Annotated in this window: 216 protein-coding genes, 7 tRNA genes and 1 pseudogene (1 of these 224 only partly in view); 91 read left to right on the top strand and 133 right to left on the bottom strand. The window is 45.7% G+C overall.

Features of this window, described 5'->3' with window-relative positions; all coding sequences use genetic code 11:
- Positions 1-43: 43 nt before the first annotated feature.
- The 4 genes from ICN26_RS07035 to ICN26_RS07045 form a co-directional block, all read right to left on the bottom strand.
- Positions 44-118 (bottom strand) — tRNA-Arg (locus ICN26_RS07035).
- A 62-nt stretch (positions 119-180) separates the two neighbouring features.
- Positions 181-315, bottom strand: coding sequence for a hypothetical protein (locus ICN26_RS11030; RefSeq protein ID WP_255534428.1), 135 nt, complete (start codon positions 313-315; stop codon positions 181-183).
- 8 nt (positions 316-323) lie between these two features.
- Positions 324-1,559 (bottom strand): MFS transporter, encoded by a 1,236-nt coding sequence (locus ICN26_RS07040; protein WP_216267779.1) that lies wholly within the window; start codon positions 1,557-1,559, stop codon positions 324-326.
- On the bottom strand, positions 1,556-2,575 hold the full coding sequence (locus ICN26_RS07045; protein ID WP_216267780.1) for an NADP-dependent oxidoreductase: 1,020 nt from the start codon (positions 2,573-2,575) through the stop codon (positions 1,556-1,558). The genes ICN26_RS07040 and ICN26_RS07045 overlap by 4 nt, the downstream gene beginning before the upstream one ends.
- Positions 2,576-2,723: 148 nt before the next feature.
- Between ICN26_RS07045 and ICN26_RS07050 the strand changes: the two genes are divergently transcribed.
- A complete protein-coding gene (locus ICN26_RS07050) occupies positions 2,724-4,205 on the top strand; it encodes an NAD-dependent succinate-semialdehyde dehydrogenase (protein ID WP_216267781.1) in 1,482 nt (493 codons plus the stop codon).
- Positions 4,206-4,230: 25 nt separating this feature from the next.
- Entirely contained in the window at positions 4,231-5,238 is a 1,008-nt protein-coding gene (locus tag ICN26_RS07055) for a Bug family tripartite tricarboxylate transporter substrate binding protein (RefSeq protein WP_216267782.1), read from the top strand.
- Here ICN26_RS07055 and ICN26_RS07060 read toward each other — a convergent pair.
- Complete coding sequence (locus tag ICN26_RS07060) at positions 5,235-6,455, bottom strand: CaiB/BaiF CoA transferase family protein (RefSeq protein WP_216267783.1); 1,221 nt, start codon at positions 6,453-6,455, stop codon at positions 5,235-5,237. The two genes, ICN26_RS07055 and ICN26_RS07060, sit on opposite strands and share 4 nt — an antisense overlap.
- 78 nt (positions 6,456-6,533) lie before the next feature.
- On the opposite strand from ICN26_RS07060, the gene ICN26_RS07065 reads away from it, so the two are divergent.
- Together ICN26_RS07065 and parC are read left to right on the top strand one after the other, a co-directional pair.
- Positions 6,534-8,522, top strand: coding sequence for a DNA topoisomerase IV subunit B (locus ICN26_RS07065; RefSeq protein ID WP_216267784.1), 1,989 nt, complete (start codon positions 6,534-6,536; stop codon positions 8,520-8,522).
- A gap of 71 nt (positions 8,523-8,593) precedes the next feature.
- A complete protein-coding gene (gene parC, locus ICN26_RS07070) occupies positions 8,594-10,966 on the top strand; it encodes a DNA topoisomerase IV subunit A (RefSeq protein ID WP_216268418.1) in 2,373 nt (790 codons plus the stop codon).
- Between the two features lie 26 nt (positions 10,967-10,992).
- On the opposite strand, the gene ICN26_RS07075 is transcribed toward parC, so the two are convergent.
- Positions 10,993-11,952 carry an XdhC family protein gene (locus ICN26_RS07075; protein WP_216267785.1) on the bottom strand — a complete coding sequence of 320 codons (960 nt, stop codon included), beginning with the start codon at positions 11,950-11,952 and terminating at the stop codon, positions 10,993-10,995.
- Positions 11,953-12,026: 74 nt separating this feature from the next.
- Here ICN26_RS07075 and ICN26_RS07080 point away from each other — a divergent pair, with 74 nt between their 5' ends.
- Positions 12,027-12,683, top strand: a complete 657-nt coding sequence (locus ICN26_RS07080) for a nucleotidyltransferase family protein (protein ID WP_216267786.1) — start codon at positions 12,027-12,029, stop codon at positions 12,681-12,683.
- Here the strand turns inward: ICN26_RS07080 and ICN26_RS07085 are convergent.
- From ICN26_RS07085 to ICN26_RS07095, 3 genes are all read right to left on the bottom strand, one after another.
- Complete coding sequence (locus ICN26_RS07085; RefSeq protein ID WP_216267787.1) at positions 12,680-13,138, bottom strand: RidA family protein; 459 nt, start codon at positions 13,136-13,138, stop codon at positions 12,680-12,682. The genes ICN26_RS07080 and ICN26_RS07085 overlap by 4 nt on opposite strands.
- 63 nt (positions 13,139-13,201) lie before the next feature.
- Complete coding sequence (locus ICN26_RS07090) at positions 13,202-14,377, bottom strand: vWA domain-containing protein (protein ID WP_216267788.1); 1,176 nt, start codon at positions 14,375-14,377, stop codon at positions 13,202-13,204.
- A gap of 33 nt (positions 14,378-14,410) precedes the next feature.
- On the bottom strand, positions 14,411-15,268 hold the full coding sequence (locus ICN26_RS07095) for an AAA family ATPase (RefSeq protein WP_216267789.1): 858 nt from the start codon (positions 15,266-15,268) through the stop codon (positions 14,411-14,413).
- A gap of 165 nt (positions 15,269-15,433) precedes the next feature.
- Here ICN26_RS07095 and ICN26_RS07100 point away from each other — a divergent pair, with 165 nt between their 5' ends.
- Together ICN26_RS07100 and ICN26_RS07105 are read left to right on the top strand one after the other, a co-directional pair.
- Positions 15,434-15,799 (top strand): c-type cytochrome, encoded by a 366-nt coding sequence (locus tag ICN26_RS07100; RefSeq protein WP_216267790.1) that lies wholly within the window; start codon positions 15,434-15,436, stop codon positions 15,797-15,799.
- A 17-nt stretch (positions 15,800-15,816) separates the two neighbouring features.
- Positions 15,817-16,161, top strand: a complete 345-nt coding sequence (locus ICN26_RS07105; protein WP_216267791.1) for a c-type cytochrome — start codon at positions 15,817-15,819, stop codon at positions 16,159-16,161.
- Between the two features lie 80 nt (positions 16,162-16,241).
- Here ICN26_RS07105 and ICN26_RS07110 read toward each other — a convergent pair whose 3' ends face one another.
- Entirely contained in the window at positions 16,242-16,880 is a 639-nt protein-coding gene (locus ICN26_RS07110) for a GntR family transcriptional regulator (RefSeq protein ID WP_216267792.1), read from the bottom strand.
- A gap of 149 nt (positions 16,881-17,029) precedes the next feature.
- On the opposite strand from ICN26_RS07110, the gene scpA reads away from it, so the two are divergent.
- Genes scpA through ICN26_RS07150 form a run of 8 tightly spaced genes read left to right on the top strand, consistent with a single transcriptional unit; the run spans position 17,030 to position 26,070 of the window.
- Complete coding sequence (gene scpA, locus ICN26_RS07115; protein WP_216268419.1) at positions 17,030-19,171, top strand: methylmalonyl-CoA mutase; 2,142 nt, start codon at positions 17,030-17,032, stop codon at positions 19,169-19,171.
- Between the two features lie 22 nt (positions 19,172-19,193).
- A complete protein-coding gene (gene meaB, locus ICN26_RS07120; RefSeq protein WP_216267793.1) occupies positions 19,194-20,219 on the top strand; it encodes a methylmalonyl Co-A mutase-associated GTPase MeaB in 1,026 nt (341 codons plus the stop codon).
- 9 nt (positions 20,220-20,228) lie between these two features.
- Complete coding sequence (locus ICN26_RS07125; RefSeq protein ID WP_216267794.1) at positions 20,229-21,761, top strand: acyl-CoA carboxylase subunit beta; 1,533 nt, start codon at positions 20,229-20,231, stop codon at positions 21,759-21,761.
- Positions 21,762-21,789: 28 nt separating this feature from the next.
- Entirely contained in the window at positions 21,790-23,814 is a 2,025-nt protein-coding gene (gene accC / locus ICN26_RS07130) for an acetyl-CoA carboxylase biotin carboxylase subunit (RefSeq protein WP_216268420.1), read from the top strand.
- Positions 23,815-23,821: 7 nt separating this feature from the next.
- The gene (locus ICN26_RS07135) at positions 23,822-24,286 is read left to right on the top strand and encodes a VOC family protein (RefSeq protein WP_216267795.1); all 465 of its coding nucleotides are present in this window, start codon (positions 23,822-23,824) and stop codon (positions 24,284-24,286) included.
- 17 nt (positions 24,287-24,303) lie between these two features.
- The gene (gene tsaB / locus ICN26_RS07140) at positions 24,304-25,026 is read left to right on the top strand and encodes a tRNA (adenosine(37)-N6)-threonylcarbamoyltransferase complex dimerization subunit type 1 TsaB (protein ID WP_216267796.1); all 723 of its coding nucleotides are present in this window, start codon (positions 24,304-24,306) and stop codon (positions 25,024-25,026) included.
- Complete coding sequence (locus ICN26_RS07145; protein WP_216267797.1) at positions 25,019-25,564, top strand: GNAT family N-acetyltransferase; 546 nt, start codon at positions 25,019-25,021, stop codon at positions 25,562-25,564. The genes tsaB and ICN26_RS07145 overlap by 8 nt, the downstream gene beginning before the upstream one ends.
- Before the next feature lie 2 nt (positions 25,565-25,566).
- Positions 25,567-26,070, top strand: a complete 504-nt coding sequence (locus tag ICN26_RS07150; RefSeq protein WP_216267798.1) for a uracil-DNA glycosylase family protein — start codon at positions 25,567-25,569, stop codon at positions 26,068-26,070.
- A gap of 9 nt (positions 26,071-26,079) precedes the next feature.
- Here ICN26_RS07150 and lplT read toward each other — a convergent pair whose 3' ends face one another.
- On the bottom strand, positions 26,080-27,399 hold the full coding sequence (gene lplT / locus ICN26_RS07155) for a lysophospholipid transporter LplT (RefSeq protein WP_216267799.1): 1,320 nt from the start codon (positions 27,397-27,399) through the stop codon (positions 26,080-26,082).
- Positions 27,400-27,472: 73 nt separating this feature from the next.
- On the opposite strand from lplT, the gene alr reads away from it, so the two are divergent.
- Positions 27,473-28,573, top strand: coding sequence for an alanine racemase (gene alr, locus ICN26_RS07160; RefSeq protein WP_216268421.1), 1,101 nt, complete (start codon positions 27,473-27,475; stop codon positions 28,571-28,573).
- A 21-nt stretch (positions 28,574-28,594) separates the two neighbouring features.
- On the opposite strand, the gene ICN26_RS07165 is transcribed toward alr, so the two are convergent.
- A complete protein-coding gene (locus ICN26_RS07165) occupies positions 28,595-29,494 on the bottom strand; it encodes an outer membrane protein assembly factor BamD (protein ID WP_216267800.1) in 900 nt (299 codons plus the stop codon).
- Here ICN26_RS07165 and ICN26_RS07170 point away from each other — a divergent pair.
- The 7 genes from ICN26_RS07170 (at position 29,488) to ICN26_RS07200 (ending at position 37,088) form a co-directional block, all read left to right on the top strand.
- Complete coding sequence (locus ICN26_RS07170; RefSeq protein WP_216267801.1) at positions 29,488-30,531, top strand: RluA family pseudouridine synthase; 1,044 nt, start codon at positions 29,488-29,490, stop codon at positions 30,529-30,531. The two genes, ICN26_RS07165 and ICN26_RS07170, sit on opposite strands and share 7 nt — an antisense overlap.
- A 19-nt stretch (positions 30,532-30,550) precedes the next feature.
- On the top strand, positions 30,551-31,291 hold the full coding sequence (pgeF, locus tag ICN26_RS07175; protein WP_369411809.1) for a peptidoglycan editing factor PgeF: 741 nt from the start codon (positions 30,551-30,553) through the stop codon (positions 31,289-31,291).
- A 100-nt stretch (positions 31,292-31,391) separates the two neighbouring features.
- Positions 31,392-33,026, top strand: a complete 1,635-nt coding sequence (phaC, locus tag ICN26_RS07180) for a class I poly(R)-hydroxyalkanoic acid synthase (RefSeq protein ID WP_216267803.1) — start codon at positions 31,392-31,394, stop codon at positions 33,024-33,026.
- 21 nt (positions 33,027-33,047) lie between these two features.
- On the top strand, positions 33,048-33,788 hold the full coding sequence (locus tag ICN26_RS07185; protein WP_216267804.1) for a 3-ketoacyl-ACP reductase: 741 nt from the start codon (positions 33,048-33,050) through the stop codon (positions 33,786-33,788).
- 115 nt (positions 33,789-33,903) lie between these two features.
- Positions 33,904-34,464: a polyhydroxyalkanoate synthesis repressor PhaR gene (phaR, locus tag ICN26_RS07190; RefSeq protein WP_216267805.1), complete on the top strand. Its 561-nt coding sequence runs from the start codon at positions 33,904-33,906 to the stop codon at positions 34,462-34,464.
- Positions 34,465-34,466: 2 nt separating this feature from the next.
- The gene (rimO, locus tag ICN26_RS07195; protein ID WP_216267806.1) at positions 34,467-35,825 is read left to right on the top strand and encodes a 30S ribosomal protein S12 methylthiotransferase RimO; all 1,359 of its coding nucleotides are present in this window, start codon (positions 34,467-34,469) and stop codon (positions 35,823-35,825) included.
- Positions 35,826-35,903: 78 nt separating this feature from the next.
- Entirely contained in the window at positions 35,904-37,088 is a 1,185-nt protein-coding gene (locus ICN26_RS07200) for an acetyl-CoA C-acyltransferase family protein (protein WP_216267807.1), read from the top strand.
- Positions 37,089-37,127: 39 nt separating this feature from the next.
- Here ICN26_RS07200 and serB read toward each other — a convergent pair whose 3' ends face one another.
- Positions 37,128-38,018 (bottom strand): phosphoserine phosphatase SerB, encoded by an 891-nt coding sequence (gene serB / locus ICN26_RS07205; RefSeq protein WP_216267808.1) that lies wholly within the window; start codon positions 38,016-38,018, stop codon positions 37,128-37,130.
- A gap of 20 nt (positions 38,019-38,038) precedes the next feature.
- Positions 38,039-41,593 carry a transcription-repair coupling factor gene (gene mfd / locus ICN26_RS07210; protein WP_216267809.1) on the bottom strand — a complete coding sequence of 1,185 codons (3,555 nt, stop codon included), beginning with the start codon at positions 41,591-41,593 and terminating at the stop codon, positions 38,039-38,041.
- Positions 41,594-41,616: 23 nt separating this feature from the next.
- Here mfd and ispD point away from each other — a divergent pair, with 23 nt between their 5' ends.
- From ispD to ICN26_RS07255, 9 genes are all read left to right on the top strand, one after another.
- A complete protein-coding gene (gene ispD, locus ICN26_RS07215) occupies positions 41,617-42,390 on the top strand; it encodes a 2-C-methyl-D-erythritol 4-phosphate cytidylyltransferase (RefSeq protein WP_216267810.1) in 774 nt (257 codons plus the stop codon).
- A gap of 10 nt (positions 42,391-42,400) precedes the next feature.
- Positions 42,401-42,904: a 2-C-methyl-D-erythritol 2,4-cyclodiphosphate synthase gene (ispF, locus tag ICN26_RS07220; RefSeq protein ID WP_216267811.1), complete on the top strand. Its 504-nt coding sequence runs from the start codon at positions 42,401-42,403 to the stop codon at positions 42,902-42,904.
- 81 nt (positions 42,905-42,985) lie between these two features.
- Positions 42,986-43,072: transfer RNA gene (locus ICN26_RS07225), tRNA-Leu, on the top strand.
- A gap of 57 nt (positions 43,073-43,129) precedes the next feature.
- Entirely contained in the window at positions 43,130-44,467 is a 1,338-nt protein-coding gene (gene tig / locus ICN26_RS07230) for a trigger factor (protein ID WP_216267812.1), read from the top strand.
- A 27-nt stretch (positions 44,468-44,494) separates the two neighbouring features.
- Positions 44,495-45,124 (top strand): ATP-dependent Clp endopeptidase proteolytic subunit ClpP, encoded by a 630-nt coding sequence (gene clpP / locus ICN26_RS07235; protein WP_216267813.1) that lies wholly within the window; start codon positions 44,495-44,497, stop codon positions 45,122-45,124.
- A gap of 37 nt (positions 45,125-45,161) precedes the next feature.
- On the top strand, positions 45,162-46,514 hold the full coding sequence (gene clpX / locus ICN26_RS07240) for an ATP-dependent Clp protease ATP-binding subunit ClpX (protein WP_439650738.1): 1,353 nt from the start codon (positions 45,162-45,164) through the stop codon (positions 46,512-46,514).
- A 178-nt stretch (positions 46,515-46,692) separates the two neighbouring features.
- Entirely contained in the window at positions 46,693-49,125 is a 2,433-nt protein-coding gene (gene lon / locus ICN26_RS07245) for an endopeptidase La (RefSeq protein WP_216267815.1), read from the top strand.
- Positions 49,126-49,242: 117 nt separating this feature from the next.
- Positions 49,243-49,318, top strand: a tRNA-Val gene (locus ICN26_RS07250).
- A 101-nt stretch (positions 49,319-49,419) separates the two neighbouring features.
- A complete protein-coding gene (locus ICN26_RS07255) occupies positions 49,420-50,886 on the top strand; it encodes a peptidylprolyl isomerase (protein WP_216267816.1) in 1,467 nt (488 codons plus the stop codon).
- A gap of 1 nt (position 50,887) precedes the next feature.
- On the opposite strand, the gene ICN26_RS07260 is transcribed toward ICN26_RS07255, so the two are convergent.
- Positions 50,888-51,538, bottom strand: a complete 651-nt coding sequence (locus ICN26_RS07260; protein ID WP_216267817.1) for an arylesterase — start codon at positions 51,536-51,538, stop codon at positions 50,888-50,890.
- 26 nt (positions 51,539-51,564) lie between these two features.
- On the opposite strand from ICN26_RS07260, the gene ICN26_RS07265 reads away from it, so the two are divergent.
- From ICN26_RS07265 to ICN26_RS07275, 3 genes are read left to right on the top strand one after another with little or no spacing between them, the layout of a single operon-like run.
- Positions 51,565-52,245 carry an ABC transporter ATP-binding protein gene (locus ICN26_RS07265; protein WP_216267818.1) on the top strand — a complete coding sequence of 227 codons (681 nt, stop codon included), beginning with the start codon at positions 51,565-51,567 and terminating at the stop codon, positions 52,243-52,245.
- 21 nt (positions 52,246-52,266) lie between these two features.
- Positions 52,267-56,301 carry a phosphoribosylformylglycinamidine synthase gene (purL, locus tag ICN26_RS07270; protein WP_216267819.1) on the top strand — a complete coding sequence of 1,345 codons (4,035 nt, stop codon included), beginning with the start codon at positions 52,267-52,269 and terminating at the stop codon, positions 56,299-56,301.
- Positions 56,302-56,326: 25 nt separating this feature from the next.
- Complete coding sequence (locus ICN26_RS07275; RefSeq protein ID WP_216267820.1) at positions 56,327-57,082, top strand: spermine/spermidine synthase domain-containing protein; 756 nt, start codon at positions 56,327-56,329, stop codon at positions 57,080-57,082.
- Positions 57,083-57,156: 74 nt separating this feature from the next.
- Here ICN26_RS07275 and ICN26_RS07280 read toward each other — a convergent pair whose 3' ends face one another.
- Complete coding sequence (locus ICN26_RS07280) at positions 57,157-59,742, bottom strand: bifunctional aconitate hydratase 2/2-methylisocitrate dehydratase (RefSeq protein WP_216267821.1); 2,586 nt, start codon at positions 59,740-59,742, stop codon at positions 57,157-57,159.
- Between the two features lie 384 nt (positions 59,743-60,126).
- On the opposite strand from ICN26_RS07280, the gene pyrG reads away from it, so the two are divergent.
- From pyrG to ftsB, 4 genes are read left to right on the top strand one after another with little or no spacing between them, the layout of a single operon-like run.
- A complete protein-coding gene (gene pyrG / locus ICN26_RS07285; protein WP_216267822.1) occupies positions 60,127-61,788 on the top strand; it encodes a CTP synthase in 1,662 nt (553 codons plus the stop codon).
- Between the two features lie 9 nt (positions 61,789-61,797).
- Positions 61,798-62,661 carry a 3-deoxy-8-phosphooctulonate synthase gene (gene kdsA, locus ICN26_RS07290; protein WP_216267823.1) on the top strand — a complete coding sequence of 288 codons (864 nt, stop codon included), beginning with the start codon at positions 61,798-61,800 and terminating at the stop codon, positions 62,659-62,661.
- Between the two features lie 33 nt (positions 62,662-62,694).
- Complete coding sequence (gene eno / locus ICN26_RS07295; protein WP_216267824.1) at positions 62,695-63,981, top strand: phosphopyruvate hydratase; 1,287 nt, start codon at positions 62,695-62,697, stop codon at positions 63,979-63,981.
- A gap of 18 nt (positions 63,982-63,999) precedes the next feature.
- On the top strand, positions 64,000-64,326 hold the full coding sequence (ftsB, locus tag ICN26_RS07300) for a cell division protein FtsB (RefSeq protein WP_216267825.1): 327 nt from the start codon (positions 64,000-64,002) through the stop codon (positions 64,324-64,326).
- 17 nt (positions 64,327-64,343) lie between these two features.
- Here ftsB and hslO read toward each other — a convergent pair whose 3' ends face one another.
- The gene (gene hslO, locus ICN26_RS07305; protein ID WP_216267826.1) at positions 64,344-65,309 is read right to left on the bottom strand and encodes an Hsp33 family molecular chaperone HslO; all 966 of its coding nucleotides are present in this window, start codon (positions 65,307-65,309) and stop codon (positions 64,344-64,346) included.
- Between the two features lie 68 nt (positions 65,310-65,377).
- Here hslO and gltX point away from each other — a divergent pair, with 68 nt between their 5' ends.
- From gltX to ICN26_RS07325, 4 genes are all read left to right on the top strand, one after another.
- A complete protein-coding gene (gene gltX / locus ICN26_RS07310; protein ID WP_216267827.1) occupies positions 65,378-66,781 on the top strand; it encodes a glutamate--tRNA ligase in 1,404 nt (467 codons plus the stop codon).
- 81 nt (positions 66,782-66,862) lie between these two features.
- Positions 66,863-66,938 (top strand) — tRNA-Ala (locus tag ICN26_RS07315).
- A 40-nt stretch (positions 66,939-66,978) separates the two neighbouring features.
- A tRNA-Glu gene (locus tag ICN26_RS07320) sits at positions 66,979-67,054 on the top strand.
- A 56-nt stretch (positions 67,055-67,110) separates the two neighbouring features.
- A tRNA-Asp gene (locus tag ICN26_RS07325) sits at positions 67,111-67,187 on the top strand.
- Positions 67,188-67,243: 56 nt separating this feature from the next.
- Here the strand turns inward: ICN26_RS07325 and ICN26_RS07330 are convergent.
- The 3 genes from ICN26_RS07330 to ICN26_RS07340 all read right to left on the bottom strand — a co-directional run bounded on the left by ICN26_RS07330 (position 67,244) and on the right by ICN26_RS07340 (position 69,706).
- Positions 67,244-68,068, bottom strand: a complete 825-nt coding sequence (locus tag ICN26_RS07330) for a M48 family metallopeptidase (RefSeq protein WP_255534431.1) — start codon at positions 68,066-68,068, stop codon at positions 67,244-67,246.
- A gap of 35 nt (positions 68,069-68,103) precedes the next feature.
- A complete protein-coding gene (locus ICN26_RS07335) occupies positions 68,104-68,700 on the bottom strand; it encodes a hypothetical protein (RefSeq protein WP_216267828.1) in 597 nt (198 codons plus the stop codon).
- Positions 68,701-68,800: 100 nt separating this feature from the next.
- The gene (locus ICN26_RS07340; protein WP_216267829.1) at positions 68,801-69,706 is read right to left on the bottom strand and encodes a LysR family transcriptional regulator; all 906 of its coding nucleotides are present in this window, start codon (positions 69,704-69,706) and stop codon (positions 68,801-68,803) included.
- A 128-nt stretch (positions 69,707-69,834) separates the two neighbouring features.
- Between ICN26_RS07340 and gcl the strand changes: the two genes are divergently transcribed.
- From gcl to ICN26_RS07365, 5 genes are all read left to right on the top strand, one after another.
- Positions 69,835-71,625: a glyoxylate carboligase gene (gene gcl / locus ICN26_RS07345; RefSeq protein ID WP_216267830.1), complete on the top strand. Its 1,791-nt coding sequence runs from the start codon at positions 69,835-69,837 to the stop codon at positions 71,623-71,625.
- A 62-nt stretch (positions 71,626-71,687) separates the two neighbouring features.
- Positions 71,688-72,467 (top strand): hydroxypyruvate isomerase, encoded by a 780-nt coding sequence (hyi, locus tag ICN26_RS07350; protein WP_216267831.1) that lies wholly within the window; start codon positions 71,688-71,690, stop codon positions 72,465-72,467.
- Positions 72,468-72,513: 46 nt separating this feature from the next.
- Entirely contained in the window at positions 72,514-73,410 is an 897-nt protein-coding gene (gene glxR / locus ICN26_RS07355) for a 2-hydroxy-3-oxopropionate reductase (RefSeq protein WP_216267832.1), read from the top strand.
- A 10-nt stretch (positions 73,411-73,420) separates the two neighbouring features.
- Positions 73,421-74,008 carry a YqiA/YcfP family alpha/beta fold hydrolase gene (locus ICN26_RS07360; RefSeq protein ID WP_216267833.1) on the top strand — a complete coding sequence of 196 codons (588 nt, stop codon included), beginning with the start codon at positions 73,421-73,423 and terminating at the stop codon, positions 74,006-74,008.
- 7 nt (positions 74,009-74,015) lie between these two features.
- The gene (locus ICN26_RS07365) at positions 74,016-75,017 is read left to right on the top strand and encodes a DUF3108 domain-containing protein (RefSeq protein WP_216267834.1); all 1,002 of its coding nucleotides are present in this window, start codon (positions 74,016-74,018) and stop codon (positions 75,015-75,017) included.
- Between the two features lie 29 nt (positions 75,018-75,046).
- Here ICN26_RS07365 and ICN26_RS07370 read toward each other — a convergent pair whose 3' ends face one another.
- From ICN26_RS07370 to mltG, 6 genes are all read right to left on the bottom strand, one after another.
- Entirely contained in the window at positions 75,047-75,586 is a 540-nt protein-coding gene (locus tag ICN26_RS07370; RefSeq protein WP_216267835.1) for an ion channel, read from the bottom strand.
- A 76-nt stretch (positions 75,587-75,662) separates the two neighbouring features.
- Positions 75,663-76,364 (bottom strand): ankyrin repeat domain-containing protein, encoded by a 702-nt coding sequence (locus ICN26_RS07375; protein ID WP_216267836.1) that lies wholly within the window; start codon positions 76,362-76,364, stop codon positions 75,663-75,665.
- Positions 76,361-77,149: a TatD family hydrolase gene (locus ICN26_RS07380; RefSeq protein ID WP_216267837.1), complete on the bottom strand. Its 789-nt coding sequence runs from the start codon at positions 77,147-77,149 to the stop codon at positions 76,361-76,363. The genes ICN26_RS07375 and ICN26_RS07380 overlap by 4 nt, the downstream gene beginning before the upstream one ends.
- An 11-nt stretch (positions 77,150-77,160) precedes the next feature.
- Positions 77,161-78,306 carry a DNA polymerase III delta subunit-related protein gene (locus tag ICN26_RS07385; protein WP_255534433.1) on the bottom strand — a complete coding sequence of 382 codons (1,146 nt, stop codon included), beginning with the start codon at positions 78,304-78,306 and terminating at the stop codon, positions 77,161-77,163.
- Positions 78,307-78,945 (bottom strand): dTMP kinase, encoded by a 639-nt coding sequence (tmk, locus tag ICN26_RS07390; RefSeq protein WP_216267838.1) that lies wholly within the window; start codon positions 78,943-78,945, stop codon positions 78,307-78,309.
- A 5-nt stretch (positions 78,946-78,950) separates the two neighbouring features.
- On the bottom strand, positions 78,951-80,045 hold the full coding sequence (mltG, locus tag ICN26_RS07395; RefSeq protein WP_255534434.1) for an endolytic transglycosylase MltG: 1,095 nt from the start codon (positions 80,043-80,045) through the stop codon (positions 78,951-78,953).
- Between mltG and ygfZ the strand changes: the two genes are divergently transcribed.
- A complete protein-coding gene (ygfZ, locus tag ICN26_RS07400) occupies positions 80,044-81,051 on the top strand; it encodes a CAF17-like 4Fe-4S cluster assembly/insertion protein YgfZ (protein WP_216267839.1) in 1,008 nt (335 codons plus the stop codon). The two genes, mltG and ygfZ, sit on opposite strands and share 2 nt — an antisense overlap.
- Before the next feature lie 27 nt (positions 81,052-81,078).
- A complete protein-coding gene (locus tag ICN26_RS07405) occupies positions 81,079-81,936 on the top strand; it encodes an NRDE family protein (protein WP_216267840.1) in 858 nt (285 codons plus the stop codon).
- A 19-nt stretch (positions 81,937-81,955) separates the two neighbouring features.
- Here ICN26_RS07405 and ICN26_RS07410 read toward each other — a convergent pair whose 3' ends face one another.
- Positions 81,956-82,441 carry a PaaI family thioesterase gene (locus tag ICN26_RS07410; RefSeq protein WP_215353659.1) on the bottom strand — a complete coding sequence of 162 codons (486 nt, stop codon included), beginning with the start codon at positions 82,439-82,441 and terminating at the stop codon, positions 81,956-81,958.
- A gap of 55 nt (positions 82,442-82,496) precedes the next feature.
- Here ICN26_RS07410 and ICN26_RS07415 point away from each other — a divergent pair, with 55 nt between their 5' ends.
- The 8 genes from ICN26_RS07415 (at position 82,497) to ICN26_RS07450 (ending at position 88,017) form a co-directional block, all read left to right on the top strand.
- Positions 82,497-83,963 (top strand): protein adenylyltransferase SelO, encoded by a 1,467-nt coding sequence (locus tag ICN26_RS07415; RefSeq protein WP_216267841.1) that lies wholly within the window; start codon positions 82,497-82,499, stop codon positions 83,961-83,963.
- A 17-nt stretch (positions 83,964-83,980) separates the two neighbouring features.
- A complete protein-coding gene (gene msrB, locus ICN26_RS07420) occupies positions 83,981-84,394 on the top strand; it encodes a peptide-methionine (R)-S-oxide reductase MsrB (RefSeq protein WP_216267842.1) in 414 nt (137 codons plus the stop codon).
- A 27-nt stretch (positions 84,395-84,421) separates the two neighbouring features.
- On the top strand, positions 84,422-84,970 hold the full coding sequence (locus ICN26_RS07425) for a septation protein A (RefSeq protein WP_216267843.1): 549 nt from the start codon (positions 84,422-84,424) through the stop codon (positions 84,968-84,970).
- A complete protein-coding gene (locus ICN26_RS07430) occupies positions 84,967-85,251 on the top strand; it encodes a BolA family protein (protein WP_215353667.1) in 285 nt (94 codons plus the stop codon). Before ICN26_RS07425 ends, ICN26_RS07430 begins: the two co-directional genes overlap by 4 nt.
- A gap of 50 nt (positions 85,252-85,301) precedes the next feature.
- Entirely contained in the window at positions 85,302-86,096 is a 795-nt protein-coding gene (locus ICN26_RS07435; RefSeq protein WP_216267844.1) for a peptidylprolyl isomerase, read from the top strand.
- 99 nt (positions 86,097-86,195) lie between these two features.
- Positions 86,196-86,582 carry a lactoylglutathione lyase gene (gloA, locus tag ICN26_RS07440; protein ID WP_216267845.1) on the top strand — a complete coding sequence of 129 codons (387 nt, stop codon included), beginning with the start codon at positions 86,196-86,198 and terminating at the stop codon, positions 86,580-86,582.
- Positions 86,583-86,599: 17 nt separating this feature from the next.
- Positions 86,600-87,772 (top strand): GNAT family N-acetyltransferase, encoded by a 1,173-nt coding sequence (locus ICN26_RS07445; RefSeq protein WP_216267846.1) that lies wholly within the window; start codon positions 86,600-86,602, stop codon positions 87,770-87,772.
- Positions 87,769-88,017, top strand: a complete 249-nt coding sequence (locus tag ICN26_RS07450; RefSeq protein ID WP_216267847.1) for a DUF1289 domain-containing protein — start codon at positions 87,769-87,771, stop codon at positions 88,015-88,017. The genes ICN26_RS07445 and ICN26_RS07450 overlap by 4 nt, the downstream gene beginning before the upstream one ends.
- A gap of 4 nt (positions 88,018-88,021) precedes the next feature.
- On the opposite strand, the gene ICN26_RS07455 is transcribed toward ICN26_RS07450, so the two are convergent.
- Positions 88,022-89,629, bottom strand: a complete 1,608-nt coding sequence (locus ICN26_RS07455; protein WP_216267848.1) for an ABC-F family ATPase — start codon at positions 89,627-89,629, stop codon at positions 88,022-88,024.
- A gap of 101 nt (positions 89,630-89,730) precedes the next feature.
- Entirely contained in the window at positions 89,731-90,441 is a 711-nt protein-coding gene (locus ICN26_RS07460) for a queuosine precursor transporter (protein WP_215353676.1), read from the bottom strand.
- A gap of 97 nt (positions 90,442-90,538) precedes the next feature.
- Here ICN26_RS07460 and ICN26_RS07465 point away from each other — a divergent pair, with 97 nt between their 5' ends.
- Positions 90,539-91,717 carry an acyl-CoA dehydrogenase gene (locus tag ICN26_RS07465; RefSeq protein ID WP_215353678.1) on the top strand — a complete coding sequence of 393 codons (1,179 nt, stop codon included), beginning with the start codon at positions 90,539-90,541 and terminating at the stop codon, positions 91,715-91,717.
- Here the strand turns inward: ICN26_RS07465 and mnmH are convergent.
- The 17 genes from mnmH to ICN26_RS07550 all read right to left on the bottom strand — a co-directional run bounded on the left by mnmH (position 91,714) and on the right by ICN26_RS07550 (position 104,521).
- The gene (gene mnmH / locus ICN26_RS07470; protein WP_216267849.1) at positions 91,714-92,787 is read right to left on the bottom strand and encodes a tRNA 2-selenouridine(34) synthase MnmH; all 1,074 of its coding nucleotides are present in this window, start codon (positions 92,785-92,787) and stop codon (positions 91,714-91,716) included. The genes ICN26_RS07465 and mnmH overlap by 4 nt on opposite strands.
- A 9-nt stretch (positions 92,788-92,796) precedes the next feature.
- Positions 92,797-93,216, bottom strand: coding sequence for an acyl-CoA thioesterase (locus ICN26_RS07475; protein WP_216267850.1), 420 nt, complete (start codon positions 93,214-93,216; stop codon positions 92,797-92,799).
- A gap of 28 nt (positions 93,217-93,244) precedes the next feature.
- Entirely contained in the window at positions 93,245-93,589 is a 345-nt protein-coding gene (locus ICN26_RS07480; protein ID WP_215353684.1) for a protein tyrosine phosphatase family protein, read from the bottom strand.
- A 58-nt stretch (positions 93,590-93,647) separates the two neighbouring features.
- Entirely contained in the window at positions 93,648-94,079 is a 432-nt protein-coding gene (locus ICN26_RS07485) for a DUF6691 family protein (RefSeq protein ID WP_216267851.1), read from the bottom strand.
- A 3-nt stretch (positions 94,080-94,082) separates the two neighbouring features.
- Positions 94,083-94,520, bottom strand: a complete 438-nt coding sequence (locus ICN26_RS07490; protein ID WP_216267852.1) for a YeeE/YedE family protein — start codon at positions 94,518-94,520, stop codon at positions 94,083-94,085.
- A gap of 22 nt (positions 94,521-94,542) precedes the next feature.
- Complete coding sequence (locus tag ICN26_RS07495) at positions 94,543-95,664, bottom strand: YeeE/YedE family protein (protein ID WP_216267853.1); 1,122 nt, start codon at positions 95,662-95,664, stop codon at positions 94,543-94,545.
- A gap of 18 nt (positions 95,665-95,682) precedes the next feature.
- A complete protein-coding gene (locus tag ICN26_RS07500) occupies positions 95,683-95,997 on the bottom strand; it encodes a hypothetical protein (protein WP_216267854.1) in 315 nt (104 codons plus the stop codon).
- A 59-nt stretch (positions 95,998-96,056) separates the two neighbouring features.
- Complete coding sequence (locus ICN26_RS07505) at positions 96,057-97,025, bottom strand: MBL fold metallo-hydrolase (RefSeq protein ID WP_216267855.1); 969 nt, start codon at positions 97,023-97,025, stop codon at positions 96,057-96,059.
- Between the two features lie 3 nt (positions 97,026-97,028).
- Positions 97,029-97,454 carry a DsrE family protein gene (locus ICN26_RS07510; protein ID WP_215329872.1) on the bottom strand — a complete coding sequence of 142 codons (426 nt, stop codon included), beginning with the start codon at positions 97,452-97,454 and terminating at the stop codon, positions 97,029-97,031.
- Positions 97,455-97,476: 22 nt separating this feature from the next.
- The gene (gene soxB, locus ICN26_RS07515) at positions 97,477-99,207 is read right to left on the bottom strand and encodes a thiosulfohydrolase SoxB (RefSeq protein WP_216267856.1); all 1,731 of its coding nucleotides are present in this window, start codon (positions 99,205-99,207) and stop codon (positions 97,477-97,479) included.
- A 45-nt stretch (positions 99,208-99,252) separates the two neighbouring features.
- Entirely contained in the window at positions 99,253-99,891 is a 639-nt protein-coding gene (soxX, locus tag ICN26_RS07520) for a sulfur oxidation c-type cytochrome SoxX (protein ID WP_216267857.1), read from the bottom strand.
- 16 nt (positions 99,892-99,907) lie between these two features.
- Entirely contained in the window at positions 99,908-100,723 is an 816-nt protein-coding gene (gene soxA, locus ICN26_RS07525) for a sulfur oxidation c-type cytochrome SoxA (RefSeq protein WP_216267858.1), read from the bottom strand.
- A 55-nt stretch (positions 100,724-100,778) separates the two neighbouring features.
- Positions 100,779-101,087 (bottom strand): thiosulfate oxidation carrier complex protein SoxZ, encoded by a 309-nt coding sequence (gene soxZ, locus ICN26_RS07530; RefSeq protein WP_215353701.1) that lies wholly within the window; start codon positions 101,085-101,087, stop codon positions 100,779-100,781.
- Positions 101,088-101,143: 56 nt separating this feature from the next.
- Positions 101,144-101,596 carry a thiosulfate oxidation carrier protein SoxY gene (soxY, locus tag ICN26_RS07535; RefSeq protein WP_215353703.1) on the bottom strand — a complete coding sequence of 151 codons (453 nt, stop codon included), beginning with the start codon at positions 101,594-101,596 and terminating at the stop codon, positions 101,144-101,146.
- Between the two features lie 85 nt (positions 101,597-101,681).
- Entirely contained in the window at positions 101,682-102,761 is a 1,080-nt protein-coding gene (locus ICN26_RS07540) for a c-type cytochrome (protein WP_216267859.1), read from the bottom strand.
- Positions 102,745-104,100, bottom strand: a complete 1,356-nt coding sequence (gene soxC, locus ICN26_RS07545; protein ID WP_439650739.1) for a sulfite dehydrogenase — start codon at positions 104,098-104,100, stop codon at positions 102,745-102,747. Before soxC ends, ICN26_RS07540 begins: the two co-directional genes overlap by 17 nt.
- 79 nt (positions 104,101-104,179) lie before the next feature.
- Positions 104,180-104,521, bottom strand: coding sequence for an ArsR/SmtB family transcription factor (locus ICN26_RS07550; protein ID WP_216267861.1), 342 nt, complete (start codon positions 104,519-104,521; stop codon positions 104,180-104,182).
- Positions 104,522-104,601: 80 nt separating this feature from the next.
- Here ICN26_RS07550 and modB point away from each other — a divergent pair, with 80 nt between their 5' ends.
- The 3 genes from modB to ICN26_RS07565 all read left to right on the top strand — a co-directional run bounded on the left by modB (position 104,602) and on the right by ICN26_RS07565 (position 106,864).
- On the top strand, positions 104,602-105,273 hold the full coding sequence (modB, locus tag ICN26_RS07555; RefSeq protein WP_369411812.1) for a molybdate ABC transporter permease subunit: 672 nt from the start codon (positions 104,602-104,604) through the stop codon (positions 105,271-105,273).
- Positions 105,273-106,382 (top strand): ABC transporter ATP-binding protein, encoded by a 1,110-nt coding sequence (locus tag ICN26_RS07560; protein ID WP_216267862.1) that lies wholly within the window; start codon positions 105,273-105,275, stop codon positions 106,380-106,382. Before modB ends, ICN26_RS07560 begins: the two co-directional genes overlap by 1 nt.
- A 170-nt stretch (positions 106,383-106,552) precedes the next feature.
- Complete coding sequence (locus tag ICN26_RS07565) at positions 106,553-106,864, top strand: high-potential iron-sulfur protein (protein WP_046330217.1); 312 nt, start codon at positions 106,553-106,555, stop codon at positions 106,862-106,864.
- 40 nt (positions 106,865-106,904) lie between these two features.
- Here the strand turns inward: ICN26_RS07565 and ICN26_RS07570 are convergent, their stop codons facing one another.
- The 24 genes from ICN26_RS07570 to ICN26_RS07685 form a co-directional block, all read right to left on the bottom strand.
- Positions 106,905-107,528: a class I SAM-dependent methyltransferase gene (locus tag ICN26_RS07570; protein WP_216267863.1), complete on the bottom strand. Its 624-nt coding sequence runs from the start codon at positions 107,526-107,528 to the stop codon at positions 106,905-106,907.
- Positions 107,529-107,536: 8 nt separating this feature from the next.
- Positions 107,537-108,745, bottom strand: coding sequence for an O-succinylhomoserine sulfhydrylase (locus tag ICN26_RS07575; protein ID WP_216267864.1), 1,209 nt, complete (start codon positions 108,743-108,745; stop codon positions 107,537-107,539).
- Between the two features lie 69 nt (positions 108,746-108,814).
- The gene (purF, locus tag ICN26_RS07580; RefSeq protein ID WP_216267865.1) at positions 108,815-110,353 is read right to left on the bottom strand and encodes an amidophosphoribosyltransferase; all 1,539 of its coding nucleotides are present in this window, start codon (positions 110,351-110,353) and stop codon (positions 108,815-108,817) included.
- Positions 110,354-110,357: 4 nt separating this feature from the next.
- Positions 110,358-110,924 (bottom strand): CvpA family protein, encoded by a 567-nt coding sequence (locus tag ICN26_RS07585; RefSeq protein ID WP_216267866.1) that lies wholly within the window; start codon positions 110,922-110,924, stop codon positions 110,358-110,360.
- On the bottom strand, positions 110,924-111,691 hold the full coding sequence (locus ICN26_RS07590) for an SPOR domain-containing protein (protein WP_216267867.1): 768 nt from the start codon (positions 111,689-111,691) through the stop codon (positions 110,924-110,926). The genes ICN26_RS07585 and ICN26_RS07590 overlap by 1 nt, the downstream gene beginning before the upstream one ends.
- 3 nt (positions 111,692-111,694) lie before the next feature.
- On the bottom strand, positions 111,695-113,020 hold the full coding sequence (gene folC / locus ICN26_RS07595; RefSeq protein ID WP_216267868.1) for a bifunctional tetrahydrofolate synthase/dihydrofolate synthase: 1,326 nt from the start codon (positions 113,018-113,020) through the stop codon (positions 111,695-111,697).
- A gap of 5 nt (positions 113,021-113,025) precedes the next feature.
- A complete protein-coding gene (gene accD / locus ICN26_RS07600) occupies positions 113,026-113,913 on the bottom strand; it encodes an acetyl-CoA carboxylase, carboxyltransferase subunit beta (RefSeq protein WP_216267869.1) in 888 nt (295 codons plus the stop codon).
- Between the two features lie 22 nt (positions 113,914-113,935).
- On the bottom strand, positions 113,936-114,733 hold the full coding sequence (gene trpA, locus ICN26_RS07605; protein WP_216267870.1) for a tryptophan synthase subunit alpha: 798 nt from the start codon (positions 114,731-114,733) through the stop codon (positions 113,936-113,938).
- Positions 114,734-114,780: 47 nt separating this feature from the next.
- Positions 114,781-115,974 carry a tryptophan synthase subunit beta gene (gene trpB, locus ICN26_RS07610; protein WP_215325002.1) on the bottom strand — a complete coding sequence of 398 codons (1,194 nt, stop codon included), beginning with the start codon at positions 115,972-115,974 and terminating at the stop codon, positions 114,781-114,783.
- Between the two features lie 31 nt (positions 115,975-116,005).
- Positions 116,006-116,680: a phosphoribosylanthranilate isomerase gene (locus ICN26_RS07615; protein ID WP_216267871.1), complete on the bottom strand. Its 675-nt coding sequence runs from the start codon at positions 116,678-116,680 to the stop codon at positions 116,006-116,008.
- A gap of 40 nt (positions 116,681-116,720) precedes the next feature.
- Positions 116,721-117,548 (bottom strand): tRNA pseudouridine(38-40) synthase TruA, encoded by an 828-nt coding sequence (gene truA / locus ICN26_RS07620; protein ID WP_216267872.1) that lies wholly within the window; start codon positions 117,546-117,548, stop codon positions 116,721-116,723.
- A gap of 6 nt (positions 117,549-117,554) precedes the next feature.
- Positions 117,555-118,928 carry a FimV/HubP family polar landmark protein gene (locus ICN26_RS07625; protein ID WP_255534435.1) on the bottom strand — a complete coding sequence of 458 codons (1,374 nt, stop codon included), beginning with the start codon at positions 118,926-118,928 and terminating at the stop codon, positions 117,555-117,557.
- Complete coding sequence (gene asd, locus ICN26_RS07630) at positions 118,921-120,084, bottom strand: aspartate-semialdehyde dehydrogenase (RefSeq protein ID WP_216267873.1); 1,164 nt, start codon at positions 120,082-120,084, stop codon at positions 118,921-118,923. Before asd ends, ICN26_RS07625 begins: the two co-directional genes overlap by 8 nt.
- 52 nt (positions 120,085-120,136) lie before the next feature.
- Positions 120,137-121,210, bottom strand: coding sequence for a 3-isopropylmalate dehydrogenase (gene leuB / locus ICN26_RS07635; protein WP_216267874.1), 1,074 nt, complete (start codon positions 121,208-121,210; stop codon positions 120,137-120,139).
- A gap of 24 nt (positions 121,211-121,234) precedes the next feature.
- Positions 121,235-121,882: a 3-isopropylmalate dehydratase small subunit gene (gene leuD, locus ICN26_RS07640; protein WP_216267875.1), complete on the bottom strand. Its 648-nt coding sequence runs from the start codon at positions 121,880-121,882 to the stop codon at positions 121,235-121,237.
- 30 nt (positions 121,883-121,912) lie between these two features.
- Positions 121,913-122,098, bottom strand: a complete 186-nt coding sequence (locus tag ICN26_RS07645; protein WP_216860399.1) for a hypothetical protein — start codon at positions 122,096-122,098, stop codon at positions 121,913-121,915.
- Positions 122,099-122,131: 33 nt separating this feature from the next.
- Positions 122,132-123,541, bottom strand: coding sequence for a 3-isopropylmalate dehydratase large subunit (gene leuC, locus ICN26_RS07650; protein ID WP_216267877.1), 1,410 nt, complete (start codon positions 123,539-123,541; stop codon positions 122,132-122,134).
- Between the two features lie 20 nt (positions 123,542-123,561).
- Positions 123,562-124,875, bottom strand: a complete 1,314-nt coding sequence (gene gltA, locus ICN26_RS07655; protein ID WP_216267878.1) for a citrate synthase — start codon at positions 124,873-124,875, stop codon at positions 123,562-123,564.
- An 82-nt stretch (positions 124,876-124,957) separates the two neighbouring features.
- Positions 124,958-125,227, bottom strand: a complete 270-nt coding sequence (locus tag ICN26_RS07660; RefSeq protein ID WP_215353744.1) for an FAD assembly factor SdhE — start codon at positions 125,225-125,227, stop codon at positions 124,958-124,960.
- A complete protein-coding gene (locus ICN26_RS07665; RefSeq protein WP_215325017.1) occupies positions 125,224-125,928 on the bottom strand; it encodes a succinate dehydrogenase iron-sulfur subunit in 705 nt (234 codons plus the stop codon). The genes ICN26_RS07660 and ICN26_RS07665 overlap by 4 nt, the downstream gene beginning before the upstream one ends.
- Before the next feature lie 17 nt (positions 125,929-125,945).
- Positions 125,946-127,724 (bottom strand): succinate dehydrogenase flavoprotein subunit, encoded by a 1,779-nt coding sequence (gene sdhA / locus ICN26_RS07670; protein ID WP_216267879.1) that lies wholly within the window; start codon positions 127,722-127,724, stop codon positions 125,946-125,948.
- 4 nt (positions 127,725-127,728) lie between these two features.
- Complete coding sequence (gene sdhD, locus ICN26_RS07675) at positions 127,729-128,094, bottom strand: succinate dehydrogenase, hydrophobic membrane anchor protein (RefSeq protein WP_216267880.1); 366 nt, start codon at positions 128,092-128,094, stop codon at positions 127,729-127,731.
- A 24-nt stretch (positions 128,095-128,118) separates the two neighbouring features.
- Positions 128,119-128,538 (bottom strand): succinate dehydrogenase, cytochrome b556 subunit, encoded by a 420-nt coding sequence (gene sdhC / locus ICN26_RS07680; RefSeq protein WP_216267881.1) that lies wholly within the window; start codon positions 128,536-128,538, stop codon positions 128,119-128,121.
- 141 nt (positions 128,539-128,679) lie between these two features.
- The gene (locus ICN26_RS07685; RefSeq protein ID WP_216267882.1) at positions 128,680-129,417 is read right to left on the bottom strand and encodes a GntR family transcriptional regulator; all 738 of its coding nucleotides are present in this window, start codon (positions 129,415-129,417) and stop codon (positions 128,680-128,682) included.
- 148 nt (positions 129,418-129,565) lie between these two features.
- On the opposite strand from ICN26_RS07685, the gene ICN26_RS07690 reads away from it, so the two are divergent.
- Together ICN26_RS07690 and ICN26_RS07695 are read left to right on the top strand one after the other, a co-directional pair.
- Entirely contained in the window at positions 129,566-130,555 is a 990-nt protein-coding gene (locus ICN26_RS07690; protein WP_216267883.1) for a malate dehydrogenase, read from the top strand.
- Positions 130,556-130,567: 12 nt separating this feature from the next.
- Complete coding sequence (locus ICN26_RS07695; protein WP_216267884.1) at positions 130,568-130,942, top strand: hypothetical protein; 375 nt, start codon at positions 130,568-130,570, stop codon at positions 130,940-130,942.
- A gap of 83 nt (positions 130,943-131,025) precedes the next feature.
- On the opposite strand, the gene ICN26_RS07700 is transcribed toward ICN26_RS07695, so the two are convergent.
- A complete protein-coding gene (locus tag ICN26_RS07700; protein WP_216267885.1) occupies positions 131,026-132,237 on the bottom strand; it encodes a DUF2863 family protein in 1,212 nt (403 codons plus the stop codon).
- 11 nt (positions 132,238-132,248) lie between these two features.
- Entirely contained in the window at positions 132,249-133,025 is a 777-nt protein-coding gene (gene yaaA, locus ICN26_RS07705; protein ID WP_216267886.1) for a peroxide stress protein YaaA, read from the bottom strand.
- 68 nt (positions 133,026-133,093) lie between these two features.
- Between yaaA and ICN26_RS07710 the strand changes: the two genes are divergently transcribed.
- The 13 genes from ICN26_RS07710 (at position 133,094) to ICN26_RS07770 (ending at position 144,902) form a co-directional block, all read left to right on the top strand.
- On the top strand, positions 133,094-134,296 hold the full coding sequence (locus ICN26_RS07710) for a methionine aminotransferase (RefSeq protein ID WP_216267887.1): 1,203 nt from the start codon (positions 133,094-133,096) through the stop codon (positions 134,294-134,296).
- A gap of 41 nt (positions 134,297-134,337) precedes the next feature.
- Positions 134,338-135,045, top strand: a complete 708-nt coding sequence (locus ICN26_RS07715; protein ID WP_216268427.1) for a glutathione binding-like protein — start codon at positions 134,338-134,340, stop codon at positions 135,043-135,045.
- Position 135,046: 1 nt separating this feature from the next.
- Positions 135,047-135,901, top strand: coding sequence for a 3-hydroxybutyryl-CoA dehydrogenase (locus ICN26_RS07720; RefSeq protein WP_216267888.1), 855 nt, complete (start codon positions 135,047-135,049; stop codon positions 135,899-135,901).
- Between the two features lie 63 nt (positions 135,902-135,964).
- The gene (locus ICN26_RS07725; RefSeq protein ID WP_216267889.1) at positions 135,965-136,444 is read left to right on the top strand and encodes a DUF3429 domain-containing protein; all 480 of its coding nucleotides are present in this window, start codon (positions 135,965-135,967) and stop codon (positions 136,442-136,444) included.
- A 10-nt stretch (positions 136,445-136,454) separates the two neighbouring features.
- Positions 136,455-137,768 carry a replication-associated recombination protein A gene (locus ICN26_RS07730; RefSeq protein WP_216267890.1) on the top strand — a complete coding sequence of 438 codons (1,314 nt, stop codon included), beginning with the start codon at positions 136,455-136,457 and terminating at the stop codon, positions 137,766-137,768.
- The gene (locus tag ICN26_RS07735) at positions 137,765-138,406 is read left to right on the top strand and encodes a 2-hydroxychromene-2-carboxylate isomerase (protein ID WP_216267891.1); all 642 of its coding nucleotides are present in this window, start codon (positions 137,765-137,767) and stop codon (positions 138,404-138,406) included. Before ICN26_RS07730 ends, ICN26_RS07735 begins: the two co-directional genes overlap by 4 nt.
- 52 nt (positions 138,407-138,458) lie before the next feature.
- Complete coding sequence (locus tag ICN26_RS07740; RefSeq protein ID WP_216267892.1) at positions 138,459-139,034, top strand: peptidylprolyl isomerase; 576 nt, start codon at positions 138,459-138,461, stop codon at positions 139,032-139,034.
- A gap of 36 nt (positions 139,035-139,070) precedes the next feature.
- Entirely contained in the window at positions 139,071-140,897 is a 1,827-nt protein-coding gene (locus ICN26_RS07745; RefSeq protein ID WP_216267893.1) for a bifunctional chorismate-binding protein/class IV aminotransferase, read from the top strand.
- Positions 140,898-140,906: 9 nt separating this feature from the next.
- Positions 140,907-141,467 carry an NUDIX hydrolase gene (locus tag ICN26_RS07750; RefSeq protein ID WP_216267894.1) on the top strand — a complete coding sequence of 187 codons (561 nt, stop codon included), beginning with the start codon at positions 140,907-140,909 and terminating at the stop codon, positions 141,465-141,467.
- A gap of 13 nt (positions 141,468-141,480) precedes the next feature.
- On the top strand, positions 141,481-142,218 hold the full coding sequence (aat, locus tag ICN26_RS07755; RefSeq protein WP_216267895.1) for a leucyl/phenylalanyl-tRNA--protein transferase: 738 nt from the start codon (positions 141,481-141,483) through the stop codon (positions 142,216-142,218).
- The gene (locus ICN26_RS07760; RefSeq protein ID WP_216267896.1) at positions 142,215-142,961 is read left to right on the top strand and encodes an arginyltransferase; all 747 of its coding nucleotides are present in this window, start codon (positions 142,215-142,217) and stop codon (positions 142,959-142,961) included. The genes aat and ICN26_RS07760 overlap by 4 nt, the downstream gene beginning before the upstream one ends.
- A 9-nt stretch (positions 142,962-142,970) precedes the next feature.
- On the top strand, positions 142,971-144,005 hold the full coding sequence (locus ICN26_RS07765; RefSeq protein WP_216267897.1) for a quinone-dependent dihydroorotate dehydrogenase: 1,035 nt from the start codon (positions 142,971-142,973) through the stop codon (positions 144,003-144,005).
- Positions 144,006-144,083: 78 nt separating this feature from the next.
- Complete coding sequence (locus ICN26_RS07770; protein ID WP_216267898.1) at positions 144,084-144,902, top strand: IclR family transcriptional regulator; 819 nt, start codon at positions 144,084-144,086, stop codon at positions 144,900-144,902.
- A 28-nt stretch (positions 144,903-144,930) separates the two neighbouring features.
- On the opposite strand, the gene ICN26_RS07775 is transcribed toward ICN26_RS07770, so the two are convergent.
- Together ICN26_RS07775 and ICN26_RS07780 are read right to left on the bottom strand one after the other, a co-directional pair.
- Positions 144,931-145,971: a serine hydrolase gene (locus ICN26_RS07775; RefSeq protein ID WP_216267899.1), complete on the bottom strand. Its 1,041-nt coding sequence runs from the start codon at positions 145,969-145,971 to the stop codon at positions 144,931-144,933.
- A 70-nt stretch (positions 145,972-146,041) separates the two neighbouring features.
- The gene (locus ICN26_RS07780) at positions 146,042-146,929 is read right to left on the bottom strand and encodes a DMT family transporter (RefSeq protein WP_216267900.1); all 888 of its coding nucleotides are present in this window, start codon (positions 146,927-146,929) and stop codon (positions 146,042-146,044) included.
- A 194-nt stretch (positions 146,930-147,123) separates the two neighbouring features.
- Between ICN26_RS07780 and ICN26_RS07785 the strand changes: the two genes are divergently transcribed.
- Positions 147,124-147,678, top strand: coding sequence for a phasin family protein (locus ICN26_RS07785; protein WP_216267901.1), 555 nt, complete (start codon positions 147,124-147,126; stop codon positions 147,676-147,678).
- A 34-nt stretch (positions 147,679-147,712) separates the two neighbouring features.
- Here the strand turns inward: ICN26_RS07785 and ICN26_RS07790 are convergent, their stop codons facing one another.
- The 18 genes from ICN26_RS07790 to aceE form a co-directional block, all read right to left on the bottom strand.
- Positions 147,713-147,994 (bottom strand): DUF4936 family protein, encoded by a 282-nt coding sequence (locus ICN26_RS07790; RefSeq protein WP_216267902.1) that lies wholly within the window; start codon positions 147,992-147,994, stop codon positions 147,713-147,715.
- Positions 147,991-148,569, bottom strand: a complete 579-nt coding sequence (locus ICN26_RS07795) for a UbiX family flavin prenyltransferase (RefSeq protein WP_216268428.1) — start codon at positions 148,567-148,569, stop codon at positions 147,991-147,993. Before ICN26_RS07795 ends, ICN26_RS07790 begins: the two co-directional genes overlap by 4 nt.
- Before the next feature lie 12 nt (positions 148,570-148,581).
- Positions 148,582-150,006: a UbiD family decarboxylase gene (locus ICN26_RS07800; protein WP_255534437.1), complete on the bottom strand. Its 1,425-nt coding sequence runs from the start codon at positions 150,004-150,006 to the stop codon at positions 148,582-148,584.
- A gap of 31 nt (positions 150,007-150,037) precedes the next feature.
- Complete coding sequence (locus ICN26_RS07805; RefSeq protein ID WP_216267904.1) at positions 150,038-151,024, bottom strand: Bug family tripartite tricarboxylate transporter substrate binding protein; 987 nt, start codon at positions 151,022-151,024, stop codon at positions 150,038-150,040.
- 19 nt (positions 151,025-151,043) lie between these two features.
- Positions 151,044-151,754 carry an ABC transporter ATP-binding protein gene (locus tag ICN26_RS07810; protein ID WP_216860400.1) on the bottom strand — a complete coding sequence of 237 codons (711 nt, stop codon included), beginning with the start codon at positions 151,752-151,754 and terminating at the stop codon, positions 151,044-151,046.
- Positions 151,751-152,506, bottom strand: coding sequence for an ABC transporter ATP-binding protein (locus ICN26_RS07815; protein ID WP_255534438.1), 756 nt, complete (start codon positions 152,504-152,506; stop codon positions 151,751-151,753). Before ICN26_RS07815 ends, ICN26_RS07810 begins: the two co-directional genes overlap by 4 nt.
- Complete coding sequence (locus ICN26_RS07820) at positions 152,506-153,489, bottom strand: branched-chain amino acid ABC transporter permease (RefSeq protein ID WP_216267905.1); 984 nt, start codon at positions 153,487-153,489, stop codon at positions 152,506-152,508. The genes ICN26_RS07815 and ICN26_RS07820 overlap by 1 nt, the downstream gene beginning before the upstream one ends.
- On the bottom strand, positions 153,482-154,366 hold the full coding sequence (locus ICN26_RS07825; protein WP_216267906.1) for a branched-chain amino acid ABC transporter permease: 885 nt from the start codon (positions 154,364-154,366) through the stop codon (positions 153,482-153,484). Before ICN26_RS07825 ends, ICN26_RS07820 begins: the two co-directional genes overlap by 8 nt.
- A gap of 85 nt (positions 154,367-154,451) precedes the next feature.
- Entirely contained in the window at positions 154,452-155,633 is a 1,182-nt protein-coding gene (locus ICN26_RS07830) for an ABC transporter substrate-binding protein (protein ID WP_216267907.1), read from the bottom strand.
- Positions 155,634-155,654: 21 nt separating this feature from the next.
- The gene (locus ICN26_RS07835; protein WP_216267908.1) at positions 155,655-156,464 is read right to left on the bottom strand and encodes an enoyl-CoA hydratase/isomerase family protein; all 810 of its coding nucleotides are present in this window, start codon (positions 156,462-156,464) and stop codon (positions 155,655-155,657) included.
- 21 nt (positions 156,465-156,485) lie between these two features.
- Positions 156,486-158,021: an AMP-binding protein gene (locus ICN26_RS07840; protein ID WP_216267909.1), complete on the bottom strand. Its 1,536-nt coding sequence runs from the start codon at positions 158,019-158,021 to the stop codon at positions 156,486-156,488.
- Positions 158,014-158,508: a (2Fe-2S)-binding protein gene (locus ICN26_RS07845; protein WP_216267910.1), complete on the bottom strand. Its 495-nt coding sequence runs from the start codon at positions 158,506-158,508 to the stop codon at positions 158,014-158,016. Before ICN26_RS07845 ends, ICN26_RS07840 begins: the two co-directional genes overlap by 8 nt.
- A gap of 1 nt (position 158,509) precedes the next feature.
- Positions 158,510-159,343 carry an FAD binding domain-containing protein gene (locus tag ICN26_RS07850; RefSeq protein WP_216267911.1) on the bottom strand — a complete coding sequence of 278 codons (834 nt, stop codon included), beginning with the start codon at positions 159,341-159,343 and terminating at the stop codon, positions 158,510-158,512.
- Positions 159,340-162,324: a xanthine dehydrogenase family protein molybdopterin-binding subunit gene (locus ICN26_RS07855; RefSeq protein WP_216267912.1), complete on the bottom strand. Its 2,985-nt coding sequence runs from the start codon at positions 162,322-162,324 to the stop codon at positions 159,340-159,342. The genes ICN26_RS07850 and ICN26_RS07855 overlap by 4 nt, the downstream gene beginning before the upstream one ends.
- Positions 162,325-162,451: 127 nt before the next feature.
- The gene (locus tag ICN26_RS07860; protein WP_216267913.1) at positions 162,452-163,312 is read right to left on the bottom strand and encodes a helix-turn-helix domain-containing protein; all 861 of its coding nucleotides are present in this window, start codon (positions 163,310-163,312) and stop codon (positions 162,452-162,454) included.
- A gap of 109 nt (positions 163,313-163,421) precedes the next feature.
- Positions 163,422-165,203, bottom strand: coding sequence for a dihydrolipoyl dehydrogenase (gene lpdA, locus ICN26_RS07865; protein WP_216267914.1), 1,782 nt, complete (start codon positions 165,201-165,203; stop codon positions 163,422-163,424).
- Positions 165,204-165,212: 9 nt separating this feature from the next.
- Positions 165,213-166,526, bottom strand: a complete 1,314-nt coding sequence (aceF, locus tag ICN26_RS07870; protein WP_216267915.1) for a dihydrolipoyllysine-residue acetyltransferase — start codon at positions 166,524-166,526, stop codon at positions 165,213-165,215.
- 15 nt (positions 166,527-166,541) lie between these two features.
- A complete protein-coding gene (aceE, locus tag ICN26_RS07875) occupies positions 166,542-169,238 on the bottom strand; it encodes a pyruvate dehydrogenase (acetyl-transferring), homodimeric type (RefSeq protein ID WP_216267916.1) in 2,697 nt (898 codons plus the stop codon).
- 203 nt (positions 169,239-169,441) lie between these two features.
- Here aceE and ICN26_RS07880 point away from each other — a divergent pair, with 203 nt between their 5' ends.
- The 4 genes from ICN26_RS07880 (at position 169,442) to ICN26_RS07895 (ending at position 175,728) form a co-directional block, all read left to right on the top strand.
- Complete coding sequence (locus ICN26_RS07880) at positions 169,442-171,976, top strand: sensor histidine kinase (RefSeq protein WP_255534439.1); 2,535 nt, start codon at positions 169,442-169,444, stop codon at positions 171,974-171,976.
- 36 nt (positions 171,977-172,012) lie between these two features.
- Positions 172,013-172,660 (top strand): response regulator transcription factor, encoded by a 648-nt coding sequence (locus ICN26_RS07885; RefSeq protein ID WP_216267917.1) that lies wholly within the window; start codon positions 172,013-172,015, stop codon positions 172,658-172,660.
- A 6-nt stretch (positions 172,661-172,666) separates the two neighbouring features.
- Complete coding sequence (folD, locus tag ICN26_RS07890; protein ID WP_216267918.1) at positions 172,667-173,524, top strand: bifunctional methylenetetrahydrofolate dehydrogenase/methenyltetrahydrofolate cyclohydrolase FolD; 858 nt, start codon at positions 172,667-172,669, stop codon at positions 173,522-173,524.
- Positions 173,525-173,595: 71 nt separating this feature from the next.
- On the top strand, positions 173,596-175,728 hold the full coding sequence (locus tag ICN26_RS07895; RefSeq protein ID WP_216267919.1) for a M3 family metallopeptidase: 2,133 nt from the start codon (positions 173,596-173,598) through the stop codon (positions 175,726-175,728).
- A gap of 18 nt (positions 175,729-175,746) precedes the next feature.
- On the opposite strand, the gene xth is transcribed toward ICN26_RS07895, so the two are convergent.
- The 10 genes from xth to hrpA form a co-directional block, all read right to left on the bottom strand.
- Entirely contained in the window at positions 175,747-176,592 is an 846-nt protein-coding gene (xth, locus tag ICN26_RS07900) for an exodeoxyribonuclease III (protein ID WP_216267920.1), read from the bottom strand.
- Positions 176,585-178,036, bottom strand: coding sequence for a nitrogen regulation protein NR(I) (gene ntrC, locus ICN26_RS07905; protein WP_216267921.1), 1,452 nt, complete (start codon positions 178,034-178,036; stop codon positions 176,585-176,587). Before ntrC ends, xth begins: the two co-directional genes overlap by 8 nt.
- A complete protein-coding gene (gene glnL / locus ICN26_RS07910) occupies positions 178,033-179,169 on the bottom strand; it encodes a nitrogen regulation protein NR(II) (RefSeq protein WP_216267922.1) in 1,137 nt (378 codons plus the stop codon). Before glnL ends, ntrC begins: the two co-directional genes overlap by 4 nt.
- A gap of 11 nt (positions 179,170-179,180) precedes the next feature.
- Positions 179,181-180,596 carry a type I glutamate--ammonia ligase gene (gene glnA / locus ICN26_RS07915; RefSeq protein ID WP_216267923.1) on the bottom strand — a complete coding sequence of 472 codons (1,416 nt, stop codon included), beginning with the start codon at positions 180,594-180,596 and terminating at the stop codon, positions 179,181-179,183.
- 197 nt (positions 180,597-180,793) lie between these two features.
- The gene (locus tag ICN26_RS07920; protein WP_216267924.1) at positions 180,794-181,657 is read right to left on the bottom strand and encodes a competence/damage-inducible protein A; all 864 of its coding nucleotides are present in this window, start codon (positions 181,655-181,657) and stop codon (positions 180,794-180,796) included.
- Complete coding sequence (locus tag ICN26_RS07925; RefSeq protein ID WP_255534441.1) at positions 181,650-182,510, bottom strand: EI24 domain-containing protein; 861 nt, start codon at positions 182,508-182,510, stop codon at positions 181,650-181,652. The genes ICN26_RS07920 and ICN26_RS07925 overlap by 8 nt, the downstream gene beginning before the upstream one ends.
- Positions 182,511-182,553: 43 nt before the next feature.
- Positions 182,554-183,531 carry a sterol desaturase family protein gene (locus ICN26_RS07930; protein WP_216267926.1) on the bottom strand — a complete coding sequence of 326 codons (978 nt, stop codon included), beginning with the start codon at positions 183,529-183,531 and terminating at the stop codon, positions 182,554-182,556.
- A gap of 15 nt (positions 183,532-183,546) precedes the next feature.
- Positions 183,547-184,272: a polysaccharide deacetylase family protein gene (locus ICN26_RS07935; RefSeq protein WP_255534442.1), complete on the bottom strand. Its 726-nt coding sequence runs from the start codon at positions 184,270-184,272 to the stop codon at positions 183,547-183,549.
- A 54-nt stretch (positions 184,273-184,326) separates the two neighbouring features.
- On the bottom strand, positions 184,327-185,343 hold the full coding sequence (locus tag ICN26_RS07940) for a YVTN family beta-propeller repeat protein (RefSeq protein WP_216267928.1): 1,017 nt from the start codon (positions 185,341-185,343) through the stop codon (positions 184,327-184,329).
- 59 nt (positions 185,344-185,402) lie between these two features.
- Positions 185,403-189,437, bottom strand: a complete 4,035-nt coding sequence (gene hrpA / locus ICN26_RS07945) for an ATP-dependent RNA helicase HrpA (protein WP_216268432.1) — start codon at positions 189,435-189,437, stop codon at positions 185,403-185,405.
- A 65-nt stretch (positions 189,438-189,502) separates the two neighbouring features.
- Here hrpA and argA point away from each other — a divergent pair, with 65 nt between their 5' ends.
- On the top strand, positions 189,503-190,867 hold the full coding sequence (gene argA, locus ICN26_RS07950; RefSeq protein ID WP_216267929.1) for an amino-acid N-acetyltransferase: 1,365 nt from the start codon (positions 189,503-189,505) through the stop codon (positions 190,865-190,867).
- A gap of 54 nt (positions 190,868-190,921) precedes the next feature.
- Entirely contained in the window at positions 190,922-191,194 is a 273-nt protein-coding gene (locus ICN26_RS07955; protein ID WP_215304216.1) for an oxidative damage protection protein, read from the top strand.
- Positions 191,195-191,415: 221 nt separating this feature from the next.
- Here the strand turns inward: ICN26_RS07955 and rpiA are convergent, their stop codons facing one another.
- Entirely contained in the window at positions 191,416-192,126 is a 711-nt protein-coding gene (gene rpiA, locus ICN26_RS07960; RefSeq protein WP_216267930.1) for a ribose-5-phosphate isomerase RpiA, read from the bottom strand.
- 110 nt (positions 192,127-192,236) lie between these two features.
- On the opposite strand from rpiA, the gene tal reads away from it, so the two are divergent.
- Together tal and trxC are read left to right on the top strand one after the other, a co-directional pair.
- Positions 192,237-193,205 (top strand): transaldolase, encoded by a 969-nt coding sequence (tal, locus tag ICN26_RS07965; RefSeq protein ID WP_216267931.1) that lies wholly within the window; start codon positions 192,237-192,239, stop codon positions 193,203-193,205.
- Between the two features lie 30 nt (positions 193,206-193,235).
- On the top strand, positions 193,236-193,658 hold the full coding sequence (gene trxC, locus ICN26_RS07970; protein ID WP_216860401.1) for a thioredoxin TrxC: 423 nt from the start codon (positions 193,236-193,238) through the stop codon (positions 193,656-193,658).
- Here the strand turns inward: trxC and rlmB are convergent.
- Positions 193,651-194,406, bottom strand: a complete 756-nt coding sequence (rlmB, locus tag ICN26_RS07975) for a 23S rRNA (guanosine(2251)-2'-O)-methyltransferase RlmB (protein ID WP_216267932.1) — start codon at positions 194,404-194,406, stop codon at positions 193,651-193,653. The two genes, trxC and rlmB, sit on opposite strands and share 8 nt — an antisense overlap.
- 29 nt (positions 194,407-194,435) lie before the next feature.
- Positions 194,436-196,838 carry a ribonuclease R gene (gene rnr / locus ICN26_RS07980; RefSeq protein ID WP_216267933.1) on the bottom strand — a complete coding sequence of 801 codons (2,403 nt, stop codon included), beginning with the start codon at positions 196,836-196,838 and terminating at the stop codon, positions 194,436-194,438.
- A 122-nt stretch (positions 196,839-196,960) separates the two neighbouring features.
- Here rnr and ICN26_RS07985 point away from each other — a divergent pair.
- Positions 196,961-197,047 (top strand) — tRNA-Leu (locus ICN26_RS07985).
- A 161-nt stretch (positions 197,048-197,208) separates the two neighbouring features.
- Here the strand turns inward: ICN26_RS07985 and ICN26_RS07990 are convergent.
- Genes ICN26_RS07990 through ICN26_RS08005 form a run of 4 tightly spaced genes read right to left on the bottom strand, consistent with a single transcriptional unit; the run spans position 197,209 to position 199,329 of the window.
- Positions 197,209-197,391, bottom strand: a complete 183-nt coding sequence (locus ICN26_RS07990; protein ID WP_215307375.1) for a 4-oxalocrotonate tautomerase — start codon at positions 197,389-197,391, stop codon at positions 197,209-197,211.
- Positions 197,392-197,400: 9 nt separating this feature from the next.
- Positions 197,401-198,111, bottom strand: a complete 711-nt coding sequence (locus tag ICN26_RS07995) for a class II aldolase/adducin family protein (protein ID WP_216267934.1) — start codon at positions 198,109-198,111, stop codon at positions 197,401-197,403.
- Positions 198,112-198,120: 9 nt separating this feature from the next.
- A complete protein-coding gene (locus ICN26_RS08000) occupies positions 198,121-198,618 on the bottom strand; it encodes a hypothetical protein (protein ID WP_216267935.1) in 498 nt (165 codons plus the stop codon).
- Positions 198,619-198,642: 24 nt separating this feature from the next.
- Positions 198,643-199,329 carry a dienelactone hydrolase family protein gene (locus ICN26_RS08005; RefSeq protein WP_216267936.1) on the bottom strand — a complete coding sequence of 229 codons (687 nt, stop codon included), beginning with the start codon at positions 199,327-199,329 and terminating at the stop codon, positions 198,643-198,645.
- 173 nt (positions 199,330-199,502) lie between these two features.
- On the opposite strand from ICN26_RS08005, the gene ICN26_RS08010 reads away from it, so the two are divergent.
- The gene (locus tag ICN26_RS08010; protein WP_216267937.1) at positions 199,503-199,658 is read left to right on the top strand and encodes a hypothetical protein; all 156 of its coding nucleotides are present in this window, start codon (positions 199,503-199,505) and stop codon (positions 199,656-199,658) included.
- A 95-nt stretch (positions 199,659-199,753) separates the two neighbouring features.
- Here the strand turns inward: ICN26_RS08010 and ICN26_RS08015 are convergent, their stop codons facing one another.
- The 15 genes from ICN26_RS08015 to ndk all read right to left on the bottom strand — a co-directional run bounded on the left by ICN26_RS08015 (position 199,754) and on the right by ndk (position 216,862).
- Entirely contained in the window at positions 199,754-200,257 is a 504-nt protein-coding gene (locus ICN26_RS08015) for a hypothetical protein (RefSeq protein ID WP_216267938.1), read from the bottom strand.
- Positions 200,258-200,348: 91 nt separating this feature from the next.
- Positions 200,349-202,565: a malate synthase G gene (locus ICN26_RS08020; protein WP_216267939.1), complete on the bottom strand. Its 2,217-nt coding sequence runs from the start codon at positions 202,563-202,565 to the stop codon at positions 200,349-200,351.
- Between the two features lie 68 nt (positions 202,566-202,633).
- Positions 202,634-203,974 carry an adenylosuccinate synthase gene (locus tag ICN26_RS08025; protein ID WP_216267940.1) on the bottom strand — a complete coding sequence of 447 codons (1,341 nt, stop codon included), beginning with the start codon at positions 203,972-203,974 and terminating at the stop codon, positions 202,634-202,636.
- Positions 203,975-204,024: 50 nt separating this feature from the next.
- The gene (locus ICN26_RS08030) at positions 204,025-205,188 is read right to left on the bottom strand and encodes an ATP phosphoribosyltransferase regulatory subunit (RefSeq protein WP_216267941.1); all 1,164 of its coding nucleotides are present in this window, start codon (positions 205,186-205,188) and stop codon (positions 204,025-204,027) included.
- A gap of 18 nt (positions 205,189-205,206) precedes the next feature.
- Complete coding sequence (gene hflC, locus ICN26_RS08035; protein WP_216267942.1) at positions 205,207-206,079, bottom strand: protease modulator HflC; 873 nt, start codon at positions 206,077-206,079, stop codon at positions 205,207-205,209.
- Positions 206,079-207,584 carry an FtsH protease activity modulator HflK gene (gene hflK / locus ICN26_RS08040; protein WP_216267943.1) on the bottom strand — a complete coding sequence of 502 codons (1,506 nt, stop codon included), beginning with the start codon at positions 207,582-207,584 and terminating at the stop codon, positions 206,079-206,081. Before hflK ends, hflC begins: the two co-directional genes overlap by 1 nt.
- Complete coding sequence (gene hflX, locus ICN26_RS08045) at positions 207,577-208,851, bottom strand: GTPase HflX (protein WP_369411815.1); 1,275 nt, start codon at positions 208,849-208,851, stop codon at positions 207,577-207,579. Before hflX ends, hflK begins: the two co-directional genes overlap by 8 nt.
- Positions 208,811-209,053 carry an RNA chaperone Hfq gene (gene hfq / locus ICN26_RS08050; RefSeq protein ID WP_046330286.1) on the bottom strand — a complete coding sequence of 81 codons (243 nt, stop codon included), beginning with the start codon at positions 209,051-209,053 and terminating at the stop codon, positions 208,811-208,813. Before hfq ends, hflX begins: the two co-directional genes overlap by 41 nt.
- Before the next feature lie 180 nt (positions 209,054-209,233).
- Positions 209,234-210,598, bottom strand: a complete 1,365-nt coding sequence (gene der / locus ICN26_RS08055; protein WP_215353845.1) for a ribosome biogenesis GTPase Der — start codon at positions 210,596-210,598, stop codon at positions 209,234-209,236.
- Complete coding sequence (gene bamB, locus ICN26_RS08060; RefSeq protein WP_216267944.1) at positions 210,595-211,749, bottom strand: outer membrane protein assembly factor BamB; 1,155 nt, start codon at positions 211,747-211,749, stop codon at positions 210,595-210,597. Before bamB ends, der begins: the two co-directional genes overlap by 4 nt.
- Entirely contained in the window at positions 211,749-212,408 is a 660-nt protein-coding gene (locus tag ICN26_RS08065) for a YfgM family protein (RefSeq protein WP_216267945.1), read from the bottom strand. Before ICN26_RS08065 ends, bamB begins: the two co-directional genes overlap by 1 nt.
- 47 nt (positions 212,409-212,455) lie before the next feature.
- A complete protein-coding gene (gene hisS / locus ICN26_RS08070; protein WP_216267946.1) occupies positions 212,456-213,784 on the bottom strand; it encodes a histidine--tRNA ligase in 1,329 nt (442 codons plus the stop codon).
- 79 nt (positions 213,785-213,863) lie between these two features.
- Complete coding sequence (gene ispG / locus ICN26_RS08075; protein ID WP_216267947.1) at positions 213,864-215,132, bottom strand: flavodoxin-dependent (E)-4-hydroxy-3-methylbut-2-enyl-diphosphate synthase; 1,269 nt, start codon at positions 215,130-215,132, stop codon at positions 213,864-213,866.
- A gap of 19 nt (positions 215,133-215,151) precedes the next feature.
- Complete coding sequence (gene rlmN / locus ICN26_RS08080) at positions 215,152-216,345, bottom strand: dual-specificity RNA methyltransferase RlmN (RefSeq protein ID WP_439650740.1); 1,194 nt, start codon at positions 216,343-216,345, stop codon at positions 215,152-215,154.
- Between the two features lie 91 nt (positions 216,346-216,436).
- A complete protein-coding gene (gene ndk / locus ICN26_RS08085; RefSeq protein WP_215307408.1) occupies positions 216,437-216,862 on the bottom strand; it encodes a nucleoside-diphosphate kinase in 426 nt (141 codons plus the stop codon).
- 294 nt (positions 216,863-217,156) lie between these two features.
- Between ndk and ICN26_RS08090 the strand changes: the two genes are divergently transcribed.
- The 3 genes from ICN26_RS08090 (at position 217,157) to ICN26_RS08100 (ending at position 218,693) form a co-directional block, all read left to right on the top strand.
- Positions 217,157-217,858, top strand: coding sequence for a Bax inhibitor-1 family protein (locus tag ICN26_RS08090; protein WP_216267949.1), 702 nt, complete (start codon positions 217,157-217,159; stop codon positions 217,856-217,858).
- 224 nt (positions 217,859-218,082) lie between these two features.
- On the top strand, positions 218,083-218,382 hold the full coding sequence (locus ICN26_RS08095; RefSeq protein ID WP_216267950.1) for a type II toxin-antitoxin system RelE/ParE family toxin: 300 nt from the start codon (positions 218,083-218,085) through the stop codon (positions 218,380-218,382).
- On the top strand, positions 218,379-218,693 hold the full coding sequence (locus ICN26_RS08100; protein ID WP_046330294.1) for an addiction module antidote protein: 315 nt from the start codon (positions 218,379-218,381) through the stop codon (positions 218,691-218,693). The genes ICN26_RS08095 and ICN26_RS08100 overlap by 4 nt, the downstream gene beginning before the upstream one ends.
- 50 nt (positions 218,694-218,743) lie before the next feature.
- Here ICN26_RS08100 and rlmD read toward each other — a convergent pair whose 3' ends face one another.
- The 9 genes and pseudogenes from rlmD to ICN26_RS08145 all read right to left on the bottom strand — a co-directional run.
- The gene (gene rlmD / locus ICN26_RS08105; protein ID WP_216267951.1) at positions 218,744-220,177 is read right to left on the bottom strand and encodes a 23S rRNA (uracil(1939)-C(5))-methyltransferase RlmD; all 1,434 of its coding nucleotides are present in this window, start codon (positions 220,175-220,177) and stop codon (positions 218,744-218,746) included.
- A complete protein-coding gene (locus tag ICN26_RS08110) occupies positions 220,170-220,991 on the bottom strand; it encodes a 3'-5' exonuclease (protein ID WP_216267952.1) in 822 nt (273 codons plus the stop codon). The genes rlmD and ICN26_RS08110 overlap by 8 nt, the downstream gene beginning before the upstream one ends.
- Positions 220,992-221,022: 31 nt before the next feature.
- Positions 221,023-221,793: a peptidoglycan DD-metalloendopeptidase family protein gene (locus tag ICN26_RS08115; RefSeq protein ID WP_255534443.1), complete on the bottom strand. Its 771-nt coding sequence runs from the start codon at positions 221,791-221,793 to the stop codon at positions 221,023-221,025.
- A gap of 8 nt (positions 221,794-221,801) precedes the next feature.
- Positions 221,802-222,425, bottom strand: a pseudogene (locus ICN26_RS08120) (protein-L-isoaspartate(D-aspartate) O-methyltransferase); the annotation flags it as partial.
- Positions 222,426-222,454: 29 nt separating this feature from the next.
- Positions 222,455-223,249 (bottom strand): 5'/3'-nucleotidase SurE, encoded by a 795-nt coding sequence (gene surE, locus ICN26_RS08125; RefSeq protein WP_216267955.1) that lies wholly within the window; start codon positions 223,247-223,249, stop codon positions 222,455-222,457.
- A 25-nt stretch (positions 223,250-223,274) separates the two neighbouring features.
- The gene (locus ICN26_RS08130; RefSeq protein WP_216267956.1) at positions 223,275-226,352 is read right to left on the bottom strand and encodes an efflux RND transporter permease subunit; all 3,078 of its coding nucleotides are present in this window, start codon (positions 226,350-226,352) and stop codon (positions 223,275-223,277) included.
- Entirely contained in the window at positions 226,353-227,624 is a 1,272-nt protein-coding gene (locus ICN26_RS08135) for an efflux RND transporter periplasmic adaptor subunit (protein WP_216267957.1), read from the bottom strand.
- A 9-nt stretch (positions 227,625-227,633) separates the two neighbouring features.
- A complete protein-coding gene (locus ICN26_RS08140) occupies positions 227,634-229,199 on the bottom strand; it encodes a TolC family protein (RefSeq protein WP_255534444.1) in 1,566 nt (521 codons plus the stop codon).
- Positions 229,200-229,337: 138 nt separating this feature from the next.
- Positions 229,338-230,686, bottom strand: the 3' portion of a protein-coding gene (locus tag ICN26_RS08145) for a carbohydrate porin (RefSeq protein ID WP_216267958.1). 70 nt of this gene lie beyond the right edge of the window; only the last 1,349 of its 1,419 coding nucleotides appear in the window; its start codon lies beyond the right edge, outside the window; it ends in the stop codon at positions 229,338-229,340.

Below are 230,686 nucleotides of genomic sequence, written 5' to 3' on the forward strand. Positions count from 1 at the left end.
GGTATTTATCCACACAAGCTGTGGATAAGTTCTGATTGAGAAGTGGTCCCGCCGACAGGAATCGAACCTGTATCCCACGCTTAGGAGGCATGTGCACTATCCATTGTGCTACGGCAAGATTGAAAAAAAAGTAAAACGTTGTATAAAAAAGATGATAGGACAACTTTCATTATCCACTGATTACCAACCACACAGTGCCCACACTTGATTGGTAATTGCGACCGTTAACTCTGGTGCAAAGTATGCGGAGAAAATAATTCCCAATACTGCTGTTGCTAGAGCGTATGAAACGAGGCGCAAAATAGAGATGTTCATTAAAAAAATTAAGCAGTAGCAGGGCGATGAATTGCTCGCTCTTTCACTGGCAGATTAATTAAGAATGCAAACACACCTAAGGCAATTGCAATGTTCCAAACGATCAGATAAGAGCCGGTGCGATCAAACAGGTAGCCGCCAAAATAAGCTCCGCAGAAGCTGCCAAGCTGATGGGAGAAGAAAACCAAACCAGAGAGCATAGAGAGGTACTTCACGCCAAAAATTTGTGCAACGATTGCATTGGTTAATGGGATGGTAGATAGCCACAAGAAACCCATAATCGCTGCAAAGATATAGGTAGTAGTTGGACTCAGAGGCAGATAAACAAAAGCGATGATCGCTATAGATCTGCTGATATAGATGCTTGATAAGAGGTAGCGCTTTGGAAAGCGTTGTCCTAATATTCCGGCGGCATAGGTTCCAAAAATATTAAATAGCCCGATTAATGCAAGGGCGGTAGTTGCTACATAAGGCGCGCCAACATCAGGATACATCTTAGATAAATCTTTTAGATATGGTGCTAAGTGAACCGCAATAAATACGACCTGAAAACCGCAAACAAAATAACCCAAAGTGAGTAATCTAAAACTGGGGTTAGCTATCGCTTCGCTTAAGGCTTCTTTAATAGTTTGATTGCTACCTTGCTGCATATTCACGGCATTGGGTTCACGCAACATCAATGCAATCGGAATCATGAGACTTGCCATGATTGCCAATGCGAGTAGCGCATCATTGGCACCAAAGTTTGATAGCAAACCTTGCTCAACTGGAATCATTAGAAATTGTCCGAATGATCCAGCCGCTGCTGTGATGCCCATAGCCCATACTCTTTTTTCAGGAGCAACGTTACGACCTAAGATGCCATACACCACGCTATAGGTGGTTGCAGTTTGCGCAAGACCGATTAGCAATCCGCCTGCAAATGCAAAACTTAAAGCATCGGTAGAGATAGCCATACCGGCTAAACCCAATGCGTAAAGTGCGCCCCCGGCAATCATAATTTTGAGTGCACCGTAACGATCAGCCAACGCTCCAGTAATAGGTTGAACTGCGCCCCAAATTAAATTTTGTAATGCGATAGTTAAAGCAAAGGTCTCACGCCCCCAACCATTGGCAGAGGTAATGGGTAGGTTAAAGAGTCCAAACCCATGACGTATGCCCATCGAAAAGGTCACCATCAGACCGCCAAAGATCAGTAGGTTCCTTAGCGTGAGGGTGTTAGATAGGCTAGATTGCGGTGTCATGGATGTTTTCTCGGAATGTCCAGTACTGAGGATAGCTTGATTATTTGTTTACCCAAACACCTGCCCTCAAATAGATCAATGAAGGTCTGAGGTGCGTTTTGAAGGCCCTCAGTGATTTTTTCATGTACCTGGATCTTTCCTTCTACTATGAGGTCTATTAGTTGCTTTTGGATCTCCCGCCATCGAGAGACATGATCAGAGACGATAAATCCCTGAATCAACATGCGTTTAGCTAGTAAGGTGCGCAGATTGATGCTGTGGAACTGCTCTTCAAGACCTTCGGCAATCAGTCCGCATATGGCCATGCGGGAGAAGGGGTTCATTTGAGGAATCAGGTCATCAAATAAAGTACCCCCAACATTCTCAAACACCCCGTCGATACCATTGGGAGCAGTTTTATTTAAATTGCTGGGCCAACTACTGTGCTTATAAGGCAGGCAGTGATCAAAATTCAATACATCTTGCACATAAGCGCATTTTTCCTCAGAACTTGTAACTCCTATGACATTGGCGCCTTGTAGTTTGGCGAGTTGGCCAGCAACACTCCCTACGGATCCTGCGGCAGAGGTAATCAGTATGGTTTCACCGGCTTGGGGCTTACAAATATCCATCATTCCAATCCAGGCAGTGATTCCAGGCATTCCTGCGGCTCCAAGTAGCCAGGTTTCAGAAAAAGGGGTATGAGGGATAAGTTTGATCGCACTGGAATTCATGACGGCATGAGTTTGCCATCCCAGCATGCCGATGACTTTATCTCCCACCTTAAATTGATCAGACTGGGAATCGATCACGACTCCAATGCCTTCACCCATAACGACTCCACCAAGCGCGATAGCGGGTGCATATGATTTGCGCTCGCTCATTCTGCCGCGCACATAGGGATCCAGCGAAAGCCATTGATTTAAAACGAGGACTTGGCCGTTCTTCAATGGCTCTATATCAGCGTCAATGCATTGAAAGTTATCTTGTGTTACGGTTTGATTTGGCCTGTTACGCAGAATAATTTGAGTATTCATTTTTTATTGCAAAATTCTCTCCGTATCCAATAATCAATACCTTGGCATAGCATGAGTTGCCTAGGGTTTTTACTGATAATTAGGGTCTCAACCTTTTTAAATTAATGAGCAATTTTGCCACTTACAAGATTCTTTGGAGTATTTATTTATGTCAGCAGTAAATCTTATTAGTTCGTTATTGAAAGATAAAAATCTCCTGAAGGGTGATGCATTTATCGGCGGTAAATGGCTTCAAGCTAAATCAGGCAAAGTATTCTCAGTAAACAACCCCGCAACTGGTGAAGTAATAGCTCAGGTTCCCAATCTTGATGTTGCTGATGCGCTAGCTGCTGTTGCATCAGCTGAAAGTGCGTTTGCCTTATGGCGGACAAAAACTGGCAAGGAGCGTGCTGCAGTTTTGCGTAAGTGGTTTGACTTGATTACAGAGCACACCGAAGATCTTGGAATCATCATGTCTTTGGAGCAGGGCAAGCCTTTGGCCGAAGCTAAGGGCGAGATTCATTATGGATCTTCTTTTATTGAGTGGTTTGCCGAAGAAGCAAAGCGGGTAACCGGCGCTATTCCTAGTTCAACTTGGGAAGACAAGCGTCTGATGGTTCTCAAGCAACCAATTGGAGTATGTGTTGCGATTACTCCTTGGAACTTCCCTAGTGCCATGATTACTAGAAAAGTATCTCCAGCACTGGCCGCAGGTTGCTCCATTGTCATCAAGCCTGCCGAACAAACACCGTTGTCAGCATTGGCATTGGCTGAACTCGCTTCGCGTGCAGGTGTCCCTGATGGTGTGATCAATATTTTGACTGCGGATGCTAATAATTCCATTGCAATCGGTAAAGCACTTTGTGATTCTCAAGTGGTTAAGCATCTTTCGTTCACCGGGTCTACCGAGGTTGGAAAGTTACTGATGATGCAGTGCGCTCCAACAGTGAAAAAGATTGCCCTTGAGCTAGGTGGTCATGCGCCATTTATCGTCTTTGAAGACGCCAACATTGACAATGCGGTTGCTGGTGCTATGTTTGCTAAGTACCGTAATGCTGGCCAAGCTTGTGTTGCAGCCAACCGCTTTTATGTCCATAAAAAAGTTCACGATGAATTTGTGGAAAAATTTGCTGCTGCTACAAAAGGACTCAAAGTGGGCCATGGTTTAGAGCCTGGCGTTACTCAAGGACCATTGATTGATGATCAGGCACTGGCTAAGGTCCAGAGGCATATTGCTGATGCAGTTTCTAAGGGAGCGACCTTGGTTACCGGTGGCAAGTCTTCTGAGCGTGGCGGTACTCTCTTTGAGCCTACCATTTTGGCTAATGTAAACAATTCCATGCAAGTGGTAATTGAAGAAACATTTGGACCAGTTGCCCCGGTCATTCCTTTTGAGTCTGATGAGGAGGTTGTCAAGCTGGCAAATAACAGTCAATTTGGATTAGCTTCTTATTTCTACAGCCGTGATATTGGTCGGATCTGGAAGGTTGCTGAAGCTCTGGAGTTTGGCATGGTCGGTGTCAATACTGGCCTCTTTTCTAACGAGGTTGCTCCATTTGGTGGGGTCAAGCAATCTGGTCTAGGTAGAGAGGGCAGCTCTTGGGGTATCGATGAATACCTCGAGATGAAGTATGTCTGCGTAGGCCTATAAAAAAATAGATGGAGGAGACAAATTAATGCATTCCAAGAAAAAACAAAAAATCAGAATTTTATTAGGCTGTTTATTTGCTGCAGTCTCGCTGTTTAGTCAGAGCGCATCTGGCCAGTCAGCGACTACTGAAGAGGCATGGCCTAATAGACCAATTTCAATGATCATTCCATTTCCGCCAGGTGGAGTTGCCACAGTTGTTGGCAGACCTATTGCTGATGGCATGGCTAAAAATCTTGAAAAGCCGATCATCATGGAAAACAAACCTGGTGCAGGTGGCGGAATCGGTAACGCCTATGTAGCAAAAGCAAAGCCTGATGGGTATAACGTATTGTTTGCGATGTCCTCTGTTTCAACGATTCCTGAGACAGACAAGATCGCCGGCAAAACGGCTTCGTACACAACTAACCAACTCAGACCGATTGGCCGCATTACTTCCGATCCATTGGTAATTGTTGTGAAGAGTGATGCACCATGGAAAACCATGACTGAGTTTGTTGCTGATGCCAAAAAGTATCCTGGTAAATACAATTTCAGCTCTTCTGGTAACTACGGAACTATGCAGTTACCAATGGAGATGCTTAAAACGAATCAGAACATTTTCGTTGTTCATATTCCCTATGGCGGTGCCGGCCCTGCTGTGTTGGCAGTACTCAGTGGAGAGGTTGATATTGTTGCAAGCGGCCCATCCACAGTAGTTCAAAACGTCAAGGCTGGAAAGCTCAGAGCTTTAGCTCATACCGGAGCAGGCAGGATGGCTGCGCTACCAGACGTTCCATCTCTGAAAGAGCTTGGAATACCCGTTGAATACAATCAATGGACTGGAATTTTTGTACCGAAGAGTACGCCTGAGCCCATTGTCAAAAAGTATCGTGATGCATTGAGGGTTGCCGTTAACGATAATTCTATTCGCTCAACTATTGGCAATGCAGGTAGTCCAATCGACTATCTTGACGAACCTGAATTCCAAGTCTTTTGGGATAAGGACATTGCCAAGATGAATGAAGTTGTTAGAAAAATTGGTAAGCTCGATTAGATCGAACCTTTTTCTCTCAGTAAAACGATATCCTGCGCGCTAAGACCCAGTCTCTCGCGCAGGATCTCATCAGTATGTTGCCCCAGGGTAGGAGGCGCCATCCTCACTTCTACTGGAGTTTTAGAGAGTCGCATTGGACTCGCTACTAACTTCATAATGCCCGCCGTGGGGTGCGGTACATTCATTTGAATATCTCGGGCTTTAACTTGCTCATTCTCAAATACTTCTTGAAAATTGTTAATTGGTCCGCAGGGCACATTTGCCTTTTCAAGCAAGGTAATCCACTCTGCCTTAGTCTTCTTTCTCGTCATTTCCTCAAGCAGGGGTACTAGCTGTTCGCGATGCTTGACCCGCATTGGATTCTCCGAGTACAGAGGGTTGTCGGCTAAATGAGATTCATCACCTGCTGTCACAAAATGCCTAAATTGGCTGTTATTCCCTGCAGCAACAATCATCCAGCCATCTGATGTTGGAAGCGTTTGATAGGGCACTATCGTTGGGGATGCATTACCCCAACGCTTGGGGATTTCATCAGAGCATAAATAGGCGCTAGCCACATTTGCCATGACTGCTATTTGCGTATCCAAGAGGGCCAAGTCAATATATTGGCCTTCGCCAGTATGGTTTTTATGGGCAATGGCCGCCAAGATGGAGGTGGTGGCGTACATCCCTGTAAAAATATCGGCGATTGCAACCCCCGCCTTTTGTGGGCTAGCCCCTGGAAAGTTGTCCGCCTCACCGGTAACGCTCATAAAGCCACCCATGCCTTGGACAATAAAATCATATCCAGGGCGTTTGGAGTAGGGTCCAAATTGCCCGAATCCAGTAATTGAGCAGTAAATGAGATCTGACTTCACTTTTTTCAAGCTCTCGTAATCAAGCCCGTACTTCGCCAGTTGCCCAACTTTGTAGTTTTCAATGACTACATCGGACTCTTTTGCCAGCTGGCGAATGATTTCTTGGCCTTCAGGCTTGCTAATATCGACCGTGATGGAGCGTTTATTGCGATTAATAGATATGAAATACGCGGTTTCGGCCGTATCTTGACCACTTTGATCTCTGGCAAAAGGAGGGCCCCAGTGACGCGTATCGTCGCCCTCACCAGGTTTTTCAACTTTAATGACGTCAGCACCAAGGTCGGCGAGATTTTGTGTGCACCACGGGCCGGCAAGAACACGGCTGAGGTCTAAAACGCGAATATGACTTAAGGCTCCCATCCTGCAATTTTGGCATGAAAAAAAGGGTAATTCAGGAAAATTCAGGTTTTCGTTCAGACATGACTACAATTTGCGCGCATGGCTACCCGTAAAACATCTGAATACAGCGAATCATCAATTCAAGTCCTAAAAGGGCTTGAACCCGTCCGTCAGCGGCCGGGAATGTACACCCGCACTGATAATCCCTTGCACATCATTCAGGAGGTGCTTGATAACGCTTCTGACGAGGCATTAGGTGGGTTTGGTAAGCAAATTATTGTCACTTTGCATACTGATAGCAGCGTGAGCGTGGAGGATGATGGTCGCGGTATTCCAGTAGGAATTCATCCGACGGAGAAGCTCCCAGTAGTAGAAATCGTCTTCACCCAGCTTCATGCTGGCGGTAAATTCGAAAAAGGTTCTGGAGGTGCGTATGCCTTCTCTGGTGGTTTGCACGGTGTCGGTGTCTCTGTAACCAATGCCTTATCCAAACGACTCGAGGTCACTGTTTGGCGTGAGGGCCAAGTCTCTACACTGACCTTTGCGGATGGCAGAGTGATTGAAAAGCTCAAAACCAGCGCCGCTGGCAAAGAGGATAAATCGCACGGTACGCGTGTGCGGGCATGGCCTGATGGTAAGTACTTTGATAGTGCAGCCATTCCCATGCCCGAACTGATTCGTTTATTACGCTCTAAAGCAGTCTTATTGCCAGGCGTAAAAGTTACCCTGATTCAAGAAAAGTCTGGTGAGAGCCAAACTTGGCAATATGCCCAAGGCTTGCGCGGCTACTTAAATGAAGCGATGGCTCAAGCAGGTCATGGTGCAGAAGTGATTCCTCCGTTTGAGGGCGAGCAATACGCAACTGGTAACGGCGATGATGATTCTTTTGCTGAAGGCGAGGGTGCTGCTTGGGTTGTGACTTGGACTGAAGATGGCGCACCCGTGCGTGAGAGTTATGTGAATTTGATTCCGACTCCCGCAGGTGGAACGCATGAGAGTGGTTTACGTGAAGGTCTGTTTAATGCCGTCAAAGGCTTTATTGAGATGCATGCATTGCAACCTAAAGGTGTCAAGTTGATGCCTGAAGATGTTTTTGCGCGTGCCTCATTTATTTTGTCTGCCAAGGTATTGGATCCACAGTTCCAGGGGCAAATTAAAGAGCGCTTGAACTCTAGAGATGCAGTGCGTTTGGTTTCTGGCTATGCTAAGTCTGCACTAGAGCTATGGCTCAATGAGCATGTGGATTACGGTCGAAAACTAGCGGACTTAGTCATTAAGCAAGCCCAAGCCAGAACCCGTGCTGGTCAAAAAGTAGAGAAGAAAAAATCTTCCGGCGTAGCGGTTCTGCCTGGAAAGTTGACCGATTGCGAGAGCGAAGATATTGGACTGAATGAAATCTTCCTGGTTGAGGGAGATTCAGCAGGCGGCTCAGCCAAGATGGGTCGCAATAAGGAGTATCAAGCTATCTTGCCTTTGCGCGGCAAGGTTCTCAATACCTGGGAAGCCGAGCGCGATCGCCTGTTTGCAAATAATGAAGTGCATGACATTGCGGTGGCTATTGGCGTTGATCCCCACGGAGCTAATGACACGCCTGATTTATCAAACTTGCGTTACGGCAAGGTATGCATCTTGTCTGATGCGGATGTCGATGGTGCACATATTCAGGTATTGCTGCTCACCTTGTTCTACAAACATTTCCCTAAGTTAATTGAATTGGGTCACATTCATATTTCTCGGCCACCCTTATTTAGAGTGGATGCGCCAGCTCGTGGCAAAAAACCGGCGCAAAAGATTTACGCACTTGATGCGAGCGAACTTCAAGCTATCGAAGACAAGTTGCGTAAAGATGGAGTTAAAGAGTCTGCCTGGCAAATTTCTCGCTTTAAAGGTTTGGGCGAGATGAGTGCTGAACAACTGTGGGACACCACTTTAAATCCTGATACGCGTCGTCTTTTACCAGTGACCTTGGGCGCATGGACAGAAGATGAAACGATTAAAACAATGGATATGTTGATGGGTAAATCCGAATCCGGAGCGCGTCGTGATTGGCTAGAAGAGCGCGGCAATGAAGTAGAGGCGGACATTTAATGGCAACTAAAAAAACTCCGGGCGCTGGTCTAGATGATCAAGCAGACTTATTCTCGGGCGACCCAATTGAAATGAATATTGTTGAAGTGGATAAGCCCATTTCGGCTGAGGCAGGCGGACCCAATGATCCTCATGATCCAAAAAAGGTTGAACTTAATGAGGACGATAAAGATAGCCTAACGCTGGCCGTGTACGCTGAGCGGGCTTACTTAGATTACGCTATTAGCGTCGTCAAAGGTCGCGCATTGCCAGATGTATCCGATGGTCAAAAGCCAGTTCAACGCCGCATTTTGTTCTCGATGAGCGAGATGGGCTTGCGCGCTGATGCTAAGCCGGTCAAGAGTGCGCGTGTTGTTGGTGATGTACTTGGTAAATTTCATCCGCATGGTGATCAATCTGCCTATGACGCATTAGTACGTCTTGCTCAGAGCTTCTCATTACGTTATCCATTGATTGATGGTCAGGGTAACTTTGGTTCACGTGATGGTGATGGCGCAGCGGCAATGCGTTACACCGAAGCACGTTTAACTAAGATCGCCGGTTTGTTGCTCAGCGAGATTGATGAAGGTACAGTAGATTTTGCGCCGAACTACGATGGATCTTTCCAAGAGCCTAAGTTGTTGCCAGCACGCTTACCGTTTGTTCTCTTGAACGGGGCATCGGGTATTGCAGTAGGTATGGCGACGGAGATTCCTTCGCATAATTTACGTGAAGTCGCTAGTGCTGCTATTGCTCTGATGAAGTCTCCGAAAATGAGCACTGCAGAGTTGCTGGAAATCATGCCTGGTCCAGATTATCCAGGTGGCGGTCAAATTATTTCTTCTCCAGCAGAAATTGCCCAGATTTATGAAGCAGGTCGCGGCAGTTTAAAAGTTCGTGCACGCTGGTCTGTTGAGGAATTAGCTCGTGGCCAGTGGCAGATTGTGGTCAATGAACTACCGCCATCAACCTCATCTCAGCGCGTATTGCAAGAGATTGAAGAGATTACCAATCCTAAGGTGAAAGTTGGTAAAAAGACTTTAACTCCAGAGCAAAGCAATCTCAAATCCACCATTCTGAATGTCCTTGATGGCGTCCGTGACGAATCCAGCAAAGATGCGGCTGTACGTTTGGTATTTGAGCCCAAGAGCAAAAATATTGATGTCAATGAGTTTGCTAATTTATTGCTAGCCCACACATCGTTAGAGTCCAATGCACCAATGAACTTGGTCATGATCGGCACTGATGGTCGTCCTCGTCAAAAAGGCCTTAAAGAGATTATTGCTGAGTGGATTTCTTTCAGGGTTGGCACAGTTACACGGCGCACCCAACATCGTTTGGGCAAGGTGAATGATCGGATGCATATTTTAGAAGGGCGTTTAATTGTTCTTCTGAATATTGATAAGGTCATTAAGATCATTCGCAATAGTGACGAACCTAAAGCTGATCTCATAAAAGAGTTCAAGCTGAGTGATCGTCAAGCGGAAGATATCTTAGATATTCGCTTGCGTCAGTTAGCCCGCCTTGAGGGTATTAAGATTGAGCAAGAGTTAAAAGAGCTCAAGTCTGAGCGTGATGACCTTGAAGGTTTATTGCAGAGCGATACTGTTTTACGCAAACGCATCATCAAAGAAATCGAATCCGATATGAAGGATTTTGGTGATGATCGCCGAACTCTCATTCAGGAAGATAAGCGCGCTGTAGCTGAGACTAAAGTCTTAGATGAGCCAGTTACAGTGATTGTGTCGCAAAAAGGTTGGGTGCGAGTACGCCAAGGTCATGAGCATGATGCAACGCAGTTTGCCTTCAAAGCAGGTGATGCCTTATATGCTACTTTTGAGTGCCGCACAGTTGATGTGATGCAAGGTTTTGGCAGTGATGGCCGCGTGTATACCGTTCCAGTCAGTGAGCTACCGGGTGCACGTGGAGATGGCTCACCATTAACCAGTTTTGTGAACTTAGCTGCTGGATCGCAAATGGTTGCCTACTATGCTGGTCAGCCTGATGATCTCGTGCTGATTTCTACTAGATCAGGCAATGGCTTCCTAGCAAACGTGGCAGACATGTCTACCCGTAATAAAGCTGGTAAATCATTTGTTGGTATCGACAGCAAATTTGTAGGCGGTGATGCACCTCTGGGTGCTGCTAAGGTCACGGCAGGCATGAAACAAGTGGCCTGCTTGTCTGAAAGCTCTAAGTTATTGGTCTTCCCACTTGATGAGCTAAAGCGTTTACCTACTGGTGGTAAAGGTGTCATTCTGATGGGTTTGGATGACAAAGAGAAGTTAGCCTCTGCAATTGCGGTTGGGCCTGATGGAGCTACGTATTCAGGTGCTGGACGCGCAGGTAAACCGACAGAGCTCAGTCTCGATGCGAAAACCTTAAAGTCGTTTGCCGGCAATCGTGCCCGTAAGGGACACTTTGTAGAGCCAAGACTCAAAGACGGAAAGCTCAAAGCGAACTAAGAAGCTAGACAAGTTTTACTTGTGCTTTAACTCTTCTGGGGAATTGGTACGCCGTACTTGACAGCAATGACCTCAGCCAAGATCGATACGGCGATCTCTGGAGGGGTCAAAGCGCCGATAAATAGACCAACGGGTCCATGAAGACGCTCTACCTGCTCCTGCGTCACATCAAATTCCAATAAGCGGTCTTTCCGTTTCTGGGTATTGATTCTGCTGCCCAGCGCTCCCACATAAAAAGCGGGGGACTTCAATGCCTCCATTAAAGCCATATCATCGAGCTTAGGATCATGCGTTAGGGCAACGACTGCCGTATGGGAGTCAACCCCAATTTCTAGTAGCACGTCATCTGGCATGCCCTTGATAAACTGAATCTGTTCACGATTGATGCCTTCTGCATACTCTTCGCGCGGGTCAATGACGATCACTTCAAAGTCTGATGCGAGTGCAAAGTCGGCGGTATACAGAGATAGCTGCCCCGCGCCAATGATGACCATGCGCCAGCGAGGACCGTAAGTAGTTTTCATTAAGCGCTCATCGCAGCTGAATGCCTCATTACGATTGCCGGCTTTGAGTATAGATTTGCCAGTCGTAAGATCCACTGTACGTGAAGTAATTTGGTGATTGCTGATGGATTCTAGAATGGACTCCAAAATGGCCAATTCTGGTTTTGGCTCTACGAGCAATCGCAGCGTTCCACCACAGGGCAGGCCAAAGCGGGCGGCCTCTTGTTGACTAACACCATAAACCACCATTTCTGGTAAATCTCGTGTCAGGATTTCGGTTTGCACTTGGCGAATTAGGTCATCCTCTACACATCCACCAGAAACTGATCCGGTGACCTGCCCGTCACCTCGAATGGCCAGCCAGGAGCCGATAGGTCTTGGAGCAGAACCCCAAGTTTGAACAACTGTAGCAATGGCTACCGGATGGCCCGATTTGAGCCAATCCACCGCAGCTTTTAAGACGCTTAAGTCGGTACTATTCATTTCCTGTCTTTAATTTCTTATATTTGTTTTTATATTTATTATTTCTTGCTAGCAACCTAATTATTATCACTCTAATGACAAGTTCTAGCCCATCGACCCAAGTTTCACAATTACGAATAGCCGTGCTGTTACTAGCAGCGGGCGAGGGTAGTCGGCTCGGCATATACCCAAAGGCCTTACTTCACCGTGACGGGAAGACTCTTTTAGAGTGTTTTTCAAGGGCAATTCAAGGATTTGACTCCGTCGAATGCATTGTAGTTACTGGTTTTCATGCTCAGTTGATTGAGTCTGAGATTGTAAAGTTGAATAATTCTTTGACTCATACGATGAAGATCGTTAGAAATGTTTCGCCAGAGGAAGGGCAGCCATCCTCTGTTCGCTTGGGGCTAGAATCACTTCGAGCAAATTTCGATGTCTTGCTACTCGCACTATCCGATCAGCCTGAAGTGGGTGCAAAGGAAATACAAGAATTACTTGACGAATACGCCAAGCGAGAAGATGGTCAGGAAATCATTCTGCCAATGGTTGGGGGAAGACGAGGCAATCCTGTTTTGTTTTCTTATAAAGCGGTCTCGGATGTTTTGGCCAAGCCGGGCATGGTTTGTCGAGTCTACATGAATGAGCATCCCGATGAGGTAAGGGTGATGCAGACTAGTAATCAGGCATTTGTCATGGATGTCGACACACCAGAAGACATCCAAAGACACAAATTAAACCTATTTCCTTTTTAAATCTCTGCAATCAGTTCAATTTCAACACAAGCACCCAGAGGGATTTGCGCTACACCAAACGCGCTGCGAGCATGTTTACCTGCATCGCCAAATACTTCAAAAAGTAATTCTGAGCATCCGTTAACTACTAGGTGTTGTTCTGTAAATTCAGGGGTCGAATTCACTAAACCCATCACTTTGACTATGCGCTTCACTTTATCCAATGAACCTAGGTGATTTTGTAATGTGGCAATTAAATCAAACGCAATCGATTTAGCTGCAGCTTTACCAGTTTCGGTATCCATGTCAAAACCCAGCTTACCAACCCAAGGCTTACCATCTTTCTTGGCAATATGGCCCGACAAGAAAACAGTATTGCCAGTTGTTGCAGCCATGACATAGGCGGCAGCAGGTGGTCCAGGCGGAGGTAAGTCAATACCCAGAGTTTTCAGGCGGTCGCTAATGTGATTGGTCATAGAGTTTTAGTGGTGAAAATAAAAAAGCAAAGAAAAAAAGAGGTTGTCGGAAATCTTACTGGATTATTTTGATAGTTGACGCATAGCGTTCTCGAGACCGTTTAGGGTTACAGGATACATGCGGTCTTTCATGAGACCTTTCATAATATCGATTGATTGTCGATATTGCCAAACTGATTCTGGCTCTGGGTTGAGCCAGGCAAAGTGAGGGAAGTGGTCAATGAGGCGATTAATCCACGATGCACCAGTTTCTCGATTGTTGTACTCAACTGATCCATTGGGACTCAGAATTTCATAAGGAGACATGGTTGCATCTCCAATGAAAATGAGTTTGTAGTCCGAGCCATATTTGTTAATAATGTCTTGGGTTGCGGTGACTTGATCGCGTCTACGGCGATTGCTTTGCCAGAGATGTTCATATACGCAGTTATGAAAGTAGTAATACTCCAAGTGTTTGAATTCTGTTTTGACGGCAGTAAATAATTCGGAGATGCGCGCAATGTGATCATCCATTGAGCCTCCCACATCCATCAGTAATAAGACTTTGACTTGGTTGTGACGCTCAGGACGCATTTGAATGTTGAGCATTCCTGCATTTGCAGCAGTAGAGTGAATCGTTTTATCGAGATCTAACTCTAGATTCGAGCCCTCTCTGGCAAAACGACGTAAGCGCCGTAAAGCCATTTTGATATTGCGCGTTCCCAGACTGAGATCGCTATCGTAGTCTTTAAATTCTCGAGCCTCCCAGACTTTGATGGCTGTACGATTGCCCACGCTCTCGCCACCAATACGAATGCCTTCTGGGTGGTAGCCGCTATGCCCAAAGGGTGATGAACCACCTGCACCAATCCATTTATTACCACCACCATGCCATTCTTTTTGCTCCTTCAAAAGCTCTTGAAGGCGCTTTTGTAAAGCTTCAGACCCACCTAGCTTTTTAAGTGCTGCTTTTTCTTCTTCAGTTAATACGCGTTGCAATTTTTTCTCAAGCCAGTCCAAAGGAATATCGGGAGCTAGAGCCATGATCCGCTCTACACCATTGAAGTAGGAGCCAAACACTTGATCAAAGCGATCAAAGTGTTGCTCATCCTTAACTAGGGTCATCCGGGCTAGTTGATAAAACTCATCAATCGAAGGCTCAATAACACCTTCCTTTAAAGCTTCTAGGAGGGTTAAAAATTCTCGCACAGAAACAGGCACTTTCGCCTCTTTGAGATTGAGAAAGAATTGAATCAACATGATTGGGCTATTGCGGTATGTCGGCCCTTGAAATCAGCGATGATTGCGGTTCATCATCACCAAACGCTCAAATAGGTGAATATCTTGCTCGTTTTTAAGAAGCGCACCATGCAAGGGAGGAATTGTAATTTTGTCATCACCGCTATACAGCGCCTCGGCAGGAATCTCTTCTGCAAGCAATAGCTTTAACCAATCTATCAGTTCAGAGGTGGAGGGTTTTTTCTTTAAGCCCGGCAAAGAGCGAATTTGATAAAACGATTGGAGCGCAGCCTCTAATAATTCTTGTTTGATGTTCGGATGGTGGACATCAACAATGCTTTGCATTGTTCCTGCATCAGGAAAAGAGATGTAGTGGAAGAAACAGCGACGCAAAAATGCATCCGGCAATTCTTTTTCATTATTTGATGTGATGATGACAAGAGGGCGGTGCTTTGCTTTGATCAATTCACGAGTTTCATATACGTAAAACTCCATACGATCGATTTCTCGCAAGAGATCATTTGGAAACTCAATATCGGCCTTATCGATCTCATCAATTAGTAAAACAACGGGTTCATCTGCTTCAAATGCTTGCCAAAGAACACCTTTAACAATGTAATTGCCAATGTCATTCACCTTTTCATCGCCAAGCTGGGAGTCTCTTAATCTGCTGACAGCATCGTATTCATAAAGACCTTGTTGAGCCTTGGTAGTCGATTTAATGTGCCATTGCATCAGAGGCATATTCAAGGCAGCAGCCACTTCCTCAGCCAGCATGGTCTTACCTGTTCCTGGCTCTCCTTTAATTAGTAGAGGACGCTGAAGTTGTATTGCGGCATTAACAGCTAATTTCAAGTCATCAGTGGCTACGTAGCTTTGCGAGCCATCGAAGCGAGATTGGATCTTAGTCATGGTGAGGGAATCGATTTGTCTGTGAATAGCCTTCAAGTATAGGTAAAAGGGTTGCTACTTTCAGCATTTTTACTCATTTCAAGGGGGGAAAACGGGGTATCTTGGCTCGTCTCCGCTATACTCTCTCCAAATTGATTTGAATCAAACTCGTTACTTATGATTTCTATGAAAAAACACCTCACTCTTTCCCAATTGACCCTTTGCTCGGCTTTGGCTTTTGCCGGATTCTCAGCTCATGCTCAAGACATTAAAGGTTCCGCCCAGGCTGGACAAGGCAAGGTTTGGCTTTGTGTTGGTTGCCACGCTATCCCTGACTACCGCGCTGACTATCCTTTGGTTTACAAAGTCCCGATGATTGGTGGTCAAAATGCCGCGTACATTGCTAGCTCCTTAGCAGCTTACAAAAAAGGCGAAAGAAAGCATCCAACGATGCGTTCGATTGCGGGTAGCTTGTCTGATCAAGACATGGCTGATCTCGGCGAATACTATGCTGCGCAAACTGCCAGCTCACCAAATAACCCATTGAAGTGATATTTAGAGGCACGTTTATGAAATTCGGACTAATTACCGCCATTTTGTTGTCCAGTATTGGTCTAGCTCAAGCAGCTAGCGCTGAAAAAGGTCAGGCACTTGTAGAGAAGGGCAACTGTGCCTCCTGCCACGGTGCCGGTCTAAATGCACCTATCTTGCCCGCTTACCCCAAGTTAGCTGGCCAGCATGCTGATTACCTTTACTACGCTTTGCGTGCTTACCAAGTTGGCGGCTCTAATGCGCAGTTTGGTCGTAACAATGCAGTAATGTCATCTCAGGTTAAGCCTTACAGCGATGCTGATCTTCATGATATGGCTGCCTATATCGCCAAATTGCCTGGGAACTTTGTAATTAAGAAGTAACTTACTTAGTTGGATCCAAGCTAAAAGGCTTAGGTTAATCACCTAAGCCTTTGTTTTTTATAGCGTTTGTAGTGCACCTCTTATTTAGTGGCCTCAAGCCCTCTTGCGAGGTGATTGCGCATAGCCAGCTCTGCCGCTATGGGATCCCTTTTGAGAATGGCCTGAAGAATTTCTCGATGCTCAAGCAGGGAGCTTAAAAGGCGATCCCCTCTACTTAAAGAATCACGCCTTTGGAGTTTGAGCACCTTACGCAGGTCATCAATAACCCCGTTCATCCACTTATTTCCTGCGATTTCTTGGATTAATTCATGAAATTTGACATTAAATTCAAAAAACTGCCCGATATCTCGATCTGCAGCAGCCTTTTCAAGGCGGTGATGTAAATCATCCAATTGGGTTAGTTGGGCTTCAGTAGCGTTTATTGCTGTTTCTTTGGCTGCCTGACCCTCTAGCAGGGAGAGAACGGTAAAGATTTGCTCCAAATCACGTCTATCAACCTCAGTGACATAAGAGCCTTTATTCATTTTGCTTGTTACCAGACCTTCGACAGCAAGAACCTTGATGGCCTCGCGCATAGGCGTACGGCTAATCCCAAAAGCAGCAGCCAAACTTTGCTCATCTAGCCAGCTTCCAGGCGCTAATTCATGGGAGAAGATTTGCTCTCGCAATCGCTCGGCTACATCTTCATATAGAGGTCTATTTATTAATTTTGTATTCATAATTATGTATACAGTATCTAGACAAATCTAAAAAAGTCAAGCAAAATAGCCCAACAGAATTAGTGAAGATGTAAAAAGCCAACCGGGAGTGCTTTGTGAGTACAAGTGAGAAAAAGTCTGCATCGAATTCATCCAATGCTTGGCCCAAGGTGCCAGATTGCGATTTAGACGCCTGGAAAAAATCAGCTCAAAAGTCTGCACCCAATGGTGATGTTGATAAATTAGGCTGGCAAACGCCGGACGGTATTCATCTAAAAGCGTTGTATACGGTCCAAGATACCGAGGGTCTTCAGTACACACATTCTTTGCCAGGTTTTGAGCCATTCGTGCGTGGGCCACAAGCAACCATGTATTCAGTGCGTCCTTGGACCATTCGTCAGTACGCCGGTTTCTCAACTGCAGAAGAGTCCAATGCGTTTTACCGCAAGGCGCTGGATGCTGGCGGCCAGGGTGTTTCTGTTGCTTTTGACTTGGCGACTCATCGTGGCTACGACTCTGATCATCCGCGAGTGACTGGTGACGTTGGTAAGGCAGGCGTTGCCATTGACTCAGTAGAAGATATGAAAATCTTGTTTGATGGGATTCCGCTAGACAAGGTATCTGTTTCGATGACGATGAACGGGGCAGTATTGCCAGTATTAGCCGGATACATTGTTGCTGGTGAAGAGCAGGGTGTTAAGCAAGAGTTGCTATCAGGCACGATTCAGAATGACATTCTGAAAGAGTTTATGGTGCGCAATACCTATATTTATCCACCAGAGCCATCCATACGCATCATCGGCGACATTATTGAATACACCGCCAAACACATGCCGAAATTTAACTCGATCTCGATCTCGGGTTATCACATGCAAGAGGCAGGCGCAAATCAAGTTCTTGAATTGGCGTTTACATTGGCCGACGGTAAAGAGTACGTCAAAACCGCTCTGGCAAAAGGCTTGGACGTAGATGGTTTTGCTGGCCGCCTCTCATTCTTCTTTGCAATCGGCATGAACTTTTATTTAGAGGTCGCTAAGTTACGTGCTGCACGTCTTCTATGGTGGCGCATCATGAAGTCCTTTGAACCAAAGAATCCAAAGTCTTTGATGTTACGTACACATTGCCAAACATCTGGCTGGTCCTTAACTGAGCAGGATCCCTATAACAACGTTGTTCGCACCACAGTTGAAGCGATGGCCGCTGTATTTGGTGGTACACAATCATTGCATACGAACTCCTTTGATGAAGCGATTGCCTTGCCATCTGAGTTCTCTAGCCGTATAGCCCGCAATACTCAATTAATTCTGCAAGAAGAAACTCATATCACAAGTGTGATCGATCCATGGGCCGGCTCTTACATGATGGAAAATCTCACTCAAGAGATGGCTGATAAAGCTTGGGAGATAGTTCAGGAAGTTGACGCCATGGGCGGTATGACTAAAGCGGTTGAGAGCGGTTGGGCTAAGCTCAAAATTGAGGCTGCAGCCGCTGAGAAACAAGCGAAGATCGACTCAGGTTCTGATGTCATTGTCGGTGTCAATAAATACAAGCTTGGAAAAGAAGACTTGGTTGATGTTTTGATGATTGATAACGATAAGGTTCGTGAAAGCCAAGTTGCTCGTTTAAAAGATATCAAGGCGAAGCGTGATTCGAAGAAAGTAGAAGCCTCACTAGAGGCATTAACTAAAGCCGCAGAAGAAAATACTGGCAACCTATTGGAATTGGCTGTGCAGGCGATACGTTTGCGCGCCACGGTTGGCGAAGTTTCTGATGCATTAGAAAAAGTTTACGGGCGCCATCGCGCCGATACTCAAAAGGTGACCGGTGTGTATGCAGCTGCTTATGACTCAGCCGAAGGCTGGGATAAATTGAAAGTCGAGATCGCCGATTTCGCAAAAGACTTTGGTCGTCGTCCGCGTGTGATGATTGCCAAGCTTGGTCAGGATGGCCATGATCGTGGCGCTAAAGTGGTTGCGACCGCCTTTGCTGATTTAGGTTTTGACGTAGACATTGGACCCTTGTTTCAGACTCCTGAAGAGTGCGCGCGTCAAGCTATTGAGAATGATGTCCATGCTTTAGGGGTTTCCACTTTAGCAGCAGGTCACAAGACCTTGGTTCCTGCCATCATTGCTGAATTGAAGAAGCAGGGTGCCGACGACATCATCGTCTTCGTGGGCGGAGTCATTCCGAGACAGGACTATGAGTTCTTATATGAGTCTGGAGTGAAGGGAATTTACGGCCCAGGCACTCCGATTCCAGCATCTGCTAAGGATGTGCTGGAGCAGATTCGTAAATCTGCAAAACCTGATTAACTTTAGATAAAAAGAAATCAGTATGCTCAATGCAGTAGACCAAGCCTTGGTGAATGATCTCACTGGTGCGCCCTCATCGGCGCAGCGCCGAGCATTGGCTAAGATCATTACTTTGCTTGAGTCCACTCGCATGGATCATCGTCATCGTGCTGATGAGGTTCTCAACACTTTATTACCAAAGACAGGTAAGTCATTTCGCTTGGGCATATCAGGCGTGCCTGGTGTTGGTAAATCTACTCTCATTGAAACGCTAGGCTTGGATTTAATTGCAAAAGGTCATCGCGTTGCGGTTCTAGCTATTGATCCATCCTCGAGCTTATCGGGCGGCTCTATTTTGGGCGATAAGACTCGTATGGAGAGATTATCTGTTTTAGATAACGCCTTTATTCGTCCGAGCCCATCATCTTGCACATTAGGTGGCGTAGCCGAGAAAACTCGAGAGGCAATGTTGGTTGCTGAAGCTGCAGGATTTGACATTGTGATTGTTGAAACCGTAGGTGTAGGTCAAAGTGAAATTGCCGTTGCCGGTATGACGGATATGTTCCTCTTATTGCAACTACCTAATGCAGGCGATGATCTTCAGGCAATTAAAAAAGGTGTGATGGAAATTGCTGATCTGATTGTGATCAATAAGGTGGATATCGACCCCGATGCCGCCATGCGTGCGCAATTATTTATTACTAGCTCTTTGCGACTACTAGGTTTTCAAGGCAACCCTGACCATGCCTCACATCATTTGGAGTATTGGCATCCAACTGTTATGACTTTGAGTGCCCTGGAGGGTAATGGGGTTCCTGAACTGTGGGAAAAAATTCTGCATTTTCAGAAACTACAAAATGCGAACGGTCAACTAGCATCACGCCGTAAACAACAAGCGGGTGCTTGGATGTGGGATCGGATTGATGCAGGTCTCAAGAATGCTTTTCAGAATCACCCAGCAGTACAAGCACTATTGCCCAGTTTGAGCGCCGAGGTAAATCAAGGAACGATGGCCGCCTCGGTTGCCGCGAGACGATTGCTCGAGGCAATGGGCCACGAATTTTTCTAAGGAATAGTCATGAAAGAAATCATTCAGCAGCTAGAAGCAAAGCGTGAGCTTGCCAGATTGGGTGGCGGGCAAAAGCGTATTGCTGCTCAACACTCCAAAGGTAAGTTAACTGCACGCGAGCGTATTGAACTCTTACTAGATGCCGGCACCTTTGAAGAGTGGGATATGTTTGTTGAGCATCGTTGCCATGACTTTGGTATGGCTGATCAGACTGTTCCGGGTGATGGTGTTGTTACAGGCTACGGCATGATTAATGGCCGCTTAGTATTTGTATTTTCACAGGACTTTACCGTGTTGGGCGGCTCGCTTTCTGAGGCTCATGCGGAGAAGATTTGCAAGATCATGGATCAGGCGCTTAAGGTAGGCGCACCTGTGATCGGTTTAAATGATTCTGGTGGTGCGCGCATTCAAGAAGGCGTTGCATCCTTAGGTGGCTATGCTGAAATTTTCCAGCGTAATGTCACCGCTTCTGGAGTTATCCCGCAAATCTCTTTAATCATGGGCCCATCAGCGGGCGGCGCTGTTTACTCGCCTGCACTCACAGACTTCATCTTTATGGTGAAGGACAGCTCTTATATGTTTGTGACTGGTCCAGAAGTCGTGAAGACGGTGACGCATGAGGATGTCACTGCTGAAGAGCTTGGTGGAGCAATAACTCACTCGACTATTTCAGGAGTTTGCGACCTCGCTTTTGATAATGATGTTGATGCCATCATGATGCTCCGTCGCTTCTTTAACTATCTCCCATTATCTAATCGTGAAAAGCCGCCCATGATTAATGGGGCGCAGCGTACTGAAGAGCCTGATTACTCGCTCGATACCTTGGTGCCAAGCAACCCTAATCAACCTTATGATATGAAAGAGTTGATCGGGAAAATTGTCGATGATGGTGAGTTCTTTGAGCTCCAGCCCGATTACGCTAAAAATATCTTGATCGGTTTTGCGCGCATGGAAGGCCGCTCGATTGGTATCGTCGCTAATCAGCCCTTGGTTTTAGCTGGTTGCTTGGATATCAAAGCGTCGATTAAAGCTGCACGTTTCGTTCGCTTCTGCGACGCTTTCAATATTCCGGTAGTGACTTTGGTTGATGTACCAGGATTTATGCCGGGAACATCTCAGGAATATGGCGGCATCATTAAGCATGGTGCAAAGCTACTCTACGCTTATGCAGATTGCACCGTTCCTAAGGTTACGCTAATCACGCGTAAGGCTTACGGTGGAGCCTATGATGTGATGGCCTCTAAGCACTTGCGCGGCGATGTGAATTTCGCCTGGCCCTCAGCTGAAATCGCAGTAATGGGACCTAAAGGGGCTGTTGAAATTATTTTCCGCGAAGAAAAATCTGATCCTGCAAAAATTGCAGCTCGGGAAGCTGAGTACAAGGCCAAGTTTGCGAATCCATTTGTAGCTGGTCGTCGTGGTTATATAGATGATGTGATCTTGCCGCATGAGACGCGTAAGCGTATCTCACGGTCTTTGGCAATGCTTAAAGATAAAGAGCTGACAAATCCAGCGCGCAAACACGGCAATATCCCCCTTTAAGGCGCCGAACAAAATCATGACTACAAAAATGTTTAAGAAAATTTTGATTGCTAACCGCGGCGAGATTGCTTGTCGTGTGATGAAAACCGCTAAAAAAATGGGTATCAAGACAGTTGCCGTCTACTCTGAAGCTGATAAAGAAGCGCGTCATGTGCAGATGGCTGATGAAGCAGTTTGTATCGGGCCTGCGCCCTCGCGAGAATCCTATCTAGTGATGGATCGCATCATTCAGGCCTGCAAGGATACTGGTGCCGAAGCCGTTCATCCTGGCTACGGTTTCTTATCCGAAAATGAGCAATTTGCACGTCATTGCGAAGAGGAGGGGATTGTGTTTATCGGTCCCAAGCATCAGTCTATTGCAGCAATGGGTGACAAGATTGCTTCCAAAAAGCTTGCCTTAGAGGCTAAGGTCAATACGATTCCTGGATTTAATGAAGCGATTGAAAAAGCTGATGATGCTGTCAAGATTGCCCAAGGTATTGGATATCCTGTCATGATTAAGGCATCGGCAGGCGGTGGTGGTAAAGGCCTGCGCGTGGCGTTTAATGACAAAGAGGCTTTCGAGGGATTTACAGCCTGTCGCACTGAGGCTCTCAATAGCTTTGGTGATGATCGCGTCTTCATTGAAAAATTTGTTGAAGGCCCTCGTCATATTGAGATTCAGGTACTGGGCGATGCACATGGCAATATTGTGTATCTCGGAGAGCGGGATTGCTCGATTCAGCGACGCCATCAAAAGGTGATTGAAGAAGCGCCGTCTCCATTTATTGATCCCGCTACACGTAAGGCCATGGGTGAGCAAGCCGTTGCTTTAGCAAAGGCCGTTAACTATCAATCAGCCGGTACCGTAGAGTTTGTAGTGGGTAAAGATAAGTCCTTTTACTTCCTTGAGATGAATACCCGTTTACAAGTTGAGCACCCAGTGACTGAAGGTATTACTGGCCTCGATTTGGTTGAGCAGATGATTCGTGTGGCTGCTGGTGAAAAGCTGGGATTCAAGCAGGAAGATATCAAGCTCGATGGTTGGTCGATGGAGTGTCGTATTAATGCGGATGATCCATTTCGTAACTTCTTGCCATCTACTGGTCGCTTGGTGAAGTACCGTCCGCCAGCAGAACTTGATGGCGTACGTGTCGATACTGGGGTCTATGAGGGCGGTGAAATTCCGATGTATTACGACTCCATGATTGCCAAATTAATTGTGCATGGCAAGGATCGTACAGAAGCAATTGAAAAGATGCGTGCTGCGCTTAATGATTTTGTCATTCGTGGCATCCACTCCAATATTCCTTTCCAAGCAGCTTTATTGCAGCACCCAAGATTTGTATCGGGAGACTTTACAACAGGCTTTATTGCTGAAGAATATCCAGATGGCTTTAAAAAGGATTCTGTACAGCCAGCCGACCCTCAGCGTTTAGCAGCCTTAGCTGCATTCATGCGCTATCGCTACCTTGAACATATCAAGATGATTGATGGTCAGTTGGCTGGTCATGAAATGACGATTGCCAAGAGTTTTGTTGTTGTTACTGGATCGCGCGTAGGTTCAAGCGAAGAGATTAAAGAAATCCCTATCCGTGTTGAACTTAAAGATGGTATTTACTCTGTCTACATTGAAGAGGATGGCGATATTAGTCGGTACAACATCGTTAGCAACTGGCGCCCAGGCGAAATTTGTTTGCGCGCTACTATTAATGGCACACATAAAATTACTGCACAGGTAGAGCGTAAGGGTGTGAAATACGCTTTAGTTTTGGACGGTGCACATTACGAGTGTATGGTGCTGAGTCCTCTGGGTGCGGAACTTCAGCGCCGTATGTTAGTTAAAGTTCCACCAGATACCTCAAAGTTGTTGATGTCTCCAATGCCCGGTTTATTAACCAACATCTCAGTGAAGGTCGGTGAGGCAGTGACTGCTGGTCAAAAATTGGCTGCTATTGAAGCGATGAAGATGGAAAACACGCTGGTTGCTGCTCAAGATGGTGTCATTGCTGAAATCTGCGCCAATGTTGGTGAAAGCTTGGCAGTTGATCAATTGATTATTCGCTTCGAATAGGGCAATCATGACAAAGCCATTCAAGATATTGGGGATTCAGCAGATTGCTATCGGCGGCGAAGACAAGGATCGTCTTCGTAAGCTTTGGGTCGACCTATTAGGATTTGAGTACAAGAGCACTTTTGTATCTGAGCGTGAAAACGTAGATGAAGATATTTGCGCTATCGGTAAGGGGGCCCATGAGATTGAAGTAGATTTGATGCAACCATTTGATATTGAAAAGAAGCCAGCTGTTCATCAAACACCCCTCAATCACATTGGTTTATGGGTGGATGACCTTCCTAAGGCTGTCGAATGGCTGTCTTCCCAAGGTCTTCGCTTTGCTCCTGGCGGGATACGCAAGGGTGCTGCTGGTTATGACATTACTTTCGTTCATCCCAAAGGCAATGAAGAATTTCCATTCTGCGGTGAGGGTGTGCTGATTGAGCTTGTTCAAGCGCCACCAGATATCATTACAGGCTTAAGTTCTTAAGACCAAGAGAGTTTCAATTGACCCATATATTGGCCATCGACACCTCATCAGCTTGGTGTTCGGTGGCTTTATCTTTAAACGATGCTGCGCCAAAAGTTCGCCACCAAAAAGTGTCGGCTGGCGCCAGTCAACTTTTATTGCCTTGGATTCAAGAGTTGTTGTCTGAAGCCTCAATCGAACTTACCGAGCTCGATGCCATTGCGATAGGAGTCGGTCCTGGAGCTTTCACAGGCGTCCGCCTTGGCGTTGCTGCTGTTCAGGGATTAGCAACAGCATCTCGCTTGCCAGTACTTCCTGTTGCCAGTCTGGATGCCATTGCCAGTCAACTGGTCCAAACCCCTGCATTTATTGCATCGGGTGCCCAGTCTTTTGTCATTGCTGTTGATGCTCGTATGGAAGAGGTGTACTGGGCCAGCTATCGAGTTGGAGCAAATCGATTTCCTCAGCGGCAGGATGATATTCATCTGACTGCTCCTGAAGGAGTCGAGCTTACGCAGATTGATTTTGTAGCGGGTAGTGCAATTGCTGAGTTTGGTGATCGTATCCTTGCAACTGCTCCTGAGCTATTTTCCAGCAGCCATCTCGACTCAACAATTGGGGTTAATGCCTTAGGCGTTTTAGCTTGTGCCCAAGATATGTGGAGCAAAGGTCTGCAACAAGATGTTCATCTATTGGAACCGCTATACATTCGTAATAAGGTGGCGCTGACTACTGTGGAGCGTAGTCTTCAACATGGTTGATAGCTTTAACTTTGCACAATCAAATACTGAGGGTGTTTCAGAGCTTTCATTTTTGCCTATGACTGTGGCGGATTTGGATTCGGTTCTCGCTATTGAGTCTGTTTCACATATTCATCCATGGACTAAGGGTAATTTCTCAGACTCATTGGCGGCAGGTCATTGGGCTTATTGTGTGAGACCCCAATTAGTAGATGCGGTAAAAGGTAGTTATTTAGATCCAGATATTCTTTGGGCCTATTGCATCTTATTTCCGGCTGTAGATGAGTTACATCTTCTGAATATCACTGTATCACCCAAATTACGTCGCCTGGGTATTGGTGCAAAGATGATGAATGCAATTGAGGGTGTAGCTGCACAGCAAAAAATGCCCCGCATTATTTTAGAGGTTCGTCCCAGTAACAAAGCTGCCCTCCAGCTCTATCAAGACCTTGGTTACGAGCAGATTGGTTTGCGCAAAAATTATTACCCAGCAGATGCTGTCAATGGCTTGCGTGAAGATGCCCTAGTTTTAGCTAAATCGATTAAGCTTGAGGCATGAATATGAGTACAAATTCCACCTTTCTGAAAGAAATGGGTATTACCGAGTGGACATCGCGTGATCCCGCTCCAGAGCAAGCTCAAGCAATGTCTGGTGCTACAGAAACACAAGAGCGTCGCTCTTTGGGGGTATGGTGGTTTTTTGGCAATAAACCTCAGGGTGATGCGGAAGTACTTTTTCAGAACACCATTCGTGTTCTCGGTTTAACTCCACAAGAATGGTCTTGGAAAAATCCCGCTGATAAATTTAATCCCGAGCTTTTGCCTCAAGATGGGACACCCATAGTTGCTATAGCTTTTGGTGGCGCCGCCGCACAAAAATTATCTGGTGAACGTGATGGACTGCCAGAGCTTCGCGAAACTGTCTTAGCATTCAATGCCGACGGGGCAGAGGATCTGCCGCTGATAGCTACTTTTGAATTAAATCAATTGCTTTCTAGGCCAAAAGATAAATCACTATTTTGGCAAGATCTATTGCTTGCTAAGTCAGTATTACAAAATATCTAAGCCTTGGGCTTAGTGCTTGTGTTCACCAATTAAATGCATAGAGTCGTATTCAGCTTGATTAGCAGCGTGACGTTTAATTACCAACCACATGATCGCGCTAACCGCTACACCAAAGCCAATGATGACCGCCTGAATTGGAACATCTAACCAAATTAATCCGGAGTAGATCAGCAGCATCATCAAAACAGAAATATTTTCATTAAAGTTTTGAACTGCAATAGAGTGGCCGGCAGACATTAATACATGCCCACGATGCTGAAGCAGGGCATTCATAGGCACTACAAAATAACCTGCTAACCATCCCACCAAAATCAATAAGAAATATGCTGGCAGCAATTTGAGCGAAAGCTCGAACTTGCCAACAGTTAAGACGGTAATGTTAGGCAGCATGTCTGAGTTGTAAATAGCCATAACGCAAACGACTAAACCCATAGCAATGCCATATGGCAGAACCTTCAGTGAGCTTCTGAGCGGTATACGCCAAGCGGCCCATACAGCTCCTCCGGCAACTCCAAAGGCAGATATCGCTTGGAGAATAGCCCCTTGGGATAGTGTCATCTGAAGAGCAACCTGAGCCCACTTAATCACAATAAATTGCAAAGTGGCGCCAGCACCCCAAAACAGAGTGGTAACCGCTAATGATATTTGTCCAAGACGATCATTCCAAAGCGTCTTAAGACAGACAGAAAAATCCTTTACCAACTCGATTGGATTGGTCTTTTGTGACTCGTAGCGAGCCCCGGTATCTGGAATGCGTAAATTAATAAGTGCTGCCAGCACATAAATCATCATGATGATCATGATGGCGGACTCTGCCGCGGTATCGATACCAGTTTCTAGGACGGGCACGTCAAATCCGAGGAGACTTTCAGATACAGATTTACTGATCAAGACTCCACCAAGAACTGTACCCATAATGATGGAGCCTACCGTAAGGCCCTCGATCCAGCCATTGGCTGCTACCAGCTTTTCAGGTGGGAGTAATTCTGTGAGGATGCCGTATTTGGCAGGAGAGTAGGCGGCAGCACCTAAACCCACAATCGCATAGGCTAATAAGGGGTGACTACCGAACAGCATGACTACACAACCGACAAATTTAATAGTATTAGTGATGAACATGACATTACCCTTGGGGCGTGAGTCAGCAAAAGCCCCCACAAAGGCTGCCAGCAATACATAAGAGAGAACAAAGAATAATTTGAGTAAAGGAGTCATCCAAGCCGGAGCATTGAGCTGGAACAGGAGGGCGATTGCTGCGATCAGCAATGCGTTATCAGCAAGCGACGAAAAAAATTGCGCCGCCATAATGATGTAAAAACTACGGTTCATTCGTACAATCTAGTCATTGCAGTAATTAAAACATGAAAGGAGGGTGTAAATGAGTCTGTCGGCTAACCGCATTATTAATAGGCCTATTGTGGCAACTATACACACTGATGCCTTTCGCCATAATTTAGGCCGTATTCGCGAGCTTGCCCCAGAATCTAAAATCTGGTCTGTTGTGAAGGCAAAAGCTTATGGCCACAGCCTGGAAGCTGCATTTAAGGGGCTGGAATCTACAGATGGCTTTGCCTTGCTGGATATTGCAGATGCGCAATGGTTAAGGAGCCACGGCTGGGAAGGCCGTATTCTGTTGCTAGAGGGTCTTTTTAGCCAGCAGGAGCTCGAGATAGTAATCAAGCTGCAATGTGACTTGGTGGTTCATAGCGAGAAACAGGTCGTATGGCTTGAAGGCTTTAATAAGCATTCGGATCGCCCAATTAATGTCTTTCTGAAACTGAATTCTGGAATGAATCGCCTTGGTTTCAGGCCAGAGGAATACCGAACTGCCTTTCATCGTTTACATGCTGCCGGATACCATCTGCATCACATGACCCACTTTGCCAATGCAGACCAGGTTGAGGGTTCACCATCTGTCGGCGAGCAAATGGAGTGCTTCAATAAAACCACTGAAGGACTCGAGGCACCATCTTCATTGGCTAATTCAGCTGCCATCCTTTGGCATCGCAACGCATTGGGTGACTGGATACGCCCAGGTATTCTGCTGTACGGCGTTTCACCAACTGGGGTGCATGCTGATATCGTTCGCTCTGAATTTCAAGCGGTAATGAGTTTGCGTAGTGAAATCATTGATATCCAAAACCTAAAGAAAGGTGATCATGTGGGTTATGGTGGTCGCTATGAAGCTCCAGAAGATATGCGCATTGGTGTGATCGCTGGTGGTTATGCTGACGGATATCCACGTCATGCGAAAGATGGCACGCCAGTTTGGGTTGAAAATGCCGATGCTCAGGGTGATGGTGTTATTTGTCCGATTGTTGGAAGAGTCTCTATGGACATGTTGACGATCGATTTACGCCAAGCTCCTAATGCCAAAATAGGCAGCGTAGTGGAGCTCTGGGGTAATGAGGTTCCGGTAGATGACGTGGCTCAAATGAGCGGCACTATCGGCTATGAACTGATTTGCGCTTTGGCCCAGAGGGTGCCGGTGCTTACTGAGTGAAGCCGCCGGCTTGATTGATTCTTACTTATTCCAGATCTGCCACCAGCGACGTTCTTTTTGAACTCGTTGACCTGTTAGCATCATTTGACTGTCGGGGAAATTCAACTTAAAGACACGTGCTGCATCGTTGCTCAGATCAGTCATACCCAGCTTCTCGTAAGACTTTGTCAGCAGGTAGAGCGCTTCCTCAACAGCTGGTGCGCGGTCATAATCTCGAATCACGAGCTGAGCTCTATTAGCAGAAGCTAAGTAGGCGCCGCGTTGATAGTAGAAGCGAGCCACAATGACATCAGCCTCTGCTAATGAGTTGACGATATAGCGCATCCGATCCAAAGAGTCGGGGGCATATTTACTATCTGGAAAACGTTCAACAACAACCTTGAAAGATTCAAAAGCTTCTTTAGCTGCCTTTGGATCGCGCTCACTCAAATCTTGCCCAGTAAATTTACCGAGCCAACCTAAATCATCATTAAAGCTGATTAAGCCCTTGAGGTAGTAGCCGTAATCTAAGTTAGGACTGCCTTGATGCAGCTTAATAAATCGATCGATAGCAACTTGAGCTTGGGCTTGCTCTTGGGCTTTCCAATAGCAGAAGGCAGCATTAATTTGTGCCTGTTGAGAATAGGGTCCGAAAGGGAAGCGACCTTCTAGTTTTTCAAAATACTTGCCGCACTTTGCGTAGTCCGCATCTTTTAGTTTCTCATTGGCCTCGGAATACAGTTTTGTTTCTGACCAAATATCAGTGTCATCTTTTTGGCCATCACTGCCTGCGCATCCACTGAGGACCAGACAAGCAGCGCTGGTGCTAACAAGGAGACGAATCCGAGATTTTCTCGAAGATGACCCAAGGATGGCGGCAAGCCTTAAACTGGCGTCTCTAATAACGTCCGATATAACTAAAAGGCTCTTTAAGCGTGGCATTGCCGCATACTCCCGATTCGAATCCCATTGATTATATCGATGATGAGGATTTCATAGCCCTAGAAGTTCCCCCTGAGGTCAGTGGCGAGCGTTTGGATAAGTTTCTTGGTGGCGCTTTGCCTGATTATTCCCGCAATCGCCTTCAATCCTGGGTTGAGGCTGGGGCGGTAACAGTAGATGGAAAAGTCACCAAAGTCCGTCATTTGCTACGTGGGAGCGAGAGTATTAAGGTATTCCCACAAGAAATGCCTGAACAGTTCGCGTTTTCCCCTGAAAACATCGCGCTCGATATTGTTTATGAAGACGACTCCATTATTGTGGTTAATAAACCTGCTGGACTCGTAGTGCATCCTGCCGCAGGTAATTGGACGGGAACTTTGTTAAATGCTTTGCTCTATCACTTTCCAGAGCTAAAGCAGCTCCCAAGAGCGGGCATTGTCCATCGTCTAGATAAAGATACCTCTGGACTCATGGTGGTAGCTAGAACAGATATTGCCCAAACCTTACTGGTAAGACAGCTTCAAGAGCGGACAGTTGGGAGGCGTTACCTATCTTGGGTATGGGGTGATGCCCCTTCTCAGGGTAAGGTGCTCGCGACCGTTGGTCGAGATCAACGTGATCGACTCAAAATGGCCGCCGGTTCTGCCCAAGGTAAACCTGCTGCCACTTTATTTCGGCGCTTAGCCAAAGGCAGCTTTGCCCAAAGTCCAGTTGCTTTGCTGGAGTGCCGCTTAGAGACTGGTCGCACCCATCAAATTCGGGTCCACTTAGAGTCTTTGGGTTTCCCTCTTTTGGGTGATCCGGTTTACCGCAAGAAGACCCCTGGAGTAGCTAAATCATTACCCTTTAGTCGCCAAGCTTTACATGCTTATGCCCTAAGCCTGCAGCATCCAGCAACCCAGGAAATCATGACCTGGTATAGATTACCCCCCCAAGATTTAATCGATTTATTGCCCTTGGTTGGGATGACTGAAGCCGACTTACCAAGAGAAGAGGCCCTAATGGCCTCCATTAAAAATGATCAACGCGCTCCATAAGATTGAACCAAGCTGGACTGTGTCGCAGCAAATTCAGGCTTTTTGCACTACCCGGCAAGGTGGTCAAAGTAAGTCACCATTTAATAGTCTTAACCTTGGGCTTAATGCGGGCGACGATGCAACTGATGTTCTACAAAACCGCAGCATCCTTAGGGCAGCGTTGCCTGCCGAGCCAGTTTGGCTCAAACAGATTCATGGCGTCAAAGTTAGCACCCCGGCCTCAAGGAGTGCTTTGGGCAATGGACCATTTGAGGCAGATGCTTCAGTCACTAATATCCAAAATGAAGTACTCGCCATTTTGACTGCGGATTGCATGCCTGTACTATTTACTAGTAGGCGTGGGGATGTGATTGGGGCGGCTCATGCTGGTTGGCGCGGCTTGAGTTGCGGCATTCTGGAAAATACCATCGATGAAATGATTGCATTATCCCCAGGCCTAACGACAAGCGACATCTATGCGTGGATGGGTCCAGCAATTGGGCCTAGTGCATTTGAAGTGGGTGAAGATGTATTACAAGCCTTTGCTCAGCAGGATCAAGGCGTCTTATTCAAAGCATTTATTCCCATTGTCGAGACTCCCGGAAAGTACTTGGCTGATCTCTATTTACTTGCAAGAGATCGCTTACGTTTAATGGGTATAGAGCAAATCGAGGGTGGTGAGTTTTGTACCGTGAATGATCCAGAGCGTTTCTTTTCATACCGCCGGGATAAAGTCACAGGACGCTTTGCCTCTCTTATTTGGATTTCTAATATTGCTTAATTGGGGTTATTACTAGCTTAGCTCTAGGGCTAGGGTTAGTGCGTATAACCCTTCCAGCCTGATAGATGGAGAATGGTCACAATAACTTTACGAGATCATTATGTTTGCAGGCATGAATACTGGTGTAGCGCCATCATTGGCCCCTCACCATATGGCGTTAATTCCTCCAGAACGTTTAGCTGAAATCCAACAAGAATATTTCACTGAGTTCTCCCATCTTGCAACTAATCCTGAGGCCGTCGAAGTAAAAGATCGCCGCTTCTCCGGTAAAGCTTGGCATTCCTCATGGAGCAAAATGATTGCAGCAACCTATTTGCTGAACTCAAAGCATTTGCTTGCGCTTGCTAAAGCAGTTGATGCCGATGAAAAAACCAAGACCAAGATTTTATTCACTACAGAGCAAATGATTGATGCCTTATCACCATCAAACTTTATTGCTACCAATCCTGAGGTTCTTGAAAACATTATTAGTTCACAAGGCCAGTCTATTCAAAACGGAATTGTGAATTTGCTTGGCGACCTAAAAAAGGGGAAAGTTTCTCAGACGGATGAAAGTGCTTTTGAAGTCGGCAAGAATATTGCGACGACTTCAGGTCAAGTAGTATTTCGTAATGATCTCTTTGAATTAATTCAGTACACACCGCTAACCGAAACAGTGTACGAGCGACCATACTTAATGGTGCCGCCTTGTATTAACAAGTACTACATCTTAGATTTGCAACCAGACAACTCGGTCGTACGTTACATGATTGAACAAGGCCACACCGTCTTTTTGGTTTCCTGGAAAAATCCGGATGCTTCGATGTCTAAAGTTACTTGGGATGACTACGTAGGTGATGGCGTCATTAAGGCGATTGAGGTGGTCAAAGATATTGGTGACACAGATCAAATTAACGTTCTTGGTTTTTGTGTCGGCGGAACTTTAACTTCTACTGCCTTGGCAGTATTGGAGGCACGTAAAAAGAATTACGTTGCCAGCTTAACTTTGCTCACGACCTTATTGGACTTTAGCGATTCCGGCATCTTGGATGTGTTCATTGATGAAGGCATGGTGAAGTTACGTGAGAGCACTATTGGTGGCGAAGGCGGTCAATTCGGCATGATGTCAGGCTTAGATTTGGGGAATACCTTTTCGTTCCTTCGCCCGAACGACCTGGTTTGGAATTATGTTGTGGAGAACTATTTAAAAGGCAATTCACCTCCGCCGTTTGATTTGCTCTATTGGAATGGCGACTCAACCAATCTGCCTGGCCCAATGTATTGCTGGTATTTGCGTCATACCTATTTGCAGAATGAATTAATCAAACCTGGCAAGCTCACAGTTTGCGGTGAAAAAGTTGACCTAGGCAAGATTACTGTTCCAGCCTATATCTATGCATCGCATGATGATCACATCGTGCCCTGGAAATCTGCCTATGAATCTACTCATCTATTGAATGGCAAAAATCGATTTGTCTTGGGCGCCTCTGGACACATTGCCGGAGTCATTAATCCACCGGCAAAAAATAAGCGCCATTATTTCGAAAACAATAAATTAGCCAAGACTGCAGATGAGTGGTTGGCTGCAGCAAAAGATGTTAAGGGTAGTTGGTGGCCTAACTACGCTAAATGGTTAGAAGAGTTTGGTGGCAAGAAAGTAAAAGCTAGCAAGACGTTTGGTAATACACGCTACAAAAAACTAGAAGCAGCGCCTGGTAAGTACGTGAAAGAAAAAGTATCCGCAGCTGCTCAATAATATTTTCATAAGGGGAAATACATGTCTCAAAAGATTGCATACGTAACTGGTGGTATGGGTGGCATTGGCACTGCTATTTGTCAGCGTCTTGCCAAAGATGGCTTTAAGGTCATCGCTGGTTGCGGCCCGAATTCCCCGCGCAAAGATCGCTGGATTGGCGAACAAAAAGTTTTGGGTTATGACTTTATTGCTTCTGAAGGCAATGTTTCCGACTGGGATAGTACGGTTGCTGCATTCGACAAGGTCAAAGCCGAAGTAGGGCGGGTCGATGTTTTGGTCAATAACGCTGGGATTACTAAAGATAGCGTTTTCCGCAAAATGACCCCGGATCAGTGGAAGGCAGTAATTGATACCAATCTCAATTCTTTATTCAACGTTACCAAACAAGTGGTGGATGGCATGGCTGATAACGGCTGGGGTCGCATTATTAATATCTCTTCTGTTAATGGTCAAAAGGGTCAGTTTGGTCAATCTAACTATTCGACAGCAAAAGCCGGTTTACATGGATTCACGATGGCTTTGTCGCAAGAGTTAGCCTCTAAAGGTGTAACCGTGAATACGGTTTCACCTGGCTATATCGGTACCGATATGGTCAAAGCTATTCGGGAAGATGTTCTTGAAAAGATTGTTGCTGGTGTTCCAGTGAAGCGCTTGGGCACTCCTGAGGAGATCGCTTCGATCTGCTGCTGGATTGCTTCTGCTGACGGTGGCTACGCTACCGGCGCTGACTTCTCCCTAAATGGCGGTCTGCATACGGGCTAAATCTCATAAAAATAGAGTTTTAGTAGTCTCTTCATCGGCATATTTACCTTTAGCTCAAACTAGAGATAAACTATGCCGATGTTGCATTGCAGTACAAGAGTTAGGAAAAAACTACATGGCCACACGTTCTAAAAAAGCCGGCGATAGCCGCTTAATCAAGAAGTATCCCAATCGTCGTTTATACGATACCCAAACCAGCGCCTATGTCACGCTGGCTGATATTAAAAATTTAGTGATGGCCGGAGATGCTTTTAGCGTTGTAGATGCAAAAACTGAAGATGATTTAACTCGCAATATCTTGCTGCAGATTATTCTGGAAGAAGAGGCTGGTGGAGCCCCAGTTTTTTCAACTCAAATGCTTTCTCAAATCATTCGCTTCTACGGAAACTCCATGCAAGGTTTGATGGGCAGTTATCTTGAAAAGACCATGCAATCTTTTGTTGATATTCATAATAAGTTAGGCGATCAAACTGAGGGCTTAGGCGCAGGCAGCACACCTGAGGCTTGGGCTAAACTGATGAATCTGCAAAACCCTATGATGCAAGGTCTGATGGGTAGCTATATGGAACAAAGTAAAGATTTGTTCGTGAAGATGCAAGAGCAGATGCAAAATTCTCCGAACATGTTTAGTAGCTTCCCGTTTTCTGGGCAAACCAATAAGACTGAAAAAGAATAATTGTGGCAGGTAAAGTTGGTTTTGTTTCCTTAGGTTGCCCTAAGGCACTAGTTGATTCCGAACTCATCCTCACGCAACTCAGCGCTGAAGGTTATGAGACCGCAAAAGATTATTCTGGCGCTGATCTGGTGGTAGTAAATACCTGTGGCTTTATTGATTCCGCGGTAGAGGAGAGTCTGGCAGCGATTGGTGAAGCCTTATCTGAGAATGGCAGGGTAATTGTGACGGGTTGCTTAGGTGCCCGCAAGAATGCAGACGGTAGCGATCTCATTCAGAGCATCCACCCCAAGGTCCTTGCTGTGACTGGGCCACATGCCACCCAAGAGGTGATGCAAGCCATTCATTTACATCTCCCAAAGCCGCATGATCCTTTTACAGATTTGCTGCCACCAATTGGCGTCAAGCTCACACCAAAACATTATGCGTACTTAAAGATATCCGAGGGTTGCAATCATCGCTGCACTTTCTGCATTATCCCAAGCATGCGTGGCGATCTAGTTTCACGTCCGATTGGTGAAGTCTTGCTTGAGGCAAAAAAACTATTTGAGTCAGGTGTCAAAGAGTTACTAGTTGTCTCGCAAGATACAAGTGCCTATGGCGTTGATATTCAATATCGCACTGGTTTTTGGGATGGCAAGCCCGTTAAGACGCGAATGTTTGATTTAGTAAATGCCTTAAACCAAATTGCGAGAGAACATCAAGCTTGGGTGCGTCTACATTATGTCTATCCATACCCGCATGTCGATGATGTCCTGCCTTTAATGGCTGAGTTTGCTGATCACGGTTTTGGCGTACTTCCTTATCTAGATATTCCGTTGCAACACTCGCATCCAGATGTTCTGAAAAGGATGAAACGTCCAGCTAGTGGTGAAAAGAATTTAGAGCGCATTCAGGCATGGCGAGCTGCTTGTCCTGATTTGGTCATTCGCAGTACCTTTATCGCGGGTTTTCCTGGTGAAACTGAGGAAGAGTTTTTGCATCTATTGAATTTCCTTGATGAGGCTCAAATTGATCGTGCGGGTTGTTTTGCCTATTCGCCGGTTGATGGAGCGACTGCCAATGCCCTAGACTATCCAGTTGCGAATGAATTGCGCGAAGAGCGTCGTGCTCGCTTTATGGCTAAAGCTGAGGAAATCTCCATCAAGCGACTTGCTAAAAAAATAGGCAAGCGCATTCAGGTCATCATTGATCGGGTGGATGAATCAGGTGCAGTGGGCCGAACTATTGGTGATGCCCCTGAAATCGACGGCTTGGTGAGGGTATTGCCTCCAAGTAAGCCATCCAAACGCTATCGCGCAGGTGAAATCATCAAGGTAACGGTGATTGGCTCCCAAGGGCATGACCTAATAGCCGAAACTTGACTATTAGAATAAAACTAGTGATTTGGCCCTTAACGGGTCAGTTATTTTGCTTAATTAGGTATCGTAAAGGGGAATGTTATGAGTCGTGATGTCGTCGTTTTAAGTGCTGTACGTTCTGCAATTGGCGCCTTTAATGGTTCGCTCAGCAGCCTTGAGCCAAGTGAGCTTGGCGGCATTGTGATGAAGGAGGCCGTTGCGCGCTCTGGGGTGGATCCAGCATTAATTAATTACATCACTGTAGGCAACACGATTCCTACTGACAACCGTTACGCTTATGTTGCTCGCGTAGCCTCTATCCAAGCCGGTCTCCCAATGGAATCTGTGGCGATGGCCTTGAATCGTTTGTGCAGCTCTGGCTTACAAGCGATTGTGACCACAGCCCAAGCCATTATGTTGGGTGACTGTGATTACGGTGTTGGTGGTGGCGTTGAAGTGATGTCACGTGGCATGTATGGCTCACCAGCATTGCGAAGTGGTGCGCGCATGGGTGATACCAAAATGATCGATTTGATGGTATCTGTTTTGACTGATCCATTTGGCGTCGGTCATATGGGCGTTACAGCTGAAAACCTGGTTGAAAAGTGGAAGCTCACCCGTGAAGAGCAAGATGCTCTCGCAGTAGAGTCCCATCGCCGTGCAGCACATGCCATTAAAGAAGGTCGCTTCAAATCTCAAATCGTTCCAATCACCATCAAAACTCGCAAGGGCGATGTGGTGTTTGATACGGATGAACATTGCAAGCCAGATACCACGATGGAAACTTTAGGGAAGATGAAAGCAGTCTTCAAGAAAGAGGGTGGTAGCGTTACTGCGGGTAATGCATCAGGCATTAATGATGGCGCAGCATTCTTTGTCTTGGCGGAAGCGGAAGCCGCGAAGAAGGCTGGTCACAAGCCAATCGCTCGTTTAGTTTCTTACGCTATTGCTGGCGTACCGAATCACATTATGGGCGAGGGTCCAATCCCTGCAACCAAGATTGCTTTAGAGCGTGCCGGACTGAAATTGGATCAAATTGATGTGATTGAATCTAACGAAGCATTTGCTGCGCAGGCATTGGCAGTGACTAAAGGTTTGGGCTTAGATCCAGCCAAGACCAACGTGAATGGTGGAGCGATTGCATTGGGTCACCCAATTGGTTGCTCTGGTGCTGCGATTGCCACTAAAGCCATCCATGAATTACATCGGGTTCAAGGTAAATATGCTTTGGTCACCATGTGTATTGGTGGTGGACAAGGTATCGCAACTATTTTTGAGCGCCTTTAAGTAAGAAACAGCTACTGAATAAGTCTAATTCCAAGGGATTTAGGCAATCAGCAGTAAGGCAGCATCCAAGCCGACTCGGTCGAAAGCCGCGTCGGCTTTTTCTTTAACAATCGGTTTTGCTCTATAGGCAATACTGATGCCTGAGCCATGCATCATTGGTAGATCATTAGATCCATCGCCCATGGTGATGGAGTTCTCTTTATGGCAGTTCATTAGGGTGCATGCTTGTTCTAAATAGGCATTCTTGGCAGCGCCATCAACGATATCGCCGATGACCTTGCCTGTTAGTTTGCCATCAATAATTTCTAAGGTATTGGCTTGAGTTTGCTTGAAACCTAACTCTTGCTGAAGCTTTGCAGTGAAGAAGGTAAAGCCACCGGAAACGAGAAGCGTATGCAACCCTCTAGTATTTGCTCCAGCAAGTAATTCAGCGGCGCCAGGGTTAGTGCGTAAACGTTCTTTGTATACCGAATCAAGTACATCAGCAGAAACACCGGCTAAAAGAGCAACGCGTCTACGTAAACTATCTTTAAAGTCTTTAATCTCACCACGCATGGTGGCTTCAGTGATTTCTGAAACAGCTAATTTCTTGCCAGTAAAGTCTGCAATCTCATCAATACACTCAATATTGATCAGGGTAGAGTCCATATCCATGGCCAGGACTTTCACTTCATCTGGCTTAAATCCCGATGAAATAAAGGCTAAATCGGTGTCGTGTGCTGCAGCAGTGTCGCGCATGGCAACCCTGGCTTCAGGCATTAAGGCTTGTGAGCAAGTCCAACGGGCAGTGAAGTATTTCGAGTGAGAGTACTCTTTGCCATCCATGGTAATTGCAATACCTAAGACCTTTGCATGCTCAATGAGTGCAGTGTTTAATTCTGCAGGGATTGAAGTGGTAGCAAGGGCAACAAGCGTGAGGTGATTAGACATGAGTTGTAAGCAATCAATGATTAATTAGCTTGAGTGGTATTGAGCATGGCAGATGCATTTAGGCTTCTTAGAATCTTCCGAATTTGGTCGAGGCGTTGCTCTAGTTTCTCAAAATCCTTCTCTTTTTGGGGGAGAATTTTTAATTTATCTTGACCATTCAGTTGTATATATTTTGATGATTGAATCAGTTGAATAATCTTCATCGGGTCAATTGGTGGATTGGGGATGAACTGAATCTGAATGGATAGTGGGCTGGCGTCAATCTTTTTAATACCAAAGCCAACCATCTCCAGACGTAAGCGATGGGTTTCATAAAGGGATTTGGCCTGGTCAGGTAAGTCACCATAGCGATCTACTAGTTCCTCGCGTAATCCCATCAGCTCAGAGAAGTCGTTTGTGCCGGCAAAGCGCTTGTACATCGATAGTCGCTCGTGGACATCCGGGCAGTAATCATTTGGAAAGAGAGCTGGCACACCTAGATTAACATCGGTTGTCGCTTGAAGTGGTGATAGGAGATCCGGTTCTTTACCGCTACGCAGAGATTTCACCGCACGATTGAGCATTTCGGTATAGAGCTGAAATCCAATTTCATGAATCTCACCAGACTGCTTATCTCCTAGGACTTCACCGGCACCACGAATTTCTAAATCGTGCATTGCTAAATAAAAGCCAGAGCCAAGTTCTTCCATCGCTTGAATCGCATTTAAACGTAATTGCGCTTGCTTACTGAGAGCCTCAGGATCTGGCACTAGTAGATAGGCATAAGCCTGATGATGCGATCGCCCAACACGTCCACGTAATTGATGCAACTGCGCCAAGCCAAACTTATCAGCACGATGCATGATGATGGTGTTAGCAGTCGGAACGTCAATACCAGTTTCAATAATGGTGGTGCATAACAAGATATTGGTACGCTGGGTCACAAAATCACGCATTACTGACTCCAACTCACGTTCGTGCATTTGACCGTGTGCTACGCTGATGCGCGCCTCTGGAATCAGTTCTTGTAATGCATGCTTACGATTTTGAATCGTTTCCACTTCGTTATGCAGGAAGTAGACCTGTCCACCGCGCTTAATTTCTCGAAGAACTGCTTCACGGATAACGCCGTCACCTTCTCGTCGAACAAAGGTTTTGATGGCTAAGCGCTTCTGTGGCGCAGTTGCGATGACTGAAAACTCCCGCAAACCTTCCATAGCCATGCCAAGAGTTCGTGGGATAGGGGTAGCAGTTAAGGTCAAGATATCGACTTCAGCACGTAATGCCTTAAGGGCATCTTTTTGACGTACACCAAAACGATGCTCCTCATCCACAATCACTAAACCTAAATTAGCGAACTGTGTTTCTTTAGATAGCAACTTATGAGTGCCAATGATGATGTCAGCCTCACCTTTACTAATCGCTTCTAGCGCAGTATTAATTTCTTTGGTGGTTCTGAAACGGGAGAGCTCAACGATGCGCACTGGCCAATCGGCAAAGCGATCTTTCCAGGTTGCGACATGTTGTTCAGCAAGTAAGGTGGTTGGCGCTAAGATGGCTACTTGCTTGCCACCCATGACAGCAACAAAGCTAGCTCGTAGGGCAACCTCTGTTTTACCAAAGCCCACATCACCGCATACCAGTCTATCCATAGGCGTACCACTGGTCATATCCCCAATGACTGCAGCAATGGCATTAGCCTGATCAGGTGTTTCTTCAAAGCCAAAGCTCTCTGCAAACGCAGCGTAATCATGAGCTGAGAATTCAAAAGCATGACCCTTACGAATAGCTCTAGCGGCATACAGATTTAAAAGTTCGGCTGCGGTATCACGTATTTGTTGAGCGGCCTTACGTCTTGCCTTATCCCACTGACCCGAGCCTAGCTGATGCAATGGTGCTGAATCAGGATCAGAGCCTGCATAACGGGTCACCATTTGCAGTTGTTGTACTGGTACGTATAGAGTGGCATCTTTGGCGTATACCAAGTGCAAGAACTCTTCAAAGATAGGCTCTTCTTTAGGCGGCGCTAAATTTAGAAGCACCAAACCTTGATAACGACCGATCCCATGATCAGAGTGCACAACCGGATCACCGATTTTGAGCTCAGATAAATCTTTAAAGAGCATGTCTGGATCAGCACTCTCACTCTCCTTACCCTTGCGTCTTTGACGAGCAGTGGCTGTAAACAGCTCTGCCTCCGTTACGATAATCAAGTTTTCAGCGGGCCAAGTGAAACCATTAAACAGTTGTGCTGTTACCAGACCAAATAAAGCATCACCCTTAATAAAGTCAGAGACGCCTTCAAAACTTTCTGGCTTAAGTAGATAAAGTGGTTTGCCATGCTGACTTGCTACTGAATTACTCTCTTCAAAGAGTTGACGAATGGATTCTTTACGGCCATTGCTATCGCTGCAAATGAGTACACGTGCTTTTTCTTGAGAAACTACAGTGCGCAGTCGATTGATGGGGTCGCTGTCTCGTCGATGAACAGATAGATCAGGAACGGCTAAAAATTGTGGGGTCTCTTTACTTTCTTTATCAGCTTCTTTATTTAATGCCAAGCGCGCGTATGGCTTAGCTGCTGTAAAAAATTGATCTACATCTAGAAATAATTCAGCCGGCGGAAGAATCGGTCGATCAAGATCATGTTTTAAGAATTCATATCGAGAAAGTGTATCTTTCCAAAAACCCTTTATAGATTCCTCAATATCGCCGATGCTCACAGCCCAAACGGGATTGCCTGAACGGGGAAAGTAATCAAAGACTGTCGATGACTCTTCAAAGAAGAGGGGTAGATAAGACTCAATGCCTGCACTAGGAATTCCTAGATTGGCATCTTTATAAATTGAGCATCGCGTTGGATCACCTTCAAATACTTCGCGCCAGCGCCCCCGAAATGCCGTGCGTGAAGCGTCATCAAATGGAAATTCATGACCTGGTAACAGGCGAACTTCTTTTACTGGATAGAGACTGCGTTGAGTATCAGGATCAAAAGCTCTAATCTGCTCAATTTCATCGCCAAAAAGATCGAGGCGATAAGGCAAGCTAGAGCCCATTGGAAATAAATCAATCAGGCCACCACGAATGCTGTATTCACCCGGGCGCATGACTGAACTTACGGGATCGTAACCTGCCTGCTGAAGCTGCAGTCTCAGCGCGACTTCGTTGAGCTTGTCACCCTGCCTAAAGAAGAAGGTGTGGCCAGATAGAAAGTTCGGTGGCCCCAGTCTTTGTAGTGCTGTTGTAATTGGGACTAGAACGATATCGCAACTGCCGTTGAGCAATTCATAAAGAGTCGCCAAGCGTTCTGAAACTAAATCCTGGTGTGGCGAGAAATGGTCATAAGGCAAGATTTCCCAGTCAGGCAGCAGGCGTGTTTTGAGTTGTGGTGCAAAAGCCGGGATTTCTTCCAAAAGGCGCTGCGCCTCCTGTGCTTGAGCGCAGAAAATGACCATGACCGAGAACTCTGAGCGATAGCGAAGAGCAGATTGGGCGATGAGCGCTGCATCTGACGAGCCAACTAAGCCTGAAAAGGTAAAGCGCTGCCCAGCCCGCGGTGCAGGTATGGGGGGTGCTAGTTTTAATGCATCAGACATCTGCGCTCATTATAGAATCAGGTATGCCCGCTGGAAATCAATCTTCACTGTCTTTGCCTCAATGCCATGCCCTGTTGCCTACCGCAGGCACTGGATCTCGGCTTGGTGGAGTTTTACCAAAGCAGTTTCAGGAGCTGGCTGGAAAGCCGATGCTAGCCTACGCTCTAGACGCTTTTATTAATACTCCGGAGATATCCTCCATTTGGGTGGGTGTAAGCCCTGGTTTTATAGATAACCCCATCCTAGGTACGCTTTCCAGTAAAGCTCCAGCGATCCGGTTCACTCCAAGTGGTGGACCAACGCGCCAAGAAACTGTTCGCAATACCCTAGCGGAGATGCTTAAAGCAGGCATTCCTGAGAGCGACTGGGTCCTGGTGCACGATGCTGCTAGACCAGGAATCACGCCTCAACTCATTCAAAAACTCATTCTTGCTGTAAGTCAAAAAGGTGAGGGTGGCTTATTGGCAATGCCGCTAGCAGATACCCTCAAGATGGCGGACGCTAACTCCGCGATTGCTGGTAATCCCAGCCGAGCTATAAAGACAATATCAAGAGATCATTTATGGCAGGCCCAAACACCTCAGATGTTTAGATTAAAGCAGCTACACGATGCTATTGAAGGGGGGATTCGCTTGGAGGCGGATATTACAGATGAGGCCAGCGCCATGGAACTTGCAGGCACAGATCCTCTATTAATTGAAGGTGCGACTAGTAACTTCAAAGTAACCCACCCAGCAGATTGGGATTTGATGCAAACCATCTTGCAAACCACTGGTAACTCATTGCCAAGAAAATAGCCACAAGCCAATGACCTCAATCACACCTCACATCCCTCAATTTCGAATCGGCCAAGGATACGACGTCCATGCCTTAGTCGAGGGCCGTAAGCTCATCCTCGGTGGGGTACATGTCCCTAGCGAAAAGGGCTTACTGGGACATTCGGATGCAGATGCCTTGTTGCACGCTTTAACGGATGCCTTACTTGGTGCTGCAGGATTGAATGACATTGGCCAGCTATTTCCGGATACAGATCCGCAGTTTAAGGATATGGATAGCCGCATTTTGCTCAGGGCAGCCTTGCAAAAGATCCAGGCAGCTGGATTTCATGTGGGAAATGTGGATGCAACGATTATTTGCCAAAAACCTAAATTAGCCACTTTCTTGCCGGAAATGATCCGTAATATCGCAGCAGATTTGCTGGTTACACCCAGCCATGTCAATCTCAAAGCGAAAACCAATGAATCCCTTGGGCACCTTGGAAGAGGCGAGGGCATTGCAGTCCATGCCGTAGCTTTGCTCTACAAGGTCTAAATATCCTCCAAAACCGCTAAGCATTGTAGAATTGTGGTCTTTAGAGTGAAGCTTCAGCTCGGTAGTGTTTGCGGAATTCGCGCGAGGATGGCGAAATTGGTAGACGCACCAGGTTTAGGTCCTGACGCCAGCAATGGTGTGGGGGTTCGAGTCCCCCTCCTCGCACCACAAGATAGCTACTTGGCTTGGGCTTCACATAATCCGATTTTCAATTAAGAGATGAGAATGGCTGTGCAGATAGAAAATTTAGGTCAGTTAGACCGCAAAGTGACCTTAGAGTTCGCTCGTGCCGATTTGGCTAAGGCAAGAGAAGACCGTTTGGCTAAATTGGGTAAAACCATGAAAGCCCCAGGCTTCCGTCCAGGAAAAGTGCCTAAGACCATGGTTGAAAAGCAATACGGCATGCAAGTCGATTTCGAACTCCAGTTCGATAAAGCCTCTGAACTGTTCTATGAGTTAGCTCAAAAAGAAAAAATTCAACTAGCTGGTCAGCCACGCCTCGATCCTAAATCTGAATTAGACGCAGACAAAATCGTATTTGATGCTTACTTTGAGGTCTTGCCAGAAGTGAAGATTGGCGATTTCAGCACAGCAGAAGTCACTAAGTACGCAACGGATATCTCCGATGCAGAGATTGATCGTGCACTTGATGTTTTACGCAAGCAACAAGTACATTACCACCCACGTGGCGATGCCGGTGATCATGGTGATGGCGGTGTAAATACAGCTGCGCAAGCTGGCGACCAAGTGGTTATTGACTTCGTTGGCAAGATCGATGGCGTCGAATTTGCAGGCGGCAAAGCAGAAAACTTTGAATACGTACTCGGCGAAGGCCGCATGTTGCCAGAATTTGAAGCTGCTACTTTAGGTCTCAAAGCAGGTGATAGCAAGACTTTCCCATTAAGCTTCCCAGCGGATTACCACGGTAAAGATGTTGCTGGTAAAACTGCTGATTTCACGATCACCGTCAAGTCAGTGAATTGGGCGCATATGCCAGTAATTGATGATGCGTTTGCATTGTCCTTAGGTGTTACCGAGGGTGGCGTTGCGAAGATGCGTGCAGAAGTCAAAGAAAATTTAGACCGCGAAACCAAGCGTCGTATTACTTCTTTGTTAAAAGGCGAAGTGATGGAGAAGCTCAACAGCATTTGCGAACTAGATGTACCCAAGTCCATGGTTGCTCAAGAGCAAGAGCGTTTAGCGGAATCTGCACGTCAAGACTTGATACAACGTGGCATTCCAAATGCGAAAGATGCGCCAATTCCGGTCGAGATGTTTGCTGAGCAAGCCGTGAAGCGTGTTCGCCTTGGTCTCATTTTGAGTGACTTGGTCAAGCAGCAAAATTTAGCTGCTACTGCAGATCAAATTAAAGCGGAGATTGATGAGCAAGCTGCTACCTACGAGGATCCGAAAGAAGTTGTTCGTTGGTTCTACAGCAATCCCAACCGCCTTAAAGATGTCGAGAATTTGGTTCTTGAAGATAACGTCATGAAGTTTTTCACTTCGCAGGCTAAAGTGATTGACAAAGTAGTTACTTTCGAAGAACTCAGCAAGCTTAACTAAGTCATTAATTAATAAAGGTCTGATCACATGAACCAGAATCATATCCAGTCTGAGAATTTAGAGCCCAAAAGTTTGGGTTTAGTTCCAATGGTGATTGAAACCTCTGGTCGAGGTGAGAGAGCCTATGACATTTACTCCCGCTTACTCAGAGAGCGCGTTGTTTTCTTAGTTGGCGAAGTAAATGATCAAACCGCCAACCTAGTGATTGCGCAGTTACTATTTCTCGAGAGTGAGAATCCAGATAAAGAAATTTCTCTGTACATCAACTCTCCAGGCGGTTCTGTATCAGCTGGTCTGGCAATCTATGACACGATGCAATTCATCAAGCCACACGTGAGCACTTTGTGCATGGGTATGGCTGCCAGTATGGGAGCATTCTTATTATGTGCCGGCGAGAGGGGTAAGCGCTACGCCTTGCCGAATTCACGCGTCATGATTCATCAGCCATTGGGCGGTGCACGTGGCCAAGCTTCAGATATTGAGATTCAAGCTCGTGAAATCTTATATCTGCGTGAGCGTTTGAATAAGATTTTGTCTGATCGTACAGGTCAAACAATTGAAACAATTGCTAAAGATACTGACCGAGATAACTTTATGTCTGCAGACCAGGCTCAAGAGTATGGCTTGATCGATAAAGTCATCGATAAGCGCCCTTAATTCGAATTCCTTTTTTTAGATAGTTATTTTGAGCGATATCAACACTACTACTAGCGCAGACAAAGTTCTGTATTGCTCGTTTTGCGGCAAGAGTCAGCACGAAGTTAAAAAGCTGATTGCTGGGCCATCGGTATTTATTTGCGATGAGTGTATTGACCTCTGTACTGACATTATTCAAGAGGAATTATCAAAGCTGCCTAAGCTTGAGGGCGATGATTCATTGCCAACACCCCATCAGATTCGTGAGAATTTAGATCAGTATGTGATTGGACAAGATCATGCCAAGAAGACTTTGGCAGTAGCGGTTTATAACCACTACAAACGCTTACAGTATTTACCAAAGCCAAAAAAAGAGAAGCTGGATAAAGACGGTAAGCCTGTAGAGACTTCTGATAAAAAAGAATCTAAGCTTCCTGCTAAAGCGATGGTTGATGGTGTCGAATTAGCTAAGAGCAATATTTTATTAATCGGCCCAACGGGCTCTGGCAAAACATTATTAGCTCAGACCTTGGCACGAATGTTGGATGTGCCGTTTGTGATGGCTGATGCAACCACCTTAACCGAAGCAGGTTATGTAGGTGAAGACGTAGAAAATATTATTCAAAAGTTGTTACAGGCCTGCGACTACAACGTAGAAAAAGCGCAGCGTGGCATTGTGTATATCGATGAGATTGATAAGATCTCTCGTAAATCAGATAATCCATCGATCACTCGTGACGTATCCGGTGAGGGCGTTCAACAAGCCTTGTTAAAGTTGGTGGAGGGCACCATGGCTTCTGTGCCGCCACAAGGTGGACGCAAGCATCCAAACCAAGATTTCTTACAAGTCGACACCACAAATATCTTATTTATCTGTGGCGGTGCATTTGACGGCCTTGAGAAGGTCATTCAGCAACGTACTGCGAAGACCGGTATCGGATTTAATGCTACGGTTCCAGGTAAGGATGATCGCGGTATCAGCGATCTCTTGATCGAAGTGGAGCCCGAAGATCTCATTAAGTTCGGTCTGATTCCTGAATTGATTGGTCGTTTGCCCGTTGTAGCCACCTTGGCGCAATTAGATGAAGCAGCCTTGATCCAGATTTTGACTGAGCCTAAGAATGCCTTAGTTAAGCAATACCAAGCTCTATTGACAATGGAAGGCTCTGAGCTTGACGTTCGTCCAGCAGCACTCTCAGCCATCGCCTTGAAAGCCATTGCTCGTAAGACTGGTGCTCGTGGGCTTCGTTCTATTCTTGAAGGGTCCCTCATGGATGTGATGTATGACCTGCCATCCTTAAAGAATGTTCAAAAGGTAGTCATTGATGAGAGCACCATTGCCGAGGGTGGCAAGCCCATTTTGGTCTACAAGCAAGGTGAAGAATCTACAGAATTGAGCAAAAAAGCCTAATTTTTGCTACTTTTTGCTGTTTTTAGTAGTTTTCCGCTCACTTTTCGCATATTTCCCCCTTGTTTTTCACTAAGCGGCACCCACATAGGTAGTATCCTGTTCTCTAATAGTGTCCGTATCTAGTGGTACGGCATTGTTAGAAATTTGTACGGAACGACTATTTTGGAGGAATTGCCCTATGCCTGGCCACTTATTACTACCCTCTGAACCTATTCAATTACCACTGCTCCCATTAAGGGATGTGGTGGTGTTTCCTCACATGGTGATTCCATTGTTTGTGGGGCGCCCAAAATCCATTAAAGCGCTAGAAGCTGCCATGGAAACGGGCAAGAATGTGCTTTTAGTCGCGCAAAAGACTGCTGCGAAAGATGAGCCCAGCGTAGAGGACCTCTACGACGTCGGCTGCATTGCCAATATTTTGCAGATGCTTAAATTACCTGACGGTACTGTCAAAGTATTAGTAGAGGGCGTTCAACGCGCTGAAGTCAGCCAAGTGGAGGATAGTCAAGGCTACTTCTCTTGCGAAGCTACTCCAACGGCAATGTCCTCATTAGATGCTCACGAAACTGAAGCATTACGTCGCGCCATCATGGCTCAGTTTGATCAGTACGTGAAGCTAAACAAGAAAGTACCTCAAGAAATTCTTTCCTCATTAGGTGGCATTGATGATCCAAGCCGTTTGGCCGATACCATTTGTGCGCATCTGCCAGTCAAGCTTGAGCAAAAGCAACGTTTACTGGAGATGGCTGACGTAGTGCAACGACTTGAAAGTCTTCTAGCTGATCTTGAGAGTGAGATCGATATCTTGCAAGTTGAGAAGCGTATTCGTGGACGTGTAAAGCGTCAGATGGAAAAGAGCCAACGCGAGTACTACTTGAACGAACAGGTTAAAGCGATTCAAAAAGAATTGGGTGAGGGTGAAGAGGGTGCTGATCTCGAGGAGCTCGAGAAGCGCATTAAATCTGCTCGCATGCCTAAGGAAGCATTGAAGAAAGCTGAGTCTGAACTGAAGAAGTTAAAGCTGATGTCACCAATGTCTGCTGAAGCAACGGTGATTCGCAACTTCATTGATACCTTGGTGACGCTCCCATGGAAAAAGAAAACCAAGATCAATAATGATTTGACGAATGCTGAAAAAGTATTAGACGAAGATCACTACGGTCTTGATAAAGTTAAAGAACGTATTTTGGAATATCTCGCGGTTCAACAACGGGTTGATCGTGTCAAGGCGCCAATTCTCTGCTTGGTGGGCCCCCCAGGCGTTGGTAAAACCTCTCTAGGACAGTCCATTGCCCGCGCTACAAACCGTAAGTTTGTACGTATGGCTTTAGGTGGCGTACGTGATGAATCTGAAATTCGAGGACATCGTCGTACCTATATTGGCTCCATGCCAGGCAAGATTCTATCTAGCTTGACTAAAGTGGGTGTGCGCAACCCTTTATTCCTCTTGGATGAAGTCGACAAGATGGGTATGGATTTCCGCGGAGATCCCGCAAGTGCTTTACTAGAGGTATTGGATCCGGAGCAGAATCATACATTCCAAGATCACTATGTTGAAGTTGATTTTGATCTCTCGGATGTGATGTTTGTTGCTACATCGAACTCATTAAACATTCCCGGCCCACTATTAGATCGCTTGGAAATTATTCGTCTTGCTGGTTATACGGAAGATGAGAAGACCAGTATTGCTACAAATTACTTAATTCCTAAACAGATTAAAAATAATGGTCTGAAGAAAGATGAGTTGAAGATCGATGAATCTGCTGTGCGTAGCATGATTCGTTATTACACTCGTGAAGCGGGTGTTCGTTCCTTGGAGCGAGAAATCAGCAAAATTTGCCGCAAAGTGGTGAAGTTGCTTCTCCTGAAAAAAGAAGCCGCTCCAGTTACTGTAAATGCCGATAACTTAGAGAAGTTCCTCTCTGTGAAGATGTATGACTTTGGTCTTGCAGCAAAAGAGAATCAGGTTGGCCAAGTCACCGGCCTGGCTTGGACCGAAGTCGGTGGCGATCTACTCACCATTGAAGCGGCGGTGATGCCTGGTAAAGGTGTCATTACTCGTACAGGCTCTATTGGCGATGTCATGAAGGAGTCTGTCGAAGCGGCAAAGACTGTGGTTCGCTCACGAGCAAGAGCGCTTGGCATCACTGATGAAGCATTTGAGAAGAAGGATATTCATATTCACTTTCCTGATGGTGCAACTCCGAAAGATGGTCCGTCGGCTGGTATCGCCATCACAACTGCCTTGGTATCGGTATTTACTGGAATTCCCATTCGTTCAGATGTGGCAATGACAGGTGAGATTACCTTGCGTGGTGAGGTGCTTCCGATTGGTGGTTTAAAAGAGAAGCTATTGGCAGCGCATCGTGGTGGCATCAAGTTGGCATTGATTCCAGAGGAAAACATCAAAGATTTAATTGATATCCCTGATAACGTCAAGAATGCCATTGAAATCGTACCGGTACGATGGATTGACAAAGTTTTGGAGTTGGCTTTAGAGCGAAAACCAGTTGCTTTGTCTGACCCAACACCAGAAGAGCTTGCTAAAAAGGCTGCTGAAGCTAGCAAAGCCAATGAAAAGATTTCTTCTGGAGAGGTCTTGAAGCATTGATGTAACTAGATGTTTGAGGGATTTTGAGTCAGACTGGGCGGTTTGTTACGGCCCACTTTGTTGAAGAATCCCTCTTTTATTCCTACACTAGGTTACAATCTTGTCTGTATTAATTTGGGGCGCTTAGCTCAGATGGTAGAGCGTCTGCCTTACACGCAGAATGTCGGCGGTTCGATCCCGTCAGCGCCCACCAGTTTCCCATTTGCATTTTTTTCCTTCCGATAGGCTCTCTAGTTCCTTCTAGACCTTCCGCCTAGTACACTCGTATTATTCTCATTTTCGAGCGATTAATTCATGTTTGATTCAGTACGTAAACACCAAAGAATTCTGCAGTTTGTTTTGATGTTGTTCATAGTGCCTTCTTTTGCCTTATTCGGTATCTCAAGTTATTCCGAATTTATGGATAAAGAAACTGACATTGTGAAGGTCAACGGCAAGCCTATAACTGCGCAAGAAGTTGATACTGCTGCAAAACGTCAAGCTGAGCGTGTTGGCGGTAATCTACAGATTGCTCAAAGTCTACCTTTCCGTCAAGCGATCCTAAACGAGTTATTGCAACAACGTATTCTTGGTTTTGCGATAAGTGACCTCCGTCTGCAAGTAGGCAAACAAGAGCTGGTCAACAGCTTGCAAAAGATTCCACAGATTCGTGCTTTATATCGTCAAGACGGTACTTTTGATGATGTGCGCTTTAAGCAGCTGCTCGCTAGCAACGGCATGAATGAAGAGCAGTTTTATGCTGGCCAAAGTTTTGATTTAAAAATTCAACAACTAGTAAATTCAGTTGCCCGAACAGAGTTGGCTAGCCCAAAATTATCTGAGATTGTTTTATCTTTATATGAAACTGAAAGGCAAGTTCAGACTTTGCAGTTCAACGCTAAAGATTATTTAGCCAAAGTAAATCCAAGCGCTGAAGAATTGCAGGCTTTTTATGAGGCCAATGCCAAGTTGTTTGAACGTCCTGAATATATTGATGTTGAGTACATCGTGCTGAGAGCAGATCCGAAAGAGGATTCCAAGGTCTTCAATGACAAAGCAGATCAGTTTGCCAATATCACTTATGACCAGTCGGATAGCTTGAAGCCTGCCGCTGACAAGTTGAAACTCAGCATTCAAACTCAGAAGGGTGTCACTCGTAGTGGCGCAGCTGGCGTGTCTAGAGATCATCCCTTAGCCAATACCAAAGTAGTTCAGTCACTTTATGGTGATGAAGCTCTAAAAAATAAGCGTAATACCGAGGCTGTGCAAATAGCACCCGGTGTGTTTGTATCTGCTCGAGTATTGACCTTACACCCAGCCCAAGTTCTGCCTTATCAAGATGTTGCGGCAGAAGTGAGGCGTCAGGTAAGTCAACGTGCTGCGGAAAAGCTTGCTGTTGCTGCTGCTAGTGAGAAATTAGCCGCCCTTGAAAAGGATCCCAAAAATATTGCTGGCTTCAGTAGCGCTATCTGGATTTCACGCAACAAGCCAGGCAGCTTAGTGGGTTCATCCATGGATGAAATCATGTCCGTGAATCCAAGTGCATTACCAGCCTTAGTTTCAGTCACTAACCCAGGTGTTGGTAGTACGATTTATCGTGTTGATCAGGTACGTCAACCGTCAACGATAGATGCTAAGGTTCAAAAGGCACAAGCACAACAGATCCAAGCATTGGCTGCGCAGTCAGAGTTTGCAGGCTTTATGGCTTACTGGCGCAATAGTGCTGGCGTTAAGGTAATTAACCCACTAAAGCAAGCAAGTACAAGTAGTGCAGGCAGTTAAGCTAGGGTAGTTTTTTTAGCAAGTTACTGTATGGGGCCATTGAGCCCCATACGTTTTTAAAGATAATGCTTTGCGCCTCTACATTGGGGTGCAGTCGATCCGCTTGAAATAACTCTGGTTTAGTGGCAACGCCCTCTAAAAAGAAAGTTAGCAACTCAACTTGTTCTTGATTCGCTATCTGTGGATAAAGTTGTTTAAATTGCTTGGTATAAGTTTGGCCATAGTTTGAGGGGATCTGAATGCCACAGAGTAAAACCTTGGCCCCTGATTTTTTACTCATCTGAATCATCTGTCGTAGATTAGCCTCAGTTTGATTGACAGGTAAGCCGCGTAAAGCATCGTTAGCGCCTAACTCGATTAGGACAATCCCCGGTTTTTTCTGACCCAAGAGGGCGGGGAGGCGGGTTAATCCACCTGAGCTGGTCTCACCGCTAATGCTGGCATTAAATACGCTCCAAGGACTTTTATCCTTTCCAAGCTCCGCCTCCAGCAGCGTCACCCAGCCAGTGCCACGCGGTAGACCATATTCCGCCGATAGACTATCACCCAATACCAGAATCACGGGCTTTACTTGAGCCCAAGAACAAATGCTCATTAAGAGGCAAAATAGACCCGTAATGAATTTATTGGCGATTAAAAGCTGAGTCTGCATTTTCCCATTCTTGAAAACTTTTTTACATGAACAAACAGTCTAATTCCATTGTTGCCGATCGGGTAAGCAAGCTGGTTAATGCGGCTGATGGCAACCTGAGTATTTTGCACGACCTGAGCTTTCAGATCGAGCAAGGCGAAAGCGTGGCCATTGTGGGGGCATCGGGATCTGGAAAAAGTACTTTATTAAGTCTGCTGGCTGGACTAGACCTGCCAAGCGCGGGGCAAATCGACCTTATGGGGCAAAACCTCAACTTGCTCGATGAGGACGGCAGGGCCCGTTTACGTGGTCAGTTAGTTGGCTTTGTTTTTCAATCATTTCAGCTCTTGCCTCACCTGACCGCCTTGGAGAATGTGATGCTCCCTCTTGAGATCGCTGGGAATCCTCAGGCTGAAGCAAGGCTGTCCGCCCTGGATTGGCTTGAAAAGGTCGGTTTAACTCCTAGGGCCAATCATTTCCCCAAAACCCTTTCCGGTGGCGAGCAGCAGCGTGTAGCGCTAGCTCGAGCCTTTATTAATAAGCCAGCCATTCTGTTTGCTGATGAACCCACCGGCAGTCTAGATGAGGCCAGCGGTAATAGAGTGATTGAGCTCCTTTTTGAGCTAAATCGGGAGAATTCTTCGACACTAGTTTTGGTGACCCATGATCCGGCCTTAGCTGCTCGGTGTGGGCGCCAATTGAGCCTGCATGGCGGACGATTGGCTTAATCAAAACCTTATAATCTTGGCATGTCATCATTCTGTTGCTTGCCCGGGGCTAATGCCCTTTCTGCCTTCCGCCAACAGCGACTTTTAGCTTCGCTCGCTGCTCAAGGAATTCAACTGGAGTCCATTGAGGCCCAATTCCTCCATTTCATTTGGTCTGAGTCTGAACTCAAGATCAATGACAAAGAGGTTCTCGAAAGTTTGCTGACTTACGGTCAGCCTTTCGTATCGAAAATAAAGGATGGCGGCTCTTTATTCACTAAGTCTGCTGAAAAACAATCCGCGATTTCGATTCCTCGTTTCGGCACAGTTTCTCCATGGGCTAGTAAAGCTACGGATATTGCTCGTCAGTGTGGTCTTCAAATTTTACGTATTGAGCGTGGTATTCAATATGCATGGCAAAGTAAAAAATCACTCAACGCGCAGCAAGAGCAACAGGTATTGGCTGCTCTTCATGATCGGATGACGGAAGTTGTGATTAGCGATGTCAATGAAGCAAGCGCTTTGTATCAATCTCTTCCCGACAAACCTTTTGTACGCATCCCCGTTCTTACCGAGGGTAGGTATGCATTGGATAAAGCGAATCAAGACCTTGGTCTTGCTCTGTCTGAAGATGAAGTGCTTTATCTGGTTGAGAACTTTATACGCTTAGAGCGCAATCCCAGTGATGTTGAATTGATTATGTTTGCTCAGGCGAACAGTGAGCATTGTCGTCACAAGATATTTAATTCCAGCTGGACGATTGATGGTGATGATCAGGATAAATCTTTATTTGCGATGATCCGTAATACGCATCAACTTCAGCCTGAAGGTACCATCGTTGCCTACTCAGACAACTCAGCTGTGATGGCCGGGGCCGAATCGGAAACTTGGTCAGCCAAAGGTCAAGATCGTCGCTACGAAAAAGACACGCGACTAGTGCACACCTTAATGAAGGTGGAGACCCATAATCATCCCACAGCAATTGCACCATTTCAAGGTGCATCAACTGGTGCTGGTGGTGAGATTCGAGATGAGGGGGCAACTGGTGTAGGTGGGCGCCCTAAGGCGGGCCTCACTGGCTTCACTGTATCAAACCTCAATATCCCCGGCACTGATTTACCATGGGAGACCGAGAAATACGGCAAGCCTGAGCGCATTGCTACGCCGCTCCAAATCATGATTGATGGCCCTTTGGGCGGCGCTGCATTTAATAATGAATTCGGTCGACCTATTTTGGGTGGTTATTTCCGCGTATTTGAACAAACCTTAGAGGGTGTTCGTCGCGGTTATCACAAGCCCATCATGATCGCGGGCGGTATTGGTAGTATTGATTCGATCCACACTGCAAAGAAACAAATTAAAGCGGGTCACTTATTTATTCAATTGGGTGGTCCCGGTATGCGTATTGGTATGGGGGGCGCAACAGGCAGTTCTGTTGCAACCGGTACTAACACTGCTGATTTGGATTTCGACTCAGTCCAGCGCGGTAATCCAGAAATGGAACGTCGCGCGCAAGAGGTGATTAATTCTTGCATTGCTATGGGTACGCACAACCCGATTGTTTCAATTCATGATGTTGGCGCTGGAGGTGTATCCAATGCATTCCCAGAGCTTGCTGATGGCGCTGGTTTAGGTGCGCAATTTCAATTACGTAAAGTGCCGTTAGAAGAAAGCGGCATGAGCCCTGCAGAAATTTGGTGCAATGAATCTCAAGAGCGTTATGTCCTAGCAATTGAGGCTAAAGACTTAGAGCTTTTTAAGTCTCTATGTGAGCGGGAGCGTTGTCCATTTGCTGTAGTCGGTGAAGCGACAATAGAACGTCAACTTCAGTTAAGTGATAGCAAAGAAGTTGCTGGTAGTGATGCTGCCATGCCAATCGACATGCCAATGGAAGTCTTGCTTGGGAAGCCTCCACGGATGCATCGTGATGTAAAGCGCGTTGCTCAAGAATTTGAAGAGTTAGATGTTACTGATGCTGATCTTGCGCAATGCATCGCTTGGGTCCTACAGCAACCTACCGTTGCCAGCAAATCCTTCTTAATCACTATCGGTGACCGTACCGTCGGTGGCCTCAACGCGCGCGACCCTTTTGTAGGTCCTTGGCAAGTACCTGTGTCTGATTGTGCTGTTACCTTGATGGATTACAAGGGCTATCACGGTGAAGCAATGTCTATGGGTGAGCGTACTCCATTGGCCGTGATTGATGCACCAGCTGCCGCCAAAATGGCTGTAGGTGAAGCCATCACCAATTTATTGGCTGCAGACATTCGCCGATTAGAGGACGTTAAGCTCTCTGCTAACTGGATGGCCGCCTGTGGATCACCTGGTGAGGATGCAAAGTTATATGACTCAGTTCAAGCAATTGGTATGGATTTATGTCCAGCGTTAGGAATTTCTATCCCAGTTGGTAAAGATTCCTTATCCATGGCAACAGCATGGCAAGAGGGTGATCAAGCTAAAAGAGTCGTTTCTCCAGTTTCACTCATCATCTCTGCTTTTGCAGCGGTTCAAGACGTTCGCAAAACAACAACGCCTTTGCTAAAACTGCAAGATGAGTCTGACGCATCCTTAGAAACTGAATTAATTCTGATTGATTTGGGCCGCGGTAAAAATCGCATGGCTGGAAGTATCCTGGCTCAAGTGCTCAATCAATCTGGTAAATCGACTCCCAATGTAGATCACCCAGAAGATCTCAAGGCTTTAGCCGCCGCAATCATCGAGTTGCGTAAAGGTAATCAATTGTTGGCATATCACGATCGCTCTGATGGAGGTTTATTTACCTGTATCGCAGAGATGGCTTTCGCATCCCATACCGGCATTTCCATCAATGTCGACATGATTGCTGTAGATGTTGGGCAAGAGGCTGATTGGGGTGACGCTAAGAACTGGGCACAACAAGTATCTGGACTTCGTCACGAGCAGACCATGCGCGCCTTATTTAACGAAGAGCTTGGTGCAGTAATTCAGATACGTAAAGCGGATCGTGATGCGGTGTTTGCGGTTCTACGCAAATTAAATCTCAGCGCTTACAGCCATGTGATTGCGCAGCCCAATACCAACGGCCGTATTGAAATTTGGCGCGATGCTAAGAATATTTTTGCAGAGCCTCGTGAGGTACTTCAAAAGATGTGGGCTAACACCAGCTATCAAATTGCCCGCTTACGTGATAACCCAGAGTGCGCTGATAGCGAGTTTTCGCTACTAGATCATGTTGCTGATGCAGGAATGTCTCCCAAGCTGACTTTTGATATTGCGGATGATGTTGCTGCACCATTCATCAATCAGAATGCTCGACCTAAAGTTGCTATCTTGCGGGAGCAGGGCGTCAACTCCCATGTGGAGATGGCATACGCCATGAACTGGGCAGGTTTTGATAGCTATGACGTGCACATGTCAGATTTACTTTCTGGTAAATCCAAGTTGGATGATTTCCGTGGTCTGGTCGCCTGTGGCGGATTCAGTTACGGAGACGTATTAGGGGCTGGTGAAGGCTGGGCCAAGACCATTCTATTTAACAGTCAACTGCGCGATCAGTTTTCTACATTCTTTAGCCGCCAGGATAGCTTTGCGCTGGGTGTTTGTAACGGCTGTCAAATGATGAGTAATCTAGCCGGAATTATTCCAGGTGCAGAAGCTTGGCCTAAATTTACGCGCAACCAGTCTGAGCAGTATGAAGCTCGCTTGGTCATGGCTGAGGTAATGGCTTCACCTTCGATCTTTACGCAAGGCATGACAGGTAGTCAGTTACCGATTGCTATTGCGCACGGTGAAGGCTTTGCTAACTTTAGCCAGCAGGGGAGCTTAGAGGCCTTGCAGAAACAAGGATTGGCGGCACTACGATTTGTAGATCATCAAGGTAGTCCAACTGAAATCTACCCAATGAACCCAAATGGTTCGCCTGGTGGCTTGACAGGAGTGACTACTCCGGATGGTCGATTCACCGTCATGATGCCGCACCCTGAGCGAGTGTTCAGGACCGTACAGATGAGTTGGGCTCCAAAAGAATGGTTGGATGCGCCAGATGGGGCAAGCCCTTGGATGCGTTTGTTCCGCAATGCGAGAGTTTGGGCTAAATAATTCAATGTCAGATATGTCTATGGCTATGGAGCCAGTAACATTTTCCGAGAGTGGCGGCATCCGTTATTTGCATTTTGGTAGTGAGTTGATTCAAGGTGCTATGCGCATCCGCGATCCAGATGAGATTTATCTGGAATATAACCAGCAGATGATGGCTTGGCTGCTCTTTCTAGAAACTAAACCGGGCATGCGTATCGCTCAGCTTGGCCTTGGCACTGGTGCTCTCACTAAGTTTACGCATTGCTATTGTCCTGCGGTCAAAACCACTGTTGTTGAACTCAATCCCGCTGTGATTGTTTCTGCTAGAAGTATGTTTTTCACGCCAGATGATGATCGGCGTTTAGAGACCCTACAGACTGATGCAAAAGCCTTTGTACAGAACGCCAAATATCGCAATCACTTTGATGCAATTCAAGTTGATCTCTATGATGCGATTTGTGATGGCCCGTCTGCGAGCTCCTTAGATTTTTACAAAGGCTGTTCCGATATCCTGAGATCAACCGGCGTATTAACAGTGAACTTATTCTCTCGCCACAAGAGTTTTGATATTAATCTCAATAATATCTGTGAAGCATTTGATAACCGAGTTCTGTTATTTCCGGAATCGCATGATTGTAATGTTGTTGCAATTGCCTTTATAGGTCCACAACTCGATGTCGAGTGGAAAGAGGTCTCTAAGCGCGCCAAGCTCATTATGGAAAAAACGGGCTTACCGACCAATACCTGGGTGTCTGGTTTGAATCGTGAAAATGCGCATCAAGAAAATAAGCTATCCATCTAAGGAAAGTTGGATGAGAAAAAAGGCGATCAACTGATCGCCTTTTTTGTTGCCCACAGATTTAGGGCTGATTTGACTTAAATTGTTACTGTGTCAGCAACGTCGCTAAATGATTTGATCTTGTCAAAGTTCATGTACTTATAGACTTCGCCAGCCTTAGCATTCAATGACTCCACTTGCTCAAAATATTCTTGCGGAGTTGGCAGGCGACCTAAGAGTGCAGCAACGGCTGAAAGCTCGGCAGAGGCTAAGTAGACACGTGTATCAATACCTAAGCGATTCGGGAAATTACGTGTCGAGGTAGAAACTGCAGTTGAGCCTTTGCAGATCTGCGCCTGATTACCCATGCAGAGTGAACAGCCCGGCGTTTCCATGCGAGCACCAGTAGCGCCCAGAATACCGTAATAGCCTTCCTCAGTCAGAATCATTTGATCCATCTTAGTTGGTGGTGCAATCCAAAGACGTGTAGGCATATCTCTTTTGCCTTGAAGAACTTGACCTGCTGCGCGAAAGTGACCAATGTTAGTCATGCATGAACCGATAAATACCTCATCGATTTTCTCGCCCGACACTTCGGATAAGAACTTCACGTCATCCGGGTCGTTAGGGCAAGCCAAGATCGGCTCTTTAATATCGCTCATATCGATTTCGATAATCTCAGCATAGTCTGCATTAGCATCGGCCTTAAGGAGTTCAGGCTTAGCGATCCAAGCTTCCATTGCTTTAATGCGACGACCTAAAGTACGCTTATCTTCGTAGCCATTGGCGATCATCCACTTCATTAAAGTAATGTTGGAGCGCATGTATTCAATGATTGGCTCTTTGCTTAATTGAACTGCGCAACCGCCAGCAGAACGCTCGGCCGAGGCATCTGATAATTCAAATGCTTGCTCAACCTTGAGGTCAGGTAAACCTTCAATTTCTAAAATACGGCCAGAGAAAATATTTTTCTTACCTTGCTTCTCAACCGTTAATAAACCTTTTTTGATCGCATATAAAGGAATTGCGTTGACCATATCGCGCAAAGTAATGCCGGGTTGCATCTTACCTTTGAAGCGTATTAATACAGACTCAGGCATATCCAATGGCATTACGCCAGTAGCGGCAGCAAAAGCAACTAAGCCAGAGCCAGCAGGAAAGGAGATCCCGATAGGAAAGCGAGTATGGCTATCGCCGCCAGTTCCACAGGTATCTGGCATGAGTAGACGATTTAGCCAGCTATGAATCACACCATCACCAGGGCGTAATGAAACGCCACCACGATTGGTCATAAACGCTGGCAATTCATGGTGAGTACGAATATCTACTGGTTTTGGATAGGCAGAGGTGTGGCAGAACGATTGCATGACTAAATCAGCAGAGAAGCCCAAGCAAGCAAGGTCTTTTAATTCATCGCGGGTCATTGGACCAGTGGTGTCTTGCGAACCTACGGTAGTCATGTGGGGCTCACAATAAGTACCTGGACGTACTCCTTGACCTTCTGGCAAGCCACAAGCGCGACCGACCATCTTCTGCGCCAAGGTGAAACCCTTCTTGTTATCGGGCGGGCTAACGGGAACACGGAATTCTGTAGAGGCTGGTAAGCCAAGTGCTGCGCGTGCTTTGGCGGTAAGACCACGGCCGACGATCAAAGGAATGCGGCCACCAGCACGAACTTCATCCAAGATGACTGGTGACTTCAATGAGAAAGAAGCAATTTCTTTTCCATTTTTAAAGGCCTTGCCCTCGTATGGACGTAATTCAATTTCGTCGCCCATATCCATATTGGAAACATTAATCTCAATTGGCAATGCACCAGCATCTTCCATCGTATTAAAGAAGATCGGGGCAATCTTGGCACCTAAGCAAACACCACCAAAACGCTTGTTTGGTACGAAGGGGATATCTTGACCAGTCCACCACAACACAGAATTCGTTGCGGATTTACGTGAGGATCCTGTACCAACTACATCTCCAACGTAGGCAATTTGATTGCCCTTTTTTTGGAGAGCTTCAATTTGTTTCATTGGGCCACGCACACCAACCTCGTCTGGATCAATACCTGGACGTGGGTTCTTCAACATGATGGTTGCATGCAATGGAATATCTGGGCGGCTCCATGCGTCAGGCGCAGGGGACAGGTCATCGGTATTGGTTTCGCCGGTAACTTTAAATACAGTGAGCTTCATGCTTTCTGGAACAGCAGGGCGGCTTGTAAACCATTCAGCATCAGCCCAGCTTTGCATGACTGCCTTAGCTTGTGCATTGCCTTTTTCTGCTAATTCCTGAACATCATGGAAGTAGTCAAACATCAATAAGGTCTTTTTCAATGCCTCTGCTGCGGTTGCTGCACACTCAGCATCTGACAACAATTCAACCAGAGGTTTAATGTTGTAACCACCCAGCATGGTACCCAAGAGTTCAGTTGCCTTAATTCGAGAAATCAAGGGAGACTTCTCCGTCCCCTTGGCAATCAGATCCAAAAACTCTGCCTTCACTTTGGCTGCTTCATCCACTCCAGCAGGTACGCGATGAGTAATCAGCTCAACCAATTCCGCTTCTTTTCCCTTTGGAGGATTTTTGAGCAAACCCACTAACTCTGCAGTTTGATCTTTAGTCAGGGGGAGGGCTGGAATTCCAAGAGCTGCGCGTTCGGCAACTTGAGCGTTGTAGGCTTCTAGCATCGTATTTCCTATTGGGTAAGAGTTATCAACAGTAAGACTTAGCAGGGCGTGTCCCTTAATTAGTCTATTGTAATTCGGAATTCATGTCTTATATAAGACTTAATTATCAAAATATCCTAAATTGCTTAAAATTTAGGCAAATTATCATTCAAGCGACTTTTTTGCGCTCAATTTTGGTAGTCGTCAGATGGAGAGGGGGAAATTTACTGCGCTTAGACATAACTAAAACTTCTTCAGTTGATTCCAAATTGCACAAATATAAGCCTAAAAGCTTGCACTTGTCTAAATAAATGACATCAAACCATTTGATCATTGAGTTGCCGAAGAATTTTTAATGACTCAGTCGCTATCGTTATAATTACTTTTTCCAACAGAGCTTAAGCGATGACCAAATACGTTTTTGTCACTGGTGGTGTGGTTTCTTCTTTAGGGAAAGGAATTGCAGCTGCCTCGCTTGCCGCGATTCTCGAATCCCGCGGCCTGAAAGTCACCCTCCTAAAATTAGACCCTTATATCAACGTTGACCCGGGGACCATGAGCCCGCTTCAGCATGGTGAAGTTTTTGTTACTGAAGATGGAGCTGAAACAGACCTCGATCTTGGCCATTATGAGCGCTTCGTTTCCGCGAAAATGCGCAAGAGTAATAACTTCACAACTGGTCAGATCTATGAGTCTGTAATAAGTAAAGAACGGCGTGGTGAGTACCTAGGTAAAACTGTCCAGGTAATTCCCCATATTACAAATGAGATACAGGCGTTTGTAGAGCGTGGTGCAAAGGCAAGTCACGATGGTCAGGCCGACATTGCGATTTGTGAGATCGGTGGAACCGTTGGTGACATCGAATCATTACCATTTTTAGAAGCTGCTCGGCAAATGAGTATTCGCCTGCCAAAGCACAGTTGCGCATTTGTTCACCTTACATTGGTTCCTTATATTGCCAGTGCAGGAGAATTGAAGACAAAACCCACCCAGCACTCAGTACAAAAACTGCGTGAAATCGGCATCATGCCGACGGTACTGTTGTGCCGTGCAGATCGCCCAATTCCGGAAGATGAGCGCGCAAAAATTTCTCTGTTTTCAAATGTACGTGAAGAGGCCGTAATCTCAGTTTGGGATGTTGATACTATCTATAAGATTCCAGAGATGCTGCAAGCGCAAGGTATGGATGACTTGATTTGTCGCGAATTAGATATTCAAGCTAAACCAGCAGACCTATCCGTTTGGGCAAATCTAGTTTACGAACTTGCTAACCCACAACACGAAGTCACCATTGGCATGGTTGGCAAGTATGTTGAGTTAACAGAGTCATATAAATCATTGATTGAAGCTTTACGTCACGCCGGAATTCATAATCACACTCGCGTTAACATTAATTACATTGATTCTGAAGTAATTGAAAAAGATGGTGTTGATTGTCTGCAATATTTAGATGCAATCTTAGTTCCAGGTGGATTTGGTAAGCGCGGTACCGAAGGAAAGATTGCTGCCATTCGTTATGCCCGTGAAAATAATGTTCCATACCTAGGCATTTGCTTAGGCATGCAGTTAGCTGTGATCGAATTTGCGCGCCATGTGGCTAACATTACTCATGCTAACAGTACTGAGTTTGACCCAGAGACCGAGAATCCAGTTGTTGCCTTGATTACAGAGTGGGTTGATCGAGAAGGTCGAGTTGAGAAACGTAGCAATGATTCTGATCTAGGTGGAACCATGCGCTTAGGTTCCCAGCGTTGCCCCGTCAAGGCCGGCACTCTGGCTCACAAGATCTATGGTGCTGAAGTAAATGAACGTCATCGACATCGCTATGAAGTAAATAATATTTACGTTCCTCGTCTAGAGAAGTCCGGCTTAATTATTTCTGCCAGAACTCCAAATGAGTCTTTGCCCGAAATGATGGAATTGCCTAGCTCTATGCATCCTTGGTTCTTTGGTGTGCAGTTCCATCCAGAGTTCACTTCGACTCCACGTGATGGGCATCCATTATTTTCCGCATTTATTAATGCATCATTAGTTCATCAAGCTGCAACCGAAAAACAAGTTGCCTAGGAGAAATACATGAGCGCATTTAAGTTATGTGGTTTTGATGTTGGCATAGACCAGCGCTTCTTTTTGATTGCGGGTCCTTGCGTCATTGAGTCTGAGCAATCAGCCTTAGATATCGCAGGTGAGCTCAAAGAGATTACTGCTGCTCTCAGCATTCCATTTATCTACAAGTCTTCCTTTGATAAAGCCAATCGCTCTTCTGGGACTTCTTTTCGTGGCTTGGGTATGGAAAAGGGTCTGGAGATTCTGGCTCGCGTGAAGCGCGAGATTGGTGTGCCGGTATTGACGGACATTCATGACATCAGCGAAATAGCGCCGGTATCAAATGTAGTGGATGTGCTTCAAACGCCAGCTTTCTTGTGCAGACAAACGGATTTCATTCGAGCTTGCGCTCAAAGTGGCAAGCCAGTGAACTTCAAGAAGGGTCAATTTTTATCCCCTCATGAAATGCTTAACGTGATTGATAAAGCACGTGCTGCCGCTAAAGAGGTCAATCTTCCAGATCAATTTATGGTTTGCGAGCGTGGCGCTTCATTTGGCTACAACAACTTAGTTTCTGATATGCGTAGTTTGGCTATTTTGCGTGAAGCAAAAGCACCTGTTGTATTTGATGCGACCCACTCGGTGCAACTTCCTGGTGGTCAAGGCAATGCGAGTGGTGGCCAGCGTGAATTTGTTCCCGTGCTAGCTCGTGCTGCTGTTGCAGTCGGTATCAGCGGCTTATTTATGGAGACACACCCAGATCCAGCTAAGGCACTATCTGATGGACCAAATGCTGTGCCTTTAAACCGCATGAAAGAATTACTTGAGTCTTTAGTTGCAATTGACTCTGTTGTGAAAAAGCCCGGTTCATTTTTAGAAGACAGCTTTAAGTAGGTCCCCATATTCATTTAATTTAGGAGAAGGTGCATGAGCGCCATTGTTGACATCATCGGTAGAGAAGTTTTAGATTCACGCGGCAATCCCACTGTTGAATGCGATGTATTGCTTGAGTCAGGTGTGATGGGTCGTGCAGCCGTGCCTTCAGGGGCATCGACTGGTTCACGTGAAGCTATTGAGCTGCGTGACGGAGATCAAGCACGCTATTTAGGTAAGGGCGTTCTCAAAGCCGTACAAAATATTAATATCGAGATCGCTGAATCTATCCTCGGTCTGGATGCTAGCGAACAAGCGTTCCTTGATCACACCTTGATCGAATTAGATGGAACGCATAACAAAGCACGCTTAGGTGCTAACGCAACCTTAGCTGTTTCTATGGCCGTAGCACGCGCTGCTGCAGAGGAGGCTGGCTTACCCTTGTATCGCTACTTTGGTGGATCAGGCGGCATGCAATTGCCTGTCCCAATGATGAATATTGTCAATGGTGGCGCTCACGCAAATAACAGTCTAGATATTCAGGAATTCATGGTGATGCCAGTAGGGGCGCAAAGCTTCCGTGAAGCTCTCCGCTGCGGCGCTGAAATCTTCCATGAATTGAAAAAGATTCTGGGTGCTCAAGGTATGCCAACAACTGTTGGAGATGAGGGTGGCTTTGCACCTAATTTCAAGAGCAATCAAGAGTGCTTACAAACTATCATGAAGGCAATTGAAGGTGCTGGTTATCAAGCTGGTGAAGATGTCTTGTTAGCTTTGGATTGCGCTGCTAGTGAATTCTATAAAGATGGTAAGTACCACCTATCTGGAGAGGGTTTACAACTAAGCTCAAGCGAATTCTCAGACTATCTTGGTAACTTGACTGATCAATTTCCAATCGTATCAATTGAGGATGGTATGCATGAGAGTGATTGGGATGGATGGGCGGACATTACTCAAAAATTAGGCAAGAAGATCCAGTTGGTTGGCGATGATCTCTTCGTTACTAATACTCGCATTCTCAAGGAAGGTATTGAGAAAGGTATTGCTAACTCCATCTTGATCAAGATCAACCAAATTGGCACCTTAACTGAGACCTTTGCTGCGATTGAAATGGCTAAGCGTGCCAATTACACAGCAGTCATTTCTCATCGCTCCGGTGAAACAGAAGACAGCACCATTGCTGATATTGCCGTTGGTACGAATGCTGGCCAAATCAAGACCGGCTCTTTGTCTCGCTCTGATCGAATTGCTAAATATAACCAGTTGTTACGCATAGAAGAAGACTTGGGTGATGTTGCTACTTATCCAGGTAAGTCAGTTTTCTATAACCTGAAACGCTAGTCACAAACTAGCTAGCTCATGCGCCTTGTCATCTACTCGATGCTGCTATTGCTGATCGCAATACAATACCCACTTTGGTTGGGTAAGGGTGGATGGCTAAAGGTTTACGAGATGGAAAAGCAGCTTGAGTTGCAGCAAGCTAAAAACAGTCTGCTCAGCTTGCGTAATGCTAAGCTCACTGGCGACGTTAAGGATTTAAAAGAGGGTAGCCGCGCGATTGAAGAGCGGGCTCGTGTTGAGCACGGCATGCTGAAAGAGGGAGAGTTCTTTGTTCAAATCCTGCCTTCTGAAAAATCTACATCCAATGCTGCTGATGGCCTAAAGCCAACAACAACGAAGCAGTAACTGAGCTATAAAATCGTTTAATGCCCGCTTGATGGTGGTCTTGTAGCATCTGCCAATAAATCTGTTTTAAAGACCTGCCTACAATCAACCGCATCAAAGCGATAGGCTTTGGCGCAAAAATCGCATTCGGTTTCTACGGCGCCTTGCTCTGCAAGAATGCTTTCAACCTCCTCTTCGCCTAGCATTCTCAGAATATCAGCGACCTTGGTGCGTGAACAGCGGCAGCTAAACCGAATAGGGCGAGGCGGGAAACTTCGGACACCGCTTTCTGTTGACTCTTCTAAGAATAGACGGCGAAGAATGGTGTCCGGCGAAAGCGTGAGCAATTCTTCATTGGTAATCGTTTCACCCAGGGTCTGAATTCTGGTCCAACCTTCAGCTGCAAGTTGAGGATCAAGATGGGCATGGCCCCCCGAATCGGGTAATCGCTGCAATAGTAATCCGCCAACATGGGTGTCATTGGATGCTAGCCAGATTCGGGTATCCAATTGTTCTGAGTTTTGCATGTACAGAGCAATAGCCTCGGCAGCGCTGGTAACAGGCTTAATGACAGTGCCGCGATGTTCTTGAAGGGCTACGATACCTTGGTAGGGCGGTTGACCAGGTTGACGGTCTGATGGATCTAGAGTGATTACTAGGCGCCCAGTATTGTTCGCATCCAGTAATTCACCTAGGGTGGCATTGGGATCAATGCTAGCAGGGTCTACAGATAGCTTTACAGTAGCTCGCATCGTTAGGTCGGACTTGCATTCCACCACGAGAAGCTGAATAGGTCCTTTGCTTTGAGCTTGAATAATCAAGGTCCCATCAAATTTGAGGCTGGCACTCAACAGGGTCGCTGCACCCACAAAATCACCTAAGATTCGCCTGACTACGGGAGGATCATTACGACGCTCTAATACGGCCTGCCAGGCGGTACTAATAGAAACAATTTCACCGCGGACCGGGGCGCCATCACACATAAATACAAGTAATTCGTTCATAAGTGAAAGTATCCACTTTTTTGGTGATCAGAGTGCCAAATGATCAAATCTAAAGCCGACCTGAGATAATGCTGTTTATGCATATAAGAACACGTTTCGCCCCCAGTCCAACGGGCTTTATTCACTTGGGCAACCTTCGCAGCGCTTTATATCCGTGGGCCTTTGCTCGCCATAACCAAGGCGACTTTATTTTGCGCATAGAGGATACCGATGTAGAGCGCTCCACACAAGAAGCTGTCGACGTCATTATTGAAGGTATGGCATGGCTTGGCCTGGATTTAGATGAAGGTCCAATTTATCAAATGCAACGTATTGATCGTTATCGTGCGGTTATTAAGCAGATGCTCGATGCTGGCCTAGCTTACCCTTGCTACATGAGCGAAGAAGAGCTCAATAAGCTTCGCGACCAACAAATGGCCAATAAAGAAAAGCCGCGCTATAACGGCCAATGGCGACCTGAGCCGGGCAAAACTCTGCCAGCAATACCGGATGGTGTTCTACCAGTGATTCGGTTTAAAAATCCTATTGGCGGATCCGTGATTTGGGAAGATGCGGTTAAGGGCAAGATCGAAATTAGCAATGATGAGTTGGATGATTTAGTCATTGCCCGTCCTGATGGCACACCAACCTATAACTTCTGTGTTGTAGTTGATGACCTCGACATGAACATCACCCATGTAATTCGTGGCGATGACCATGTCAACAACACGCCACGCCAAATTAACATCATGAAGGCGCTCGGCGGTACTCCACCGGTATATGCGCATCTACCAACGGTCCTGAACGACTCTGGTGAAAAAATGAGTAAGCGTAATGGAGCTATGAGTGTGCGTGATTATCAAAAAGCAGGCTACTTACCTGAAGCTATTCTGAATTACCTAGCTAGATTAGGTTGGTCACATGGCGATGCAGAGATTTTTACTAAAGAGCAATTCGTCAATTGGTTTGACTTAGGCAGTCTTGGTCGATCACCGGCACAACATAATCCAGAAAAACTACTCTGGCTAAATCATCAATATATTCAGAACGCAGATCCTGCAGATTTGGCAGAGGCGACTAAACCATTCGCACATGAACTTGGCATCGATACAGAAAATGGTCCGGACTTTGTGCAAGTAGTTGCTCTACTAAAAGATCGTGCTAATACGCTGATTGAAATTGCGGAAGGTGCCAAGCTGTTCTATTTGCCGGCACCCGCTCATAACAGTGAGCAAATTGCAGAAAATATTCCCACTGAAATCATTCCTGCTATGAAGGATTTGATTAAAGCCATTCAATCTGCTGAGCATACAAAAGCAGCTTACGGGGCAGCCTTTAAAGAAGTATTAGCCAAGCATCAGATCAAAATGCCAGCATTAGCAATGCCAGTGCGTTACGCTTTGTTTGCAACTACACAGACGCCGGCCATTGACTCCGTCTTGCTAGTAATCGGTAAGAATGAGGCGGTAGCAAGGCTTTCTAAGGTGGTCTAAACCAGAACTTGCCTCCTCCTACAAAAATAGGATAAAATCTTGGATTGTTTTGAGTGTCTTGTAGGGTTTGAACGAGATTACGGGGGTATAGCTCAGCTGGGAGAGCGCTTGCATGGCATGCAAGAGGTCAGCGGTTCGATCCCGCTTATCTCCACCAAGCATTTAGAATGGCAGCATTAGTTTTAGTAGTAGTCCAGGTCCCCATCGTCTAGAGGCCTAGGACATCACCCTTTCACGGTGAGTACGGGGGTTCGAATCCCCCTGGGGACGCCAAAATTTTGGCTAGTTGTGAGTAGTAAGAAGTGACACAAGTAGCATTCGTTGTAATTGGAGCGGTAGTTCAGTTGGTTAGAATATCGGCCTGTCACGCCGAGGGTCGCGGGTTCGAGTCCCGTCCGCTCCGCCAAGTTAGTTTAGAAAGCCCCTGCATAAGGGGCTTTTTTTATTTCTACCTCATCTTTTTTAAAGCTTTTTCATGGGCGGTGGTTTTGGTGCCGCTTTATACAAGGGCTCTACTGCCGGCATGAGCGCAGTGAGTTGTTCTATTCGGGTTTCGCCAGAAGGGTGGGTGGACAAGAACTCTGGAGAACTTTTGCCTTTGGTTGCCTTCAACATTTTTTGCCAAACACTAATTGCGCCCATGGGGTTATATCCCGCTCTTGCCGCAAGCTCCAATCCAATTGCATCCGCTTCCGATTCATTCTCTCTAGAGTTTGGCAAAACAATTGCGTATTGGGCAACTTGGTTTGCTGCGCTCACTGCGGAACCATAAGGACCAGCTACTGCCATAGCAATATTTACCAATACATTTTGTGCGGTCGCTTGGGATACGCGCTCCCGACCATGCTCCCTTAAGGCATGAGCGATTTCATGACCCATGATGGCAGCAATTTCATCATCATTTAAATTCAGCTGCTCAATAATTCCGGTGTAGAAAGTGATCTTGCCGCCGGGGGCACAAGTAGCATTCAGAACGGGTGCATCAATAAGTGTAAGCCGCCAATCCCATTGCTTGGTGTCATCTCGGAATGCTTCGGTCTGCGGGATTAATCTATTGGCTATGAACTTTAATCGATCATACGTAGGTCCAGTGGTGACCAGGATATTTTTCTCTTTTGCCTTTTGATTCTGCTCGTTATAACTTACCGCAGAGATACGATTAACCTCTTCTGACGAAGCCATCATGAATTGTGATCGGTTAACGCCAACCGCTCCTGAGCGGGTTGTGTTGGCGCACGCCGATAGTAAAAAGACAAATGCAAGAATTAAACAGATACGAATGCTCAAATGAAATCCTTGCTGTTAATGCAGACTTTTTTAAATTACTTCTTCTTTGGAGGCGTAATCGAAGCGGCCATTGCGTCAAAGTAAATCACTCGAACCTGCTCACCAACATTAACATCTGCTAGCAATTGCGGGTTTTTTACGGTAACAACAGTAACTTTGCCACTTGGACCTTTAACTGAGACCAATTTTTTGGGACGATCAACAGCGATGATGTCCGCAATAATGGTCGTAGTGTTTGTGATGGTGCGAGTTGGTTTTTCACCAGGCTTAGAAGTTACCTCAGAAGCAGTTTCCACCTTACTACGAATACCATCGCTTTTGGTCTTAATCAACTCAATTGCAACGGCAAGTTCATAGGTCACATTGAGTCGGTCACCTACTTTTATCTGATCAAAACTCTTAATTTCAGGGCCAGCAATAAACTTGGATTCACCATCATTATTTTTGAAGAAAATCGTGCGTGTTTTCTTATCAATCTTCGTTACAGTACCTTCGTACAGTTGAAAAATATTGTCAGTAACTGCTGCGTCCACCACTACAGCATTCGCAGCTGGCGCCTGTGCCATTACCAATGCTGGGGAAGTCAATAATGTGGCGGCTACTAGGGTAATTTGGGCGATTTTAATTTTCATAACTTTCCTTATTATTAAGTATCTATAACGATATTAGCGTATTTTCAATTGCCAAATTCTTTTGGCATGACCACAGATGAATTACCTGAGAGCGCTTAGCTTAAAGTCGCTCCCACCAGTTGCCAGAAAAGTGGCATTGCAACCAGTCGATGCACTGACTCACCTTACCTGGCACCAAACGGGGTGAAGAAAATACCGCGTGAATTTCTTGGGAGGGCAAGCTCCAATCAGTCAGTATGGGCTGTAAGGTGCCCTTATTGATAGAGTGATAAGCGACATACCAAGGGATGGTAGCTAAGCCCATGTTCCCGATGGTTGCAGCTAGCAAAGCAGATAGGTTATTGGAATACAGCGGGCCTTTAACGGGTATTGATATGGTTTCACCATCACCCCCACTAAAGTGCCAGCGGTGATTATCTTGAACTGAGCTATAGATTAAGGCCTGATGTGCCACCAAATCCTCTGGATGATTTGGAGTGCCGTGCTGCCTTAAGTACTCTGGGCTGGCTACCAAAACCCAAGGATTTAAACCTAAATAACGTGAGCCCAAAGACGAGTCTGCGAGGCGACCCATGCGGATTGCAAGATCAACGCCACTTTCAACCAGATTGACATATTGATCCTCAAGACTGAGATGTACCTCTAGTTTTGGGTTTTGATTCATAAATTGCAGCACTAGCGGAGTCAAGATACGTCGTCCGAAGGCAACTGAAGAGCTAATGATCAATTTACCCTGCGTCTCGCCTTGCAATAGTGCAGCTAGATTGTCTGCCTCCTCAAGCTCTCTTGAAATGATCTTGCATTTTTCATAGTAGATCTCCCCAATCTCCGTTGGGGTGACCCCTCTTGTGCTGCGATGCAATAAAAGGGAACCGAGACGTTTTTCTAAAAAAGCGATATGTTTGGTTGCAGTAGGCTGAGTAATGCCCAGACTGGCTGCAGCCTTGCTAAATGAGCCGGTTTCTACGACTCTAACAAAAAGGGCGATTCCCTGAATTCGATCCATTTATGAATTCTAACTGGATTTGGTTTGGGTATTCCATTTTGGAATAGCTCATATGATGGCAGATGGGATTCTCATTTAGCTCTGAAGTGGTGATGATGTAACCATTCTTAAACAGCGAGGTAAACATCATGGCCAAAATGAAAGCCGCAATGGCAGCAGTTCTTGTAATGGAAAAAGAGGGCATCACCACTGCATTTGGTGTTCCCGGAGCAGCTATTAATCCACTTTACGCCCAGTTGCGTGAGCGTCAGTCGATTACTCACATCCTAGCTCGACATGTTGAAGGCGCTTCGCACATGGCTGAAGGCTATACAAGAGCTAAGGCAGGCAATATTGGCGTTTGTATCGGAACTTCCGGACCAGCTGGTACGGACATGATTACTGGGCTGTATTCGGCAAGTGCTGACTCTATTCCCATTCTCTGCATTACTGGACAAGCTCCACGTGCCCGCCTTTATAAAGAAGACTTTCAGGCTGTTGATATCGAAACAATTTCCAAGCCGGTAACGAAGATGTCTGTAACAGTTCGAGAGCCTGGCTTAGTGCCGCGCGTCTTCCAGCAGGCATTTCATGTGATGCGTTCAGGCCGTCCCGGTCCTGTATTAATTGACTTGCCGATTGATGTTCAATTAGCTGAAATTGAATTTGATATCGATACCTATGAGCCATTGCCGGTATACAAACCAGCAGCTAGCCGCAAGCAGATTGAAAAAGCGCTGGAAATGTTGATGTCAGCCAAAAAGCCATTAATTGTTGCTGGCGGTGGAATTATTAATGCTGATGCAGATGCACTATTAGTAGAGTTTGCAGAATTGACTGGCATTCCCGTGATTCCAACCCTCATGGGCTGGGGCACTATTCCGGATGATCATCCACTGATGGCGGGCATGGTTGGTCTTCAAACCTCGCACCGTTATGGTAATGCCACCATGCTAGCTAGTGATCTTGTTTTAGGTATCGGCAACCGCTGGGCTAACCGTCATACAGGATCAATCGATGTGTATTGCAAAGATCGTCAGTTTATTCACGTTGATATTGAGCCAACGCAAATTGGTCGCGTATTTAATCCCGATTACGGAATCGTTTCGGACGCAAAAGCGGCGCTAGAGTTATTTGTAGAAGTTGCGAAAGAATGGAAAGCAAAAGGCAAGCTCTCTAACTACAGTGAGTGGGTTGAGCGCTGCCAGGAGCGTAAGAGCTTGATGCACCGTAAAACTAACTTTGATAATGTACCTATCAAGCCACAACGTGTCTATCAAGAGATGAATTCCGTATTTGGGCGTGATACCGTGTATGTATCGACTATTGGCCTATCGCAAATTGCGGGTGGACAATTCTTACATATCTATGGTGCTCGTCAATGGATCAACTGTGGTCAAGCTGGTCCCCTTGGCTGGACAATTCCAGCTGCATTAGGTGTATTGGCATCTGATACAACAAAGACTGTAGTTGGACTTGCTGGTGATTACGACTTCCAATTCTTAATTGAGGAATTAGCAGTTGGCGCACAATTTAACTTGCCGTTAGTCATGGTCTTAGTAAATAACAGTTATCTAGGATTAATCCGTCAAGCACAGCGTGGCTTTGAGATGGATTACTGCGTACAACTGGCCTTTGACAATATCAACGTGGACGATCAAAACCTGAAGGGCTATGGAGTTGATCACGTTCAAGTCGTTGAAGGGCTTGGTTGCAAAGCTATCCGAGTTTCAGATCCAAATAAAATCAGTGCTGCATTGATTGAGGCACAAAAGATGGCTAAGGAGCACCGTGTTCCCGTAGTAGTGGAGATCATTTTAGAAAAAATCACCAATATTGCGATGGGAACCGAGATTAACAATATCAATGAATTTGAAGATATTGATTGCCGTCATCCTGCTGGAACAGAGGGATTAGTGGCTGCCGGTCTTCTTGAGTAATCGATTCATTGCCCTGAATTTAGCCCTGTATCATCCAATTTGATTGTTATTAAGGAATAGGAATGCCCAAGTTTGCAGCCAACCTCACTATGTTGTTCAACGAAAAACCATTTTTGGAGCGTTTTGCGCTAGCCAAGATTGGTGGTTTCAAAGCCGTTGAATTTCTATTTCCTTATGCTTTTGAAGCTAGTGAAATCAAATCTGCTTTAGATAACAATGCCTTAAAGTTGGTATTACACAACTTGCCAGCTGGAGATTGGGACGCGGGGGAAAGAGGTATCGCATGTCACCCAGACCGTGTTGCTGAGTTTCGTTCCGGAGTTGCCAAGGCGATTGAGTACGCCAGTATTTTGGGCGTACCTCAACTCAACTGCTTAGCAGGAAAGACTCCTGAGGGTGTAGATCCAGCTTTGGTTCATGACACCTTTGTCAGCAATCTACAGTTTGCCGCTGCTGAGCTGAAGAAGTCTGGATTAAAACTGTTGATTGAGCCAATCAATACCTTTGATATTCCCGGCTTCTATCTTTCTAAAACTGCCCAAGGCATTGCGATACTGGATGCAGTTGCTGCTGATAATGCATTTTTGCAATACGACATCTACCATGCCCAGCGCATGGAAGGTGAGTTAGCTAATACGATTCAAAAATACTTTGCTCGAATAGCGCATATTCAGTTAGCGGATAATCCAGGTCGTAATGAGCCTGGTACCGGGGAAATTAACTACGGCTACTTATTTGATTTATTAACTCGCCTTCGATATACAGGTTACATCGGTTGTGAATATAAACCTTTGAAAACTACTGAGGCTGGCCTACATTGGATGGGTCAATACGAGCAGTAATATCAGTTGAGCTACATATCAATAAATAATAATTTAGGAATGAATCATGAGTAAATTAAAAATAGGCTTTGTGGGTTTGGGCATTATGGGTACGCCAATGGTAGGGCATTTGATCGCAGCAGGTCATGAGCTGTTTATCAATACCCGCAGCAAAGTTCCAGATGAGTTAGCTAAAACTGCAGCCGTTCTCTGTGCTTCCCCAGCGGAAGTTGCGACTAAGGCAGAGATCATTATTACGATGGTTCCAGATACTCCTGATGTAGAGAAAGTTCTTTTTGGAGATAAGGGTATTGCTTCAGGTCTTAACAAAGGCAAGATCGTAGTTGATATGAGCTCAATCTCTCCCATTTCCACAAAAGATTTTGCAAAGCGCATTAATGATCTGGGTTGCGAATATCTAGATGCCCCTGTATCTGGTGGCCAATTAGGCGCAAAGGGTGCAAGCCTCACCATCATGGTTGGTGGCAAGCAAGCTATCTTTGACAAAGTCAAACCTGTATTTGATTTGATGGGAAAAAATATCACCTTAGTTGGTGATAATGGTGCCGGCCAAGTTACTAAAGTAGCCAATCAAATTATTGTTGCCCTCAATATCGAAGCCGTTGCAGAGGCCTTGGTGTTTGCCTCTAAGGCAGGCGCCGATCCGGCAAAAGTTAGACAAGCCTTAATGGGCGGCTTTGCCAGCTCAAAAATACTTGAAGTTCATGGTGAGCGCATGATTAATCGTACCTTTGATCCTGGCTTTAGGATTGAACTTCACCAAAAAGATTTAAGTTTGGCCCTCAGCAGTGCTAAGGCTCTGGGCGTTAGTTTGCCTAATACCGCTAGTGCACAAGAATTATTTAATTCCTGTGCAGCGCATGGTGGAAAATCATGGGATCATTCTGCTATGGTCAAAGCATTAGAAAAAATGGCTAATTTTGAAATAGGTCAAAAAAGCTAGAGGAAGAAGTATGGCAGTAACCTTGGTTGTTTATTTGCATGGCTTTCGGTCTTCACCAAACTCAACCAAGGCAGTAATGACTGGGGAAGCGGTGAGGGCTCTTTCTTCGCAAGACCATTCTTATGAGTGGTATTGCCCTCAATTGCTTGCATCTCCAAAAGAAAGCTTGGAGATGGTGGTCAAGCATATTGATCTAGCCAAAGTTGAACACATGGTGATCGTCGGATCCTCCTTAGGCGGTTTCTATGCAAACTATCTTGCCGAAAAATATCATTGCAAAGGGATTGCCCTTAATCCTGCCGTATTCGCCGCTAGAGAATTAGAGCCTCATGTTGGCATGATGACTACCTATGACAGCGAAGAGCCCTTTGATTTTAAGGCTGAATACATCGATGAATTACGTGCCTTACAGGTAGATTCAATTACTGATCCCAAGCGCTATTTTTTAATTGCCGCAAAAGGTGACGAGCTTTTGGATTGGAAGGAAATGGTAGCTTTTTACCCTGGCGCCAAACAACTTATTCTCGACGGTGGCGATCACGGAATTTCTGACTATGCCAACCATCTTTCTGCAGTAATCGACTTTATCGAGCATTAATTTCTTGATGGATGTAATCGGCAATCGGTTTCAATTTGTACCCAGAAAATCTCTGTGGATTCTGATTGCTGCAATTTTTCTATCACTTTTTGGACATCTGATTTTATTCTTTGGGTTTCCATTCCTCTCTTTTGGTAGTGCGCCCCCCATTGCCGAAGATCTCATCATCAAAACAGAGCTACGCGTTGAGCCACCTAAGAAAATACAACTAACTACGGCACCAAAGAAAAATGCGTCGCCCAAGCAAACTAACGCCGTATCAGCCGACCCTTTGGCAGATCAGGGGAAAGGAGAGCAGGGCGCATTAGGCAATCAGTCTGGGCAAGCATTTCGCCTTCCTGAGTCCGGTACGTATTATTTTGATGCTTATGTCGATGGGCAACTCATTCAAGCTGCTCAACTGGATTGGATTACGGAGGGCAATAATTACCGTTTGTATATCAACATACCTTACGCCATCGTCGGCCCGTTTGTTTTTGAATCTAGAGGCACTGTCGATGCCTATGGCATAGCGCCATCCATTTACTGGACACAGCGGGGTACAAAACCACCGCGCTATTCTCGCTTTGATCGTGACCAGAGTGGAGCAGGGAAGATGTACTTCTCGGAAAAGCCTGAGTTCACGCCGGATCTACTTCCAGGCACCCAAGATCGATTTAGCTTACTTTTTCAACTAGCCTCCTTACTCAATGGCAGCGACAAGATTGATGAGGCTGGCAGTATTCGAAGCATTCCTGTAGTTGACTATGACACTCTCGAGATGTGGCAATTTAAAAGTTACGGCGAGAAAGAATCAGAAGATATTCCAAGCCTAGGTAAAGGGATTAATCGCCATTACGCTTTGATGCAACGCGAAAGCAGTCCTTATAAGCGTCAGGTCGATATATGGCTAGCGAGAGACTTGGATTGGCTCCCCGGCAGAATGCGCTCACTAGAATCCAATGGACGCATCTTAGAACTCGTATTCAAGCAAAGGGCACCCATTGATAAATCTAGGCTAGTTAACTAAGGCTAGGGCTACAGCTACAGCAATCCAATTTAGAACCCAGAGCCTGATCTAGGATTTTGGTTTGATCTACCCAATAAAGCGCCCATCATGGTGTATAGCGCAGCCCCAGACATCGATACGGCAAAGATTCCGGAGAAAGAAATAATAATGGGGAGAATTCTCCAGCGTTCAGTAAGAACATATTCACCATAGCCAACGGTTGTGTACATCTCGCCGGCAAAATACAAGGTTTGGAGGTTGGTCGGGAATACTTGCAATCCTAAACAAATATAGGCCCAGGCAATAATTTCAAGCAAGTGAATAACAATAATCAATAAAATGGCAACGAAATACGATACAAAGTTAGCTCCATAGACACGTTTATTTTCAAGTTTTTGGTCAATCCAATGAAAGATACCGGCGATTGATAAAACGCTTAAACCATGGAATGTCAGCATTAAACACGTTAGAAATAATAAAAACCATATATCGCTATCGCCCATATCCGCATTAATTTCAGCAAAGAGTGTGCTGAAGCTGGGTAGGGAGTTTAGGCCAGGAAGCTTGTCCAATAAGCTACTAAAAGTCATCGATGTTATCCGTTAAATCTAGGGACATTTCTTATTTGACATAATAATGATTATACGCAGTATGTAGATAAGTTAATTATGAAGGAGACTTCTTGGGGCCGCCCGGATAAGGCTGCTTATAGAGCTTTAACCAACGTGACATTAAGCCATCACGAATATCATCCTTGCCAAATAATTGAGCAACGTCGATAGCCGTATATCCCTCATGATTTCTCATGCGTAAGTCTGCGCCATTATCAAGCAGGTATTTGATTAGTTGGTCGTTACCGGAACCGATTGACATCATTAATGGCGTTGTCTCACTTGGGCTTAATGCATTCACCTGAGCGCCATTAGTCATTAAAAACTGGGCTATCTCTAAATGACCATTGGTGGCTGCGTAGTGAATTGGTGACCAGCCAAGCTTATTTACAGCAGCTTTCTTTTGAAGAACCAGACTCTTAACTAAAGCAAGCTCGCCATCAAATGAAGCTAGCATAAGCGCATTTTCACCGCTTTTATTAGTCAAATTCACGTCTGTAGCAGGGTTGGAGAGCAATAAATCCGTAACCTTAAAGGATTTATCCCGGATCGCAAGGATCAACATGGGGGTGCCTTTAGGATCTAGCGTATTTGGGGTAACGCCCGCTTTTATTAAAGATCGTACCTCTGAGACGTCATCAAACTTTGCTGCTTTAGTGAAATCTGTAATCTGATCGGCAGTCTGAGCAATTGCCAGGCTAGAAAAGCATAATAAGTAGACATGAAAAAGATGGTTAAATTTAAATGAACTTCTCATGATATTGCTCTATTAATTTGAAAACATTGAAAAAAATTACTTGATGTCTGCTCAGCCAACAATTCAACTGAAACGCCCTTGAGATTAGCAACGAATTCACCAACCTTAGAAACCCAGGCTGGCTCATTCGTCTTGCCGCGAAACGGAATTGGGGCTAAATAAGGCGAATCCGTTTCAATCAGCATGCGTTCTAAGGGAACTTCCCTACAGGTTTCCTGTAGGTCCTTAGCGCTCTTAAAAGTCACAATGCCAGAAAACGAGATGTAAAAACCCATGTCAATAGCAGCCTTGGCAACTTCAGTTGTTTCTGTAAAGCAATGCATGACACCGCCAATCCGATCAGCGCCCTCTTCTTTCAGGATTCTGAGGGTGTCAGCTGAAGAGGCACGCGTATGGATGATGAGGGGCTTCTTAGCTGCAATAGCGGCGCGTATATGCGTTCTGAAGCGTTCCCTCTGCCATTCCATGGATTCATAGCTGCGATCGCCCATACGAAAGTAATCAAGCCCTGTTTCGCCAATCGCAATGATTTTGGGGTGCTTGGCTTCTTCGACTAAGAATTCAAAGCTGGGTTCTGGCGTATCTTCATAGTCTGGATGCACTCCAACCGAGGCATACAAATGAGGATAGTCCTCAGCTAGCTTTCGCACCTTGGGAAAGTCTGGAATATCTACAGACACGCATAGGGCATGACTCACCTTGCAGGCGGCCATATTAGACAAAACCTCAGGTAAACGGCTTTGAAATTCGGGGAAATCGAGGTGGCAATGTGAGTCTATAAACATGACTCGCTATTTTAGTCTTCAAATACCTGCTGGTATTGAGAAAGCAATGCTTCCAGTTGAATACGTGTGGCCAGCGGGTGATTTTCGTGACGCCGCGCCTGTATCAGAGACTTCCAGAAGCGCAGCAGCTTTGGAAGACGCGCTTTTTGCGCAAGCGTCTTGATAGCAGCCTCATGCTTGGGGTAATAGCGCGGCGAACCCATTTGGGCGCAACTTTGCACATCAGAGACCCATCGCTGCATAGTAGTCAACAAAACTGAATACCGAGCTTTTTGCGTTTTATCAGCAGCATCTAGCCAATTGATTCGACCGCCCTGCGACATCGCTTGCAATAAATAATTTGATGCCTGAATGGCAATCGCAAGCTCATCCTTCTCATCTTTATTGTGACGCGCAATTAAGGAGTCTAAAACTGCATAAGGTGCCCCACCCTGCTCGTCATAGATCGACTCGACATCGGCATCACTCATTTTTAAACCAAGAATCGTGCTCAGCTGGGTACGCAACCAACTGAGTCCGCTCAATCGATCTGGTCGGGGTGCGGACAGTAAGCGACAGCGAGAACGAATAGTTGGTAGCACGCGATCAAGGCGATCTGCTAGCAAAATAAAGATCGTATTTTTAGGAGGCTCTTCAAGAGACTTTAGTAATGTATTTGCGGAGTCAGGTCTGAGCATTTCTAAGGGATAAACCAGAATGACTCGGTTTCCGCCACGGTGAGTCCCAATAGACAACCCTTCAATTGCACTGCGGGCATCTTCAATAGAAATGCTCTTTTTTTCTTTTTTCTCGGGCGCATCCCCATCACCATCGGCTTGACTAGCCTTGGATTTTTTCGGAGACTCAGCATCAGAATCAAAATCACCCTGCGGCAAAAGCTTGCGATGCGTTTCTGGAACTAGTGCAATAAAGTCAGGGTGGTTGCCGGAATCAAACCATCGACAGGCTTCACATTGATTGCAAGGCTTTATGGCAGCAGATGTCTCACATAAAAGCGCTTTAGCCAACTCAATAGAAAACTCAAACTTACCGATACCGGATTGACCATGAATCAGAACTGCATTAGGCAATACAGCCAAGTTCATGCTATCCCAGACAGGCTCAAGCCATGGGGCTATTTTCTTAACTGATTCATTTGGAAGCATCACATCACTCATTTAGAGCTTCATCTTCAATGACTCGAGCTCAAGCCAAATAGCTTCTGGTGTTTGGGTGGCATCGACTAGATAAAAGCGATTTGGATCTGCCTTGGCTCTACGTAAATACTCTTGACGAACTTTTTCAAAAAAATCCAAATCCATTTTTTCAAATTTATCGGGCGCCCTTACCTTTGACCTTCTAGCTTCTGCAATCGAGCCAGGTAAATCAAAAAGGAAGGTTAAATCCGGTTGAAGCAATGAACCATCGGGGCGACCCTGAACCCATTTCTCCAAGTCATTTAACTTTGCTAGGCTTAAGCCGCGACCACCACCTTGATAAGCAAAGCTCGCATCCGTAAAGCGATCAGAAATCACAATCTTTCCTGCTTTCAATGCTGGCTCTATTACTTGTGCAATATGTTCCCGACGAGCAGCAAACATCAGCAGCGCCTCAGTTTCCAAATTCATTGACGTCTCAAGTAATAAGGCGCGAAGTTGTTCGCCTAATTGGGTACCGCCAGGCTCTCTGGTCATCACAACATCGCGATCAGGATGCCGCTGTTTAATCAAGTTGCTAAAAGATTCAATATGCGTGCTTTTACCCGCGCCATCGATACCTTCGAAGCTAATGAAATAACCTGGAGATTGATCTGTCATAACGATTACTGTGGCTTTGCTTGAGTGGAAGAATTGCGTTTACGTTGAAACTGATCAACTGCGCTTTCATGCTCTTTATAAGTTTTGGAGAAATGGCTAGTGCCATCGCCACGCGCCACAAAATACACCGCGTCACTTTTTGCCGGATGAATCACAGCAAGGAGGGACTCCTTGCTCGGCATGGCTATTGGCGTTGGTGGCAAACCCTTGTGCATGTAAGTATTGTAGGGACTGTCTCTGCGCAAATCCGTTTTTCGAAGATTGCCATCAAATTTGGGGCCAATTCCATAAATCACGGTTGGATCGGTCTGTAAGGGCATATTCAAATTGAGGCGATTCACGAAAACTGCGGAAACTAGCGACCTATCACTTGAGCGCCCCGTCTCCTTCTCCACAATCGAGGCCAAAATGAGCAGGTCATAAGAAGTTTTTAAGGGTGTGGCTGAGTCCCTTTGCTCCCAAGCAGCTGTTAGCTGCTTTTGCATGGCCTGCGAAGCCCTTCGATAAATTGAAGTATCTGAATCATCTGGATCAAAAAGATAGGTATCTGGGTAAAAGAGCCCCTCATCGCCTGGATAAGTCAGTCCGATAGTCTGTAGTAAGTCCTTGGAGCTCATCCCTCTAGTTTGATGAATGAGCGCTGGATGTTTATCAATCAGGCTTCTCAGTTGCCATATGGTCATGCCGGGAATGATGGCTACACTTTCTCGTACCCGATCACCACGGGCTATTTGTAACAAGATATTTCCCAAGCTAGCGCGGGGAGTCAACAGATAGGTTCCCGGCTTTAACTTAGAGCCAACTAAAAGTGCTCTTGCTGCCACTTGTAAAGTAACTACATTTGTAGATACTCCCTGCTCTGATAACTGACTTGCAATTGCAGATAGGCTAGATTGGGGAGTGATCTTGACTTTGTAGGCAGCTCCCTTATCAACATTTGATGTGGCTGGCACAACCGGCCATAAAAAGATGGCTCCGTACAAGATCAGCAGTAAGGAAAAGAAAATGAGGGCAAAGGATTTCCATAACCCACCTTTTGAGGGATTGATAAAAAGACTTCTCTGAAATTTTCTGCTCATCGAGATATGATAAAAGCTCATGACCCCAATCCCAAAAAACATCGCCATGCCCGCCTCCAGCCTGAACCCTGGTTTTACCCCCCTAAGCCATTGGGGCCTGATCTTGGTCCAGGGACCTGATGCCGCAGCCTTGCTACAAAGTCAATTAAGTAACTCCGTACTCAGCCTCAAGCGCACCATGTTGGGTGATATTGCACAAGGCCACGATTCTGTTCGACTAGTTGGCTACTGCAGCCCCAAAGGGCGTCTACTAGCTAGTGCTTGGCTTGGCTTATTTCCTGAATCGGTTAATTCGGACGACCGTTTTGCCCTTTTTGTTTCCAAAGATATTGCAGCGAGCACTGCAAAACGATTATCAATGTACGTACTGCGCTCAAAAGTAAAAGTGGTAGATGCCTCAGATGACTGGGAAGTCTTTGGTGCTTATCAAAACGAGAATGCTAGTCAATCAACCAATCCACTCAAAGACTCTCTTGCCTTGCGAATGCCTGATGTTCTGGCTCAAGGTCAATCTTTTCAGCGTACTCTGATTGCTCAGAAAAAGGTGGGTCCAACACCGTCATCAATAGATCAGACCTCACTAGATCAGTGGAATTCTTTAGAGGTATTGAGCGCCATCCCCAGAATTGTCTTGGCAACTCAGGAGCAATTTGTTCCGCAGATGATTAACTTTGAATCCGTTGCTGGCGTGGATTTCAAAAAAGGCTGCTATCCGGGTCAAGAAATTGTTGCTCGAAGCCAATACCGTGGCGCAGTAAAACGTAGACTTCAGCTTGTCCATATCGATACCAGCGTAACTGCCTTAGAGCTTTCAAAACCAGGCGTAGAATTATTTCTAGAAGGTGATGCTAGCCAGCCATGTGGCATGGTGGTGCTGGCTGCTGCCAATGCAACAAATTCAGCACGCATTGATCTTCAGATTGAATGTAAGCTCGATGCCCTTGAGATTGGAGCAATATGTCTTGGTGCAAACGATGGGCCGGTCTTAATACCGGATTCTCTCCCCTATCCCTTATTAGAAATTTAATCTCATTCCAACTCCACTTATATTGCTATGTGCTTAATTCTCTTTGCCTGGAAATCGCATCCAGACTACCCTTTGGTAGTTGCGGCAAACCGGGATGAATTTTATGAGCGCGATACTGATCCCATGGGATGGTGGTCTGAGCACCCTCATGTGTTGGCTGGTAAAGACCGAGCGGATGTATTAGGCAGCCCGGGAACTTGGCTGGGTTTCACAAAGTCAGGGCGTTTTGCTGCGTTGACCAATGTCAGGGCGCCCAGTGAAAAAAATCCTGATGCGAGAACTCGTGGTGAACTCAGCCTGCATTATCTTACGGGTCAGCACAAGCCGCAGGCTTATATTCAAGAGAATGCAAAACGGTTTGAGCTGTACAACGGATTTAATCTACTGATGGCTGATCTGAGCGATCCAGAGAATGCGGAAATGCATTGGGTAAGTAATCGCCTCATGATGGGTCAAAGTATCCGCCCCAGAAAAGTTTTTCCCGAGCAAGCTCTAAACCCTGGAGTCTATGGTCTATCAAATGCAATGCTCGATACACCGTGGCCTAAAGTAAATCACCGGGTAGCGGCGTTCGCTCAAACCTTGGCAATGGACAGTGGGCAACTCAAAAATGCAGATCACTATCTGCGCTTATTGGCAGATACTCATGAAGCAAGCCCACAAGAGCTTCCGAATACCGGCGTTAGTCCAGATTGGGAAAAAGCTTTATCTGCTGCGTTTATTAAGACTCCAAGCTATGGTACGCGTTCGAGCACCATTTTGCGTGTTCGCAAAGATGGTCAGTTTGAGATGGTGGAAAGACGATTTGATGCCAATGGCACTGTAGGTCACGATGTTGTTACCGGCGAGCTTACTGCTGCACCGGGATCCAACCTTTCGGTATAGGCAACTGAACAGCGCTAAATTATTTTTGCTGACGGGAGTCCTCATTGATGACTCGCTCGCCATTCGCATTTTTACTTGCCAGTCGCTTGATAAACTGAAATGTCCCGGTTGACATGCAGCAGATCTCGCCCTGATCGTTATAGAGTTTGGCCTCGCAAAAAGCCATCGTAGCAGTGCGACGTACGGTATCCGCTTTTACACGCAAGATGCCATTAGCAGCCTGCATGAAGTTATTTTTCATCTCCACAGTCACAACACTTCGATCACCAGGATCACTTGAGCGTGCAGCAACAGCCATGGCAACATCCATCAGTGTAAGTAAAACGCCACCATGAGCCACATCCCAAGTATTGGTATGCTCTGGCTTGAGGGCCAGGAGTATTTCGCCTTTACCCATTTCAGCAGTGATTAGCCGGACCCCTAGAAGCTTTAAAAAAGGAACGTTAAGCTCTTCGCCTAGGTTGGCAAGTTGAGTTTCTACATTGAGTTGTACTTTATTTGTCATAGGGTCATTTTAGAGGCTTCTGCGACGCTTGTGAATTACCCATAGAATACAGAATATGCCTTTTACGCTCCGTGGCGACGATGTATGCCAGTTAACCCCACCTACCCCTATATCTGATCCCTACTGGGTTGCGTTTTCAGCATCCGCCGCCGAACTAATACACCTTGAACTCGGAGCCACTGGCTTACCCAAGGATCCTGATTGGCTTGAACTTTTAGCTGGAAATCAACTCAATGTCGGTGAGCTCACTTTTTCCAATCCAATTGCAACTGCCTATAGCGGCCATCAATTTGGGTCATGGGCAGGTCAATTAGGCGATGGTCGTGCCATCCTGCTAGGCGATATAAATCAGCTTGAGGTCCAATTGAAAGGGGCTGGTAAGACGCACTACTCCAGAATGGGTGATGGCAGAGCTGTCTTAAGATCTTCTATCCGTGAGTTCCTCTGTAGCGAAGCAATGCATGCCTTAGGCATACCCACCAGCAGAGCCCTTTCGGTAGTCGGATCAAAGCAGCGCGTTATTAGAGAAAAGGTGGAGACCGTAGCAGTGTGTTCACGCATTGCCCCAAGTTTTATTCGGGTCGGACACTTTGAACACTTTGCCTCACTTCAAAATACTGTCCGCCTTAAAGAGCTAGCGGATCTTCTGATGAGCGAATTCTATCCAGAGTGCCTTACTAAAAAAGATCCCTATTTAAATCTATTTAAAGAAATCAGCGCTCGCAATGCCAAATTGGTTGCTCAATGGCAATCAGTAGGATTTTGTCATGGCGTCTTAAATAGCGACAACATCAGCATCCTCGGTCTCACCATTGACTATGGGCCATTTGGATTTTTAGATCAGTTTGAAATAGACCACATATGCAACCACAGTGATCATGGCGGCCGATATGCCTATCATCGTCAGCCACAAATCATGCATTGGAATATGGCCTGCCTTGCTAGCGCTATGCTTCCCCTGCTAGAACTAGAGCATTCAACGGAAGAATCCCAAGCTCTTTTACGTATAGCGCTTGAAGAGTTCCCAGTGGTTTATGCAAAGGAATGGCAACAAATATTCCGCTCTAAATTGGGCCTGCAGTTAGAACAAGATGGTGATATTGAGCTCATTGAGCGCCTCTTACAAGCGATGCATGATTCAAAGGTAGACTTCACCACATTTTTCCGTCAGCTTAGTAATATCCAAAAAGATTCCAGACCATCGGATATTGCTCAAAGAGATGAATTTCTTAATCGTGAAAGCATTGATCAATGGTTTGCCGATTACCTCCATAGACTTCAAACAGAAGTCTTGAGTGACGGAGCCAGAAAAGGAATGATGGATCAGATCAACCCTAAATATATTCTCAGAAATCACCTTGCTCAAGTTGCAATTGAAAAGGCACAACAAGATGATTTTTCTGAGATCGAACAATTGCAGCTCATACTCAGCAAACCCTTTGATGAACAAGAGGCTTTTGAAGATTATGCGAAACCGCCACCCGTCGACATGCAGCGTATAGAAGTCAGCTGCTCCTCATAAATTACTACCTTTGAGCTATGAACAAGAAAACAGATCAAGAATATAAAAAATCACTGAGCGATATTCAATATCGAGTAACTCGAGAGGCTGCAACAGAAAGGCCGTTTTCTGGTGAATTCTGGGATCACTGGACTGCCGGTCAATATCGCTGCATTTGCTGTGATACCCCTCTATTTCAATCTTCAACTAAGTTTGATGCTGGGTGTGGCTGGCCTAGCTACAACGCACCAGAAAATAATGAGGTCATTACAGAAATTCGGGATGTAAGCCATGGAATGATTCGCACTGAGGTGCGCTGCACTGCATGCGATGCCCATTTAGGTCACGTATTTGAAGATGGCCCGCAGCCTACTGGGCTGCGCTATTGCATCAATTCAGCATCCTTAGCATTTGAACCTTCTAAGAATGCCGCCCCAATTAAAGCGGAATAGCTTATAAATAGCTGGATAATCAAGCCCATGAAATTTCTATTTGACCTATTCCCGATCATCCTCTTTTTTATCGCCTTTAAATTTGGTGATATCTACACTGCAACTATCGTAGCGATGGTTGCCACTATTGGCCAGATACTCTGGGTGTATTACCGACATCGTAAGATTGATGCCATGCAGTGGGTAAGTCTTGTCATGATTCTGGTATTTGGAAGCCTCACCATTTTCTTGCACGATAAGACTTTTATTCAACTGAAACCCACTGCACTTTACTGGCTCTTCGCAGCCGCTCTATTTATTAGCGCTCAGTTTTTTCAAAAAAACTGGATTCAAGTGTTGATGAGTAAACAAATTACTCTGAAAGAACCCAGCTCAAAATCAGTTTGGCATCAGGTGAATATGGCCTGGGCAACCTTTTTCTTTTTTATGGGCGCTCTCAATCTCTATATTGCTTTTGAGTACTCAGAAGAAACGTGGGTCAACTTTAAGCTCTTTGGCAGCACTGGATTGCTAGTTGTATTTGTGATTCTTCAAGGGGTTTGGCTCACTCGTCACATGGAGCACCCTACAGAATGAATATCAACCAAGCACGCATTGCCCTATTTGAATCTGATCTCAGGTCAGCATTTCAGGTGGGCCATTTACAAATTGAAGATGAAAGCCATCTTCATGCAGGTCATGCGGGCGCCGCTTCTGGCGGAGGTCACTTTAAACTGACCATCGTAGCTCCAGAATTCGAGGGAATGACTAAGGTAGCCCGTCATAGAGCTATCTACGCTGCTTTAAATAGCCACTTTCCTGATGCAATTCATGCTTTGACCATTCTGGCATATACCCCTAGTGAAAGTACCCACTAAAAGCAGATTGCTTTAAGATTCTTATTTACCAATATTTAACTCCCTTACCTATGTTTAACACACGCCAAATTTTGACCATCAGCGCTTTCAGCGCTGCACTTTTATCAACAGCCGTTTATGCCCAAAACGCAGCCATTGTGAATGGCAAGCCAATTCCGAAGGCGCAGCTAGATAGATTAATTCAAAAATCGAATCAACCGGATAATCCCCAAGTGCGAGATCAGGGTAGAGAAATGCTAGTGACTCGTGAGCTCATTTTGCAAGAAGCCAATAACCGTGGCATCACACAAAAGGAATCCGTTCGAGACCAATTGGAGCAGTCCAAAATGGGCGTGCTCATTGCAGCTGTGTTTGAGGACTTCGTTGAAAGAGAAGGTGTAACTGAAGCCGAGTTAAAGGCTGCTTACGAACAAGTTAAAGGGCAATACACTGGTAAGGAATATCACGTAGAACATATTCTGGTAGAAAAAGAAGCAGATGCAAAAGCGCTTACCGCCCAAATTAAAGTTGGGGGCAATTTTGCCCAAATTGCTAAAGAAAAATCAAAAGATCCTGGCTCAGCACCGAACGGTGGAGATCTGGGCTGGGTAAGCGATAAAGCGCTTGTCCCAGAATTTTCTAAAGCGATGGTACAGCTCAAAAAAGGTCAAATTACAGACAAACCAGTTAAGACCCAGTACGGCTGGCACATCATCAAGATGGATGATATTCGCGATGTTAAAGCCCCAAGCATGGAAGAAATCAAAGACCAGCTCAAGCAGATGATCACAGCAGATCAAAATTGGCAAAAAGCAAAGTTCTCAGAGTTGATGCAAAAGCTTCGTGCAAAAGCCAAGATCCAATAAGTAAATTGATTTTCTAACTTACTAACTTACGAACCCAGGCCAACCCCCTGGGTTTTTTCTTGGCTAACGAGAAACTGGATTTAGCTTTATATTGATAGGATGATGATTCTCCACACTATGCTCAGGGTCAGCAATATGACTCGTTCGATCGATTTCTATACCAAAGTTTTAGGAATGAACCTGCTCCGTAGCACTGAGAGGCCAGAGCAAAAATATTCTCTCGCGTTTGTAGGTTTCGGCAAAGGGAATGTAGATGGTCAATCTGAGATTGAGCTCACTTACAACCATGGTGTTGAGAGTTACCAGCTTGGTGACGCCTACGGCCACATTGCGATTGGCGTTGCTGATGCCTATGCTGCTTGTGAAAAAATCAAGGCTGCTGGTGGGAATGTAACGCGTGAGGCTGGTCCAGTCATGGGTGGTGATACCGTCATCGCCTTCGTCACAGACCCTGACGGCTACAAAATTGAATTAATTCAACGCTAGTATTTCTTTTAAGCTAGTTGAAGCAAAGCGCCCTCCAACTCCGAGTTATTGATAGTCTTTCGCAAATTGCTGAGGATGATTGGAACGCCCTGCTATCCCCGGAAGCAGGCCCATTTCTAAAGTATGCATTTCTCAATACATTAGAAATGAGTGGATGTGTGGGCGGTAATACTGGATGGCAAGTTGCGCACTTACTCGTTGAGGACTCTGATTCAAGACTGCTGGGTGCCATGCCACTTTATCTGAAGCAACACTCCTATGGAGAGTTTGTTTTTGACTGGGCTTGGGCTCAAGCCTACGAGCAAAACGGCATGCCTTACTATCCCAAGGCATTGTCTGCTATCCCCTTTACTCCAGTACGCGGGCCTAGACTACTCGTAGCGCAAACATCTGATAAGAGCGCAGTACAACAGACTTTAGTTGCTGGATTAAAGACACTGGTTGGTCAAAACGCACTCTCTTCTGCCCATGTCCTCTTTCCTGAGAGTGGTGAGTTATTAGAGCTAGAGAAGCAAGGATTTATGTTGCGTAACTCGGTACAGTTTCATTGGCAGAATACGGGTTACCAAGATTTTGAACAGTTTCTTGCAGATCTCACAATGAAACGTCGAAAAAATATTCGGCGAGAGCGTGCATCTGTAGCCATGCACAAAATAAGCTATCGACATATTCCAGGAGCGCAAGCCAGTAAAGACAATTGGGCATTCTTTTATCGCTGCTATGAAAATACGTATATCGAGCATCGCTCTTCCCCTTATTTAACGGAAGAATGTATCCAAACTCTTGGAAGGGATATGCCTGAGAATTTTCATCTCATCATTGCTATTCAGGATGAGAGGCCAATCGCCTCATCCTTGTTGGTAGTCGATCGACTGAATTCAAAAGCATACGGACGTTATTGGGGTGCAGTTGAGCACATACCCTGCCTACATTTTGAATTGGCTTATTACCAAGCAATTGAGTTTTGCATTCAGGAAGATATCAAGATATTTGAAGGTGGCGCTCAAGGCGAACATAAGATGGCTAGAGGTTTTTTACCAACCACTCTGCAATCAGCGCATTGGATAGCAGATGCCGGCTTTTCCAATGCAGTGAAGCGATTTTTAGAGCGTGAATGCGAAGGTATGGCAGCTTATGTTGATGAGCTCGAGCAACGCATTCCTTTGAAATCGTCTAAAGTACAGCCATGACCGAATTTAATAACAACCCACCAGAACAGGCTGGAGCCAATTCTTTAGCTGTTGGTGATGATAGCTCTGACTCTCCTTGCATTGGAGTCTGCACCACACTTTACGATGATGTCTGCCAAGGCTGTGGACGCACCCTAGGTGAAGTCAGTAATTGGGTCTTCTTTAGCCAAGAAGAAAAGGATTCTGTATGGAAACGCATTCGTGCAGAGGGCACTGCAATGCGCTTCCAACGTCAAACCAAGTAAGTATTTAACCAGCCAAAGCTTGGCTGCGTAAGTATTCTTCGTAGGTTCCTGAGTAGTCAGCAATCGTTCCATCCATCTTCACTTCTAGGATGCGATTAGCTAACGCCGAGACAAACTCACGATCATGAGATACGAAAATTAAAGTGCCTTCGTATTTCTCAAGAGCAATTTGCAAACTCTCGATCGATTCCATATCCATGTGGTTCGTTGGCTCATCCATTGCAAGCACGTTGTGCTTTTGTAGCATCAACTTACCCCAAATCATGCGACCCTTTTCGCCGCCAGACAGTACTTTGACAGACTTACCGATATCATCACCAGAAAATAGGAGGCGACCTAGGGTGCCACGAATGACCTGATCATCGTCACCAGTATTACGCCATTCATTCATCCAATCCATGAGCAATTCGTCTTTTGCGAACATCTCGGTATTGTCCTGGGGCATGACACCAACGTTAGCATTCTCCGCCCACTTCACATCACCGCTATCTGCTGAAATCCCACTAAAGCGTTTGCTGAGAATAGTCTTCAGCAGCGTTGTCTTGCCAGCGCCATTCTGACCAATGATGGCAATTTTTTCACCAGCGCGGATGCCGATCTTGAAGTTCTTAAAAATAGGACGGTCATATGCTTTGGAGATCGCATTACACTCAACCGCCATATTGTGCAACTTCTTCTCAGAATCAAAACGAATAAATGGGTTCTGACGCGAAGAAGGTTTTATTTCAACAATCTCAATTTTCTCTAATTGCTTTTGACGTGAAGTGGCCTGACGCGCCTTCGATGCATTTGCAGAGAATCGGGCTACGAAAGCTGCTAATTCAGCAATCTTTTCCTTAGCCTTATCGTTGGAGCTCAGCTGTTGTGCATGAGCCTGAACAGAGGCCAACATGTAGGAGTCATAGTTACCTGGATAAACTTTCAGAGTGCCGAAGTCCATATCCGCCATATGCGTGCACACCTCATTGAGGAAGTGGCGATCATGGGAAATGATGACAATTGTGCTCTTAATTTGGTTCAGAATATCTTCAAGCCAATGAATGGAGTGAATATCCAAGTTATTGGTTGGCTCATCCAGTAGCAATACATCTGGATCAGAGAACAAGGCTTGCGCCAACAATACACGCAATTTCCAACCTGGAGCCACGGCACTCATCGGTCCATTGTGTTGCTCAATCGGAATACCAATTCCCAATAACAACTCCCCTGCTTTAGCTTCTGCCGTGTAACCACCATACTCTGCATAACTGCCCTCGAGTTCAGCAGCCTTCATGTAATCTTCGTCAGTGGCATCGGGGTTTGCATAGATCGCATCACGCTCTGCAGCTGCTTTCCACATTTCCTCATGGCCCATCATCACCACGTCGAGTACGCGCTGATCTTCGTAAGCGAATTGGTCTTGGCGCAATTTACCCAAGCGAATGCCAGGATCGAGACTCACATTTCCGCTGGTTGGCTCTAGCTCGCCACCCAAAATTTTCATGAAAGTGGATTTACCGCAACCGTTGGCGCCAATGAGGCCATAGCGATTACCGCCACCAAACTTAACGGAAATGTTTTCAAACAGGGGTTTTGCCCCAAACTGCATAGTGATATTAGATGCGGACAGCACGGATGTATTCTTACTTTCTGATAGGTCAATTCGAGGATGCGGATGTAGCCAATGCATCAAAGAGCATTATTTTAACGGCTTGCGGCTAAAAAAGCCGTAAATTAGACTTTCAGCTTAAATGGCGTGAAATCAGTATGAATATCGTAGTGATCCTGATTTTCCTTACGCTTGAGAAAACCAATCACCCAATAGGTTAAAGGGGTTGCTAGAACCTCCCAGGCAGTCTTTAGGACGTATTGAGATGCAGCGACAGCCAAGACCTCATTTATAGGCCACAGCCCGTAAAAAGCCAGCATATAGAACAGTGAAGAGTCGACCAACTCTCCGCAAGCGGTAGAGCCAATAGTGCGCATCCACAGATGGCGCCCTTGGGTCAGGATCTTCATTTTTGCCAGGGTGTAGCTATTGACGAAACTACCGCAGCAAAAAGCAATCATGGAGGCAAGTGCTACCCGCCAAGAATTGCCAAATACCGTCTCCATACCCTGCTGGTAGTTAGCCATGTACGAGCCTGGGGCGACAGGCAAAGCAATCACTAGTTGGGCCATGATCGCTGCAAAGGCAAGTGCTGCAAACCCTGCCCAAACTGCACGGCGATCGTAAGCGTAGCCATAAACCTCAGTCAATATATCGCCAAAGAAATAGGCGATTGGGAAAAAGAGGATTCCAGCTCCGAAGGTGACGTTACCAAAATAAGGTAAATCTAACGTTGCGGCCTTGCCGGCACCAATAAAATTGGAGCATAACAAGACCACCACAAAGGCAGCCAATATCAGGTCGTAGTAGCGATGGTGACGTCTAGGTGCGTCCATATGTCTAGAAAAATGGATAATAGGACAAAAGAATATCCGCATTCTTAAAAATTGACAGAACGCTGATTAAACCACCCCTATAGGATCATTAAGAACCATGAGTAAAGCTAGTTTTAATTGGGCCGACCCCCTTCTCCTTGATACGCAACTGACAGAAGATGAGCGCATGGTACGTGATGCTGCTGCTGAGTATGCACAAGGTCGTTTAATGCCGCGTATTCATGATGCCTATCGCAATGAAACTACTGATCCCGCCATCTTTCGCGAAATGGGTGAATTAGGACTACTGGGCATCACCATTCCCGAACAGTACGGTGGTGCAAATCTGAATTACGTTTCCTATGGATTGATTGCCCGTGAAATTGAGCGCGTCGATTCAGGCTACCGTTCTATGATGAGCGTGCAGTCTTCTCTAGTCATGGTGCCGATTAATGAATTTGGTAGCGAAGCACAAAAACAAAAATATTTACCCAAGTTAGCCACTGGCGAATGGATTGGTTGCTTTGGCTTGACTGAGCCTAACTATGGCTCTGATGCGGGCGGCATGATCACCAGGGCCAAAAAAGTTCCCGGCGGTTTCTCTTTAACTGGCTCTAAGATGTGGATATCCAATTCCCCCATCGCGGATGTATTTGTTGTCTGGGCTAAAAATGATGAGGGCTTGATTAGAGGCTTCATTCTAGAAAAAGGCATGAAGGGTTTATCAGCACCTAAGATCAGCGGCAAGATGGGTCTACGCGCCTCCATTACCGGTGAAATCGTGATGGATGAGGTCTTTGTTCCAGCCGAAAATGAATTCCCAGAAATTACCGGCCTTAAGGGTCCATTTACCTGCTTGAACTCAGCCAGGTATGGCATTGCCTGGGGCACGCTTGGGGCTGCTGAGTGGTGCTGGTACGCAGCGCGTCAATACACTATGGATCGCAAGCAATTTGATCGCCCTCTTGCAGCAAATCAGCTGGTGCAAAAGAAGCTGGCCGATATGCAAACTGAAATTACCTTGGCACTACAAGGTTGCTTGCGCTTAGGCCGCATGAAAGATGAAGGCATTGCCGCACCAGAAATCACCTCCATCATGAAGCGTAATTCCTGCGGTAAATCTTTAGATGTTGCTCGTTTAGCCAGAGATATGCACGGTGGTAACGGCATCTCTGATGAGTATGGCGTAGTGCGCCATATGCTCAATCTAGAGGTGGTCAATACTTACGAAGGTACGCATGATATTCACGCCCTCATCTTGGGCCGTGCACAAACTGGAATTCAGGCTTTTAGTTAAAACCCAAGTTTGGTGATGAGGTCTTTTGCTGTTTTTGCAAAGGCTTCATCACTGTCATTCTCAAGTACTACAAAATGATCTTCGCGATAGCTCGGGAAATTTCGAATAATTGAGGATTGGTAGGATGGGTCGTAATGCATCACTAATAATTCCTCGACCAAGCTCTCAAAATCTCTCGCATCGATTGCCTCATGCCATTTGGTGATTTGCTCCTTGCCATACCGAGATGTCAGCAAGCTCAACTTTTCTTTAAAGCTCTCGGGATTAGATAAAAAATGCTCATACTCTCGTAGTAACCAAGATACCCGCGTATGAGTGCTCGAGCGAAGCTCAATACATTGCCCGTCTCGAATGCGCTCCATCAAGGGATCGGGAATATGTAATCCGCCTACCTTTTTGCTTTCTGACTCAACAAATACTATCTGGGAGGGATCTAAAGAATTCAATGCATTCCATAGATTCGTCTCAAAGCCTTTTTGTGAAGGCTGCTCAACATTGGGCTCATTACCCAGCACCGATCCACGGTGAATAGCCAAACCTTCTAGATCTAATATCTGTTGCCCAAGTAAACCAATTTCTTGAAGAATGCGCGTCTTACCGCTTCCGGTCATGCCAGCAATCACCTGAAAAGAAAAATCTTTAGCAGCTTGGTCGAGATCATTAATCACAACACGTCGGAAGCCTTGATAACCACTTTGCAATTGCAGGGCTTTCCAACCAATGCGATTGAGAATATGAGTAAAGGCCCCACTTCTCTCTCCACCACGCCAACAGTAAATTAAAGGGCGCCACTCTCGCGGAAAATCAATCAGGGAGCTTTCTAAATGATTGGCAATATTGCGAGATACATAAGCAGCGCCGAGTTTCTTAGCAACAAATGGCGAGGCTTGCTTGTACAGCGTTCCAATCTCAATACGCTCTTCATTACTCAGGACCGGAAGATTGATTGCGCCAGGAATATGGTCTAAGGCAAACTCCGCTGGCGTCCTTACGTCAATAATGGCATCAAACTCAGGTAAAGAGGATGCCAGCTTTTCAATACTGAGAATATGCGAGTTACTAGGTTGCAAAAAGATATCCTATTGCAGCTTAGAGATCACATGATCTGGCCAAGGTGAGGATTTACCCGTCTTCAGATCGACCCACACCATAGTGGCGCCACCAACAGCAGCCATCGTTTCTGGCTCTGTAGTTAAAGCCATCGTAGTGTAAACATCCAAACTGGAGCGCCCAATATTGCCAATATAGGTTTTTAAAATGAGTTCACCTGGATATGTGAGTTGTTGATGGAAGTTACAAAATCCATTAATCATCAACATAGATTCATCACCAGGAGCAACGCTATATCCGAGAGAAGTTATCCACTCTACCCTAGCCTGCTCCATGTAGCGAAAGTACACCGTGTTATTAACATGTCCAAATGCATCCATGTCACCCCAACGAATCGGCATACACATCTCATGCACAAACTTTTTCTCTTCTGGGATCTCAATACGCATGAATAATGGCTAAATAATCGATAAAGCTTCAGCGAACCTGTAATGCCATGTGATACAAATTGGTAGAGCGAGCACCAGAACGACAAAAGGCCAAAATTGGGCCCGGCATGGTCTTTAGTAAGCGCGCCATCTCCACTACTTGATCTGGCGTAAATGCGCCGGGAATTACAGGCAAAAAGGCGTAGTTCAAACCTAAAGCTTCGGCTTGAGCCTGAATTTGCGCATTCGTAGGTTGGTCAGGACCACCTTCAAAATCTGGACGATTATTGATTACGCTTTTGTAACCTTGTTTAACAATCTCAGCTAAATGGCCTGGGTCAATTTGACCTAGGGTACCGAATTGGTCAGTATGGCAAGCAATGGGAAGGCTCATCTAAACCTCAAAAAATAATAAGAATTTAAAAACTAATAACTTAGATTCTAAATCAGACTTACTTTTTGTGACCCGTAAAGAAGCGGTTGCAGATTACCATACCAACTAACATTGCCAATATAAAGACGAGAGCCTTAAGGTGACCGGCCCCCAGAGCAACAATTGCAGGGCCTGGGCAGAAACCAGCAATACCCCAACCCGCACCAAAAATCAGGCTGCCAATGATCAAGGGCTTCGAAATATCTCTGCGAGTAGGAATATGTAGTGCTCCACCAAAAAAAGCTTCGGAGCGCTTGGAAACCAAATAAAAACCAGCGAGGCCCACAAGAATTGCACCGCCCATCACAAAGATGAGGGACGGATCCCAGTTACCAGCCAGATCAAGAAAATTCAGAATCTTTTGCGGGTTGCTCATACCGGAAATGATCAGACCAATTCCGAACAACACACCGATTAAATATTGGCTAATAAAACTGAAATGTCTTCTCATGATTTATAGGCCCAACACATGACGAATGACAAAGACTATGAAAAATCCAGCGCTCATGAAAGACACCGTAGCAACTAAAGATCTTGGTGAAAGACGTGACAAACCACAAACACCATGACCGCTAGTGCAACCAGAACCATAGCTGGCACCAAAACCGACTAGTACACCGGCAATAATAATGGCGATCCAATCAGCATCAATTACAGTAATTGTGTGAATACCAAAAAATAGGCTCGACAAGATTGGCGCACTCAATAAACCCAAAACAAGACTTAAGCGCCATTGAATATCACCTTCTTTAGGTGACAATAGCCCAGAAACAATTCCACTGATACCTAAGATACGACCATGGAGGATGACATATAAGGCAGCTGCGAGGCCCAACAAAATTCCACCAAGAAAAGCGGGGCCAGGAGTAAAAGCAAGCCAATCTATCTGCATAATATTTAGCCTAATTTATCAATTAACTACAGGGATTAGGTGCGTTGCGTGTTTCTAAATAAAGCAGGGCTAGGTAGGCACCGAAGATAAATCCTGGCAAGGCAAGCAGTGATCCGATTGCCAATGTGGAGATACCACTCAAGCCTTGGCCAACAGTACAGCCAAGTGCTGTAACTCCGCCGAACCCCATTAAAGAAGCACCAATTAAATGGTTAGCCGTATCTTCAGTATCGCGAAAACTTTCCCAACGAAATGACTTAGTCAAAATAGAAATGCAGGCTGATCCAGAAATCATTCCAATGACAGCTGCAATGCCAACAGTAATCACCTTTGAAGTGTCGCTATACATCATCAACCAATCTAAGGAAAAGGCATAAGGTGCCACAAACGAGAGACTCTCCATGCGACCAGAGTTAGTCACCAAGAAAACCTCTTCTAAGGTGTTAGGATCCTCAGCAACAAAGCCCAAGTTACCTGATATCCACCATACAGCGCAAATAGCCAGGCCAACAAAAATTCCGGCAAATAGATTTTCAGCCGTCCAGAAAGCTTTATTTGCAAGTGCATAAGCAATAAAGGCAAATCCCACTACTAAACCTAAAGCTAGATGTAAGTTATTGCGCGCAATGCCAGTCATTGGAGCTAAGATACTTGGCAAATCTTGAGATGTATTTAGGGCAATGAAGACCGAATCCAAAGTATTGACGCGGATAACACCCAGAAAGCCCTTCATCGTCATGTAGGCCGAAAGTCCAAGGACGATAAATACGATGATGGACTTCAGATTGCCGCCGCCAATACGAACAAGAGTCTTGCTACCGCAGCCAGATGAAAGCACCATGCCAAAACCAAATAGCGTGCTACCTACTATTGAAGATAGCCATAAAAACCTATTGCCGGTATACATGCTCTTTAAGGGATCAATAAGCCCCAAGTAAGACATCAAAGCAAAACCAATAATCGCCACGCCGATGGCCAGAAACCATTGCTTTAGACGACCCCAGCTAGACATAATAAAAATATCTGAGACTGCACCCATGCTACAGAAACCTGTTTTTTGCATCATTGCACCCAACAGGAAAGTCACTGCAAAGGTAGCAAATAAAACTGATTTGCTAAGAGAAGAAATATCTACCGCATCCATAAAAAATCTTTACTGAAATTATTTAAATTTATAAAACTGCTTATTGAGAAAAGCTGTTACATCAGCCTCATCCTCAGGGAAAAGATCAAGACGTAATTCTGTATTACACCTAGCAACCATCGTCTTTAGGTTTTGAAGATTTTTAACCTTGCTATCACTCCGGGTGTAGATCATGTCACCATTGCCAAAGCCAGATTTTTTGGCGTGGCAGGCATAGCATTTCTCTTGATCAATTTTTTTACCGTTTGCAAGGTCCGGCGCAGCATAGACAGATAAATGCAGGCCGAACATGGCAGCAAATACAAATATAAGCTTAATCAGTGGTAATTTCATTTGAAATCAGTCATTTACAAAGTAATCGGCTATTTTAAAGCCCAGATGACAAAAATGCCTTATTCCGCCTGAATTGATAGGTATACGTTGTACGCATTCATGCGGTTTGCAGCTCTAAACAAGGGCATTCCTTCATATTCTGACCAGTCAGCCTGCCGATAAGCCTCCTCGAAGGGGTCCATATCGATAGCCGCCTTAGCCATTGATTGGCGCAAATATCGTAAATACTCCCGTGTAAAACGGATATCTTCAATGGGATTAATCGAGTGCGCACCGTGGCCAGGAATCACGATACTGGGATTGAGTGATTCAATCTCATTCAAGGCCTGCAACCAGCCCTTGCTATCAGCGTTACCAACAAAGGGAATGCGACCTCGAAAAACCAAATCACCTGCAAAGAGGACTTTTTCAGATGGGATATAAATAATTAAGTCCTCAGGCGCATGAGCTGGACCCACCCTACCAATCTTAAAGTTCACACCACCAACTGTGAGTGTGAAACTCTGATCTATCCAGACATCTGCTGATATTAAGTTGGTCGAGGAATTTATCCAAGGAGCAAAATCAGTTCGTGATGCGATGAGGCGCTGCCGAGCCGTCTCCGAAGAGATGTAACTTCTCCCCTCCCCTTGAGCATAAATTTTTGCACCAAGCTTCTTAAACTCTTGGAGCCCATAAACATGATCTGCATGGTAGTGAGTAACGATGACAGCTACAATTTTTTGAGGAGTAATTTTTTTAATTTCTGCAATGAGTTTCTTGGCAAGCGCTGGTGAACCTAGAGCATCAACCACCACTACACCTTTGGGAGTAATCACAAACCCCGCATTAGAAATAAAGTTTTGATTTTTACTGCTGCCCATCTCTGGCAAGCCTTGTACGAAATACGTATGTGGCGCTACTTGAATAGGCTTCAGGATCAAATCATCGGATGCGTGAGCAGTGCTTACAGATAAAAGTAGTAAGGCCGAGACAAGAAAAAGCACTCTTAGGGCATAAGCGCGCAAGTCAAGATGCGGCAACCGCATAGCTTAGGGCTTTATATAAGCGAAACGGCTTTGGTTTTGAAGATCAGCAACTCGAACAACTCCGGATGGAGTGTAGTCTGTGTCTAAGATGAATTGATCCTTTTTCAGATTTCGATTCTTTAGCGTAATCTCGCAGACCTCAAAGCGAACTCCACGGGACTTCAATGCGCCAACTAAGGGTGCATATTCAATTCCATTCTTCTTATCTTTTGCGCCTTCCATCATGATGTCGACGCCATTGGCATGAGTAACGACAATGATTTTGGTCTGCGGGGATACATCCAAATGATTGCGTATATTACGCAAACCTTTAATACCTTGAGACTCAGCGTCATCAATGTGATAAACCACCTCTGTGGGTCCCGCACCATTGGCTCCGCTAGCAAACAGGGTAAAAGTAATTGCCAGGCATTGAAGTAATTTTTTCATTATTGATCTCGAATTAATAGTATTAGAGTGAAACCATTCCGGGGTTATTTTTTACACCTTTAATGATCGGTTCGTTGAGCTTTACAGCCTTAACCACCTTCACATCACGCAAATGGCGTTCCATCACATCCCAAATTGCCTCACCACCAGCATTCTTAGCATCTTCGCTAACTGGTGCCCAACCAGCAACCTTATATGTCTTGCTAGGATCAATATCCTTGCCATTTAAACGCATATCACTAATCCGCTTGCCAGCAGATGCCGCTGGATCAATGGTGTATTGCATACCACCCACACGAACCATGTCACCACCCTGCTGGTAGTAAGGATCAGGGTTAAATAAATTGTCTGCCACATCTTCCAAAATAGTCTTGATAGTTTCACCAGTCATATTGGTAACTGTGGTGTATGGATAGGTAATGGCGGTTTGATCTAGCAAATTCTCACGGGTAATAGCTTGACCTGGCAATAAGCTTGTGCCCCAACGGAAACCTGGAGAGAAAGCAATCTCCGCGTTCTTCTGAGTCATCAATCCGTCCAAAATTAACTGGTCGAAACTGCCATTGAAATTACCACGGCGATACAAAAGACCATCTGTAGTTGCTAGTTTTTCATTCAACTTCGCTTCATATGGGGCTCGTACTTTAGCGATCAACTTGTTCATCGCAGGATCAGCCGGAATCATATTCGAGAAAATTGGGAAAAGCTTGTAGCGAAAATCTACTGGCTTGCCACCTTTGACATCAAAATCGAGTACGCCCAAGAATTTACTATTGGAACCTGCATTGGTAACTAAAGTTACCCCATTCGAGTTCTTTACCTTGACTGGAGTTGGAACACCATCATGCGTATGGCCGCCCATAATTGCATCTAAGCCTGTAACACGGGATGCCATCTTTAAATCAACGTCCATACCGTTATGGGATAACAACACAACTACTTTTGCACCCTTGGCCTTTACTTCATTAATGGTCTTCTGAAGATTTTCTTCCTGAATGCCAAATGTCCAGTCTGGTGTGAAGTAACGTGGATTAGCAATTGGGGTGTAAGGGAAGGCCTGGCCAATCACGGCCACTTGAATACCGTTCTGCACCTTCATGACATAAGGATTAAAGACGGAGTCACCAAAGTCTGCCGTCTTAATGTTTTGAGCGATGAAAGAAACCTTGCCTTTGAAATCGCCATTCACAATTTCCATGACGCGTTTCTCGCCTAGGGTCATTTCCCAGTGGGGAGTCATGACATCAACACCTAACAGCAAGGCCGCATCAACCATATCTTGACCATTGGTCCAGAGGGATGTACCTGATCCCTGCCAAGTATCTCCACCGTCCAATAACAGCGCACCTGGACGACTAGATTTGATTTGCTTTATCAGAGTTGCCATATGAGCGAAGCCACCCATCTTGCCGTAGTTTTGTGCAGCCGCAACGTAATCAAGATAAGTAAAGGCATGCGCATCTCGCGTCCCTGGCTTAATACCATTTGCCTTTAAAAAATATTCGCCGACTAAATGAGGTGTCTTGCCCTCTTGCGAGCCAATACCAAGATTGACATTAGGCTCACGGAAATAGATTGGTAATAGCTGGGCATGGCAATCGGTGAAATGCAGAAAATGCACATTCCCAAACTTCGGCAAATCATAGAATTTTTGAGCGGTTGTCTGTGCGTTAGCGAAATTCGATTGCAAACTCATTCCACCAGCAGAGGCGATAGCCAATGCTTGCAAAAACTCACGACGATTTAAAGACATAGTGATTCCCTTAAGAAAACAGGCCTTGCGGCCTGTTTAAATGTGTTATTTGTTCACAGGTGATTCTGGGTCAAGCAGCAAAGCCATGACATCCTGTATTTGCTTCTCATTTAATAACTTGAAGTGGGCAAAACGCGGCATATTGCTGCATGCGTTGTAAGCCTTGGAGTTATTAATTCGGTTCCAGGTATAAGTTACGACCTCTGGAGAATATCCACGCATTTTTCCATATCCAGTTAAGGATGGACCGATGTTCCCATAAGAAATTTCTTTAGGGTCAATTTGATGGCAGTTATAACAACCACCGCCAACTTGGGTGTCAGCTTTATCAGACCACGTGGCTCCACGACCACTTTGCGCGATTCTTTCACCACTCTTCCAGTCGCCTATATATTTTCCATCAGACGGCTGCTTGATAGTATCCATATTAATCTTCTGGATTTTCTCGCGCATAGCTTGACCTTGTTTACTATCAGCAAACTTAGGATCAGAACAGAACTTTTGCGTTGCATCTTGGTCGATGCGATCCAATCCAGCAATACCTTCTGCGCGGAAGCTATCTTGAATCATCTTGTTAAATTTTGGATCATTTTTTTGTTGAGCAAGAGCAGGAGTCTGCACTAAACCAGTAGCAAAAATAAATCCAGTAGCAGCTAAGAGTTGTTTTAAGTGTGTAATTTTCATATTCATCTCTTATCCATTAACGCTTTAAGCCAGGTGTTTCAACAGTTCCGCCATTGCCAGTTTTTGCCATATACATAGACAAAGCGATAGTTACATCTGAGCCATAAATAGGGTAAGGAAAACGTTGCTGACGGAAGCAATCGTTCAAGCGTTGTTGCATCGTCCAAAATTGACCGCTCGATACGCGGTAGGCTGGCCAATAACCCCAACCCAAAGCGGCACCCTTTTGCTCTGTGATGTTCGGTAAATCCTGTAAGCGAATACGCTTGCCGTTTTCAGCATGACAAGATGCGCAGGAGAAATCCATTGGACCACCCTGGAAGAAGAAGGCACGCTTACCCAGGTCATACATCTCTTTTTCCTTTGGATGCGCAGTGCTTACCTTAATCTTGTCACCTTTAGATAAGGTAACAACATAGGCAACGATAGCCTCCATATCCTTTTTAGGACCCTTTTGGAATGGAGCATCAATCATTTCCTGTGGATCGCGACCTTGCAATACCTGCATACAAGTCATCAAGCGTGACTCTAAATCTTGAACCTTATTGGTGTCCTTAAAGTAGCGTGGCAGTTGTGCTGCTGCGCCCTTCACTACACCAGGGCCTAGACCCAGATTACATTGCTCAAGAGTTGCGTTCTTTGGGCCAGCCGGCTTTTTCCACAACTCTTCACCTGCTGCCTCGTAGAGCTCTGAAGGATTTCCATCGGCAATCATCTCGCGATATTTAGCAATATCGTCAGTAGCACTCTTTTGTGCTGACACCGAAGATGTCATTGTTAATAAAGCTGTTACTAAACCAGTAGCTAGCCCTAAGGTCAATTTACGCTGCATTTCCTACCCTTTCAGAACCACGGAGGCGGTGAAGATTTATTAAAGCAAAAAACAATTAAGAAACAGTTGCTTCATCAGTGCGTTTATCGCCCTTATTATCATTCCAAGTCACAGCAATTTTGTCACCCTTAGCACCCTTGTACTTAAAGTTCAAAAATGGGTCCTTTGAAACTGCAGGACCAAATTCGCCAGCAAATACTTTTTTGCCATTGGCCGTAACATTAATAGTGCTGATAAACCACTGAGGGATAGTTTTGCCGGCAGCATCTTTACGCTGACCAGATTCCATATCATGTTTCATCAAGATTTTTACGTCAACAGTACCGCCGTTTTCAGCAGCTCTTACGCGCATTGGATCAGCCATTTTGGTTCCTTTTTTACTCTATATATAAATGAATTGTTCTATTGAATTACTGCGAATTAACCGCCGCAACCACCAAGCGTTACTTTGACTTCTTTAACAGTCATCAACCACTTACCATCAGCCTTGACTAATCCATAGACATTGGATGTTTGACCCATCTTGATACGAGTAGTAACGAATGGCTCAGTACCAGCAGGAATAAAGAATTGGGCGGCGAGTGAGCTTGGGTTCTTTTCAACCAAAATTGCCATCTGCTCCGCTTTAAGCGAGGTAGTAATTCCGACAGGAACTACCGCACCATTTTCGGCAATATCAGGAGCATTCAATGTAACTGCGGCAGATTTATCTGGGCTACCAGCACCTAAAATTTTAAAAACATCATCCAAGCTCTTACCTTCAAAAGCGGCTTTATTCCACTCTTGGGCTTGAGCAGTACTAATAAGGCCTGTAGAAGCCATCAAGCCAAACACTGCTGAGTACTTCAATACACTGCGACGCTGCTGATTCATAAAAACTCCTTTATTAATCTTCATTACTCTCAATTTATTGCTTATTTTGCATTAAAACACTGTGGATACCACCTAATTCCTTAATTTATTTACCGCCTGAAAGCATCCAAACCACCAAAGCCTTGCGATCCTCATCAGAAAGCTGTGCTTGAGCTGGCATCGGGATTGAACCCCAAACACCCGCTCCCCCAAGCTTCACCTTGGTCATTAACCGATCCACCGCACCACTTTGCCCCTCATACTTTTTGGCAATATCTGCAATTGAAGGCCCAACTAGCTTGGCATTAGGGGCATGACAAGCTGAGCAGTTCTCGTTCTTGAAGAGCGCTGCTGGTCCTTTTGCCGCAGAAGAATGGGTATCCGACGCATGAGCCAAGCCAGACCCTGATGCTCCAGGCAATTGCTTAATAGGGGGCTTCGTAGTGTCTGCACCGCGGTATGGCCCGTACATACGATTTTGCTCTGCAATATTTTCATGCGCATTGCGAGCAAAGTCTGGCAGGGTTGACCCAATTTGCACGAACGAAACACAGTTATGCATACATGCATTGCCATTGACGTCAGGCTTATCTTTTACGTTCCAAAAGCCGTGCTTAGTTGTCATGCCGTTACGGTTCGGCATTTTAATTTCAGCAATATTTTTATCGCTCAGAACAAAATCGTCAGGGACAATTTCGCCAAGACTCAAAATAAATGCAACCAATGCATAGGTGTCATCAGGAGTTAGCGATCTAGGCGCATTCCACGGCATCGCACGGTAAATGTAATCCCACAATGTGGATACTGTAGACAGCTTCATTAAAGTAGTTCTTTGCGGCTGCTTTGTATCTTTTAATGAGGCAACTCGACCCGTCTTCAGATCATCCTTAGTGGTGCCACCAGCAATAGGTGTAAAGATTTCATTAGACTCACCGAAGGTACCGTGACAACTGGCACATTGAGCCTCCCAAATAATCTGTCCTTTTTCAACTGAGCCGGATCCTTTTGGCAAGCCCTTAAAGTCTGGACGCACATCAATATCCCAGGCTGCAACTTCAGAAGGAGTCGCCACTCTACCAACACCAGGAAATTTTGTTGAACCTGATTGAGCAAATACGAATTGCGCAACCACTGTAATGAGCGCCGCAACTCCTAGGCGGATCTTCAATTTATCCAACTTGAACATTGCTCACCTCGCCATTTGAATCTAATTTCCATGATTGAATTGCATTGTTGTGATAGATCGAGCGTGTACCGCGAACATTACGAAGTGTCTTGATCGTTGGTTGTATGTATCCGGTGTCATCCATGGCTCTTGATTGCATGATTGCCGGAGAGCCATCCCACACCCAATCAATATTAAAGCGCGTAATGGATTTAGTAAGTATGGGCGTTTCTAAACGGGCTGTACGCCAATTATTACCGCCATCGAAAGACACATCGACTCGTGTAATTTTTCCTCGACCAGACCAGGCCATGCCGCTGACGTTGTAAAAACCTTTATCTAAAAGTTGTTGGCCGCCTGATGGTGTAGTGATAACAGATTTGCATTCCTGAATTGATGCATATTGACGGTGATCACCATTTGGCATCAAATCGATGTAATGAATTGCCTCATCCTTAGAGTTCCATGGGGCATCGCCTACTTCTAAGCGGCGTAACCATTTCACCCAACTAACGCCCTGAACACCAGGAACTACCAGGCGTAACGGGAAGCCATTTTCTGGGCGCAGCATCTCACCATTCATAGCCCAAGCCACAATGGTGTCATTAAGGCAGCTCTCAAGATTAATGGTGCGAGTCATTCCCGAGCCATCACCGCCCTCGGCTAACATGAACTTTCCTTTTTTGAGATCGGCACCGCACTCCTCTAGCAATACCTTTAAAGGAACACCTGTGAATTCACAGCAAGAGAGCATGCCGTGCGTGTACTGGACAGTTGGAACAGCTACGTTACCCCACTCTAATCCAGTATTCGCGCCACACTCAATAAAGTGAGTACGAGAAACTGATGGCAAGCGCATTAAGTCGTTCATCGTGAAAACACGCGGATTCTTAACCAAGCCATTCACCATCAAACGATGTGTTTCTGGATTGACGTTGTACCAACCTTGATGGTGACGTTCAAAATGTAAACCGTTTGGCGTGATAGTTCCAAACAGACCTTGAAGAGGTGTAAAGGCGACAGATGCAGCAGAGACACGCGTAAGCCCAGGAGACTCACGTCGAATTAAATTAGATTCATAAATAGATGGCACGCCGTATGGCATGGTTGCTACGTTTTTGCCAAGCGTTGTTTGCCACTCCTGTTTCTCAAGGATGGCTGGATCGCCCTCACCTGCTGCCATAGCTAGTGGAGCCGCTAGTCCAGCAGTTGCGCCACCAAGTGCAGACATAAAACCTTTACGTAAAAAGCCACGACGATTTTCATCCAATCCGTTTGCGTTGATATCGGCGATGAGCTCCTGAGAGATAAAATGTTCAGGTGCCTTTACAAGACGAGCTTGATTGGCTGGCTTTTCGATTGCGCTAATATCCTGCGCGCTAATCTCAATTTGTTTTTTGGTCATTTGATATCTGCTTTGGTCAATAGATACTTCGAAATTAATGCAAGCTCTCAGCAATTTTTGCGCACACGGTTTGGCACATTTCTACAGTGGCGTTATCAGCAATTGAGTAAAAGACAGTGGTACCCTCTTTGCGCCTCAGCAAAATTCCCGCTTTATAAAGCGCAGAAAGGTGACGTGAAACATTAGCCTGACTTGAGCCGCATAATTCAATCACCTCGGACACAGACTTTTCACCGCTACACACTGCATACATGATGCGCAGACGTGACGGCTCCGAAAGCACATTGAAGTAATCAGCGACTCGTGCAAAAACCTCTTCCATTGCTTGCGGAGAAAGGTCCTTAGTGGCTTTTTTTGCCTTAGCTTTTATATTCATTATTTATAATCATATATGCGTATACATACATATTAAACACTTAAGGACTCTGTATTCATATAGAGAAATACCCTAGCCTATTGACGCAATACAATGTGAGAATGGATATTGATGCAATTCTGCTGTCCTTAAAGCTTGCTTTTTGTACCATGGCCCTGATGTTGCCATTTGGGATATGTGCTGCCCATAAGCTAATGAGTCTCAATAGAAGCAGACCATGGGTTGAGGCTGCTCTGGCGCTCCCCTTGGTACTTCCGCCTACAGTTTTAGGCTACTACTTTCTAGTTTCATTTGGTAACACCAGTATTTTCGGTGTTCCCCTGGTTTTCTCATTCACAGGGATCTTGCTTGCTTCGCTCATTGCTAATATCCCATTCGCCATTCAGCCCATACAACGAGCCTTTGAGGCCATTAATCCTGAAATTCGGGAAGCTGCCCAAGTCAGCGGCCTTAGTAATTGGCAAATCTTTCGCTTAATTGAACTGCCTCTCTCTTGGCGTGGTATCACTGGTGCGGCTGCCCTCACCTTTGCCCACACCCTTGGTGAATTCGGAGTTGTCCTGATGGTGGGCGGCGCAATACCAGGCGAGACAAAAACAGCTTCTATTGCAATTTACGACAAAGTTCAAAGCTTTGATACCTCCGGTGCCGGTGCCATTGCACTTGTGCTCTTAGGCATATCCCTGGTTTGCATTGCGCTTTCCTATGGAGTATTGGGGCGCAAGCCAAATCCGAGTAAAGGCCTAAGCTAATGCTAAAGGTCAAAATTCAGCAGGCAAGCCCAAGCCCACTACAAATTAGTTTGGAATGCGCGCCAGGTGAGTTGCATGCTTTGGTTGGGCCCTCAGGAAGTGGCAAAACTACAGCTCTTAGAACTATTGCGGGCTTAAACAAACCTGCTAGCGGGAAAATTGAGTGCGATGGTCAGATCTGGTTTGAAACCGATGATCTTGGTAATAAAGTGCAACAACTCTCCCCCGCAGAGCGCTCTTGCGGCTTCTTGTTTCAGCAATATGCGCTTTTTCCGCATCTGAGCGCCTTAGGCAATGTGATGATTCCATTGCAGAACTCCGATCTCAACACATCGCAGCGCAAAGCGATTAGTCTTGATCTACTGGACCGCATGGGTATTGCTAATCTCGCAGAGCGCGCGCCAAACCAACTCTCTGGAGGGCAACAGCAACGCGTTGCCCTTGCAAGAGCGCTGGCTAGACAGCCGAAAGTCTTATTGCTAGATGAACCATTTTCAGCGATTGATACGCCAACACGCCAAAGTTTATATAAAACATTGGCAGATTTACGCTCGGACTTAAATATCCCAATCTTGTTAGTCACGCATGACCTACGTGAGGCTGATTTATTGGCTGATCAAATTACGGTGATTGACCAAGGCATCAGTCTGCAAACTGCGGCGCCGCAAGTATTATTTCAGAAACCAAGAAATTCCAGAGTTGCTGAATTAGTCGGCATCAGCAATATGTTTCATGGTGTATTTGATGCTGGCAGCTTGAGTTGGGATGGTTGCGACATGGTATTTGATGTTGCCGACAAAGGCAAGATTCCACCAAAAGTTCGCGTAGCCTGGGTTATTCCTCAAAATGGCTTGAGCGTTCATGCCAGCCCGAGTAATGCCAGCTTACCCGCGGTAGTTGAAAAGATGAGCAGCCTTGGCCAAATAGCCGTTATTCAATTACGAATTCAGAATAGTCAAAACACGATTGAGTGGGAAGCCTCTTCAGCTGAAGTCAAAAGGCTGTGTATGGAGCTTGGCAGTCTGATGCATTTAGAACTTGATGGAAATCAAATTCACATCATGCCATTACGCCTAATTAATGACCCTAGACGCTTCATAGGGCACTAAAAAAGTGTTTTGAGCTGAGATAGCAGTCAGGTCTCGAGCTGGGGCGCCGTTCATTAAAGTCCTACTAAAACGCTAGTGTTTATTACCCTATGCATAGAAATGGTATTTTGATTAATATGCTAGTGTCGTCTCAACATCATTAACAACCTTCTCAAATAATGGAGTTTTATATGCAAAATAGTCGTCGTCAATTTATGATTTTATCTGCTGCTGGTGCCTGTACTTTGGCATTGAACGGTCAAGTTCAAGCTCAAGCCATGGTTGCTGAAACTGATCCACAAGCTGCTGCATTGGGTTACAAAGCAAACGCTACTACTGTAGATAAAGCTAAGTATCCAAAGTACGCTGCTGGTCAGGTTTGCAGTAACTGCGCCCTGTATCAAGGTAAAGCAGGTTCTGCTGCTGGTGGTTGCTCATTGTTTGGCGCTAAGCAAGTTGCTGGTCCAGGCTGGTGCTCTGCTTATGCTAAGAAAGCCGGTTAAGCTGCAAAGCTAAATCAAAAAGCTGCTTCGGCAGCTTTTTTTACGCCCTCTTTTTGGCTACCATTCCAAGTAATGCTGAAATACCAGTGTGCCTTGCACCCTCTGATAATTCTTTTTCGTAGCACTGGAGCTCAAGCACTTCAAAATCTTGACTTAACTCACAAATCATTTCTTCGGTATAGAGATGCTCTACCAGTGATGGGCCACCGGTTTTGTATTCCAATTGCTTTGGGGTGTATCCCTGCAGAATAAACAGGCCGTCTGATTTCAAGGTCTGGTGTACTTGTTGGAAAATTCTGGCGCGCATTTCGGGGTCAGCAAACTGGATGAAGATCCCAACTACCGCATCATATGTATTGGCCTGCCAATTAAAACCATCGGTGTCACAAAGACTGTATTGAATATTGACTTCGTTATCAGCAGCGAGCTGATTGGCTTTGGCAAGTGCAATATCAGAAACATCGAAGCCCGTTACGCGCATCCCCTCCTTGGCAAGCCAAACACCATTGCGCCCTTCTCCATCAGCAATACAGAGAACAGAAGAGTTGGGCTTTAGATAATGGGACGCTTGCTCAACCAAATATTCATTTGGCTCTTTTCCAAAGATGAATTCTTGTTTATCAAAACGTTCATTCCAGAACTGGGTAGCATCTGCAAAGCCCATGATTTGGATTACTTCTTTAAGCCGCCAATGAGATCACTCTTTAAATCCACCACGCTCTCAAGTCCAACAGCGATACGGACCAAGCCATCAGTAATGCCTGCAGCTTTGCGTGCCTCTGGACTTACTCGGCAATGTGTCGTGGTAGCAGGATGGGTGATCGTTGTGCGAGTGTCCCCCAGGTTTGCAGTTATGGAGCAGAGCTTTGTTTGATTAATCAACTTGAAAGCCGCTTTTTTCCCGCCCTTCAACGTGAAAGACAAAATAGCGCCGCCTGCTTTTTGCTGGCGCTTAGCCAACGCATGCTGAGGATGAGACTTCAGACCGGGATGGTAAACACACTCCACACCCGGCTGCTTTTCTAACCATTGAGCGATCTCTAGAGCATTTTGACTCTGCTGCTTCATACGCAACTCGAGAGTTTCCAAACCTTTTAAGAACACCCAAGCATTAAACGCTGAAAGTGTTGGTCCGGCAGTACGCACGTAGGGAAATACTTTGCCCATAATGAAATCATTGCTACCTACAATCGCACCACCAACTACGCGACCCTGGCCATCCAAATATTTTGTTGCCGAGTGAATTACTACGTCAGCACCTAATAAGAGAGGTCTTTGCAAAGCCGGTGTACAAAAGCAGTTATCAACCGCAAATAGTGCTTGAGCTTTCTTTGCTATCTTTGAGATAGCTTTGATATCAGCAATCTCAGTTAAAGGATTGGATGGTGTTTCTAAATAAAACATTTTGGTATTTACTTGGACGGCACTTTGCCAAGCTTTGGTATCCGACAAATCCACATAAGTCGTTGTAATACCAAAGCGTCCCAGAATATTGCTAAATAATTGGATGGTGGCACCAAACACAGAGCGCGAACAAACAACGTGATCTCCCGCCTGAAGATACGACATTGCCATTGTCAAAATAGCGGCCATACCAGAAGAAGTTGCTATGCAAGCTTCGCCACCCTCTAGCGCAGCCAATCGATCCTGGAACATGCTGACAGTAGGATTGGTAAAGCGAGAATAAATAAAGCCCTGGTCTGCATGGGCAAAGCCATCAGCTGCAAGTTCGGCACTATCAAAGCAAAAGCTGGAAGTGAGAAACATGGCCTCAGAGTGCTCTTGATATTCAGCAGTACGGCGTGTGCCTGCACGCACAGCTAAGGTTTCAAGCGCAAGCTTGGAGAAATCAGGTTTTTTACGGGTAGTTTTACTCTTCATACCGCTATTTTGACACCGAATTACAGAATTGCCTCAGGCACGCATGCCCAAGGAACTCGATCGTTGTTTTTAGTCTTCTGTAGCTAAGTGCAAATGCAGTTGTGAGCGGGCAAAGTCACTAGAATCGCGTTGACGGTCGGCTTTAGCCTCGGAAGTATTACGTGCGGCCTCCAGGGCATCCAAATAAGATTCATTGATATCGCCAGTAATATAGTGACCATCAAAACAAGAGGCCTCAAAATTCTGGATTTCAGGATTGATATCCTTCACGGCCTGCTTCATGTCTTCGACGCTTTGATAGATTAACTGGTCTGCACCAATCATCTTATTGATCTCTTCATCAGTACGCCCATAGGCAACCAACTCACTGCGAGTTGGCATATCGATACCATAGACATTAGGGAAGCGCACAGGGGGTGCAGCAGAAGCAAAAATCACTTTCTTAGCGCCAGACTCTCGTGCCATCTGCACAATCTCAAATGAGGTTGTACCGCGAACAATAGAGTCATCCACAATGAGGACGGTCTTATCTTTGAACTCAATGCGCATGGCATTGAGTTTCTGGCGTACTGATTTTTTACGAACGGCCTGACCTGGCATGATGAAGGTTCTACCGATATAGCGATTCTTGAAGAATCCTTCTCGGTAATCTACGCCTAGACGTTTAGCAACCTGCATTGCCGCTGGACGACTAGAGTCAGGAATCGGCATCACAACATCAATCTCGCCTGGAATCGTTTCTTTACGAATCTTTTCAGCAAGGTAATCACCCATGCGCATCCGCACGTTATAAACAGTCACGCCATCAATTGTGGAGTCTGGACGAGCCATGTAAACGTATTCAAAAATACAAGGTGTTAGAACTGCATCAGCTACACACTGACGCGAAGAGAAATTGCCATCCAAATCAATATAAATTGCTTCACCAGGATTGACATCGCGCACAAAAGTAAAGCCAAGGCCATCAAGTGCAACTGACTCAGAGGCAATCATCCACTCTGGACCCTTCGGTGTATCCATGCGCCCAATGCAGAGAGGTCGAATTCCAAACGGATCGCGAAATGCCAATAAGCCGTAACCAGCTATCAAAGAAACTACAGCATAAGAGCCTTTAACGCGCTTAGTTACCTGTGTAACGGCGTTAAACATAGCGCTCTCATCTAGTGCAGCGCTATTGGTTTCTTTTTGAAGTTCATCAGCTAATACATTTAATAACACCTCTGTATCTGAGCTGGTGTTAATGTGGCGACGATCCCGATAAGCCATCTCTACACGCAGGCTAGCCGCATTAGTCAGATTACCGTTATGGGCCAAAATAATGCCGTAAGGAGCGCTGACATAAAACGGTTGGGCCTCTTCCTCACTGCTTGCAGAGCCGGCCGTTGGATAGCGAACCTGACCAATGCCAACACTACCTACGAGACTTCGCATATTGCGAGTTCTAAATACATCTCGAACAAGACCATTGGCTTTATGCATCGTGAATGAATTGCCATTCATCGTTGCCATGCCAGCAGCATCTTGACCGCGGTGTTGAAGTAACAACAACGCGTCATAAATGAGTTGATTAACTGGGGAGTGGGAAACTGTTCCGACGACGCCGCACATATGCCTAGATCCCTATTTTTAATGAAGGTGTAATAGTGGGTGTAATTTTAGGCATTGCATCACCCAATCGCTTTGCCCAGTCAGCTGGCAACCAACCTTTAATCAAACCAGTCGCCATATCGATGGCCGGTCGAGTAATTGCCTTTTGCCAAGCGACGGTTTGAGGAATAGGAGTCAAGGCCGCTAATGTTGCCATCACAACTACAACTACACCGCCACGCGCTAAGCCAAAAACAAGGCCGAAAAACCGATCTGTCATGCTCAATCCAGCAGACAAAATAATCTTTTGGATCACATTACCGATCAAACCACAGACTATCAAGGTAAGAATAAATAGAATCAGAAAGCTCACACCTAGACTCAATAGCTCATCCATATGAAAAGTAGATAACCATTCAACAGAAAGGTAGTTTGTATAGTGATAAGCAACCCAAGCCGCTATAAACCAAGAGGCTAGTGCTAGCACCTCTTTAAAAAGACCTCTAGAAATCCCCACCAAAGCAGAAACCAATAACACTACCAGGGTGAAGTAATCCACTGTGGTTAACTTCAGGGCGGACAAATATTCCATTAAGGGGCTTCCACCTCAACTAGCCTTGGAGACAATCCCATAGCTTTGAGTTTTTTCTCAGCAACTTCAGCTGCGTCCTGATCGGTAAAAGGGCCCGCTCTTAATAAAAAAAGTTTTACACCGTCAGCGCCGGTTTTATTTGAAACGTAATTAGGAATCTTTTGATCTTTCATCTTAACTATCCAGCCCTTAGCTCGCTCTTCAGATGCAAAAGCACCAACCTGAATAACATATTTACCAGGCCCCGCTTTTTTTGGAAGTTCTTCAGTTTTTGATTTGGTGATTGCCTCTGGCGCGACGATGACTTCTTCACCAGCAGCTAAGCCACTAATAGAATTTGTTTTGCTTACCGTAGGGGATGATTTCGCTACAACTTCTTTGGATGGAGTGGGTGCTTTTTCTTTCGCCGCTGTTTCAACAACAGCAACCGATTTTACCTTCTCATCATTTACGGGTATCACAGCGCTAGGGACAGGCAGACTAGTCACAATATTCACAGCAATATCGTTATTTACAGACTTGGGCTTGTTATCCAAAATACGAGGAAGACCAACTACTGCAATTAACACTAGGACAGCCGCACCAATCAGACGATGACGTGCGCGTTGCTGATCAGGATCTTCTGTAAATGCTAGCTCTTCGTTTTCTTGAGCACGCTGAAAACTGCGGGGGGCTAATTTATTGACTGTACGACGACCCCTCACAGAAGCCCGATCAAGGTCTTCAGTCTCAGAGTTTCGCTTAAAAAGCTGCGGTAAACGAATCATGGATCAATGGGCCTGGTTATTTCGATATGCCATTACTCCGGCAACGGTATAGAAGGATCCGAAGATAACAATTCTATCACCCTCACCGGCCTTAGAAAGCGCTTTTTGATACGCTGTAGCAGGATCTGGGAAGCACTCAATGCCACCATCTTCGCCGTTTTTGACGGACACGCCCAGATCCACCAGCTTCTCAGATAGTGCCGCCGCACTAGCGGCGCGTGGAGTTGGTAAATCAGTGCAAAACCAGAAGTCCACACTATTTAACAGTGGCTTAATAACCCCAGCAATGTCCTTATCCGCCATTGCGCCAAAAATGGCATAGGTGTAGGGGTGGTAGCCCATCTTATCCAAGCCTTGGCCTAAGGTCGCTGCTGCATGGGGATTGTGGGCAACATCTAAAACGATCGTTGGCTGGCCTGGCAACACCTGAAAACGACCTGGTAACTCCACCATAGCAAAGCCATTGCGAATATCCTGTGCACTAACTGGCAGTCGCTGATGCAAAGCCATCAATGCAGCAATTACAGCGGATGCATTCAGAATCTGATTGGCGCCTCGTAATGCGGGGTAGCCTAGACCGCTAAAGCGTTTTTGACGCCCTGCCCAACCCCACTGCTGCTTATCACCCTGAAAGTTATAGTCACGGCCCTGAAGCCATAAGTCACAACCGAGTTTTTCAGCGTGATCAATCAAAGTTTGTGGGGGCACGGGATCACCACAGACTGCAATACCGCCAGCTCGGAAAATGCCCGCTTTTTCAAAACCAATTGCCTCACGTGTACCACCCAAAAAATCGGCATGGTCTATATCAATACTCGTGACAATCGCACAATCTGCATCAACAATATTGACCGCATCCAAACGGCCACCCATACCAACTTCAAGCACTACTGCATCTAATAGAGCCTTTGAAAATAAATGCATGATCGCCAAGGTGGTGAACTCAAAATACGTTAAGGTTGGCGCATCCACTAAGCTAACGCGAGCTTTTTCAACAGCTGCAAAATGCTCTAGCAAAAGATCATCTTTTACCTCATCACCGTTAATGCGAGCACGCTCGTTAAAGACGAGTAAATGTGGAGACATATGGCAACCAACCTTGTAGCCAGACGCTAGCAAAATACTCTCAAGATAGGCGCAAGTAGAGCCCTTGCCATTGGTGCCGGCCACGGTAATAACAGGGCAATCAAAGTGCAGGCCTAGCGCGTCTTTAACACGATTAATTCGAGCAAGACCCATATCGATACCAACAGGATGGGCTGTTTCGAGGTGACTAAGCCAAGCCGTTAAGCTAGAAAACAGGATGGGAGTTTGGAGGGCTAGATTCAAGCGCTTTATACAGCTGCGCTACCCGCAATCGCAGGCTCAGGGAGTTGCTGTAGCAAGGCCAACAAACGGGCAATCTCACCTCGCATCTGCCGACGATCAACGATCATATCGATACCGCCTTTTTGCATCAAAAACTCAGAGCGCTGAAAACCTTCTGGTAATTTTTCACGCACGGTTTGCTCGATCACGCGCGGACCAGCAAAGCCAATTAAAGCCTTTGGTTCGGCCATCACCACATCGCCCATAAACGCAAAGCTGGCAGAAATCCCACCCATGGTTGGGTCTGTTAAGACGCTGATGTAGGGCAAACCTTTTTTAGAGAGCAGCGTTAGCATCGAGTTAGTCTTCGCCATCTGAAAAAGAGAAAGCAAGCTTTCTTGCATACGCGCACCACCAGTGGCGGTCACGCAAATAAAAGCACACTTCTTAGCAATGGCTTCCTGTACGCCGCGAGCAAAACGCTCACCCACCACCGAACCCATTGAGCCACCCATGTATTGGAATTCAAAACAGGCCGCAACCACTGGAATACTTTCAATCTTTCCACCAAGAACAATTAAGGCTTCGGTTTCGCCGGAGGCATCACTAGCTTCTTTTAGGCGATCGGGATACTTTTTGGAATCTTTAAATTTGAGTGGGTCGATTGGGTAAATATCGGCGCCAATCTCATAGCGGCCTTTTGGATCTAAAAGACTGTCGAGGCGTTGGCGGGCGCCAATGCGCATGTGATGACTACATTTTGGACAAACCGATAAGTTTGCTTCGATATCAGTGCTGTAGAGTACAGTTTCACAGCTAGGGCACTTAACCCAAAGTCCTTCAGGAACAGACTTGCGATTAGCAGGGTCTGTATGTTGAATTTGCGGGGGTAGTAATTTATCGATCCAGCTCATCAGTATTTAACTATCCAGTGCATTAACTATCTAAAGCGACGCGAATTTCACGAATGAAGGTTTCGAGTGATTGTACCGCTTGGCCAGGGGCAGAATCCTCCAAAAGACGAATAATTCGACTACCAATCACCACCGCATCAGCGGTTTTTGATACCGCACGGGCACTTTCAGCGTCATTAATACCAAAACCGACTGCGATCGGAATTGACGTAGCCTCACGGATTTTAGGAATAATGCTGGCCACATCCTGAGTATTCAGATGAGATGCGCCAGTTACTCCGCGCATAGAGACATAGTAGATATAACCAGAAGCTATTTTAGCTGCGTCCTTTATACGCTCTGGTGATGAAGTGGGAGCCAATAGAAAAATAGGATCAACCCCCGCTGCCCGCATTTGCTTAGCAAAATCTTCACACTCCTCTGGAGGATAGTCCACGATCAAGACACCATCAACGCCGGCAGCTTTGGCTTCCGTTGCAAAGCGCTCGGCTCCCATCTGTTCGACTGGATTGGCGTAGCCCATTAAAACAACTGGTGTAGCGGTATCGGCTTTACGAAACTCTTTCACCATTTCTAGGCAAGCACGAAGAGTGACGCCTTTTGTAAGCGCTCTTTCAGACGAGCGTTGAATAACAGGACCATCAGCCATCGGATCAGAAAATGGCACCCCAAGCTCAATGACGTTAGCGCCACCACGAACTAGTGCATGCATTAATTCAACAGTGAGTTTTGGATCGGGATCGCCAGCAGTAATAAAGGGGATCAGACCTTTTTTTCCGCTAGCTTTCAATTCATTAAAGAGTGCAGTAATTTTTGACATGGAAATTCGTATCTATTCTTGTATGTGACCTAATGATGAACTATGGATTAGCCCTCGGAACCAGTAGCTTGTGCAACGGTATGCATATCCTTATCACCTCGACCAGATAAGTTCACCAAGATCGTTTTATCTTTGGGGAGCGTGGGCGCTAATTTGCATGCATAGGCAATCGCATGAGCAGATTCTAGGGCAGGAATAATGCCTTCAATACGGCAGCAATCATGAAAAGCCTTCAATGCTTCTTCATCAGTTATTGCTACATAGTCAGCGCGGCCCGAGTCCTTTAACCACGCATGCTCAGGACCAACGCCAGGGTAATCCATGCCAGCAGAAACCGAATGTGTTTCTGATATCTGTCCATTTTCATCTTGCAAAAGATAGGTACGATTGCCGTGCAATACACCTGGCTTTCCAACGCAAAGGGCTGCTGAGTGAAGGCCACTATTGAGGCCATGGCCTGCAGCTTCAACGCCAATTAATTTTACTTCTGGGAAATCAATGTAGGGGTAAAAAATACCCATAGCGTTAGAACCGCCGCCAACGCAGGCCATGACATAGTCAGGCTGACGCCCAGTCATTACAGGCATTTGTATTTTGCACTCTTCCCCAATCACACTTTGAAAGTCTCGGACCATCATTGGGTAGGGATGGGGTCCAGCGACAGTGCCAATAATGTAGAAGGTATCTTCCACATTAGTAACCCAATCACGCATTGCTTCATTTAGGGCATCCTTCAGCGTCTTCGTTCCAGATTCAACAGGCACCACTTTTGCGCCAAGCAATTTCATACGAAACACATTTTGCGCTTGACGTGCTACGTCCACAGAACCTTGGTACACAGTGCAATCTAAACCGAAACGAGCACAAATAGTTGCAGTAGCGACACCATGCTGCCCTGCTCCAGTCTCAGCAATGATACGAGGCTTGCCCATGCGCTTAGCCAGCATAGCTTGACCGATCACGTTGTTAATTTTGTGTGCGCCAGTGTGATTCAAATCTTCACGCTTAAGATAAATTTGAGCGCCGCCTAAAATCTCGCTCCAACGTTTAGCGTGATAGACCGGTGATGGGCGACCTACAAAATGCTTTAGCTCATAATGAAATTCTTCTAAGAATTCTGGATCGTATTGATATTTTGCATAAGCTGCCTTGAGCTCATCCAAAGCAAACATCAGCGTCTCAGAAACAAATACGCCACCGTAAGGACCGAAGTGTCCTCGTGCATCTGGCTTATCGTACATAAATACCTCTTTTATTAGTTACAGCAAATGATTAGGTTGGCGTGCTTGCATCTGCTGCACGCACTGCCTCGATAAACTCTTTCATCAAGGCGTGGTCTTTTACACCTTTGCTGATTTCTACGCCACTAGAGACGTCAACCGCGCAAGGATGTAGACGAGCAATAGCTTCGCCCACGTTGTGAACGCTCAATCCACCACTCAAAACGACCCGAGGCGCGTTTGCGCTTATCCATGCTTGTGGAATTCCTGACCAATCAAAAGGACTGCCTCCTCCTCCATAGCCCTCAACGAGCGCATCGAGCAAAAGAGCATTTGCTTGCCTATATTGTAGGGAAAAATCATCAAACGCGAAGCCTGCCCCAACACGTGCAGCCTTCATCCAGGGCTGACCTGCAGCTAAGCGTTGGCATTCCTCAGGTGACTCATCCCCATGAAACTGCCACAAAGTAATAGGGGCAGCGGCCCTAATAGCCTCAAATTCAGCATCGGTAGCGTTTACCACCAATCCCACAGCATCAACCCCTGCTGGAAGCCTAGAAATCAATGCGGCAGCTATATTGGGAGTAACGGCCCTAGGACTTGGGGGGTAAAACACGAATCCGAGGGCATCTACACCAGAGGCTGTAGCAGCGTCGACGTCACTCGGCGTCTTGAGGCCGCAAATTTTGACCCTAGTTCGGTCTGGAGAGTTTGTTATTAAGCCCATATGGGGAAATGATAAGGGTCTAGAGCTCTTAAAGACACATTTAAACGAAAATCGCCTTAGGTAACCAAGAATTTGAAAGCCATGGTTTAGGGATATTAAATTCTTCCGGATAGGCAATTTGCGCTAAATAGAGGCCTGCAGGTGAAAATGTGGGTGCTGCAACACTACGATTTTTTGCGGCCAAAATTTCGGCCATCCAATGAGCTGATTGTTTGCCTACGCCAATTTGGATGAAGCTCCCTACTAAGTTGCGAACCATGTGATGCAAGAAGGCATTGCCTGTGATCCTAAAATATAGCCAGGGCTCATTCGAGAAGATTTCAATGGAATAGATGGTCTTCACTGGAGTCTTGCTTTGACATTCTGAGGAACGAAAAGAGGTGAAATCATGCTCACCAATCAAGCATTTAGCAGCGGATCTCATTGCATTGATATCAAACCAGCGATCTGCTGGAAGCATCACATAACCAGCGCGATCAGCAGCCATGGGAGAGCGGCAAGGCCCTGCATGCAATGCATAGATATAAGTACGCTCGTAAGCAGAATAGCGAGCACTAAATTCATCCGCAACTGGTTGCGCCCAATTAATCACAATCGACTCTGGTAGGAAGGCATTAACGCCCCTCACCCAAGACCAGTTATCTCGCTCAACCTCGACATCAAAGTGGACAACCTGACCCAATGCATGAACGCCGGCATCTGTTCGACCGGCAGTAACTACGCGAATAGGGGGAGAGTTCTGGGCGTCATTACCAACAAATGAGATAATAGCCCTCTCTAATTCATCCTGAACAGTAGGCTGATTGACCTGTGTCTGCCAACCAGAAAAAGCACTGCCGTCATACTGAAGTCCTAGGGCAATGCGCATCAAAGTTTAGCTATTACTCTGCGGAAGCTCGGCTAATACACCTCGCGCTTCAACCACGATTTCAGGGTCGATTGATGCGCCAATACGCACGATCTCTTCAAGTGATTTCTTAGCGGCAGAAAAATCTTCAATGGTGATGTAGGCTCGGGCTAGATTTAATCTCACCCTCAGCTCATCTGGCGTCAGATCTGATGTGGAAGGCTTGGCAACAGGCAAATCCAGATTAATGCTTCCGAACAATGCCTTAGCTTTATCGGAGATGCCCTCATGGTGAGTATGGTCACCAGCATAGTGATCAGTCGATGTAGATTGCCCCTGCTCGTGCTCGACTGGGTAGTCACGAGCATGGATATGAGGTGAAGAATTTTTACGCGAATTGCTAATAAAGAACCAAATCAAAAGACCCGTAACTAAAACAAAAGCCAATAAACCAAGAAAAACTGCCTTTACGTTAAACCCACTTTTTTCAGAATCCAGTACCTCTGAGGCACCTTGAGGTTCAGCTAATAATTTTTTTAAATCTGAAATATTCTTCTCTAGCTCTTGCGCTCTAGCATTAGTTTGTTCGAGAATTTTTTCTTGTGCCACTATCTCTTCTGTAATGCGCTTAGTATCTGCATCCCGGTCTCCACTAGAGCCGATCTTTAAACGATTTGCAGAGTTAACAACATCATCAACCTTAACTTCTACGCTAGCCAAGTCACTCTTTTTCTCAGACCATTGCTGCGCCGCCGTGTCTACAAAATCCTTCGCAAGCTTAGAATCAATCGCTTGTACTGCGGCAGGGTCAGGAATCAAGAGCTCTGAGCCAGCACGCAAACGATTAATATTGCCGCCCGCAAAAGCATCCGGATTGGCTTGATATAAAGCCATCATTTTCTGATCGATCGAAAACTCTGGTGAAGCTGGATCCATCTGTGAAGCAATCGAAGACAGGGTTTGTCCAGGCTCTACGATGAACTTCGGAATAGTCCCATTCAAAAATGTATATATTCTAGTAATCGAGCCTGTAGACCAATTTAAGGTGAGCAATAAATCTACAAAGATATCCTCAGAGATCGGTACAGCTTTTACCGTTTCTACCAAAACCATCAAGCGACCATCCTTTGATCGGTACACCATCACTTGGGCATTGAAGTCCAAAATTTTAGGTGAAATACCGAGCCGCTCATATGCGCTTGCCGATGGTATTGATGCCGATAAAGTGCTTAAAAGAGCTTGCTCATCTGAAGATAATTCAATGGGCACCTCGATTCGAAGACTTTCGCCGGGATTAGATACTAAATTTGCCTTGCCCAATGACACGGCAAAAACACTAGTTGATAGTGCAATGCCAATAAAACTAGCAAAGATAAATTTCAGCATCTGAGTATTAGGCATTGCTATCCAATAAAATTCTTAACATTCGACGCAAGGGCTCGGCAGCTCCCCACAAAAGTTGATCGCCCACAGTAAAAGCACCAAGATATTCAGGACCCATGGCCATCTTATGCAATCGTCCGATAGGTACCGTCAATGTGCCGCTAACAGCTGCTGGAGATAATTCACGCTCAGTAGTCTCGCGATCATTTGGGACCACCTTGACCCATTGATTGTCATTGGCCAATATCGCCTCGATCTCTTTGAGCGGAATATCTTTTTTGAGTTTAACGGTGAGGCCTTGTGAGTGGCAGCGCATCGCACCAACACGGACACATAAACCATCAACGGGAATGCTGCCCGGGGTTCTAAACGCAGGTCGACCTAAGATCTTATTAAATTCGGCGCCGCCCTTCCACTCTTCTTTAGTTTGACCGTTCTCGACGGGGACATCAATCCAAGGAATCAAACTTCCTGCTAAAGGAGTATTGCGGAAGTTTTTCTTTGGAAAATCTGGTGAACGTAATGTCTCAGTGATTTTTCGATCAATATCCAGTATCCAAGAAGAAGGGTCAGCCAATTCAGTAGCTACGCTGTCGCGCAATGAGCCCATTTGCAACAAGAGTTCGCGCATATTTTGGGCGCCGGCACCTGAAGCTGCCTGGTAGGTCATGGCGCTAATCCACTCGACCATATCAGCCTTAACCAAACCACCCATAGCCATCATCATTAAACTGACTGTACAGTTACTGCCAATCCAGTTTTTTCCACCAGCAGCTAATGCTTTATCAATCACTGGACGATTCACTGGATCTAAAATTAAGACCGCATCATCCTTCATGCGTAAAGCGCTAGCGGCATCAATCCAGTGACCCTGCCAACCAGCGGAACGTAGCTGAGGAAAAATTTCATTAGTGTAGTCACCACCCTGACAAGTCAGAATAATGTCGCAACGCATTAGTGCTTTGACATCATTTGCATCGAGCAAAGTATTTTCACTCTGAGTCACTTTTTGACCATTTAAGAGTGGCACTTCACCGCCAGCCTGACTAGTGCTAAAAAATACGGGCTCAATCAGGTCAAAATCCTTTTCAGCCAACATTCTCTCCATGAGAACGCTACCAACCATACCCCGCCATCCAACTAAGCCGACTAAAGGTGTTTTTGTATTTGACATGATGAGCAACTATCTATTCAGTGTGATGAAATATTTTTAATATCAGTAATTCTTATTTTGTAAGAGCTGCAACTACAGCGTCACCCATTTCAACAGTGGATACTTTTTTTGTACCCTCGGTAAAGATATCGGAGGTACGCAGCCCCTGAGATAAAACCTGCTGAACTGCTGCCTCAATACGATCGGCTTGAGCAGGCATACCTAAAGAGTAGCGCAGCATCATGGCAGCAGAAAGAATGGTTGCCAATGGATTAGCAATGCCCTTACCAGCGATATCGGGTGCGGACCCATGACTTGGCTCATACAAGCCTTTATTGTTTTTATCCAATGAAGCGGATGGCAACATGCCAATTGAGCCAGTCAACATCGAAGCTTCATCTGAAAGAATATCGCCAAACAAGTTACCAGTCACCACCACATCAAATGCTTTGGGCGCTTTCACTAATTGCATAGCAGCGTTATCAACATACATATGTGTTAACTCAACATCGGGATAATCTTTGCCAACACGAATCATGACATCACGCCACAACTGTGAAGTCTCTAAAACATTGGCCTTATCCACACTGCATACCTTTTTGCCACGCTTACGGGCAGCTTCAAACGCTACACGGCCAATACGCTCTACTTCAGGCTCGCTGTAATGCATCATGTCGAAGCCTTCACGTGCGCCCTTAAACAAAGGTAATTCAGAAGTGCGAATACCACGTGGCTGACCAAAATAGATGTCGCCGTTCAGTTCGCGAATAATCAATATATCCAGGCCGCTAACAATTTCAGGCTTCAAACTGGATGCAGCAGTAAGCTCGTCATAGCAAATAGCAGGCCTAAAATTAGCAAACAGCTCAAGATGCTTGCGCAAACCTAAGATGGCTTGCTCTGGACGGAGTTCACGAGCCAAGGCATCATATTTCCAGTCACCCACAGCACCAAACAAAATAGCATCTGCTTTTTTAGCAAGCTCTAGAGTCGCAGGCGGCAATGGATGCCCAGCGACATCATAAGCAGCACCGCCAACAGGTGCTATCTCCAAGTCAAATTTAGGGCCGAGCGCGTTTAGCACCTTAACGGCTTCAGCAACGATTTCCGGGCCGATGCCATCGCCCGGTAGGACTGCAATTTTCATGAAAAGGCCTTTAACTCTGTAAAACTACGGCAGTTGTGTAGCGAGCCAAGGCATCTTGAGAATGCGCTCAGCTTCGTAAGCCTTGATTTTATCTGCATGTTGCAGGGTTAAGCCAATATCGTCTAAGCCGTTCAGCAGGCAATGCTTTCTGAATGGCGCCACATCAAAGCTATAAGCAGTTCCATCAGGCAAGATGACCTGCTGGGCCTCTAGATCAATTGTGAGCTGATAACCACTAAAAGCCAGAGTTTCGTTAAATAAATGGTCTACCTGTAGCTCTGAGAGAGCAATCGGTAAAAGGCCATTTTTAAAGCAATTATTGTGAAAGATATCCGCAAAACTAGGGGCAATGACCGCTCTAAAGCCATACTGATCTAAAGCCCAAGGTGCGTGCTCACGGGAGCTGCCACAGCCAAAGTTCTTACGGGCCAGCAAAATTCCGGCATCTTTATACCGTGGCTGGTTTAAAACGAAATCTGGATTGATTGGGCGTGCGCTGCAATCTTGACCAGGCTCACCATGATCCAGATAACGCCATTCATCAAACAAATTCTGGCCAAAACCTGTTTTCTTAATTGATTTTAAGAACTGCTTGGGAATGATGGCATCGGTATCCACATTTTCGCGATTAAGCGGGGCTACCAAGCCTTTGTATACCGTAAATTTTTCCATAGTGGTCTTTACTGAATATCGACTGTGCGCTTATTTGACTGGCGTCACAACAACATCTTTCCCTTGAGTTTGGGATTGATTAGGTGTGTTGGAATTTTTACTTCCTCCCATAGAGTTACCCATGGTTTGAAGGTCTTTACCAACGCCTTCCATCGTATTTGCGCAAGCAGAAAGGATGATGCCGATGACAGCAACTATCGTCAATTTTTTAATCATTGTGAAAGAAGACCATTTAAACACTGTTACTCCTTAAGAAATCTTACGAACATCAACAAAATGCCCTTCAATCGCAGCAGCAGCAGCCATCGCTGGGCTCACCAAGTGCGTTCTACCGCCATTACCTTGGCGACCTTCAAAGTTACGATTCGATGTAGATGCACAACGCTCACCAGGCTCAAGGCGATCGGCATTCATTGCCAAACACATAGAGCAACCAGGCTCACGCCACTCAAAACCAGCAGCTTTAAAGACACGATCTAAGCCTTCGCGCTCAGCCTGGGCTTTTACCAATCCAGAGCCAGGGACTACTAATGCCAGCTTCACATTAGCGGCCACCTTCTTACCAAGACGATCAACTACCTTGGCGGCAGCACGAATATCTTCAATACGACTATTGGTACAAGATCCGATAAATACTTTATCTATAGAGATATTGCTTAATGGCGTATTGGGCACTAGACCCATATATTCAAGCGCACGCTCCATTGCAGAACGCTTGTTTGCATCACGCTCTTTTTCAGGATCAGGAACGCGCTCACTAATGGCCAACACCATTTCTGGCGAAGTCCCCCAAGTCACTTGAGGAGCAATTTCTTCTGCACGTAATTCAACTACCGCATCAAACTGTGCCTCTGAATCTGAATGAAGGGAGCGCCAGTATTGCAAGGCATGACGCAAAGCCTCGCCTTTAGGGGCGTAAGGTCTACCTTGAATATATTCGATCGTGGTTTCATCAACAGCCACAAGTCCAGCACGAGCACCAGCTTCAATGGCCATATTACAAACAGTCATCCGACCTTCCATGGAGAGGTTGCGAATGGCCTCACCAGCAAACTCAATGGTGTAACCAGTTCCGCCAGCAGTACCGATCTTACCAATCACGGCAAGGACAATATCTTTCGCAGTAGAACCTGGCTGAAGGCGTCCATCCACTCTAACTAACATGTTCTTGCTTTTTTTCATTAGCAAAGTTTGGGTGGCTAATACATGCTCAACTTCAGATGTCCCAATACCAAAAGCCAGTGCACCAAAGGCGCCATGCGTACTGGTATGTGAATCACCGCAGACCACCGTCATACCCGGCAAGGTTGCACCCTGCTCTGGTCCAATAACGTGAACAATCCCTTGACGGGTATCGTTCATTTTGTATTGCGTAATACCAAAGGCGTCGCAATTTTGATCCAGCGTATCTACTTGTAGCTTAGATATAGGGTCAGCGATTCCTTCAGAGCGATCCGTTGTCGGAACATTGTGATCTGAAACAGCCAGATTGGCAGAGATACGCCACACTGGACGATTGGCTAGATTAAGTCCTTCAAAAGCCTGAGGGCTGGTTACTTCATGCAATAACTGTCGATCTATATAAATCGTGGCCGTGCCATCTTCTTCAGAATAGACGACATGGTCATCCCACAATTTGTCGTAAAGCGTACGTGACATGAATACCCTCGAAAACTTTTTTATTTACGAACAGAAATGTTGGGAACCTTGCGTGAAGTTTCTCCAACATATAACTGACGTGGACGGCCAATCTTGTACTCAGGATCCGTAATCATTTCTTCCCACTGAGCAATCCAACCTACTGTTCTCGCCAATGCAAATACACAAGTAAACATTTCAGTTGGAATACCTAAAGCACGCTGAACGATTCCAGAATAAAAGTCGACGTTTGGATAGAGCTTGCGGCTGACAAAATATTCATCTTCCAAAGCAATCTTCTCAAGAGTCATGGCTAGTTTGAATAATGGATCATTCTCCAAGCCTAGCTCTTTCAATACTTCATAGCAAGTTTCACGCATGAGTTTTGCACGCGGGTCGAAATTTTTGTAAACACGATGACCAAAGCCCATCAAGCGAACGCTAGAGTTCTTATCTTTGACCTTAGCAATGAACTCGTGAATCTTATCTACGCCACCACTAGCTTGTATTTCATTTAGCATCTCTAAGCAAGCTTCGTTTGCACCACCGTGTGCTGGGCCCCAAAGGCAAGCAATACCAGCAGAGATAGCAGCAAATGGATTAGTGCCAGAGGAGCCACACAAACGTACCGTTGAGGTAGAAGCATTTTGCTCATGGTCAGCATGCAGGATAAAGATGCGGTCCAAAGCGCGTACCAATACTGGATTCACTTTGTACTCTTCGCAGGGTGTTGCGAACATCATGCGCATAAAGTTGGCCGTGTAAGACAAAGAGTTATCTGGATAGATAAATGGCTGCCCTACAGAGTATTTATAGGACATTGCAACCAAGGTTGGCATCTTGGCAATCAGACGAATCTGCGCAATTTCGCGCGCCTTAGGCTGACTGTAATCAATTGCGTCATGGTAGAAAGCTGCCATCGCACCAACTAAGCCAGTTAATACAGACATTGGGTGCGCATCGCGACGGAAACCGCGCAAGAAGAATTGCATTTGTTCATGAACCATTGTGTGGTGCATGACCAAATTCTCGAAATCTTTTTTCTCGGTAGCATTGGGTAACTCACCGTTGATCAAAAGATAACAAACTTCCAAGAAATCACAGTTATGCGCAAGATCTTCAATTGGGTAACCACGATAGAGCAACTCACCTTTATCGCCATCAATGTAAGTGATTTTGCTATTACAAGAAGCGGTAGATAAAAAACCTGAGTCGTAAGTGAACTTGCCGGTTTGACCGTAAAGTTTACGAATATCAATTACATCGGGACCAACGGTGCCTTTATAAATTGGCAAGTCGATATCTGGTGTGCCGTCCGAAAACGATAATTTTGCCTTGATGTCCGATTCAATCATTTCTAATCCTTAGTCATTCAAATTGATGATTACTGCATTGTGTGATCACGCATCTAAACTACAACTGCAACACCATGCTGAATTATTTCTGTCTCAGCTTTTGTAATACCGCCTTAAAAGAGTCTTCTTGAGACTCTTTTTCCAATCCCACCACAGAATCCCTGCGACCAATTAAAATGTCCATCAAGTCATTGTCTTCCAGAGCAAATAACTGGCTCAATACTTTTCCATCTTCTGCGCTTATTTGAGAGCCATAGCGCTCAAAAAAACGCTGCAGAATCAGATCGTTTTCAAGCAAACCCCTGCGGGCATCACTCTTTAAACGATATAACTCTGCATTACTGAGGGTCATACAGCCCTACGTACCATCAATTCCTTGATCTTTCCAATTGCCTTGGTCGGATTGAGATGCTTAGGACAAACGTCCACGCAGTTCATGATGGTATGGCAGCGGAATAAACGGTATGGGTCTTCCAAGTTGTCTAAGCGCTGTGCTGTATCTTCATCTCGGCTGTCTGCAATAAATCGATATGCCTGAAGCAAACCAGCAGGACCGACAAACTTATCTGGATTCCACCAGAAAGATGGGCATGAAGTTGAGCAGGAGGCACACAAGATGCACTCATATAAACCATTCAACTCTTCACGCTCTTCAGGACTCTGGAGACGCTCTTTCTCTGGGAATGGATTGTCATTAACCAAGTAAGGTTTGATAGAAAGATATTGCTTAAAGAACAAAGTCATATCCACAATCAAATCACGCACCACTGGTAAACCAGGCAATGGGCGCAAGGTAATGACTTTAGGCAGGGTCAACATATTGGTTAAGCAAGCCAATCCGTTCTTGCCATTAATGTTCATAGCATCTGAGCCACAAACACCTTCACGACATGAGCGGCGATAGGAGATACTTTCATCTTGTTTCTTTAAAGAAATCAAGGCATCCAGTAACATACGTTCACCAGTTAACTCGAGCTCATAGCGCTCCATGCGTGGAGCAGCATCGACATCTGGATCGTAGCGGTAAATTTCAAATACACGAATATCACTCATTTTTAATTTCTCTTCGCTTAGAAAGTACGTTCTTTAGGAGGGAAAGACTCAACAGTCAATGGCTTGAGGACAACCGGCTTATAGTCAAGTTGGTTACCTTTGCTATACCAAAGTGTGTGCTTCATCCAGTTGTCATCATCACGATGTTGATGATCATCATGTGAATGCGCACCACGACTTTCTTTACGGGCAGCCGCTGAAATCATAGTCGCGTTTGCAGCTTCAATTAAGTTCGCAACTTCTAAGGCTTCAATACGCGCCGTATTGAAAATTTCAGACTTGTCTTTTAACCATAAGTGTTTAGCGCGCTCTGTCAACTTCGCCATTTGACGAACACCCTCGTCCATCAACTCTTGATTGCGGAACACGCCAGCGTATTTCTGCATAGTCTTGCGAATATCGTTTGCAACATCTTGCGCATACTCACCAGAAGTAGATTCGTCAAGAGCGGCAATACGAGCCAGAGTTTGTTCACCAGCATTTGCAGGCAATGGTTTGAATTCGCGATTCTTTAGATCCATTGCAACAATATGGTTACCTGCAGCACGACCGAATACCAATAGGTCAAGCAATGAGTTCGTGCCCAAACGGTTTGCACCGTGCACAGATACGCAAGAGCACTCACCAATTGCATACAGGCCATTAACAATGTCGTTATGTTTGCCATTACCTGGTACCACTACTTGTCCGTTGATATTGGTAGGAATGCCGCCCATCTGATAGTGGATGGTTGGTACCACTGGAATAGGCTCTTTGGTCACATCAACGTTAGCAAAGTTAATACCGATTTCATAAACCGAAGGTAAACGCTTCATGATGGTCTCGGCACCAATGTGCGTTAAGTCAAGAACTACATAATCGCCATTTGGGCCACAACCGCGCCCTTCTTTGATTTCCTGATCCATACAGCGTGACACGAAATCGCGTGGCGCTAAGTCTTTATAAGTTGGAGCATAACGCTCCATAAAACGCTCGCCATCCTTATTACGCAAGATACCGCCTTCACCACGACAACCTTCAGTCAACAACACACCAGCACCAGCTACGCCAGTTGGGTGGAATTGCCAGAACTCCATGTCTTCTAATGGAATGCCTGCGCGTGCTGCAAGACCCATACCGTCACCAGTATTAATAAATGCGTTTGTCGATGCATCCCAAATACGACCAGCACCGCCAGTAGCCATCATGACCACTTTGGTTTCTAAAATATAAACTTGGCCTGTTTCCATTTCGAGCGCAGTAACCCCAACGACATCACCAGCGTCATCACGAATGAGATCCAGAGCTAACCACTCAACGAAGAAGTTTGTTTTTGCGCGAACATTTCGTTGGTACAAGGTGTGCAACATGGCATGGCCAGTACGATCAGCTGCAGCGCAAGCACGTTGCACAGGCTTCTCACCATAATTGGCTGTATGTCCACCAAAAGGACGCTGATAAATTGTGCCGTCTGGATTGCGATCAAAAGGCATGCCGAAGTGCTCAAGCTCATAAACAACTTTTGGAGCTTCGCGGCACATAAACTCGATCACGTCTTGGTCACCCAACCAATCCGAACCTTTGATCGTGTCGTAAAAATGATAGTGCCAGTTATCTTCACTCATGTTACCGAGCGATGCACCGATACCGCCTTGAGCAGCAACCGTGTGTGAACGTGTTGGGAAAACCTTAGTTAATACCGCAACATTTAGGCCGGCCTCTGCTAACTGCAAAGAAGCACGCATGCCCGAACCACCTGCACCGATAATTACCGCGTCGAAGCGACGGCGTGGTAACACTTTTTTAATCGCGGTCATTGAATTACACTTTCCACAAAATTTGTACGGCATAGGCCGCACAGGCAACTAGATATAAAACAGTTAACACTTGGAGTGTTAAACGAATGCTGACAGGCTTGATGTAGTCCATCCAAATATCACGAATACCAATCCAAGCGTGATAGAACAGGCTGATGAAAAACAACAGCGTCAGGAGCTTCATGAACTGGTTACTAAATAAAGCAGCCCAACCCTCATAAGTTGCGCTACCAGTGATGCAGTAGTCCACCAAAAAAACAATCGTAAAAACCACCATCACGATCGCTGTAGCACGCTGAATGATCCACTCTTTGAGGCCGTAGTGGGCCCCAACAACTAAGCGCTTAGGTCCAATTTGATAAATAGGCATTCGATTTCCTTAATGAATAAGTGCTTAATACAAGCCAAAAAGTTTGAGGCCAACAATCGCAGTTAGAGCAAGACCTAAGAAAAACACAAAGATCGCAGAGCGATTGGCATCAGCCTTTTCAACGCCAATTTCCAAATCCAACAAGAGATAGCGGATTCCAGCACAGAAATGGTGCAAAAAGGACCAAATTAATCCAAGAAGTATGATTTTTACAAGCGGATGACCGGTAATTGCCTGAAAGGTTTGATAGCTCATCTCAGAAGCCAGGCTTTGATCTAAGAGATAAAGCAAGAACGGCAACATCAAGAACAGTGCCGCTCCGCTGATTCGGTGAAGAATAGAAACTTTTCCAGCCCAAGGAAGGCGGTACTTGATTAACTGAGCAAGACCAATATTTCGGTAAACCGGTCTATCTTTTTTTACATTTTGCTGTGTGTCAACCATGGGTAATCTCAATCTTTCGGTGGAGGTTTAGTGTGGTTTTGTTGTGTTGCAACATATTCTATTAGAAACCTAAGGATGGTGGGGACTTTTTAGCGTTTAAAGGTGTTAAAAACTGGTTTTTACTGATTTTGAGTGTACTACCTAGTTCAATTTATTGTCGTAATGCTGCCCATTAGTGTCATATCTTGCGTGTCGAATTTCTACTGGTTTATTCCCGTAGGTGAAAGCCACACGTTCAACAGAAAGTAAGGCCGTACCCTCTGAAACTTGTAGGTGTTTGGCAAGTTCTGAGCCAGCTAGGACGGCCTTGATTTTTTCCTCAGCACGAACCATATGGGTGGCATATTCACACTCATAAAAGGCATACATTGGGCCCGGCCAAGCATTGAGCATCTCTAGATTTAAGCCTTTAAAGCGGGCCTCTGGCAGCCATATTTCTTCAAAAACGATTGGTCGACCTCCAGAACTTTGCACTCGGTCGATCCGAATAATCGAATCACCTGGCTTTAACTTCAGCAACTGAGCAATATGGGGATCTGATTGGATGTTCTCGCAGGCTAAAAACTGGTTTTTCAGGTGTAACTTCTCACCAGAATCAGGCTCTAAACGCAAAAAACGATATTGAAAGTCTTCCTCTTGATGGGTTGCTACAAAGGTGCCCTTACCTTGACGGCGTATTAGCAAGTTTTGGGCAGCTAACTCATCAATAGCCTTGCGCACAGTCCCCTGACTCACTGCATAGCGCGCTGCAAGCTCCATCTCGCTGGGGATTGCATCACCAGGTAACCATTCTGAGGCCTGCAAACTCGCCAGAATCATGGCTTTAATTTGCTCATAGAGTGGGCTAAACGAGGCAATTGGTTCGGATATAAGGGACAAATTAGCTCCAGTACAACTGATGTTGGATAAAATTGAGGCTTATCTCATATCTTATATAAGACATGATTGACAGTGTAAATGGAAAGTCCATACACTTGAATGGATAATAGAAAAAATAGTTAATTAACCTCAACTGGAGTTATTAGTAATGGCAAAAGCCCCAATGCGTGTTGCAGTCACCGGTGCAGCCGGTCAAATCGGATATTCCCTCCTCTTTCGTATCGCTAATGGCGATTTATTGGGCAAAGATCAGCCAGTAATCCTTCAATTACTAGAAATTCCAGACGAAAAAGCTCAAAAAGCTCTAGCCGGCGTAATGATGGAGCTCGAAGACTGTGCTTTCCCCCTATTGGCAGGTATGACAGCCCACTCCGATCCAATGACAGCGTTCAAAGATATCGATGTTGCTTTATTGGTTGGCGCACGTCCACGTGGCCCAGGCATGGAGCGCAAAGATTTACTCTCAGCCAACGCGCAGATTTTCACAGCGCAAGGCAAGGCATTAAACGCCGTAGCCAAGAAAACAGTCAAAGTATTAGTAGTTGGCAATCCAGCAAATACGAACGCCTATATCGCCATGAAATCAGCCCCAGATATTCCTGCGAAGAATTTCACAGCAATGCTCCGCCTAGATCACAACCGCGCGCTCTCACAATTGGCTAACAAGTTAAACAAGCCTGTTGCTGATATTGAGAAACTCGTTGTATGGGGTAACCATAGCCCTACCATGTACCCAGACTATCGCTTTGCGACCATCAATGGTAAGTCTGTAAAAGACAGCATCAACGATGCAGCATGGAATAAAGATACTTTCATTCCAACAGTGGGTAAACGTGGCGCCGCCATTATTGAAGCGCGTGGCCTGTCTTCTGCAGCATCTGCAGCTAATGCCGCAATTGATCATGTGCGCGATTGGGTTCTCGGCACAAATGGTAAGTGGGTCACTATGGGTATTCCATCTAAAGGCGAATACGGTATTCCTGCTGAAGTAATCTACGGCTATCCAGTAGTTTGCGAGAATGGCGAATACAAGATGGTTGAAGGTTTAGAAATTGATGAGTTCTCTCGCGAACGCATGAATCACACGCTCAACGAATTGCTCGAAGAGCAAGCTGGCGTTAAGCATCTTCTCTCTTAAGGATTTATGCACATGAAGCAAACCCTTCTAATCGCTAGCTTAGTTGTAGCCGCCCTTTTAGGATCCGCCCCAGCTGCCGCTAGCGAGGAAGTATCCACTTGGACTTGTAGCGAAAGTAAGCAATTCAAAACTTCCGGAACAACTGAAACGGTTCGCCTCACTTGGGAATCGAAGACGTTTGACTTGAAACGCGAAAATTCTTTACCAGGAAGCTTGCGTTATAAAAATACCAATACCGGACACGATCTTGTGGTGCTGGGTAACAAGGCAATGCTATTCAATATTAAGTCTGGAACTCGCCTGGCTGATTTCTGCCAAACAGCAGAAATGAAAACTGGCAAGCTCCCGCACCTGTTTGCGAATTCAGAGCCCTTTGTTCAGAACTAGAAGTAGTGCTTCATAGTAAAAAAGCCGAGACATTCTCGGCTTTTTTATTAACATCTTTCAGTTTTAAAACTGACTGAATTGGTTTAATGAAACAAGGGTTGCTGTATCGGTGCATCATCTGGCAACTCAGCATGCACAGCATCACCCGATCGGTCCGGGAATAGCGGCGCTCCACAGTCATCACAAAGCTCCGGGTCAAAGAGCATCGCATGGCGAAAGACGTCTTCAACACCAGCATTTCGAAGCGCATCTGCAATTCGCTTCATCGGGCTTTCATCATCAGATAAATCATTGAGTGCATCATTGGCAACACTCTCGCGATCGTACAAAGGCCAAATTACTCCGTACACCACTTCGGAAGAGCCTTTTAAGCTAAAAGAAATTCGATACTCATCAGCCTGATCTTCGCCAAAAGCCCCCACTACGCAGGACAATCCCGCAGGCATCACTCCAAGAGTACTCTCCAGAAAATTCGCAGCAGCTCGAATACTCAGTGGACGTACTTGCTTATCCGCCAATCGACAGTTAGTGAAATACGCCTCCGGCAATAGGAGTTCAAACTCACAACCCGGTAAGAGTGCGGCAATAGGTTCTTGCATCGCGTTTTGCCAACCAATTAAGCTCACGCCCCGCTCTTGACGTGTTGGCACCTCAGCTTGCCATCGGAATAAGGGCATTCCAGATGGAGCAGCAACGGCGGCGATGATGAAACGTGGATCAGCTAAAACCGCGATCGTCTCTGACATATCGCGCAGCTCTAACTTCACTTCACTGGCGGTAATGGCGGCGGTAGCTAAAGCCTCGGTTAGCAAACGTGTTTGGCAATGGGAGTGCGGCATTTGATCAATGCTGTAGAGCCAAGGAACAATCGCCAAGCGTGTATCGCTAGAAGCTATTGAGCTATGCAATGCAGCGGCAGTAGATTCAATCACATTCACCGGTAATGCCCCAGAAGGAATCTGATAACGGGTGTGTGCAACGATTGGCAAAGCTAAGAGCAACACATCCCAATTCTGACCCTCATGCTCCATCACTAAGGATTCAGCCAGCGTCTCAGCACAATCAGCAAGTACCTCAAAGGCCAGCGTATTAATTCGAAAAGTTTGATCTAAGGATGCGTCGATCACATTTTGATTTTGACTTTTGAGCAGGCGCATTAAGCGAACATTTAAGCGCTCTTCCCAAAATTGATCTTCAATATGACTCCCAGAAGCTGCTAAAGAGATAGCATCAGCTACTAGGCGCTCAACATCTGGCGAAGCACGTTGTGAGGATTTAGTGCGATGAACAGCCATGGTGCACTCTCCTACTTTCTTTCGGGACGTCTAAATAACGGTTTTTCTGGCTTGGATTCGGAGGCAACGAATTTATAACCATCCAAATTGAAACCCTTTAAATCTGCGGGATCGGTAATCCGATTGTCAACTACATAGCGGGCCATCAACCCCCTGGCTCGCTTGGCATAGAAGGAGATAATTTTGTATTGACCATCCTTACCATCTTGAAATACTGGAGAAATCACCGGGCAATCCAAGTTTTTAGCTTGCAACACCTTGAAATATTCTTCAGAAGCTAAATTGAGAAGTACAGGCTTCTTTTGTTGCTCTAACAGCTTCTTTAGCGACTCAGTTACACGCTCACCCCAAAAAGCGTAAAGATCCTTCCCTCGGGCATTCTTAAAGGAAGTGCCCATCTCCAAGCGGTAAGGCTGCATTAAATCTAGGGGGCGAAGAGCGCCATACAAGCCTGACAAGATGCGAAGATGATCTTGGGCAAAATCCATGGCTTTGGAATTTAGTGTCTTGACGTCAAATCCGTCGTAGACGTCGCCATCAAAAGCATAAATAGCCGGCTTACTATTGGCATCCGTAAATTTCTTAGACCAATCGCGGTAACGGCCCACATTCAATGCAGCCAACTGGTCAGAGAGACCCATCAAATCGGCGACCTCTTGAGGTGAGAGCTTCTTGAGATCAGCTATCAACTTGGCTGATTCTGAGACAAACTCGGGCAAGGTTGGAGCCTTGACCTTAGCTGGGGTTTTGTAATCTAGGGATTTCGCGGGTGAAAGGACGATCAACATGGCACAATTTGAAGATGAATTTCTACCATTCTAGCGACTCCCTCCCTTATTTGCCCTAAACCGCCTGCATGGATCAAAACCTCGCCCTCAGCCTAGACTTTCCAAGTCGCCTACCCAAGGTGGGCACAACCGTGTTTACGATCATGTCAGCCCTCGCTGCAAAGCATCAGGCTATTAACTTAGGGCAAGGTTTTCCGGACTTTCCCTGCGATCGAAATCTCATATCCGAGGTTCATGCGGCAATGCTGGCTGATCACAATCAATATCCGCCCATGATGGGGATTGCAGGATTACGCCGGGGGGTGTCACAAAAAATATCCGCTTTATATGATCATGACTACGACCCCGATACAGAGATCACGATAACTGCCGGTGGTACCCAAGGCATCATGACGGCCATTTTGTGCTGCGTCAGTCCAGGCGATGAAGTTGTCATCATAGAACCCGCTTACGATAGCTATCGCCCATCGATTGATCTGGCGGGCGGCAAAACCGTTGCCGTCTCTTTGACTGCTAATCGCGATGATCAAGACATGGTGAGTTCTTATTCAATACCCTGGGATGATCTAGCAAAAGCAATCAATACAAAAACGCGACTCATCATGATCAATACCCCGCACAATCCAACCGGCATGGTGTGGCAGGCATCCGATCTTGAGCGCCTAGCAAAGTTAGTCAAAAATACGAATGCGTTGATCTTAAGTGACGAGGTCTACGAGCACATGGTGTTTGATGGACAACAACACACCAGTATCGCAAGTCACCCTGAATTAGCAGCACGTAGTTTTCTGATTTCCAGTTTTGGTAAAACCTATCATGTCACCGGCTGGAAGATGGGCTATGTAGCAGCGCCTGCAGCGATGATGAAAGAGTTTCGCAAGGTGCATCAGTTCAATGTGTTCACAGTGAATACGCCAATGCAATATGGTCTTGCAGAGTATCTCAAGAACCCAGAACACTACTTGGGATTGCCGGCTTTTTATCAAACCAAGCGAGATTACTTTAGACAAGGTTTACAGCAAACCAAGTTCAAGCTATTGCCAGCGCCAGCAAGCTATTTTCAGTGTGTGAATTACACCAAACTAGGTTTCCCCCAAGCTCAGTTAAGCGAAGCAGATTTTTGCTCCTGGTTAACTACCGAGATTGGCGTAGCAGCTATTCCAGTCTCCGCTTTTTATGCCAAGCCAGTAGAGTCAGGTGTAATCCGTTTTTGTTTTGCTAAAGAAGAAAAAACGCTTCTAAATGCATTAGAGCGTTTACAAACCCTGTAGAAAAGGAATGAATCGTGGCGATAAGCAAATCCAATAAAGACATCATTGATGTGTATAGCTGGCCAACACCAAATGGCCATAAGGTTCACATCATGCTCGAGGAGTGTGGCTATAAGTTAGGCAAAGACTGGATTGCCCATCCAATTGATATTGGTGCTGGCGATCAGTTTAAAAAAGAATTCTTGGCAATCAGCCCAAATAACAAGATTCCAGCCATGACCGATCCAAATGGCCCCGATGGTAAGCCCATCCATCTATTTGAATCTGGCGCAATCTTGCTATACCTAGCCGCTAAAACGGGAAAGTTTTTACCTAAATCTACCCGAGGCAAATATGAGGTGCTGCAATGGCTCATGTTCCAAATGGGGGGCTTGGGGCCGCTTTTAGGGCAAAACCACCACTTTCGAATCTATGCCCCGGAGAAAATTGAGTACGCGATTAATCGCTACACCAATGAAGCTAAGCGTTTATATGGAGTAATAGATCACCAACTGAAAGATAATTCTTATATTGCCGGGAAAAGTTACTCCATTGCGGACATTGCTATCTATCCTTGGACGCGTAACTGGAAGAACCAAGGCATTGATATCAATGAGTATCCTCATTTCAAGCGTTGGTTTGAAATGATTGGTAGGCGCCCTGCCGTTCAGCGTGGCGTTGAAGTGTTAACTGCATTACGTAAACCCTTGCACGATGACAAAGCAAGAGAACAATTATTTGGCTCATCACAGTATCAAAAAAGGAAATAGCATGAAGATTCAATCGGTGGGAGTCATTGGGGCGGGTACGATGGGTAATGGCATTGCGCAGGTCTGTGCAGTTGCCGGCCTTGATGTCGTCATGGTTGATATCAGCGACGCCGCCGTTGAGCGGGGCTTAAATCAAATTAGCAAAAGCTTAGATCGCTTGGTGAAAAAAGAAACACTTACCAATGAGAACAAAGATGCTGCACTTAAACGCATCAAAGGTGGAACTTCATATGCCGACTTCAAGGGACTTCAACTAGTCATTGAGGCTGCTACTGAGAATCAAGCTATCAAAGAAAAGATTCTGAAGCAGGTTGATGAGATCGTTAGTAAAGAAACCATTATTGCCACCAATACCTCCTCACTCTCTATCACTAAGCTGGCCGCCTTAGATTCCAATCCTAGCCGTTTTATTGGTATGCACTTTTTCAATCCGCCACCGATGATGGCATTGGTTGAAGTGATTCGAGGCTTACAAACTTCAGACACAACCCACGCTGCCATTATTGAAATGGCCAAGCGAATTGGTAAAGAGCCTATTACCGTCAAGAACTCTCCTGGCTTTGTGGTGAACCGTATTTTGTTGCCAATGATTAATGAAGCTTTCTTTGTTTTGCACGAAGGCCTTGCTAGTCCCGAAGATATCGATGCCGGTATGAAATTGGGTTGTAATCAGCCAATTGGTCCACTCGCTTTAGCCGACTTAATTGGCCTTGATACCTGCTTAGCCGTGATGGAAGTCTATTTTGAGAACTTCAGCGACTCTAAGTATCGTCCTTGCCCTCTGCTGCGAGAGATGGTTGCCGCTGGCTACCTCGGCCGCAAATCTGGGCGCGGTGTCTATACCTACGATCAATAATTTTTCAATTCGCAATTCACTACTCACCACGCACCCTCCACCAATCCAAATAAAGAAGTTTTTGTGAACCCATTACCCCCTCTAGTTACTAGATTAGCCTATGCCGGCCTCATTCCTTTTGTTGGTCTCGCACTGATGGTGCAGCTTGCACCAACCCCTCTGAATTATTTGAGCGCGGAGTCACTAGCTGGTTACGGGGCGGTGATCACTGCATTCATGGGCGCCTTGCATTGGGGTGCTAATTTACATAATTTAGGTAAAACACCGCAAGGCGATCGGTGGGGAGATCGCAATGCCTGGGTCTGGGGCGTAATACCAGCCTTAGTTGCCTGGCTTGCACTACACATTTATATACCAGTTGGTCTGGTCATCTTGGCGTCAGCATTAGTCATTCAGCGCAATATTGATAAAGAAACTTACCAGTATTATTTTTCTAGTGAAGAGGCGCTGAGTGCATTCATCACCTTACGAAATCGACTCACATTAGTTTCTGCTGGATGCTTAATTTGGGCAGCCTTAGTTATTTTGTTCGTACAAAATTAAATCAGCACTGATGGGCAATCTATTTGATCAAGCACCTCCGCCACCTTTAGCGGAAGTCTTGCGCCCACAATCCATTGAAGAAGTCATCGGGCAGACACATCTGCTTGCAGCTGGCAAACCACTGAGTCTTGCCTTTGGATCTGGCAAGCCACATTCGATGATTCTTTGGGGTCCGCCGGGAGTTGGCAAGACTACCTTAGCAAGACTGTCAGCAAAAGCTTTTGATCGAGAATTTATTGCAATTTCAGCTGTACTTGCCGGAGTCAAAGAAATTCGCGAGGCTATTGAACAAGCGGAGCAGAGCATGTCTCAATATGGCAGACAAACCATTTTATTTGTAGATGAGATTCATAGATTTAATAAAAGTCAGCAAGATGCCTTGTTACCTCATGTTGAGTCTGGCCTATTCAACTTTATTGGCGCTACAACTGAAAATCCTTCATTTGAAGTGAACTCAGCCCTGCTCTCACGCGCACAAGTCTATGTACTGAAGTCATTAAATGCTGTCGAGCTGAAGCAGTTGTTTGATCGTGCATGTCATTACGCGATGCCAGATATTCCTTTTGATGCAGATGCAATCGATAGCTTAATTTCACATGCAGATGGTGATGCTAGGCGATTGCTCAATCTAGTTGAGCAGGTGCGTAATGCAGTCTCAACACCAAACTCTCAGATTCGCAGAATAGATCAACAGTTTATTGAAAATGCTTTAACAGTCCAGGCAAGACGTTTCGATAAAGGTGGAGATCACTTTTACGATCAAATATCTGCCCTACATAAATCGGTGCGCGGCTCCAATCCTGATGCAGCGTTGTATTGGTTTTGCCGAATGATAGATGGCGGCGCTGACCCTCGATATCTTGCACGTAGAATTATTCGGATGGCCTGGGAAGATATTGGACTTGCTGACCCCAGAGCAATGCAACTAGCAAATGATGCGGCACAAACCTTCGAGCGCCTTGGCTCACCGGAAGGTGAATTAGCGTTAGGTCAAGCCGTTGTTTATTTAGCGATCGCCGCTAAAAGTAATGCAAGTTATAACGCTTACAACGCGGCAAGAGCTTATGTTGCTAGCGACCAAAGCAAACCTGTACCCAACCATTTACGCAATGCCCCAACTAAGCTTATGAAAGAGTTAGGCCACGGCAAAGAATACCGTTATGCGCACGATGAGCCCCATGCCTACGCTGCTGGAGAAACTTACTTGCCCGATGGAATGGCTGAGCCTCATTGGTATCAGCCAGTTGATCGGGGCTTGGAAAGTCAAATTTCCGAGAAGATGGCCTTCTTGCGCAAGTTAGATGCGGAGTCGAAACAAAAATGACCCAATATCAAGTAGAAGAAGAACGGATAAAAGGAACGCTCTACTACGACATCATCTCTCCATTCTCTTATTTTTATATCAAGCAACGCCATCGCCTTGAAAAACGGATCGATGTTCAGCCTGTACCCATCTTATTAGGTGGCTTATTTCGCGCAACTGATAACCGAGGGCCTGGGGAAGTAGAAGCTAAACGCCCTCATACCTATCAGTATTGCGTATGGCTCGCTGAAAAGTTAAGTCTCCCTTTTCGCTTTCCAGAGCATCACCCTTTTCTCACTGTTGCAGCACAGCGTTTGCTCTTGCAGAACCATGCTCAATGGGAAATGGTTGAGCGTGCGTTTGAATATGTCTGGGTAGAAGGTAAAGATCCCAATTTATCTTGGCCAGAGTTTTGCCAGTATCTTGGCTTAGAAGCAGACACTCCAAAACCAGATTCGCAAGAGATCAAAGCCCAGCTCATTATTAATACAGAGAAGGCAAAAGCGGATGGTGCATTTGGTATACCTACCCTGGTTATCAATGGGCATGCTTTTTGGGGTGTCGACACTATTGAATGGGCCTTAGATTATCTAAATAGGCCGAACATGTTTGAAGAGGCGTCTTATCTCTATGCAGGTCAAGTACCCTCTGGGCTTTGAGCAATACAATCTGATTTACTCTATTTTCACTCGATTCTTAAGGACACTTAGTATGCGTAAGATCATTGCCTCCCTATTTTTGGTTTCCAGCCTCATTGCTAGTGCTGCAAGCTTTGCTGGCCCTAAAGTGAAATTTAAAACCACCATGGGTAATTTTGTTGTTGAGCTTGATTCAGCGAAGGCACCAAAAACTTCGGCTAACTTTTTGAACTATGTGAATAGCGGTTTTTATAACGGCACCATTTTTCACCGCGTGATAGACGGTTTCATGATTCAGGGCGGTGGATTTACTTCGGACTTGACACAAAAACCAACCAATGCGCCTGTGGTTTCAGAAGCTCAAAATGGCCTTAAGAATCAAACTTACACCATCGCTATGGCGCGTACTTCTGACCCCGATTCAGCAACAGCCCAATTCTTTATTAATGTTAAAGATAATGAGGGCTTGAATTACCCCAATGCTATGGGTAATGGCTATACCGTTTTCGGCACAGTTATTTCTGGGACTCAAACAATCGATGCCATTCGTAAAATCCAAACCATGGTGGCCTCATCACCAAGAATGGGGCGCATGTCAGACGTACCTAGCAAAACCGTTACGATTGAATCGGCTACTGTTTTAAAGTAATTTCCACCAGATTATTCGAACGCTGACGATAGATACATGATCCTGCTCGACGATGCCCAGAGCACCATAGCAAAGCCGAGCAGTCGCCTGTATGAGCAAGCGCTCCAGCTCTGGACTATCTATCCTCAGCCTAGCCACGCACAGACAATTGCAGCTGTAGATCAATGCCTGCGCGATATTAATACAGCATTAGCTCAGGGAGAATATGTTGTCGCTGCCTTTGCTTATGAATTAGGTCTATACATGCACAATCTAGATAGACCAGCTCAACGAGAAAGCGAAGAGCACCCATTAATGCAGGCATGGTCTTTTAAATCCCATGAAAGATTGAGCAAAGCAGATGTCGACAATTACATCGCAAAAAAGATAGCAGGTCTAGGGCCTGAAGCTCAAGTTGCCGGTGTGACTAATCTTGAGTTTTCTGTTGGCCAAGAGAAGTTCACCTCTGATATTGAGACCATTCAAGAGTACATTCGCAATGGCGACACTTATCAAATTAATCATACCTTTCGGATTACGGGCGAAGTCTATGGTGACCCGCTCTCTCTATATGCACGATTAAGAGGGCGACAGCCGGGAAGATTTGGTGCATTTATTGCGCAAGACTCGAACTTTATCTTGTCCCAATCGCCCGAATTATTTATTCAAAAGCAAGGTACTACTTTAAAAGCGATGCCAATGAAAGGCACTGCTAGTGCTTTAAACGATACAGCCGAGCATTTATCAGCAGATACAAAGAATCAAGCTGAAAATGTCATGATCGTTGATTTATTACGCAACGATCTGAGTCGACTTGCATTACCAGGTACGGTCACTGTTCCTAAGCTATTTGAGGTCACTCAATACGGTGATGTGCTGCAAATGACATCTACCGTTCAAGCTGAGATAAAACCTGAGATGGAATTGAGCGATGTACTCAATGCGGTGTTTCCCTGCGGGTCTGTCACGGGCGCCCCAAAAAAACGCAGCATGGAGATCATTCAAGAATTAGAGCCTCAAGAGCGAGCCTACTATTGTGGTGCCTTAGGTTGGATTGATCCTAGTGGTGACTTTGCGTTTAGCGTTCCGATCCGTACTCTTGAAATTCATCAGGATGCAAAAACATATGCCTCGCCCTTTTCTTTGGGCATAGGTGCTGGTATTACGATTGACTCTGAGCCTGTGCAGGAGTGGGAAGAATGTCAAATTAAAGCTGCGTTCTTGAGTAAGTTACCTAGTAGCCTAGGATTATTTGAAACTATTTTAGTTCGCAAAGGTCAAGCTCAACATGTACCACTTCATCTAGCACGCTTGACCAATTCCGCTTTAGCGCTTGGCATACCCTGCTCAGTGACAGGCATCATAAAAGTGATTGAGCTTGGCTGTGAAAACTGCTCAATAGATACTGAATATCGATTGCGTTTAGATCTAGATCATTTAGGAATCGCAAGCTGTCATGTAACGCCCATCAGCCCACTAGAAGGATCGGTCAAAATCTTTTGGGCAAGGGATATTCTGCCCGATTCAAATAGGGCCACACTTCACTCCGGTAATGTGTTGTTGAGACATAAGGTGAGCATTCGAAATCTCTATGACCAAGCCTGGAGATTGGCAGAGGGTCTTGGTGGCTTTGATGCCCTATTTATCAACGAGCAAGGGTATGTCACTGAGGGTGGAAGAAGTAGTGTTTTTGTAAAATCTGGTGATAGCTGGCTCACACCCCCCGTCTCAGCGGGTCTTTTACCAGGGGTCATGAGATCAATCATATTGAATGATCCTCAGTGGAATGCCCATGAGGTCAACCTGACTATTGATGATATTCAGAATGCAAAAGAGATTATGCTTAGTAATGCTCTACGCGGCTTCATCCCCGCCCATTTTTAGAAAGTCCGCATGAAGTTTTGCTCGCACTGTGCAGCGCCCATCAGCATCAAGATTCCTGCGGATGATTCGCGGGAACGCCATGTATGCGACTCTTGCGGAAGTATTCATTATTTCAATCCACGTAACGTAGTTGGCAGCATCCCAGTCTTTGGTAAGCAAGTTTTATTGTGTCGTCGTGCCATAGAACCTCGCCATGGTTATTGGACTCTACCTGCTGGATTCATGGAGCTTGGGGAAAGCACCAGCACTGGAGCGGCACGTGAAACACATGAGGAAGCCGGCGCTATTGTTCAGATTGGACCACTCTACTCTCTCCTCAATGTGCCACATGCTGAACAGGTGCATCTTTTTTATCTAGCCTCGATGAATTCCCCAAACTTTCAAGCAGGGGAAGAAAGTCTAGAGGTTGCTCTTTTTGATGAGCAGGATATCCCGTGGGAGCAAATTGCCTTTCCAACCGTGAAGCAAACTCTTGAGTGGTTCTTTGCTGATCGTGCTGCCGGGGTATTTGATTCCGGCATTGAATTTAGCGTTCGCAGCAGAGACATTCTGCCATCTGAAAAAATCTAAACATCACAAGCCCATGAGCAATATCAGCTGGCTAGGCTCTCAGGATGAATTTCCCAATCCGATTCATCATGCAGATCCTGACCCGAGCGTCCCTGGTTTAATTGCAGTGAGTGAACGGATATATCCAGGACAGTTGGCTCGTGCATATCAAATGGGTATCTTTCCCTGGTACTCCGATAATCAACCAGTGTTATGGTGGTCACCCAATCCCCGGATGGTGTTAAAGCCTGAACACTTTAAGTGTCACGACTCACTAAAAAAATCGATTCGTCATTTTTTAACTGATCCTCTTAAAGAAATCTGGGTTGATGAAGACTTTAGTGCCGTTGTCCGCTCCTGTGCAACTGCGAGACGCAAGGATCAGGATGGCACTTGGATTACCCATGAAATCATGGATGCATACACCAATCTTCATGAAGAGGGTCATGCTCATAGTATTGCAATCATGGAGGAAGGTCGCCTAATAGGCGGCCTCTATTGCGTTTCCTTTGGTGGGATGGTTTTTGGTGAATCGATGTTTAGCCATCAAACAGATGCCTCTAAAATTGCTTTGGCTGCTCTTACTGGCTGGTGCGAGCAAAACCAAGTGAAAATGATTGATTGCCAGCAAGAGACTTCTCACCTGAACTCCTTAGGGGCTGCGCCCATATCTCGTAATGAGTTCTTGGCGCATCTGCAGCTTGCTTTAAATCAAACTAATATAGAGATTCCTTGGAAATTTGATAAACAGATTCTTCGTCACTGGCTATGACTCAACTAAAAGAGCTTCCTCTCACTGAATTGCAGTTTTATGCAACTGCACCTTATCCCTGCAGCTATCTACCTGGGAAGACAGCACGCTCGCAGGTAGCTACTCCCTCGCATTTAATACACGCCGACTTATATGGTGAATTGGTGAATGCAGGATTTCGTCGTAGTGGTTTATATACTTATCGACCTTATTGTGATGAATGTAAAGCCTGTACTGCCACACGCATTCCGGTGAAGCATTTCTCCCCCAATCGTAGTCAAAAACGTGCCTGGAAAAAACATCTTGGGCTGGAGGTTCGTGTTCTCAATCTAGGCTATCAAGAAGAGCACTATCAACTCTATCAACACTATCAACATGAACGTCATGCTGGTGTGGACTCAGAGCAAGAGGATCAAGACCAGTACATGCAATTTTTATTGCAAAGCCGCGTGAACTCCAGAATTGTTGAATTTCGCGATGGTCCACACGATTCACACCCAGGACGTCTGCGCATGGTCAGCATGATTGACATCCTAGAGCAAGGAATCTCTTCGGTTTATACCTTCTTTGATACCAGCAATGTCTCTGCAAGCTATGGAAGCTTTAGTATCTTATGGCAAATTCAGCAGGCCTTAGAGCTGGATCTTCCTTACCTTTACCTTGGTTACTACATTGAGCAGAGCAAAAAAATGTCCTATAAGGCGAAGTTTCAGCCTATTGAGGGCTTGATTGATGATCACTGGCAACCCATCATTGGGCCATAATATCCATTCATGATTGATAGCTACCCTCTTCTGCGCCCCTGGCTTTTTTCCTTAGATCCAGAGCAAGCGCATAACATCACTCTGAGTAATCTAGATCGTGCTCAGCGCTGGGGTTTGTTACGCTTCTTGAGTGATCAACCAGCACCAGATCCGCGCAAGCTGTGCGGCATTACCTTTGCAAACCCAGTGGGTCTTGCTGCAGGTCTTGATAAAGATGGCAAACATATTGACGCACTAGGCACCCTAGGCTTTGGATTTTTAGAAATCGGTACTGTTACCCCAAAACCGCAACCCGGCAATCCAATGCCTCGCATGTTTCGCTTGCCACAAGCCGAGGCTATAATTAATCGCATGGGCTTTAATAATGATGGTGTTGATGCTTGCGTAAAGCGGGTTCGTAATTCTACTTATTGGCAGAATGGCGGCACTCTTGGTTTAAATATCGGCAAGAATGCGAGCACTCCAATCGAGAACGCCGCAAGTGATTACGTCACGGCTATGGAAGCAGTCTATGAGGTAGCCTCTTACATCACCGTCAATATCTCATCGCCCAACACACAGAATTTACGGGCTCTTCAAGGTGAAGATATGCTGCGTTCTTTACTGCAATCACTGCATATTGCTCGTGAAGCTTTAAGTGACCGATTTGGCATACGCAAACCCCTCTTTTTAAAAATTGCACCAGACCTTGAGCAAAATGACATCAAACTCATTGCCGATCTCTTGGTGGAATTTAAGATTGATGCCATCATTGCGACCAATACAACTATTGCCCGTGATGCTGTTCAAGATCTTGAATTTGGTCAAGAAGCTGGTGGCCTCTCGGGGGCGCCCGTTCGTGACGCCTCCACAAAAGTGATTAGGAGCCTCAAGGAATATCTAGGCGATGCTATTCCGATAGTTGGCGTTGGTGGCATTATGTCCGGCAAAGACGGACAAGAAAAGATCGCTGCTGGTGCTAGTCTGGTTCAAATTTACAGCGGCTTGATCTATCGTGGTCCAAAACTCATTTCTGAGTGCGCTGCTGCCCTAAAGGGTAATTAGGCTCTAATAAATGCTTTTTTATATTGCAGCAGTATTTCATATTGTGCAATTTGAGCAAAAATCGCTACAATTGTCAGCATGGCATCGATTAAATCTGAAAAAATCACAAAAGTACCAGGCGAGGCTGGCAAAACAGCGATTCAGGTACTAGAACGCATGATGAATCTGCTCGACGCCCTTGCATCCCATGAAGAGTCCAGTAGCCTTAAAAACCTTGCTGATGAAACTGATTTACACCCCTCTACAGCTCACCGCATTTTGAATGACTTGGTAGCCTGCCGCTTAGTGGAGCGCGGGGATGGCGGCACATATCGCCTTGGACTCAAGCTACTTGAGCTGGGCAACCTCGTCAAAGCCCGCTTATCGGTCCGTGAGGCAGCACAAGCGCCAATGCGGGCATTACATAAGCTCACCGGTGAAACCATCAACCTTTCAGTTCGCCAAGGCGATGAGATTGTCTATATTGACCGCGCTTACAGCGAACGATCTGGCATGCAAGTAGTTCGCGCCATTGGTGGTCGCGCACCCCTCCACCTGACATCTGTTGGCAAACTATTTCTGGCGAGCGATGACCCAAACCAAGTTCGCGCTTATGTCACACGCACCGGTTTAGCTGGCCACACCAGAAATAGTATTACTGAATTGGGAAAATTAGATTCAGAACTCGATCAGGTTCGCAAGTTTGGTCATGCACGCGATAATGAAGAGCTAGAGTTAGGTGTCAGTTGCGTGGCAGCTGAAATTTATGATGACAGCGGTAAGTTGGTGGCAGGACTCTCATTGAGCTCGCCTACTGATCGTATTCAGGCAGACTGGCTCAAACTTTTACAGGATACCGCCCTACAAATTTCTAAGGGCATGGGCTACAAACCCAAGATCAGCGACCCTCATTCGTAAGATTTGATTTATTTTACGTATGTAGCTCTTACATCAAGCGACGAATTGCCTGAGGTTCACCCAATGGCATGCGCTCATACCAATCGCGGACTCTCACTGCATCAGCAAAACGCGATTGCGTTCCAACAGAATCTAAGAAAACCAGCAGTAAGGGTGTGTTGTTTATACGAGCCTGCATCACTAAGCACTTGCCTGCTGCGTTAATAAATCCTGTTTTTTGTAAGCCGATATTCATATCACCTGAACGTACCAAGCGATTAGTGTTTAAGAACTTCTGTGGTCGCTTGGCAATCACCATAGTCAAATCAGGCCAAGTAGAAAAATCACGAATCATTTTGTATTGATAGGCGGCGCTCAACATACGTGCGAGGTCTTCTGCGGACGCAACGTTTTCACTCCTGAGGCCAGTCGGATCGGCAAAATAAGAATGTGTCATGCCTATCTCTTTTGCCTTGCGGTTCATGGCATCAATAAATGCAGAAATACCGCCTGGATAATTTCGGCCAAGTGTGTAGGCTGCTCGATTCTCAGAGGACATGAGCGACAACAACAAAGCCTCTTCTCGCGTCAACACTGTTCCCCCAGCAAGGCGGGACGAGCGATATATATTGACGTCATCCGCATTAATGACCATGGTTTCATCTAGGGGTAATTTAGAATCAAGGACGACCATTGCCGTCATCAACTTGGTAATAGAAGCAATCGGCAAACTGACCGAGGAGTTCTTTTCAAAATACACTTCCTTGGTATCTTGATTAACAACCATGGCTACGCTGGACTGCAAACTTAAATCGTCGTGCTGACCACGCAAACCAAGTGCTGTTGCAAATGAGGGTCTTGCTGGGACAACGGACTCACCTGGACGAGTAACAGTAGTCCTGACTGTTTTTGGCTTTTTAGTTGACTTAACAACCTTTTTAGACTCAGATTTTGCAGGCGCCTTTCCTGCTGCTTTGGTGGACTTTGCAGTTTTCGAATCTGAATTGTTCGCCATTACTGGAGAGGGGCTAGCAGCTCCAAACGAGATTAGGCAAACGAGGGCGACGAGCCAAAAACGATTCAAATACATCCCAAATTGCCTTCCAAAACTTTTAACATACGGAATGATAATGCTTCCATTTGCCTGCCCATGGGGAAACTCATTCTGCAATCGTAGCAACAGTACTTGTTTGGCCCCGACTAACCAAAACAACTCCAGTCATCGTGAGCAACAAACCACAAGCCGTCATAAAGGTAAAGGGCTCGTCAAATAAGAACCAGGCCATCGCCGCAGTGGTGGGCGGCGTTAAGTACAGGAGACTCGTTACCTTGGTTGCAGCCCCCTTACGAATCATCATAAAGAGCAAGCTGATCGAGCCTATCGAGAGCGGGAAAATCGCCCATAGCAATGCACCGATGACCGAGGCATTCCAAACCATGACACCAGACTCAAAGTAATACATACAAACAAAGCAAAGTATGGCTGATACACCAAACTGAATGGATGAGCCCGCCCGCAAGTCAAAGACTGGGCAAAATTTCTTTTGATAGAGAGTGCCAAACGTAATTGAGAGCAAGGCAGCAAAAGCCAATACGTAACTTAATAGTGGAATGTGGGTAAAGCCGATTTTTTCCGCCACAACTAAAGCTACCCCAGCAAATCCAAATGCCAAACCGATCCACTGGCGTCCCGTCACTTTTTCAGACACCCAGGCAGCGAACCACGCCGTCAGGATGGGCTGCAAGCCTACGATGATTGCCACTAAGCCTGCAGTCATCCCCAGTCGGACTGCACACCAAACCCCCAGTAGATAGCCGAACTGGAGCAATATGCCAGCAACCGCTATATGCTTAAATTGAGACCAACTTGGCCAGCTTATTCTCCAAACAAGACTTAGGCATGCCATAGCCATTAATACACCTGAAAAACGCCAGAATAAGAAGGTGGCAGGCTCAGCGTAAGGCATTGCCAAGCGCGCAATCACAAAGCCCGTGCTCCAAATCAATACAAAAAAGGGGGGAATCAGGCTGTCAAGCTTCAATCTCATGGATAACTTATTGAAAGTGTCTGGATTTTTAATTAAGCTATGATTTTAGGCTTATTTCTTAAGCCTCAGCCCAGATCTTGAGGGTACTGCAACATAAATACTAAATACTGGTCAATGCAGCCAAAATGCATTGACATTGTGCAGATATAGCTCATAGTGAGCAAAGCCATGAAATCATCAGGAAAGGTATTGCTATGAATTTAACGCTTGAACAAATAGCAGCAGCACAAAAGGCCAATCTAGAAACTTTGAGCAGACTAAGCGATCAAGCACTACAAAGTATAGAAAAGTTAATTGAGCTCAATATGCATATCGCCAAGCAAAGCTTAGGCGAAAGTATGAGCAGTGCCAAGAAAGCGCTTGAAGTGAAAGATATGCAGCAACTCCTTGCCCATCAGGCCGAAGCAGTCCAGCCCATGGCTGAAAAAATCATGGCCTATAGTCGCCATCTTTATGAATTAGCTCATGAGACTCAAGCAAGTTTTACTAAGTCTGCTGAAAAAGAATTTCAAGTGGGTCAGAAAAAAATGAATGCCTTGGTGGAGGACTGGACCAAGAATGTACCGGTAGTCTCAGATGCCGCAGCGAATGTCATGAAACAAGCGATCGCTTCTGCTACCAATGTATTTGAAACTAGTCAGAAGGCAGTTAAGCACGCAGTACAGGTTACGCAGGGAAATCTGAACAATGCAACAAAAACAACAATAAAAAATGTCAATTCAGCAGCAAAAATTACTTCAAAGAAATGAATTTTATTGAGATATTCCTTTACTTTAGAACAGCCTAATCAATTGAGATAAAGATTTCATTTCGGCGGGGCTGAGGTAAATCATTTTTAAAGGCTAATTCTTTCAGTCGTTCTATAAACTGGGATGGTTCAGATGCAACACCGCGATAAACCTCCATCCAGGTTTCTCTTCCCTCTTCATCTGCATGGGGTCTTTTTAATAGATCACAATTTAAACTCGGATACTCTAGCAATAACTGCTCTTGCATTTCCCTAATGGAGCCAGCAATCATTGGATGATCAGAGACAAAAAACTTGAAGTAAACATATAAAGTCATTTTTCGCCATCCATTCCACCCCAACGTTTTACCAAAGTATTATCCAAATCAAACAGATCTAAACATCTTCCAACCGTATGATTCACCATATCATCCAAAGATTTTGGTTTTGAATAAAAAGCTGGTACTGGCAACATTACAATTGCACCGCACTCAGTAACTTGAGACATAGAACGCAAATGACCCGCATGCAGTGGCGTCTCCCGAACCAATAAAACTAAGCGACGACGTTCTTTCAAGACTACATCAGCTGCCCTTGAGACCAAACTGCTAGTTACTCCACTAGAAATCTCTGACAAAGTTCGAATTGAGCATGGTGCAATAATCATACCGAGACTTTTAAATGAACCAGATGAAATGGATGCGCCAACATTTTTTGCTGAATGAACAACATCAGCCATAGCCTCAATCTGCGAAGGCTTGTAATCAGTTTCTGCAGCCATTGTTAGTTTCGCAGCGTCGCTCATGATTAGATGCGATTCAATGCCAATATCCTTTAGGGCTTCAAGAATACGAATGCCATAGATCGTACCCGATGCCCCCGTAATGGCAACAATTAAACGTTTATTCACGATAAGTCCTAAAAATTAATTTGACTTCAGATAAGAGGCAATTGAGAATTGAATATCAAGTACATCCTCTAAATTCGCATCATCTTCACCAGGAATCTTAACCTTAGTAAAGACATGTCCTTCATAGCTTAATGGCTTGGTTGCATCCAAACCTAGCTTAGAGCTCATACCTTGAAATTGTGCTGGAATTACTCCATCCACATCGACAGGCAAGCCAACTGTCGTAGAAGGATCCAAAACAGAGCCTTGTGCATCATGGATAACGACTAGACCACGCTTGGCCTGAAATCTCGTAGCAATCGCCCATTCAACTTGGATCGGTTCATGAACATCAACATCTTCATCCACAACGACAACATGCTTTACATCATAGTGAGAACTAAAAGCGCCGGAGATCACATTCTTAGGAAGACCCTCATGCGTTTTTTTTATTTGGACATAAAGATGATATCGTCCGACACCCCCTAGGGATAGATGCACATCTAAGACGCTAGGAAAGCTTCTACGTAGGTGCGACAAAATTGTCGCCTCTCTTGGAATTGAACCAAGCAATAGGTGCTCTAACTCTGCCGGAACAATGGTGTGGAAAATAGGATCTTTTCTGTGAGTCACCGCATCGACTACAACTACTTGACGCTTTTCCTGAGAGCTGTAGTACTTAGGATACTCGCCAAATGGGCCTTCGAGCTCACGTACCTTAGGCGGAATATGACCCTCAATCACTATTTCCGCATTTGCAGGAACCAAAACATCATTAGTTAAGCATTTCACGACATCTAAGGGCACTCCATGCAATGCTCCAGCAATTTCAAGCTCATCTGAATCGATCGGTGCAATCGCCTGAGACGCCAATAACGTTAGAGGATCCACCCCAATAACCACAGCAACTGGTAATGATTGATTTAATTCTTCTGCAGCCTTTTGGAAGGCATGGAGATGTCTAGGCAAAATCAACACAGCCATACGATCTTTTGAATTTACCTGAATGCGATTGATTGATACATTCTGAATTCCAGTCTTAGGATTTTTGGCAATTACCAAGCCAGCAGTAATATATGGTCCGCTATCATGCTCACTGTGTGTAGGAACAGGCAATAAGGTCCTCACATCAAAATCATTGTGTACAACCTCTTGGCAAGGTGCCTGCTTAACTTGATTGCAAGACAGTGGATTATCAGCTGCCATGCGAAATGCATCTAACAACTCAGCCTCATTGACTCCCATTGCTTCTGCAATCCAAGATCGTGAAGACATGAAACCAGAAACTACCGGAATTGAGTGACCATCAGGACTAGGAAAAAAGACACCGCTTTTGCCATCAAGCTTTTTAGCAATCGCCGCTAGCTCATGCTTAAGCAATACATTTTTTTTGGTAGCAATCAGGCGATTCGTATCGGCAAGGTGGGATAACCATGGACGTAGTTGCGTAAATTTTTTCATCAAAACCACCCTTAAGGTCTCCAGAAAATGATTATTCTGGGGTAATGCCTGCATTTGAAACAACTTTTTTCCAAATATCCATTTGCTTGCGAATAAAGGCTTCAAATTGAGCGGCAGTTCCCCCATCCGGAACAACTCCCTGCTCGTTGAATGTTTTTCTAATATCCTCTTGCTTCAAGATCATATTAATTTGCCTATTTAACTTATCGACAACAGGCTGAGGAGTACCCGATGGCACTACAAAACCATGCCATGATGAGGCTTCATACCCCTTAATCCCAGACTCGGAAACCGTCGGCAAATCTGCCATAAGTGGAGATCTGACTTCTGTTGCTATAGCTATAGGTCGTATTTTTCCAGACTGTAGAAATGGGCGCACATGAGGATAGGCATCAAATGCCACCTCCACTTGACCACCGGCTAAATCAGTTAGGAGTGGAGTGCTACCCTTATATGGAATCTGATTTAAGCTAACGCCAGCCATCATTTCAAATAAAACCATGGATAAATGATTGGATGATCCAGGGCCTGATGAGCCGTAGTTGACTGAGCCAGGCTTTGATTTAGCTAAAGCCAATAAATCTCCAGTAGTTTTAATGGGAGAATTTGCATTAACAACTAATACCATCGGGGCTCGACCAGCTAAAACGACTGGACTAAATGCCTTTAGAGTGTCATAAGGTAAAGATTTATATAGATAAGGATTTGCAGAAAATGGAAACTGAGCTACTAATATTGTGTATCCATCTGGCGCGGATCGAGCAACAAAATTAGTTCCGATAGTGGTGCCGGCACCTGGTTTATTTTCTACAACCACATTTACACCCCAGGCATCGCTGAGTTTTTTCCCAACAATTCTGCCTAGAGTATCGTTAAATCCACCTGGTGGATAGGGAACAACAATCGTAATAGGTTTATCTGGATAAGATACTGAGCTTTGTGCAAATAATTGACTTGTAGTGACAGAAAGAATTCCTATTACGAATGCAATAAACAATCCTATTTTCTTAAGTTTCATGAACTTCTCCATTAAATTTTTAAACACTTACTCGCCTTATTAATTCTTTACGTTCTTCTATATTTTGAGAGTTGCCTTCAAGCACTACCTTTCCTCTCTCAACTACATAATGCCTATTGCACAAATGAATCGCTTTATGGATATTTTGTTCAATAAGAAGAATGGAAATTCCCTGAGACTTCAACTCCTCCATTAGCCGAAAAATATCGGCAACTACCATGGGGGCAAGGCCTTCGGTAGGCTCATCAATTAATAACAGCTTTGGGTTACCAACCAATACTCGCGCCATTGCCAACATTTGCTGCTCGCCGCCAGATAAAGTGTTACCCGATTGATCACGCCTTTCACTTAGCCGTGGAAACCGTTCAAAAACCATTTGTATGCGCTGTTCTGCAGCCTTTCGCTCGCTAGCTTGGACCTGCATTAATCCAAGCTTAAGATTACCCTCGACACTGAGCCCAGGAAATACCCTTCGATCCTCCGGCACCAACCCCAAGCCCAATCTTGTGATTTCGTTTGGCGGTAAAGTATCAATGGGTTGACCCTGAAATAATATTTTTCCTTGATACGATCTATGCCAACCAGCAATAGTTTTGACAATAGTAGTTTTACCAACACCATTCCTGCCAAATAAACCTACCGTCTCTCCGGGATGTATAGATAAATTAACTCCCTGTAAAACATGAGATAACCCAAGATTGACATGTACATCATGCATCTCTAAAATCATGCCAATTCCTCGCCAAAGTATGCTGTTTGTACAAGTGGATTGGCACGAACCTGCTCAGGATTACCTTCAGCCAATTTCTTTCCTTGTGCCATTACGATGACCTTTTTGGATAAATCCATCACAAGATCTACGTCATGCTCAATTAACAAAACTGTTATTTTTGATCCAAGATGTTTAATCAGATCAGCAGTCTCCTGGGTATCACCCCGAGACATCCCTTGGGTAGGCTCATCTAAGAGTAGGAGCTTTGGTCGAGTCGCCAAGGTAACTGCAATTTCTAACCGTCTTTGCTGGCCATGAGATAAAGCTCCTGCAAGTTGTTCACGAGAATCAGTTAATCCAAATTCTTGTAATAATTCATCCGCTCTTGCAATTGCAATAGTACTTTTATTCAAGGGCAAGAATAGGTGTGATCGAGACTCTAATGCTTGGCTTGCTATTCTTAAATTATCAATCACAGTGAGGTCAAAAAAGAGGTTAGTAATCTGAAATGATCGGGCCATACCACATGACAATCGACTCTCAGGACTCCTTCTTGTGACATTCAGACCTTCTAACTCAACAAGTCCAGAGTCGGCCATAAAAGTACCACTAATTAAATTAAAGAGCGTGCTCTTGCCTGCCCCATTTGGACCGATAATAGAGGTGACACCTAAACGCATCACTTCAAAACTGACATCATCAACCGCTCTAAGGCCACCAAAACGCTTGCTTAAATGATTTGCCTTGAGAATGACTTCCATATTTTCCATCACTCCCCTCCTTTACTAGAATGTTTCGAACCTAGGTATTTAGCGAGTAAGCCGGCGAGTCCCTTTGGAGCAGAGACAACAATAACCACAAAGATCATTCCTATAACAATGTGGTGATGGACAGTCCAAGTTCCAATAATTGATTTGAATGATGTCAAAAGAACGCTGCCTAGAATTGGTCCTATTAAAGTTCCAACGCCACCCAAAACCACTGTCACTACCGCGTTACCAGAAACACTAAAGAACATTAGCTCTGGTGAAACGAAACCTCTCAACATAGGATAAAGAGCCCCAGACACAGCAGCAACCACTGTAGCTAAAATAAAGGCAACTTGCTTTGGCCCTTTTGACTTATAGCCGACGTAAGCCAAACGATCCTCATTGCATCGGATAGCATGCCATATTGATCCCATGGGGGTTGTAAGAAAATATTTTAGGGCGGCATATAACACCCCAATAGTCAGCAAAGTAATTAGAAAAAATGCGCCTGGCTGACTAGTATCTATGGAGCCAAATGGGGTCCAGATCTGCAAAATAGGAACGCCCATCATTCCATCTGATGCCCCAAGGCTGCGAGTGTTATAGACTACCTTGGCAGCTACTTGCGCAAGTCCAAATGTGATTAATGCAAAGTAAACCCCTTTTGACCGAAGAGCTATGAAGCTAGCAATCCACCCCAAAACAATAGATGAAAGGGTCACAATCCCTATTGCCAAAAAAAATGATGGAGAAATTTCTTTCAGCACTAAAGCGGACAAATAAGCACCAAACCCAAAATAAAACGCCTGACCAAGAGACAGTAGTCCAACGATCCCAAGCAATAAATCAACGGACATTGCAAGCCCGCCAAAGATCAATGCTTCCGTAGCTAGCCTCAGAAAGAATGTGTCTTGAAGAATACTTCCAGCTATATATAGAATTAGGGCAGATGAGAGTAAAAGTAGCTCAATAAATCGAATTGCTTTTACTTGAGGATTATGCATTTTTCATCCCCCCATACAGACCAGTTGGCTTAAACATCAAGACCAAAACCATCACCGTAAATACCAGAGGATCTGACCATACTGGAGAAATATATAGAGAAGAAAGTGATTGCAATTGTGTCAGTAATATTCCTGCAATCACAGCCCCCTTGATACTTCCAAGACCCCCAACAATGACAACGCTAAAGGCCATCAAAATAAAGTCTCGTCCCATAGTAGGAAATACTGAATAAATTGGGGCTAGGAGCACACCAGCAAGCCCAGCTAAAGCAACGCCCAATGCAAATGTCAGCGCATAAACCCGCATTACCGGTATACCTAATGAAGAGCTCATATCTTTGTCATACGCAGAGGCTCTTACAATTGCACCCAATTGGGTTTTATAAATAAGCGCCCATACAGAGAAAATCAATAAAGCGCCAAATCCCATTAAAAATAACCGGTAATTTGGAAACATTACCCCTAACAACTCGCTAGCCCCTGAGATTGGGGCGCTAGGTTTAATTGGATTCGCACCCCAAATAATCTTGTATGCATCCTCTAAAACCATTGCTACGCCAAATGTCAGCAACAAAGTAAGAATATGGCGATCTTTATAGTGGAATACTTTCTGAATCAAAAGCCTTTCCATTGCAAAACCAATAGGCACTAACAACATAGGGACTAATAAAAGGCAGAACCAAAATGAAACCCCCATTGCCATGAGACTCACACTGATAAATGCCCCAGCAGCATAGAACTCACCATGGGACATATTAATAACATCTAACAAACCAAAAATAATAGTCAAGCCTAAAGCCATTAGGACTACGGCAACGCCTATTGAAAGTCCATTGACTATCTGTGGTGTGTAAATAAATTGCAAACTCTCTAGCATTAAAAACCCGATCCCTTGGTAATTTTCACAAGCTCAAAAAACTCCGCATCCTCAAAAAACAGATGCGGAGAGATGCAACGATATATTAAAAACGAGTGCATGCATCAGGGCCAATTGCCTGATCCGATGGAACTCTTCCAACAATATTAAATTCGCCATTCTCCACGCGGACAGCAAACATATCTTGCATTGCCTGATGATCACCAGCACGCATCTTCTTGGTGCCCTGTGGAGTTTGCCAGCTTAAATCATCCATTGCTGTCCGAACTTTGTCGGTTTCAGTAGACTTCGCTTTTTCTACGGCAGCTTTATAAAAATATAAAAGTCCATATGAATCTGCGCCATAAAGATCAGGTAGCTTGTTATAAGCTTTCTGGAAATCAGTAACAAACTTTTTATTCGCTGGATTATCTAACTTAGGAGAGTAGCCAACACCTGTTACAAATCCATTTGCAGACTTCCCAATAGCGCCCATATTTTGAGAAGTAACTGTGCCAGATGCTCCAACAAGTGTCACCCCTTTATTTAGACCATACTCTTCCATTTGTGAGAATAACCGTACAGTATCGTTTCCAGCCACTGAGGTATAGATCACATTAGGCTTAGCGGCCCTTACTTGACCAAAGTATGGTGAATAATCCTTATTATCGAGTGGTGCAAATACTTCGCCAACATCTTTAGCGCCTTTTTCAGTAGATGCCCTCTTAAATGCTGACACAGTACTACGCCCCATCTCATAGTCAGGTCCGATAAAGAATATATTTGACTTGGGAATTTCTTTATCAACCCATGCAGCTAATGCTGCAGACTGCATGCCTGCACGTGCATTTACACGGAATACATTGGGTGAGCATTTATCTCCCGTAATCGAATCCGCAAATGAAACCGATGTTGCAATTAGCTTATTATTGCGCTCGGCCACCTGCCCTACTGCCAATGTAGATCCCGAATTAACAGTACCAGTTAAAAAATCAACCTTTTCTACCTGGAATAATTTCTCTGCCTTTTGAGTTGCAACTGCAGGATTTGCCTCTTCATCTTCATAAATCAAATTAATTTTTCGACCATTAATTCCACCAGCAGCATTAATTTCCCTTGCGGCGAGATCTAAGCCCATTTTGACCTGCTCGCCAATTGGGGTATAGGTTCCGGATAATGGTGTTACAACTCCAATTTTGATAGGACTAGATTGCGCAGAAACTAAAGATGCGCCAAGACACAAAGCTACAGCTAGAGCGATTTTTTTTGTTTCAAATTGCTTTTTCATGATGTACTCTCCTCAAAAAAATTAACGACCAACAAAATTTGGTTGACGCTTTCCATGAAAAGCTTCAACCCCTTCCTTAAAATCTTCCGAATTACGTAATCGGCTATAACAATGGCCCTCGACTTCGATTGCTGTAGTTAATAGGCAATCCTCTGTTTCATTCAGCATCTTCTTTGCTGTTCTCTGCGCCAAAGGCGAAAATGAACGTAGTTCATCCACCAATTTAGAAACGGCAGTAGTAAGCTCAGAATCTGGAACACACTCCGTTGCTACGCCCCATTCATATGCTTGCTGCCCTTTAATACGCCTAGAACGCATCACAATATCTTTGGTTCTAGTTATGCCGACCATTTTTTGTAAACGTGCAGATCCACCTGAGCCAGGAATTTGGCCTAATTTTTGCTCGGGTAACGCATAGAGAGTAGATTCAGCTGCTATACGAAAATCGCATGCTAAAGAAATTTCAAAGCCAACACCGAAACAATAGCCATGGTTTGCAGCAATGACTGGTTTTGTACAGCGCGTAGGCGCTGCAATATTCCATGCTAGTTTTGAAACGTGTTCTGGAGTTGCCTCCAAAAATCCTTTAATATCTCCACCACTAGAAAAGTGCTCCCCTTCAGCTCTCAATACAATAATACGTACGCGATCATCAGCATCTAGGGTCTCGAATGCAGCGCGTAATTGATCCCGCTGTGGCATCTGGATCACATTAAAAGGAGGCCTTTTTAAAACAATATCTGCTCTTTGTTGAGATTCATTAATCTCCACATAGAAACCATCAAGGTTATCAAGAATATTGCTAAAAGGATGCTTCAAAATTGTCGTCATAAGGTCTTTCTAGTAAAAAAATTAAGCTCTTTCATATTCGCCAGCAATCAACATACGCCGCAATACCTTTCCCACTGGTGACTTGGGAATTTCTCTAACAAAAACATATTCACGGGGGCGCTTAAAGTTGATCAAATCAGAACTACGGCAATATTCATCTAGGGCAATTGAATCTACAATTCCGGAGGCCTTAATGAAAGCAACTACTTTTTGGCCAAGGCGATCGTCTTTCAATCCCGCAACTGCAACCTCACTTACTGAAGGATGCAAAGACAGGATTGATTCAATCTCAACAGGGGAGATATTTTCACCCCCAGAAATGATCATGTCATCTACGCGACCAGTAACAAATAAGTCGCCTGACTCATCAAAGTAACCTGTATCACCTGTGAAATACCAGCCGCCCCGAATAGACTTTTGATCTGCGTCTGGGCGCTTCCAGTAGCCCTCAAACGCCTCATCTCCCGAGAGGTCACAAATAATTTGCCCCTCTTCATTGCATGATGCCAATTGTGTAGGCATAGTCTGTATAGACCCTTGATCTAACTTAACCACCTTAATGCGTGCATTTATTCCAGCCTTGCCAGCACAGCCTGGCTTAGCCACTGCGTTCTTATTAATAGTGTATGTATAGATTTCACTTGAGCCGTAATGATTTACGAATAACTCAGGAGAGAAAGCTTCACTTAGACTTATCAATAAAGCATCATGCATAGGAGCACCTGCAAATCCTAACTTCTTAACAGTTTTAACACGACTTGCATTGAAATTTTTTGACTGGAGCATGTCGTGATAAAGCGTTGGTACTAAATAGAGATGAGTCACTGCCTCCCGCTCAATTGCATCTATTGCCTTATCCACATCCCAACGTGGTACAGCAACATATGTGCCATTAACAATGCATAGAGATAGCAGTGTGCGCACGCCCATCGTGTGATACAGAGGCATTACACCTAAGGTCACCTCGGCCATTGCATACTGGTTTTGAGCCACATGTGCAATCCCTGCTGCTCGCTCAGCCCGCTGCTTTCTTGGGACACCTTTTGGCTTGCCGGTAGTACCAGAAGTGAAAAGCATGACAGAAATATCCTCAACGTGACCCTTTGCAATAGGCTCAAAACCTACCTGTATCAACTCCTCAAAATAGGTATATCCATCTGAGGCACCCTTCTCCGTGCAAAGAATGAAGGGGATTGATTTACTAGTTTCTGATTCCAAATAGTTACTCAGGGATACCCCCTCAACGAATGCTAATTTGACATCAGCATTTTGAGCGCAATAATCAATCTCATCAGACTTAGAACGCCAATTTAAAGGGACGATAGCGATACCTGCCATCTGACAAGCCCAATGAATAGTGGCTGCCTCATAGCGATTTTGTAAAATGGTCAAAATCCGATCACCGTTCCTCAAGCCTTTTTCATTAAAAAATTGTTGAATAGCGCCAATATGTAGCGCCCAATTTCCGTAGGTATAGCGCTTGTCACCATCTACGATTGCCAAGCTATCTGGATCACGCTCTACAGCCTGCAAAAAAGTTCTGCCTAAATCAAGCATGATCTCTCCCATTTTTGTGGGCCCTAGCTGAGGCAACTTCTAAAACTGCCTCGACTATTCCAACATATCCAGTGCACCGACATAAGTTGCCCGACAAACCCTCCCGAACCTGCAACTCAGTCGGATTTGAATTTTTGTTGAGTAGATCCTCAGCTGACATCAAAAACCCAGCCGTACAAAATCCACATTGAAGCGCATGATATTTTTTAAAGGCGCTTTGCAAATCAGACATCTCACCCGATTTCGAAATACCTTCTACGGTATTAACACTAGCACCATCAGCTTGACAGGCGAATATTAGACAGGAACGAATAACTTCTCCATCAAGCTCAACCGTGCATGCTCCACATACGCCATGTTCACAACCTGCATGGGTTCCTGTTAAGCCCAAATCATGCCGAATGAAATCAAGTAATGTAGTGCGTGATTCACAAGCAGCTTCGCGCTCTACCCCATTTAAAAATAGTGCTACCAAATGATTCTTCATTCTATTTAATCACTTTAAAATCTATAGCTTGTTGGCATGCACGCTTTCCAAGTGAGCGCATCAGATGTCGGCGTAATCCTGAAGTTGCAGTCGGATCCTCCCTAACCTCTGTTTCAGAGGCTAAATTGTCAATAAACTGGTTGATCTCATTCACAGAATTAGCAACGCATTTATATACCCGCGCGGTATCATCAATACCTCCAAACCCTATAGTCCAACTATTGCCTTCCTGAATGACTGCAACAGCTACTACTGCAAAATCTCCATGGCGATAACCGTACTCGGCGAATCCAAATTTGGCATCATGCCCACGAATTGGAAACTGGATAGACTCGATAAATTCATTTGATTGACGACAAGTTTGCAGCGCTCCTAGAAAAAAATCTTTGGCTTGAACTATTCGCCTTTTCTTTTTACTGACTAGTGTGACAGAGCCCTCTAATACGGCTAAGCCAAGAACTAATTCAGCGCTGGGATCAGCATGGGCAATCGATCCGCATACTGTTCCACGATTCCGAATTGGAGCATGAGCTATCCATGGGAACATCATGCTTAAAAGTGGCTGAGTCTTATCAAGATCAATCCACTTTTCTAATTCAGCCTGTCTAACACCGGACCCAACGAGTAGGACATCACCAGAAATACCAAAATTTTTGAGCTCTATAACCTTATTGATATCGATTAGATGATCGGGGCTAGCCACTCTCATTGCCAATACTGGGACAAGCGTTTGACCGCCAGCAATGATACGGGCATCATCACCATACTGGTCCAATAAATTTAAAATATCGGCTTGGGAGTTGACCTGGTGCATCACAAATGGAGCAGACTTCATTTACCAACTCCCAATATAGTAAAAAATCTGCTAAGCAAGAGTTTAAAGAAGCCTTCCTGTTTTGCGCCGGCTTCTTTTGCAAGTGCCCTAAATAGCTGATCTAAGACTAATCGAATCGCACCCTCTAATAACCTGCTACCAATTGCTGCAAGCTTTCCTGATACCTGAGCTTGGTAGTCATACTTTAAAAGAGTAGTGCCCCCATCATTCTTCAAGCTTACTTGACCTATCCCCAACGCCATTCCCAATGGACCACGACCTTCTCCACCCAAAGAAAAACTATCGGGATCTTGAATATTTGTTAAATCGACTTTGGCTACAAAGCGAGCCTTTGCAATACCAATTCGTACAACTGCTATGCAATCAAACCGAATACCATTGGATATAGATGTTTTGCAAATCGATTCACAGCCCGGAATAACATTCTTCAACCTCTCCGGATCAAGCAAAACTGTAAAGATATTTTCTGGAAGAATCTGCAACCTAACTTCGCCCTGAGCTTTCAAAGGATAGTAAGCATTCGACACCATTGAAGAAATCTGATTCGATGACTTATCAAGCTTAAGCAAACCCTTTTGTACAAGAAGCGCATGAATTCGACTTGGAGTTGCAGGCAGGACAATATCTTCGATATCTAATGCGTCTGCAATTGCATTTGCAATACAAACTGGAGTACTCATACTATTTCCTTCACCAATTCCTTTAGCACCCAAAGGAGTGAATGGGCTTGGAGATTCTTGGTGATAAATTTTGGGAGTGCAAATATCACTTGCAGTAGGTAAGCGATAGTCTGCAAAAGTTCCTGACAGAAAATTTCCATCACTACTATAGACAAACTCCTCAAAAAGAGCTGCCCCAACGGCTTGTGCATAGGCGCCATAAATCTGTCCATCTGCTAAGGCTGGGTTTAGTATTTTTCCTGCGTCGTGTACAGTAATATATTGATCAATCTTTGCGGAGCAAGTTTCTGGATCTATCTCGATCCCACAGGCATCAATAGCAAAACCATACGCAGCAGAAGTATTGATTCGATCACCCTCATCAGGCGCCTCTAAAACATCTGCGCTCCAAAAGTGCGTTTCCCGTAACGCAAGAATGGCTTCAGGTCCAAGAGCCTCTCGAATCAATCCCGGAGACCAATGAAAATTTCCGCATAATCTTGAGAAAGAAATACTTCTACTTTCATCTGCGGCTACCGATATGTTTCCATTTGCAAATATTAAGTCTTCTGGCCTTGCCTGTAGGGCGTGCGCTGCATAATCAGCAATTCGAGCCTTTAACTTTTCAGCTGCAAGAAATACTGTGCCCGCAACTGCTCCCGCAAAACGACTAGAATAATTTCCGGCGGCAATTGACCATGCATCTTTAGCAGTATCAAAATCTACGTTCACCTGAATTTGTGAAGGCAAGACGCCAAAAACGTCTGCTAATAGCTGGCTGATAACGGTTTGATGGCCTTGACCAGCTGGGGCTGAAGCGATATTAGCAGTAATATTTCCAGAAGGGTCAATACTCACAGTTGCCGAGGTGATCGCTCCATTTTTTGGGCCGGCTTTTGCTCTTTGCTCTTTTGTAAGAACGGTTGTGATGTAACCCATATTGGAAACTGAGGGTTCAACAATCGAGGAAATACCAATACCGTAGTAACGTCCCTCTTTTTTAGCCTGTTCCCTACGGTCCAACATTTTTCGAAACTCTGGAGAACTCTCCAGTATTTTTAAAGCCTGTTGGTAGTTGCCAGAATCTAGTAATGCTCCTGCGGCTGCCCGATATGGAAATTGCTCTTTTTGAACATAATTTAACGCTGCAATTTCTTGATGCGTTTTGCCTAACGTTTTTGCAATTTTATGAATTAAGCGTTCTAGGGCGTAATAAACCTGAGGACCGCCAAAACCCCTTACCAGTCCAGTAGGAGTTTTGTTGATCAATACAACACGATTACGAATTTTTAAATTCTGAATTTGATATGGGCCTGTCACGCACCCATGCATGCGATACAGGGTTGCTGGCTCAGGAGCCCTTAAATAGGCACCGCAATCTTCAATTTGATCGTAATCTAGCGCTAATATTTTTCCATTTTCATCCACTGCAGCGCGCAAATGAGTGTGGCGGGATGTTGCAGAAGTTGCTGCCTGAAGATGCTCTAGGCGATCCTCAATAAATTTCACTGGGGCACCAGCTTTACGCGATGCCAAGCAGCTCATAATGATATATGGCAAGACTGATTGCTTAACGCCAAAACTACCGCCTGAATCTGGGGCAACATGATGACGTAATTTTGTTCCGGGAATCTTGAGTGCAGCAGCCATGACTACCTGCAATGAAAATGGGCCCATAAAATTTGACGTTACTTCATATGAGGAGTCTGCCTCTCGCCATTGTGCAATCACCCCCCCTGTTTCTATTGGTGTACATGAATTGCGAGGATAGCGGATATCCACTTCAATGACACTGGAAGCCTGTTGGAATGCAGTATCTGGGTCGCCGTATTTAAATGAGCGATCTGAAACACAATTACTACCAATGTCATCATGCAAAATGATCGAAGTATCTGCTAGAGCAGCATCTACATCGACTACGGCGGGAAGAGGCTGAATATTGACCTCAACCTTCTCAACCCCGTCTTCTGCCAGCGCCCGTGATTCAGCAATAACAACTGCTATAGGCTCCCCTACATAACGAACAAACTCGCTAGCCAATACCCACTGACGCATGGGAGTTTTAACGGCAACCACTAATGGACTAGACCAGGCTTGCACGTCCTTGATGGTCAGAATAGCCCTCACACCCCTAATTAATAGTGCAGACTCAATGTCCACAGAAATAATTTTTCCATGAGCGATTGGAGAGCGCACAACTGCTGCATATAAGGTTCCAACAGGTAAAGGGAGATCATCGAGGTAGCGACCTCCCCCCGTCAGAAGAGCAACATCCTCTACGCGTTCACATGAGCTACCTAAATAGTTTGCACTTGGATTCAATCTACTCTTTTCAGCTAAATTTATGATTCATTCACACTGAAAGAAGCTTAATGATCGAATAAGCAGCATGCTTACCCTAAAGTCCGCCTACTTACCTTAGGGTCTGATTATATGCATCAGGTAAACCCTAGGAGTCTAGCTTTGGAGCCTTCTCTACTTGCTGACGATAAAGACTCGGAGTTACACCCTGGTGCTGTTTAAAAAACCGAGTGAAGTGACTTTGAGCAGAGAATCCAAGCTCATCACCAATGTCAGTAAGACTCCCACTCTTATCTGCGAGCGCATCAAATGCAAACTCCATTCTCAGGACATTTGCAAATACAATCGGTGAAAGTCCTGTGCAGCGCCTAAATAGCTCAAAAAAATGTGATCGAGAAAGATCGACACTTTGGGCAATAACTGAAATGTCTCCAAATCCCTGAGGAGAGGTACGCATAATATGAATTGCTTTTCGGATTCTAGGATCCATAAATACCAAAGTATTTCCGGAATTACGTAAATCACCCTGAGTTAAAAGATCGGCATCTTCCATAAAACTCAAAACGAGCTCAATCAAGGTGGATTCAAGATAATCATGAGTGATTTGGTCGGCCCACCAAAGCTCCATTGAAATTTTTTCGAGCGCCTGCTTTTGATGGACACCCAAAGCAGATAAATTGTTGATAAAAAATCGAGGGTGGCTACTAGCTAAGAATTTTTTACTAAATGATGCTAGCCACTTTGGCTCAAGATACAGCGCAAGCAAAATGGGATTTTCACCATTAACTGGCATATGCAGATAGGAATGTTCTTCCCAGGCATTTATGAGGACTGCATTGTCATCAGTTAATGGGCAACGTTGCTCTCTTACCTGAAAAGCGATATCAGGTCCTGCAACCTTGCATAAAATGTGACAGTGATGGTGGGCATGGGTTACTAGAGGGGCATCCATCTCGAGAAGCGCCACTCTACCAAACTCACCATGAAGAAGTCGAATTACTTTTGACATGCATTGAATCATCTCACATACATGCTAAGTCAACCTGTAATTCTCTTTTATTGCACTGCAAAAAAGTTATGATTTCTCAGGACTACAACACTAAAGAAGGAAATGCATTCTATTTTTTCTTTATTGGCGGTAAATCAGTGCAGTGACCAAGAGCAGCCTCTGCAGCTAAGCCAACAGATTCTCCCAGGGTTGGATGCGGATGAATCGTTTTGCCAATATCTACAGCATCAGCACCCATCTCTATAGCAAGGCAGACTTCGCCAATTAAATCGCCGGCATGCGTACCAACAATACCTCCACCAATGATGCGCTTACTGGTAGCATCAAAAATAAGCTTTGTGAAACCCTCATCACGTCCGTTAGCAATTGCCCTGCCGCTGGCTGCCCATGGAAATAAACCTTTTTCATAAGCGATTCCTTGAGCTTTGCACTGCTCTTCGGTCAAACCAGCCCAAGCTACCTCTGGGTCAGTGTATGCAACAGATGGAATTTGCTTAGCATCAAAGTAGGATTTTTCACCCGCAGCGACTTCAGCAGCAACGTGGCCTTCATGCACTGCTTTGTGCGCAAGCATGGGTTGGCCAACGATATCGCCAATAGCAAAGATGTTGTGCACGTTGGTGCGCATTTGATTATCGACTGGAACAAAGCCGCGCTCATCTACAACAACACCTGCAGTCGATGCATTAATCTTCTTGCCATTCGGCGTACGTCCAACTGCAACTAATACTAAGTCGTAAGTCTGCGGCTCTGAGGGAGCGCCCTCACCTTCAAAGCTAACCTGAATACCGTCAGCCTTGACTTCAGCTTTAGATGCTCGAGTCTTGAGCATAATGTTTTCAAAACGGCCGGCATTAAATTTCTCCCAGACCTTTTCTAAATCACGATCTGCACCTGCCATAAGGCCGTCCATCATTTCAGCAATATCAATACGGGAGCCAAGAGTGCTGTAAACAGTAGCCATCTCCAAACCAATAATGCCACCACCGATGACCAACATACGTTTTGGAATACTCTTGAGCAATAAGGCGCCAGTGCTATCTACGATACGAGGATCTTCTGGTAAGAATGGTAGTTTTACTGGTTGACTTCCCGCCGCAATGATCGCCTTCTGAAAGCGAACCACTTCTTTTTGCCCTGTTAAGTCTTGGCCATCACCCTTGGTTAACTCGACTTCAACGTGATTTGCATCTAGGAATCGACCCAATCCACGTACCACGGTAACTTTGCGCGCCTTTGCCATGCCAGCCAATCCGCCCGTTAACTTAGCAATGACTGAATTTTTGTAGCCACGTAATTGATCAATTTCAATCTTGGGGGCGCCATAGCTAATGCCATGCTTGGACATCGTTTTCACTTCATCCATGACTGCAGTCGTGTGAAGCAAGGCTTTCGAAGGAATACAGCCTACGTTTAAGCAAACACCACCTAAAGTTGAATAGCGCTCTATCAAGATAGTACTCATACCCAAATCGGCACTTCGGAATGCGGCACTGTAACCGCCTGGGCCAGCGCCAAGTACAAGTACTTCACACTCATGATCTACTTTGCCGCTGTATTGACCAGCAATAGGATCGCTCATTACAGGTGCGGCTACTGGAGGAGGCGTTGGAGTAGATGCTGCTGCAGCCATAACTTGAGGTGCAGTTGCTGTACCTACTTCAATCTCAGCTACGGCACTACCTTTACTGACTTTGTCACCAGCTTTGACGGAAATACTCAGAATAGTTCCAGCAGCATCGGCTGGAATTTCCATCGTTGCTTTATCAGACTCTAGAACCAGTAGTGGTTGCTCTTTTTGAATCACATCACCCACTTTGATGAGCACTTCAATCACTGGCACATCTGAATAATCACCAATATCGGGTACGAGAATAATTTGCTTAGTCATATTCTCTCCTTACAATGCTGCGCGACGGAAGTCAGACACCAGCTGGGCGATATAGACATTAAAACGAGTAGCCAAAGCACCATCAATCACTCGATGGTCGGCGCTTAATGACAATGGACAAATTAAGCGTGGCACAAATTGCTTACCATCCCAAACTGGCTTCATAGCAGCCTTGCTTACACCCAAAATTGCCACCTCAGGCGCATTCACGATCGGTGAGAAATAAGTGCCGCCGATACCTCCCAAGGAGGAGATAGTGAAACTAGCGCCTTGCATTTGATCTGGCTTTAGTTTGCCATCACGCGCAAGTGCAGCTAACTCGGAGGTTTCGCGAGCAAGCTCAAAGATACCTTTTTTATCTGCATCACGAATCACTGGCACCACTAATCCGTTTGGCGTATCGGCAGCAAATGCAATATTGAAGTACTTCTTCAATACCAAGTCATCGCCATCGATAGAGCTATTGAACTCGGGATACTTTTTAAGAGCAGCCACAGCAGCCTTCATCAAGAAAGCCAGCATCGTGATTTTGAGACCCTGCTTTTCATTCTCTTTATTGGTCAGCACTCTAAATGCTTCGAGATCAGTAATATCCGCATCTTCGTGATAAGTCACAGCAGGAATCATGACCCAGTTACGACCGAGGTTCGCGGCGGTTAACTTCTTAATACGATTTAATGGCTGACGCTCCGTATCACCAAATTTAGAGAAATCCACTTTTGGCCAAGGAATGAGATTCAGGCCGCCTAAGCTTCCACCAGATGCAGTCGATGCGCTGCCAGCACCACCACTCATTGCCGCCTTAACAAAAGCCTGTACGTCTTCTTGGGTAATTCTACCCTTGGGTCCAGAGCCTTTGACTTGGTGGACCGTCACACCGAGTTCACGAGCAAATTTGCGGACTGAAGGACTTGCATGACTGGCTGTTGGATCTACTTCAACCGGAGTATTGATAACAGGAGGTGGTGCTGGTGCACGCACAATTGGTGGCTCTACTTTGGGCGCTGGTGCAGTAGCAGGTTCGGCTTTTACCACTACTGGAGCTGGAGCAGTTTGTGCAACAGCTGGAACTGTATCTGCACCACTCTCTTCAAGCACAAGCACAATGGCGCCCTCTGAAATAGAGTCACCTACTTTAACCTTGACCTCTTTCACAAGACCGGAGTGTGATGAGGGAACATCCATTGTTGCTTTATCTGACTCCAGAACGACAATAGACTGCTCTTTCTCAACACGATCACCGGCTTTTACTAATACCTCGATCACGGGCACATCTTTGTAATCCCCAATATCTGGGACTTTAATATCAATTAGTTGGCTCATAGTATCTATCTCTTATCAAGCCGTCATTGGGTTTGGCTTAGTGGTATCAATGGCGTACTTCTTAATCGCTTCGGCAAGCATTTGGCGATCTAACTGGCCAGCATCTACCAAAGAGCGCAAGGCTGTGAGAACGACCCAGCGACGGTCTACCTCAAAGAAATCACGTAATTTTTCACGAGTATCGGAACGTCCAAAACCGTCTGTTCCCAATACCTCGAAGCGACGACCTAGATGTTGAATAGCTGGACGAATTTGCTCAGCAAACAAACGTACATAGTCAGTCGCAGCGATGATTGGACCTGCGGTATTTTTGAGGCACTGCTCTACATGAGATAAAGCAGGTGCGGCAGTTGGATTGAGAAGATTATTACGATGAACCGTATTCCAATTACGACCTAGCTCTGTAAAGCTTGGGCAGCCCCACAAATCAGAAGCGACGCCCCAATCTTTTTGCAAGATTTCAGCGGCCTCAATCACTTCACGGAAAATGGTTCCTGAACCTAAGAGTTGTACGCGCAATTTCGCATTGGCATCGCCAACTGACTTGAGTTTATACATACCCTTAATAATGTCTTGCTCTGCACCCTTTGGCATGGCTGGATGAGCGTAGTTCTCATTCATCAAAGTGATGTAGTAGTACACATCTTCTTGTTCAGCCAGCATGCGGCGCATACCATCTTGAATGACTACAGCTACCTCAAACGAAAATGAAGGGTCGTAACTAATGCAGTTTGGAATTGAAGCGCTCCATACTTGACTGTGTCCATCTTCGTGCTGAAGACCTTCACCATTCAATGTAGTTCTACCGGCAGTGCCGCCCAATAAGAATCCACGACTACGCATATCACCCGCAGCCCAACAGAGGTCACCAATACGCTGGAAACCGAACATGGAGTAGAAGATGTAAAAAGGCAACATCGGTACGCCATGGGTTGAGTATGAAGTGGCAGCGGCAATCCAGTCGCACATACCACCTGCTTCATTAATACCTTCCTGCAAAATCTGACCAGTCTTATCCTCTTTATAGAACATCAATTGATCATGATCTTCTGGAGTGTAGAGCTGGCCTAACTGATTCCAAATACCTAATTGACGGAACATACCTTCCATACCAAAGGTACGCGACTCATCCGGAACAATCGGAACAACTCGCTTACCCAAAACCTTGTCGCGCACAATCGTATTTAATATGCGAACAAAAGCCATCGTTGTGGAAATCTCACGGCCATCGGTAGTTGCCTCTAGCAATGGCGCGAATACCTCAAGCGCAGGAACCGGTAGGCTCTCAGCCTTCATGCGACGCTGTGGCAAGTAACCGCCCAACTCTTGACGACGTGCTTTCATGTACTCAAGCTCTGGACTTCCTTCAGCAAATTTCACTAAAGGCATTTCATCTAGCTGCTCATCTTTTACAGGGATCTCAAAACGATCACGAAAGCGGCGAACGTCATCCGCATTCATCTTCTTGGCTTGGTGCGCAATATTCATCGCCTCACCCGAGCTACCCATACCGTAACCTTTAATGGTATGAGCCAAAATAACGGTTGGCTGGTCCTTGTGATTTACCGCTGAATGAAAAGCTGCAAATACTTTATGGGGATCATGACCACCACGATTAAGCTGCCAAATTTCGTCATCACTCCAGTCGCTGACCAGCGCCTTTAACTCAGGTGTATTGAAGACGATTTCGCGGACATAGGCACCGCTTTTTGCTTTCATGGTCTGGTATTCGCCATCGACGATCTGACCAAGACGCTGCATCAAGATACCTTTTTTATCGCGAGCAAACAAAGCATCCCAATGACCGCCCCAAACAACCTTAATCACATTCCAGCCAGCGCCACGGAACTCACCTTCGAGCTCTTGAATAATCTTACCGTTACCGCGAACGGGTCCATCAAGTCGTTGTAAGTTGCAGTTCACTACAAAAATCAGGTTGTCTAATTTTTCACGGCCGGCCATACCAATGGAGCCAAGTGATTCTGGTTCGTCAGTTTCACCATCACCGAGGAAGGCCCAAACTTTTCTACCTTCCGGCTTAATGAATCCACGATCCTGCATATAACGCATAAAGCGCGCTTGATAAATAGCCATGATGGGGCCAAGACCCATCGACACTGTTGGGAACTGCCAGAAATCCGGCATCAACCAAGGGTGTGGATAGCTAGAAATACCTTTACCGCCAACTTCTTGACGGAAGTTATTCAGTTGTTCATCTGACAAACGGCCAAGCATGTAGGCTCGGGCATACACGCCTGGGGCAGAATGTCCCTGAACAAATATGAGATCGCCGCCATGCTCTGGAGATGGGGCGTGCCAAAAATGGTTAAAGCCGACGTCATATAAAGTTGCCGCCGACTGGAAAGAAGAAATATGACCGCCAACGTTCGTATCTTTATTGGCACGCAGTACCATAGCCATTGCGTTCCAACGTGTGTAGGAACGAATGCGATGCTCGACATTTTGATCACCTGGTAGGCGTACTTGCTGCTCTACAGGGATTGTGTTGATGTAGGGAGTCTCAGCATGAAAGGCTTGATTAACTCCATTGACTCGAGCATGAGAAATTTGCTGATCAATTAGATAGGCAGCACGCTCTGGACCCTCATTACGAATAACGCCATCTAGAGCTTGTAACCACTCTTGAGTTTCACCTGGATCCGCATCTTGTTTTCCTGCGCTACCCAAAATTTGTTCTGGAACCGCTGCCATAAACTGCCTCCATTAATTACATCGAATTTATTGATTCACTCTATAGCCAATATTCTAGGAAGGTCTATGGGTGTAAACAAGCAATTTTCCACATAATGATAGTATTTCTCACTATGTGGTATTTTGTTGCATCGCAATCAGCCTGCTGCCATGATCTGAATAATCGGAAAATCACTAGCAGTAGGGCAAAATATGCTGATTACATGAAAAAAATTGCATTTACTTTTTGGCAACTCAGGCCCGTAAAGTGGCTCCGGCGAATACGGGGATTCAAGCTTGTCTACACGCCGCTTATAGCCATTGTTCTATTTACCGTAGTGATGGGCATCATTATGGGTACCCTACAACTACAAGAAAAAAGCCAGCAAGAAGCCGCACTATTTAGAGATCTCTCGTTTGCAAAGCAACGCATCCAATTGCGTTTTACAAACAATACCGATGTTCTTCAGTCTCTTGGGCGTGACTATGTGAGTGGTGGCGAATCCTTTAAGTCAAAAGAAAACTTCATAATTCAGGCTGAAAATTTATTACAAAGCAATCATGAGATAGCACAAATTGTTTGGATTGATAAAGCCGGTCAACGACAGTGGAGAATTCCACTAGATGACTTGAGAACAGAGTGGTTCAATAAAAATGCAAACGCTGAGACCATTAATCAAGGCTTAAGAAAAACTCTTGAGCTCAGCACATCAACAAGTAGGCCCGCTTTTAGTCAGTTCATGACACTTGAAGTTCCTAACGATGAAGTAATCTCAAAAGAAATTCGAAACGTATTTTGGCAAACAGTTCCCCAGATTTCTGGTAATGAAATTAATGGCATGGTGGCTGTTCTGTACAACACGCAAGGTTTACTTGAAATGATTCCTGGCGAGCTCAAGGGCCAGTATCGCTTTACATTAATTACAGACGATGACAGAGTCCTAGCGATCTCATCGGACAAAAATACACCTAGACGCGCTTTTAGCAATCAAACTAGTCTTGATATCGGTGTACTCAGTCCAAATCTCAGCTTACGTATTGACACTTACCCACCAGCCACGAATCTGACCTTTAGGATGTTAATTGGCGTTGTACTTGGCTTAAGCGCATTTGTGATCTGGAGCTTATGGTCCGTTCTTAGGCAGATGCAAGTCAGGCAAGAGGCTGAAGCAAATCTTCGGGCAGAAACGAATTTCCGTAGTGCGATGGAAAACTCTACTCCAGTGGGAATCCGTGCCCACGACATGAATAGAGTGATCACTTATGTGAATCCAGCATTTTGTGAGATGACTGGGTGGTCTGCCGAAGAGCTTATCGGAATGAGCCCCCCTTTTGCCTTCTGGCCTGAAGGTCAGAAAAATGAGCTGACTGACAAAATGGATAAGGCTCTCAAAATAGCCTTAAGCCAACAAAGGAAAATTGGTATAGAGGGCTCAATTCTCCACAGGGATGGGTCAGTTATTCAGACGCGTACATTTATTGCACCCCTGGTAAATGAAAAAGGTCAGCAAACTGGCTGGGTAACTTCATTAATTGATATCTCGGAACCTAAGAAAATTCGAGAAGAATTGGCAGCCTCACAAGAGCGATTTGTTGCCGTATTGGAAGGGCTTGATGCAGCAGTTTCAGTAGTATCAAATGAGAATGGTGAACTATTATTTACAAATCGCTTCTATCGCGAGCGCTTTGGTAATACTGCCAAGGGTCACTTTGAATTAACTGGTAGCGATATCAACGACAATGTCATGCAAAGTCTGCCTGAAGACTCTGGCGATAGGATGGCTGAAAGTATTTCCTCCCTATCACCGTACCAAGAAACTGAATCAGAAGAAATTCAATTGCTAGATGAGGCGTCGGGAATCTCAAAATGGTATGAAGTTCGCAGACGTTTTGTCCCGTGGGTTGATGGTCACTTGGCACAATTATTAATTGCCACGGATATTACACTTCGCGTTGAAGCGGATGACTTAGCTCGACAACAAGAAGAGCGGATGCAATTTACTAGCCGCTTAACAACGATGGGCGAAATGGCCTCTTCCTTAGCCCATGAATTAAATCAACCGCTTGCTGCAATTTCAAACTATTGCATGGGGGTGGCAAAACGCTTACAAGGTCATCTTGACCCAGCTTTACAAAAAGATATTCTTCCAGCACTAGAGAAAGCGTCTGATCAGGCTCATCGAGCAGGTACGATCATTCAGCGCATTAAAGGCTTTGTAAAACGCAGTGAACCACAGAGAAAGTCTTGCGACATTACTGGAATTATTCATGATGCCGTTGGATTGGTCGAAATTGAAGCCCATCGCCATCGCTTAAGCATTAACACTGAAATTGCTGAAAATCTTCCTGCGGTCGACCTAGATCCAGTCTTAATTCTGCAGGTCTTAGTCAATCTCCTGAAAAACTCACTAGATAGTGTGAGAGAGGTTTACCCCCTCTCCTCGCGCTGGTCGGCTCCCCCTGTGCGGATTTCAGCTGACTTAGACACCAGCACCTTCCCCGCCATGTTGCGTATTCAGGTAATGGATACAGGTTCTGGAATCGCCGAATCAGTGATAGAACGCATGTTTGAGCCCTTCTTCAGTACCAAAAGTGATGGTATGGGCATGGGTCTGAATATCTGTCGATCCGTCATTGAATCCCATCAGGGTCGTCTTTGGGCAACAAATCTGATGGATGCCGAACATACAAAGTTGTCGGGCTGCACCTTTACAATACTATTACCTATTGAGCCTCCGGGCTCTAAGGCAAGTATTTAATTGATGTATTTTTTAGGTTTATCTGCGAGAGCTAATATGAATATCAGTGCTACTACCAAACCCAATCAAGCTGAAGTAGTTTATGTTGTAGATGACGATGAGGCAGTCCGCGACTCCCTCACCTGGCTACTCGAAAGCAATGGTTATGTTGTTCGTTGTCATGCAAGTGCTGAGCGCTTCTTGCAGTCCCTCCAAAGCACCGATAAGTCAACCATCTCCTGTGCCATTCTAGATGTCCGCATGTCCGGTATGTCGGGCCTTGAATTACAAGAGCGCCTGATTTGTGAAAACCTACCAATGCCGGTTGCTTTCATTACTGGTCACGGTGATGTGTCGATGGCAGTTTCTACTATGAAGCGTGGTGCGGTCGACTTTATCGAAAAACCATTCAAAGAAAACGATCTCTGCGGCTTAGTAGATCGAATGCTTGGAAAAGCCCGGATTGATTACTCTCAAGCAAGTCAGCGCAAAGTAACCCAGAGCCTCTTGAGTAAACTCACTGGCCGTGAGCGCCAAGTGCTCGAGCGAATCGTAGCCGGTCGTTTGAATAAACAAATCGCAGATGACCTGAGCATCTCGATCAAAACTGTAGAAGCTCATCGCGCGAATATCATGGAAAAGCTCAACGTCAATACCGTTGCAGATCTTCTCCGTCTTGCCCTTTCTGATCCACAACCCAATTAACTTTTTATGCCTGCACAGTTACTCGATGGCGTCGCCCTATCCAAAAAAATACGTACTGAAATTGCTGCACGTGGAGCAATCGTTACCGCCAAGGGTGTTAGACCTGGTTTAGCAGTCATCGTCGTTGGCGAAAATCCAGCCAGCCAAGTTTATGTCAGAAACAAAGTAAAAGCCTGTGAAGACGTTGGTTTTCACTCTGTACTGGAGCGCTATTCCGCAGAGTTAGGTGAAGAGGAATTACTTGCTCGCATTACTATTCTCAATGCTGATCCAGCTATCCACGGAATCTTAGTTCAATTACCGTTGCCTGAGCACATTGCAGCCGAGCGCGTACTTGAAGCAATTGCACCAGCAAAAGATGTGGATGGGTTTCACGTAGCCAATGCTGGCGCCCTCATGGTGGGCCAGCCAGAATTCAAGCCATGCACTCCTTATGGCTGCATGAAGATTCTAGAAAGCATTGAATACCCTATCCGCGGTGCACGCGCTGTGATCGTGGGCGCTTCTAATATTGTTGGCAAACCCATGGCGATGCTCTTGTTACAAGTAGGTGCAACCGTGACCATTTGTAATAGCAAGACTCGTGACTTGGCGCATCACACTAAGGATGCCGATATTTTGGTAGTTGCCACCGGCAAGCCGAAAATGATTACCGGCGATATGGTCAAACATGGTGCTGTAGTTATTGACGTCGGCATTAATCGCATGCCCGATGGGAAACTCTGTGGCGACGTTGATTTCGACGCCGTTCAATATGTTGCCGGTTGGATCACTCCTGTGCCAGGTGGCGTTGGCCCTATGACCATCACCATGCTTCTGATGAACACCCTAGAGGCAGCAGAAAAGGCAGCAAAGCCGTCTTAATAGACGTCTTCAACTGAGGCCTTTTTAGGATCTGATTGGCAAAAGTTTGTTTCGTCCATTAAGCTATAGGGATGACTAGAACAATCATATTAAAGCCTTCTCCCGAACTCCAGCAGAATCCACTGATTGCATTCGGAAGAGGTGTTTGCGCCTACTCCGAGGTAAAGCCATCCGACATTGCCCCAGCAATCGACTTCCTTCTGCAACAGGCGCAATATGCAGTAGATCATGCAGTAGACTCGGCCACTCCTGCAAACTGGAATGATTTGGTAGAACCTCTCGAGGATGCAACTGAATCCTTAAGTAGATCTTGGGGAGTGATTTCTCATCTCAATAGTGTTGCAGATACTCCTGAGCTCAGAGCAGCTTATGGCGAGATGATGCCTAAAGTGACTGCTTTCTTTTCAAGCTTAGGACAAAATCTCGCGCTGTACGAAAAGTTTAAGCTCCTGAGTCAAGGTAGCGACTTTTCGAAACTCAATTCCGCTCAGAAAAAAGTGATTGAAAACTCATTAAGAGACTTCCGTCTTGGTGGCGCAGAGCTGAGCGATGCTGATAAGCCCCGCTTTGCAGAGATTCAAGATGAGCAAGCATTATTAGGGAAGGCTTTCTCCGATCATGTTTTGGATGCCACCGATGGGTTTATTCACCTCATTACTGATGATGCCGAATTGGCGGGCTTACCTGAAGATGCTATTGCCGCTGCAGCTGATCTTGCCCAACAGAAGAATCTTCAAGGTTGGGCATTTTCACTGCACTTCCCTTCTTATTACCCAGTCATGCAGTACTCCGAGAACCGATCACTACGTCGCCTAATGTATGAGGCCTACGTGACTCGAGCTTCTGAGCTGGCTCCTCAATACTCTCAAGGCAAACTCGCTTGGGATAATACGCAAAACATGCTTGAGCAGTTAAAGCTGCGCAATGAAGAAGCACGCATGCTGGGTTTCAATAACTATGCCGCCCTTAGTTTGGCACCAAAAATGGCGAGTAGCGTCGAGGAAGTCGATACCTTCTTAACGAATTTTGCTCAAAAGGCAAAACCTTTTGCACTAAAGGATTGGCAGGAGCTCTCTGAGTTTGCTAAGTGTGAACTCTCTATTACCAATGGATTAGAGCCCTGGGATATTGCCTTTGCTTCCGAGAGATTGAAGCAAGAACGCTACTCCTTTTCTGAAAATGAGTTGAAACAGTACTTCCCTTTGCCCAAAGTATTAGAGGGCCTATTTGGCGTTATTCAAACTTTATTTGGTGTGAAGATTGAAAAATCTGATCTACCAACTTGGCATGAGGATGTGCAGTCCTTCTCGGTCAAAAATGCTACTGACAAGATAGTGGCCTATTTTTATCTAGATCCCTACGCTAGGTCAGGCAAACGTGGTGGAGCCTGGATGGATGATGCGCGTGGTCGTCGTGAATTGCCAAATGGAGAAATCCAAATACCAGTAGCGTATCTAGTTTGTAACTTTGCCCCTCCTGTAAAAGTCAATGGCGTATTGCGCCAACCCACAATTACTCACGATGATGTGATCACACTCTTTCATGAGAGTGGTCATGGTTTGCATCACCTATTAACGCAAGTTAGTGCATTAGGCGTATCTGGTATCAATGGTGTTGAGTGGGATGCTGTAGAGCTACCAAGCCAGTTCATGGAAAACTTCTGCTGGGAATGGGAAGTTTTGGAAAAAATGACAGCGCATGCTGAAACTGGAAAATCACTGCCTCGTGAGTTATTTGAAAAAATACTTGCTGCCAAGAATTTTCAAAATGGCTATATGACATTGCGCCAGGTTGTGATGTCACTCACTGATTGGCGTCTGCACGCCAGCTTTGATCCCATGAGTGCACATGGGCAGGCTGTGCTCGATCTATCTAGAAATATTGCGGATCAATTTAATGTCATACCGCAGGCATCCATCTCTCGCTGGATCAATACCTTTAGCCATATCTTTGCTGGTGGTTATGCTGCTGGTTATTACAGTTATAAATGGGCGGAAGTGCTTTCTGCCGACGTCTATTCTGCTTTTGAAGAAGCAGCGAAACTGACTGGTAGTGTCCTTGATGAAAAAACAGGTATACGCTATCGCCAAGAGATTCTGGAGGTGGGTGGTAGCCGCCCTGCTGCAGAATCATTTAAGGCATTCAGAGGCCGCGAGCCCAGCATCGATGCCCTTCTTCGTCACGGCGGCTTAGTGACTCAGTAACTCAGCAAGGGCAATGATTTAAGCTTTAATTTCTGCAATGACTGGGGCATGATCCGAAGGCTGTTCCCAGGTGCGTGGCTCTTTATCGATGATGCTGGAGTTGCACTTTTCTTTGAGGGCATCGCTCAGGAGAATATGGTCAATACGCATACCAGCGTTTCTGCGGAAGCCCATCATGCGGTAATCCCACCAGCTAAAGGATTTAGGTGCTTGCTCAAACATTCGGAATGAGTCTGTTAAGCCCAATTCCAGAAGTTGCTGGAAGGCTTTACGCTCTTCTGGAGAAACTAGATTTTGTCCGATCCATTTTGAGGGATCATGTACATCGACATCACTTGGTGCGATATTGAAGTCACCCAAAATGGCTAAGCGGCTATTCTGAGTTAATTCTTCTCTTAGCCAATTTTCTAGTGCTTTGAGCCAGCCAAGCTTATAAACAAACTTGTCACTATCAGGTGATTGTCCATTGGGAAAGTATGCTGATACAAGGCGAATGGGCTGCATTCCCTTAAAGCACACTGTAGCCGCTAAGATGCGTTGTTGCTCATCTGCATTTGCTGGAATGTTTCTCACTGGCTTTAGAAAAGTAGTGTCATGATCAGCAGCAATTGACGCTAATGCAGCTTTTCGAACGATAATGGCCACACCGTTATAGGTTTTTTGCCCGGCAGCAATACTGATATATCCCGCCCCTTCAAGCTCTTGATGTGGGTACTTATCATCAGTTAGCTTAAGCTCCTGAAGACAGAGCGCATCAATAGGTGTTTTTGCCCGCTCTTGATCTTGCAACCACTTGAGCACCTGGGGCAAGCGCACCTTCAGAGAATTTACATTCCAAGCGGCTATTCTGATTGAGTCAGTCATTGATTCCTAGCTCCTGCAACTTCCGAGTAATTGTATTGCGGCCGATACCCAGTCTTTGAGCTGCTTCTACGCGCCTGCCACGTGTAACTTCTAGTGCAGCTTGTAATACTGCCTTTTCAAATTTAGAGCACAGAACGTCATAGACTTCTGAATCTCCATCCTGCAACATTTTGACCGCAAGGCGACCTAAACCACCCTCCCAATCGACAGATCCAGTCTTAACAGCATTCTGCACGTGAGTGCTGGAATCGCCTTGTAACAGAACCGGTTGCCCACCAGCTTCTGCCAAAATATCAGCAGGCAAATCACTTACTCCTATGACATTAGATGGCGTCATTACCGTCAACCAGTGACAGAGATTTTCCAATTGACGCACATTGCCAGGAAATGGCATGACACTCATTTCTTTTAAAACATCATCCGAAAAATTTTTAGCTTCAACGCCCAGGGACTTTGCACAGGACAACATAAAATGCCGTGCCAAAACAGGGATATCCTCTGCACGCTCACGCAATGCTGGCATGCGCAAGCGAATGACATTTAAGCGGTGCAATAAATCTTCCCGGAAAGCACCTGCAGCAACTCGGGCTTCTAAGTTCTGATGCGTCGATGCAATGATACGAACATTTGCCTTAATCGGATCTTGACCGCCAACACGGTAAAAATGACCATCAGTTAGAGCGCGCAATAAACGTGTTTGTAGGTCGAATGGAATTTCACCAATCTCATCTAAGAATAAAGTGCCGCCGTCAGCCTGCTCAAAACGGCCACGACGTAAAGTCAACGCTCCAGGGAAAGCACCGCGCTCATGGCCAAACAACTCTGACTCCAATAAGTCCTTGGGAACCGCTGCAGTACTAAAGGCAACAAAGGGGCCTTTCGCGCGGGGACTATGCTTGTGCAATGCTTGCGCAACCAACTCTTTGCCGGTTCCAGACTCGCCTGTAATTAATACTGTTGAATGTGACTGAGCTAAACGTCCGATTGCTCTAAAGACCTCTTGCACTGCTGGAGCTTGGCCAATAATTTCAGTAGAGTCTTGTCTCCAACCATTCATCTCTTTATTGCCAGATTGGTTACGCTCACTCTGCTCCATGGCGCGACGAATCAGTTCAACCGCTTTATCAATATCAAATGGCTTAGTCAGGTATTCAAATGCACCACCTTGAAAAGACGAGACTGCTGAGTCCAGGTCTGAATAAGCAGTCATGATGATGACCGGAAGCAGTGGATGGGTTTCCTTTACATTCTGCAAAAGATCTAAACCATTACCACGTGGCATACGAATGTCTGAAATTAATATCTGTGGCGTATCTTTTTCTAATGCATCAAGTACATCATTGGGATTAGAAAAACTCTTATGAGGAATATTCTCGCGAGTAAGCGCCTTTTCCAGGACCCAACGAATAGATTGATCATCATCTACGATCCAAACGGGTTTCATATTACTTTCTCCTGCCTACGGTAAGGAATTTGAATTTGGAAATCAGTCCGTCCAGGACGGCTGTTACAAGCAATAAATCCTTGATGCTGCTGAACAAAAGTTTGAGCCAAGGTGAGGCCAAGACCACTGCCTCCATCCCTACCAGATACCAATGGAAAGAAGATGCGTTCACGAATTTCTTCAGGGATACCAGGTCCGTTATCAATTACATGTAAATCCATCGCCATCTTGTAACGTTGCTTAGAAATAGTTACCGAGCGAGCTACTCTGGTCTTCAATTCAATATGAGCTGTGCCTTGGGCGATTTCTTCAGTAAGCGCTTGAGCTGCATTGTGGGCAATGTTTAAGACAGCCTGAATCAACTGCTCGCGATCACCCAAAACTTCAGGAAGACTGGTGTCATAGTTGCGAATGATTCTGAGTCCCTTAGGAAACTCAGCCAAGACAAGACTGCGGACTCGCTCTAAGGCCTCATGAACATTGAAGCACTCCATGGCATGCGCCTTGCGATGCGGTGCGAGCAGTCGATCAACTAAATTCTGTAGGCGATCAGATTCTTTAATGATGACTTGGGTATATTCACGCAAGCCTTTTTCTGGAAGCTCAAACTCGAGCAATTGAGCAGCGCCACGAATGCCACCTAAAGGATTTTTAATTTCATGCGCTAAGTTACGCATTAACTGCTTATTTGCTTCAACTTGCTGTGTTACTCGCTCATCACGCTCACTACGTAACTGCTGATCTATTGGGAACCACTCCATCATGATGAGGCTTGGATCTTCAAGACTAGCTACCACCACATGCGCAGGGATAGATTCTTGATGGATGCTACCGGGCAATGAATGCAAAGTCATTTCCTGTCGTTTTGCAGAAAAGTGCCCTGCCTTGACCTCTTCAATCATGTGATTGAGAGACTCATTTGATCCAAATAAATCGCGCACAGATTGACCCTCAAGTGATTTACGAGAGAGATCCAGTGCAGACTCTGCCGCAGGATTCACATAAACCAATTGTTGGTTATCCGCCTCAAATACCACGATGGCATTGGGCATCTGATCAAGCAATGTCGGAAAAAAAGGAGCAGCCGAAGCTGCCCCTTTGAACGAATTGCGCAACAGACCTGCGCTCAACATTTCTCCTTCGCTTACAGGGAGTAGTACATATCGAATTCGATCGGATGAGTCGTCATACGGAAACGTGTGACATCTTCCATCTTCAAAGCGATATATGCGTCGATCATAGAATCGGTAAAGACACCACCACGAGTCAAGAACTCACGGTCTTTGTTCAAAGCTTCTAATGCCTCTTCTAAGCTTGCGCAAACGGTTGGGATCTTTGCATCTTCTTCTGGTGGCAAGTCATACAAATTCTTGTCAGCAGCTTCACCTGGATGAATCTTATTTTGAACACCATCTAAACCTGCCATCATCAATGCTGAGAAGCAGAGGTATGGGTTAGCCAATGGATCAGGAAAGCGAGTTTCGATACGACGGCCCTTAGGGCTTGAAACGTGTGGAATACGAATCGAAGCAGAACGGTTGCGCGCAGAGTAAGCTAACTTTACCGGAGCCTCAAAGCCTGGAACCAAACGCTTGTATGAGTTTGTACCTGGGTTGGTGATCGCATTCAATGCCTTAGCGTGCTTAATAATGCCGCCGATGTAGAACAATGCAAACTCTGACAAACCTGCGTAGCCGTTACCAGCAAACAAGTTCTCACCGTTCTTCCAAATGGATTGGTGGACGTGCATACCAGAACCGTTATCGCCAACGATAGGCTTAGGCATGAATGTTGCTGTCTTGCCGTATGCGTGAGCTACGTTTTGAACAACGTATTTCTGCCAAATAGTCCAGTCAGCACGTTGAACTAATGTGCTGAACTTGGTACCCAATTCATTTTGACCTTGACCAGCAACTTCATGGTGATGCACTTCAACTGGAATACCTAAAGACTCGAGGATTAAACACATTTCAGAACGCATGTCATGGAATGTATCTACTGGAGCAACTGGGAAGTAACCACCCTTTTTACCTGGACGATGTCCAGTGTTACCACCTTCGATTTCAGCAGCTGAAGACCAAGGAGCCTCTTCAGAATCTACCTTCACGAAGCAACCTTGCATATCAGCACCCCAACGGACGCCGTCAAAAATAAAGAATTCTGGCTCTGGACCAAAGAAGGCTGTATCGCCCAATCCTGTACTCTTCAAATAGGACTCTGCACGCTTAGCAATCGAACGTGGGTCTCGGTCGTAACCTTTACCATCTGAAGGCTCGATCACATCACATGTGATCACCAATGTTGGCTCTTCATAGAATGGGTCGATGTAGCAAGCTGTTGGATCTGGCATCAACAACATATCCGATGCTTCAATACCTTTCCAACCAGCAATAGATGAACCGTCAAATGCGTGACCGCTCTCAAACTTGTCTTCGTCAAAATGGGAAATAGGTACTGTTGTGTGCTGCTCTTTACCCTTTGTATCTACAAAGCGGAAATCTACGAAAGTACATTCCTTCTCTTTAACCAACTTCATCACATCAGCGACGGTCTTCGTCATGCAAATCTCCTCTATTAACTGAATTCGGAATACAAACCTAAGGTGTACACCCTTGTTTATTCCAAGCATCAAATATGCCCTTGGGATGTATCTAATTTACTGAAGCAAACAAACGGGAATAATCATTATTGCACTAATTAAGTGCTCAAATACTCTTAAAAACCTTAAAAATCGCTATAATTGCACCAAAGTAGTGCTTATTCAGATTTGGAAATATCATGAATGACATAACCCAAAGCTTCGGTGCCTGCACGCAAAGCAATCCAGGCGCTCTCTAGGAGAGCGGCATTACCCTTAATACCCAATTCGATATGCCGCTCAGCATAAACTCCACCCCTAGAGGAGTCGCCAACCGACGGGAGACTAAATACCTTTACTCCCGGAAAAGAAGCCTCAATACGCTCCATTAAGGGCGTTAAGACGGACTCAATACCCTTTGGAACAATAAAACTTTGCTCTGCCCAGTTTTCGCGATGAAATAAATTCTGATAATACGAATCTAAGCACCACGCCATCATGGGCGCAGCCATGACGGGAAAGCCAGGAACAAAATAGTGTTCACGAATCGAAAAACCGGGGATCTGGTTATAGGGATTTGGGATGATGTCGCTCCCAATTGGGAACTCCCCCATCTTGAAGCGATGCTGGTTTTCTGGAGTACTGAGATCGGCCTTTAAAGGGTCGCCCTCTGCCATGGTCTGAATACGTCCTGCAATGAGCTCTTGTGCAGTTGGGTGCAGTTGCGTTTTTGTGCCTAAAGCTAAAGCAGCACATTGTCTTGTGTGGTCATCAGGCGTAGCTCCAATACCGCCAGTACTAAAAACTACATCTCCACTAGTGAAGCTATCTTTCAAGGTAGTAGTAATTTGCTCGGGATCATCCGCAACATATTTAGCCCAAGACAAGCTGAGGCCTCGCTCATTTAATAGCTCAATCAATTTACTCAGATGCTTATCTTGACGACGACCAGACAAAATTTCATCGCCAATGACAATTAAACCGAAACGACGAGCGTTCACGTCAGCGTCCTCTAGACTTTGCTGTTGCAATGCCTCAACCATGGTTTGGCAACTCCATATCAATAACACGCGCTTCTATATTTAAGGATTGATTCAACTCATTAGTGCGTAATTCTTTTAAAGCCTCAAGCAAATAATGTGTAAACCAGAGTGCAGCAAAGACGAAGATTAAAGAATAGATCCAAAGCGCAATAAAGCTAACAATGGGAAATAAGACAAGAGCTAAAACAGAAGTTGCCCAGAAGAAGGTGGGTACAGCTCCCAACATCCCAGAAATAATTCCCATCGCCAATAGTGGCCAACGGTGTTGATGCAAAAGGGTATCGCGCTCCTCCGCAGTTGCATGAAGGGCTAATACATCGTAAGACATCAAGCGCATGGTCAACCAGCCCCAAAGTAATGGAGGTAAAACAGCAACCAATGGTGGTATCCACCACACTGGCAAAGTGAGCATCACCAGAGCTAAACAAATTAAAGCAGACCAGAGGGTATAGATAAAGCTACCAAATACACTACCGCCCTTTTTCTTAGCAATATCTTTGTAAGCATATTGCCGCGTGACCACCTTGACGATGGTTGGCACAGTTGTCAAAGCGATGAATACCAATAAACTAATTGAGATTAAAGGAATCAGTAGCATTACAAAGAAAAGTGGCGCGATCCATGCACGCGCACTCTCGAAGCCGGCCCAGATCAAACCATCTGCAATCCAACTAGTAAGTATGGATGCTGTCAGGAAAGTGCTCAGCATCTCCAATGCTGGCGTCCAAGTTAACCAAATTAAGGCGCCCCATAAGATCGAGATGATCATAAATGGTCGCAGACTCAGCCATAGCATTTTGGGATGCATCGCACCAACCAAAGCTAGGCCAAAAGACTTAAAAACTTGCTGCATGCTATCCATAGATTTCCATTACTACCGTGTGAACTATCAACTTCTATTTTGCTTTAGGAAAGATTTCTCGAATCGAGTGCATGAGACTCTGCCACTGGTGCTGCAATACATTTGGCGACAAAGCTAAGTCTCTGACTCCAGTGGGATGAACCTCTTTTGAAAAGATGGCAGTATTGAACATCATGTCCCACCAAGGAAACAAGACGCCAAAGTTACAACCACCCAAAACACCTGGCTTACCTTTGGCCTCATGACCGTACCCTACCGCGTGATGCAACCGGTGATACATCGGAGAAATTAATAAATATTTAAAAGGCCCAAGATGAATCTTCAAATTAGCATGTTGCCAACTTTGAATTAATTGACTCAATATCACTAATACAATAAATTGTGCGGGTGAAACGCCAAATAGTAGGGCAAAGAAGGAAAATACAAACGCATGCATGATGTCATCGACAATGTGATTGCGATCATCTGACCAAGCAGTCATCACCGTTTGACTATGATGCAAGGCATGTAGTTGCCACCACCAATTAAACACATGAGAGGCGCGGTGATAAACATACTCCACAAAATCAAGCAATATAAAGTAGATACAAAAACTCACCAAGGGTATCGATGTCACTGACGGCCACCAGGACTCCACATTGAGTCTAGCAAAACGAAAATCATGCAAGACCGAATCAATCTGAAAGAAAAATCCGGATAAGGCGATAAAAATCAGACCGTGAAAAATACCTAAACGATGAAACAGCGTGTAAAAAATATCTGCCTTAGAGCTCTTTGCAAACCGCTCTTGTATCTCTGCAGGAGAAAATCTCTCCCAGGCTCTGAGAATTACAGCAATCAGAAAAATCTGAATACATCCGAATAAAAACCAGTCGATACCATCAAACACATCCTCGGCCATTGACATCAGATCGAATTGATACAAAATTGGCCCAGCCACATAGGTAAACAAGAATTCTTGAACGCTAGCATAGGCTAAAGCAATGGAGGCTATCAGAGGGTTTGAGTCCATATGCTCAATTGTGTCTTATTTATCTCGTTTTGGCAGGGTTGCAAAACAAAACCCCCGAACTTTCAAATTCAGGATCAGCTGCTCTAATACTGCTGGCGCCCAAGGATCCTTGCGCGACCAAATGCCCAAATGAGCCATAGTGATATCGCCATCCTGAAGTTGACCGCTGGCCTTATCCAAAAGCATTTTATTGGGATACGTCTGTGAACTCAGTTCATCACCCAAAAATCCCGCAGCACTCCAGCCGACATGTTGATAAGAGCATTGATCACCCATCTTGATCGAACGGGGCGATGTTTTTCCGCCAGGAGCACGCCAGATTTTTTGAATACTAGCACCTGTTAACTCCTTAAAGCGCTCATCCACTCGACGGATTTCTCGGCAATAAGCTGCTTCGTTGTACAGAGTAGCTATTCCAGCCTTTGGTCCAAATTGTGGCTTTGCAAAGATCTCTCCGTTTGGGCCGTCCTTCACAAAGTACAAATGGTCATAAGTATGGCTACCAAAATGATGACCTTCACGAACGCGATCTTGCCAATACGATTTCCAAGAATCATCTAAAGAGAAATCACCACGGCTAGTTTTTTCATTCGCCAGAAAAAAAGTAGCTTTAACATTTTGGCGATTCAAGATGTCTGCAATAGTCTGAGCCACAGACATATTGCCAGTATCAAATGTGAGGTAAACCGTTTTTTTACATTGTGACTCTTGTGCAAAGCTCAGCGAAGAGGGTGCTGCCAAAAAAAAGAATATCGTCAGTCGAGCGAGAGTAGCATTCAAATACATCTAATTGGGCTATTCCCAGCTAGCACGCGGAGTGAAGAAAACGCCATGGGGGGATCTACCAACAGGAATTACCGAGACTAACTTCATCGAAGGTATATCAATGACTCCCACCTTTTTAGAGAAGCGGAGAGTGACCCACATGGTTTTTCCATCAGGGGTAATTTCCATATCATCCGGACCTGCCGGTAGCCCCGTAATATCGCCCATTTTTTCTAGGGTCTGCATATTAATCAGGCTGATACTTGATGCAATACGATTGGTTACGAACACATGCTTTTTATCGCCTAAGGGGCGGAAGTTGTGAGCACCCTTTCCAGTAAAGATTCGCTTTACCTCTTTACGGGATTTCCAATCAATGACTTGAACATAGTCCTCACCAGTAATGCCAACCAATATATATTGATCACCGGGCGTCATCCAGACTCCTGCTGGCACTTTACCCGTGGTCATTTTCCACATGACAGTCTGGGTATCCAGATCAATGGCCGCAAGTTCATTGGAGTCTTGCAAGGTAATAAATGCGATCTTGCTGTCTGCTGTAAATGCGACATGACTTGGCGTCTTACCCAACTTGATTGCTTTAGCTAACTTCAGATCTGCCCCTTGGGCGTGATAGACATCTACCCTGTCCAAACGATTGCCGTTTGCAATAAACCACTTATGATTGGGCGAGTAACCAATTTGGTACGGATCAATGATGTCCGGAATCCTGCCAGTCAACTCACCGGTAGTGGGATTCATCAGCACAACGTCATTGCCCGCGGCATTCGCAATCAGTAAAGTCTTTTGATCAGGAGTCATCATTAAGTGATGAGGCTCTTTTCCGACCGGTACCGTCTTGATCACTTTGCGGTTGGGCATATCAATCAGACTGACGGTGGCCTCACCAGAATTTAAGACAACCGCCAACTTAGGCTCGGGTGAACTTACACCTTGAGCATAGACAACATTTGAGAGCCCTACTAGGGCAAACACAGTCAGGATCGAAATACTGCTAAATTTGGCTTTACTAATGTAGGTATGCATGAGCGATATTGTAAGCAATTGATTCATCTAGCGCAGGTCTTTGAGCAGAATCATTTGACCTATCGCAAGCTAGCTAAGACTTTTTCTAGACGCTTTAAGGACATTGGGCTTGGGGTCTTTAACTCTTGGGCATATAAAGCCACCCTCAATTCCTCGAGTTGCCAGCGAAAATCCGTTAAAGCCTGATCTTCACTGATGGCATATGAAGCAGAGCCATGGCCAGCCTGAACGAGTTTTTGCCATGGCCTTGCAACCGACTCCCAGTCTTGTTGACACTGTGAATCCCGGCTGGGGTTAGCGCGCAATTTATCAATTCGCATAGCAATGGCCTTGAGATAGCGAGGGAAATGCACCAACTGGCCGTATGGCGTACCTGAAACAAATTTAGCAAATATGAGGCCTTGGATTTGATTCTGAATATCCACATGGGCAGTAGCCGAGGCAGCCTTTGCTTGGGATAACTTCTTTTGAAGATCTGCATAAGCCTGCAATGCCGCCAAGGCATGTTTTGCAATCTCCTGCGCAATCAGAGCCAAACGGGGCTTACCTGCTTGCAGACGCTCTGCAAATTGCTCGGCATTCATGGGCAATGGATCACTCATAAATGCCCGCTCTAAGGCAAGATTCAGAATTTGCTCAGTTAAGTCATCAACTGATCCAATGTTGATAAACAGCAATCCCAGCTCCCGAATTCCAGGAAGTTGTTTTTGCAAGGCTTTGAGTGTGTCTTTATTCGATAGCGCAAATAATCTACGCAACCCTTGCCAATGATGTTTTCTAGCTTCCAGCAAATCATCAAACACTTCAAGATCGCATGCTTCAGTACGGTCTACTAAGGCAGGGTATCCAAATAAGGTGCGATTGCCTTTCTGAATTTCTAGAGTCTCCGGTAACTCTCCAAAGTCCCAGCTTCGATAACCGCCCTGTTCGACCGTTTTTACTAAAGATACATTACCGCTTTGATTGACTTTGCCAACAGGCGCCGAGTTATTTACTGGGGCACCACTCCCAAGCTCATCGTGGACTGCTTGTTGCGCTATGGCTTGGAAGGCTGTGCGGGCAGTCTCTCCATACTCAGCGCGTAATCGAGATAAATTACGCTCTAATTCCAGTTGGCGGCCGTGCTCATCCACTAGACGGAAATTCATTGAAGAATGCAAAGGTAAGGATTCAGGCCTGAAATCGCTGCGCTTAATTTCTAAGCCGCGCTCTTTACGAATATCGGTAATAAGGCTATCTAAAAAGTCACCTACTCCGAACTGCTTACCTGAGAGCATCCGCTCTAAAAAAGATTTTGCATACTCGGGCAGTGGAACGCAGTGGCGACGTAATTTTTGAGGCAGTGATTTGAGTAATAACCCAATTTTTTCTTCACACATACCTGGAACCAACCAATCACATCGACGACCATCAACCTGATTCAGTAGAGTTAAGGGAACAACTAGAGTTACTCCATCCTTGGGGCTGCCAGGCTCGAAGTGATAAGTCAAACTCAGTTCGCTTCCACCAACCATCATTTTTTTAGGATAGCGATCAACCGTAATACCGGCTGCCTCATGACGCATTAAATCTGCTTTGGCTAAACGCAAAAGACTGTCGGGGGACTCCTCAGCAATTCCTTTGCTCGCCGATGTCTTTAGCAGCCAGGCTTTCATGCTCTCCCTACTCAGTACATCCTCAGGAATACGTGAATCATAAAAAGCAAAAAGGAGATCATCGTCTACCAACACATCGGGACGTCGTGAGCGATGCTCTAAAGCCTCAATCTCTTTAATCAGTCTGCGGTTGTGCCAAAAGAATTCAAAAGTCCCGGGATATTTTTTTCTAGCATCGGCCTCAGTCTCCCGTATCAATGCTGGGGTATCCATGCGACCAAACATCTCTTCTTGAACTAAGGCCTGGGTAATGAATAAATTACGCGCATCTTTTGGGTTGTGTGGTTCATAACGCACACGACGACCGTGATAAATGGGGAGTCCATATAAAGTGCCACGCTCAAAGGCCATCACTTCGCCTTGACGGCTATCCCAAAAAGGCTCACTCAACGATTTAATCAGACGGTGGGCTGCAACCTTCTCAACCCATTGGGGCTCTATTTTCGCAATTGTGCGAGCGTACATGCGATTGGTTTCTTGCAGTTCACCAGCCAAAATCCAAGCGCCAGCCTTTTTGCCAATAGTTGAACCTGGCCAAATAAAGGGGCGAATACCGCGTGCGCCCATATAGCTACCAGTTTTGCTACCACGCTCCTGAGATTTTTCATCCTCTTCTTTTTTAGCTACATAACCTAAGAGGCCAGTTAATAGCGAGAGATGAACTTGTTCATAAGTAGCGGCGGATGGATTTTCTTTCCAGCCCTTTTCAGCCAACATCGTATGTAACTGACTATGGACATCGCGCCATTCACGTAGACGTCTGGGTGATAAAAATTTACTGCGGCACAGATTTTCTAATTGTCGATTGCTGTGCTTATGCTTTAAGGCATCTTGATACCAATCCCAAAGCTTAACAAAGCTCAAAAACTCGGAACGCTCATCCGCAAACTGCAAATGCGCTTGGTCAGCGGCAGCAGCCTGGACCATGGGTCGATCACGCGGATCTTGTGTAGCCAAAGCAGAGGCGATGACAGTGACCTCACGCAATGCGTTGTGCTCTTTGGCAGCCAATAGCATTCGACCAATCCGAGGATCTAATGGCAGATCTGCTAACTGCTTACCAATGGGGGTGAGCTTGAATCTGCTGTTGCTATCCGTCTCACTACTAATGGTGGCATCGTCATAGACGATAGCGCCCAACTCATCTAAGAGCTGGACACCATCTGCAATCGCGCGACCCAAAGGTTTATCAATAAACGGAAATTCTTGAATACGGGGTAAACGTAGAGAACTCATCCGAAGCAACACCGCCGCCAGTGAGCTACGCAAAATTTCTGGATCAGTAAATTTAGGACGACTTAAATAATCTTGCTCGCTATAGAGACGAATGCAAATACCATCAGACACACGACCACAACGACCTGCCCTCTGGTTGGCAGCTGCCTGAGAGATTGACTCGATCTGAAGTTGTTCCACTTTATTGCGATAGGAATAGCGTTTGACGCGCGCTAATCCGCTATCCACCACATAACGAATATTGGGAACGGTTAATGAGGTCTCGGCAACGTTAGTCGTCAAAATAATGCGTCGGCCATTGCCAGGACTAAATACGCGCTCTTGCTCTGCAACTGATTGCCGAGCAAAAAGACTCAAAATTTCGGGATGAAAGCGCTGCTGGAGAACATGGTCTTTTCTGAGAGCTTCAGCACAATCCCGAATCTCCCGCTCTCCTGGCAGAAAGACCAGTACATCACCTGCACCCGATACACCCTCACGCCATACTTTTGCAATTGCTTCTGTTACAGCGTCAGAAAGCTCCTTAGCTTCTTTGGATTCCTTTTTTCCGTCAGGCTTAGCATCAGGTTCCAGCGGCTCATAACGTTGCTCAACCGGAAAAAGTCGCCCACTCACCTCAATCACTGGAGCAGACTTACCATTTATTGCGAAATGATCCGAAAAACGCTTGGCATCAATGGTCGCCGAGGTAATGATCAACTTCAGGTCTGGGCGCTTGGGTAGCAACTGTCTCAGATAACCCAATAGAAAATCAATATTGAGGCTGCGTTCATGTGCCTCATCAATAATGAGAGTGTCATAGGCGCGCAACTGAGGGTCTCGCTGCGTTTCTGCAAGCAAGATACCGTCGGTCATCAACTTAATTGAAGCGCCCTGACTGGTCTTATCAGCAAAGCGCACTTGGTAGCCTACGTCTTGACCAATTGGAGTGCCCAACTCCTGAGCGATACGCTTTGCAGTGGCTGTAGCAGCGATACGGCGAGGTTGCGTATGACCAATAAGGCGACCGCCGTTAATAGTGCCCTTGCCAAGATCTAAACAGATTTTGGGTAATTGGGTTGTTTTGCCCGATCCAGTCTCTCCACAAAGAATCACAACCTGATGGGAGCTCAAGGCATCCTTGATGATTTGGCGCTGGCTTGATACCGGCAACTCCTCCGGAAAGCGAATCTCCAGCCGTCGAATGGTGTTGGAAGCAGGCACACTCACGGAGCTTGCTTTGGGTTTTTGTTGGTTTAATGGCTCTTGCACCCTATAATTTTCTCACTATGCCAACAAATGCACCGAATCCCGGCTCAAATGCCGAAGAATCCAGCTCTAACTTTCCTTTTGTAGGATGGTTGCGTGACGTTGCGCCCTATATCCACAGCTTCCGTGAGAAGACCTTTGTCATTGCCTTTGCTGGTGAGCTAGCTCAAGAAATTGGCCTAGAAAATCTGATTGAAGATATCGCCATGTTGCACGCCATGGGTATGCGCATTGTTTTGGTTCATGGCATACGCCCTCAAATTGAAGAGCAGTTAATGCTCCGTAATATTAAGAGCCAATTTGGTCAAAGCGCAATGCATAGCTATCGGATTACCGATGCAGCAGCCCTAGAATGCGTCAAAGAAGCTGCTGGTGAATTGCGCTTAGATATCGAGGCAGCATTTAGTCGGGGATTGCCCAATACTCCGATGGCAGGCTCACGAATCTCGGTCATCTCAGGTAACTTTATTACAGCAATGCCGGTAGGCGTTGTTGAGGGAATTGATTACATACATACCGGCTTAGTGCGTAAAGTAGATTCCACCTCTATTAAGCTCTCACTCGACAGCAATAAGATCGTACTGCTGTCACCATTGGGATTCTCACCAACTGGTCAAGCATTTAATCTTGCTTTTGAAGATGTAGCCGCATCTACTGCTGCAGCACTCAAAGCAGATAAATTGATTTTCTTAAGTCCTTATGCAGGCTTGAAAGATGAGGAAGATGACTTCATCACCGAACTCTCAATGCCTCAGCTTCAAGAATACGTAGCTCAGCATCCAGAACTCGATCTAGGTATGAAGAGTTTGTTAAATATTTCTGGTAGAGCTATTCGTGCTGGCGTAAGTCGGGTGCACTTTCTACCTTGTAACCGAGATGGTGCCCTGTTAGAGGAACTCTTTACCCATGATGGGATTGGCATGATGCTGGCCTCATCCGATATTGAGAATTTGCGTGAAGCCAATCAAGATGACGTTGGCGGTATTCTGCAGCTCACTAGCCCGCTGGAAGAAGAAGGTATTCTGGCTGCCCGAGGTCAAGACGTGATTGAGCGTGACATTCAACGTTTCTCTGTGATTGAGCATGACCGCGTTCTCTTTGGATGTGCAGCCCTCTTCCCATTCCCGAATGGCGTAGGTGAGCTTGCTTGCCTCGCAGTAGATCCCGATGTTCAAGGCTCAGGCGATGGAGAGCGCTTGCTCAAGCGCGTTGAAATGCGAGCAAAACGGGAAGGCATCAAAAAGCTTTTCGTCTTGACGACTAGAACAGAGCACTGGTTTTTGAAACGCGGCTTTAAGCGCGCCTCGGTAGATGATCTTCCAGAAGAAAGAAAGCAAATTTACAACTGGGATCGAAAATCTATGGTTTTGACCAAAGATCTGTAACAAGATATTCGTTTTATTTTTTCTTCAGCACACCGTATTTGAAAGGCAACACAAATGGCACGCATGGTTCAATGCATCAAACTCAACAAAGAAGCTGAAGGAATGGATTTCGCTCCACTACCAGGCGACCTCGGTAAGAAAGTTTGGAATCAAGTCTCGAAAGAAGCTTGGGCCGCTTGGTTAAAGCACCAAACCATGCTTATTAATGAGAATCGTCTGAATATGGCTGACCCTCGTGCTCGTCAGTACCTCCTCAAGCAAGTTGAAAAATACTTCTTTGAAGGTGGTGCAGACATGGCTCAGGGTTATGTACCGCCAGCTGAATAATTCTTTTCGAATATCTCTTGACGAGTCAAATTCAGAAGCATAGGATGAACTCGTAGTCAGTCAGTTCTCGTGATCGACTACATTGGCGAAAGCCACTACTCGTAAGCATATCTATGTGCTTATGGGCATTGGGAACTAAAACTCTTTCCTTTGCCTGCGCCATGAATCATCATGGCAAACGAACCCGATGGATCAGCTTGCTGCCCCGTCGGGTTTTTTAATTAGAAAGTGATTCTACTCACTCCGGATGGGTTGCTCACCAACAAAATATCTGCTCTCTCTTTTGCGAATAAACCAACAGTGATTACGCCAGCGATTTGATTCATTTGCGCCTCAAGAGCGATAGGATTAGCGATCTTTAAACCCGAGATATCCAAAATCCATCCGCCGTTATCTGTCACAAAGGGCTGACTTGGTGTCTGAGCTAAGTCTGTATGAGTCTCTTTGCTCATTCTGAGTCTTACTGTACCGCCCAACTTATTTAGCTCTTGAGTAACAATTCCTTTTGACAAAGGAATAATTTCCACAGGTAATGCAAAGTTACCCAACACCGGCACCTGTTTTGAGGCATCGCAGATACAGATAAATTGTTTAGCCATAGAAGCAATAATTTTTTCGCGGGTCAAAGCGCCGCCGCCGCCTTTAATCATGTGGCCAGCAGGATCGATCTCATCAGCGCCGTCTACATAGGCAGGCAGATGATCCACCTCATTAGGATCCAAAACCTTAAAACCGTGTTTTAACAGGCGCTCTGTCGTGGCATTAGAACTAGATACTGTCCCCAAAAAATGATCTTTATGGGGTGCTAAGGCATCAATGAAATAGTTGGCGGTAGAGCCCGTCCCAATACCCAAGATCTGGCCTGCAGGTAGCTTTAAAACCTCATCCAGAGCCGCTTCACCTACCAATTGCTTTAGTTGATCTTGATTCATGATCTTGCCCGATATCCTTATCTGAACTGGAACAGCCTTATTTATCCATCTATCATATGATATTCAATCTATTCCACCTGATTAATTCATCGAGAGTATTGCAAATAGCCATGACATCACCAGCAAGCGCACTGAGCCAACTCAAACAATTCACCACCGTTGTGGCCGATACTGGCGACTTTGAGCGTATGCGGGAATACCAACCACAAGACGCTACCACCAACCCATCCCTGATCCTGAAAGCGGCACAGCAAACCAACTATCAGGCCTTGGTAAATCAAGTCAAATCAGCGCACCCCGGCATAAAACCCGTCGATTTTGTCGACCATATTCTAGTAGCTTTTGGTCTGGAGATTTTGAAGATCGTCCCAGGAAGGGTTTCGACTGAAGTAGATGCCCGCCTCTCTTTTGATACTCAGGCAACAATTCAGAAGGCTAAGCATCTCATCTCACTGTATGAATCGCACGGGATTGATCGCAAACGTGTTTTGATTAAGCTTGCTGGTACATGGGAGGGAATTGAGGCAGCTAAAGCTTTAGAGGCTGAAGGGATTCACTGCAATATGACACTCCTCTTCTCTTTGGTGCAAGCAGCAGCTTGTGGTGCAGCTCATGCGAAATTGATTTCTCCTTTTGTAGGGCGCATTACCGATTGGCATAAGACAAAGCTTGGCAGCAATTGGAGCGATGAACATCATGGCGGCGCAAATGATCCTGGCGTTACATCAGTCAAGCGCATCTTCCACTATTACAAAAATTTCGGGATCAATACCGAAATCATGGGGGCTAGCTTCCGTAATACCAGTCAAATATTAGAGCTAGCTGGGTGCGACTTACTCACCATCAGTCCAGAGCTATTGGGCGATCTACAGAAAAGCACTGCCGTGGTGGAGAAAAAACTAAATTCTAGTAATGCGGCTAGCGCACTTACCAGCGAACATATCGTCGCACTAAAGCTAGATGAGTCGAACTTTAGATTGCAGTTGAATAATGATGCAATGGCTACTGAAAAGTTAGCTGAAGGCATTAGAAATTTCTGTATCGATACCGAGAAACTAGAAGCGCTCCTAAGTAAGTAATTCTTAAAATCGACTGATTGAGGAATCAAGATGATTATTCATTGTCCGCATTGCAATAAAGGAAATCGTGTTCCAGCTGAAAAGCTCAATCAAACGCCTGTCTGCGGAGCCTGTCAACAAGAGCTCCTATCGCTTCCGGTTAACGCCACAGCAGCTAACTTTAGCGAACTCGTAACTCAATCCGTCATGCCAGTGATAGTGGATTTCTGGGCGCCATGGTGTGGGCCCTGCAAGATGTTTGGACCCATTTTTCAGGGAAGTGCCATTGCCCATGCAAATCAAGTTTTGTTTGTAAAAGTCAATACCGAGGCAGAGCAACTACTCGGATCTCAATGGAATATCCGATCAATACCAACACTCGCAGGATTTAAGGGTGGCAAAGAAGTACACCGTGTTAGTGGTGCTCTGCCGCCAGCAGAACTTGAGCAATTTGTGCAGCAGTTGACTATTTAGGCTCTTTGGATAATCGCTGCCTTAGTGCCTCATACAAACAAACGCCACTTGCAACGGATACGTTTAGACTTTCTACAACACCCTTCATCGGAATACGCACCAACTCATCACAAGTCTCGCGGGTTAAACGGCGCATACCCTCACCCTCTGCACCCATAACGATTCCAATGGGGCCAGTCAGATCTAAATCGTAAATCGATTTTTCAGCTTCATCGTCAGTACCGATTAGCCAAACACCGGCTTCTTGCATTTCTTTCATGCTTCGAACTAAATTGGTAACAGTAATGACAGGCATTACTTCAGAAGCACCACTCGACACTTTGCTCACAGTAGCATTAATTGAGGCTGAGCGATCCTTAGGAATCACTACCGCATCCACACCAGCACCATCGGCCACGCGCAAGCATGCACCAAAGTTATGAGGGTCGGTCACACCATCCAAAACCAAGAACATCACCTTATTTTGATTACTTTGTGCATCCTCCACTACCTCAGTAATGGTCCTAGCAATAGTCATCTTCTCCGCCAAAGCCACCACACCTTGATGGCGATCATGCCCTGCCAGCTTGTGAAGACGCTCGGCATCAGCAGCATGCAATCTCTCGCCTAAAATTTCTTCAGCTTGCTTTAGGAAATCACCCATACGACGATCACGCCGACTAGGGTCAAAATAAACTGACTTCAGACTTGCTGCATCTACTCGCAAACGCGCTTGTACTGCATGAAAACCAACTAATATTTGCTTCATCTTTACTTATCTCGATCTGATGTTGATACTTATTTGCGACGTGCTTTAGTGCTGCGAACAGGTGGTTTGCTACCAGCAGGCTTACCGGCAGGTCTTGTGGGCTTCCCAGACTTCGCAACTTTACTTGCGGTCCGCCCAGCTTGATTCTTGGATTGATTTGCACCTAGGTTACCAGCAGATTTAGCGGCATTCACATTCACGCCAGAATGCTTCTGCGGTTCTTTGCTGCCAGGACGACCTTTTTTGGGGGAAGCTTTTTTATTGGGTCTACCGGTATCGCTGGCCAATATGATTTGACGACGATTGGTAGTGCCACCAGGCTCTAAACCAACCGATTTCACCAGACTAAATTCAATCTTACGCGCATCTAGATCCACTCGACTGACTAAAACATGTACCCGATCACCTAAGCGATAACGAATACCAGTTCTCTCGCCACGTAATTCTTGACGGGCTTCGTCATACTGAAAATAATCACCACCTAATTCAGTTACATGGATCATACCCTCAACAAAGAGGTTTTCCAATTGTATGAATAAACCAAATGTAGCTACGCCAGTAACCGTGCCAGCATATTCTTGTCCCAAATGATCGCGCATGTAATAACACTTGAGCCAAGCTTCTACATCACGAGATGCCTCATCTGCGCGGCGCTCATTAGATGAGCAATGCACGCCAAGTTGGCCCCAAATAGGCATTGCTGCATTAGCGCCCTTGGGTAATTTAGGTAAACGTGTGCCATTAGCTGCAGCCTCTTTTGCGTCGCTATGGGACTTCTTGGCATTCACGGCATTTTCGCGACCCTTACCTTTGCGTGGCAAAGTGAGATTCAGTGGAACCGTTGGTGGCAATACTGGTGTGTAAGGTTTCTTAGTGAGAATTGCTTTGATGACGCGATGAGTCAAGAGATCAGGATAACGACGAATCGGGCTTGTAAAATGTGAATATGCAGGATAAGCAAGACCGAAGTGACCTTCATTGTCAGGCTGGTACATTGCCTGCTGCATAGAGCGCAAAACAACCGACTGAAGCATATTTGCATCGGGACGCTCTTTGATCTCGCGCATGAGCTTGGCATAGTCTCTTGGTTTTGGCTTTTCACCGCCGCCCAATGACAAGCTAGAGGTACGCAAGACTTGACGCAAAGTCATGAGCTTCTCTTCTGAAGGTTCACCATGAACGCGGTAGAGACTGAGATGCTTATTTTTATCAATGAAATCTGCTGCGCAGACGTTTGCTGTCAACATGCACTCTTCAATCAAGCGATGTGCATCGTTGCGCAGACGAGGTTCAATACGCAAAATCTTGCCCAACTCATTACTAATAATTTGGGTTTCGGTTGTCTCAAACTCGATAGCGCCACGTTTTTGACGTGCATCGAGCAAAATTTTGTATAGGGAATAGAGATTCGTCAGTAGAGGTCTGAACTGGGCAAAGCGTGTCGCTTCAGGACCTTTGCTATTAGAAAGAATCTCCCAAACTGTATCGTATGTAAAGCGTTGCGCGGAATGCATCACTGCTGGATAGAACTGGTAAGCCAGCACTACTCCGCTTTGATCTACTACCGAATCACACACCATACATAAACGATCAACATCAGGATTCAACGAACAAAGACCATTAGAGATCTTTTCCGGCAGCATGGGTATTACCCGTCTTGGGAAATACACTGAGGTTGCACGCAGAAGTCCTTCGTCATCCAAAGGGTGTCCCGGCTTCACATAATGAGATACGTCAGCGATCGCAACGATTAGTCGCCAAGCCTTGCTCTTGCCGTACATCACTGGCTCGCAATACACCGCATCATCAAAGTCGCGAGCATCAGCACCGTCAATGGTAACTAAAGGAACGTCGCGCAAATCCACACGACCTTCCAGATCGGATTGCTGTACGGTATCGGGTAAGGCATCTGCTTCTTTTTTTGCAGCCACCGAAAATTCGTGGGGCACACCATATTTACGGACAGCGATTTCAATTTCCATACCAGGATCATCGATTTCACCCAACACCTCGACAACACGACCAATGGCTTGACGGTAGCTATCTGGATAGTCAATGATCTCGACACTGACCACCTGACCTAATTTAGCGTTACCTTGGCCTTTTGGTGGAATCAAAATATCGTGACCAATACGCTTGTCTTCTGGCGCAACAATCAAAACACCATTCTCATTTAAGAGACGCCCAATGACTACTTTATTGGCGTGCAAAATGACATCGACAATCTGACCTTCTGGGCGACCGCGCCGATCCGTTCCTAATACTCGGACATTGACCCTATCTGCATGCATAACACGGGACATTTCTCTTTCAGAAAGAAAAATATCTTCACCACCGTCATCCGGGATAACAAATCCAAATCCATCTCGGTGACCTTGGACTGTACCTAAACGGTCAGCCTCTCGTGGCACCAAGTTTTTTGCTTTACGCATTTAATTCCTTCGGCAATACATGCCTTATATTTCAATGAAAATTCTGAATTAGCCTACTGTATCAAACCATCAAGTCTGAAGGGTGAAAGGCCAGAAGGCACAAACCTTTATAATAACGGCATGCCCAGGTGGCGAAATTGGTAGACGCACCAGCTTCAGGTGCTGGCGATCGTAAGGTTGTGGGGGTTCGAGTCCCTTCCTGGGCACCAAACATGGCTTAACAGCACTCTGCACCTCAAAATACGAGGCCAACATAGAGGAAAACTGGCCGTTTCTACATAAAAACACATAAAGTCTATATGGGGGCGTCTTTCTTAAATACAAGCCCCATTTTGGTTTCCACATTCAGGCATTCATTAATACGTAAACATTAATCGCTCCATAACTTGCCTGCAGTCGCCCAATCTGATTTCTTAACGTCTTGATAAATAACATCCACTGATTCAGCGCTGCATCCCATAATTTTGACAGCTGCTTCCGTGATTGCCTTGGCGTACTCGCGCTTGACCTCATCGCTGCGACCCTCAAATAATTGAACTTGAATTAATGGCATAAATATCTCCTAATCACTATTTTTTAATAAACTTAAATAAGCAGGCCACTCAATCTGACCTTCCTCTTCACCATCACTGCATAATTGCTCATAAGTCATTCTGCAAATTGCCGGATCGGGAACAATCAATCCTTCTGCCTCACCTGCCAAAAGTTGAATTTTGCAGGCCTTATCTAATACGTCCATCAAATAAAATGCCTGCTGAATACTGACTCCACAGATGATGCTGCCGTGATTTTCTAACAATAAAGCCTTCTTATCTCCAAGAGCTGATATGAGTCCTACCTGCTCAGAGGCTGATAAGGCCAGCCCTTGATAGCGATGCCTTTCAATGTCGCCATAAAAGCGTAAGGCATGCTGCGATAGTGGCAATAATCCTTGCTTTTGTGTAGACACAGCAATGACTGCATCAACGTGCAAATGCAGTACACATGCAGCATCTGGTCTAGCCGCATGTACCGCTCCATGAATGGCAAAACCAGATTTGTTCACTGGCCCTATACCTGAGATGATTTCTCCTTGAAGATTCACCTTGACTAAATTTTCTGGTAACACTTCGTCAAAGCGCAAACCAAATTGATTGATTAGATAAGCGCCCTCTTCGTTTGGAATAGAAGCAGTAATGTGGGTATAAATACCATCATCCCACCCCTTCATTGCAGCGAGACGATATGCTGCAGCTAAATTGATTCGAACTTCTTCCTCAGTTTGATTCGTCATATCGTAGAACTAGAGTCCCATAGAGCGATGCAAGATCTTGGGTTTCATTTCATCCCAAAGACCTTCAAACTCTTCAGCCCTATCATCTGATAGAGCCATGGGCTCAAAGAGCCCGCTAAAGAAGATTGTCTTTTTGGGAGCCAGAATCTTTTCAAACTCAGTTAATCCAACCGGCTTATCGTCAACATCCCGCGTTAATTGGGCGGAGCACACAATTGCTTGTACGTCGTCCTGATCAATTACTGCAAACTCAATGAGTTGTTGAGACTTCTCTAGGACCACTAAAGTTCCACGCGCATAACAAACCGCCTCATGCTCTTGCACGATATAAGCCAAAAATTGATTTTCTTCTTCCGTATTCATACGCAAGTCATCAATAAAAAAGAGGTATTGACTCCCTTCACCATTGACCAAGGTAAAGACCTTAGGTATCACACCATGCCCTAAAGCAAGATTACGGTAGTAAGAAGAAAGTTCAACGGCGAGGTTTTCGGCAAAAAGATGCATAGGATAGATCTAGAAGTAAATTACTTATGGAGTTAGCTGAGTTTTTAAAAAAGTCAACGTGCGATCCCAAGCTAAATCTGCAGCTATAGCGTTGTATTGCAATGGTGGCAGACCTCTAGCGTCTGACTTTGGATTAGCAAAAGCATGCTTAGCGTCATAGCGTTGGAAATCATACTTAACTCCAGCTGCTTTCAGCTTTTCTTCCAGTTGATCTACGCCAGCGATAGAGAAAAAATCATCATGCAGCGCCCAGTGCGCCAACATCGGTTTTTTGATAGCCGTTGCATCAACATACTCTAGTGGAGGGTAACCATACCAAACCACTGTTCCATCACATTCCGGAACAAGTCCAGCAGACAATACTGTGAGCGCCCCGCCCATACAAAAACCGGTTATAGCAACTTTAGTGCTACCTGTTGACTTGAGATACTGAACAGCGCCACGGATATCTTGGCTGGCAGCATCACCAAAATTTAAATCATTCATGAGGTGCTCTGCTTCATTTGCTTCCAAAGCGAGCTTACCTCGGTACAGATCCGGAACTAAGGCGCGATATCCCGCATTTGCTAAACGGTTAGCAACATTCTTAATCTCATCATCAAGACCCCACCACTCTTGAATCACTACTACGCCAGGAGCATTTTTAGGGTTGGTGGGCTCAATTAAATAGGCTTCTACCAAAGTGCCATCTGGTCTCTTAAATGAAATCATCACAATCTTTCTTTTTCAAATATATTGGTTTAAGGCGCTTGTTTATCCTTGTGAATATAGCCCGCCTAGCAGAAAGTAAGCAAGCCGCATCATCAAGGTGGGTTTTTATAGGTAGTAGCTGCAATTGCTAAGAATAAGGTGTATCATTAGGGTTAACCCTTAAGGAGCTCACCATGGCACATTCAAACTCAGTACAGTTTCAACAGGCATCTGCTTTCAGCTTTAAGCCTTTTTTAGCAATCAAAGACTTTTTCTTAGTGTTGGCAGCTGCTTTTAGCGAGGCTAAAGTGATGGAGCAGAAATCACGTAGAACTAGCGGAAATTGGTAATTTATTGCTGATCTAGCTCTGTTTTAGGCCATTTTTGGTCATTTTTTCAGGATTAAGCCTCCGTTTTTCTGGAGGCTTTTTTCTGCATAGCGCCCCTAGCGCAAAATGTAATAGCCATAAACACAGCGTGACCCACCCCGAGCAGGGTTGTGCGTATCCTGGATAACACCATCAATTACAGCCGTCAGGTGCTTAGAAACCTTCACAATCAATCTTCCTTTAGGTAGCTCACTAGCTAGTAGGTGGACCTGACAACCTGCACCAACCTTCATTGTAGGAATCCAATCAAACCCATGTCTCACAATGTAGCCATGAAATACATTGCGATGATTGCCGTTACGCGGTGAAGCGCCCTTAGCGTTTAGCCGCCTAGCTAACTTATCGTTTCGTTGATCAGCATAAGCTGCATTAGCAGCGCGAAGATCTTCATAGACTTGCAAATAAGGCAATTGGGCGGCAATAGCAATCGCTCGAACTACGCAGTCACCAGCCCCACCTTTGAAACCTGCAAGCTCCCTCCCTCCATCATTCACTTGAAAGCCCAGTTCTTGACCACGGCCATGAGATGGCCTAGTGAAGAGGTTTAAAAAGCTAAGCATTGCATAGGTGGGAGTTCAGGTAAGTTGTGGCCAAAAAGAAAAAATGGACTTGCCTGTCGACAAATCCATTCTCAATGCTGCTCACTTCAGATTACTTTGCTTGCGCCTGCTTGACCTTCAAGCGCCAAGCATGCAGCAAGGGTTCGGTATAACCGTTTGGCTGCTCAAGACCTTTAAAGATCAGATCACTTGCGGCTTGAAATGCATATGAATCCTTATAGTTTGGCATCATTGGTTTGTATAAGGGATCTCCAGCATTTTGATTATCAACAATAGTGGCCATTCGTTGCATAGCTTCCTCGACTTCCGCTTTGCTGACATACTTGTGCAGCAACCAGTTGGCAATGTGCTGACTAGAAATACGTAATGTTGCGCGATCTTCCATCAAGCCTACGTTATAAATATCAGGCACCTTAGAGCAACCAACGCCTTGGTCAATCCAGCGAACTACATAACCCAAAATACCTTGGCAATTATTATTGAGGGATTCGCGAATCTCCTCTTTAGTCCAGTCGGGATATAGCGCAATTGGTACAGTCAAGAGATCATCAGTCAAGGCTTCATACTCAGCTGCAGTATCTTGCTTCTCCATATCCTCTTGGATCTTTGCCACGTCAATCTGGTGATAGTGAATTGCATGCAAAGTGGCGGCAGTAGGCGAAGGTACCCAAGCGGTATTAGCCCCCGCTTGCGGGTGTGCAGATTTTTGCTCTACCATTTCCTTCATAAGGTCTGGCGCAGGCCACATGCCCTTACCAATCTGTGCACGACCACGTAGGCCACAATCTAAACCTGCCAAGACATTACGGCGCTCATAAGCCCCAAACCATTTGGCAATCTTCATCCTACCTTTACGAACCATGGCGCCACCATACATGCCGGTATGCATCTCATCGCCGGTACGATCTAAGAATCCAGTATTAATAAAGGCAACGCGAGCACCAGCAGCAGCGATGGCAGCTTTAATGTTGACGCTCATACGGCGCTCTTCATCCATGATGCCTAATTTGACTGTGTTCTCTGGCAAACCCAGTAATTTCTCAACCCGACCAAAGAGCTCGCCAGCAAATGCCACTTCTTCTGCGCTGTGCATTTTTGGTTTCACAATATAGACAGAGCCTTTACGTGTATTACCAATAGCTTGAGTTGCTGGGCGATTGATGTCATATAAAGCAATCAATACAGTCACGACTGCATCTAAGATGCCTTCGTAGATTTCCTTACCTTCGCCAGTAATAATGGCTGGGTTAGTCATCAAGTGACCAACGTTACGTAGAAACAAGAGTGAGCGACCATGCAAAGTAACTACGCCGTCTTTCGCATTGACAGCGCCAATGCCTGCAGTGTATTTACGATCTGCGTTGAGTGTGCGGGTAAAAGTCTTGCCGCCTTTGCTAACTTCTTCAACCAAAGTACCTTTGAGAATGCCTAACCAATTCTCATAAGCAAGCACCTTGTCATCGCCATCAACAACGGCTACTGAGTCTTCTAAATCCAAAATGGTGGAGAGCGCAGCTTCAAGTACCACATCATTTACACCCGCTAAATCAGCAGCCCCAATGGTTTTCGTCTTATCAATTTGGATATCAATGTGAATGCCGTGATTGCGCAGTAAAACAGATGATGGTGCAGAGGCATCGCCTTGGTAACCAACAAACTGCTTCTCATCAGCCAAACCCGTTGTGCTGCCGTCTTTTAATTTCACGGACAGTTTTTTGTCTACAACGCTATAGGCAATTACATCACTATAGGAGGCCTTAGCTAAAGGAGCGGCTTGATCCAAAAACTGACGGGCGTAGGCAACTACCTTAGCACCACGAATTGGGTTGTATGCTCCGGCTTTGGTAGCACCATCCTCTTCAGAAATAACATCTGTGCCGTACAGCGCATCATACAAAGAACCCCAACGCGCATTTGCAGCATTTAAGGCATAGCGCGCATTAAGCACCGGAACAACTAGTTGAGGGCCGGCTTGGAGTGCCAGTTCATCATCCACATTTTGAGTAGTCGCCAAAACTTTAGCAGGGACATCGTCGATATAACCAATTTCTTTCAAGTACTTACGATAAGCAGGCATATCTTTGATTGGCCCAGGATTGGCTTGATGCCATTTATCCAAATCCAATTGCAAGCGATCACGCTTAGCCAGTAATGCTTCATTTTTTGGACTTAGATCTTTAACGATCTCGTCAAAACCCTTCCAAAAATCTGCGCTTTTAATACCTGTACCAGGCAAGACTTTATCTTCAATAAAACGGTAAAGCGGTGTAGCTACTTGAAGACTATTACATTGTGTACGTGCTGTCATTTCAAAATCCCAAAACAAATGTGTAAATTAAATATAAAAAGGTAAAAGGGTAAAAAGGGAGCGCTCAATTAACCCTTGAATGGATGTTGCAGAAGAATGGTTTCATCGCGCTCCGGTCCCGTTGAGACCATGGCAATCGGCTTTCCTGCAACTTCTTCGACACGACGCAGGAACTTCTGTGCCTCTATTGGGAGTTTGTCCCACTCACGAATACCATAAGTCGTTCCCTTCCAACCCGGGAAATCCTCATAAATTGGCTCACAATGCGCAACCGCTTCAGCGCCACGCGGTAATACATCTAATTTTTGACCATCAAGGGTATAGCCCACACAAAGACGAATAGTCTCAAAGCCATCCAATACGTCAAGCTTGGTAATACACAAGCCGGATAAGCCGTTGATCTGAATAGAACGCTTCAGTGCAGCAGCGTCTAACCAACCAGTGCGACGCGGACGACCAGTAACAGAACCAAACTCTTTACCCACTTCAGCCAAACGGATGCCAGCTGGATCTTGTTTGGCTGGGTTATCAAAGTCATATAACTCACTTGGAAATGGGCCAGCACCAACACGAGTGCAATAAGCCTTGGTGATGCCTAGGATGTATTGCAGTGAATCCGGGCCAACTCCAGATCCAGCTGCAGCATTACCAGCCACACAGTTACTGGAGGTGACGTAAGGATAGGTGCCATGATCAATATCGAGCAAAGTGCCTTGCGCACCTTCAAATAATAAATTTTGACCAGCCTGCTCTGCTGCATATAAAGCACTAGAGACATCGACGACCATCGGCTTTATGCGCTCTGCATAAGACATGGCCTCTTCTAAAGTCTTTTGGAAGTCTACTGGCTCAGCCCCATAGTAATTTGTGAGCATGAAGTTGTGATATTCCAAGTTTTCACGCAATTGCGCGGCAAACTTTTCTGGATAGAATAAATCTTGAACACGTAAGGCGCGTCGGGCTACCTTATCTTCGTAGGCTGGTCCGATACCACGACCCGTAGTGCCAATCTTGGCATCGCCACGCTTTTTCTCACGGGCATGATCAATAGCTACGTGATAGGGCAAGATTAAAGTGGTTGCCTCAGAAATCTTTAAGCGAGATTGAACATCTAAGCCTGCAGCCTCTAACTCACCAATTTCTTTAAAGAGCGCCTCTGGAGAAAGCACAACGCCATTACCAATGTAGCAAATCACGTTCTTGTGCATGATTCCAGAAGGAATCAGACGCAAAATTGTTTTTTTATCGCCAATGATCAGCGTGTGGCCAGCATTATGCCCACCCTGAAAACGCACAACTGCTTGAGCATGGTCAGTTAACCAATCCACTACTTTGCCCTTGCCCTCGTCACCCCACTGGGTACCAATGACAACGACGTTACGACCATGAGCTTGTTGCTTTAAAGACATAGTTAAATCCAAAAAATAATTACAGAATTAGTGTGTTGCTCATCAAGTGTTTACTTCTTTTTTACTACCCATGAACTATCTTGACGAACTAGCTCACGGTCACAATGATATTCAGCCGTTTCTACATCATCGCCACCAAGTGCTTGGATGACCACTTCACCTGCAGCGCGTAACTCGGCAATTTTACTAGCTAGGCCAGCCTCCAAAGTCCAAGGCGCTACGATAGCGGACTTTCTTTGCGCTAGAGGCGCAAGGTTAGCCAAGGTCAATAGATCCATTGAAAAGCCAGTAGCTGGACGGGAGCGTCCAAATGCTTGGCCAACATGATCATATCTACCACCTCTAGCGATCGGCTGAGGCAACTGATCAACATAAGCTGCGAACATCACACCGCTGTGATATTGATACCCACGCAAATCCGCCAAATCGATACTGAGTTCAACATTGCCTGGCAGTGCATCAGTTGCTGCAGCTAAATTTTCTAATTGATCCAAGGCCTCATCAATCAATGGATGTTTCGGCAAAGACTTTCTAGCGCCAGCTAATACTTGAGCACAGGGACCATTTAATTCAGCAAGAGACATTAGGGCTTGCGCAGATTTTGCTGGCAGTGATTTAGCCCAAATAGCCAAACGTGGTCGATCCTTGCTCTGTAACAAGCTATACAGGACCTCAATTTCACCCTTCTCTTTAACTTGCCCATCCAAAATTCCCTCAAGCACGCCCGCATGCGAAAGATCAAGGTACACCTTATTTAGTCCAGCCACACGCAAAGTTTCTAGCAGTAAAGAAACTGCCTCGAAATCCGCTTCCCAAGTAGCGCATCCATAAATCTCTGCGCCAAGTTGTAATTCTTCACGAGCAGAGCTGCCTACTGGCGTACGAGCATGGGCAACAGATCCAGCGTAACAAAGACGGGTTACACCTTTACGATTCAGTAAGTGCGCATCAATACGAGCAACTTGCGGAGTCATATCAGCACGCAGGCCTAATGTGCGGCCAGACAACTGATCAACCAACTTAAATGTTTGTAGATTCAGATCTGAACCGGTGCCAGTGAGTAAAGAATCTAAGAACTCCAATATGGGAGGAGTAACTAGTTCATAACCGTAAGACTGATACAAATCCAGAATAGCGCGACGCAGAGTCTCAACCTTACGAGCCTCGGCTGGTAAAACATCAGCAATATCTTCAGGAAGTAACCAGCGATTCATGATTTGAAATATTGACTCTTAATTTTTTTTGTTCATGAATTTGAAGAACTCGCCATTAGGTTCAACCACCATCACATCCCTCTTATCTTTAAAGGAACTTCGGTAAGCCTGAAGACTCTGATAGAACTGCGCAAACTGAGGGTCGCGTCCAAATGCATCAGCGTATAAGGCAGTAGCTTTGGCATCACCAGAACCTTTAATTTTCTGCGCTTCACGATAGGCTTCCGCTAAAATCGTATCACGCTGACGCTCTGCATTGGCTCGAATCTTGTCTGACTCTGCAGCACCTGTAGAGCGTAGCTCATTGGCAACGCGTTTACGCTCTGCTTCCATCCGCCTGTAAACGGAGTCACTAATTTCAGCTAATAGATCTACCCGCTTGAGACGAACGTCAACGATTTCAACGCCAATATCAGCAGCATCATCAGCTACCTTTTTGCGTATACCCTGCATCACTTGCTCACGTTGATCTGAAATGATCTCTCTGACTGTGCGTTTAGTGAACTCTTCATTCAAGGCAGAGCGCACTAACTGGGTTAAGCGATCTTGTGCCAAACGTTCATCACCCTTAAAGCTGACAAAAAACTTACGGGGATCAACAATACGCCACTTGACATACGAATCTACCAAGAGATTTTTCTTTTCAGAAGTAATAAAGCGTTCCGCTTCCGGAGTATCAATAGTCAAAATACGACGATCAAAGAAGCGTACGTTTTCAAAAGGCGCTGGGAGCTTCACTTGTAAGCCAGGCTGCTCAATCACGCGCACAATCTGCCCAAATGAAAACACCACAGCATAGTTACGCTGATCGACTACAAAGATACTTGAAGTCAAAATATAGAAAAGACCAATCAGGCCAGCAATGGCGGCTAAGAGACGATTTGCATTCATTATCTTGCATCCCCTCTGTCACGGTTTCTCAGGCCGTCGCGTTTTTCGGGAGCACCAATGCCTGAGGTATTGCTGGGGCTTGGGCTAGCTGTATTGTTACTAAATGGAGCTGCTGGATTACCTGTCGCACCTCCTACTGTCACAGACCCAGTAGGCGTTGAGCTTGGCGCCTGACCAGTAGCAACTTGTGTGCTTTCTGCACTGACTTGAGCAATGATTTTATCGAGAGGTAAATACAGCATGCTATTGCTCTTGGTGGTGTCTACCAGCACTTTAGATACGTTGTTATACATCTCGCGCATGCTATCAATGTACATACGATCACGAGTCACGCCAGGTGCTTTTGCATATTCGGTCTGGACTTGCTTAAAGCGATTTGCATCACCCTCTGCGGTTGCAACCACCCTAGACTTATACCCTTCAGCCTCTTGAATCAGTCGATCAGCCGTACCTTTTGCACGTGGAATGATGTCGTTCGCATATGCCTGACCTTCACTCTTGAGACGCTCCTGATCTTGGCCAGCTTTAACAGCATCATCAAATGAAGCTTGCACTTGCTCAGGTGGCTGAACGTTTTGAACAGTCACGCTCGTTACATAAATACCAGTTTTATAGCTATCTAAAATTTTCTGTATTGAGCCAGCTAAATCAATCGCAATCTTTTCACGGCCTTCGTACAAAACGGTATCCATTTTGCTACGTGCCACAATTTCACGTACTGCAGTTTCTGCAGCTTGCACCACAGTGGTATCGGGATCGCGATTGTTAAATAAATAATCGGTTGGATCTTTTAAACGGTACTGAACTGCAAAACGCACATCAATGATGTTTTCATCTTCAGTGAGCATAGAAGTGTCTTTTTGATTGGTTGCTTTAATCAAAATAGAACGACCAACCTCGACCGAGCGTACCCCGGAGACGTTGACAATTTGCTCGGTCTGAACAGGCCAAGGCATGCGCCAGTTAATACCAGGGCCTGCGGTGTAAGCATACTTACCAAAAGTGGTAACCACGCCCGATTGGCCTTCTTGAATAATGTAGAAACCACTAAAAATCCACAACAACACAACACCGCCTGCAGCCATGATCACCGTGATCTTGGATCCAAAGGGGTTGGTGAAATTAAAGTTGGGGGCATTGAAGCCACCACCGCCACCATTGCCACCGCCATTACCACGCTGGGATGGTGGAGGAATATCTGTACTGTTCGGCTTCTTTGCTGGCGCGCTTGATGTGGAACCTGGCTTTTTCTTGCCACCAAAAATACCGCTCAGGCGGTCATTAAAGTCGCGCCACAACTCATCTAAGTCTGGAGGACCATTTGGTCGTGCAGGCTGATTTTGAGGTTGGGTTTCAACAGGCTTATCCGACCCTGGATTAGCAGGATCTACTTTAGGAGCCTGTTCGGAACCTTGACCTTCTTTGGCGTCCTTAGATCCGTTACCTGGGTGACTATTGCCCCAGCCTGGATCATTGACCGAAAATAGTTCGAGAAATTTACGCATCGTTTGGTGAGTACTTACGGTTAGGCATCGGATTAAATTCGGAAGTTTCTGGTCGTTCTGGTAAAGGAGCTAAAAACTCGTCTGGGTCCATTTGAACTTTGGCGCGATTCTGCTCGACCCTTATTCTATCAGTCATTTGAGAGCATTCAGCAAGGGCTGAACGCAATAAATCAAGGCCTAGGCCAGTCTTGGCGGAGAGGAAAACCTGACTCGGAATTCCCTCAGAATCGCGAACTAGGACAGCCCCTTCCGTAAAGGTCTGGGGCATCTGGTCAATCTTGTTCATGATCTCGATACGGGGGATATCATCGGCCCCAATTTCCCGTAAAACAGCCTCTACTTCGGCCTTTTGCTCCCTTGCGACCGGGCTACAGGCGTCAATCACATGCAAAATCAGATCTGCATGAATCGTTTCATCCAAGGTGGCCCTAAACGCCTCCACCAGCTGGTGCGGTAACTCACGGATGAAACCTACCGTATCGGAAACCACTATTGAACCCACACCGTCTAAATGGACTTTACGGGAGGTTGTATCCAGGGTTGCAAATAACTGATCTGCCGCATAAGTCCCTGCTTTTGTAAGGGAATTAAACAAGGTGGATTTACCAGCATTGGTGTAACCCACCAAGGAAACTGAAAAGACATCCTTGCGATTACGGGCTCTTCTTTGGGTTCTTTGCTGGCGCTGAAGCTTCTCCAACTCCAGCTCTAGACGCTTCGCCTTGGTCGCGAGCATTCGTCGATCTAATTCCATCTGGGTTTCACCAGGACCGCCACGTACACCAATACCACCACGTTGCCGCTCCAAGTGACTCCAGGCACGCACTAATCTAGACATGCGATAGCGAACTTGGGCTAACTCAACCTGCGTTTTACCAATATGACTTTGTGCTCTTTGGCTAAAGATATCCAAAATCAGACCCGTACGGTCCATCACATGAAAGCCAATATGGCGCTCTAAATTGCGTTGCTGAGTTGGGGAAAGCGGATGATTAAAGATGACCAATTCAGCACCTTGCTCTTCCATCGCTTTTTTAACTTCGTTTGCTTTGCCTGAACCAATAAATAAAGCAGGATCGGTTTTACCCTTGCGGGCAATCACACTAGTAATAGGTATAGAGCCGGCACTCTGTGCGAGCAGGCTGAGTTCTGCCATGCTGTCCGCAAAATCTTCGCGGCCTGTATTGACTCCAACCAGAACGGCACGCGCCGCATCTACACCCGTTTTAAACAGAGCTAGCTTCTTCCGTGCGGAACTCCACTGCACGAGCAGGAACAATCGTAGAAATAGCGTGTTTGTAGACCATCTGAGTTACGGTATTACGCAAGAGGACCACGTATTGATCAAACGATTCAATATTACCTTGCAATTTAATGCCATTAACCAGATAGATGGAGACAGGCACATGCTCTTTGCGCAGGGCATTGAGGAAAGGATCCTGAAGTAATTGGGTTTTGCTGTTGTTCATACTGCTCCTTAATGGTTTTTATTTGCTGCTATTTTGGGAGTCTTGCTTTTTTTATCTACTATTCAACTACTAGGTAATGCTAAAACAACTACATGTCACCAACATAAGGGGTCTGACATTCAAAAAACAAGTCCCCCCCACTTAAAACACAATTAAAACTGTAGCGCTATTTTTACTTTTTTACTTCTTTTTACCTTTTTTACCCTTGTCCGCATCAACATAGGGGTTTTTAGCGGTATTCATCTGAATACGTAATGGGGTGCCTGTTAACTTAAAGACCTCTCTGAAGCGACCTTCAAGATAGCGCTTATAGCTGTCGGTTACACCACTCAAGGATGTTCCATGAATCACCACAATGGGGGGATTCATACCGCCTTGGTGGGCATAGCGCAATTTTGGACGACCCATGCCCACACGCTTAGGTTGCTGGTGCTCAATAGCATCTTGCAAAATACGGGTAAGTTTCGGGGTTGGCAATTTCGCCATGGCTGCGGCATAAGCGAGATCAACGTCTTTAAATAGCTCTTTGAGACCAGTGCCCTTCTTGGCAGAAATCGGATGTACGTTTGCAAAATCGAGGAAGCGTAATTTTTGAGCGATCTCTAAACGCGCACGCTCTTTGACGTAAGAATCAAGACCGTCCCACTTATTCACGGCGACTACTAATGCACGTCCTGCCTCCACAATAAACCCAGCGATATGGGCGTCTTGCTCAGAAATATCTTGTTGGGCATCTAGCATCAGAATCACTACATTGCAGTCCGCAATCGCCTGCAATGTTTTGACCACTGAGAACTTCTCAATCGCTTCAAATACTTTTCCACGACGGCGCAGACCTGCGGTATCTACCAGGATATAAGGCTTACCATTGCGCTCAAAGGGCACCTCAATTGCATCGCGCGTTGTGCCTGGCATATCAAATGCAATCACACGCTCTTCACCGATCAATTTATTGATCAGGGTAGATTTACCCACGTTAGGACGACCCACTACCGCAATCTTCATTGGGCGATTTGGATCGTTTTCTTGCTCTTCTGGCTCTGGCTCTGGTATGCCTAAAGAATCCAAAGCATCATCAATCAAACCACGTACACCATCACCGTGCGCAGATGAAATCGGGAACGGCTCACCTAAGCCCAGTTCATGAAAGTCTGCGGTGACCACACCAGACTGCATACCTTCAGTCTTATTGACCGCCAGGATGATCGGTCTACCCGTCTTGCGCAAGAAATCCGCAATCACGCGATCTTGTGGAGCCATACCCAAACGGCCATCCACCAAGAAAATGATGATGTCGGACTCTGCAACAGCTTGCTTGGTTTGCTTGGCCATCTCGGCCACAATGCCAGTCTTCGCTACAGGCTCAAAACCACCGGTATCTACACAAATAAATGCACGTTCGCCAATGCGACCTTTACCGTAGTGACGGTCGCGGGTTAGACCCGAAAAGTCTGCAACCAATGCATCTCGTGAACGCGTTAAGCGATTAAAGAGTGTCGATTTGCCAACGTTAGGACGACCGACAATAGTAATAACTGGATTCATTTTGGACTGTACGCCGCTAGTTTTCCACCTTGAGACTGAACCAAGATGAGGCCGTTTACCGCAATCGGTGCGGCTGTGATGGGACTACTGTCATGACGAATGCGTGCCAGCATTTCACCATTTGCTTGTGAGAGTGCATGCACATAACCTTGTGCATCACCAAGGAGTAAGACCTTGCCAACTGCCATTGGCTCGCCGACATCTCTAAATGTCAGTTGCGTATTTTCCCAAAATTGTGAACCGTCCTTTACGGCAAAGGCGGTAACATGCGATTTCTCATTTGAGGAGAAAACCAAATCCGGACTTTGCGCTGTGCCGGTATAGCTTGAGTAATCTTTGAACCACAGCAAATTACCGGTACGCGCTTGACCACAACCTATACGGCCCTGATAAGAGACTGCGCAAATGATTTCGCCTTCCATGCTCGGCTTAGCTGTCACATCATTAAGGCGCTCAATTTCAGAAAATCCCTTTGGAAATGAAACCGGGGTTTCCCAAACCAGACCGCCATTCGCAATCGCAATCATGCCAAAGCGACCACCAGAAAACCCAGTCACAATCACTTCATTACCAATGGCGAGCATGCCGTAACCAACGCGCAATGACAGAGCGGATTGTTGGCGCTGATAATTCCACTTGCGCACACCGGTCTGAGCATCAAAACCGATAAAGCGATTATCCAAAGCTCGAATAATGACTATACCGCCAGCAACCACCGGCTCTGATAGGACCTCGCTGCCAACGCTCACATTCCAAATGGCCTTACCAGTATCGTCGTAGGCATAGACCGTTCCTTTGGTGGTGACTACTGCAGTAGTGCGACCGTCCGACCCAGGCCCAATCGATAGGCGATCTGGTACAGATACTTCCCATACTTTTTGACCAGTGCGTAAATCAATCTTGGCGAGATTGCCGCGATGAGAGGCAGCATAAACGGCATCACCCGCCACTGCAGGATGAAAATTAAATGGCTCAGATGAACCTACGCTGGCTGTCCATACGGGAGCAAAGTCAAATTGATTGCTAACGGGAACTAACTCCGCAGGCTTGCGTACACGCGAGCCGCCTGAACAAGCTACTAGGGCTGCTACCACAGAGCCCAGTACTAAAGCTGTACTTGCTAGTTTTGCTACGCGTTTGCAATCCATCATCACTGAGCTACTCCTCCGACCGCATCCAATTTGACTTTCAAGAGACGACGCGCCTCTTCAGGGAATTCTTTTGAATCATTTAACTGCTTCCATGCAGCCTCATAGCTCTTGCGTGCTTCAGCCGTATTCTTTTGAGCTAGATACCAATCGCCGCGGCGCTCTGACCACAAGGCCTCGAAACCGGAGATAGGTTTTTCTTTCAGAATCGCATCTGCTTCTACAAAATCTTTTTCTGTACCAAGCTCAATTAATTGCGCTGTTAGGCGTAATTTAGCTAAGGCTAAATATCCCTGATCAGAGGCATTCTTGGTAGCCCAGCGCAAATAATCCATCGCCTTTGCCGAGTCGCCCGCATCTGATGCAATTTTTGCAGCCACTAAACTAGACATTGCAGCATAGGGCGTACTAGAGAACTGTTTTTGCAAATCATCCGCAGCACGTAAAGTTTGATCTTTATCGCCCTTGTTGATCGCGGTAACCATGGTCTCGTATAACTGGGATGCCGCTGTAGCCTGGCTAGTGAGCCACCATTGATATCCGTTATATCCTGCATAGGCAAATAAAGCAGCTGTCACCACGCCAGTGATCAGGTTGCGATACTTTAGCCAAAATGCTTTAAGTTGATCTAATTGTTCTTGTTCTTCTAGGTCTAAAGGCATGTCAATCCAAGCAAGTAAATACAGTATTAATAATCAATCTCTTCATTCTATTCGGTGGCACCAACGATGGCGTCAATTACCGCTTCTACAACGCTGTCTAGGGCTACCGCTTTCTGCTCACCAGTGCTACGTAAATCTTTCAGTTGAGCCTCATTCCGAGCCAATTCATCCGGTCCAATGATGACAGCATAGGCTGCCCCACTCGCATCCGCCTTCTTCATTTGTGACTTAAAGCTAGCAGCCTGGCCATCAGGAGGGCAAAAGAGGATGGCATCAATACCCGCATTACGTAGGCGCTCAGCAATGATCATGGCGGAAGTTAAAGTCTCACCTCCTTGGTGAATAACAAAAGCATCGCATTGAGCCGGCGCTTCCGGTAAAGATCCAGAAACCTTCATAAGCTCCAAGACACGTTCCATGCCCATTGCCCAACCGCAGGCTGGAGCAGCTTTACCACCCATGCGCTCAATCAAAGGGTCATAGCGACCACCACCGGCAATCGTGCCTTGAGCTCCCAACTCTTCGGTAATCCACTCAAAAACAGTCAGGTTGTAATAATCTAAACCACGCACTAAACGGGGGTTGATCTTACAAGGAAAATTGTTTGCCTTGAGTAATGCTTGTACGGCATCAAAATGCTTGAGCGATTCTTCGCCCAAGAAATCCAATAACTTGGGTGCGCCTTCAATCAAATCTTGCATTGCTGGGTTCTTAGAATCCAAGATGCGTAATGGGTTCGTTAATAAACGACGCTGTGAATCTTCATCGAGTTGATCTTTGCTTTTCTCGAAGTACGTTACCAAGGCAGCGCGATGCTCAGCACGCTCAGGAGCTTGCCCTAAGGAATTAATCTCTAAACGCACACCCTTCAGTCCGAGCTCATCCCACAGGCGTTGACCCATCAAAATGATTTCGGCATCGATATCTGGGCCAGCAAAACCCATCGCTTCAATACCAAATTGATGGAACTGACGATAGCGGCCACGTTGTGGGCGCTCATGGCGGAACATCGGTCCGGTGTACCACAGACGCTTTGGTCCTTCGTACAGTAAATTGTTTTCAACCACGGAGCGAACTACAGCAGCAGTGCCCTCTGGACGCAATGTGAGCTGCTCACCATTCAGGCGGTCTTCAAAGGAATACATCTCTTTTTCAACAATGTCGGTTACTTCACCAATCCCGCGTTGAAATACTGCAGTCGCCTCGACAATCGGAGTGCGTAAGAATTCATAACCGTAGGCACGCGTGAGATCACGCAGAACATGTTCTAAATGTGTCCACTGCGCAGCATCTGCTGGCAAGAGATCATTCATGCCGCGTACGCCATTAATTTTCTGAATCTTTTGCGCTTTAGCTGGGTTTGCCTGTTCAGTCATGATGTGCTTTGCTCAGTTTCTTTTTTATTATTGTTGTATGTTGTTGCTATAGTTTTGGCTTTGGTTTTTTGGCTTACTTTTACTTCGGAGCGTAATTTTTTTGAACGTACTCATCGACAATGACCTGAAACTCTTGAGCAATATTTTCGCCACGCAAAGTTTTGACTTTGATGCCATCCACGAATACCGGTGCAGCAGGAGTCTCGCCAGTACCCGGCAATGAGATACCAATATTGGCATGCTTACTCTCACCTGGGCCATTGACAATACAACCCATCACAGCGACATTCATTGCCTCAACACCCGGATGGGTTTTTTTCCATACCGGCATTTGCTGACGCAGGTAGGACTGAATGTTGGCAGCCAATTCTTGAAAGGTGGTACTGGTTGTTCTGCCACAGCCCGGACAGGCAATCACCATGGGTGTGAAATTACGTAATCCCATGGTTTGCAAAATCTCTTGAGCCACAATGATTTCATTCTCTCGTGGCGCACCTGGGTCAGGTGTTAAAGACACTCGAATGGTGTCGCCAATACCCTCTTGTAACAAGATACCTAATGCCGCAGTTGAAGAAACAATTCCTTTGCTTCCCATACCTGCCTCGGTTAACCCTAAGTGCAATGGGTAATCAGAGCGATTGGCGAGATCACGATATACCGCGACTAAGTCTTGTACGTTGCTAACTTTGCAAGACAAAATAATTTGATTTGGATTCATGCCAAACTCCACCGCTTTTTCAGCGGACTGCAAAGCTGACTGAATCAACGCTTCAATCATGACTTCTTGCGCAGTCTTGGGAACTGGCAGCGCTGCATTAGCATCCATGATGCTAGCTAGCAAGTCTTGATCCAAGCTACCCCAGTTCACGCCAATCCGAATCGGCTTATCGTATGTACAAGCTGCTTCAATCATTTGCGCAAATTGCGGATCACGTTTAGCACCCTTACCTACATTACCGGGATTGATTCGATACTTCGATAAAGCCTTGGCACACTCGGGGTAGTCTTTTAATAGGGTATGACCGTTGTAGTGGAAGTCACCGATCAATGGCACTAAGACATCCATCTTGTCTAACTGCTCACGAATATAAGGAACTGCTGCAGCTGCAGCTGGCGTATCGACAGTAATGCGCACCATCTCTGAACCAGCACGAGCCAACTCTTTAATCTGTATAGCAGTACCGACTGCATCAGCAGTATCGGTATTGGTCATCGATTGCACGCGCACTGGTGCATTGCCGCCAATCGTAATGATGTTGGTTTTCCAGGCAACCGTTGCCTGACGTGTTTCCCGCTTTGGCGATGGACCTAATGGCAGCTTTGGAGGATTGTTAGAGGTATCACTCATAGGACTCTTTTTTATGAAATTAGTCGTCTAATCTTTTAAGCCATTGCACTGGGCGTTCAGCTTGGTACTCTGGCTCTTCTTCATCATCAAGACTATCAGCAGCATCATCTTGATCCAAATTAATCTGTTGGTCATGCACAGCACGCTCGCGCACTCTAGTGCGGTCAACCACATCACCAGCCAATTGACCACAAGCTGCAGCAATATCATCGCCACGGGTTTTTCGTACTGTGGCCACCATACCCGCGTCTAGCAAAATGCTGGCGAAGGCATGAACACGCTGCGCTGATGAGCGCTTTAATCCAGACTCTGGGAATGGATTAAATGGAATCAAATTGATTTTGCACTTGATGTTAGCCAATAAACGCACTAGTTCTTTAGCCTGAATGTCCGAGTCATTGACGCCATCGAGCATGCAGTATTCAAAGGTTAAGAAGTCTCTTGGGGCAAAAGGTAGATACCGTTCGCACGCAGCAAGCAATTCTCTTAAGGGATATTTTTGATTAAGCGGAACGAGTTGATCGCGTAACTTATCGTTTGGTGCATGCAATGACACCGCCAATGCGACTGGGCAATCTTGTGCCAAGCGATCCATCATCGGTACTACGCCAGAGGTAGAGAGAGTCACACGACGGCGTGATAAACCATAGGCTCTGTCATCAAGCATTAAACGTAAAGCAGTCACCACGTTGTCATAGTTGAGTAATGGCTCACCCATACCCATCAGGACCACATTCGAAATCACACGACCTGTATGTTCCCATCCTGGAGTTGGGTATTTCTCAATACGGCACACTGCATTTGGATCTGTGCGGAGTAAATGCTCAGCAAACCAGAGTTGGCCAATGATCTCACCAGCGGTGAGATTACGGGAGAAGCCTTGATGCCCCGTTGAGCAAAAACGGCAATTGACTGCACAACCAGCCTGAGATGAAATACATAAGGTGCCCCGATCATCTTCAGGAATAAATACAGACTCGACAGCATTTCCAGCACCAACATCAAGCAACCACTTGCGTGTGCCATCGGCTGCATGCTCATCTTTCATAATTGGAAGTGAGAGAACTTCCGCTTTATCGAGCAATGTCGCTCTAAAGCTTTTTGCTAGATCACTCATATCGTTAATGTTGGACACACCCCGTTGATGTATCCACTGCATGAGTTGCTTCGCCCTGAAGGGCTTTTCATTTAACCCCGCGACATACGCTGCCATTTGGTCAGCGTCAAAATCTAAGAGATTTACGCGCGGGGAGGTCAATGCGACTACTTATGTATTAAATAGCTTATTTGTTAGCAATCGTGAATTAACGATTGAAAACATTCATGCCAGCGAAGAAGAATGCAACTTCGACAGCAGCAGTTTCAGGAGCATCAGAGCCGTGAACCGCGTTTGCGTCGATGCTGTCAGCAAAATCAGCACGGATAGTGCCTTTATCTGCCTTCTTAGGATCGGTAGCGCCCATCAAGTCACGGTTCTTAGCAATGGCGCCTTCGCCTTCCAATACCTGAATCATTACAGGACCAGAAATCATGAAGCTCACCAAATCTTTAAAGAAAGGGCGTGCAGAATGAACAGCGTAGAACTGCTCAGCTTCAGCTTGGGATAAATGCGCCATTCTGGACGCAACAATCTTCAAACCAGCTGACTCGAAACGGTCATAGATCTTGCCGATCACGTTTTTTGCTACTGCGTCAGGTTTGATAATAGAAAGGGTGCGTTCGATAGCCATGTAAAACTCCAATAGTGATTTCAAAGATTTTGCCAAATTGGCGCGAAATTAGGTCCAGAGAGAACTTCTCCCCCGCTTCCTACAACGCGCCAGGATTTCGGCGACCCCCAAATTATACATCGGCTGACCGTATTTACCCTGATCTGAGCGTGGCTAAGCCCTTGAATTTACAGGGCATAACCCTTCAATTTGTAGTTCTTTTCATGGGGGACTTGAAATTACCCTATTTTGTCTATACTTACTGTCAACAGTCCCTTGTGGACTTATGTTTTTACTTTGAAAAAAGGAGTCAATATGAGCGATCTAAACTCTTACGGCTTTGGGCAAACTGGCTCGATTAGCACCCCTCAAGTACGCAACCGCGTACTGCGCAACACTTACGCCCTTTTGGCGCTTTCGATGGTTCCTACTGTCATTGGCGCATGGCTCGGCGTTGCTTTTGGGCTTAACTTCATGGCGGGTAGTCCTTTTCTAGGCTTCATCGTCTTTATGGCAATCGCTTTTGGCTTCTTCTGGGCGATTGAGAAAAACAAAGACACTGGTGCTGGTGTCCTGTTGCTGTTGGGTTTCACCTTCTTTATGGGCATCATGATGTCCGGCTTAGTGGGCTACACCCTGAATAGCTACAGCAATGGCGCTACCTTGATCATGTTGGCCTTTGGTGGCACTGCGGCAATTTTTGCTGTGATGGCATCCATTGCTACTGTGAGCAAGAGCGACTTCTCAGGCATGGGTAAGTGGTTGATGGTAGGTGTACTGCTCTTGATCGTGGCTTCATTGGCCAACATCTGGTTGCAACTACCTGCTTTGATGCTCACTGTGATGGTTCTCGCAATTGCGATCTTCTCAGCGTTCATCTTGGTTGACGTACAGCGCATCATCAACGGTGGTGAGACCAACTACGTCATGGCTACTTTAGCTATTTACTTGGATGTCTATAACGTCTTCACCAACTTGCTCGCACTCTTGGGCATTATGGGTGGCAATAAAGACTAAGAATTAGTTCAGCTTCAATAGAAAAGGCACCTGCGGGTGCCTTTTTCTTTGCCCCAACTTTTTACCCTAATTACTTATGCTAGATTCTCGCGCAATCAAAGACTGCTGCGGGTTTGCTAGCTCTCCTAGTTACGTGATTAATTTTGCCTAAAGCCCTAGGGGTTTGATAGCGCTCATTTCCAAAAAACCTTGCAATTAGTATTCGATCGATTACAATAAATGATATGTACACGGTTAAAGAAACACCAGAATTCCAAGATTGGCTTGATAGCATTCGTGATCTCAAGACAAGAATCCGACTAGCCAAACGCCTAGTAAAAGTACGGAACGGTACCATGGGGGATATAGAGCCGGTAGGTGATGGAATAAGTGAAATGCGTGAGCATTTTGGCCCAGGATGGCGAATGTATTACATAAAGCAGGGAAAAGTCATTATTGTGATGTTAGGTGGCGGAGATAAATCAAGCCAAACAGCAGATATTAAGGCAGTCAAGAAAATGCTAAAAACGTTGGAGGAATCATGAAAGCCGTTAAAGAGATAAAGAAAACCAAGATCGATGAACTGCCTAACTTTGATATGGCGCGCTATTTAAATAGTGATAAAGCGATAACGGAATACCTGAACCAGGTGCTTGAAGAAGGTGATGATGCATTATTAGCGGAGGCTCTTGGTGATATTGCCAGAGCCAAAGGTATGGCCCAAATTGCCCAAACCACAGGCATTACCCGTGAGGCACTTTATAAGGCGCTAAGACCAAATGCTAAGCCCCGTTTTGATACCATTAACAAGGTTATTGGGGCTTTAGGCATCAAATTAGTTGCACAAAGAATTTAAATTTCTCTGGCCGTCCCTTTTCCTCAACCCCTCTTTCCACCTTCGTATCCTTAATCACTAGCAAGATCAAATACCGCCATAGATTCCACATGGGAGGTATGGGGGAACATATTGACGATACCCGCACTCTTGAGGGTGTAGCCTGCTTGATGGCACAGAATATCTGTATCTCTAGCAAGGGTTTTGGGATTACAGGAAACATAGACAATACGTTGCGGCGGCAGGTCACTGCCCTGCTCATGCAATTGGGCTAGGGCTTGGCATATCTCCATGGCACCTTCGCGCGGCGGATCCATTAACCAGCGTTCAGCCTTACTCCATGAGGCAATTGTTTCTGTCGTCACTTCAAACAAATTACTTTGCATAAAGCCCACTTTGTCTGCGAGCAGATTGTGCTCCGCATTGGCTTTCGCTCTGGTTGTTAGGGTTTCTAGGCCTTCAATACCTAAGACGGCATTTGCTCGTCTTGCCAGCGGCAAGGTGAAATTGCCAATGCCGCAAAATAAGTCGAGCACACGATCACTTGTCTGAACATCCAAGAGGCGAATCGCTCTACTGACCAATGCACGATTCATCATGTGATTGACTTGCGTGAAATCCGCCGGTTTGAAGGGCATCTCGATTTCAAATTCAGGCAGGCGATAACACAGCTTGCCAGTAAGCGGATAGAACGGTGCGACAGTTTCTATGCCTTTGGGTTGCAGCCAAATCCAAACTTCATGCTCATCAGCAAAGGCTCTGAGTAATTGCTCATCTGCAGGCGTTAGTGGCAGGAGATTTCTGAATACCAAGGCAGTGACGGGCTTTGCTTTTTTTGGATCGTCTGAATTGGGATCCTCGGGCTCACCTATAGCGATTTCGATTTGGGGCATGCGATCCACAATGGATAAACCATTGACCAACTGACGCATTGCTGGCAACAAATCGGAAACATGCTTTGGCAAAATCTCGCAAGCAGTCATATCAGCGACATAGCCACTCTTGCCTTCATGAAAGCCAATCAGCACGGTACCTTTTTTAATCGAGCGATTGACGGCACTTAAGCGCGCGCGATGGCGATATTCCCATGCGGGGCCACCCATCGGTCGAAGAATTTCTTCAGGAGCTACTTTGGCGATATGCTTTAAGTCATCTTCCAGCACGCGCTGCTTCATTGCCACCTGCGCCCGAATATCCAAGTGCTGCATAGTGCAACCGCCACACACTCTAAACGCTTTGCACTTTGGCTCCGCTCTAAATACGGCAGGTTTGAGAATATCGAGAACTTTAGCTTTACTGAAGCGGGCTTTGTCACGCGTAATGACATAAGTCACTAGCTCAGTTGGCAAAGCGCCTTGAATAAAGATGACTTTGCCACTTTGACCTTGGGCGGCCTCCTCTTCATTGGGCGCCAAGCGTGCAATCCCTTGCGCATCTAGATCAAGAGAATCAACTCGTACTGGCTCAGTCACAATAATGTGAACTGGCTTTTCTCCTCTACGCATCCGGAGTAAAGCCTAAGAGATATTCTTGCCACTGCTCGCCATGTGGCTCTTTAGACTCTTTCTCTAAATAGACTTTAACGAAAGTAATTTCTTCTTTGTATTCTTCTAATGAGAAACCACCACGCAGTAACTGAAAGCGGCAATACATCAGATAGGTATTGACCACATCGGTTTCGCAATAGCGACGAATCTCATCAATTCTGCCCTCTTGATACGCAGGCCATACTTGGCTACCATCCATTCCCATCTTGCCCGGGAAACCACAGAGTTTTGCTAAGCCATCCAAAGGTGCATTAGCGCGACCATTGAATTTCGCCAAGAGATCCATCAGATCTAGATGGCGCATGTGATAACGACTAATGTAGTTGTTCCACTTAAATTCACGGCTATCATTTTCTTGGCTCTCGCCCATCTCCCAATAGCGCGGTGCTTGAACGTGATTTGCTAATGCGCGGTAGTGCAGCACTGGCAGATCAAAACCGCTACCGTTCCATGAGACCAACTGGGGAGTGTACTTTTCAACCAGCTCAAAGAAGGTCTGGATTAACACCTTCTCATCATCTTGCACACTGCCTAGCGTGCCCACCTTAATTTGAGGTGAGCCATCTTTGCTGGTTCTACGAATGACACAAGAGATAGCACAGATCCGTTGCAAATACAGCGGGAGAAATTCGCTACCCGTTTTCTCGGCTCGCTCAGCCATGGCTTTAGTAGCCACTTCACTATCTGACAGCGTGTCCGGATAGTCATTGAGACGACGCAGTCCTACCACATCGGGAATAGTTTCAATATCAAAGACGAGAACGGTTGCCATACTCAAATTGCTAACAATGGATTGAAGGCAATTACTGCAAGTATGGCGTTGGATTTACCGGCTTGCCATTCACGCGTAATTCGAAGTGGAGCTTGACTGAAGTTGCATCGGTATCGCCCATCTCGGCAATCTTCTGCCCCTTCTTCACCGAATCACCCTCTTTTACCGTGAGCGTGCGGTTGTGGGCATACGCCGTGAGATAGGTATTGTCATGCTTGATGATGACCAGATTGCCGTAACCACGCAAACTATTACCAGCGTAAACGACCTTGCCTTCAGAGGCTGCTGTTACAGGCTCACCCAACTTACCGGCAATATCAATGCCTTTAGTCTTTTCACTGAAATCATCCGTAACCTTACCTTTGGCTGGCCAAGATAAACGAATACCCGGCTCAGCAACGATTTCTTTAGGAGGCTCTTTGGCAGCATCTACTTTTGGTACTTCGGCTTTGGGAGTATCGCCAGCTGTTTTAGGAATGGGCTTCACAGTCATTTTGCTATTAGCTGGTGGTCTTACTAAAATGAGCTCATCTACTTCAATTAAATTGGGGTTTGATAAATTATTCCACTGCACTAAATCGCGTGGAGACTGGCCGTTATCTAAGGCAATTCGAGCCAAGGTATCACCCCGCTTGACGCGATAGTAGCCAGGAGGTGCAGCCTCACTAGTTGCACTGCTACCACCACCACTGCGGTCAACTACCGTGGCAGGTTTTGCTCTGGGCGTGGTTGAGCAACCCACATTCAGTACTAAAGAAGCCATTGCGAGTAGCAATAGGAGGTATTTAGATGGCATATTCATAAGGATTTTCATACTACCCCTGATTGTAAGGGGACAAAAAAGACCTCGTCTAGAACGGTTCTTTGATAGCGCTGGGAGCTCATCCGCTCCACCATAATCAATTGCTGCTCTTTCTCATTCTTGGCGACTGGGGCAACTAGGCGCCCGCCAATAGCCAATTGCTCTAATAAAGCATCCGGAATACCCAAGCCGGCTGCTGCCAGAATAATGGCATCAAATGGAGCGGCTTGAGGTAGACCCAAAATGCCGTCGCCGTAAATGAGACGGAGGTTTTTAATGCGAAATGGGCGCAACTTCTCTCTCGCCATATCGTGCAAAGGACGAATACGCTCAATCGAATAGACCTCATCAGACAGTAAGCTGAGAACAGCGGCTTGGTAACCACAGCCAGTACCAATCTCCAATACCTTACCCAATTGTTGCTTGGGCTTATGCAAAAGCTCAATCATGCGTGCCACTACCGATGGCTTGGAAATCGTTTGTGAGTGGCCGATTGGTAAAGCAGTATCTTCATAGGCCTGAGGATGCATACCCGCGTCCATAAATGCATGGCGCGGAACAGTAGCAATGGCTTCTAATGTTTTTCCATGCTTTACCCCAGCAGCGAGAACTTTCGCAGCTAAAGCTTGCCGATGACCGGCATTACGTTCTGCCGCTGGCCTCAACCGCGCGTCCAGCCGTTAGCTTGCATGGCAGCCAAGCGCGCATGGTGCGTTAGGTCTAATTGCATTGGCGTGATCGAGATACACCCTTCATCAATGGCATGAAAGTCCGTACCTTCAGAACTATCTTTGGCATGCCCTGCGGCACCAATCCAATAAATATCATCGCCACGTGGGCTTTTTTGTACTACTACTGGTTGAGAATGGTGGCGATTACCTAAACGCGTCACACGCCAGCGATTTAGCTCGGCATAGGGACGATTCGGAATATTGACGTTCAGCAAAGTAGCAGCGCCATCGGTGTGAGTCAGCTTGGATGCTAGCGTTTGCGCAACGATATCGTGAGCTGCTTTTGCGGCATCTTCAATCTGGTTCCAGCCTTTATCAATTTGTGAGAAGGCAATTCCGGGAACGCCAAACATCACACCTTCGACTGCAGCAGCCACAGTGCCTGAGTACAGAGTATCTTCACCCATGTTCTCACCTTGATTGATGCCAGAAACTACTAAGTCAGGTTTCTCATCTAAGAAGCCCGTCATAGCGATATGCACACAATCGGTCGGTGTGCCATTAATAAATAGGAAACCATCACGCTCACCGCCCGCTACCCGATGAATCGAGAGTGGTCGTGAGAGTGTTAACGAGTTCGATGCACCGCTGTGATTTTGCTCAGGGGCAATCACTGTGACGCGACCTAATGGGCGAATCGCATTGACCAAGGCTAAAAGACCAGGCGCAAGATAGCCATCATCATTCGAAATCAGGATGTGTGGCTGTTTTGTGTTTTCACTCATGAATATCAGTACCTTCTTAACAGCCCTATGCTTTTGCTGCCTGGGTTAATGCGCGACCTCTAAACCATCCATATATTACTGGTAATACCAAGAGGGTCAAAATAGTCGTCGTCACCATGCCACCCACGATCACTAAAGCCAAGGGACGCTGGGCCTCAGAGCCAATCGAATGAGATAAAGCGGCCGGCAATAACCCTAATCCAGACAGTGCCGCTGTCATCAGTACCGGGCGAACTCGCAAAGAGGCGCCCTCCACCATCACATCCTTCATCTCACCATGCTCGGTAGCAGCAGTCTTATTAATAAAAGAGATCAGAATCACACCATCCTGAATCGCAATACCAAACAAGGATAAGAATCCAAAGAAAGCAGAGATGCTTAAGGTCTCACCCGCGAGATGTAAAGCAAGGACACCGCCAATCGCTGCAAACGGTACGTTAATCATCACAATCACTGCGTCACGGAAATTACCAAAAGCACTAACGAGTAATAAGAAGATGCCCAGCAATGCCAATGGCACGATCAGCATCAACTTCTTCTGCGCTTGCTTCATTTGATTAAATTGACCATCCCAGCTAATTGAGTAATTTGGTGGCAATGTAATATTTTTTTCAACCAAGAACTGTGCATCCTCCACTGCGCTACCTAAGTCGCGGCCACGTACGCTAAATTTAATTGCGATATAGCGCTTACCTGCTTCACGGTAGATAAAGAATGGGCCATCACTGAGCTGAACCGTAGCGACCATCGACAAAGGAATTGCAGCGCCATTAGGTGCATCAACTAAGAGGTGGCCGATATCCGCAACGTCATTACGACTACCCTCATTTAAACGAATTGCGATGCCAAATGTCTTTTCATCTTCGAGCAGGTTTGTAACGGCAGCACCGCCAATCGCATTGGCAACAACCGTTTGAATATCGTTCACATTAATACCATAGCGAGCGGCACGCTCTCGATCAATCTGAATATTTAAAGTCGGCTGACCTAATTCCTTCAAAATGCCTTCGTCTGCTACACCGCGTACTTTTTTGAGCTGATTAATCACCTCGTGGGCTTTTTGATCCAAGACCTCTAAATCTGTGCCATAGATTTTGACGGAGTTCTCGCCCTTCACGCCAGAGAGCGCTTCATTTACATTGTCCTGAATGTATTGCGAGAAACTATAAGTAACGCCAGGAATCTTATTAAGCTCCACCTCGAGATGCGCAATCAAATCTTTTTTGCTTGAGCCGCTTGGCATCTTATCTGGACTCTTTAAATAGAGTCCGTACTCTTGGTTAAATACACCGGTAGAGTCTGTTCCATCATCAGGTCGACCAATTTGAGCGGCAACTTTATCAATCTCCGGCTGCTTTAAGAAGGTCTCGCGCAGCTGATTGGCAATCTTGACTGAATAATCTAGGTCTACTGTATTTGGCAAAGTGACGCGTAGCCAAATATTGTTTTCCTCTAAGGTCGGCAAGAAAGCCGTTCCTAGGCGAGTAACACTTAATAGGGTCAGACCTAAAACAAATACTGCAACAGACACTACTGTTAATGGGCGGTCCATCCATTTTCTCAAGAGCGGTTTATAGCTACTGAGAAGCTTGGTCATAAATCCTGGTGGTTTGTGGTGCAAGTTCTCACCGAATACCAATGAGATCATGGCGGGTAAGAAAGTTAAGCTCAGAATCATCGCGGCAATCAATGCAAAGCCCATAGTGAATGCCATTGGCTTAAAGATGATGCCCTCTACTCCACCCATAAAGAACAAGGGTGAGTAGGCAACGATGATGATCCCTGTGGAATAAATCATGGCGCGCTGCACTTCACTCGTTGCCAAGATGATGCTTTGATTAAGTCGCTTACCACCCTCTTCTAAGTGACGCATGACGTTCTCAGTCAGAATCACTGCGGAATCTACGATCACCCCAAAGTCAATCGCACCTAAGGAAATCAGGTTGGCTGGCACGCTCCACAGGTGCATCTGGATAAATGAGACACAGAGCGCCAAAGGAATTACCGCAGCTACTACTGCTGCGGCACGCAAATTACCTAAGAAGAAAAATAGTACTGCTAGAACCAAAGAGATACCAAAGAACAAGGTATGTTTAACCGTGCCAATGGTGATGTCCAGGAGAACTTGGCGATCATAGAACGGCACCACTTCAATACCAGGTGGGAGTACTTGTTTGTTGATGTTTTCTACAGTTTTGCGAACCCTCGCCAATACTTCGGTGGCATTTTCCCCGCGACGTAAATAAACGATACCTTCGACTGAGTCTGGGTTGTCATTGAACTGGAACATGCCTAATCGCGGAGCATTACCAATCTCCACCCTGGCAACATCACCAATTCGAATTGGTACACCATCATGAATGGATATCACCACCCGCTTAATGTCATCGATATTTTTTAGGAGGCCTACGCCGCGCACCACAAACTGCTGCTCACCACTAGGCAATAGTCCACCACCCGTATTGCTATTGGCATTGCTTAAGGCAGCAATCAAGTCATTCACACTCACGCCTTTAGATTGCAGACTTTCTGGGCTGACGATGACCTGGTATTGGCGAACCCTTCCACCAAATGAGGAGACATCAGCTACACCTGGGGTTTGCTTGAGTTCTTTATAGATCTCGTAGTTCTGCAGCGTTTTTAATTGTGTAGATGAAGCGTAATCCGACTTCACCTCATAACGCATGATCTCGCCAGTGGCATCCGAGTCTGGACTAACGCTAGATGTGACTCCAGGCGGAAAACTCACATTAGCTAAGCTAGTAATAAAAGTTTGGCGGGCTTTAAAAGGATCAGTCGTATCGTTGAATTTGAGCGTCACAACGGATAAACCAAATAAAGAAACTGAGCGGAAGGCTTGTAGCCCAGGAATACCAGCCAAGGCATTTTCTACTGGAATGGTAACTTGCTGTTCTACCTCAGTCGTACTTCTACCAGGCCATTGAGAAATCGCCTGAATGGTTAATGGAGCCACTCCTGGGTATGGCTGAATTGGCAACTTAGAAAGACTGAACATCCCTAAACCGAGGAGCACAACTGAGCCAACGATGACCAGCATACGTTTCTCAAGTACGCCTCGTATAAAGGAGGTAAATGCGCTCACTTAGTCTTCCTGCTTCGCAAATCGATCATTTAACAAGACAGCACCTTCGGCCAAAATACGCGCGCCAGGTTCAACACCTTCAGTAATCGCAAAAGTCTTGCTGTTCAGGTCATAGCCTTTAACAGGGAGACGGCGGTAAGCTTCATCTCCGACTTTCACAATCACGTAACGCATTTCCCTAATCCGAACCACTGCTGTTTGCGGAACGACAATGGCATCGGCCATACCGGTAGTCAGTTTTGCCGATGCATACATATCAGGACGCAGGAGATCATCGTGATTCTCAATCTCCGCACGCACCAATAAGGCACGGGTTTGTGGATCAATTGTGGGGGCGATATAGTTTGCATAGGCCACAAATTCTTTATCAGGATATGCCTCAACATGTAAAACCATTTTTTGACCTGGCTTAATCAAGCGTAAGTCCTGCTCAAATACATTACCTAAAAACCAGAGCTGTTTAGGATCGGCCAAAGTAGCAATCACATCGCCAGAGTTCACGGTGGAACCTGGCTCAAAATTGCGCTTCACTACCACCCCTTTTAAGGGAGAGCGCATCACTAAGTTACTTTGAGTTTTACCAGTAACTTCAATTGCATTAATGTCGCCATCACCAGCGCCGAGATTGCGCATACGATTTGCGGCAGCTTGTTGGGTGATGCGCGCATCACCTAGCAAGTCACTCATCGTTTTACTGGATTCCAAAACCCTAGCGGTCTTAGAGGAGAGTAAATACTCTTGCTGGGCAGACAAAAATTCTGGGCTATAGAGTTCAACTATTGGCGAGCCAACATTCACCTGTGCGCCATCAAAAGCAAAGATACGCTCTACACGACCGGGTGCACGTGCAGACAACACTTTCGATTTTTCTGCATTAAAGGCCAGACGACCAGTCACTTTGATGTCTACCGGTACCTGTACTTTTTCAGCGGTTTGGAAAACATACACTAATGGATTGAGTTTTACGCCAGCTAACTTCAGCTCGAGAATGCCGCTCTTCTCTACTTTCAATGCCTTGTCAGAGACTTCGATTTTGACGTTGCGATTCACGTTGGTAATGCGACCCAAAACGATACCCATAGAAAGAATAGCGAATGCAACGGCAACTAAACGAACACGACTACGGTTTTGAGGGCTCAAGTTCCAATACAAGCCGGCAACACTTGCAAAAGCTAGCTGCAATCGATGACCGCCAAAGCGCAAGACCTTATCGGTGATGGGCTTTGCCTTGTCAGCCAACTGCTTTAGAAAAGAAAGAATTTGGTCTTTCAACACTGCTCCTTAAAAAGGTTCTTTGCCAGATGTCACTAGCAACACTGCTTGCGCTTGCAATAAATTACTTTCCGCTAGCGCTAATTGAACTTCGAGATTGCGCAATTGCGTTTGCGCTGTCAGCAAATCGTTAAATCCCTGACCATTATTTGAGTACTGAGTTAAACCAACCTTGTAAGCAGCATCTGCTTGAGGAACTTGGCGCTCCTTTAGAAATTGGGTTTGATTCTTGGCTTGCTCGTAGCTTGCAAAGGCGCTATTCACAGCCAACACAATTTGTTGACGATTGGAGATATTGCCTGCCTCTGCAGCCGCTTGATTGCGCTGCGCCTGCTCTACCCCATATTTTTCTTTGGTAAAGAAATACAGTGGGATGATGAGATCAAGCTCCAACTGATAAAACATTGCGCCGTTGTTAGCTGAGAATGGGCCACGCGGAGTAAAGGATGAGCCTATCACTTGGAAATCCGGTAGGTAGGCCTTCTTTGCCAAATCCACACCCTTACGAGCAGCCTCTAACTGCAAGGCAGAGCTCTTTAAGGATGGATGGCTAGTTTCCGCATAGTCTTCTAGCTCCAACAAAGTAGGCACGCTATTCAGAGCACGGCGTACATCACCGCGCAAGATCAACTTCTCTCTCGAGTGACGACCCACCAAAGTATTGATATTGTTTAAGGCAACCGATAGTTGACGCTCGACATTAAATTGATCGGCTTGCGCTGCGCTTTGTGCCACTTGAGCGTTGAGATATTCAACATAAGCAGCGGCATTATTTGAATAACGCGCTTTAGCGACGTTCTTAATCATCTCCAAACGCATGACCGATTCTTTGAGAACCTGCAGTTGTTTTTGCGATGCCAAGGCGGTGTAATACAAAGTTGATAGTTGAGCGCCTAGCTGCAAGTAGGTAGATTCGCTTTGCGCTAAGAGTGCCTCAGCGTTCGTATTAGCAATATCGGATGCCAAACTCTTCTTGCCTGGAAACTGAAATGGCTGGGCTATCGAGATTGCATTGTTACTGCTGATCCCATTAGGATTCTGTGGCGTTGGTGTATTTGCCCCACCCAATGCAAATGGGGAATTGACTGGCATGCCTGACCAGACCAAACCTACTTGTGGATTGGTTGGCGCATTGATCTGCGGCACGGTTGCCTTGGCAGACAAATAAGACTCACGCAATGAAGATAACTGTGGATTGTTGAGTTTGAGCTCATTCCACAGTTGACGCAAATCCATATCCGTTGGACCAGATGGTGCACCCTTGGTATAAATATTGGGGGTATCGCTCTTCGTGACTGGTGCAAATAGAGATGCAGCATTTGCAGGATTCGCGGACTGATTACTAATAACTGGGGGTGCGGACAAGAGATTCTGGGCTTCATTTGCCTGCACAGTAACAGTGGCAGGGATCGATGAATTAAGGGGTGAAGTTTGTGCAAAAACAGAGGAAACAAAAAACAGTGAAGCATAAGCAAGCCACTTTGCAGGGTTTGCGCTTGCAACAATCAGTTTGCTAGTTGTCATCTGGCCGTGAATCAAATCGGCTGCCTCTAAATCCGTACTAATGCAGTTCATTTAGCCCTGAATGTGGATTTCCCTACATTTCAAGGGGTTTTAATGATTATAGGGTGCCAGGCGCAAATGTCCACGAAATACGAATTCTTATCTTATTGATTCTAAAGACAATAATGAATTTATCCCTGCTTGCAATACCTAGAATTCAGCATGAACCCTGAAAGACAGGATGTTTACCGGTCCACGAGCCGAGTTATAGGCCGGATTAATGATGTGCTGGAAGTTCACACCCGCAAGCACGTTCTTGATCACCGTAGCGTTGTAATAGACCTCACCAATCCGCTCAGGTGAATACGAAATCGTCTGACTAGGACTAGCGTAATCACCAATGAAATAAGACACGCCTCCTGCTTGTAGATAGCCACGGCGATAACTGGATAAACCGTTTTGCATCATCGAAATACCGATGCTGTCACTAGGGCGCTGCCAACTAGTGCCATTCATGCCCATACCCACAGATATGGAATTATCCGCCTCAGTAAACGACATGGTCTCGGTCTGACCATCCGATGTGAACGCGCGACCGTAGATGCCAAGGTCTTTGGTCAAAGCCTGCTCACCATGTATACCAATACCCGTCTTAATTTGATTGCTATTGCGTACATTGTTAATCGCTTGCGTACCCTGACGTGCTCCTGGATTTTGATCAATATAGTTCGTAGCATCTTCAAAGCGCGCCAAAATCATTTTGTTGCGGTAGGCTAAGACGCTGACCTTGCCTGGCAAGTCGGCAATGTTGTGTTGGCGCTCCACTTCCACTTGATCACCATAGGCATTAAAGATTTGCCAATTGAGGTCACGACCATTGGGTGATTTAGGAGCGAGCATGCGGGAGGCGCGCATGACCCAATTGTCGAGATACCACTCACCCGCCAAGCCCCAGCTATAGCCTCTGGCATCAGCTGCATAGTCATAAGCTAGATAAGTCATATTGCCCCAGTTCATAAACTGAATACGGGGGTCTTTGGCATAACGGCTATCGTCAAAGATATCGAGCGTAGAAAACTGACCACCGGTGAGCACTACGCGATTACTACTCACCGTTTGGGTAATTTGATTGGCTTCATCTTCTAGAACAACTTTATCGCCCTCTTGATTGATGGTGTGGCGAGCAAAGGCTCTGGCAGAATAAAACTTGGCTTGAGTGCCGCCGGCTTTAGTTGCTTCGCCGTTGGTGAAACCACCGAGGCCCACCAAGCCCGAAAATGGCACTCCCGAAACTACCTCTGGATTGAAATAGACATCGGTATTAGGCGCAATGCGTGCACCCATAAACAAAGTGCCAGACCAGGTATAGCTCATTGATTTGAGTGAATCTAAGCTGTTCTGGCCAGAATAGGGAGAGTTGAAATTCTTATAGCGTTGATTAATATACGTTGTTTGCCCATGAATATTGACTGGCAAACCAAAGAGCTCCCCTTCAGTGGGAAAGCTCTCAATAGGAGATGCAAATGTAGCAATTTGGTCTGAACCGGATCCCGCCTTCT

Origin of the sequence: Polynucleobacter hallstattensis (assembly GCF_018881835.1) — a bacterium.
GTDB classification, from domain to species: Bacteria; Pseudomonadota; Gammaproteobacteria; order Burkholderiales; family Burkholderiaceae; genus Polynucleobacter; species Polynucleobacter hallstattensis.

What these genes read in the sequence shown, in the direction of transcription:
- aceE (WP_216267916.1), bottom strand. Translation starts at nt 169,238, where the DNA reads ATGGCAGCGGTTCCAGAACAAATTTTGGGTAGCGCAGGAAAACAAGAT.
- ICN26_RS07835 (WP_216267908.1), bottom strand. Translation starts at nt 156,464, where the DNA reads ATGACGACAATTTTGAAGCATCCTTTTAGCAATATTCTTGATAACCTT.
- accD (WP_216267869.1), bottom strand. Translation starts at nt 113,913, where the DNA reads ATGAGCTGGATCGATAAATTACTACCCCCGCAAATTCAACATACAGAC.
- ICN26_RS07150 (WP_216267798.1), top strand. Translation starts at nt 25,567, where the DNA reads ATGAGTACAAATTCCACCTTTCTGAAAGAAATGGGTATTACCGAGTGG.
- ICN26_RS08030 (WP_216267941.1), bottom strand. Translation starts at nt 205,188, where the DNA reads ATGAATCGCTGGTTACTTCCTGAAGATATTGCTGATGTTTTACCAGCC.
- ICN26_RS07410 (WP_215353659.1), bottom strand. Translation starts at nt 82,441, where the DNA reads ATGACAAATAAAGTACAACTCAATGTAGAAACTCAACTTGCCAACCTA.
- yaaA (WP_216267886.1), bottom strand. Translation starts at nt 133,025, where the DNA reads ATGTTGATCGTCCTTTCACCCGCGAAATCCCTAGATTACAAAACCCCA.
- ICN26_RS07055 (WP_216267782.1), top strand. Translation starts at nt 4,231, where the DNA reads ATGCATTCCAAGAAAAAACAAAAAATCAGAATTTTATTAGGCTGTTTA.
- ICN26_RS07880 (WP_255534439.1), top strand. Translation starts at nt 169,442, where the DNA reads ATGAAAAAAATTGCATTTACTTTTTGGCAACTCAGGCCCGTAAAGTGG.
- ICN26_RS07660 (WP_215353744.1), bottom strand. Translation starts at nt 125,227, where the DNA reads ATGACCCTCAGTAATGCAGAGTTATATCGTTTAAAGAGTGATGCCCGC.
- ICN26_RS07265 (WP_216267818.1), top strand. Translation starts at nt 51,565, where the DNA reads ATGAACAAACAGTCTAATTCCATTGTTGCCGATCGGGTAAGCAAGCTG.
- ICN26_RS07370 (WP_216267835.1), bottom strand. Translation starts at nt 75,586, where the DNA reads ATGACTTTTAGTAGCTTATTGGACAAGCTTCCTGGCCTAAACTCCCTA.
- ICN26_RS08065 (WP_216267945.1), bottom strand. Translation starts at nt 212,408, where the DNA reads ATGCCTTTAGACCTAGAAGAACAAGAACAATTAGATCAACTTAAAGCA.
- ICN26_RS07145 (WP_216267797.1), top strand. Translation starts at nt 25,019, where the DNA reads ATGGTTGATAGCTTTAACTTTGCACAATCAAATACTGAGGGTGTTTCA.
- hflC (WP_216267942.1), bottom strand. Translation starts at nt 206,079, where the DNA reads ATGAATGCAAATCGTCTCTTAGCCGCCATTGCTGGCCTGATTGGTCTT.
- ICN26_RS07560 (WP_216267862.1), top strand. Translation starts at nt 105,273, where the DNA reads ATGCTAAAGGTCAAAATTCAGCAGGCAAGCCCAAGCCCACTACAAATT.
- rpiA (WP_216267930.1), bottom strand. Translation starts at nt 192,126, where the DNA reads ATGAATCAAGATCAACTAAAGCAATTGGTAGGTGAAGCGGCTCTGGAT.
- ICN26_RS07465 (WP_215353678.1), top strand. Translation starts at nt 90,539, where the DNA reads ATGAGTAAAGCTAGTTTTAATTGGGCCGACCCCCTTCTCCTTGATACG.
- aat (WP_216267895.1), top strand. Translation starts at nt 141,481, where the DNA reads ATGAGCAATATCAGCTGGCTAGGCTCTCAGGATGAATTTCCCAATCCG.
- leuB (WP_216267874.1), bottom strand. Translation starts at nt 121,210, where the DNA reads ATGAAAATTGCAGTCCTACCGGGCGATGGCATCGGCCCGGAAATCGTT.
- ICN26_RS07925 (WP_255534441.1), bottom strand. Translation starts at nt 182,510, where the DNA reads ATGCAGCAAGTTTTTAAGTCTTTTGGCCTAGCTTTGGTTGGTGCGATG.
- parC (WP_216268418.1), top strand. Translation starts at nt 8,594, where the DNA reads ATGAATATTGTTGAAGTGGATAAGCCCATTTCGGCTGAGGCAGGCGGA.
- soxY (WP_215353703.1), bottom strand. Translation starts at nt 101,596, where the DNA reads ATGAATCAGCAGCGTCGCAGTGTATTGAAGTACTCAGCAGTGTTTGGC.
- ICN26_RS07780 (WP_216267900.1), bottom strand. Translation starts at nt 146,929, where the DNA reads ATGAGATTGAAGCTTGACAGCCTGATTCCCCCCTTTTTTGTATTGATT.
- ICN26_RS07460 (WP_215353676.1), bottom strand. Translation starts at nt 90,441, where the DNA reads ATGGACGCACCTAGACGTCACCATCGCTACTACGACCTGATATTGGCT.
- accC (WP_216268420.1), top strand. Translation starts at nt 21,790, where the DNA reads ATGTTTAAGAAAATTTTGATTGCTAACCGCGGCGAGATTGCTTGTCGT.
- sdhD (WP_216267880.1), bottom strand. Translation starts at nt 128,094, where the DNA reads ATGCCTATTTATCAAATTGGACCTAAGCGCTTAGTTGTTGGGGCCCAC.
- truA (WP_216267872.1), bottom strand. Translation starts at nt 117,548, where the DNA reads ATGCGCATTGCCCTAGGACTTCAGTATGACGGCAGTGCTTTTTCTGGT.
- ICN26_RS07930 (WP_216267926.1), bottom strand. Translation starts at nt 183,531, where the DNA reads ATGGACTCAAACCCTCTGATAGCCTCCATTGCTTTAGCCTATGCTAGC.
- ICN26_RS07380 (WP_216267837.1), bottom strand. Translation starts at nt 77,149, where the DNA reads ATGTTTATAGACTCACATTGCCACCTCGATTTCCCCGAATTTCAAAGC.
- ICN26_RS07570 (WP_216267863.1), bottom strand. Translation starts at nt 107,528, where the DNA reads ATGGGCTTTGCAGATGCTACCCAGTTCTGGAATGAACGTTTTGATAAA.
- hfq (WP_046330286.1), bottom strand. Translation starts at nt 209,053, where the DNA reads ATGAACAACAGCAAAACCCAATTACTTCAGGATCCTTTCCTCAATGCC.
- hslO (WP_216267826.1), bottom strand. Translation starts at nt 65,309, where the DNA reads ATGAACGAATTACTTGTATTTATGTGTGATGGCGCCCCGGTCCGCGGT.
- ICN26_RS08000 (WP_216267935.1), bottom strand. Translation starts at nt 198,618, where the DNA reads ATGCATCTTTTTGCCGAAAACCTCGCCGTTGAACTTTCTTCTTACTAC.
- ICN26_RS07830 (WP_216267907.1), bottom strand. Translation starts at nt 155,633, where the DNA reads ATGAAAAAGCAATTTGAAACAAAAAAAATCGCTCTAGCTGTAGCTTTG.
- gltX (WP_216267827.1), top strand. Translation starts at nt 65,378, where the DNA reads ATGCTGTTTATGCATATAAGAACACGTTTCGCCCCCAGTCCAACGGGC.
- ICN26_RS07565 (WP_046330217.1), top strand. Translation starts at nt 106,553, where the DNA reads ATGCAAAATAGTCGTCGTCAATTTATGATTTTATCTGCTGCTGGTGCC.
- ICN26_RS07730 (WP_216267890.1), top strand. Translation starts at nt 136,455, where the DNA reads ATGGGCAATCTATTTGATCAAGCACCTCCGCCACCTTTAGCGGAAGTC.
- ICN26_RS08010 (WP_216267937.1), top strand. Translation starts at nt 199,503, where the DNA reads ATGGCACATTCAAACTCAGTACAGTTTCAACAGGCATCTGCTTTCAGC.
- ICN26_RS07255 (WP_216267816.1), top strand. Translation starts at nt 49,420, where the DNA reads ATGTTTGATTCAGTACGTAAACACCAAAGAATTCTGCAGTTTGTTTTG.
- ICN26_RS07510 (WP_215329872.1), bottom strand. Translation starts at nt 97,454, where the DNA reads ATGAAAAAATTACTTCAATGCCTGGCAATTACTTTTACCCTGTTTGCT.
- ICN26_RS07690 (WP_216267883.1), top strand. Translation starts at nt 129,566, where the DNA reads ATGGCAAAAGCCCCAATGCGTGTTGCAGTCACCGGTGCAGCCGGTCAA.
- ICN26_RS08025 (WP_216267940.1), bottom strand. Translation starts at nt 203,974, where the DNA reads ATGTCTTTAAAGCAACAAGCTCATGGTCGTAACGTCGTTGTCATTGGT.
- ICN26_RS07540 (WP_216267859.1), bottom strand. Translation starts at nt 102,761, where the DNA reads ATGTTCAAGTTGGATAAATTGAAGATCCGCCTAGGAGTTGCGGCGCTC.
- ICN26_RS07695 (WP_216267884.1), top strand. Translation starts at nt 130,568, where the DNA reads ATGAAGCAAACCCTTCTAATCGCTAGCTTAGTTGTAGCCGCCCTTTTA.
- ICN26_RS07490 (WP_216267852.1), bottom strand. Translation starts at nt 94,520, where the DNA reads ATGCAGATAGATTGGCTTGCTTTTACTCCTGGCCCCGCTTTTCTTGGT.
- mfd (WP_216267809.1), bottom strand. Translation starts at nt 41,593, where the DNA reads ATGTCTGATGCATTAAAACTAGCACCCCCCATACCTGCACCGCGGGCT.
- mltG (WP_255534434.1), bottom strand. Translation starts at nt 80,045, where the DNA reads ATGAGCTTTTATCATATCTCGATGAGCAGAAAATTTCAGAGAAGTCTT.
- ICN26_RS07940 (WP_216267928.1), bottom strand. Translation starts at nt 185,343, where the DNA reads ATGCATACCTACATTAGTAAAGCCAAATTTAGCAGTATTTCGATCCTG.
- ICN26_RS07165 (WP_216267800.1), bottom strand. Translation starts at nt 29,494, where the DNA reads ATGCCACGCTTAAAGAGCCTTTTAGTTATATCGGACGTTATTAGAGAC.
- soxB (WP_216267856.1), bottom strand. Translation starts at nt 99,207, where the DNA reads ATGTCTTTAAATCGTCGTGAGTTTTTGCAAGCATTGGCTATCGCCTCT.
- soxZ (WP_215353701.1), bottom strand. Translation starts at nt 101,087, where the DNA reads ATGGCTGATCCAATGCGCGTAAGAGCTGCTGAAAACGGCGGTACTGTT.
- ICN26_RS07745 (WP_216267893.1), top strand. Translation starts at nt 139,071, where the DNA reads ATGATCCTGCTCGACGATGCCCAGAGCACCATAGCAAAGCCGAGCAGT.
- clpP (WP_216267813.1), top strand. Translation starts at nt 44,495, where the DNA reads ATGAACCAGAATCATATCCAGTCTGAGAATTTAGAGCCCAAAAGTTTG.
- ICN26_RS07045 (WP_216267780.1), bottom strand. Translation starts at nt 2,575, where the DNA reads ATGAATACTCAAATTATTCTGCGTAACAGGCCAAATCAAACCGTAACA.
- lpdA (WP_216267914.1), bottom strand. Translation starts at nt 165,203, where the DNA reads ATGACTAAGCAAATTATTCTCGTACCCGATATTGGTGATTATTCAGAT.
- ICN26_RS07735 (WP_216267891.1), top strand. Translation starts at nt 137,765, where the DNA reads ATGACCCAATATCAAGTAGAAGAAGAACGGATAAAAGGAACGCTCTAC.
- ICN26_RS07955 (WP_215304216.1), top strand. Translation starts at nt 190,922, where the DNA reads ATGGCACGCATGGTTCAATGCATCAAACTCAACAAAGAAGCTGAAGGA.
- phaC (WP_216267803.1), top strand. Translation starts at nt 31,392, where the DNA reads ATGTTTGCAGGCATGAATACTGGTGTAGCGCCATCATTGGCCCCTCAC.
- ICN26_RS07995 (WP_216267934.1), bottom strand. Translation starts at nt 198,111, where the DNA reads ATGACGAATCAAACTGAGGAAGAAGTTCGAATCAATTTAGCTGCAGCA.
- ispF (WP_216267811.1), top strand. Translation starts at nt 42,401, where the DNA reads ATGACCTCAATCACACCTCACATCCCTCAATTTCGAATCGGCCAAGGA.
- ICN26_RS07090 (WP_216267788.1), bottom strand. Translation starts at nt 14,377, where the DNA reads ATGTTGATTCAATTCTTTCTCAATCTCAAAGAGGCGAAAGTGCCTGTT.
- pyrG (WP_216267822.1), top strand. Translation starts at nt 60,127, where the DNA reads ATGACCAAATACGTTTTTGTCACTGGTGGTGTGGTTTCTTCTTTAGGG.
- ICN26_RS07495 (WP_216267853.1), bottom strand. Translation starts at nt 95,664, where the DNA reads ATGGATGCGGTAGATATTTCTTCTCTTAGCAAATCAGTTTTATTTGCT.
- ICN26_RS07135 (WP_216267795.1), top strand. Translation starts at nt 23,822, where the DNA reads ATGACAAAGCCATTCAAGATATTGGGGATTCAGCAGATTGCTATCGGC.
- ICN26_RS07335 (WP_216267828.1), bottom strand. Translation starts at nt 68,700, where the DNA reads ATGAAAATTAAAATCGCCCAAATTACCCTAGTAGCCGCCACATTATTG.
- ICN26_RS07100 (WP_216267790.1), top strand. Translation starts at nt 15,434, where the DNA reads ATGAAAAAACACCTCACTCTTTCCCAATTGACCCTTTGCTCGGCTTTG.
- ICN26_RS07825 (WP_216267906.1), bottom strand. Translation starts at nt 154,366, where the DNA reads ATGCTAGAGAGTTTGCAATTTATTTACACACCACAGATAGTCAATGGA.
- tal (WP_216267931.1), top strand. Translation starts at nt 192,237, where the DNA reads ATGACATCACCAGCAAGCGCACTGAGCCAACTCAAACAATTCACCACC.
- leuC (WP_216267877.1), bottom strand. Translation starts at nt 123,541, where the DNA reads ATGTCACGTACGCTTTACGACAAATTGTGGGATGACCATGTCGTCTAT.
- ICN26_RS07385 (WP_255534433.1), bottom strand. Translation starts at nt 78,306, where the DNA reads ATGAGTGATGTGATGCTTCCAAATGAATCAGTTAAGAAAATAGCCCCA.
- ICN26_RS07625 (WP_255534435.1), bottom strand. Translation starts at nt 118,928, where the DNA reads ATGCCTAATACTCAGATGCTGAAATTTATCTTTGCTAGTTTTATTGGC.
- ICN26_RS07065 (WP_216267784.1), top strand. Translation starts at nt 6,534, where the DNA reads ATGGCTACCCGTAAAACATCTGAATACAGCGAATCATCAATTCAAGTC.
- ICN26_RS07095 (WP_216267789.1), bottom strand. Translation starts at nt 15,268, where the DNA reads ATGACTAAGATCCAATCTCGCTTCGATGGCTCGCAAAGCTACGTAGCC.
- ICN26_RS08015 (WP_216267938.1), bottom strand. Translation starts at nt 200,257, where the DNA reads ATGCTTAGCTTTTTAAACCTCTTCACTAGGCCATCTCATGGCCGTGGT.
- ICN26_RS07425 (WP_216267843.1), top strand. Translation starts at nt 84,422, where the DNA reads ATGAAATTTCTATTTGACCTATTCCCGATCATCCTCTTTTTTATCGCC.
- soxX (WP_216267857.1), bottom strand. Translation starts at nt 99,891, where the DNA reads ATGAAAATTACACACTTAAAACAACTCTTAGCTGCTACTGGATTTATT.
- ICN26_RS07850 (WP_216267911.1), bottom strand. Translation starts at nt 159,343, where the DNA reads ATGAAGTCTGCTCCATTTGTGATGCACCAGGTCAACTCCCAAGCCGAT.
- meaB (WP_216267793.1), top strand. Translation starts at nt 19,194, where the DNA reads ATGCTCAATGCAGTAGACCAAGCCTTGGTGAATGATCTCACTGGTGCG.
- ICN26_RS07860 (WP_216267913.1), bottom strand. Translation starts at nt 163,312, where the DNA reads ATGTCAAAAGTAATTCGACTTCTTCATGGTGAGTTTGGTAGAGTGGCG.
- ICN26_RS07770 (WP_216267898.1), top strand. Translation starts at nt 144,084, where the DNA reads ATGGCATCGATTAAATCTGAAAAAATCACAAAAGTACCAGGCGAGGCT.
- purL (WP_216267819.1), top strand. Translation starts at nt 52,267, where the DNA reads ATGTCATCATTCTGTTGCTTGCCCGGGGCTAATGCCCTTTCTGCCTTC.
- ICN26_RS07505 (WP_216267855.1), bottom strand. Translation starts at nt 97,025, where the DNA reads ATGCGGTTGCCGCATCTTGACTTGCGCGCTTATGCCCTAAGAGTGCTT.
- sdhA (WP_216267879.1), bottom strand. Translation starts at nt 127,724, where the DNA reads ATGACCGCGATTAAAAAAGTGTTACCACGCCGTCGCTTCGACGCGGTA.
- tig (WP_216267812.1), top strand. Translation starts at nt 43,130, where the DNA reads ATGGCTGTGCAGATAGAAAATTTAGGTCAGTTAGACCGCAAAGTGACC.
- ICN26_RS07435 (WP_216267844.1), top strand. Translation starts at nt 85,302, where the DNA reads ATGTTTAACACACGCCAAATTTTGACCATCAGCGCTTTCAGCGCTGCA.
- ICN26_RS07500 (WP_216267854.1), bottom strand. Translation starts at nt 95,997, where the DNA reads ATGAAATTACCACTGATTAAGCTTATATTTGTATTTGCTGCCATGTTC.
- ICN26_RS07840 (WP_216267909.1), bottom strand. Translation starts at nt 158,021, where the DNA reads ATGCTTGATTTAGGCAGAACTTTTTTGCAGGCTGTAGAGCGTGATCCA.
- lon (WP_216267815.1), top strand. Translation starts at nt 46,693, where the DNA reads ATGCCTGGCCACTTATTACTACCCTCTGAACCTATTCAATTACCACTG.
- ICN26_RS07885 (WP_216267917.1), top strand. Translation starts at nt 172,013, where the DNA reads ATGAATATCAGTGCTACTACCAAACCCAATCAAGCTGAAGTAGTTTAT.
- ICN26_RS07750 (WP_216267894.1), top strand. Translation starts at nt 140,907, where the DNA reads ATGAAGTTTTGCTCGCACTGTGCAGCGCCCATCAGCATCAAGATTCCT.
- ICN26_RS07845 (WP_216267910.1), bottom strand. Translation starts at nt 158,508, where the DNA reads ATGAAGAATCATTTGGTAGCACTATTTTTAAATGGGGTAGAGCGCGAA.
- rlmB (WP_216267932.1), bottom strand. Translation starts at nt 194,406, where the DNA reads ATGAAGCAAATATTAGTTGGTTTTCATGCAGTACAAGCGCGTTTGCGA.
- ICN26_RS07615 (WP_216267871.1), bottom strand. Translation starts at nt 116,680, where the DNA reads ATGGGCTTAATAACAAACTCTCCAGACCGAACTAGGGTCAAAATTTGC.
- folD (WP_216267918.1), top strand. Translation starts at nt 172,667, where the DNA reads ATGCCTGCACAGTTACTCGATGGCGTCGCCCTATCCAAAAAAATACGT.
- leuD (WP_216267875.1), bottom strand. Translation starts at nt 121,882, where the DNA reads ATGGAAAAATTTACGGTATACAAAGGCTTGGTAGCCCCGCTTAATCGC.
- purF (WP_216267865.1), bottom strand. Translation starts at nt 110,353, where the DNA reads ATGTGCGGCGTCGTCGGAACAGTTTCCCACTCCCCAGTTAATCAACTC.
- ndk (WP_215307408.1), bottom strand. Translation starts at nt 216,862, where the DNA reads ATGGCTATCGAACGCACCCTTTCTATTATCAAACCTGACGCAGTAGCA.
- ICN26_RS07590 (WP_216267867.1), bottom strand. Translation starts at nt 111,691, where the DNA reads ATGATTCGTTTACCGCAGCTTTTTAAGCGAAACTCTGAGACTGAAGAC.
- ICN26_RS07805 (WP_216267904.1), bottom strand. Translation starts at nt 151,024, where the DNA reads ATGAAACTTAAGAAAATAGGATTGTTTATTGCATTCGTAATAGGAATT.
- rnr (WP_216267933.1), bottom strand. Translation starts at nt 196,838, where the DNA reads ATGCGTAAAGCAAAAAACTTGGTGCCACGAGAGGCTGACCGTTTAGGT.
- ICN26_RS07740 (WP_216267892.1), top strand. Translation starts at nt 138,459, where the DNA reads ATGCGTAAGATCATTGCCTCCCTATTTTTGGTTTCCAGCCTCATTGCT.
- ICN26_RS07365 (WP_216267834.1), top strand. Translation starts at nt 74,016, where the DNA reads ATGGATGTAATCGGCAATCGGTTTCAATTTGTACCCAGAAAATCTCTG.
- ICN26_RS07550 (WP_216267861.1), bottom strand. Translation starts at nt 104,521, where the DNA reads ATGAATATAAAAGCTAAGGCAAAAAAAGCCACTAAGGACCTTTCTCCG.
- ICN26_RS07075 (WP_216267785.1), bottom strand. Translation starts at nt 11,952, where the DNA reads ATGAATAGTACCGACTTAAGCGTCTTAAAAGCTGCGGTGGATTGGCTC.
- tmk (WP_216267838.1), bottom strand. Translation starts at nt 78,945, where the DNA reads ATGACAGATCAATCTCCAGGTTATTTCATTAGCTTCGAAGGTATCGAT.
- der (WP_215353845.1), bottom strand. Translation starts at nt 210,598, where the DNA reads ATGAATCCAGTTATTACTATTGTCGGTCGTCCTAACGTTGGCAAATCG.
- ICN26_RS08100 (WP_046330294.1), top strand. Translation starts at nt 218,379, where the DNA reads ATGAAAGCCGTTAAAGAGATAAAGAAAACCAAGATCGATGAACTGCCT.
- ICN26_RS07815 (WP_255534438.1), bottom strand. Translation starts at nt 152,506, where the DNA reads ATGGAAAATATGGAAGTCATTCTCAAGGCAAATCATTTAAGCAAGCGT.
- asd (WP_216267873.1), bottom strand. Translation starts at nt 120,084, where the DNA reads ATGTCAAATACAAAAACACCTTTAGTCGGCTTAGTTGGATGGCGGGGT.
- ICN26_RS08090 (WP_216267949.1), top strand. Translation starts at nt 217,157, where the DNA reads ATGAGCGATCTAAACTCTTACGGCTTTGGGCAAACTGGCTCGATTAGC.
- ICN26_RS07280 (WP_216267821.1), bottom strand. Translation starts at nt 59,742, where the DNA reads ATGCTAGAAGCCTACAACGCTCAAGTTGCCGAACGCGCAGCTCTTGGA.
- ICN26_RS07080 (WP_216267786.1), top strand. Translation starts at nt 12,027, where the DNA reads ATGACAAGTTCTAGCCCATCGACCCAAGTTTCACAATTACGAATAGCC.
- argA (WP_216267929.1), top strand. Translation starts at nt 189,503, where the DNA reads ATGCCAACAAATGCACCGAATCCCGGCTCAAATGCCGAAGAATCCAGC.
- bamB (WP_216267944.1), bottom strand. Translation starts at nt 211,749, where the DNA reads ATGATGGATTGCAAACGCGTAGCAAAACTAGCAAGTACAGCTTTAGTA.
- gloA (WP_216267845.1), top strand. Translation starts at nt 86,196, where the DNA reads ATGATGATTCTCCACACTATGCTCAGGGTCAGCAATATGACTCGTTCG.
- serB (WP_216267808.1), bottom strand. Translation starts at nt 38,018, where the DNA reads ATGTCTAATCACCTCACGCTTGTTGCCCTTGCTACCACTTCAATCCCT.
- ICN26_RS07575 (WP_216267864.1), bottom strand. Translation starts at nt 108,745, where the DNA reads ATGAAGAGTAAAACTACCCGTAAAAAACCTGATTTCTCCAAGCTTGCG.
- ICN26_RS07275 (WP_216267820.1), top strand. Translation starts at nt 56,327, where the DNA reads ATGGAGCCAGTAACATTTTCCGAGAGTGGCGGCATCCGTTATTTGCAT.
- ICN26_RS07040 (WP_216267779.1), bottom strand. Translation starts at nt 1,559, where the DNA reads ATGACACCGCAATCTAGCCTATCTAACACCCTCACGCTAAGGAACCTA.
- ftsB (WP_216267825.1), top strand. Translation starts at nt 64,000, where the DNA reads ATGCGCCTTGTCATCTACTCGATGCTGCTATTGCTGATCGCAATACAA.
- ICN26_RS07820 (WP_216267905.1), bottom strand. Translation starts at nt 153,489, where the DNA reads ATGCATAATCCTCAAGTAAAAGCAATTCGATTTATTGAGCTACTTTTA.
- trpB (WP_215325002.1), bottom strand. Translation starts at nt 115,974, where the DNA reads ATGTACGATAAGCCAGATGCACGAGGACACTTCGGTCCTTACGGTGGC.
- ICN26_RS07585 (WP_216267866.1), bottom strand. Translation starts at nt 110,924, where the DNA reads ATGGAATATTTGTCCGCCCTGAAGTTAACCACAGTGGATTACTTCACC.
- ICN26_RS07790 (WP_216267902.1), bottom strand. Translation starts at nt 147,994, where the DNA reads ATGACTTTATATGTTTACTTCAAGTTTTTTGTCTCTGATCATCCAATG.
- ICN26_RS08140 (WP_255534444.1), bottom strand. Translation starts at nt 229,199, where the DNA reads ATGAACTGCATTAGTACGGATTTAGAGGCAGCCGATTTGATTCACGGC.
- sdhC (WP_216267881.1), bottom strand. Translation starts at nt 128,538, where the DNA reads ATGGTTGACACACAGCAAAATGTAAAAAAAGATAGACCGGTTTACCGA.
- ICN26_RS07185 (WP_216267804.1), top strand. Translation starts at nt 33,048, where the DNA reads ATGTCTCAAAAGATTGCATACGTAACTGGTGGTATGGGTGGCATTGGC.
- ICN26_RS07060 (WP_216267783.1), bottom strand. Translation starts at nt 6,455, where the DNA reads ATGGGAGCCTTAAGTCATATTCGCGTTTTAGACCTCAGCCGTGTTCTT.
- ICN26_RS11030 (WP_255534428.1), bottom strand. Translation starts at nt 315, where the DNA reads ATGAACATCTCTATTTTGCGCCTCGTTTCATACGCTCTAGCAACAGCA.
- ICN26_RS08115 (WP_255534443.1), bottom strand. Translation starts at nt 221,793, where the DNA reads ATGAATATGCCATCTAAATACCTCCTATTGCTACTCGCAATGGCTTCT.
- ICN26_RS07665 (WP_215325017.1), bottom strand. Translation starts at nt 125,928, where the DNA reads ATGAGTGATATTCGTGTATTTGAAATTTACCGCTACGATCCAGATGTC.
- ICN26_RS07785 (WP_216267901.1), top strand. Translation starts at nt 147,124, where the DNA reads ATGAATTTAACGCTTGAACAAATAGCAGCAGCACAAAAGGCCAATCTA.
- ICN26_RS07645 (WP_216860399.1), bottom strand. Translation starts at nt 122,098, where the DNA reads ATGATTAAAAAATTGACGATAGTTGCTGTCATCGGCATCATCCTTTCT.
- gltA (WP_216267878.1), bottom strand. Translation starts at nt 124,875, where the DNA reads ATGATTGAATCGGACATCAAGGCAAAATTATCGTTTTCGGACGGCACA.
- ICN26_RS07105 (WP_216267791.1), top strand. Translation starts at nt 15,817, where the DNA reads ATGAAATTCGGACTAATTACCGCCATTTTGTTGTCCAGTATTGGTCTA.
- ICN26_RS07920 (WP_216267924.1), bottom strand. Translation starts at nt 181,657, where the DNA reads ATGGTTGAGGCATTGCAACAGCAAAGTCTAGAGGACGCTGACGTGAAC.
- hflK (WP_216267943.1), bottom strand. Translation starts at nt 207,584, where the DNA reads ATGCGTAAATTTCTCGAACTATTTTCGGTCAATGATCCAGGCTGGGGC.
- ICN26_RS07340 (WP_216267829.1), bottom strand. Translation starts at nt 69,706, where the DNA reads ATGGATCGAATTCAGGGAATCGCCCTTTTTGTTAGAGTCGTAGAAACC.
- ICN26_RS07405 (WP_216267840.1), top strand. Translation starts at nt 81,079, where the DNA reads ATGTGCTTAATTCTCTTTGCCTGGAAATCGCATCCAGACTACCCTTTG.
- trpA (WP_216267870.1), bottom strand. Translation starts at nt 114,733, where the DNA reads ATGTCAAAAATTACTGCACTCTTTAATGAATTGAAAGCTAGCGGAAAA.
- ICN26_RS07895 (WP_216267919.1), top strand. Translation starts at nt 173,596, where the DNA reads ATGACTAGAACAATCATATTAAAGCCTTCTCCCGAACTCCAGCAGAAT.
- ICN26_RS07775 (WP_216267899.1), bottom strand. Translation starts at nt 145,971, where the DNA reads ATGTATTTGAATCGTTTTTGGCTCGTCGCCCTCGTTTGCCTAATCTCG.
- glxR (WP_216267832.1), top strand. Translation starts at nt 72,514, where the DNA reads ATGAGTAAATTAAAAATAGGCTTTGTGGGTTTGGGCATTATGGGTACG.
- ICN26_RS07430 (WP_215353667.1), top strand. Translation starts at nt 84,967, where the DNA reads ATGAATATCAACCAAGCACGCATTGCCCTATTTGAATCTGATCTCAGG.
- ispD (WP_216267810.1), top strand. Translation starts at nt 41,617, where the DNA reads ATGCCCGCTGGAAATCAATCTTCACTGTCTTTGCCTCAATGCCATGCC.
- ICN26_RS07480 (WP_215353684.1), bottom strand. Translation starts at nt 93,589, where the DNA reads ATGAGCCTTCCCATTGCTTGCCATACTGACCAATTCGGTACCCTAGGT.
- ICN26_RS08005 (WP_216267936.1), bottom strand. Translation starts at nt 199,329, where the DNA reads ATGATTTCATTTAAGAGACCAGATGGCACTTTGGTAGAAGCCTATTTA.
- ICN26_RS07200 (WP_216267807.1), top strand. Translation starts at nt 35,904, where the DNA reads ATGAGTCGTGATGTCGTCGTTTTAAGTGCTGTACGTTCTGCAATTGGC.
- msrB (WP_216267842.1), top strand. Translation starts at nt 83,981, where the DNA reads ATGAACAAGAAAACAGATCAAGAATATAAAAAATCACTGAGCGATATT.
- trxC (WP_216860401.1), top strand. Translation starts at nt 193,236, where the DNA reads ATGATTATTCATTGTCCGCATTGCAATAAAGGAAATCGTGTTCCAGCT.
- ICN26_RS07050 (WP_216267781.1), top strand. Translation starts at nt 2,724, where the DNA reads ATGTCAGCAGTAAATCTTATTAGTTCGTTATTGAAAGATAAAAATCTC.
- ICN26_RS08110 (WP_216267952.1), bottom strand. Translation starts at nt 220,991, where the DNA reads ATGGCAACCGTTCTCGTCTTTGATATTGAAACTATTCCCGATGTGGTA.
- ICN26_RS08095 (WP_216267950.1), top strand. Translation starts at nt 218,083, where the DNA reads ATGTACACGGTTAAAGAAACACCAGAATTCCAAGATTGGCTTGATAGC.
- aceF (WP_216267915.1), bottom strand. Translation starts at nt 166,526, where the DNA reads ATGAGCCAACTAATTGATATTAAAGTCCCAGATATTGGGGATTACAAA.
- ICN26_RS07485 (WP_216267851.1), bottom strand. Translation starts at nt 94,079, where the DNA reads ATGAGAAGACATTTCAGTTTTATTAGCCAATATTTAATCGGTGTGTTG.
- rlmN (WP_439650740.1), bottom strand. Translation starts at nt 216,345, where the DNA reads ATGGCAGCGTATGTCGCGGGGTTAAATGAAAAGCCCTTCAGGGCGAAG.
- ICN26_RS07700 (WP_216267885.1), bottom strand. Translation starts at nt 132,237, where the DNA reads ATGGCTGTTCATCGCACTAAATCCTCACAACGTGCTTCGCCAGATGTT.
- ICN26_RS07125 (WP_216267794.1), top strand. Translation starts at nt 20,229, where the DNA reads ATGAAAGAAATCATTCAGCAGCTAGAAGCAAAGCGTGAGCTTGCCAGA.
- ICN26_RS08020 (WP_216267939.1), bottom strand. Translation starts at nt 202,565, where the DNA reads ATGACAGCACGTACACAATGTAATAGTCTTCAAGTAGCTACACCGCTT.
- phaR (WP_216267805.1), top strand. Translation starts at nt 33,904, where the DNA reads ATGGCCACACGTTCTAAAAAAGCCGGCGATAGCCGCTTAATCAAGAAG.
- ygfZ (WP_216267839.1), top strand. Translation starts at nt 80,044, where the DNA reads ATGACCCCAATCCCAAAAAACATCGCCATGCCCGCCTCCAGCCTGAAC.
- rlmD (WP_216267951.1), bottom strand. Translation starts at nt 220,177, where the DNA reads ATGCGTAGAGGAGAAAAGCCAGTTCACATTATTGTGACTGAGCCAGTA.
- ICN26_RS07260 (WP_216267817.1), bottom strand. Translation starts at nt 51,538, where the DNA reads ATGCAGACTCAGCTTTTAATCGCCAATAAATTCATTACGGGTCTATTT.
- kdsA (WP_216267823.1), top strand. Translation starts at nt 61,798, where the DNA reads ATGAGCGCATTTAAGTTATGTGGTTTTGATGTTGGCATAGACCAGCGC.
- ICN26_RS07760 (WP_216267896.1), top strand. Translation starts at nt 142,215, where the DNA reads ATGACTCAACTAAAAGAGCTTCCTCTCACTGAATTGCAGTTTTATGCA.
- ICN26_RS07360 (WP_216267833.1), top strand. Translation starts at nt 73,421, where the DNA reads ATGGCAGTAACCTTGGTTGTTTATTTGCATGGCTTTCGGTCTTCACCA.
- eno (WP_216267824.1), top strand. Translation starts at nt 62,695, where the DNA reads ATGAGCGCCATTGTTGACATCATCGGTAGAGAAGTTTTAGATTCACGC.
- ICN26_RS07375 (WP_216267836.1), bottom strand. Translation starts at nt 76,364, where the DNA reads ATGAGAAGTTCATTTAAATTTAACCATCTTTTTCATGTCTACTTATTA.
- glnA (WP_216267923.1), bottom strand. Translation starts at nt 180,596, where the DNA reads ATGACGAAGACCGTCGCTGATGTGATGAAGTTGGTTAAAGAGAAGGAA.
- ICN26_RS07720 (WP_216267888.1), top strand. Translation starts at nt 135,047, where the DNA reads ATGAAGATTCAATCGGTGGGAGTCATTGGGGCGGGTACGATGGGTAAT.
- ntrC (WP_216267921.1), bottom strand. Translation starts at nt 178,036, where the DNA reads ATGAAACCCGTTTGGATCGTAGATGATGATCAATCTATTCGTTGGGTC.
- ICN26_RS07475 (WP_216267850.1), bottom strand. Translation starts at nt 93,216, where the DNA reads ATGCGTATTGAGATCCCAGAAGAGAAAAAGTTTGTGCATGAGATGTGT.
- ICN26_RS07990 (WP_215307375.1), bottom strand. Translation starts at nt 197,391, where the DNA reads ATGCCATTAATTCAAGTTCAATTATTTGAGGGTCGCAGCGATGAGGTC.
- hyi (WP_216267831.1), top strand. Translation starts at nt 71,688, where the DNA reads ATGCCCAAGTTTGCAGCCAACCTCACTATGTTGTTCAACGAAAAACCA.
- soxA (WP_216267858.1), bottom strand. Translation starts at nt 100,723, where the DNA reads ATGCAGCGTAAATTGACCTTAGGGCTAGCTACTGGTTTAGTAACAGCT.
- gcl (WP_216267830.1), top strand. Translation starts at nt 69,835, where the DNA reads ATGGCCAAAATGAAAGCCGCAATGGCAGCAGTTCTTGTAATGGAAAAA.
- ICN26_RS07110 (WP_216267792.1), bottom strand. Translation starts at nt 16,880, where the DNA reads ATGAATACAAAATTAATAAATAGACCTCTATATGAAGATGTAGCCGAG.
- xth (WP_216267920.1), bottom strand. Translation starts at nt 176,592, where the DNA reads ATGACTGACTCAATCAGAATAGCCGCTTGGAATGTAAATTCTCTGAAG.
- surE (WP_216267955.1), bottom strand. Translation starts at nt 223,249, where the DNA reads ATGAGTGAAAACACAAAACAGCCACACATCCTGATTTCGAATGATGAT.
- glnL (WP_216267922.1), bottom strand. Translation starts at nt 179,169, where the DNA reads ATGTTGAGCGCAGGTCTGTTGCGCAATTCGTTCAAAGGGGCAGCTTCG.
- ICN26_RS07800 (WP_255534437.1), bottom strand. Translation starts at nt 150,006, where the DNA reads ATGAAAAAATTTACGCAACTACGTCCATGGTTATCCCACCTTGCCGAT.
- ICN26_RS07810 (WP_216860400.1), bottom strand. Translation starts at nt 151,754, where the DNA reads ATGATTTTAGAGATGCATGATGTACATGTCAATCTTGGGTTATCTCAT.
- ICN26_RS07450 (WP_216267847.1), top strand. Translation starts at nt 87,769, where the DNA reads ATGACCGAATTTAATAACAACCCACCAGAACAGGCTGGAGCCAATTCT.
- ICN26_RS07710 (WP_216267887.1), top strand. Translation starts at nt 133,094, where the DNA reads ATGGATCAAAACCTCGCCCTCAGCCTAGACTTTCCAAGTCGCCTACCC.
- hisS (WP_216267946.1), bottom strand. Translation starts at nt 213,784, where the DNA reads ATGACTGAACAGGCAAACCCAGCTAAAGCGCAAAAGATTCAGAAAATT.
- lplT (WP_216267799.1), bottom strand. Translation starts at nt 27,399, where the DNA reads ATGAACCGTAGTTTTTACATCATTATGGCGGCGCAATTTTTTTCGTCG.
- ispG (WP_216267947.1), bottom strand. Translation starts at nt 215,132, where the DNA reads ATGAGTGATACCTCTAACAATCCTCCAAAGCTGCCATTAGGTCCATCG.
- ICN26_RS07085 (WP_216267787.1), bottom strand. Translation starts at nt 13,138, where the DNA reads ATGACCAATCACATTAGCGACCGCCTGAAAACTCTGGGTATTGACTTA.
- ICN26_RS07765 (WP_216267897.1), top strand. Translation starts at nt 142,971, where the DNA reads ATGATTGATAGCTACCCTCTTCTGCGCCCCTGGCTTTTTTCCTTAGAT.
- ICN26_RS07415 (WP_216267841.1), top strand. Translation starts at nt 82,497, where the DNA reads ATGCCTTTTACGCTCCGTGGCGACGATGTATGCCAGTTAACCCCACCT.